Annotated in this window: 215 protein-coding genes, 5 tRNA genes, 9 pseudogenes and 1 riboswitch (2 of these 230 cut by a window edge); of the genes and pseudogenes, 90 read left to right on the top strand and 139 right to left on the bottom strand. The window is 55.7% G+C overall.

Going from position 1 to position 230,686, the window contains the following annotated elements; translation table 11 throughout:
* Positions 1-3,702, bottom strand: the 5' portion of a protein-coding gene (locus ECL_RS13560; protein WP_013097320.1) for a DNA translocase FtsK. The gene continues 3 nt to the left of window position 1, outside the view; only the first 3,702 of its 3,705 coding nucleotides appear in the window; it begins with the start codon at positions 3,700-3,702; its stop codon lies beyond the left edge, outside the window.
* Between the two features lie 135 nt (positions 3,703-3,837).
* Positions 3,838-4,332, bottom strand: coding sequence for a leucine-responsive transcriptional regulator Lrp (gene lrp / locus ECL_RS13565; RefSeq protein ID WP_000228469.1), 495 nt, complete (start codon positions 4,330-4,332; stop codon positions 3,838-3,840).
* Positions 4,333-4,876: 544 nt separating this feature from the next.
* Between lrp and trxB the strand changes: the two genes are divergently transcribed.
* From trxB to infA, 5 genes are all read left to right on the top strand, one after another.
* Entirely contained in the window at positions 4,877-5,845 is a 969-nt protein-coding gene (gene trxB, locus ECL_RS13570; RefSeq protein ID WP_013097321.1) for a thioredoxin-disulfide reductase, read from the top strand.
* A gap of 114 nt (positions 5,846-5,959) precedes the next feature.
* Positions 5,960-7,726 (top strand): heme ABC transporter permease/ATP-binding protein CydD, encoded by a 1,767-nt coding sequence (cydD, locus tag ECL_RS13575; RefSeq protein ID WP_013097322.1) that lies wholly within the window; start codon positions 5,960-5,962, stop codon positions 7,724-7,726.
* Positions 7,726-9,447 (top strand): heme ABC transporter ATP-binding protein/permease CydC, encoded by a 1,722-nt coding sequence (gene cydC / locus ECL_RS13580; RefSeq protein ID WP_013097323.1) that lies wholly within the window; start codon positions 7,726-7,728, stop codon positions 9,445-9,447. Before cydD ends, cydC begins: the two co-directional genes overlap by 1 nt.
* A gap of 45 nt (positions 9,448-9,492) precedes the next feature.
* Positions 9,493-10,197, top strand: coding sequence for a leucyl/phenylalanyl-tRNA--protein transferase (gene aat / locus ECL_RS13585; protein WP_013097324.1), 705 nt, complete (start codon positions 9,493-9,495; stop codon positions 10,195-10,197).
* Between the two features lie 284 nt (positions 10,198-10,481).
* Positions 10,482-10,700 (top strand): translation initiation factor IF-1, encoded by a 219-nt coding sequence (gene infA, locus ECL_RS13590; RefSeq protein WP_002211347.1) that lies wholly within the window; start codon positions 10,482-10,484, stop codon positions 10,698-10,700.
* A 285-nt stretch (positions 10,701-10,985) separates the two neighbouring features.
* Here infA and clpA read toward each other — a convergent pair whose 3' ends face one another.
* Both clpA and clpS read right to left on the bottom strand, forming a co-directional pair.
* Positions 10,986-13,265 carry an ATP-dependent Clp protease ATP-binding subunit ClpA gene (clpA, locus tag ECL_RS13595; RefSeq protein WP_013097325.1) on the bottom strand — a complete coding sequence of 760 codons (2,280 nt, stop codon included), beginning with the start codon at positions 13,263-13,265 and terminating at the stop codon, positions 10,986-10,988.
* A 27-nt stretch (positions 13,266-13,292) separates the two neighbouring features.
* Entirely contained in the window at positions 13,293-13,613 is a 321-nt protein-coding gene (gene clpS, locus ECL_RS13600; protein WP_006174393.1) for an ATP-dependent Clp protease adapter ClpS, read from the bottom strand.
* A 267-nt stretch (positions 13,614-13,880) separates the two neighbouring features.
* Between clpS and cspD the strand changes: the two genes are divergently transcribed.
* Positions 13,881-14,102: a cold shock-like protein CspD gene (gene cspD / locus ECL_RS13605; RefSeq protein WP_008499993.1), complete on the top strand. Its 222-nt coding sequence runs from the start codon at positions 13,881-13,883 to the stop codon at positions 14,100-14,102.
* A 70-nt stretch (positions 14,103-14,172) separates the two neighbouring features.
* On the opposite strand, the gene macB is transcribed toward cspD, so the two are convergent.
* Together macB and macA are read right to left on the bottom strand one after the other, a co-directional pair.
* Complete coding sequence (gene macB, locus ECL_RS13610; RefSeq protein ID WP_013097326.1) at positions 14,173-16,113, bottom strand: macrolide ABC transporter ATP-binding protein/permease MacB; 1,941 nt, start codon at positions 16,111-16,113, stop codon at positions 14,173-14,175.
* The gene (macA, locus tag ECL_RS13615) at positions 16,110-17,225 is read right to left on the bottom strand and encodes a macrolide transporter subunit MacA (protein WP_013097327.1); all 1,116 of its coding nucleotides are present in this window, start codon (positions 17,223-17,225) and stop codon (positions 16,110-16,112) included. The genes macB and macA overlap by 4 nt, the downstream gene beginning before the upstream one ends.
* Before the next feature lie 159 nt (positions 17,226-17,384).
* On the opposite strand from macA, the gene ECL_RS13620 reads away from it, so the two are divergent.
* Positions 17,385-18,341 (top strand): VirK/YbjX family protein, encoded by a 957-nt coding sequence (locus tag ECL_RS13620; protein ID WP_013097328.1) that lies wholly within the window; start codon positions 17,385-17,387, stop codon positions 18,339-18,341.
* On the opposite strand, the gene ECL_RS13625 is transcribed toward ECL_RS13620, so the two are convergent.
* A complete protein-coding gene (locus ECL_RS13625) occupies positions 18,338-19,996 on the bottom strand; it encodes an ATP-dependent endonuclease (protein WP_013097329.1) in 1,659 nt (552 codons plus the stop codon). The genes ECL_RS13620 and ECL_RS13625 overlap by 4 nt on opposite strands.
* 261 nt (positions 19,997-20,257) lie before the next feature.
* Positions 20,258-21,405 (bottom strand): IS3 family transposase gene (locus ECL_RS13630; RefSeq protein ID WP_088581786.1). Its coding sequence is split into 2 segments (ribosomal slippage): positions 20,258-21,168 and positions 21,168-21,405, totalling 1,149 coding nucleotides; the frame shifts between segments, so codons are not numbered across the junction.
* 194 nt (positions 21,406-21,599) lie between these two features.
* Here ECL_RS13630 and aqpZ point away from each other — a divergent pair.
* The 4 genes from aqpZ to hcr all read left to right on the top strand — a co-directional run bounded on the left by aqpZ (position 21,600) and on the right by hcr (position 26,127).
* Positions 21,600-22,295 carry an aquaporin Z gene (gene aqpZ / locus ECL_RS13635; protein WP_013097330.1) on the top strand — a complete coding sequence of 232 codons (696 nt, stop codon included), beginning with the start codon at positions 21,600-21,602 and terminating at the stop codon, positions 22,293-22,295.
* 157 nt (positions 22,296-22,452) lie between these two features.
* The gene (locus ECL_RS13640; RefSeq protein ID WP_013097331.1) at positions 22,453-23,352 is read left to right on the top strand and encodes a LysO family transporter; all 900 of its coding nucleotides are present in this window, start codon (positions 22,453-22,455) and stop codon (positions 23,350-23,352) included.
* Between the two features lie 143 nt (positions 23,353-23,495).
* Entirely contained in the window at positions 23,496-25,148 is a 1,653-nt protein-coding gene (hcp, locus tag ECL_RS13645; RefSeq protein ID WP_013097332.1) for a hydroxylamine reductase, read from the top strand.
* 10 nt (positions 25,149-25,158) lie between these two features.
* Positions 25,159-26,127, top strand: coding sequence for an NADH oxidoreductase (hcr, locus tag ECL_RS13650; RefSeq protein WP_013097333.1), 969 nt, complete (start codon positions 25,159-25,161; stop codon positions 26,125-26,127).
* 97 nt (positions 26,128-26,224) lie between these two features.
* On the opposite strand, the gene ECL_RS13655 is transcribed toward hcr, so the two are convergent.
* Complete coding sequence (locus tag ECL_RS13655; RefSeq protein ID WP_013097334.1) at positions 26,225-26,659, bottom strand: DoxX family protein; 435 nt, start codon at positions 26,657-26,659, stop codon at positions 26,225-26,227.
* Between the two features lie 152 nt (positions 26,660-26,811).
* Here ECL_RS13655 and poxB point away from each other — a divergent pair, with 152 nt between their 5' ends.
* The 4 genes from poxB to ECL_RS13675 all read left to right on the top strand — a co-directional run bounded on the left by poxB (position 26,812) and on the right by ECL_RS13675 (position 32,123).
* A complete protein-coding gene (gene poxB / locus ECL_RS13660) occupies positions 26,812-28,530 on the top strand; it encodes a ubiquinone-dependent pyruvate dehydrogenase (protein WP_013097335.1) in 1,719 nt (572 codons plus the stop codon).
* A 38-nt stretch (positions 28,531-28,568) separates the two neighbouring features.
* On the top strand, positions 28,569-29,570 hold the full coding sequence (ltaE, locus tag ECL_RS13665; RefSeq protein ID WP_013097336.1) for a low-specificity L-threonine aldolase: 1,002 nt from the start codon (positions 28,569-28,571) through the stop codon (positions 29,568-29,570).
* 10 nt (positions 29,571-29,580) lie between these two features.
* Entirely contained in the window at positions 29,581-31,017 is a 1,437-nt protein-coding gene (locus tag ECL_RS13670) for an SDR family oxidoreductase (RefSeq protein ID WP_013097337.1), read from the top strand.
* 92 nt (positions 31,018-31,109) lie between these two features.
* On the top strand, positions 31,110-32,123 hold the full coding sequence (locus tag ECL_RS13675; protein WP_013097338.1) for an NAD-dependent epimerase/dehydratase family protein: 1,014 nt from the start codon (positions 31,110-31,112) through the stop codon (positions 32,121-32,123).
* 96 nt (positions 32,124-32,219) lie between these two features.
* Here ECL_RS13675 and ECL_RS13680 read toward each other — a convergent pair whose 3' ends face one another.
* From ECL_RS13680 to gspC, 15 genes are all read right to left on the bottom strand, one after another.
* On the bottom strand, positions 32,220-34,061 hold the full coding sequence (locus tag ECL_RS13680) for a glycoside hydrolase family 19 protein (protein WP_013097339.1): 1,842 nt from the start codon (positions 34,059-34,061) through the stop codon (positions 32,220-32,222).
* A 136-nt stretch (positions 34,062-34,197) separates the two neighbouring features.
* Complete coding sequence (gene iagB / locus ECL_RS13685) at positions 34,198-34,650, bottom strand: type III secretion system invasion protein IagB (protein WP_013097340.1); 453 nt, start codon at positions 34,648-34,650, stop codon at positions 34,198-34,200.
* A gap of 137 nt (positions 34,651-34,787) precedes the next feature.
* The gene (locus ECL_RS13690; RefSeq protein ID WP_013097341.1) at positions 34,788-37,511 is read right to left on the bottom strand and encodes a glycosyl hydrolase family 18 protein; all 2,724 of its coding nucleotides are present in this window, start codon (positions 37,509-37,511) and stop codon (positions 34,788-34,790) included.
* Between the two features lie 263 nt (positions 37,512-37,774).
* Positions 37,775-38,572: a prepilin peptidase gene (locus tag ECL_RS13695; protein WP_013097342.1), complete on the bottom strand. Its 798-nt coding sequence runs from the start codon at positions 38,570-38,572 to the stop codon at positions 37,775-37,777.
* Complete coding sequence (locus tag ECL_RS13700) at positions 38,569-39,054, bottom strand: type II secretion system protein M (protein WP_013097343.1); 486 nt, start codon at positions 39,052-39,054, stop codon at positions 38,569-38,571. Before ECL_RS13700 ends, ECL_RS13695 begins: the two co-directional genes overlap by 4 nt.
* Positions 39,051-40,181: a type II secretion system protein GspL gene (gspL, locus tag ECL_RS13705; RefSeq protein WP_013097344.1), complete on the bottom strand. Its 1,131-nt coding sequence runs from the start codon at positions 40,179-40,181 to the stop codon at positions 39,051-39,053. Before gspL ends, ECL_RS13700 begins: the two co-directional genes overlap by 4 nt.
* A gap of 15 nt (positions 40,182-40,196) precedes the next feature.
* Positions 40,197-41,213 (bottom strand): type II secretion system minor pseudopilin GspK, encoded by a 1,017-nt coding sequence (gspK, locus tag ECL_RS13710; protein WP_013097345.1) that lies wholly within the window; start codon positions 41,211-41,213, stop codon positions 40,197-40,199.
* Positions 41,210-41,881, bottom strand: a complete 672-nt coding sequence (gene gspJ, locus ECL_RS13715; protein WP_013097346.1) for a type II secretion system minor pseudopilin GspJ — start codon at positions 41,879-41,881, stop codon at positions 41,210-41,212. Before gspJ ends, gspK begins: the two co-directional genes overlap by 4 nt.
* Positions 41,878-42,252 carry a type II secretion system minor pseudopilin GspI gene (gene gspI / locus ECL_RS13720; RefSeq protein WP_013097347.1) on the bottom strand — a complete coding sequence of 125 codons (375 nt, stop codon included), beginning with the start codon at positions 42,250-42,252 and terminating at the stop codon, positions 41,878-41,880. The genes gspJ and gspI overlap by 4 nt, the downstream gene beginning before the upstream one ends.
* Positions 42,245-42,730, bottom strand: coding sequence for a type II secretion system minor pseudopilin GspH (gene gspH / locus ECL_RS13725; protein WP_013097348.1), 486 nt, complete (start codon positions 42,728-42,730; stop codon positions 42,245-42,247). Before gspH ends, gspI begins: the two co-directional genes overlap by 8 nt.
* Entirely contained in the window at positions 42,730-43,179 is a 450-nt protein-coding gene (gene gspG / locus ECL_RS13730) for a type II secretion system major pseudopilin GspG (protein ID WP_013097349.1), read from the bottom strand. The genes gspH and gspG overlap by 1 nt, the downstream gene beginning before the upstream one ends.
* 2 nt (positions 43,180-43,181) lie before the next feature.
* Positions 43,182-44,390 (bottom strand): type II secretion system inner membrane protein GspF, encoded by a 1,209-nt coding sequence (gene gspF, locus ECL_RS13735; RefSeq protein WP_013097350.1) that lies wholly within the window; start codon positions 44,388-44,390, stop codon positions 43,182-43,184.
* Entirely contained in the window at positions 44,390-45,868 is a 1,479-nt protein-coding gene (gspE, locus tag ECL_RS13740) for a type II secretion system ATPase GspE (RefSeq protein ID WP_013097351.1), read from the bottom strand. The genes gspF and gspE overlap by 1 nt, the downstream gene beginning before the upstream one ends.
* 13 nt (positions 45,869-45,881) lie before the next feature.
* Positions 45,882-47,810: a type II secretion system secretin GspD gene (gene gspD / locus ECL_RS13745; protein ID WP_013097352.1), complete on the bottom strand. Its 1,929-nt coding sequence runs from the start codon at positions 47,808-47,810 to the stop codon at positions 45,882-45,884.
* Between the two features lie 12 nt (positions 47,811-47,822).
* Complete coding sequence (gene gspC / locus ECL_RS13750) at positions 47,823-48,554, bottom strand: type II secretion system protein GspC (RefSeq protein ID WP_040022860.1); 732 nt, start codon at positions 48,552-48,554, stop codon at positions 47,823-47,825.
* Positions 48,555-48,853: 299 nt separating this feature from the next.
* Between gspC and ECL_RS13755 the strand changes: the two are divergent.
* Both ECL_RS13755 and ECL_RS13760 read left to right on the top strand, forming a co-directional pair.
* A pseudogene (locus ECL_RS13755) lies at positions 48,854-50,407 on the top strand (ExeA family protein).
* Positions 50,407-51,033: a hypothetical protein gene (locus ECL_RS13760; RefSeq protein ID WP_013097356.1), complete on the top strand. Its 627-nt coding sequence runs from the start codon at positions 50,407-50,409 to the stop codon at positions 51,031-51,033. Before ECL_RS13755 ends, ECL_RS13760 begins: the two are co-directional and overlap by 1 nt.
* On the opposite strand, the gene ECL_RS13765 is transcribed toward ECL_RS13760, so the two are convergent.
* From ECL_RS13765 to ECL_RS13775, 3 genes are all read right to left on the bottom strand, one after another.
* A complete protein-coding gene (locus ECL_RS13765; protein ID WP_013097357.1) occupies positions 51,030-51,653 on the bottom strand; it encodes a helix-turn-helix domain-containing protein in 624 nt (207 codons plus the stop codon). The genes ECL_RS13760 and ECL_RS13765 overlap by 4 nt on opposite strands.
* Positions 51,654-51,916: 263 nt before the next feature.
* Positions 51,917-52,747: an N-acetylmuramoyl-L-alanine amidase gene (locus ECL_RS13770; protein ID WP_013097358.1), complete on the bottom strand. Its 831-nt coding sequence runs from the start codon at positions 52,745-52,747 to the stop codon at positions 51,917-51,919.
* Positions 52,744-53,067: a heavy metal-binding domain-containing protein gene (locus ECL_RS13775; RefSeq protein WP_006174327.1), complete on the bottom strand. Its 324-nt coding sequence runs from the start codon at positions 53,065-53,067 to the stop codon at positions 52,744-52,746. The genes ECL_RS13770 and ECL_RS13775 overlap by 4 nt, the downstream gene beginning before the upstream one ends.
* 107 nt (positions 53,068-53,174) lie before the next feature.
* On the opposite strand from ECL_RS13775, the gene ECL_RS13780 reads away from it, so the two are divergent.
* The 6 genes from ECL_RS13780 (at position 53,175) to artJ (ending at position 57,678) form a co-directional block, all read left to right on the top strand.
* Positions 53,175-53,693 (top strand): lipoprotein, encoded by a 519-nt coding sequence (locus ECL_RS13780; protein ID WP_013097359.1) that lies wholly within the window; start codon positions 53,175-53,177, stop codon positions 53,691-53,693.
* A gap of 226 nt (positions 53,694-53,919) precedes the next feature.
* Positions 53,920-54,648, top strand: coding sequence for an arginine ABC transporter ATP-binding protein ArtP (gene artP, locus ECL_RS13785; protein WP_013097360.1), 729 nt, complete (start codon positions 53,920-53,922; stop codon positions 54,646-54,648).
* A gap of 20 nt (positions 54,649-54,668) precedes the next feature.
* Positions 54,669-55,400 carry an arginine ABC transporter substrate-binding protein ArtI gene (gene artI / locus ECL_RS13790; RefSeq protein ID WP_013097361.1) on the top strand — a complete coding sequence of 244 codons (732 nt, stop codon included), beginning with the start codon at positions 54,669-54,671 and terminating at the stop codon, positions 55,398-55,400.
* Between the two features lie 6 nt (positions 55,401-55,406).
* On the top strand, positions 55,407-56,123 hold the full coding sequence (artQ, locus tag ECL_RS13795) for an arginine ABC transporter permease ArtQ (protein ID WP_013097362.1): 717 nt from the start codon (positions 55,407-55,409) through the stop codon (positions 56,121-56,123).
* Positions 56,123-56,791, top strand: coding sequence for an arginine ABC transporter permease ArtM (artM, locus tag ECL_RS13800; protein WP_013097363.1), 669 nt, complete (start codon positions 56,123-56,125; stop codon positions 56,789-56,791). The genes artQ and artM overlap by 1 nt, the downstream gene beginning before the upstream one ends.
* Positions 56,792-56,946: 155 nt before the next feature.
* The gene (gene artJ / locus ECL_RS13805) at positions 56,947-57,678 is read left to right on the top strand and encodes an arginine ABC transporter substrate-binding protein ArtJ (RefSeq protein ID WP_013097364.1); all 732 of its coding nucleotides are present in this window, start codon (positions 56,947-56,949) and stop codon (positions 57,676-57,678) included.
* Positions 57,679-57,764: 86 nt separating this feature from the next.
* Here the strand turns inward: artJ and ECL_RS13810 are convergent, their stop codons facing one another.
* The 11 genes and pseudogenes from ECL_RS13810 to nfsA form a co-directional block, all read right to left on the bottom strand.
* Positions 57,765-59,234, bottom strand: coding sequence for a sensor histidine kinase (locus ECL_RS13810; RefSeq protein WP_044158735.1), 1,470 nt, complete (start codon positions 59,232-59,234; stop codon positions 57,765-57,767).
* Positions 59,218-59,924, bottom strand: a pseudogene (locus tag ECL_RS13815) (response regulator transcription factor). Before ECL_RS13815 ends, ECL_RS13810 begins: the two are co-directional and overlap by 17 nt.
* A gap of 105 nt (positions 59,925-60,029) precedes the next feature.
* Positions 60,030-61,169: a 23S rRNA (uracil(747)-C(5))-methyltransferase RlmC gene (rlmC, locus tag ECL_RS13820; protein ID WP_013097367.1), complete on the bottom strand. Its 1,140-nt coding sequence runs from the start codon at positions 61,167-61,169 to the stop codon at positions 60,030-60,032.
* A gap of 40 nt (positions 61,170-61,209) precedes the next feature.
* The gene (locus tag ECL_RS13825; protein WP_013097368.1) at positions 61,210-61,683 is read right to left on the bottom strand and encodes a YbjO family protein; all 474 of its coding nucleotides are present in this window, start codon (positions 61,681-61,683) and stop codon (positions 61,210-61,212) included.
* 65 nt (positions 61,684-61,748) lie between these two features.
* Positions 61,749-62,594 carry a putrescine ABC transporter permease PotI gene (gene potI / locus ECL_RS13830; RefSeq protein ID WP_013097369.1) on the bottom strand — a complete coding sequence of 282 codons (846 nt, stop codon included), beginning with the start codon at positions 62,592-62,594 and terminating at the stop codon, positions 61,749-61,751.
* Positions 62,591-63,544, bottom strand: a complete 954-nt coding sequence (potH, locus tag ECL_RS13835) for a putrescine ABC transporter permease PotH (protein ID WP_013097370.1) — start codon at positions 63,542-63,544, stop codon at positions 62,591-62,593. Before potH ends, potI begins: the two co-directional genes overlap by 4 nt.
* A gap of 10 nt (positions 63,545-63,554) precedes the next feature.
* Positions 63,555-64,688 carry a putrescine ABC transporter ATP-binding subunit PotG gene (gene potG / locus ECL_RS13840; RefSeq protein ID WP_013097371.1) on the bottom strand — a complete coding sequence of 378 codons (1,134 nt, stop codon included), beginning with the start codon at positions 64,686-64,688 and terminating at the stop codon, positions 63,555-63,557.
* A 143-nt stretch (positions 64,689-64,831) separates the two neighbouring features.
* Positions 64,832-65,944, bottom strand: coding sequence for a spermidine/putrescine ABC transporter substrate-binding protein PotF (gene potF, locus ECL_RS13845; protein ID WP_013097372.1), 1,113 nt, complete (start codon positions 65,942-65,944; stop codon positions 64,832-64,834).
* Between the two features lie 351 nt (positions 65,945-66,295).
* Complete coding sequence (locus ECL_RS13850) at positions 66,296-66,772, bottom strand: YbjN domain-containing protein (protein ID WP_003858385.1); 477 nt, start codon at positions 66,770-66,772, stop codon at positions 66,296-66,298.
* A 63-nt stretch (positions 66,773-66,835) separates the two neighbouring features.
* Positions 66,836-67,738, bottom strand: a complete 903-nt coding sequence (gene rimK / locus ECL_RS13855) for a 30S ribosomal protein S6--L-glutamate ligase (protein ID WP_013097373.1) — start codon at positions 67,736-67,738, stop codon at positions 66,836-66,838.
* A gap of 51 nt (positions 67,739-67,789) precedes the next feature.
* Positions 67,790-68,512, bottom strand: coding sequence for a nitroreductase NfsA (gene nfsA, locus ECL_RS13860; protein WP_013097374.1), 723 nt, complete (start codon positions 68,510-68,512; stop codon positions 67,790-67,792).
* Positions 68,513-68,696: 184 nt separating this feature from the next.
* Between nfsA and ECL_RS13865 the strand changes: the two genes are divergently transcribed.
* The gene (locus ECL_RS13865; RefSeq protein WP_006809455.1) at positions 68,697-68,966 is read left to right on the top strand and encodes a GrxA family glutaredoxin; all 270 of its coding nucleotides are present in this window, start codon (positions 68,697-68,699) and stop codon (positions 68,964-68,966) included.
* A 346-nt stretch (positions 68,967-69,312) separates the two neighbouring features.
* Here ECL_RS13865 and ECL_RS13870 read toward each other — a convergent pair whose 3' ends face one another.
* A complete protein-coding gene (locus tag ECL_RS13870) occupies positions 69,313-69,696 on the bottom strand; it encodes an inner membrane protein YbjM (protein WP_013097375.1) in 384 nt (127 codons plus the stop codon).
* A 270-nt stretch (positions 69,697-69,966) separates the two neighbouring features.
* Between ECL_RS13870 and ECL_RS13875 the strand changes: the two genes are divergently transcribed.
* The gene (locus tag ECL_RS13875; RefSeq protein ID WP_013097376.1) at positions 69,967-71,652 is read left to right on the top strand and encodes an aspartate:alanine antiporter; all 1,686 of its coding nucleotides are present in this window, start codon (positions 69,967-69,969) and stop codon (positions 71,650-71,652) included.
* A gap of 254 nt (positions 71,653-71,906) precedes the next feature.
* Here ECL_RS13875 and ECL_RS13880 read toward each other — a convergent pair whose 3' ends face one another.
* The 7 genes from ECL_RS13880 to ECL_RS28010 all read right to left on the bottom strand — a co-directional run bounded on the left by ECL_RS13880 (position 71,907) and on the right by ECL_RS28010 (position 77,359).
* The gene (locus ECL_RS13880) at positions 71,907-73,025 is read right to left on the bottom strand and encodes a PIN domain-containing protein (RefSeq protein WP_013097377.1); all 1,119 of its coding nucleotides are present in this window, start codon (positions 73,023-73,025) and stop codon (positions 71,907-71,909) included.
* A gap of 304 nt (positions 73,026-73,329) precedes the next feature.
* Positions 73,330-73,707, bottom strand: a complete 378-nt coding sequence (locus tag ECL_RS13885) for a hypothetical protein (protein ID WP_164928060.1) — start codon at positions 73,705-73,707, stop codon at positions 73,330-73,332.
* Between the two features lie 38 nt (positions 73,708-73,745).
* Positions 73,746-75,422, bottom strand: a complete 1,677-nt coding sequence (locus ECL_RS13890; protein ID WP_013097379.1) for a hypothetical protein — start codon at positions 75,420-75,422, stop codon at positions 73,746-73,748.
* Between the two features lie 2 nt (positions 75,423-75,424).
* A complete protein-coding gene (locus ECL_RS13895; protein WP_013097380.1) occupies positions 75,425-75,973 on the bottom strand; it encodes a baseplate complex protein in 549 nt (182 codons plus the stop codon).
* Positions 75,945-76,670: a hypothetical protein gene (locus ECL_RS13900; RefSeq protein WP_013097381.1), complete on the bottom strand. Its 726-nt coding sequence runs from the start codon at positions 76,668-76,670 to the stop codon at positions 75,945-75,947. Before ECL_RS13900 ends, ECL_RS13895 begins: the two co-directional genes overlap by 29 nt.
* Complete coding sequence (locus ECL_RS13905) at positions 76,660-77,091, bottom strand: tail fiber assembly protein (protein ID WP_044158745.1); 432 nt, start codon at positions 77,089-77,091, stop codon at positions 76,660-76,662. The genes ECL_RS13900 and ECL_RS13905 overlap by 11 nt, the downstream gene beginning before the upstream one ends.
* Position 77,092: 1 nt before the next feature.
* Entirely contained in the window at positions 77,093-77,359 is a 267-nt protein-coding gene (locus tag ECL_RS28010) for a gp53-like domain-containing protein (RefSeq protein ID WP_412525011.1), read from the bottom strand.
* Between the two features lie 111 nt (positions 77,360-77,470).
* Here ECL_RS28010 and ECL_RS13910 point away from each other — a divergent pair.
* Positions 77,471-78,639, top strand: a protein-coding gene (locus ECL_RS13910) for an IS3-like element ISEc52 family transposase (RefSeq protein ID WP_085929673.1) whose coding sequence is annotated in 2 segments (ribosomal slippage) — positions 77,471-77,720 and positions 77,720-78,639 — 1,170 coding nt in all. Because the reading frame shifts where the segments join, the coding sequence is not laid out codon by codon here.
* A gap of 5 nt (positions 78,640-78,644) precedes the next feature.
* Here ECL_RS13910 and ECL_RS13915 read toward each other — a convergent pair.
* The 18 genes and pseudogenes from ECL_RS13915 to ECL_RS13995 all read right to left on the bottom strand — a co-directional run bounded on the left by ECL_RS13915 (position 78,645) and on the right by ECL_RS13995 (position 92,528).
* Entirely contained in the window at positions 78,645-80,627 is a 1,983-nt protein-coding gene (locus ECL_RS13915; protein ID WP_013097383.1) for a phage tail-collar fiber domain-containing protein, read from the bottom strand.
* A 9-nt stretch (positions 80,628-80,636) separates the two neighbouring features.
* A complete protein-coding gene (locus tag ECL_RS13920) occupies positions 80,637-81,224 on the bottom strand; it encodes a hypothetical protein (protein ID WP_013097384.1) in 588 nt (195 codons plus the stop codon).
* Positions 81,217-82,401, bottom strand: a complete 1,185-nt coding sequence (locus ECL_RS13925) for a baseplate J/gp47 family protein (protein WP_013097385.1) — start codon at positions 82,399-82,401, stop codon at positions 81,217-81,219. Before ECL_RS13925 ends, ECL_RS13920 begins: the two co-directional genes overlap by 8 nt.
* Positions 82,398-82,727 (bottom strand): DUF2590 family protein, encoded by a 330-nt coding sequence (locus tag ECL_RS13930; RefSeq protein ID WP_013097386.1) that lies wholly within the window; start codon positions 82,725-82,727, stop codon positions 82,398-82,400. Before ECL_RS13930 ends, ECL_RS13925 begins: the two co-directional genes overlap by 4 nt.
* A pseudogene (locus tag ECL_RS13935) lies at positions 82,724-85,033 on the bottom strand (phage tail tape measure protein). Before ECL_RS13935 ends, ECL_RS13930 begins: the two are co-directional and overlap by 4 nt.
* Positions 85,030-85,224: a DUF6890 family protein gene (locus ECL_RS28015; protein WP_412525012.1), complete on the bottom strand. Its 195-nt coding sequence runs from the start codon at positions 85,222-85,224 to the stop codon at positions 85,030-85,032. The pseudogene ECL_RS13935 and the gene ECL_RS28015 overlap by 4 nt, the downstream one beginning before the upstream one ends.
* A complete protein-coding gene (locus tag ECL_RS13940) occupies positions 85,221-85,481 on the bottom strand; it encodes a putative phage tail assembly chaperone (RefSeq protein WP_013097388.1) in 261 nt (86 codons plus the stop codon). The genes ECL_RS28015 and ECL_RS13940 overlap by 4 nt, the downstream gene beginning before the upstream one ends.
* Positions 85,482-85,600: 119 nt before the next feature.
* Positions 85,601-85,969: a hypothetical protein gene (locus ECL_RS13945; protein WP_013097389.1), complete on the bottom strand. Its 369-nt coding sequence runs from the start codon at positions 85,967-85,969 to the stop codon at positions 85,601-85,603.
* Positions 85,969-86,310 (bottom strand): M15 family metallopeptidase, encoded by a 342-nt coding sequence (locus ECL_RS13950; RefSeq protein WP_013097390.1) that lies wholly within the window; start codon positions 86,308-86,310, stop codon positions 85,969-85,971. Before ECL_RS13950 ends, ECL_RS13945 begins: the two co-directional genes overlap by 1 nt.
* Complete coding sequence (locus tag ECL_RS13955) at positions 86,307-86,603, bottom strand: phage holin family protein (RefSeq protein ID WP_013097391.1); 297 nt, start codon at positions 86,601-86,603, stop codon at positions 86,307-86,309. The genes ECL_RS13950 and ECL_RS13955 overlap by 4 nt, the downstream gene beginning before the upstream one ends.
* A gap of 9 nt (positions 86,604-86,612) precedes the next feature.
* Positions 86,613-87,068 carry a phage protein gene (locus tag ECL_RS13960; protein WP_013097392.1) on the bottom strand — a complete coding sequence of 152 codons (456 nt, stop codon included), beginning with the start codon at positions 87,066-87,068 and terminating at the stop codon, positions 86,613-86,615.
* Positions 87,065-88,192 carry a DUF2586 domain-containing protein gene (locus ECL_RS13965; RefSeq protein ID WP_013097393.1) on the bottom strand — a complete coding sequence of 376 codons (1,128 nt, stop codon included), beginning with the start codon at positions 88,190-88,192 and terminating at the stop codon, positions 87,065-87,067. The genes ECL_RS13960 and ECL_RS13965 overlap by 4 nt, the downstream gene beginning before the upstream one ends.
* The gene (locus ECL_RS13970) at positions 88,189-88,896 is read right to left on the bottom strand and encodes a hypothetical protein (protein WP_013097394.1); all 708 of its coding nucleotides are present in this window, start codon (positions 88,894-88,896) and stop codon (positions 88,189-88,191) included. The genes ECL_RS13965 and ECL_RS13970 overlap by 4 nt, the downstream gene beginning before the upstream one ends.
* Positions 88,893-89,399 (bottom strand): phage tail protein, encoded by a 507-nt coding sequence (locus ECL_RS13975; RefSeq protein WP_013097395.1) that lies wholly within the window; start codon positions 89,397-89,399, stop codon positions 88,893-88,895. Before ECL_RS13975 ends, ECL_RS13970 begins: the two co-directional genes overlap by 4 nt.
* The gene (locus ECL_RS13980; protein ID WP_013097396.1) at positions 89,396-89,848 is read right to left on the bottom strand and encodes a head completion/stabilization protein; all 453 of its coding nucleotides are present in this window, start codon (positions 89,846-89,848) and stop codon (positions 89,396-89,398) included. Before ECL_RS13980 ends, ECL_RS13975 begins: the two co-directional genes overlap by 4 nt.
* 98 nt (positions 89,849-89,946) lie before the next feature.
* Complete coding sequence (gpM, locus tag ECL_RS13985) at positions 89,947-90,648, bottom strand: phage terminase small subunit (RefSeq protein WP_013097397.1); 702 nt, start codon at positions 90,646-90,648, stop codon at positions 89,947-89,949.
* A gap of 3 nt (positions 90,649-90,651) precedes the next feature.
* Positions 90,652-91,674, bottom strand: a complete 1,023-nt coding sequence (locus ECL_RS13990) for a phage major capsid protein, P2 family (RefSeq protein ID WP_013097398.1) — start codon at positions 91,672-91,674, stop codon at positions 90,652-90,654.
* Positions 91,675-91,733: 59 nt separating this feature from the next.
* Positions 91,734-92,528, bottom strand: a complete 795-nt coding sequence (locus ECL_RS13995) for a GPO family capsid scaffolding protein (protein WP_013097399.1) — start codon at positions 92,526-92,528, stop codon at positions 91,734-91,736.
* A gap of 172 nt (positions 92,529-92,700) precedes the next feature.
* On the opposite strand from ECL_RS13995, the gene ECL_RS14000 reads away from it, so the two are divergent.
* The 3 genes and pseudogenes from ECL_RS14000 to ECL_RS14010 all read left to right on the top strand — a co-directional run bounded on the left by ECL_RS14000 (position 92,701) and on the right by ECL_RS14010 (position 95,844).
* Positions 92,701-94,476 carry a terminase large subunit domain-containing protein gene (locus tag ECL_RS14000; protein WP_013097400.1) on the top strand — a complete coding sequence of 592 codons (1,776 nt, stop codon included), beginning with the start codon at positions 92,701-92,703 and terminating at the stop codon, positions 94,474-94,476.
* Positions 94,473-95,524 (top strand): annotated as a pseudogene (locus ECL_RS14005) (phage portal protein). Before ECL_RS14000 ends, ECL_RS14005 begins: the two are co-directional and overlap by 4 nt.
* Positions 95,521-95,844 carry an Ogr/Delta-like zinc finger protein gene (locus ECL_RS14010; RefSeq protein ID WP_044158755.1) on the top strand — a complete coding sequence of 108 codons (324 nt, stop codon included), beginning with the start codon at positions 95,521-95,523 and terminating at the stop codon, positions 95,842-95,844. The pseudogene ECL_RS14005 and the gene ECL_RS14010 overlap by 4 nt, the downstream one beginning before the upstream one ends.
* Here the strand turns inward: ECL_RS14010 and ECL_RS14015 are convergent.
* From ECL_RS14015 to ECL_RS14060, 10 genes are all read right to left on the bottom strand, one after another.
* Positions 95,818-96,030, bottom strand: coding sequence for a hypothetical protein (locus ECL_RS14015; protein WP_013097403.1), 213 nt, complete (start codon positions 96,028-96,030; stop codon positions 95,818-95,820). The genes ECL_RS14010 and ECL_RS14015 overlap by 27 nt on opposite strands.
* 119 nt (positions 96,031-96,149) lie before the next feature.
* Positions 96,150-98,174: a replication endonuclease gene (locus ECL_RS14020; protein WP_013097404.1), complete on the bottom strand. Its 2,025-nt coding sequence runs from the start codon at positions 98,172-98,174 to the stop codon at positions 96,150-96,152.
* Entirely contained in the window at positions 98,167-98,379 is a 213-nt protein-coding gene (locus ECL_RS14025) for a hypothetical protein (RefSeq protein ID WP_013097405.1), read from the bottom strand. Before ECL_RS14025 ends, ECL_RS14020 begins: the two co-directional genes overlap by 8 nt.
* On the bottom strand, positions 98,376-99,242 hold the full coding sequence (locus ECL_RS14030; RefSeq protein WP_013097406.1) for a DNA adenine methylase: 867 nt from the start codon (positions 99,240-99,242) through the stop codon (positions 98,376-98,378). Before ECL_RS14030 ends, ECL_RS14025 begins: the two co-directional genes overlap by 4 nt.
* Positions 99,233-99,466, bottom strand: a complete 234-nt coding sequence (locus ECL_RS14035) for a DUF2732 family protein (RefSeq protein ID WP_013097407.1) — start codon at positions 99,464-99,466, stop codon at positions 99,233-99,235. Before ECL_RS14035 ends, ECL_RS14030 begins: the two co-directional genes overlap by 10 nt.
* 66 nt (positions 99,467-99,532) lie before the next feature.
* Positions 99,533-99,934 (bottom strand): hypothetical protein, encoded by a 402-nt coding sequence (locus tag ECL_RS14040; RefSeq protein WP_013097408.1) that lies wholly within the window; start codon positions 99,932-99,934, stop codon positions 99,533-99,535.
* Entirely contained in the window at positions 99,934-100,362 is a 429-nt protein-coding gene (locus ECL_RS14045; RefSeq protein WP_013097409.1) for a hypothetical protein, read from the bottom strand. Before ECL_RS14045 ends, ECL_RS14040 begins: the two co-directional genes overlap by 1 nt.
* Positions 100,352-100,546: a phage filamentation protein Fil family protein gene (locus tag ECL_RS14050; protein ID WP_013097410.1), complete on the bottom strand. Its 195-nt coding sequence runs from the start codon at positions 100,544-100,546 to the stop codon at positions 100,352-100,354. The genes ECL_RS14045 and ECL_RS14050 overlap by 11 nt, the downstream gene beginning before the upstream one ends.
* A gap of 9 nt (positions 100,547-100,555) precedes the next feature.
* Entirely contained in the window at positions 100,556-101,059 is a 504-nt protein-coding gene (locus tag ECL_RS14055; protein WP_013097411.1) for a phage regulatory CII family protein, read from the bottom strand.
* 32 nt (positions 101,060-101,091) lie between these two features.
* Complete coding sequence (locus tag ECL_RS14060; protein ID WP_013097412.1) at positions 101,092-101,313, bottom strand: hypothetical protein; 222 nt, start codon at positions 101,311-101,313, stop codon at positions 101,092-101,094.
* 136 nt (positions 101,314-101,449) lie between these two features.
* Here ECL_RS14060 and ECL_RS14065 point away from each other — a divergent pair, with 136 nt between their 5' ends.
* The 5 genes from ECL_RS14065 to arsC all read left to right on the top strand — a co-directional run bounded on the left by ECL_RS14065 (position 101,450) and on the right by arsC (position 105,477).
* Complete coding sequence (locus ECL_RS14065) at positions 101,450-102,070, top strand: phage repressor protein CI (protein ID WP_044158758.1); 621 nt, start codon at positions 101,450-101,452, stop codon at positions 102,068-102,070.
* A gap of 78 nt (positions 102,071-102,148) precedes the next feature.
* Positions 102,149-103,198, top strand: coding sequence for a phage integrase (locus tag ECL_RS14070; protein ID WP_013097414.1), 1,050 nt, complete (start codon positions 102,149-102,151; stop codon positions 103,196-103,198).
* Positions 103,199-103,387: 189 nt separating this feature from the next.
* Positions 103,388-103,708: a metalloregulator ArsR/SmtB family transcription factor gene (locus ECL_RS14075; protein ID WP_044158760.1), complete on the top strand. Its 321-nt coding sequence runs from the start codon at positions 103,388-103,390 to the stop codon at positions 103,706-103,708.
* Between the two features lie 35 nt (positions 103,709-103,743).
* Positions 103,744-105,033 (top strand): arsenical efflux pump membrane protein ArsB, encoded by a 1,290-nt coding sequence (locus ECL_RS14080; protein ID WP_013097417.1) that lies wholly within the window; start codon positions 103,744-103,746, stop codon positions 105,031-105,033.
* A gap of 12 nt (positions 105,034-105,045) precedes the next feature.
* Entirely contained in the window at positions 105,046-105,477 is a 432-nt protein-coding gene (arsC, locus tag ECL_RS14085) for a glutaredoxin-dependent arsenate reductase (RefSeq protein ID WP_013097418.1), read from the top strand.
* Between the two features lie 15 nt (positions 105,478-105,492).
* On the opposite strand, the gene ECL_RS14090 is transcribed toward arsC, so the two are convergent.
* Positions 105,493-106,044 (bottom strand): TetR/AcrR family transcriptional regulator, encoded by a 552-nt coding sequence (locus ECL_RS14090; protein ID WP_013097419.1) that lies wholly within the window; start codon positions 106,042-106,044, stop codon positions 105,493-105,495.
* 82 nt (positions 106,045-106,126) lie between these two features.
* Here ECL_RS14090 and ECL_RS14095 point away from each other — a divergent pair, with 82 nt between their 5' ends.
* On the top strand, positions 106,127-107,341 hold the full coding sequence (locus tag ECL_RS14095) for an MFS transporter (RefSeq protein ID WP_023620242.1): 1,215 nt from the start codon (positions 106,127-106,129) through the stop codon (positions 107,339-107,341).
* Positions 107,331-108,143 (top strand): Cof-type HAD-IIB family hydrolase, encoded by an 813-nt coding sequence (locus tag ECL_RS14100; RefSeq protein WP_013097421.1) that lies wholly within the window; start codon positions 107,331-107,333, stop codon positions 108,141-108,143. Before ECL_RS14095 ends, ECL_RS14100 begins: the two co-directional genes overlap by 11 nt.
* Positions 108,144-108,201: 58 nt before the next feature.
* On the opposite strand, the gene ECL_RS14105 is transcribed toward ECL_RS14100, so the two are convergent.
* Positions 108,202-109,434, bottom strand: a complete 1,233-nt coding sequence (locus ECL_RS14105; protein ID WP_013097422.1) for an MFS transporter — start codon at positions 109,432-109,434, stop codon at positions 108,202-108,204.
* 167 nt (positions 109,435-109,601) lie between these two features.
* On the opposite strand from ECL_RS14105, the gene ECL_RS14110 reads away from it, so the two are divergent.
* The 3 genes from ECL_RS14110 to deoR all read left to right on the top strand — a co-directional run bounded on the left by ECL_RS14110 (position 109,602) and on the right by deoR (position 111,772).
* Positions 109,602-110,330 (top strand): phosphatase PAP2 family protein, encoded by a 729-nt coding sequence (locus tag ECL_RS14110; protein ID WP_029882876.1) that lies wholly within the window; start codon positions 109,602-109,604, stop codon positions 110,328-110,330.
* 7 nt (positions 110,331-110,337) lie between these two features.
* Complete coding sequence (ybjG, locus tag ECL_RS14115; protein WP_013097424.1) at positions 110,338-110,946, top strand: undecaprenyl-diphosphate phosphatase; 609 nt, start codon at positions 110,338-110,340, stop codon at positions 110,944-110,946.
* 67 nt (positions 110,947-111,013) lie between these two features.
* Entirely contained in the window at positions 111,014-111,772 is a 759-nt protein-coding gene (deoR, locus tag ECL_RS14120; protein ID WP_013097425.1) for a DNA-binding transcriptional repressor DeoR, read from the top strand.
* Between the two features lie 67 nt (positions 111,773-111,839).
* Here deoR and dacC read toward each other — a convergent pair whose 3' ends face one another.
* Entirely contained in the window at positions 111,840-113,045 is a 1,206-nt protein-coding gene (dacC, locus tag ECL_RS14125) for a serine-type D-Ala-D-Ala carboxypeptidase (RefSeq protein WP_040020720.1), read from the bottom strand.
* Between the two features lie 241 nt (positions 113,046-113,286).
* Between dacC and ECL_RS14130 the strand changes: the two genes are divergently transcribed.
* Complete coding sequence (locus ECL_RS14130) at positions 113,287-113,913, top strand: glutathione S-transferase family protein (protein ID WP_013097428.1); 627 nt, start codon at positions 113,287-113,289, stop codon at positions 113,911-113,913.
* Here the strand turns inward: ECL_RS14130 and ECL_RS14135 are convergent, their stop codons facing one another.
* Together ECL_RS14135 and bssR are read right to left on the bottom strand one after the other, a co-directional pair.
* Entirely contained in the window at positions 113,914-115,032 is a 1,119-nt protein-coding gene (locus ECL_RS14135; protein ID WP_013097429.1) for a PQQ-dependent sugar dehydrogenase, read from the bottom strand.
* A 107-nt stretch (positions 115,033-115,139) separates the two neighbouring features.
* On the bottom strand, positions 115,140-115,523 hold the full coding sequence (gene bssR, locus ECL_RS14140; RefSeq protein ID WP_013097430.1) for a biofilm formation regulator BssR: 384 nt from the start codon (positions 115,521-115,523) through the stop codon (positions 115,140-115,142).
* A 215-nt stretch (positions 115,524-115,738) separates the two neighbouring features.
* On the opposite strand from bssR, the gene rimO reads away from it, so the two are divergent.
* Positions 115,739-117,064 carry a 30S ribosomal protein S12 methylthiotransferase RimO gene (rimO, locus tag ECL_RS14145; RefSeq protein ID WP_013097432.1) on the top strand — a complete coding sequence of 442 codons (1,326 nt, stop codon included), beginning with the start codon at positions 115,739-115,741 and terminating at the stop codon, positions 117,062-117,064.
* Positions 117,065-117,127: 63 nt separating this feature from the next.
* On the opposite strand, the gene gsiD is transcribed toward rimO, so the two are convergent.
* From gsiD to iaaA, 5 genes and pseudogenes are all read right to left on the bottom strand, one after another.
* Entirely contained in the window at positions 117,128-118,039 is a 912-nt protein-coding gene (gene gsiD / locus ECL_RS14150; RefSeq protein WP_013097433.1) for a glutathione ABC transporter permease GsiD, read from the bottom strand.
* A gap of 1 nt (position 118,040) precedes the next feature.
* Complete coding sequence (gene gsiC, locus ECL_RS14155) at positions 118,041-118,961, bottom strand: glutathione ABC transporter permease GsiC (RefSeq protein WP_013097434.1); 921 nt, start codon at positions 118,959-118,961, stop codon at positions 118,041-118,043.
* A gap of 5 nt (positions 118,962-118,966) precedes the next feature.
* Complete coding sequence (gsiB, locus tag ECL_RS14160) at positions 118,967-120,505, bottom strand: glutathione ABC transporter substrate-binding protein GsiB (protein WP_013097435.1); 1,539 nt, start codon at positions 120,503-120,505, stop codon at positions 118,967-118,969.
* Between the two features lie 23 nt (positions 120,506-120,528).
* Positions 120,529-122,400, bottom strand: coding sequence for a glutathione ABC transporter ATP-binding protein GsiA (gene gsiA / locus ECL_RS14165; RefSeq protein ID WP_013097436.1), 1,872 nt, complete (start codon positions 122,398-122,400; stop codon positions 120,529-120,531).
* A pseudogene (gene iaaA / locus ECL_RS14170) lies at positions 122,387-123,350 on the bottom strand (beta-aspartyl-peptidase). Before iaaA ends, gsiA begins: the two are co-directional and overlap by 14 nt.
* Before the next feature lie 189 nt (positions 123,351-123,539).
* On the opposite strand from iaaA, the gene moeA reads away from it, so the two are divergent.
* The gene (moeA, locus tag ECL_RS14175) at positions 123,540-124,772 is read left to right on the top strand and encodes a molybdopterin molybdotransferase MoeA (RefSeq protein WP_013097438.1); all 1,233 of its coding nucleotides are present in this window, start codon (positions 123,540-123,542) and stop codon (positions 124,770-124,772) included.
* A gap of 1 nt (position 124,773) precedes the next feature.
* Complete coding sequence (gene moeB, locus ECL_RS14180) at positions 124,774-125,526, top strand: molybdopterin-synthase adenylyltransferase MoeB (protein WP_013097439.1); 753 nt, start codon at positions 124,774-124,776, stop codon at positions 125,524-125,526.
* A gap of 62 nt (positions 125,527-125,588) precedes the next feature.
* On the opposite strand, the gene fsa is transcribed toward moeB, so the two are convergent.
* Positions 125,589-126,251 carry a fructose-6-phosphate aldolase gene (gene fsa / locus ECL_RS14185; protein WP_029882869.1) on the bottom strand — a complete coding sequence of 221 codons (663 nt, stop codon included), beginning with the start codon at positions 126,249-126,251 and terminating at the stop codon, positions 125,589-125,591.
* Positions 126,252-126,379: 128 nt separating this feature from the next.
* Here fsa and ECL_RS14190 point away from each other — a divergent pair, with 128 nt between their 5' ends.
* From ECL_RS14190 to ECL_RS14205, 4 genes are all read left to right on the top strand, one after another.
* Positions 126,380-127,279, top strand: a complete 900-nt coding sequence (locus tag ECL_RS14190; protein WP_013097441.1) for a glycyl-radical enzyme activating protein — start codon at positions 126,380-126,382, stop codon at positions 127,277-127,279.
* Positions 127,280-127,283: 4 nt separating this feature from the next.
* Positions 127,284-129,716: a formate C-acetyltransferase/glycerol dehydratase family glycyl radical enzyme gene (locus ECL_RS14195; protein ID WP_013097442.1), complete on the top strand. Its 2,433-nt coding sequence runs from the start codon at positions 127,284-127,286 to the stop codon at positions 129,714-129,716.
* 166 nt (positions 129,717-129,882) lie between these two features.
* Positions 129,883-130,698 (top strand): Cof-type HAD-IIB family hydrolase, encoded by an 816-nt coding sequence (locus ECL_RS14200; protein ID WP_013097443.1) that lies wholly within the window; start codon positions 129,883-129,885, stop codon positions 130,696-130,698.
* Positions 130,699-130,850: 152 nt separating this feature from the next.
* A complete protein-coding gene (locus ECL_RS14205; RefSeq protein WP_013097444.1) occupies positions 130,851-132,107 on the top strand; it encodes a DUF1479 domain-containing protein in 1,257 nt (418 codons plus the stop codon).
* On the opposite strand, the pseudogene ECL_RS14210 reads toward ECL_RS14205, so the two are convergent.
* A pseudogene (locus tag ECL_RS14210) lies at positions 132,104-133,166 on the bottom strand (LacI family DNA-binding transcriptional regulator). The gene ECL_RS14205 and the pseudogene ECL_RS14210 overlap by 4 nt on opposite strands.
* 286 nt (positions 133,167-133,452) lie before the next feature.
* Between ECL_RS14210 and ECL_RS14215 the strand changes: the two are divergent.
* Both ECL_RS14215 and ECL_RS14220 read left to right on the top strand, forming a co-directional pair.
* Complete coding sequence (locus ECL_RS14215) at positions 133,453-134,754, top strand: MFS transporter (RefSeq protein WP_013097445.1); 1,302 nt, start codon at positions 133,453-133,455, stop codon at positions 134,752-134,754.
* A 17-nt stretch (positions 134,755-134,771) separates the two neighbouring features.
* Positions 134,772-137,135, top strand: coding sequence for a glycoside hydrolase family 31 protein (locus tag ECL_RS14220; RefSeq protein ID WP_013097446.1), 2,364 nt, complete (start codon positions 134,772-134,774; stop codon positions 137,133-137,135).
* A 90-nt stretch (positions 137,136-137,225) separates the two neighbouring features.
* Here the strand turns inward: ECL_RS14220 and ECL_RS14225 are convergent, their stop codons facing one another.
* Complete coding sequence (locus tag ECL_RS14225; protein WP_013097447.1) at positions 137,226-138,821, bottom strand: ABC-F family ATPase; 1,596 nt, start codon at positions 138,819-138,821, stop codon at positions 137,226-137,228.
* Positions 138,822-139,042: 221 nt separating this feature from the next.
* Here ECL_RS14225 and ldtB point away from each other — a divergent pair, with 221 nt between their 5' ends.
* On the top strand, positions 139,043-139,963 hold the full coding sequence (ldtB, locus tag ECL_RS14230) for a L,D-transpeptidase (protein WP_020689864.1): 921 nt from the start codon (positions 139,043-139,045) through the stop codon (positions 139,961-139,963).
* A 43-nt stretch (positions 139,964-140,006) separates the two neighbouring features.
* On the opposite strand, the gene ECL_RS14235 is transcribed toward ldtB, so the two are convergent.
* The 9 genes from ECL_RS14235 to mntR form a co-directional block, all read right to left on the bottom strand.
* Positions 140,007-140,723 (bottom strand): GntR family transcriptional regulator, encoded by a 717-nt coding sequence (locus ECL_RS14235; protein ID WP_013097449.1) that lies wholly within the window; start codon positions 140,721-140,723, stop codon positions 140,007-140,009.
* Positions 140,724-140,738: 15 nt separating this feature from the next.
* Positions 140,739-142,061, bottom strand: a complete 1,323-nt coding sequence (locus ECL_RS14240) for a PTS sugar transporter subunit IIC (protein WP_013097450.1) — start codon at positions 142,059-142,061, stop codon at positions 140,739-140,741.
* 51 nt (positions 142,062-142,112) lie between these two features.
* Entirely contained in the window at positions 142,113-143,489 is a 1,377-nt protein-coding gene (locus ECL_RS14245; protein WP_013097451.1) for a glycoside hydrolase family 1 protein, read from the bottom strand.
* 147 nt (positions 143,490-143,636) lie between these two features.
* Positions 143,637-144,677: an aldo/keto reductase gene (locus tag ECL_RS14250; protein WP_013097452.1), complete on the bottom strand. Its 1,041-nt coding sequence runs from the start codon at positions 144,675-144,677 to the stop codon at positions 143,637-143,639.
* Between the two features lie 106 nt (positions 144,678-144,783).
* Positions 144,784-146,307, bottom strand: coding sequence for an efflux transporter outer membrane subunit (locus ECL_RS14255; RefSeq protein WP_038984969.1), 1,524 nt, complete (start codon positions 146,305-146,307; stop codon positions 144,784-144,786).
* Positions 146,307-147,878, bottom strand: a complete 1,572-nt coding sequence (locus ECL_RS14260) for a DHA2 family efflux MFS transporter permease subunit (protein ID WP_013097454.1) — start codon at positions 147,876-147,878, stop codon at positions 146,307-146,309. The genes ECL_RS14255 and ECL_RS14260 overlap by 1 nt, the downstream gene beginning before the upstream one ends.
* Entirely contained in the window at positions 147,875-148,969 is a 1,095-nt protein-coding gene (locus tag ECL_RS14265; RefSeq protein ID WP_013097455.1) for an HlyD family secretion protein, read from the bottom strand. Before ECL_RS14265 ends, ECL_RS14260 begins: the two co-directional genes overlap by 4 nt.
* Before the next feature lie 101 nt (positions 148,970-149,070).
* Complete coding sequence (locus ECL_RS14270; RefSeq protein WP_013097456.1) at positions 149,071-150,180, bottom strand: anion transporter; 1,110 nt, start codon at positions 150,178-150,180, stop codon at positions 149,071-149,073.
* The gene (gene mntR, locus ECL_RS14275) at positions 150,177-150,650 is read right to left on the bottom strand and encodes a manganese-binding transcriptional regulator MntR (protein ID WP_013097457.1); all 474 of its coding nucleotides are present in this window, start codon (positions 150,648-150,650) and stop codon (positions 150,177-150,179) included. Before mntR ends, ECL_RS14270 begins: the two co-directional genes overlap by 4 nt.
* 183 nt (positions 150,651-150,833) lie before the next feature.
* On the opposite strand from mntR, the gene mntS reads away from it, so the two are divergent.
* Together mntS and ECL_RS14285 are read left to right on the top strand one after the other, a co-directional pair.
* Complete coding sequence (mntS, locus tag ECL_RS14280) at positions 150,834-150,962, top strand: manganase accumulation protein MntS (RefSeq protein ID WP_013097458.1); 129 nt, start codon at positions 150,834-150,836, stop codon at positions 150,960-150,962.
* A 283-nt stretch (positions 150,963-151,245) separates the two neighbouring features.
* Complete coding sequence (locus tag ECL_RS14285; protein ID WP_013097459.1) at positions 151,246-152,829, top strand: phosphoethanolamine transferase; 1,584 nt, start codon at positions 151,246-151,248, stop codon at positions 152,827-152,829.
* Between the two features lie 527 nt (positions 152,830-153,356).
* Here ECL_RS14285 and ompX read toward each other — a convergent pair.
* On the bottom strand, positions 153,357-153,875 hold the full coding sequence (gene ompX, locus ECL_RS14290) for an outer membrane protein OmpX (RefSeq protein WP_013097460.1): 519 nt from the start codon (positions 153,873-153,875) through the stop codon (positions 153,357-153,359).
* A gap of 354 nt (positions 153,876-154,229) precedes the next feature.
* On the opposite strand from ompX, the gene rhtA reads away from it, so the two are divergent.
* The 6 genes from rhtA (at position 154,230) to ybiO (ending at position 160,840) form a co-directional block, all read left to right on the top strand.
* On the top strand, positions 154,230-155,117 hold the full coding sequence (gene rhtA / locus ECL_RS14295; protein WP_013097462.1) for a threonine/homoserine exporter RhtA: 888 nt from the start codon (positions 154,230-154,232) through the stop codon (positions 155,115-155,117).
* A gap of 299 nt (positions 155,118-155,416) precedes the next feature.
* The gene (dps, locus tag ECL_RS14300) at positions 155,417-155,920 is read left to right on the top strand and encodes a DNA starvation/stationary phase protection protein Dps (protein WP_013097463.1); all 504 of its coding nucleotides are present in this window, start codon (positions 155,417-155,419) and stop codon (positions 155,918-155,920) included.
* Positions 155,921-156,281: 361 nt separating this feature from the next.
* Positions 156,282-157,025, top strand: a complete 744-nt coding sequence (glnH, locus tag ECL_RS14305; protein ID WP_013097464.1) for a glutamine ABC transporter substrate-binding protein GlnH — start codon at positions 156,282-156,284, stop codon at positions 157,023-157,025.
* A 93-nt stretch (positions 157,026-157,118) separates the two neighbouring features.
* Positions 157,119-157,778 carry a glutamine ABC transporter permease GlnP gene (gene glnP / locus ECL_RS14310; protein WP_003858462.1) on the top strand — a complete coding sequence of 220 codons (660 nt, stop codon included), beginning with the start codon at positions 157,119-157,121 and terminating at the stop codon, positions 157,776-157,778.
* On the top strand, positions 157,775-158,497 hold the full coding sequence (gene glnQ, locus ECL_RS14315) for a glutamine ABC transporter ATP-binding protein GlnQ (RefSeq protein ID WP_013097465.1): 723 nt from the start codon (positions 157,775-157,777) through the stop codon (positions 158,495-158,497). The genes glnP and glnQ overlap by 4 nt, the downstream gene beginning before the upstream one ends.
* Before the next feature lie 129 nt (positions 158,498-158,626).
* Positions 158,627-160,840 (top strand): mechanosensitive channel protein, encoded by a 2,214-nt coding sequence (ybiO, locus tag ECL_RS14320; RefSeq protein ID WP_013097466.1) that lies wholly within the window; start codon positions 158,627-158,629, stop codon positions 160,838-160,840.
* 45 nt (positions 160,841-160,885) lie between these two features.
* Here the strand turns inward: ybiO and rlmF are convergent, their stop codons facing one another.
* The gene (gene rlmF, locus ECL_RS14325) at positions 160,886-161,794 is read right to left on the bottom strand and encodes a 23S rRNA (adenine(1618)-N(6))-methyltransferase RlmF (protein WP_013097467.1); all 909 of its coding nucleotides are present in this window, start codon (positions 161,792-161,794) and stop codon (positions 160,886-160,888) included.
* A 243-nt stretch (positions 161,795-162,037) separates the two neighbouring features.
* On the opposite strand from rlmF, the gene mcbA reads away from it, so the two are divergent.
* From mcbA to ybiJ, 3 genes are all read left to right on the top strand, one after another.
* Positions 162,038-162,304 carry a DUF1471 family periplasmic protein McbA gene (gene mcbA, locus ECL_RS14330; protein WP_013097469.1) on the top strand — a complete coding sequence of 89 codons (267 nt, stop codon included), beginning with the start codon at positions 162,038-162,040 and terminating at the stop codon, positions 162,302-162,304.
* A 117-nt stretch (positions 162,305-162,421) separates the two neighbouring features.
* The gene (locus ECL_RS14335; protein ID WP_013097470.1) at positions 162,422-162,688 is read left to right on the top strand and encodes a DksA/TraR family C4-type zinc finger protein; all 267 of its coding nucleotides are present in this window, start codon (positions 162,422-162,424) and stop codon (positions 162,686-162,688) included.
* A gap of 285 nt (positions 162,689-162,973) precedes the next feature.
* A complete protein-coding gene (gene ybiJ, locus ECL_RS14340) occupies positions 162,974-163,234 on the top strand; it encodes a DUF1471 family protein YbiJ (protein WP_013097471.1) in 261 nt (86 codons plus the stop codon).
* Between the two features lie 114 nt (positions 163,235-163,348).
* Here the strand turns inward: ybiJ and ybiB are convergent, their stop codons facing one another.
* A complete protein-coding gene (ybiB, locus tag ECL_RS14345; RefSeq protein ID WP_013097472.1) occupies positions 163,349-164,311 on the bottom strand; it encodes a DNA-binding protein YbiB in 963 nt (320 codons plus the stop codon).
* A 225-nt stretch (positions 164,312-164,536) separates the two neighbouring features.
* Between ybiB and ECL_RS14350 the strand changes: the two genes are divergently transcribed.
* The 5 genes from ECL_RS14350 to ECL_RS14370 all read left to right on the top strand — a co-directional run bounded on the left by ECL_RS14350 (position 164,537) and on the right by ECL_RS14370 (position 169,894).
* A complete protein-coding gene (locus ECL_RS14350) occupies positions 164,537-165,073 on the top strand; it encodes a fimbrial protein (RefSeq protein ID WP_013097473.1) in 537 nt (178 codons plus the stop codon).
* Between the two features lie 61 nt (positions 165,074-165,134).
* A complete protein-coding gene (locus tag ECL_RS14355) occupies positions 165,135-165,809 on the top strand; it encodes a fimbrial biogenesis chaperone (protein WP_013097474.1) in 675 nt (224 codons plus the stop codon).
* Between the two features lie 71 nt (positions 165,810-165,880).
* Positions 165,881-168,376 (top strand): fimbria/pilus outer membrane usher protein, encoded by a 2,496-nt coding sequence (locus tag ECL_RS14360; protein ID WP_013097475.1) that lies wholly within the window; start codon positions 165,881-165,883, stop codon positions 168,374-168,376.
* A 17-nt stretch (positions 168,377-168,393) separates the two neighbouring features.
* Positions 168,394-169,383, top strand: coding sequence for a fimbrial protein (locus tag ECL_RS14365; protein WP_028027902.1), 990 nt, complete (start codon positions 168,394-168,396; stop codon positions 169,381-169,383).
* Positions 169,384-169,393: 10 nt separating this feature from the next.
* Entirely contained in the window at positions 169,394-169,894 is a 501-nt protein-coding gene (locus tag ECL_RS14370; protein ID WP_013097477.1) for a fimbrial protein, read from the top strand.
* Here ECL_RS14370 and dinG read toward each other — a convergent pair.
* From dinG to ECL_RS14390, 4 genes and pseudogenes are all read right to left on the bottom strand, one after another.
* Positions 169,881-172,058: an ATP-dependent DNA helicase DinG gene (dinG, locus tag ECL_RS14375; RefSeq protein WP_013097478.1), complete on the bottom strand. Its 2,178-nt coding sequence runs from the start codon at positions 172,056-172,058 to the stop codon at positions 169,881-169,883. The two genes, ECL_RS14370 and dinG, sit on opposite strands and share 14 nt — an antisense overlap.
* A 641-nt stretch (positions 172,059-172,699) precedes the next feature.
* Positions 172,700-173,419: a PAAR domain-containing protein gene (locus ECL_RS14380; protein ID WP_237707056.1), complete on the bottom strand. Its 720-nt coding sequence runs from the start codon at positions 173,417-173,419 to the stop codon at positions 172,700-172,702.
* A gap of 111 nt (positions 173,420-173,530) precedes the next feature.
* A protein-coding gene (locus ECL_RS14385) for an IS3 family transposase (protein WP_088581786.1) occupies positions 173,531-174,678 on the bottom strand; the annotation gives its coding sequence in 2 pieces (ribosomal slippage) (positions 173,531-174,441 and positions 174,441-174,678; 1,149 coding nt in all).
* A gap of 66 nt (positions 174,679-174,744) precedes the next feature.
* Positions 174,745-175,053 (bottom strand): annotated as a pseudogene (locus ECL_RS14390) (PAAR domain-containing protein); the annotation flags it as partial.
* Between the two features lie 170 nt (positions 175,054-175,223).
* Here ECL_RS14390 and ECL_RS14395 point away from each other — a divergent pair.
* Positions 175,224-175,562, top strand: a pseudogene (locus ECL_RS14395) (endonuclease domain-containing protein); the annotation flags it as partial.
* 210 nt (positions 175,563-175,772) lie between these two features.
* On the opposite strand, the gene rhlE reads toward ECL_RS14395, so the two are convergent.
* Complete coding sequence (gene rhlE, locus ECL_RS14405) at positions 175,773-177,125, bottom strand: ATP-dependent RNA helicase RhlE (protein WP_013097479.1); 1,353 nt, start codon at positions 177,123-177,125, stop codon at positions 175,773-175,775.
* 205 nt (positions 177,126-177,330) lie between these two features.
* On the opposite strand from rhlE, the gene cecR reads away from it, so the two are divergent.
* The 5 genes from cecR to ECL_RS14430 are packed head-to-tail and all read left to right on the top strand — an operon-like array spanning position 177,331 to position 182,971.
* Positions 177,331-178,008 (top strand): transcriptional regulator CecR, encoded by a 678-nt coding sequence (gene cecR, locus ECL_RS14410; protein ID WP_013097480.1) that lies wholly within the window; start codon positions 177,331-177,333, stop codon positions 178,006-178,008.
* Entirely contained in the window at positions 178,005-179,000 is a 996-nt protein-coding gene (hlyD, locus tag ECL_RS14415) for a secretion protein HlyD (RefSeq protein WP_013097481.1), read from the top strand. The genes cecR and hlyD overlap by 4 nt, the downstream gene beginning before the upstream one ends.
* A complete protein-coding gene (locus tag ECL_RS14420) occupies positions 178,993-180,732 on the top strand; it encodes an ATP-binding cassette domain-containing protein (RefSeq protein ID WP_013097482.1) in 1,740 nt (579 codons plus the stop codon). The genes hlyD and ECL_RS14420 overlap by 8 nt, the downstream gene beginning before the upstream one ends.
* The gene (locus tag ECL_RS14425; RefSeq protein ID WP_013097483.1) at positions 180,722-181,855 is read left to right on the top strand and encodes an ABC transporter permease; all 1,134 of its coding nucleotides are present in this window, start codon (positions 180,722-180,724) and stop codon (positions 181,853-181,855) included. The genes ECL_RS14420 and ECL_RS14425 overlap by 11 nt, the downstream gene beginning before the upstream one ends.
* Before the next feature lie 9 nt (positions 181,856-181,864).
* Entirely contained in the window at positions 181,865-182,971 is a 1,107-nt protein-coding gene (locus ECL_RS14430) for an ABC transporter permease (RefSeq protein ID WP_013097484.1), read from the top strand.
* On the opposite strand, the gene ECL_RS14435 is transcribed toward ECL_RS14430, so the two are convergent.
* A complete protein-coding gene (locus tag ECL_RS14435; RefSeq protein WP_014831155.1) occupies positions 182,933-183,343 on the bottom strand; it encodes a YbhQ family protein in 411 nt (136 codons plus the stop codon). The two genes, ECL_RS14430 and ECL_RS14435, sit on opposite strands and share 39 nt — an antisense overlap.
* A gap of 133 nt (positions 183,344-183,476) precedes the next feature.
* Between ECL_RS14435 and ECL_RS14440 the strand changes: the two genes are divergently transcribed.
* From ECL_RS14440 to ECL_RS14450, 3 genes are read left to right on the top strand one after another with little or no spacing between them, the layout of a single operon-like run.
* Positions 183,477-184,238, top strand: a complete 762-nt coding sequence (locus ECL_RS14440) for an endonuclease/exonuclease/phosphatase family protein (protein ID WP_013097486.1) — start codon at positions 183,477-183,479, stop codon at positions 184,236-184,238.
* A complete protein-coding gene (gene clsB, locus ECL_RS14445; RefSeq protein ID WP_013097487.1) occupies positions 184,235-185,473 on the top strand; it encodes a cardiolipin synthase ClsB in 1,239 nt (412 codons plus the stop codon). The genes ECL_RS14440 and clsB overlap by 4 nt, the downstream gene beginning before the upstream one ends.
* Positions 185,473-186,435, top strand: coding sequence for a lysylphosphatidylglycerol synthase domain-containing protein (locus tag ECL_RS14450; RefSeq protein ID WP_013097488.1), 963 nt, complete (start codon positions 185,473-185,475; stop codon positions 186,433-186,435). Before clsB ends, ECL_RS14450 begins: the two co-directional genes overlap by 1 nt.
* 83 nt (positions 186,436-186,518) lie before the next feature.
* Here the strand turns inward: ECL_RS14450 and ECL_RS14455 are convergent, their stop codons facing one another.
* The 6 genes from ECL_RS14455 to moaA form a co-directional block, all read right to left on the bottom strand.
* On the bottom strand, positions 186,519-187,226 hold the full coding sequence (locus ECL_RS14455; protein ID WP_014831151.1) for a Bax inhibitor-1/YccA family protein: 708 nt from the start codon (positions 187,224-187,226) through the stop codon (positions 186,519-186,521).
* 58 nt (positions 187,227-187,284) lie between these two features.
* A complete protein-coding gene (gene moaE, locus ECL_RS14460; protein WP_013097490.1) occupies positions 187,285-187,737 on the bottom strand; it encodes a molybdopterin synthase catalytic subunit MoaE in 453 nt (150 codons plus the stop codon).
* Position 187,738: 1 nt separating this feature from the next.
* Entirely contained in the window at positions 187,739-187,984 is a 246-nt protein-coding gene (gene moaD / locus ECL_RS14465) for a molybdopterin synthase sulfur carrier subunit (protein WP_013097491.1), read from the bottom strand.
* Positions 187,977-188,462, bottom strand: a complete 486-nt coding sequence (gene moaC / locus ECL_RS14470) for a cyclic pyranopterin monophosphate synthase MoaC (protein WP_013097492.1) — start codon at positions 188,460-188,462, stop codon at positions 187,977-187,979. Before moaC ends, moaD begins: the two co-directional genes overlap by 8 nt.
* A gap of 3 nt (positions 188,463-188,465) precedes the next feature.
* Positions 188,466-188,978, bottom strand: coding sequence for a molybdenum cofactor biosynthesis protein B (gene moaB / locus ECL_RS14475; RefSeq protein ID WP_013097493.1), 513 nt, complete (start codon positions 188,976-188,978; stop codon positions 188,466-188,468).
* A gap of 24 nt (positions 188,979-189,002) precedes the next feature.
* The gene (gene moaA, locus ECL_RS14480; RefSeq protein ID WP_013097494.1) at positions 189,003-189,992 is read right to left on the bottom strand and encodes a GTP 3',8-cyclase MoaA; all 990 of its coding nucleotides are present in this window, start codon (positions 189,990-189,992) and stop codon (positions 189,003-189,005) included.
* A riboswitch (molybdenum cofactor riboswitch) is annotated at positions 189,980-190,114 on the bottom strand. Its footprint overlaps the gene before it by 13 nt.
* 226 nt (positions 190,115-190,340) lie before the next feature.
* Here moaA and yvcK point away from each other — a divergent pair.
* Positions 190,341-191,249: a uridine diphosphate-N-acetylglucosamine-binding protein YvcK gene (yvcK, locus tag ECL_RS14485; protein ID WP_013097495.1), complete on the top strand. Its 909-nt coding sequence runs from the start codon at positions 190,341-190,343 to the stop codon at positions 191,247-191,249.
* 71 nt (positions 191,250-191,320) lie between these two features.
* Here yvcK and uvrB read toward each other — a convergent pair whose 3' ends face one another.
* Complete coding sequence (gene uvrB, locus ECL_RS14490) at positions 191,321-193,336, bottom strand: excinuclease ABC subunit UvrB (RefSeq protein ID WP_013097496.1); 2,016 nt, start codon at positions 193,334-193,336, stop codon at positions 191,321-191,323.
* A gap of 751 nt (positions 193,337-194,087) precedes the next feature.
* On the opposite strand from uvrB, the gene ECL_RS14495 reads away from it, so the two are divergent.
* A complete protein-coding gene (locus ECL_RS14495) occupies positions 194,088-194,810 on the top strand; it encodes an ABC transporter ATP-binding protein (RefSeq protein WP_013097498.1) in 723 nt (240 codons plus the stop codon).
* Here the strand turns inward: ECL_RS14495 and bioD are convergent.
* Genes bioD through bioB form a run of 4 tightly spaced genes read right to left on the bottom strand, consistent with a single transcriptional unit; the run spans position 194,773 to position 198,400 of the window.
* Positions 194,773-195,474: a dethiobiotin synthase gene (gene bioD, locus ECL_RS14500; protein ID WP_013097499.1), complete on the bottom strand. Its 702-nt coding sequence runs from the start codon at positions 195,472-195,474 to the stop codon at positions 194,773-194,775. The genes ECL_RS14495 and bioD overlap by 38 nt on opposite strands.
* Positions 195,467-196,222: a malonyl-ACP O-methyltransferase BioC gene (bioC, locus tag ECL_RS14505; RefSeq protein ID WP_013097500.1), complete on the bottom strand. Its 756-nt coding sequence runs from the start codon at positions 196,220-196,222 to the stop codon at positions 195,467-195,469. The genes bioD and bioC overlap by 8 nt, the downstream gene beginning before the upstream one ends.
* Positions 196,206-197,363, bottom strand: coding sequence for an 8-amino-7-oxononanoate synthase (gene bioF / locus ECL_RS14510; protein ID WP_013097501.1), 1,158 nt, complete (start codon positions 197,361-197,363; stop codon positions 196,206-196,208). The genes bioC and bioF overlap by 17 nt, the downstream gene beginning before the upstream one ends.
* Entirely contained in the window at positions 197,360-198,400 is a 1,041-nt protein-coding gene (gene bioB / locus ECL_RS14515; protein WP_013097502.1) for a biotin synthase BioB, read from the bottom strand. The genes bioF and bioB overlap by 4 nt, the downstream gene beginning before the upstream one ends.
* A 68-nt stretch (positions 198,401-198,468) precedes the next feature.
* Here bioB and bioA point away from each other — a divergent pair, with 68 nt between their 5' ends.
* Together bioA and ECL_RS14525 are read left to right on the top strand one after the other, a co-directional pair.
* Positions 198,469-199,776 (top strand): adenosylmethionine--8-amino-7-oxononanoate transaminase, encoded by a 1,308-nt coding sequence (gene bioA / locus ECL_RS14520; RefSeq protein WP_052429240.1) that lies wholly within the window; start codon positions 198,469-198,471, stop codon positions 199,774-199,776.
* Between the two features lie 48 nt (positions 199,777-199,824).
* Positions 199,825-200,301, top strand: coding sequence for a kinase inhibitor (locus ECL_RS14525; protein WP_013097504.1), 477 nt, complete (start codon positions 199,825-199,827; stop codon positions 200,299-200,301).
* Between the two features lie 105 nt (positions 200,302-200,406).
* On the opposite strand, the gene hutH is transcribed toward ECL_RS14525, so the two are convergent.
* The 5 genes from hutH to hutI all read right to left on the bottom strand — a co-directional run bounded on the left by hutH (position 200,407) and on the right by hutI (position 206,646).
* Positions 200,407-201,927, bottom strand: a complete 1,521-nt coding sequence (hutH, locus tag ECL_RS14530; RefSeq protein ID WP_013097505.1) for a histidine ammonia-lyase — start codon at positions 201,925-201,927, stop codon at positions 200,407-200,409.
* Positions 201,924-203,612: a urocanate hydratase gene (hutU, locus tag ECL_RS14535; protein WP_013097506.1), complete on the bottom strand. Its 1,689-nt coding sequence runs from the start codon at positions 203,610-203,612 to the stop codon at positions 201,924-201,926. Before hutU ends, hutH begins: the two co-directional genes overlap by 4 nt.
* 127 nt (positions 203,613-203,739) lie before the next feature.
* Complete coding sequence (locus ECL_RS14540; protein ID WP_013097507.1) at positions 203,740-204,474, bottom strand: histidine utilization repressor; 735 nt, start codon at positions 204,472-204,474, stop codon at positions 203,740-203,742.
* Positions 204,475-204,493: 19 nt separating this feature from the next.
* Positions 204,494-205,429, bottom strand: a complete 936-nt coding sequence (gene hutG, locus ECL_RS14545; RefSeq protein ID WP_013097508.1) for a formimidoylglutamase — start codon at positions 205,427-205,429, stop codon at positions 204,494-204,496.
* A complete protein-coding gene (gene hutI, locus ECL_RS14550; protein ID WP_013097509.1) occupies positions 205,426-206,646 on the bottom strand; it encodes an imidazolonepropionase in 1,221 nt (406 codons plus the stop codon). Before hutI ends, hutG begins: the two co-directional genes overlap by 4 nt.
* Before the next feature lie 224 nt (positions 206,647-206,870).
* On the opposite strand from hutI, the gene ECL_RS14555 reads away from it, so the two are divergent.
* Positions 206,871-208,154 (top strand): putative acyl-CoA thioester hydrolase, encoded by a 1,284-nt coding sequence (locus tag ECL_RS14555; protein WP_013097510.1) that lies wholly within the window; start codon positions 206,871-206,873, stop codon positions 208,152-208,154.
* Positions 208,155-208,260: 106 nt separating this feature from the next.
* Here ECL_RS14555 and pgl read toward each other — a convergent pair whose 3' ends face one another.
* Positions 208,261-209,256 carry a 6-phosphogluconolactonase gene (gene pgl / locus ECL_RS14560; RefSeq protein WP_013097511.1) on the bottom strand — a complete coding sequence of 332 codons (996 nt, stop codon included), beginning with the start codon at positions 209,254-209,256 and terminating at the stop codon, positions 208,261-208,263.
* A 140-nt stretch (positions 209,257-209,396) separates the two neighbouring features.
* On the opposite strand from pgl, the gene ECL_RS14565 reads away from it, so the two are divergent.
* The gene (locus ECL_RS14565) at positions 209,397-210,215 is read left to right on the top strand and encodes a pyridoxal phosphatase (RefSeq protein WP_013097512.1); all 819 of its coding nucleotides are present in this window, start codon (positions 209,397-209,399) and stop codon (positions 210,213-210,215) included.
* On the opposite strand, the gene modC is transcribed toward ECL_RS14565, so the two are convergent.
* From modC to ECL_RS14585, 4 genes are all read right to left on the bottom strand, one after another.
* A complete protein-coding gene (gene modC, locus ECL_RS14570; protein ID WP_013097513.1) occupies positions 210,216-211,274 on the bottom strand; it encodes a molybdenum ABC transporter ATP-binding protein ModC in 1,059 nt (352 codons plus the stop codon).
* 2 nt (positions 211,275-211,276) lie between these two features.
* On the bottom strand, positions 211,277-211,966 hold the full coding sequence (gene modB / locus ECL_RS14575) for a molybdate ABC transporter permease subunit (protein WP_013097514.1): 690 nt from the start codon (positions 211,964-211,966) through the stop codon (positions 211,277-211,279).
* On the bottom strand, positions 211,963-212,739 hold the full coding sequence (gene modA / locus ECL_RS14580) for a molybdate ABC transporter substrate-binding protein (RefSeq protein ID WP_013097515.1): 777 nt from the start codon (positions 212,737-212,739) through the stop codon (positions 211,963-211,965). The genes modB and modA overlap by 4 nt, the downstream gene beginning before the upstream one ends.
* A gap of 178 nt (positions 212,740-212,917) precedes the next feature.
* Entirely contained in the window at positions 212,918-213,067 is a 150-nt protein-coding gene (locus ECL_RS14585; RefSeq protein ID WP_013097516.1) for an AcrZ family multidrug efflux pump-associated protein, read from the bottom strand.
* Between the two features lie 129 nt (positions 213,068-213,196).
* Here ECL_RS14585 and modE point away from each other — a divergent pair, with 129 nt between their 5' ends.
* The 7 genes from modE (at position 213,197) to gpmA (ending at position 220,961) form a co-directional block, all read left to right on the top strand.
* Positions 213,197-213,985, top strand: a complete 789-nt coding sequence (gene modE, locus ECL_RS14590) for a molybdenum-dependent transcriptional regulator (RefSeq protein ID WP_013097517.1) — start codon at positions 213,197-213,199, stop codon at positions 213,983-213,985.
* A gap of 67 nt (positions 213,986-214,052) precedes the next feature.
* A complete protein-coding gene (gene modF / locus ECL_RS14595) occupies positions 214,053-215,525 on the top strand; it encodes a molybdate ABC transporter ATP-binding protein ModF (RefSeq protein ID WP_013097518.1) in 1,473 nt (490 codons plus the stop codon).
* Between the two features lie 201 nt (positions 215,526-215,726).
* Positions 215,727-216,743 carry a UDP-glucose 4-epimerase GalE gene (gene galE, locus ECL_RS14600; RefSeq protein WP_023622345.1) on the top strand — a complete coding sequence of 339 codons (1,017 nt, stop codon included), beginning with the start codon at positions 215,727-215,729 and terminating at the stop codon, positions 216,741-216,743.
* Positions 216,744-216,752: 9 nt separating this feature from the next.
* Complete coding sequence (gene galT, locus ECL_RS14605; protein WP_013097520.1) at positions 216,753-217,799, top strand: galactose-1-phosphate uridylyltransferase; 1,047 nt, start codon at positions 216,753-216,755, stop codon at positions 217,797-217,799.
* A 3-nt stretch (positions 217,800-217,802) separates the two neighbouring features.
* Complete coding sequence (gene galK, locus ECL_RS14610) at positions 217,803-218,951, top strand: galactokinase (RefSeq protein WP_013097521.1); 1,149 nt, start codon at positions 217,803-217,805, stop codon at positions 218,949-218,951.
* Complete coding sequence (gene galM / locus ECL_RS14615; RefSeq protein WP_013097522.1) at positions 218,945-219,988, top strand: galactose-1-epimerase; 1,044 nt, start codon at positions 218,945-218,947, stop codon at positions 219,986-219,988. The genes galK and galM overlap by 7 nt, the downstream gene beginning before the upstream one ends.
* Positions 219,989-220,208: 220 nt before the next feature.
* Positions 220,209-220,961 carry a 2,3-diphosphoglycerate-dependent phosphoglycerate mutase gene (gene gpmA / locus ECL_RS14620; RefSeq protein WP_008501111.1) on the top strand — a complete coding sequence of 251 codons (753 nt, stop codon included), beginning with the start codon at positions 220,209-220,211 and terminating at the stop codon, positions 220,959-220,961.
* 61 nt (positions 220,962-221,022) lie between these two features.
* Here gpmA and aroG read toward each other — a convergent pair whose 3' ends face one another.
* Positions 221,023-222,075 carry a 3-deoxy-7-phosphoheptulonate synthase AroG gene (gene aroG, locus ECL_RS14625; RefSeq protein ID WP_013097523.1) on the bottom strand — a complete coding sequence of 351 codons (1,053 nt, stop codon included), beginning with the start codon at positions 222,073-222,075 and terminating at the stop codon, positions 221,023-221,025.
* A 304-nt stretch (positions 222,076-222,379) separates the two neighbouring features.
* Between aroG and ECL_RS14630 the strand changes: the two genes are divergently transcribed.
* Positions 222,380-222,757: a YbgS-like family protein gene (locus ECL_RS14630; RefSeq protein WP_020685076.1), complete on the top strand. Its 378-nt coding sequence runs from the start codon at positions 222,380-222,382 to the stop codon at positions 222,755-222,757.
* A gap of 106 nt (positions 222,758-222,863) precedes the next feature.
* The gene (zitB, locus tag ECL_RS14635; RefSeq protein ID WP_013097525.1) at positions 222,864-223,796 is read left to right on the top strand and encodes a CDF family zinc transporter ZitB; all 933 of its coding nucleotides are present in this window, start codon (positions 222,864-222,866) and stop codon (positions 223,794-223,796) included.
* Here zitB and pnuC read toward each other — a convergent pair.
* The 12 genes and pseudogenes from pnuC to tolR all read right to left on the bottom strand — a co-directional run.
* Positions 223,793-224,512 (bottom strand): nicotinamide riboside transporter PnuC, encoded by a 720-nt coding sequence (gene pnuC / locus ECL_RS14640; RefSeq protein ID WP_013097526.1) that lies wholly within the window; start codon positions 224,510-224,512, stop codon positions 223,793-223,795. The two genes, zitB and pnuC, sit on opposite strands and share 4 nt — an antisense overlap.
* 22 nt (positions 224,513-224,534) lie before the next feature.
* Complete coding sequence (gene nadA / locus ECL_RS14645) at positions 224,535-225,578, bottom strand: quinolinate synthase NadA (RefSeq protein WP_013097527.1); 1,044 nt, start codon at positions 225,576-225,578, stop codon at positions 224,535-224,537.
* Positions 225,579-225,769: 191 nt separating this feature from the next.
* A tRNA-Lys gene (locus ECL_RS14650) sits at positions 225,770-225,845 on the bottom strand.
* Between the two features lie 22 nt (positions 225,846-225,867).
* Positions 225,868-225,943: transfer RNA gene (locus ECL_RS14655), tRNA-Lys, on the bottom strand.
* A 146-nt stretch (positions 225,944-226,089) separates the two neighbouring features.
* Positions 226,090-226,165 (bottom strand) — tRNA-Lys (locus ECL_RS14660).
* Positions 226,166-226,168: 3 nt separating this feature from the next.
* Positions 226,169-226,244 (bottom strand) — tRNA-Val (locus tag ECL_RS14665).
* 27 nt (positions 226,245-226,271) lie between these two features.
* A tRNA-Lys gene (locus ECL_RS14670) sits at positions 226,272-226,347 on the bottom strand.
* Positions 226,348-226,508: 161 nt separating this feature from the next.
* The gene (cpoB, locus tag ECL_RS14675) at positions 226,509-227,303 is read right to left on the bottom strand and encodes a cell division protein CpoB (protein WP_013097528.1); all 795 of its coding nucleotides are present in this window, start codon (positions 227,301-227,303) and stop codon (positions 226,509-226,511) included.
* A 9-nt stretch (positions 227,304-227,312) separates the two neighbouring features.
* Positions 227,313-227,834 carry a peptidoglycan-associated lipoprotein Pal gene (gene pal / locus ECL_RS14680; RefSeq protein WP_006177214.1) on the bottom strand — a complete coding sequence of 174 codons (522 nt, stop codon included), beginning with the start codon at positions 227,832-227,834 and terminating at the stop codon, positions 227,313-227,315.
* A gap of 35 nt (positions 227,835-227,869) precedes the next feature.
* Positions 227,870-229,162, bottom strand: coding sequence for a Tol-Pal system beta propeller repeat protein TolB (gene tolB, locus ECL_RS14685; protein ID WP_013097529.1), 1,293 nt, complete (start codon positions 229,160-229,162; stop codon positions 227,870-227,872).
* Positions 229,163-229,295: 133 nt separating this feature from the next.
* Positions 229,296-230,573, bottom strand: a pseudogene (tolA, locus tag ECL_RS14690) (cell envelope integrity protein TolA).
* A 28-nt stretch (positions 230,574-230,601) separates the two neighbouring features.
* Positions 230,602-230,686: the final stretch of a colicin uptake protein TolR gene (tolR, locus tag ECL_RS14695; RefSeq protein ID WP_003858589.1), read on the bottom strand. The gene runs 344 nt beyond the window's last position; only the last 85 of its 429 coding nucleotides appear in the window; its start codon lies off the right edge, out of view; it ends in the stop codon at positions 230,602-230,604.

Consider the following 230,686-nt stretch of genomic DNA (forward strand, 5'->3'; position numbering starts at 1 on the left):
ATCAAACGGCGGCGGAGCCAGCACCTCACGGTTACCGTTATGCCCCTGCTCACTGACAATGCCCTGGGCTTCCATCTGCTCAATGATGCGCGCCGCGCGGTTGTAGCCAATACGGAACTGACGCTGAACGCCGGAGATCGACGCTTTGCGTTTTTCGGTAACAAAATTAACCGCCTGGTCGAATAACGGATCCAGCTCTTCGCCGCCGTCAAAGCCACCGCCGCCGCCTTCGCTTTCGCTGTCGGAGGTAATGCCGTCAACGTATTGTGGACGACCGCGCGCTTTCCAGTCCTGCACCACGGCATGCACTTCCTGGTCGCGAACGAATGCGCCGTGAACGCGCACCGGAGAGGTGGAGTTCGGGCCGGAGTAGAGCATATCCCCCATCCCCAGCAGCGATTCAGCACCGCCCTGATCAAGGATGGTACGCGAGTCAATTTTGCTTGATACGGTAAAGGCGATACGGGTCGGAATGTTGGCTTTAATCAGACCCGTAATGACGTCCACAGAAGGACGCTGCGTCGCCAGGACGAGGTGAATACCGGCCGCACGCGCTTTCTGTGCCAGACGGGCAATCAACTCTTCCACTTTCTTACCGACGGTCATCATCAGGTCGGCGAACTCATCCACCAGTACGACGATGTAAGGCAGCTTTTCCAGCACCGGATGCTGGGCATCCATGCTATCGCCCGGTTTCCAGTATGGGTCGGGAATTGGACGACCCATCCGCGCCGCCTCGGCGATTTTCTCGTTATATCCGGCAAGGTTACGCACGCCCAGAGCCGACATCAGCTTATAACGGCGCTCCATCTCGTTGACGCTCCAGCGCAGAGCGTTGGCCGCGTCTTTCATGTCGGTCACAACTTCCGTCAGCAGATGCGGGATCCCCTCATAGACCGACAGTTCCAGCATTTTCGGATCGATCATGATGAAACGGACATCTTCCGGCTGCGCTTTGTAGAGCATGCTGAGGATCATGGCGTTCACACCCACCGACTTACCGGAACCGGTTGTACCCGCGACCAGCAGGTGAGGCATTTTCGCCAGATCGGCTACCACCGGCTCACCCGCGATATCTTTACCCAGCACCACGGTCAGTGGTGAAGGGTTGTCGCGGAATTTGGTGTTGTCCAGCACTTCACGCAGGTAAACGGTCTGACGTTTTTTGTTCGGCAACTCAAGACCGACATAAGGTTTACCAGGAATAACTTCAACCACACGAACCGCAACGGTCGACAGAGAACGCGCCAGGTCGCGGGACAGGTTTGAAATACGCGCGGCTTTAACGCCAGGCGCCAGGTTGAGTTCGAAACGGGTAATGACAGGGCCTGGAGAGTAGTTGACCACGTCCGCTTTAATGCGGAAGTCAGCCAGACGCGCTTCTACCAGACGGGCCATTTGCTCCAGCGCGAAGGTATCGACCGGCTCAACTTCTGCTGGCGGCGGCGTTAACAGATCCAGCGACGGCAGAGGCGTGCTCGGACGTTGCAACGGACGACTGTCACCGTTACGCATCAGCAGCGGATGAATGAGACTTTCCTGCGGCTGTGCCTGAGGCTGCTGGAATTGTGGCTGCTGTGGCTGCTGTGGCTGCTGTGGCTGCGCATAAGATTGTGGCGCAGGCTGCTGCGGCTGGGCGTAAGCCTGTGGCGCAGGGGCCGGCTGCTGACGCACCGGCTCGGCTTCCGGCATGACGCTCGGCGTGAACAGCGGTTCGCTCGGACCATCATCGACCAGATCTTTCATCGGTGAGAATTCGAAATCCGACAGCGAGAACGGGTTCGCACCAGCAGGTTGCTCACCTGAATAGCGTTGCTGCTGGGTGGCCGCAAACTGGCGTGCTAATTCTGCCTCTGCTGCATCATCATCGTCCGCCTGAGCAGGATGATCGTGCTGATACTCCTCGCCATAGCGCTGATGCTGCTGTGCGGCGAACTGACGCGCCAGTTCGTCCTGCTGCATTTCATCTGCATCATCGTCGTAATCAGATTCACGGGCTTTCTCCTCAGCCATACGCTGAGAAGGCAGTTTAATGCCATAGGATGCCAGCTCGCGGCGGGTTGGCACACGCACGCGGTTAGGACGCGGCAACTGCGGGCCAATCCCCTCTTTTACCTGAGGACGTGGTGTTCCACCTGTCGCCAGGCTAAAGACCGGCGCCGCAGCCGAAGCGGCTGCTGTAGCCTGTTTCACGCTCTCTGCCACTGGTGCAACCGCAGGCGTTGGAGTAACCGGCGGTGGGGAGACAGAAGGTGTATTCACAACAGGCTCCTGCACCGGCTCAGGAACAGGCTGATACCATGCTGCCAGTTGCTCGCGCTCACGGGCACGGCGCTCTTCAACCTCTTCGAAATAGTACATTGGCGGACGAGACGGTTTGACCTCTTCCACCACCTCAGGTTCTGGTTGAGGCGCGACGTAAGGCTCAGCAGGCGGAACAGGCTCAGGGACATACTCCTGATACGGTTGCGCGACGGGCTGCTCGTCGTACGGGTACCCCTGCGGCTCATGAACGGGCTCAGGCTGATAAGGTTGCTGCCACGGTTCCTGCTGGACCGGCGCATAGCTTTCTGGCTCTGGTGCGATAACCGGCTCTGGCGTATGAACGCCAGGCGCCGTTTGCCACTCTACCTGAGGCTGTTGAATAGCGGACTCGGGAGCGGGAACCGACGCAGACGGCATAACGGCTTCCGCTGGTGCTGCATAAGCCTGCGCCGCCGTGGTCGCGGCTGCCGCGGCGGCAACCGGTGCGGTAACAGAGTGACCGTTTAGCAGTGGATCGTATTCATCAAAATCGCCCGGCGTGGCGCGACTGCCAGAGAAAAGCACATCATCAGGATCAACGGCGGCACCGGCTGAACGGTACTCAACATGATCGTCTTCGTCCATGCGTTTACCGGAGAAGAGCGCCGCATCGGTTTTACGACCCAGCGGGTTGGCAAATTTCTCGGCGACGCGCTGACGGCGTGCCAGTGCTCCACGCAAAATACGTGCACGACGAGATTCACGACGCTGTACTGGCGCATCGTCTTCCTCTTCGTACTCATCTTCATATTCGTCTTCATCGACCCATGTGTCGTCACGACGGGTACGGTTGCTGGCAAAGGTCAGAATAGTGAGGACAAAACTGCCGATCTTCTCGGCAATGCTCACCCACGACCAGCCGGTGAACAGCGTTAATCCTGCCGCCCAGATACACAGCAATGCCAGGGTACCGCCGCTGCTGTGAAGCATAGGCTGTAACGCAGAGCTCAGCAGGCTACCGATGACCCCGCCAGACGCGAAATACCAGATGTCATCGGCGTTGATGGCTGCCAGCCCGCAGGAGGTGAGGATCAACGCCAGCGCGCCTATCAGGCGCAGCGAAACCGCGAAATAGTCGATGTAGTCGTCGTTCTGACGATGGCGCCAGGCAAACCAGCATCCGCCAATAATAATGACGGGAATGGTATAGGCCATCACACCGAAAATGAAAAACAGGGTGTCCGCAAGCCAGGCACCGGGAACGCCGCCTAAATTATGGATAGGCTCATGCCATGCAGTTTGTGACCAGCTGGGATCTGAGGGGTTGAAACTGAGTAAGGCTGCCATCAGCCAGACGGCAAAAAGGGCAATAACAATCAGCAACGCCTCAAGGAGCCGACGTCCGCTGCTTAGCTTCGATAATGTGACTTCTTTGTCTTCAGTGTATTCCTGGCTCAAGAAAGGCTCTCCAGGTATCAGGCATATCCTGCCTGTTTGCTAAAACGGACAACAGCGCCGGGACACCCCGGCACTGTTGCTGTATGGATTAACAGGAGTGTAATCAAACTACACTGATTTTGCACCTGTTCCGTGTTAGCGCGTCTTAATAACCAGACGATTGCTCTGTTTGACCTCTTCCATCACCACATAGGTACGGGTGTCGTTCACGCCTGGCAGACGCAGCAGGGTTTCACCCAGCAGCTTACGGTAGGCGGACATATCTGGTACGCGGGTTTTCAACAGGTAGTCGAAATCGCCAGAAACCAGATGACACTCTTGAATTTCTTCAAGTTTTTGTACAGCGGCGTTAAATTGCTCAAACACATCCGGTGCACCACGATTCAGAGTAATCTCAACAAATACCAGAAGTGAGGCATCCAGATAATGCGGGTTCAGCAGAGCCGTATAGCCCTGAATAAAACCCTGTCTTTCCAGTCGGCGCACACGCTCAAGGCACGGCGTCGGGGAAAGTCCCACACGTTTTGAAAGCTCGACGTTGGAAATACGCCCATCCTTTTGCAATTCATTAAGAATGTTACGATCGATACGGTCGAGATCTTTGCCAGGGCGCTTCTTGCTATCTACCATTATTATTGTCTCTCTGTATTCCTTCCCTACTCCTGCCTGGACCCTGTGCACATCACTGTTCAGAGCCTGTACCCGTTAGTCATCACATCGCCTGGTTATCTATTAGACGCGATGCGGATTCGGGTTCTGTTGGTAAGAAGACCGTTGCCCGAAGGCAGTCACCGACATCACGTATGGCGTCTGTCCACGCCATGCGTAGATTTCACTGACCCGGTAAAAATGGCATTTACATGCATGCCTATGCGGCACACGGTTAACGCGGTTTTTTTTCTTCCTTGAATGTTTTCGCAAAAGCGCAGGGGATTGTCAAAGCAAAACATCGATTTTTAGTACAACATGCCGGATATTCATTTCGGTGGGGTATTAATCCTCATTTTATTGCCTTATAAACAAGCGAATTTAAGAAGTAAGCCTGATGTTATAGCGCTCAATTTATCGTCATTGCCTATCGTACAGATTGAGATCAACATTGCTGTGCTCTTTTTTTACGGCAACAAATTCCCTACAATCCAGCCAACTGTCTGCCAACAACAATGGGGATCTCATGGGCACGGCCAAACACAGTAAGCTGCTAATTCTTGGTTCTGGACCTGCGGGATATACCGCGGCGGTCTATGCTGCACGCGCTAACCTGCAACCGGTTTTGATTACCGGTATGGAAAAAGGCGGTCAGCTGACCACCACCACTGAAGTGGAAAACTGGCCAGGCGACCCTAACGACCTGACCGGGCCGCTGCTGATGGAGCGTATGCACGAGCATGCGGCTAAATTCGAAACCGAAATTCTGTTCGACCATATTAACAAGGTCGATTTGCAGAACCGTCCGTTCCGCCTGACGGGCGACAGCGGCGAGTACACCTGCGATGCGCTGATCATCGCAACGGGCGCTTCTGCCCGCTACCTCGGCCTGCCGTCAGAAGAGGCGTTCAAAGGTCGCGGTGTTTCTGCCTGCGCAACCTGCGATGGTTTCTTCTATCGCAACCAGAAAGTCGCGGTCATCGGTGGCGGTAACACTGCCGTAGAAGAGGCGCTCTATCTGGCGAACATCGCTTCTGAAGTGCACCTTATCCACCGTCGCGACACCTTCCGCGCCGAGAAGATCCTGATCAAACGTCTGATGGATAAAGTGGCGAGCGGCAACATTGTGCTGCACACCAACCGTACGCTGGAAGAAGTGACGGGCGATCAGATGGGCGTTGCCGGTCTGCGTATTCGTGATACCCAGAACACCGATAACGTCGAAACGCTGGAAGTGGCGGGCCTGTTTGTGGCTATCGGTCACAGCCCGAACACGGCGATCTTCGAGGGGCAACTGGAGCTGGAAAACGGCTACATCAAAGTGCAGTCCGGTATTCACGGCAACGCGACCCAGACCAGTATCCCGGGTGTGTTCGCTGCTGGTGACGTCATGGACCACATTTACCGTCAGGCGATCACCTCCGCAGGCACCGGTTGCATGGCCGCGCTGGACGCTGAACGCTACCTTGATGGGCTGGCTGAACAAGGTAAATAATCTTTACAAGTCAGTAACAAACGTAAATAAAGGCGGCGATAAGTCGCCTTTATTGTCTCCTCGTTGTAACATTGCGCTGCCCACTTTCTAATAACATCACCTGCAAAGCACGCAATGGAAAAAACCCGTCAACAAGAGTTAACACGCTGGCTAAAACAGCAGAGCGTTCTTTCCCGCCGCTGGCTCATGATTTCCCGTCTTCTGGGACTGATCAGTGGTCTGTTGATTGTTGCCCAGGCATGGCTGCTGGCCCGCATTCTCAATCATATGATCATGGAGAACATTCCGCGTGAAGCGCTTCTGCTGCCCTTCATCGTCCTGATCCTGGTTTTCATTCTGCGCGCCTGGGTTGTCTGGCTGCGCGAACGCGTTGGTTTTCACGCGGGGCAGCATATTCGCTACGAAATTCGCCGACAGGTGCTTGATCGTCTTCAGGAAGCCGGGCCCGCATGGATCCAGGGAAAACCAGCCGGAAGCTGGGCAACGTTAATCCTTGAACAGATTGACGATATGCACGACTACTACGCCCGCTACCTTCCGCAGATGGCGCTGGCCGTCTGCGTCCCGCTGCTGATTGTGATAACCATTTTCCCTGTCAACTGGGTAGCTGCGCTGATCCTGCTGGGTACCGCCCCGCTGATCCCCCTGTTTATGGCGATGGTGGGGATGGGAGCGGCCGATGCGAACCGCCGTAACTTCCTTGCGTTGGGTCGACTGAGCGGCCATTTCCTTGACCGTCTGCGCGGCATGGAGACGTTACGCATTTTTGGCCGGGGTGAAGCCGAAACGGAAAACATTCGCCTGGCGTCGCAGGATTTCCGTCAGCGCACGATGGAAGTGTTACGTCTGGCGTTTCTGTCGTCTGGCGTACTGGAATTCTTTACCTCGCTCTCTATCGCCCTCGTGGCGGTCTATTTTGGTTTCTCGTATCTCGGCGCGCTGGATTTTGGTCATTACGGCACGGCGGTAACGCTGTCGGCCGGTTTCCTGGCGCTTATTCTGGCTCCGGAATTTTTCCAGCCGCTTCGCGATCTTGGCACCTTCTACCATGCCAAAGCGCAGGCCGTTGGCGCGGCTGACAGCCTGAAAACGTTCCTGGAGACGCCGCTGGCGCATCCGGAGCGGGGAGAGGTAACGCTGAACGCCAATGAACCCGTGACCATTGAAGCACGTGATTTCTCTATCCTGTCACCGGAAGGGAAAGTGCTGGCTGGCCCACTGAACTTTACCTTACCCGCCGGGCAACGGGTGGTGCTGGTAGGGACCAGTGGTTCAGGGAAAAGCTCGCTGATTAATGCGTTATCCGGTTTTATGGCTTATACCGGCTCACTGCGCATCAACAAAACCGAACTGCGCGATCTCGATCCGAACGCCTGGCGAAAACAGCTCAGTTGGGTGGGGCAAAACCCGCAGCTGCCAGCCCCGACGCTGCGGGAAAACGTCCTGCTGGCTCGCCCGGATGCACGTGAAGACGAGTTGCAATCTGTTCTCGACCGCGCCTGGGTCAGCGAGTTTCTGCCGCTGCTTCCGCATGGCGTCGATACCGTTGTCGGCGATCAGTCTGCCGGGTTATCCGTGGGCCAGGCGCAACGCGTGGCGGTCGCCCGCGCGTTGCTTAATCCATGCCAGTTAATGCTGCTGGACGAGCCGGCGGCCAGCCTGGATGCGCACAGTGAACAGCGCGTGATGGCGGCCCTGAACGCCGCCTCGCGGCAGCAAACCACCCTGATGGTCACTCATCAGCTGGAAGGCATTGCCGACTGGGACCAGATCTGGGTCATGGAAAACGGTCGTATTGTTGAGCAAGGCGATTACGCCTCTCTCGTTACCGCGCAGGGCCCCTTCGCTGCCCTGCTGGCGAATCGTCAGGAGGACATCTGATGCGTGCCCTGCTTCCCTATCTCGCGCTCTATAAACGCCACAAATGGATGCTGACGCTGGGCATCGTGTTGGCCATTGTGACCCTGCTTGCCAGCATCGGCCTGCTCACACTTTCCGGCTGGTTCTTGTCTGCCTCTGCCGTGGCGGGGGTTGCCGGGCTCTACAGCTTCAACTACATGCTTCCGGCGGCGGGCGTCCGCGGCACTGCCATTACCCGTACGGCAGGACGGTACTTCGAGCGACTGGTCAGCCATGACGCGACATTCCGCGTGCTGCAACATCTGCGCATTTACACCTTCAGTAAACTGCTGCCCCTCTCCCCTGCCGGACTGGCGCGTTTTCGTCAGGGGGAATTGCTCAACCGTGTGGTTGCGGATGTCGACACCCTGGATCACCTCTACCTGCGCGTGATTTCACCGATTGTCGGCGCGTTTGTGGTGATTGTGGTAGTCACGCTGGGTCTGTCGGTGCTGGATGTCCCTGTTGCGCTGACGCTGGGCGGGATCATGCTTTTGACGCTCATTATCCTGCCGCCGCTATTTTACCGCGCGGGTAAATCCACCGGAGAGAACCTGACGCGTCTGCGCGGGGAGTACCGCCAGCAGCTCACCTCCTGGTTACAGGGGCAGGCCGAACTGACGATATTTGGCGCCAGCGAGCGCTACCGTGCGCGAATGGAGAACACAGAACTGAACTGGCATGAAGCCCAGCGCCGTCAGTCTGAGCTTACCGCGTTCTCTCAGGCGCTTATGATGTTAATCGGGGGTGTCGCGGTCATCGCCATGCTCTGGATGGCGTCCGGTGGCGTTGGCAATAACGCACAGCCGGGCCCTCTGATTGCCTTGTTCGTATTCTGTGCCCTGGCGGCCTTTGAAGCGCTGGCGCCGGTGACGGGTGCCTTCCAGCATCTCGGCCAGGTCATCGCCTCCGCCCTGCGCATCACGGAGATTGCGGAGCAGGATCCGGAGGTGAAGTTCACCGCAGAGCAAACGGCCACGCCTGAGCAGGTTGCCCTGACACTCAATAACGTCACCTTCGCCTATGACAAGCAGGCACAGAATGCGCTGGAAGGCATTAGCCTCGCTGTGGATGCGGGTCAGCGGATTGCGATCCTCGGCCGTACCGGCTGCGGCAAATCCACGCTTTTGCAACTGTTAACGCGAGCCTGGGATCCACAGCAAGGTCAGATTCAGTTTAACGGAACTCCGCTGGCAGACTTCAGCGAACAGGCGCTGCGCAAAACCGTCAGCGTGGTTCCGCAGCGCGTTCATCTCTTCAGCGCCACGCTGCGCGATAACCTGCAGCTGGCTGCACCGGAGGCCACTGATGACGTACTCCGCGCCATGCTGGAGCAGGTCGGGCTGCATAAGCTGCTTGAAGACGATGGCCTGAACAGCTGGCTGGGTGAAGGCGGTCGTCAACTCTCTGGCGGTGAGCTGCGTCGTCTGGCGATTGCGCGCGCGCTGCTGCATGATGCGCCGCTGATGTTGCTCGACGAGCCCACAGAAGGGCTTGATGCGACAACTGAAAGCCAGATCCTTGATTTACTTGCGAATGTTATGGCCGGTAAAACCGTCCTGATGGTGACACACCGCCTGCGTGGACTGGCAAGTTTTGATCGGATAATTGTGATGGACAACGGACACATTATTGAGCAAGGTAGTCACGCAGAGCTGTTGACGAAACAGGGTCGCTACTACCAGTTTAAACAGCGTCTGTAGACTATATTTGTAGCGTCCTCACTCGCGTACTGGAGTTTTGCTGTCATGCGCCTGGTCCAGCTTTCTCGTCATAACATTGCGTTCCCGTCGCCAGAGGGAGCGCTGCGTGAACCCAATGGGCTGCTGGCACTTGGCGGCGATCTCAGCCCTGCCCGGCTCCTGATGGCCTACCAGCGCGGCATATTCCCGTGGTTTTCACCTGGTGACCCTATTTTATGGTGGTCTCCCGATCCGCGCGCCGTGCTCTGGCCCACGCAGTTTCACCTGAGCCGCAGCATGAAGCGTTTCCACGCAAAATCACCGTACCGGGTCACATTGAATCACGCCTTCGGTCAGGTGATAGAAGGGTGTGCGGAAGACCGTCATGAGGGGACATGGATCACCCGCGATATCATCACTGCCTATCATCAACTGCACGAGCTTGGCTACGCCCACTCCATTGAGGTGTGGGAAGGTGGCGAACTTGTTGGCGGTATGTACGGCGTCGCGCAGGGGACGTTGTTCTGCGGTGAGTCGATGTTCTCCCGGGCGGTAAACGCCTCGAAAACGGCCCTGCTGGTTTTCTGCCAGGAGTTTGCTCAGCGCGGCGGGCAGTTGCTGGATTGTCAGGTTCTGAACGAGCATACCGCCTCCCTCGGTGCGGTTGAAATCTCCCGCCGCCACTACATTGAGCACCTGGATAACTGCCGTCAGGAGAAGCTGCCGCGCGATTTTTGGGTACCGCGGACACTCTTTATGCCCAATGTCTAAATGTTTTCCGCATATTTTTTATGAGGGTGTTATAATTATGCCGCAGAGTAGCTTCTGCCTGTTGCCCCGCCGCCGTTTGGGACCTTCGCTTCAGATAACGTCCTGACGTTTATCCTGTTGTATCCCCTTTACGAATGCGCTTTCCGTTCGGTTGTACCGTGACGCTTGGGCAATGCGCCGAAACTGTTTTGCTGCGTTTTAAACGCGCAATTCTTTACTTAATTGATGAATTTCGGCATTATCTTGCCGGTTCAAAACTTGGTAGTGATACCCCAGAGGATTAGATGGCCAAAGAAGACAATATTGAAATGCAGGGTACCGTACTTGATACGTTGCCTAACACCATGTTTCGCGTAGAGCTGGAAAACGGTCACGTGGTAACTGCGCACATCTCCGGTAAAATGCGCAAAAACTATATCCGCATTTTGACGGGCGACAAAGTGACTGTTGAACTGACCCCGTACGACCTGAGCAAAGGCCGCATTGTCTTCCGTAGTCGCTAATTGTTTTCGCCTGTAATGGCAGATGAATATTAAAAAAGGCCGGGATAATCCCGGCCTTTTTTATTCATGGCTTCAGTGTTGGTGTATTGTCTTCCACGGTTGTACAGAGGCGCCAATTTATGGCTGTGGATTTATCCAGAACCAACATCGAACGAAACTGGAAAGCGCCTCGCAAAATTCCTCTGCAGGCTGTTGCCCTCACCCCGCCCCTCTCCCACCGGGAGAGGGAGAAAAGCAGGCATAAAAAACCGGGCTGTTGCCCGGTTTTTAGACCTACGTAAGAAATCAGTGAGCCGCTTCCGGCTTGTGCTTCGCCGCACTCTGGAAATCGTACGTCAGTTCATTCTTCGCCTGATCCAGTGCCACCGTCACCTGGCCGCCGTCCACCAGCGAGCCAAACAGCAGTTCGTTCGCCAGCGGTTTCTTCAGGTTGTCCTGAATCACACGCGCCATCGGACGGGCACCCATCGCACGGTCGTAGCCTTTTTCAGCCAGCCAGGTGCGGGCCTCCTGACTCACTTCCAGCGACACGCCTTTCTGATCAAGCTGAACCTGCAGTTCGACGATGAACTTGTCCACCACCTGATGGATCACCTCGGTAGACAGGTGATCGAACCAGATAATGTTGTCCAGACGGTTGCGGAACTCCGGCGTAAAGATCTTCTTGATCTCTTCCATCGCATCGGTGCTGTTATCCTGGTGGATCAGGCCGATGGATTTACGCTCGGTTTCACGGACACCGGCGTTGGTGGTCATCACCAGCACCACGTTACGGAAGTCCGCCTTGCGCCCGTTGTTGTCGGTCAGCGTCCCGTTGTCCATCACCTGCAGCAGGATGTTGAACACGTCCGGGTGCGCTTTCTCGATTTCATCGAGCAGCAGTACCGCATGTGGATGCTTGATCACCGCGTCGGTGAGCAGACCGCCCTGGTCAAAGCCCACGTATCCCGGAGGCGCACCAATCAGACGGCTGACGGTGTGACGCTCCATATACTCGGACATATCAAAGCGCAGCAGTTCAATACCCAGCGCTTTGGAGAGCTGCACCGTTACTTCGGTTTTCCCGACACCGGTTGGACCGGCGAACAGGAACGAACCGACAGGCTTATGCTCATGCCCAAGTCCGGCACGGGCCATCTTGATCGCTTCGGTTAAGGCCTCAATGGCTTTATCCTGACCAAAGACCAGCATCTTCAGACGATTGCCAAGGGTACGCAGCGTGTCGCGATCGCTCTGAGAAACGCTCTTCTCAGGAATGCGCGCGATACGAGCCACTACGGACTCAATATCCGCCACGTTGACGGTTTTCTTACGCTTGCTGGCTGGCATCAGACGCGCACGCGCCCCTGCCTCGTCAATCACGTCAATCGCCTTATCCGGCAGATGACGATCGTTGATGTATTTCACCGCCAGCTCCACCGCCGCACGCACCGCTTTCGCGGTGTAACGCACGTCGTGGTGCGCTTCATACTTCGGTTTCAGGCCGTTGATGATCTGCACCGTTTCCTCGACGGACGGTTCAGTGACATCGATTTTCTGGAAGCGACGTGCCAGGGCACGATCCTTCTCAAAAATGTTGCTGAACTCCTGGTAAGTGGTCGAGCCAATCACCCGGATCTTGCCGCTGGAGAGCAGCGGTTTGATCAGGTTAGCGGCGTCCACCTGGCCACCCGAGGCGGCACCCGCACCGATGATGGTATGTATTTCATCGATAAACAGGATGCTGTTGGTATCCTGCTCCAGCTGTTTTAACAGCGCCTTGAAGCGTTTTTCAAAATCACCACGGTATTTGGTGCCCGCCAGCAAAGAGCCGATATCCAGCGAGTAGATGGTGCAATCGGCAATTACTTCCGGTACGTCGCCCTGCACAATGCGCCAGGCGAGACCTTCGGCAATCGCGGTTTTACCCACGCCCGATTCCCCCACCAGCAGCGGGTTATTTTTGCGGCGACGGCACAGCACCTGAATCGCGCGCTCCAGCTCTTTATCGCGACCAATCAGCGGGTCGATACCGCCAACGCGAGCAAGCTGATTAAGGTTGGTGGTGAAGTTTTCCATACGATCCTCCCCGCCTGCTTGCTCTTCATTGTTATTGACCTGATTGCTGGGATCCGATGCCTGGTTAGGCTCGTCTTTGCGCGTGCCGTGGGAAATAAAGTTAACCACATCAAGTCGGCTGACTTCGTGTTTGCGCAGCAGGTAGGCCGCCTGCGACTCCTGCTCGCTGAAGATGGCGACCAGGACGTTTGCGCCCGTCACTTCGCTACGTCCGGAAGACTGGACGTGGAATACCGCGCGCTGCAGCACACGCTGGAAGCTGAGCGTCGGCTGTGTGTCGCGCTCTTCTTCACTGGCTGGCAGCACCGGTGTCGTTTGTTCGATGAAGGCTTCGAGTTCCTGACGTAGCGCCACCAGATCCACGGAGCAGGCTTCCAGCGCTTCGCGGGCAGATGGGTTGCTAAGCAGCGCGAGCAGTAAATGCTCGACGGTCATAAACTCATGTCGGTGCTCACGCGCTCTGGCGAAAGCCATATTTAAACTGAGTTCCAGTTCTTGATTGAGCATAGGCACCTCCCCCAATTTTATGCCTTATCAGGCCTTTTCCAGCGTACACAGCAACGGATGCTCGTTCTCCCTCGCATAGTCGTTCACCATCGCCACTTTGGTTTCCGCCACCTCGGCGGTAAAGATGCCGCAGATAGCTTTGCCACGATAATGAACGGTAAGCATCAGTTGCGTTGCACGTTCTACATCATAAGAAAAGAACTTTTGTAGCACGTCAATAACAAATTCCATCGGCGTGTAATCATCGTTCATTAACATAACTTTATACATAGATGGCGGTTTTAGCGCGTCACGCACTTTGTCTTCCGCCAGCTGGTCAAAATCCAGCCAGTCGTTGGTCTTACCCATTTTGCATAACCACTTTGAATCTACCTCAGATGTTAGATAACAATCATCTATTACTGTCATCCGCGATGTCTGTCACAAACTGTTGCAATAGCGTTAACTGCTTCAAACTTTGGTTGATTATTGTCCCATCTCCAGCGCCAAACGCTTGACGATGTCTTTCGATTCTCTAAATTGTACAAGCGTGAGATGGCGAGGTTTTGAACAGCCCCCACTCCACCACCGGTTCATTCCATCTTAACTTATAAGATTTACGAAGGATGTCGAAGCATGGAAATGGGTACTGTTAAGTGGTTCAACAACGCCAAAGGGTTTGGCTTCATCTGCCCCGAAGGCGGCGGCGAGGATATATTCGCTCACTATTCCACCATTCAGATGGATGGTTACAGAACGCTCAAAGCCGGGCAGTCCGTCCGGTTCGATGTACATCAGGGACCCAAAGGCAATCACGCAAGCCTTATCGTACCGATTGAAGCAGAAACGGTTGCTTAGCTCTCTGTTTTATTGTGTACATCCTGCAGTCAAAATGCCAGCCCGATCGGCTGGCATTTTTATTTTCGGGTTATTCCCGAGCCAGCGCATCCACCGGATCCAGCCGCGCCGCGTTGCGGGCTGGCAGCCAGCCAAACAAGATGCCGGTAAAGGTCGAGCATAAAAATGCGGTAAGAATGGCCACCGGTGAAAACCCAATCTCCCAGCCGGGTAAGAAAATCTGCAGGGCAAAGGCGATCATCATCGACAGCGCAATCCCCATGGCGCCGCCCACCAGACACACCAGCACCGCTTCAATCAAAAATTGCTGCAGCACGTCGCTGGCTCTGGCCCCAACCGCCATGCGAATACCAATTTCCCGGGTACGTTCCGTCACCGAGACCAGCATGATATTCATCACCCCGATACCGCCAACGACCAGCGAAATCACCGCCACCAGCGTGAGGAACAGCTGAAGAGTACGTGTGGTCTTTTCCGCCGTTTTCAAGAGGCCGTCCATATTCCAGGTGAAGAAATCCTTCTTCCCGTGACGCAGGGTTAAGAGCCGCTCAAGCTGCTGTTCGGCCAGCGCGCTGTCGTAGCCCTCCTTCACGCGCACGGTGATGGAGTTCAGCCACGACTGCCCCATAATCCGCCCGGAAATGGTGCTGTACGGTAGCCAGACCCGCAGGATCTTGCTGCTACCAAACATGGACTGCTTCTCTTCCGCCACGCCAATCACGGTGGCTGGCATGTTCCCTACAAGGATCACTTCGCCCACGACGTTGGTTTTATTGGGGAAGAGCTGTCTGCGCGAGTTCGCGTCCAGTACCACCACCTGCGCCCTGCCCGCCAGCTGTTCGGCGTTGAAGGTCGCCCCTTCGCTGAAGGTCATGCCGTAGACGTTAAAATAATCTCCGCTGACGCCGTTCGCGCTGGCGGCAACGTCCACGTTACCCACGCGCAGGCGAAGGTTTTGCGACACGGCAGGCGTCGCCGAATTGACCCACGGCTGTTTCTGAATGGCCGCCAGGTCGTCGTATTTCAACGCCTGCTGATACTGCGGTTCGTCATCACCAAAGTCTTTCCCGGGATAGACGTCAATGGTGTTGGTCCCGATAGCGCGGATATCCGCCAGCACCAGCTGTTTGGCTGCATCGCCCACCACCACAATCGACACCACCGATGCAATACCGATGATGATCCCAAGCATGGTCAGCAGGGTGCGCATTTTATTGGCCGCCATCGCCAGCCAGGCCATGGTCAGCGCCTCGCGAAAACCGCTGGAAAACTGTCCCCAGCCGGTTGCAGCAGGCAAGGCTTCTTTTGGCGCGGCCGCTCTGGACGCACGCGGCGGCGGGTTGCTCACCAGCTCGCCGTCGTGGATCTCGATAATGCGCTCAGCCTGCGCCGCCACCTGCGGATCGTGAGTCACGATAATGACCGTGTGCCCCTGATCGCGAAGCTGATGGAGGATCGCCATCACCTCTTCACCGGAATGGCTGTCGAGCGCTCCGGTGGGTTCATCGGCCAGGATCACCTGCCCGCCGTTCATCAGCGCACGGGCAATACTCACGCGCTGCTGCTGACCGCCAGAAAGCTGCGAGGGCTGATAATCTACCCGCTCCGCCAGGCCAAGACGCGTTAACAGCGCCTGCGCGCGCGCAAGGCGTTTCTTACGCTCCACACCTGCATAGACCGCCGGGACCTCCACGTTCTGCGCCGCACTCAGGTGAGAGAGCAGATGGTAACGCTGAAAGATAAAGCCGAAGTGTTCCCGACGCAGCTTTGCCAGCGCGTCGCCGTCCAGAGTGGAAACGTCCGTTCCGGCCACGCGGTAGGTGCCGCTGGTCGGTTTATCCAGACAGCCAAGAATGTTCATCAGCCTCGATTTACCGGACCCCGACGCGCCGACAATCGCCACCATCTCGCCCGCTTCCACGCGCAGGGAGATGCCCTTCAGCACCTCCACCGGACCATCGCCCGACGGATAGCTGCGACGAATGTCAGTCAGCTCAAGCAACGCCGTCATTTCGCCGCTCCGGGCAGGGTTTCGCTGGTGACAACCTCGTCACCCTCTTCCAGCCCTTTCACCACCACCACGTCGGTATCGTTGCGTGCGCCAATCACCACTTCACGCTCGCGCGTTTCGCCGTTGCGTAGCACCTTCACCTTATAGCGGTTATCCCCGGCGGATTCCCCCAGCGCAGAGAGCGGAACGGTCAGCACGTTTTTGACGCCGGTCAGCTGAATATGGACCTGCGCGGTCATATCCAGACGCAGCACGCCCTGCGGGTTGGGGACTTCAAAACGGGCATAGTAGAAGATCGCATCGTTCACTTTTTCCGGCGTGGGTAGAATGTCCTTCAGCACGCCTTCATAGCGCGTCTGCGGATCGCCCAGTACGGTAAACCAGGCGTTCTGCCCCGGCTTAAGATGGATAACATCCGCCTCGGAAACCTGCGCTTTCACCAGCATAGTGCTCATGTCCGCCAGCGTCAGAATGTTCGGCGCCTGTTGGGCGGCAATCACCGTCTGACCCTGAAGCGTGGTGATCTGGGTCACTTCCCCGGCCATGGGCGCCACAATCTTCGTATAATCGAGGTTGGTTTTCGCCGTATCCAGCGAGGCCTGGTTGCGCTTGATTTGCGCGTCAATAGTGCCAATCTGCGCCTGTTTCACCGCCAGTTCGGTGGCGGCCGTGTCGAGATCCTGTTTCGAGATCGCCTGTGTTTTAGCCAGCGCCTGCTGACGCGTCAGGGTCACCTGGGCAAGATTACGTTCCGCCAGCGCCTGCGCACGCTGTGCGCGCAGCTCCATCAGCGTGGCTTCCACTTCCCGGATCTGGTTTTCAGCCTGTTCCGGGTCGATAACGCCGAGCAGCTGCCCCTTTTTCACCTTATCGCCAATCTCAACGGACAGCGTTTTTAACTGCCCGCTAACCTGTGCGCCCACGTCAACCTTGCGCAGCGCATCAAGTTTGCCGGTCGCCAGCACGTTTTGCTGCAATTCACCCGGACGGACGATCAGCGTTTGATACTGCGGAACCGGCGCGTTGAGCACTTGCCATAACCAGTATCCGCCCGCTATCACCACTATCGCCAGCAGCAGAAACCACTTTCTGCGTTTTCCCTTAAGGTTCATAAATATTCCAAATAATTATTCTGGCTTACATCAACGTCGATTCTATCTAAACCACTCCTCAACGAAACCCCTGAATTCAGGAAATGCCTGGATTTGTTGACACAACGTTGACAAAGGGCCTGCTGAAATAACGCCATTCCATAAGAAGCAGGATCTCACATGTCTTCCATCGTCGATACACCGTATTCCACTCTGTCGCAGCCTAAATCCGGCTGGCAGCTGTTTAAAAGTCTGGTCACTGGCGCCATTACGCCGGGCCTGGCATGGCAAAACCCCGCCTATCGACGTAAGTTTGCGCTTCGCACGCTGGCGACGCCGCTCAGCACCGCACGTCTGCTCTCAAGCCTGGCAAAGCAGCCCCGTTTGATGCAAATGCTGCAGGTCCAGCCTGGCCTGCCCTGTCGCCTGCATCGCCCTTGGCTGACCGTGAATATGGATCGCCCGCATGCGCTGGAAGCCCTGAACTGGCACTACCAGACCATGAGTGACCACCTGCCGGCCGCGCTGCTCAAAGGCTATCTTTCTAAGCAGGGCGTGACGCTCCTGACCTTAACCGGTAAGGATGAACAGCAGTTTACCGTTCGGTTGTGCGCCGATGCGTTCCTGGATAAAGAGGGAGAAGCTACCCTCTTTTTCAGTGACCATCAGGATACCGTGCTGGCGGAAATAACGTTTACGCTGTGCCCGTTTGAAGGCAAAAGCACACTCTTTATCGGCGGTCTGCAGGGGGCGAAAGCCCACGTTCCGCATGAGCTGATCCAGAAGGCCACCAAGGCGTGCCATGGCCTTTTCCCGAAACGACTGCTGGTTGAAGCTGTCATGACGCTCGGCAGCGCCTTTCCGGTGGAGCAGATTGTGGCGGTGAGTAATGCCACCCACATCTATCGCAGCTGGCGATATCGCAAGAAAAAAGAGGGGAAACTGCTGGCTGATTACGACAGCTTCTGGATCTCCCTCGGCGGACACAAACAGGATAACGGTAACTTTGAACTGCCGCTTGCCATGCCGCGTAAGTCCATGGAAGAGATTGCCAGTAAAAAACGCGCGGAATATCGCCGCCGCTATGAGCTGCTGGATAGCCTGACGGAGCAGGTCACCCAGGCAACCCGGCGTTAATCGGCTTTCCCGCGTGCCAGCCACAGGACGCGGGAGAACATTTTACGCAGCAGCGTAGGCACCGATTCGATCCCTCTCCGCCCTGCTTCTGTTGCCACTTCAATGGCTAAATCCGGTTTTGAAGAGCGGTGGATCGCTTTGGCGATCACGCGCCGCATGTTCATCGGCACATCAACCGGCACCATCGCTATCCTGTGGAACACGTCATCGAACCCCTGGCGGTACATAAAGTGCTCCATGTCCATGGCGGGCAGCATGGTTAAATGGTCCCGCTCTTCTTCTCGCTCATCGTTCAACAGGCTGCGCACGGTGGATGCGTATTTTTTACCTGCCTCATCGCCGTCGACCAGCACATGCCATTCTATGCCCATCCGCCGGGCGAATTTGATCAGCGGCTTTAATCCTGACTGCGCAAACTCGATGACCTTAATCCCCTCCGCATCAAAATGGTGGCCGCACTGGCGCGCCAGCTCGTTGATGACCCAGGTCTCGGTTTCCCCCTCCACCAGAAGCCAGCAGCGGGCAAAAAGCGACGAGGCGCGATTAAAGCGGATATGAAACGCAATACGGCGACCATCCTCGGCATTCATCCCTCCCGGCCCCAGCCGGTAAGCAGAAACGCGCGATGATTCACGCACCAGGCGGCAAACATACTCGACCGGCGTCAGCGACAACAACTCGCCGGAATTGGTGGTGGTAATGCGCTGAAGCGGCAGCAGATTCAGCAGGTGCCAGGCAACGGAGAGCATGATGGGGTGCAGACGTGTTTCCGGATCTTCCACCAGCAGCAGCGGACGCGCATCGCGATCCAGACGAACGGTTCCCTTGGCCTGCAGAAGGGTGGAAAATAGCCCCAGCAAAATCACCCGATGAGTGCGTCCGCCGGGCCGGTCGATCATCCGGTTAATGATATCGAGATAGCGCCAGCTTCGTTGCTCATCATGGGATCGACGGCGCATCAGACGATGGCGCGACTGCGAGGTTCCTTGCTCGGAAAAATAGTGCTCCAGCAGTTGCACCATGGCAGAGAGCCCCTGGCGGATTTGCCCATCGGTGAGATTTTGCGGACGCGAAACCAGCTCGCGTGCCAGGAAATCAAGCTCGCGGGCGGTGACTTCTACTTCCGGCATATGCGGCACGGTACCGTTACGGATACGCCGCATAAAACGCGCATCGCGCAAGCGTAGCACCGGCATCAAACGAATCAGATGCCGGGCCAGCTCGTCGATATTGTCCAGCGGGATGGGGTTGCCTTTCTGGTCGAGAAATTCACGCAGGGTCAGCACCCCTTCATTCTCTGACATCTCGCCTTCCAGACGATAAAAAATACGGTGGAAGCCATCGTCGCTCTGAACCCAGCACGGTGACATCGGGCGGAAGCGACGCACCCGGTGACGCCCCGGCTCGGATTCGCGGAACGTCAGAATGATATGGAGATGCTTCTCGCGGCCGTTGACATCGCCGGGTGGAAACCAGAAATCATCATGAACGAAGTGATACAAATCGCCTTCGGGCGAAAGCAGCAGCGTCAGCGCATCCAGCAGGCTGGACTTACCCCAGGCGTTCTCGCCGATGAGGACGTTATTCTGCTCCAACTGGAGTGACAGACGGTTTATACCGCGAAACCCGACAATTTCCACACGTTCGAGAAGCATACATCCCCCGAGAAATGATCACTTTTTCCTTTAAGTTATCAGCAGTATAGCGGGAGGATGCCGCGCAGAACACTGTCAGGCCTCCTGATTATTTTGTCTCAGCACGAAAAATTCAGAATTTACGTGCAAGGTTTCATTTGAAATAGTCTCAATAGCACCACAAACTATTGCCCGCAAATTGGACTATGATCTATTCACCTCCAGTTTGAACAAGGATTGACATCACATTGCCTTAAATCAAATTGAATCGCCACGGATAATCTAGACACTTCCTAGCCGTTGATAATACTGGTTTTCATATTCTGTCGGTGACATCTGATCGCTGGAACCATGCCGACGCTTACTGTTATAAAACATTTCGATGTAATCAAAAATATCGCTGCGGGCTTCTTCCCGCGTTCCGTAGCTCTTTTTCTTTATCCGTTCGCGTTTCAACAACTGGAAAAAGCTTTCTGCAACCGCATTATCATGGCAGTTACCGCGACGGCTCATGCTGCCCTCCAGGCCGTGTGATTTCAGGAACGACTGCCACTCATGGCTTGTGTACTGACTGCCCTGATCCGAATGAACCAGCACCTGTTTTTGGGGATTACGGCGCCATACAGCCATCAGCAGTGCGTTCAGGACAATGTCCTTTGTCATCCGGGATTGCATGGACCAGCCGATAATTTTGCGTGAGAACAGATCAACAACCACGGCAAGATACAGCCAGCCTTCGTGGGTCCTGATGTAGGTTATGTCCGTTACCCAACGCTTATCCGGAGCATCCGGATTGAACTGTCGCTGGAGCCTGTTGGGCGACACGATACTGGCCTCGCCTTTACGTGCCCGCGGGCTCCGGTATCCGACCTGAGCCTTTATCCCGACACGTTTCATCAGTCGCCAGACTCTGTTCACTCCGCACTGTTGCCCGCTGTCCCGCAGATCCAGATGGATTTTGCGATAACCATAGACGCATCCCGATTCCAGCCAGAACTGTTTAATCTGTCCTGTCAGTCTCAGGTCTGCCTGATGGCGTTGTGAATGCGGCTGCTGAAGCCAGGCGTAAAAACCACTGGGATGAACATCCAGCACCCGACAGAGCAGGCGAACAGGCCAGCAACAGGTGTTGTCACGGATAAAGGCGTACCTCAGTCGGACAGCTTTGCGAAGTACGCCGCGGCTTTTTTTAATATGTCCCGTTCGTCGGTAACCCGCTTCAGCTCTTTCTGGAGACGGCGGATCTCGGCCTGAGCATCTGACTGTTCTTTATTAGCGGAAGAATCCGGACCGTACTTCTTTATCCAGGCGTAAAGGCTGTGGGTGGTGATATCGAGACGTGTTGCAACGCTGGCAACAGAATAACCGCGATCAACAACCTGTTTGACTGCTTCAGTTTTAAACTCTTCGGGATAACGCTTACCGCTCATGGGCACCTCTCTTTAAGCCATCTTAAATGACTCTGAGGTGTCTGTTAAACCCGTGGCGATTCAAATTATCCGAATTTATTTAAGTGGCGAAGGGGTGTTGTTGGTTTCTAAAATAATGGCTCTTTGAGTCGTCATCCCTTTATGGCGATATATCCCGCGCGCGGGAAAGCGTGCGGTAGTTAATTGAGGTGGTTATGTTCAGAAAATTAGCAGCAGAATGCTTTGGTACATTCTGGCTGGTGTTTGGTGGCTGCGGTAGTGCCGTTCTGGCAGCAGCATTTCCGGAACTCGGCATTGGTTTTGTCGGCGTCGCGCTGGCATTTGGTTTAACGGTATTAACCATGGCCTTCGCCGTGGGACATATTTCCGGTGGTCATTTTAACCCGGCCGTGACATTAGGCTTATGGGCTGGTGGTCGCTTCCCGGCTAAAGAGGTCATTGGCTATATTGTCGCTCAGGTTGTGGGCGGTATTATTGCTGCCGCGGTGCTGTACGTGATTGCCAGCGGTAAAGCCGGCTTTGACGCCGCAGCCAGCGGTTTTGCTTCCAACGGCTTCGGTGAGCACTCGCCTGGCGGCTACTCTATGCTCTCTGCCATTGTGATTGAAATTGTGCTGACCGCCGGCTTCCTGCTGGTGATCCACGGCGCGACCGACAAATACGCCCCTGCGGGCTTCGCGCCTATCGCTATTGGTCTGGCACTGACGCTTATTCACCTGATCTCCATTCCGGTGACCAACACCTCGGTGAACCCGGCGCGCAGCACCGCCGTCGCCATCTTCCAGGGCGGTTGGGCACTTGAGCAGCTGTGGCTGTTCTGGGTAATGCCGATCGTCGGCGGTATTCTGGGCGGCGTGCTGTATCGCACCCTGCTGGAAAAACGCGATTAATCTTTCCCTCCCTCTCCCTGTGGGAGAGGGCCAGGGTGAAGGTAACAGGCCGGGTAAGGCGCAGCCGCCACCCGGCTTTCTTTTGCCGCTTTACTGAACAGCCTTTATTGGGTAGTGTCTCTGGCGCTCAACAGCTACTCACAAGGACCGGTTGTTCATGTTCTCAGGACTCCTCATTATTTTGCTGCCCCTGATTGTGGGCTATCTTATCCCGCTGCATCAGGCATCGGCATTACGGCTTATCAACCGTTTTCTCAGCTGGATTGTTTACGTCATTCTGTTCTTTATGGGGATTAGCCTGGCCTTTCTGGATAACCTGGCGACCAATCTGCTTTCCATCCTGCATTATTCTGCGGTCACTGTTGTGGTTATTTTGCTCTGCAATATCGCCGCCTTATTCTGGCTTGAACGCACTATTCCGTGGAAAAATCATCACCATCAGGAAAAACTGCCTTCCCGAATTGCGATGGCGCTGGAATCATTAAAACTGTGCGGCGTCGTGGTGCTCGGTTTTGTCCTTGGACTCACCGGATGGCCTTTTTTGCAGCACGCCACCGAAGCCAGCGAATATACCCTGATCTTCCTGCTGTTCCTTATTGGTATCCAGCTACGCAATAATGGCATGACCCTGAAACAGATTGTCCTGAATCGTCGGGGAATGATTGTTGCCGTTATTGTGGTCGCCAGTTCAATGGTAGCAGGCGTCATTAACGCCTTGATTCTCGACCTGCCGCTCAAAACCGGCCTGGCCATGGCCTCCGGATTTGGCTGGTATTCCCTCTCCGGTATTCTGCTAACCGAGTCGTTTGGCCCTGTTATTGGCAGCGCCGCCTTCTTTAACGACCTGGCGCGGGAGTTAATCGCCATCATGCTGATCCCGGGTCTGGTTCGCCGCAGCCGCTCTACCGCGCTGGGTCTGAGCGGGGCGACGTCGATGGACTTTACCCTGCCGGTATTACAACGCTCTGGCGGGCTGGAAATGGTGCCCGCCGCCATCGTACACGGCTTTATTCTGAGCCTGCTGGTGCCTGTTCTGATGGCCTTTTTCTCCGCCTGATACCTCTCTGGCGGTAGGGTTCCTGCCGCCAAAATTGCGCTAAATCAATCTCCCTCTACTTTGTCAAAAAAGCCCTTTTCACCGCCCGGACACAGGCATAACCTTAAACATGTATATCAAATATAACTTTAACAGGTGTGATTATGTTTTGTGTGCAATGTGAACAAACTATCCGTACCCCGGCAGGCAATGGCTGTTCTTACGCGCAGGGTATGTGCGGTAAAACCGCAGAAACATCAGACCTGCAGGATCTGCTGATTGCTGCCCTGCAGGGGCTTTCCGCCTGGGCATTCAAAGCCCGCGAGTACGGTATTGTCGACCACTACGTAGACAGCTTTGCGCCGCGCGCCTTTTTCTCCACGCTGACTAACGTTAACTTTGATTCGCCGCGCATTGTCGGGTACGCCCGTGAAGCGATTGCCCTGCGCGAAGCGCTGAAAGCGCAGTGCCTGAATGCCGATGCCAGCGCCCGCGTGGACAACCCGATGTCAGAACTGCAGCTGGTGAGTGACGACCTGGGCGAATTACAGCGTCAGGCCGCAGAATTTACCCCGAACAAAGACAAAGCGGCGATTGGCGAGAACATTCTCGGCCTGCGCCTGCTGTGCCTGTACGGCCTGAAAGGTGCCGCAGCCTATATGGAGCACGCGCACGTGCTTGGCCAGTACGATAACGACATCTACGCGCAGTACCACAAAATCATGGCGTGGCTGGGCACCTGGCCTGCCGATATGAATGCGCTGCTTGAGTGCTCCATGGAAATCGGCCAGATGAACTTCAAAGTGATGAGCATTCTGGATGCCGGTGAAACCAGCACCTACGGTCATCCAACGCCAACGCAGGTCAATGTGAAAGCGACCGAAGGCAAATGTATTCTCATCTCCGGCCACGACCTGAAAGATCTCTACAACCTGCTGAAGCAGACCGAAGGCACCGGCGTTAACGTCTATACCCACGGCGAAATGCTGCCCGCACACGGCTACCCGGAACTGCGTAAATTCAAACATCTGATCGGGAACTACGGCAGCGGCTGGCAGAATCAGCAGGTTGAGTTCGCCCGCTTCCCGGGCCCAATTGTGATGACCTCTAACTGCATCATCGACCCGACCATCGGCGCGTATGATGACCGCATCTGGACCCGCAGCATCGTCGGCTGGCCGGGCGTGAGCCACCTTGAAGGTGACGATTTCGGTCCGGTGATCGCCCAGGCGCAGCAGATGGCGGGCTTCCCGTACAGCGAAATTCCGCACCTGATCACTGTCGGTTTTGGTCGCGAAACGCTGCTCGGCGCCGCAGACTCGCTGATTGACCTCGTCAGCCGTGAAAAACTGCGCCACATCTTCCTGATTGGCGGCTGTGACGGCGCGCGCGGTGAGCGTAACTACTTCACCGATTTCGCCACCCGCGTGCCGGAAGATTGCCTGATCCTGACGCTGGCCTGCGGTAAATACCGTTTCAACAAGCTGGACTTCGGCAACATCGAAGGGCTGCCGCGTCTGGTGGATGCTGGTCAGTGTAACGATGCCTATTCAGCCATCATTCTGGCGGTCACGCTGGCGGAGAAACTGGGCTGCGGCGTGAACGATCTGCCGCTGTCGCTGGTGCTCTCCTGGTTCGAGCAGAAAGCGATTGTGATCCTGCTGACCCTGCTCTCTTTGGGCGTTACCAATATCGTCACCGGCCCAACCGCGCCAGGCTTCCTGACGCCGGACCTGCTGGCCGTGCTGAACGAGAAATTCGGTCTGCGTTCCGTGACCACCGTAGAAGAAGATATGCAGCAACTGCTGAGCGCGTAAGGAGTATTTCATGACCATGCCAACCTCTCAATGCCCGTGGCGGATGCAGGTTCATCACATCCATAAGGAGACGCCGGATGTGTGGACGCTGTCGCTGCTGTGCCATGACTACTACCCGTACCGTGCCGGTCAGTATGCGCTGGTCAGTGTCCGCAACTCCGCGGACACATTGCGCGCCTATACGATCTCCTCGACGCCGGGCGTGAGCGAATACATTACGCTCACTATCCGCCGCATCGATGACGGTGCAGGCTCGCAGTGGCTCACGCGTGACGTCAAGCGCGGGGATTACATCTGGCTGTCTGACGCTCAGGGGGAATTTACCTGTGACGACAAAAGCGAAGATAAATTCCTGCTGCTGGCCGCGGGCTGTGGCGTCACGCCGATCATGTCAATGCGTCGCTGGCTGGCCAAAAACCGCCCGCAGGCCGACGTGCAGGTGATCTACAGCGTGCGCTCGCCGGACGATGTGATCTTTGCCGATGAGTGGCGCAACTACCCGGTGACGCTGGTGGCAGAGCACAACGCGACGCACGGTTTTGTCGAGGGACGTCTGAGCCGCGAGCTGTTGCAAAGCGTGCCCGATATAGCGAACCGTACGGTGATGACCTGCGGCCCGGCACCGTATATGGAGATTGTGGAACAGGAAGTGAAAGCCCTGGGCGTAACCCGCTTCTTCAAAGAGCAGTTCTTCACGCCGGTGGCGGAGGCGGCAACCAGCGGGATTCAGTTCACCAAACTGCAACCGGCACAAACCTTCTTTGGCCGCGTCGGCACCACGCTGCTGGAGGCGCTGGAAAGCAATAAGGTGCCGGTGGTAGCTGCCTGTCGCGCGGGCGTATGCGGTTGCTGTAAAACGAAGGTAGTCTCCGGGGAGTACAGCGTGACCAGCACCATGACGCTGACCGATGCAGAAATTGCTGAAGGTTATGTGCTGGCGTGCTCATGTCATCCGCAGGGGGACCTGGTCCTTGCATAAACGATAAACGTTAAATGTTCGATCGTAGGCCCGGTAAGCGTCAGCGCCACCGGGCTTTTTGTCGGGTGGCACTACGTTTACCCGACCTACAACAACCCTATCGCCACGCAGGACCTTTCCCTACCGCGTACCGCCCTGCCCCTAAAAACGCCACCGCCAGCGAGCCGATAAAGAAATACACCAGGCTCTCAATGGCCCACGCACCAACGGCATCGAGTGCAAAGGTTTTGCCCGTGCCCACCATCAGCCATGCCACAATCATGGTAAACGCCAGTACCAGCGCCGCCGGGCGCGTAAAGAGGCCGACAATAATCAGGATCGGTGCCACCAATTCGCCAATCAATACGCCGTAAGCAATAAACCCCGGCAGCCCTTTTTCCACCAGCAGGCCGCTGATGAAGCCCACACCGCCAAATAACTTGTGTAATCCGTGAAACAACATCAGCCCACCGACGGCAAGTCGTAACAAGAGTTTGCCGAGATCGTCGCACGTTAGCTTTTCGTTTACAGCAATTAACAATGATTTAACCATCTGAAATGATTCCCGTTTTCACCCAATCTGTCGCCAGATTATGCCGAATCATTGCCGGTGAAAACCACCCTGAAATGAGGGGTATTGTGCAGGCAATACAGTGACTTTCTTCTAAGCTTGTAAGCGATATCACAAAAAGGAGACGGACAACCATGAAACAAACCGTGGCTGCATACATAGCGAAGACCCTTGAACAGGCAGGTGTAAAACGTATCTGGGGCGTAACCGGCGATTCACTGAACGGGCTGAGCGACAGCCTCAACAAGATGAAAACCATTGAATGGATGCCGACCCGTCATGAAGAGGTCGCCGCCTTTGCCGCCGGGGCCGAAGCACAGCTCACCGGGGAACTGGCCGTCTGCGCCGGGTCGTGTGGCCCAGGGAACCTGCACCTGATTAACGGGCTGTTCGACTGTCACCGCAATCACGTGCCGGTGCTGGCAATTGCCGCCCATATTCCCTCATCTGAAATCGGCAGTGGCTATTTTCAGGAGACGCATCCGCAGGAGCTGTTCCGTGAATGCAGCCACTATTGCGAGCTGGTGTCCTCGCCGGAGCAGATCCCGCAGGTTCTGGCGATAGCCATGCGCAAGGCGGTGCTGAACCGCGGTGTTTCTGTGGTCGTGATCCCGGGGGATGTGGCGCTCAAGGCTGCGCCCGAAGGGGCCAGCACCCACTGGTATCACGCCCCCCAGCCGGTCGTTACCCCAGCGGAAGAGGAGCTGAAAAAACTGGCGCAACTGCTGCGTTACGCCAGCAATATCGCCCTGATGTGCGGCAGCGGCTGTGCTGGCGCGCACAAGGAACTCCTTGAATTTGCAGGTAAGCTAAAAGCCCCCATTGTTCATGCCCTGCGCGGCAAAGAGCACGTTGAGTACGATAACCCTTACGACGTGGGCATGACCGGGCTGATCGGTTTTTCGTCCGGCTTCCATACCATGATGAATGCCGACACGCTGATTCTGCTCGGTACCCAGTTCCCCTATCGCGCGTTCTACCCGACGGATGCCAAAATCATTCAGATCGATATTAACCCGGCCAGCATCGGTGCACACAGCAAGGTCGATATGGCGCTGGTGGGCGACATTAAATCTACCCTTGCCGCCCTGCTGCCGCTGCTGGAAGAGAAAACGGATCGTAAATTCCTCGACAAAGCCCTGAGCGATTACCGCGATGCGCGTAAGGGGCTGGACGAACTCGCCAAACCGAGCGACAAAGCGATCCACCCGCAGTATCTCGCGCAGCAGATCAGCCACTTCGCGGACGACGATGCCATCTTTACCTGCGACGTCGGCACGCCAACCGTCTGGGCGGCACGCTACCTGAAGATGAACGGCAAACGCCGCCTGCTCGGCTCGTTCAACCACGGCTCGATGGCCAACGCCATGCCACAGGCGCTGGGTGCCAAAGCCACCGCCCCGGAGCGTCAGGTGGTGGCGATGTGCGGTGACGGCGGATTCAGCATGCTGATGGGCGATTTCCTGTCGGTGGTGCAGATGAAGTTGCCGCTGAAAATCGTGGTCTTCAATAACAGCGTGCTGGGCTTTGTGGCGATGGAGATGAAGGCCGGGGGCTATCTGACGGACGGCACCGAACTGCACGACACCAACTTTGCCCGCATTGCCGAAGCCTGCGGCATAACCGGTATCCGCGTGGAGAAAGCCTCCGAGGTGGATGAAGCTCTGCAACGGGCGTTTTCCATCGACGGCCCGGTGCTGGTGGATGTGGTGGTCGCCAAAGAGGAGCTGGCCATCCCGCCGCAGATCAAGCTGGAGCAGGCCAAAGGCTTCAGCCTCTACATGCTGCGGGCGATCATCAGCGGCCGCGGCGATGAAGTGATCGAACTGGCAAAAACTAACTGGCTCAGGTAAAACATTTCGCATGACCTCTTAAAATAAAGGGATGTGAAATGATTGATTTACGCAGTGATACCGTTACCCGTCCGAGTCGCGCCATGCTCGAAGAGATGATGGCCGCCCCGGTCGGGGACGACGTCTACGGTGACGATCCAACGGTCAACGAACTGCAGCGCTATGCCGCAGAACTCAGCGGTAAAGAGGCCGCCCTGTTCCTGCCCACCGGAACGCAGGCCAACCTGGTGGCGCTGCTCAGCCACTGCGAACGCGGTGAAGAGTACATCGTCGGCCAGGGAGCGCATAACTACCTGTACGAAGCGGGCGGCGCGGCGGTGCTCGGCAGCATTCAGCCGCAGCCGATCGACGCCGCACCGGACGGCACTCTCCCGCTCGACAAGGTCGCCGCAAAAATCAAAGCCGACGACATCCACTTCGCCCGCACCAAATTACTCAGCCTTGAAAACACCCACAACGGCAAAGTCCTGCCGCGCGAGTACCTCAAAGCGGCGTGGGAATTTACCCGCGGGCGCAGGCTCGGCTTGCACGTGGACGGCGCACGAATCTTTAACGCCGTGGTAGCCTACGGCTGCGAGCTGAACGAGATTACGCAATATTGTGACTCGTTCACCATCTGCCTCTCAAAAGGGCTGGGCACCCCCGTGGGTTCTCTGCTGGTGGGCGATGCGGACTACATCAAACGCGCTAACCGCTGGCGCAAGATGACCGGCGGCGGCATGCGCCAGGCCGGTATTCTGGCCGCAGCGGGTCTGTATGCCCTTAAAAACAACGTGGCACGTCTGCAGGACGATCACGACAACGCCTCGTGGATGGCCGGGCAACTGCGTGAAATTGGCGCCGACGTGATGCGACACGACACCAACATGCTGTTTGTTCGCGTGGGTGATGAGCACGCCGCTGCGCTTGGGGAGTTCATGAAAGCGCGTGGCGTACTGATCAACGCGTCACCCGTTGTGCGTCTGGTGATGCATCTCGACGTCAGCCGCGAGCAGCTGTTGGACGTCGTGAAACACTGGCAGGCGTTTTTACAGCGTTAAGGAGCAGAACGTGCCGCAACGTATTCTGGTGCTCGGTGCCAGCGGGTATATCGGTCAGCATCTGACCACGGCGTTAAGCCAGCAGGGGCATCAGGTGCTGGCGGCGGCACGCAACACGGAACGCCTGCAAAAACTAAACCTGCCTGGCGTCACCTGCCACAACGTCGACCTTAACTGGCCTGAGTCGCTGCCCGCGCTGCTGGAAGGGGTCGACACGCTGTATTACCTGGTGCACAGCATGGGCGAAGGCGGCGATTTTATCGCCCACGAACGTCAGGTGGCCCTGAACGTCCGCGATGCCCTGCGGCAAACGCCGGTTAAGCAGGTGATTTTTTTAAGCTCGCTCCAGGTGCCCGAAAATGAGCAGTCGGACCACCTGCGCGCCCGTCAGCTTACCGCGGACACCTTGCGCAGTGCGGATATCCCCGTCACCGAACTGCGGGCGGGGATCATCGTCGGCGCGGGCTCTGCCGCCTTCGAAGTGATGCGCGATATGGTGTACAACTTGCCGGTGCTCACCCCACCGCGCTGGGTGCGGTCGCGCACCACGCCGATTGCCCTGGAAAACCTGCTGCATTACCTGGTGGCGCTGCTGGACCATCCCGCCGAACGGCACCGCGTGCTTGAGGCCGCGGGGCCGGAGGTGTTGAGCTATCAGGAACAGTTCGAGCATTTTATGCGCGTCAGCGGCCGCCGACGCTGGCTCATCCCCGTTCCCTTCCCGACCCGCTGGATCTCCGTGTGGTTTTTAAACGTTATTACCTCGGTGCCGCCGACGACAGCGAAAGCGCTGATCCAGGGGCTGAAGCACGATCTGCTGGCGGACGATGGCGAACTGCGCGCATTAATTCCGCAAACGCTGATCCGTTTTGACGACGCGGTACGCCATACCCTGAAAGAAGAAGAGAAGCTGGTGAACTCCAGCGACTGGGGCTACGACGCGCAGGCGTTTGCCCGCTGGCGGCCGGAGTACGGTTATTACCCGAAACAGGCGGGCTGCACGGTGAAAACCTCGGCCAGCCTGGCATCGCTGTGGGAGGTGGTGAACCAGATCGGCGGCAAAGAGCGTTATTTCTTCGGCAATATTCTCTGGCAGACACGCGGAGCGATGGATCTGCTGGTGGGCCACCGGCTGGCGAAAGGCCGCCCTGCGCAGCCGTACCTCAAAGTGGGTGATACGGTCGACAGCTGGAAAGTCATCATCGTCGAACCGGAAAAACAGCTGGCGCTGCTGTTCGGCATGAAAGCGCCAGGGCTGGGACGGCTCTGCTTCACGCTGAAAGACAAAGGCGATTGCCGTGAACTGGACGTCCGCGCCTGGTGGCACCCACATGGGATGCCCGGTCTGTTCTACTGGTTACTGATGATCCCCGCACATCTGTTTATCTTCCGCGGGATGGCAAAACGGATTGCGCAACTGGCAGAACAAAAAACGGAAAAGAACTAAATAAAACTCGCTTTCTTTCACCTTTCCCATTGCAACCCGCCGTAATTCACGAAAGAATGCGCACGAAATTCTTTTCAACACAGTGGATTGTTATGAAGGTACTGGTTACCGGGGCGACCAGCGGCTTAGGCCGAAATGCGGTCGAATTTCTGCGCAACAAAGGCATTAGCGTCAGGGCTACCGGTCGCAACGAGGCGATGGGTAAGCTGCTGCAAAAAATGGGCGCAGAGTTTGTCCATGCCGACCTGACGGAGCTGGTCTCCTCTCAGGCGAAAGTGATGCTCGCCGGAATCGACACCCTGTGGCACTGCTCCAGTTTTACCTCTCCGTGGGGAACCCAGGAAGCCTTCGATCTCGCCAACGTGCGCGCCACGCGCCGTCTGGGCGAGTGGGCCGTTGCCTGGGGCGTGCGTAACTTTATTCATATCTCCTCCCCGTCGCTCTACTTCGACTATCACCACCATCGGGATATCCAGGAAACGTTCCGTCCGGCCCGTTTTGCCTGTGAGTTTGCCCGCAGCAAGGCGGCCAGCGAAGAGGTGATCGACCTGCTGGCGCAGTCGAACCCGCATACGCGCTTTACGATCCTGCGTCCGCAAAGTCTTTTCGGACCGCACGATAAAGTGTTTATTCCGCGCCTGGCGCAGATGATGCACCACTACGGCAGCGTGCTGCTGCCGCGCGGCGGTGATGCGCTGGTGGACATGACCTACTACGAAAATGCCGTGTACGCCATGTGGCTGGCGAGCCAGCCGGACAGCGATAAACTGGCGTCCGGTCGCGCCTATAACATTACCAACGGCGAACCCTGCCGCCTTCGCACCATTGTGCAGCGCCTGATCGACGAGCTGCACATCGACTGCCGCATTCGTTCGGTGCCTTATCCTATGCTGGATATGATTGCCCGCAGCATGGAGCGTTTTGGCAGCAAAACCGCCAAAGAGCCTGCGCTGACGCATTACGGCGTGTCGAAGCTGAATTTTGATTTCACGCTGGATATTTCGCGCGCGGAGAACGAGCTGGGGTATAAGCCGATTGTGACCCTGGATGAAGGGATTGTGCGCACCGCGGCGTGGCTGCGGGACCACGGGAAGTTGCATCGGTAGTTAATCTGGTGCGGGCTGATGCCCTCACCCCGGCCCTCTCCCACAGGGAGAGGGAGTAAAGACTAAAACGGCAACCCGAAGGTTGCCGTTTTGCTTTTACAGAGCCGTCCAGGCCTCAGACCATGCCAGACCTGCGCCTGGTTCATAGTACATTGGTGCGTTGTTACACCAGCCGCTGTACGGGAACGGTTTGCACTGGAACAGTTTACCGTGGTTGTTCACGATATCGCCTGCGCTGTACTTGCTGTTCGCGCTCCACGCCGGGTAAGAGCCGGAAGTGCCTTCGTCCTGAGACGGGGTGGCTGCTTTGGCTTTTACGTTCAGCAGGTATGTGGTGGTGCTGCTCAGCTCGCCGTCGCTGACGGTCAGGCTGATTTCATACTGCTGCGCCGTCGCGGCTTCAGGCGCGTTGAAGGTCACTACCGCTTTATCGTCGCCGGTAACGGTCTGGCCGTCCTGGGAACGCCAGGTGTAGGTCAGCTTGTTGCCGTCTTCGTCGGTAGAGCCTTCTGCGCTCAGGGAGACCTGCGCACCGGCTTCAACCGCACCGATCGGACCGGCAATCTGCGCTACAGGCGCATGGTTTACCACCGCCGGGATGTCGTCTGGCACAGGTGCCGGGGTTTCATCCGGTGTTGGTGTCGGCGCTGGCGTCTCATCTTCAGACGGGGCTGGAGCAGGAGCCGGTGTTTCATCCGGTACGACCGCGGAACCGTCGTCGTTAACGATGTTCACGTTAAAGAACTTCTGTACACACTTGGTGTAGTCGCCGTCTTTGAACGCGCTGAATGGCGTCTGGTAACCCACCAGCTGGCAAGCGTAGGTCTTGCCATCTGGGGTATCCGCGCTCCATCCCCAGTCCTGTTCCCAGTAGATCTTCAGGGCGCCTGCGCCACCTTCATCGAACTGCTTCATGTTGGCACAGCCAAGCACTTCGTCAGCCGGTACAGGGACTTTCAGGTAGTTAGCGAACTCTTTGTAGTATTTGATACGGTTCTGAGACTGGGCAATTTCAGTCGGGCCACCGCACTCTACGCCGCCGTTGATGATCTGGGTGGTCACGCCAAAGCCAGGGACAAGGCCGTTGGCTTTATCGTGGTCGTTCGGCTGCCAGGTGCCGTCGATAACCTGAAGCATGCTTGGTTTTGGCGGCTGTGGATAGGCGAAGAAGAAGATGGCGCTCGCCAGGTTCAGCCAGGTATCGGCCACCAGCTCAGGTTTGTCGAGCAGCGTGCGGACATCGCCGTACATTGCTTCAGAGAATGGACCGTAGTTGTAGTTGTAGGACAACTGCTTAGCGCCACGGCCAAAGTAGCTCAGGAAATCGCCATCTTTGTCTTTACCGCACGGCCAGGTCTGACCCTGCCAGACGTCCGGGTTACACTCCCCGTTATAGCCGCCCTTCTGGCCTTCGCTCCAGCCCATCTCACGCACATAGACCAGCGCCTGACGCCATTCCGGCTCCGGACGCCAGCTTTCGTGGCCGCCGGTTTCCTGTGCGAAGTGAGCAAACATGGTTGCCAGCTCTTTACGGCAGATAGCTTCGCTGTCGCGGCCATCGTTGTAGGTATCACACAGCGCCGGGAATTTACCCACAGCTTTCAGGAAGTTACTGTAGCTGTAATCCTTCGCGCGCAGCGGGAACAGGTATTCCCAGTCGCTCTCTTTAAGGATCCCTTCAACGCGTTTCACGTTTACCGGGTTGGCTGCACGGCCTGGCTCAATCTGCTCGACCTGAGCGTTGTCCAGCGTACGGATGGTATCCTTCACGGATTTCATCAGTGGGAAATCGGTGAGCTCTTTTTCCTTTTTAGCCAGATCGCTGGCTTTCATGGTGTAAGGCACACTGCTTTCCGCCTTCAGCATGGTGGCCTGAGCAATTACCGGCGCTACGCAGGCACCGGCAATAAGCACGCTCAGTAATGTCCTTTTATTCATCTCGGTTATTCCTGTTAATTTCGATAAAGTTAAATAAATCTAAATTCATTTATTAATCCGTTAATAAATAAACTTCAGACAGCTGCTTTTCATTTTCTGAAGAATACGGGTGGGTACTCTTCAAAAAACAAAAAACTCACCAGTTGGTTTTGTCGCGGGCGGCTAATTTTAACTGCTGATACTTTTTCCAGACTTTGTGGGCATAGACCATGCGCTTAGGGTAATTTTCTTTTTTAAGCCCGGCGTTATACGCACCTACCGCTTCCCAGTTGTATCCATAAACCTTAATCATGCCTGATAATATAGAGGCGCCGACCATAATGGAGGTGCAGGGCTCTGTCATCAGACGGTTTTCATTAATGCCTTTGCGTTCAAGTTCAGGAAAGTGCGAGCTGTTGATTTGCATTAATCCGACATCGCGCGTTCCGTCATGATTGATGCCAATGGCGTACGGGTTCATTCCCGATTCCACATTCGCGATGGCATAAAGTAAAAACGGATCAATATGATAATAATGCGCCGCTTTATTCCAGCAATTTGCAAATGCGCTATGACTTAATATCAATAACAAAAACAGAAACCTTTTCATTCTTCACCTGCGTGGCCGTTTTTTATTCTCCTCAAACACGTCCTGTTAAATTAGTGGAAGGTACTGGCCACACCCGAAGCGGGGTGTGACCAGTGATTGTGGGCCGATATCACACCCACAATTTCAAGCTCAGAAGATTATTTGCAGTCTGCTGACGCGCCTTCTTTCACCCATACATCGCTGTTGCCTGGTTTGTCACCTTTTGTCCACCATTTCGCGCGGTACTCGAAACCTTGATAGGTTGTCTTGTCACCACCGTTGTAGACCATGTCGGAGCGCCAGTTCATTTTCACCTGGCTGACCAGTTCCCATGCATCGGCGTTAAAGCCAGGTTTGTTGCCCTGAGTCCAGTACTTCGCTTTCCATACCAGATTATCGGAGCTGACCATGTCGCCGTTGTTGTAGATTTTGCTGGATTCCCATGCCGCGTATTTGCTGGCATTGGCATCTACCGGGTTATCGCAACTGCCGGTTGCAGTGCCTTCATCAGATGGGGTGTTACCTTCATCGGATGGGGTGTTACCTTCATCGGATGGCGTGTTGCCTTCGTCAGACGGGGTATTGTCTTCATCAGGCACAACCGGGGTGGCTTTCGGCGTTACGGTAACCTGTACGTTAGACTGTACGCTGGTTTTGCCGTCGCTTACGACAACGCTCAGGGTGTAGGTAGAGTCAGTTGTAACGTCCGGCGCGGTGATCTGTACGCTGGAGGTATCAGTACCGGTCGCGTGCATATCAGATGGTACGCTCCAGGCGTAGGTCAGTGCATCACCGTCTGGATCCGCTGCCTGCACGTTCAGGGCGTAGGTCTGACCGGCTTCCAGAGTGACGTTCTGCATCTGGTTAACCACAGGGGCCTGGTTGGCTTTCGGCGCTTTGTTCACAACCTGAACGTCAGCGGTGCTGCTCAGACCTTTTGGATCGGTCACGGTCAGACGGAATGCCAGGGTCTGGTTGCTGGTCACAGCGCCAACGGAGAAGGTCGCCTTCGCTTTGGTGCTGTTGGTCAGGGTAACGCTTGGGCCAGAGATCTGGGTCCATTTGTAGGTCAGCGCATCGCCATCAGGATCGGTGGAGGCAGAGCCATCCAGAGTCACGGTCGCAGGACCGGTCACGGTTTGATCCGCCGCAGAAGCAACCGGCGCATGGTTGGTCACTACCGGATCTGGCGTGGAGCTGCCCAGCAGGCTTTCGTTCATCGCGTTCAGGATATCGCCGTTATCGGAGTCGATAGACCACGCGAACAGGCCGCCGAGGTTTTTCGCCAGAACGTACTTACCTTTTGCGGTTGCGGAACGGGCATCTTCATAAGAGATCAGCTCGCCGGTGGATTTGTTGAAGACGTATGGCGCTTCAGCGTCTGCGTCATAGCCATATTCCCAGCCTGGCTTGCCTTTGTACTCGTTCACAATCTGACGATAGTCAACAACGCCTGGTTCCCAGGTGCCTTTCACGCCGTCAGTCGCGGTACCGGTGAACGGGTTGTCGCCGGTATAACCGTGAACGCCAGTCCAGCCACGACCGTACATGCCGGTACCCACCACGATTTTGCCTGGCTGTACGCCCTGCTCCAGCAGCGCGTTAACGCCATTTTCGGTGGTGTAGTTGGTCTCCGGACGCCATGCTGGTGCATGCAGCGCAGCCTGGTGGCCCAGATCGGTCATGCTCCACGCGCCGTAGAAGTCGTAGCTCATCAGGAAGATGTGATCGAGATACTGCTGCGCCGTGGTGTAATCCACGTCTTCAATCTTATCTTTACCGGCACCGATGGCGCTGGTCAGTTCATAGGTGCGACCGGTTTCAGCAGACAGCTCGTTCAGCATGGTACGCAGATCGTGCATCAGCGCGGTATAGGTTGCTTTATCCACCTGCGGGTTACCCAGTGATTCGTTCACACCGCCGCCGCCCGGGAATTCCCAGTCGATATCCACACCGTCGAAGAATTTCCAGGTTTTCAGGAAGTCTTTCACAGAGGCCACGAAACGTGCACGGATCGCGGAATCGTTCATGTGATAGAACGGATCGGACATGGTCCAGCCGCCAATGGATGGCAGAATTTTCAGGTCAGGATGGGCTTTTTTCAGAGCCATCAGCTGGCCGAAGTTACCTTTGTACGGGTCGTCCCAGTTAGATACGCCGGACTGTGGTTTCTGCAGCGCAGCCCACGGATCGTGGATCGCCACGGTGTAGTCAGGACGGCCAGCACAGGCTTTCTGCAGGTTGGCGAAGCTGTTGCCGTTTTCAACGGTTTTCAGACCGTCGTTGATGCCGTCGCCGCCACAGATTGGAATGAAGCCGTACAGGATGTGGTTCAGGTTAGCGGCAGGGATTTTATCGACCGGGAAGTTACGGCCATAAACGCCCCACTCAGGGAAGTAGGCGGCAACCACTTTATCGGTATGTTTTGCGAAGGTTTTGTTGTTTTCCTGCAGAGGCGCATTCAGCGGCAGGAGGTGGCTACCGTCAGTATCCGCCACGATGATCAGCTTGCTTGCGCTTTTGGTACAGCCGCTGTTGTTACAGAATTCAACCTGCTCCTGGTAGCGACCGCCTTTTTTCACTTTAAAGGTGGCAGAACCGGATGCACCGGCAGCACCGGACCAGACGGTCTTGCCATCCAGCAGCACTTTACCGGAGGTCGGCGCGTCGCCGCTCCAGACGTTCCACTCGACTTTTACGTCGACACCGTCGTTATGAACCTTAACAAGATTACCGTAGTCCACTACGGCCTGGTCCACTTCAACGATGGCAAATTTATCGTTACCGCTGCTGATTGAAGGCGTACCTGGCGCTGCGGCGAACGCAGAGCCGGAAACGGCTGCGACAAAGAGTGCCAGATAGGTTGGCTTCATAAATTTCATTATTAATTCCTGATAATCTTATTTTTGATAAATGAAAAGGACCGTGTATTCCATATAACATGGGCGAGTACTGAATAAGCTATTTAATTAAAACCACAAACCCAATTTAATTTTACTAACCATGTATAGTGCTAATATACCCTCCATAAAAAGACATGAGCGGCAATCCTTACAGCTTATGTTTCTTACAATACTCCGGGAATTAGTTGACGTCCTTTCATTCCCTCAGCGAAAAAATTTCAAAAAAAACTTGACCACATAAATCAGAATGTGAATTGCAAGGTCTGCAGAATAAAAATAACCAAACCGGCGAGTGACAACAGAGGGCCAAACGGAATAACGCTATTTTCTTTAACCGCTTTATAAAAAACAAAATACAGTGCGATACCGCTTAATGCCGCCGCGAGCAATAACGAAGGTAACGCCTGCCAGCCGCACCACGCGCCCAGCGCAGCCAGCAGCTTAAAATCACCGTAGCCCAATCCCTCGCGTCCTGTTGTCAGGCGAAAGGCCCAGTAGAGAAGCCACAGCGACAGGTAGCCCGCCGCTGCGCCAAACAGGGCATCCGACAACGGTAAGGTATGAAAAAGCGCATGATTCAGCAGGCCCGCCCACAGCAGCGGCTGCGTCAGGCAGTCCGGCAGCAGCATGTGTTTTGCGTCTATCGCCGCCAGCGGCAGCAGTCCACACCAGAGCACCCATAGCGACATCAATGCAGCCGCAGACGGGGCATACGCCGCCGTCAGGGCAAAAAACAGGGCACTGGAAAGTTCAAGCAACAGCAGACGCAGCGGGATCGCAGTCTGGCAGCAGCGGCAGCGCCCACGCAGGCAACACCAGCTCAGAACCGGGATATTTTCCCACCAGGCGAGCGTGTGGGAGCATGCGGGACAGTGGGAGGCCGGAAACAGCAGGTTTCCGGCACCCTCCTCCTCTTTAATGAGCGGGGGAATGCGTTCGACCACCACCCCCAGAAAGCTGCCGATAATGCCGCCAAGCGTGCCGCTGAGCAGGCAAAGGGCGGGCATCTGGCTGCCCTGAAGCAGCGTCAGCGAATTCATGCCACTTTCGCCCAGGAGAGCTTAATCTGGGCCTTTACATCGCTAAGGTGATCAACCGGCGTGAGATCCATTTTCTCCAGACGAACCCCGGTGGTTAAATTCACCTCCCGAAGCCAGTTTTTCAGTTCATAGACGTTGACCCGATCAATATTAAACGTCAGGGTTTGCCCGTCCTGCTGGATATTACTCAGCGCAACGTGGATCTCTTTGGCGCTCTCTTCCACCACGCTTCTCGGGTTACTGGTTTTTAAGACTTTCGCCTGAAGGTGATTTTTATTAATTTCTGCACGCATCCAGTTCAGGGTCTGTTTCTGTTTTTGCAGCGTGGCTTTCTCATTTTTAATAATATTATCCAGCGGGGTCATCACACCGTACCAGATAATGGCGCAACAGAGCGCCGAACCACAGAGTTTAATCAGCGTTCGTTCGCGCGGGCTGTAACGCAAATAGCGTGCTTTTAATTGTCCAATTTTCTCTTTCATTTATATTTCCCTGTGATGATAGCGGTATAAGGCGCTTCACTGGAGACCGGCTGGAGCGTAAAGTCGAAGGTATCACTCGCCTTATTGACGAACGCCTGCAACGCCGTGGGATCCATCGAACGGATGTTCAGCGTGAGCTGATTCTGGGTGTCGTCGTATCCCACTTCACTCAGTTCGACCGCCGGGAGCGATTGCTTGATCTGCTCCAGTGCGTCCAGTTGAAGAAAGATCCCTTTCTTCTCTTTCTTGATGTTCTGCCCGAAGTGGTACTTCAGGTTGGTGGTCTGGCGCAGCGTGGGGAAATAGTGCTGGGCCAATTCCACCATCTGCTGCTGGGCCAGGTTTTCCTGGGTAGAGAGCATCCAGGCCATGCCGATGCGAGGGCCAACCAGCAACCCGAGGCTCAGCACCGCCATGGCGGCAAGGGCCGGTTTCGCATAACGGAAACCGGTCTGTGCACCCGTGGTGCTAAAAACGCCGTGCAGCAGGTTTGCTTTGCAGCTTTTCCACTGCGGCTGGATCAGCACCAGCGGATGCTGCCAGGCCCGTTGCTCATCCACCTGCACGTCCGCTGGCGCATCGCCGTAACAGACGAGGTTACCGGCGCACTGCTGGCTCAACAGCAGCGGCAACAGGGCAGCGTCGGTTTCACAGGCGCCAAACGGCGAATAGCGCATCCAGTAGCCGCTGTCGGTGGAGACCAGCGTGCTGCCGCCTTCGGTTACCGGCAGAAGGATCGCATCGGGCAGCACCTGCACCACCGTCAGCCCGGCATCGGCACAGCGGTCCAGCCAGTACTGCAGACGCCCCGCATCAATGGCCACCGCGTCCACTTCCCGCCCCTTCTTGTTGAGCACCGTCCAGTGAAGCGTGTCCACATCGCCAATCAGCGTCTCTTCAGCCAGCCAGGAGAACTCAACGCTGCCTTTTTTGGGCAACGTGAAGCGACGGAAGATCATTTCGCTGGCCGGCAGTAGCAGGCAGACGCGTGCGGCTAACGCGTGACCGGCAAGCGCCGCCAGTGACGCCCCGCCCTGACGCTGTTCCACCTGGTCGCTACCGGACTCGCACCACATTATGTTCCCGTCCTCATGCGTGTCGGGACGAATAAAAAGCACCTGTTTCATAGAATTCGTCTTGTGTTATTCAACCATTCGGTAGCGACGTTGCCAGGTAATCACCTTCCCGGCTTCATTATCAACATGAAGCTGGCTGACGACGCGCAGCGTTAAATCATCGGTATTGCCGGTACTGTTGACCCGGAAATAGTGACTGTTTACCGCAAGAAACGCCTGAACCTGCTTGAGGGCGTCTTTGGTCTGCGGATAATTTGTCTCAAGCTCTTTCTGGAATGCCTCCATCGACTCCCAGCCCTCTTCCGGGCGGGAGGCGATCAGACGGGCGGCCTCGTCCTCGCTCAGCGAGCCGATAAACAGGGCTGCCAATAGCGGTGCCTGTTCTTCGGTCAGGGTGTTGACATCCACCTTGCTGGCGGTGTCGGGTAAGGCGCACAGCACTTTACTGACCTTGCCGTAGGCCGCCACCGGAAACGCGGGCAGCAGCTTTAGCTCGCCCGGGGTGCGCATCATCTGATTCGCAGGCAGCCGCGCAGGCTCTACGCCCGCCCAGGCATCTGTCTCCAGCCCCTCTTTTGCCGTTGTGGTATCACCGTCGAGATAGTCCATCAGTTGCTGGTAAATCTCTTCTGCGTCACCGGCGGAAATGCCGCTGTCGGTCAGAAGCTGTTCAACGATGCGCGCTTTGACCGGTTTTTCCGGCAGCGCCCCTGCGGTCTGTACCGCGGGGGTTGGATCGGCCGCCAGCAGGTTATTGACGTTAAAGCAGGTCTGGGCATCCTCAATCTGGCTCACCACGGTGTAGTGTTCACCCTCTGTCTCCACCGGCTCTGTCCACTCCCCTTTGGGCGACAGCCCCTGGCTGTCACCGCTGGCGTAGGTCTGAAGCAGACCTTCAATGGTTTTTTGCTGGCTCTGAATGGCCCAGCGCAGCTGCTGCTGACTCACCTGATAACGGGTTTTCTGCAGATTGCGGCAGAACTGCTGGCTGATTTTGGCCGCCAGCGCCGACATCATGACCAGCAAAATTAGCACCACCAGCAGCGCGACACCGCGCTGTTTTCGAACCGATTTTCCGCTCATTTGTTCTCTCCTGACGGAGCGGGCACCGGCTGCGGTTGTGGCTGCGCTGGCGTGGCCGCATCCCCCGATGGCGCAGGCGTTTGTTCTGCTGGAGCCGCCGGGGCGACCGGCATATCACCCGGCGTGGTAAATACCCAGCGCCAGGTATCGCCGTTCTCCATGGTCAGCAGAAGTTCTACGCCGTCCGGCTGATGCGCCGTGTCGGTCCATTTGTTCTGCCAGCCCTCTTTCCAGAAGCGCCACGTCATCTCTTTGACATCGCTGAGGATCGGCACCTCTTCTGGCTTCACATCGGCAGGGCTGTCGATAACCGGCCAGATATCGCGCCACAGTTTTTTGTCCTCAAGCCGCCAGCGCACGCGCTCCAGCTGGACCTGACCGCTCACGCCGTTCAGCGTGGTCAACTCCAGCGCATCGTCGTGCTGGACAAATACGTCAGGCTCGTTGCGTGGCGCGCGTGCCTGAAGCTGAAAGAAATCCCGCTCCAGCAGGTTATAGGCGCGCTGAAGCTGGTTGAGTTGAGTCGCCGCCACGTCGGTGGCGTTCGAGGTGCGCATCGCCCCGTCCAGAATTTGCCAGGCAAGCGTGCTGATAACCGCGAAGATGGTTAGCGCAATCATGATCTCCAGCAGCGTAAAGCCCTGCTGACGCTGAATGTGCTTGCTCATTTCACCTCTCCGGGTTCCGGTATCTGCAGGCTCAACACCGGTTTGTCTTCATCATCTTCGGCGTACACCTGCACTTCATCGGCAAAGCGATTTTCGGCGGTTTTCACCCGCTGCTTGCGCCAGATCCAGCTTCGCCCCCCCATGATTTCTGTCCCTGTCTGCAGGGCATCCGGGAACGGCGTGTTGCTCAGCTTTGCTTCCGCCAGCTGGTTTTCCGCCACCCAGCTCGCCTGCAGCGAATCGCCCAGGCCATGGGTAAAGCGCACGTTCAGCGAGACGGAGTTCATCAGCGCCAGCGCGGCGGTGGAGAAGATGACCAGAGCGACCATCACTTCCAGCAGGGTCATCCCCTGTTCTTTGCGTTTAGTCATCGTTCTCTACCGAAACCGGTGATGCCCCCTGCGACACCACGCGAAAACGCTGTTTTTTATCGAAACTCTGCAGGGACAGCGTGAAGCAGCTTATCTCCCCGTCCGGCAAAAAGACAATCTGCGGCGTGGCGTCGGTTGTGGCAGCAATGCGCTGCGGTGACAGCGACACGTGCATCTCTTCCGGGAACTGGCCGTGGGTGACAATGCGCCCGGCGGTTAAGGGTTCCCAGTGTCGTTCGCCCTCTTTTTCGGCCCAGGTCACCAGCTGATATTCTGAGGTGGTGATCACCAGCCCAACGATATTTCCGTCCATTACCGCACGGTCTGAACCATATTCAACGAGGGCTTTTAACTGCTGACCGAAAATATCCGCGCCGCTGCGCGAGGGGATTGTCGACACCACCATCATGGCGCAGGAGGCAAATATCACCAGCGCCAGAATAATTTCCAGTAAGGTAAACCCACGTTGCTTATTCATTACTTCTCTTTTTTATCTAAAGACCAGTTGGTAATATCATCCGCGGTATTCGCTTCGGCATCCGGGCCCGCAGAGAAAACATCCACTGCGCCATGTTCGCCCGGGCTAACCAGAATATAATCATTGCCCCACGGATCTTCCGGCAGGCGGCGAATATAGCCATCATCACGGTAGTTTTTCGGGATTGGCGCGATATCAGGTTTGGTGACCAGCGCCTGCAAACCCTGCTCCGTCGTGGGGTAACGGTGGTTATCCAGCTTGTACATATCCAGCGAACCTTCCAGCGCCACAATATCGCTGGTTGCTTTCTGGGCATCGGCTTTTTCTTTATTCCCCATTAAATTTGGTACCACCATACTGGCGAGCACACCGAGAATAACGATCACCACCATTAATTCGAGCAAGGTAAAACCGGCCTGACCTTTCAGGCTATTTCGTTTTAAAGACATATTTAACCCACCATATTATTGAGCTGAAGAAGCGGTTGTAATATTGACAGCACGATAAATAAAACCACTGTCGCCATTGTCACCACCAGTGCCGGTTCAAATACCGACAGCGTTAACGTAATTCGATGCTGTAATGCCGATTCCTGGTTTTCCGCGGCGCGATCCATCAATGAACCTAATTCCCCGCTCTCTTCGCCGGAGGCAATCATGTACAGCATGGTCGGCGGAAAGAGCTTCGCCTGGTCCAGCGCGTTATACAGAGAAGCGCCCTGACGTACGGTATCCGCCGCCTGCTCCAGCACCTTCCGGGCATAGAGGTTTTCGATCCCGTCCATCGCGATATACATCCCCTCCAGCAGCGGGACGCTACTGGCCTGCAGTATGCTGAGCGTACGGATATAGCGGGCGCTATTGATGGCGCAAACCAGCTTTTTAATCGGCGAGCCATTCACCAGCCAGCTGTGCCAGCGAAAGCGGTTTGTGGTTTTCTTCACCCACGTCTTAAAGCCCACGATTGCGCCGAACAGCCCCCCGGCAATGTAGATCCCGTACGCCTGCAGAAAATCGCTCACCGCAATCAGCGTGCGGGTGGTGATCGGCAGTTGCTGTTTCATGTGCACGAACTGCTCGATGACCTGCGGTACCACCGCCACCAGCAGGATGCTGATCACCGCCACGGCAACGACCGTCAGGGTGATCGGGTAGACCATCGCCTGCGTCAGCTTGCTTTTCATCTTCTGGCGCTGCTCGTTGTACTCCGCCAGCTTCTCCAGCACATCGCCGAGGTGGCCGGTTTTTTCCCCGGCCATCACCAGCGTGCAGTACAGCTTGTCAAAGGTGCGCGGGAACTGGCTGAAGGCATCAAACAGCGTATGGCCTTCCACCACTTTCTCGCGGATCTCCGTCACCATAGCCGCCAGCTTTTTGTCTTCCGTCTGCTTTGAAATGGCCTTCAGGGCGCTTTCCAGCGGCAGCGACGCGTTAACCAGTGTTGACAGCTGACGGGTGAACATCGACAGCACCGGCACAGAGAGTCTGGCGCCGGTTTTGGCTTTAGCGCTGGCCGCATTTTCACGGGTTTCGGTGATGGTGAGCGGCATCAGCTTCTGCTCACGCAGCGACTGGCGCACCTGCTTAGGTCCTTCCGCCTGCAGCGTGCCGCGCTGGGTTTTTCCGGCGGCATCGGTCGCAGTCCACGCGTAGAAAGCCATTACTCATCGCCTCCACGCTCGGCGGTCACGCGCATCACCTCTTCAAGGGACGTGATACCGCTGATGACCTTCATCAACCCGTTTTCGCGCAGGCTGTAGGCCTGTTTGAACAGCTCGGTCTCAATGGACATCTCATCTTTGTCTTCATGAATGGCGCGACGCATGGCGCTGTCGACCACCAGAAACTCGTGAATGCCCGCGCGTCCCTGATACCCGCTCTGGCGGCACTGGTCGCAACCAACGGCGCGATAGATGGCCTTTGGTGGCTTATCCATAAAGCTAAACAGCGCTTTTTCATTGTCATCCAGCGGACTGGTGGTACGGCAGTGCGGACACAGCCGACGCACCAGACGCTGGGCAATGACGCCGAGTAGCGACGAACCAATTAAAAAGGACTCCAGCCCCATATCCCGCAGACGGGTGATGGCTCCCGCCGCACTGTTGGTGTGCAGCGTAGACATGACCAGGTGACCGGTGAGCGACGCCTGCACCGCGATTTGCGCGGTTTCACCGTCACGAATTTCCCCGATCATCACCACGTCCGGATCCTGACGCAAAATGGCGCGCAGGCCGCGGGCAAAGGTCATGTCCACGCGCGGGTTGACCTGCGTCTGCCCCACCCCTTCCAGCTCGTACTCAATCGGATCTTCGACGGTCAGAATGTTGCGTTCATGTCCGTTCAGGGCCGACAGAATGGCATACAGGGTGGTACTTTTACCGGAGCCTGTCGGCCCGGTGACCAGGATGATGCCGTGCGGGCGGTTAATCAGCCCTTTCAGTTTTTCCAGCTCTTCATCAATGAGTCCGAGCTTGTTGATATCCGGTTTCAGGTTGCTCTTGTCGAGCAGACGCATGACCACGCGCTCGCCGTACTGCGACGGAATGGTCGAGACACGCACGTCAATCGCCTTGCGGCCAATGCGCAGGGAGATACGGCCATCCTGCGGCAGTCGTTTTTCGGCAATGTCGAGTTTCGACATGACCTTAATACGCGAGACCAGCAGCGGGGCCAGTTTACGTGCGGGCTGGAGCACCGGGCGCAGCACGCCGTCAACGCGAAAACGGATGCTCAGCGTGCGCTCAAAGGTTTCGATATGGATATCCGATGCACCGTCTTTCACCGCTTCGCCGAGAATGGCGTTGATCAGGCGGATCACCGGCGAGTTTTCGTCGTTATCCAGCAGATCTTCGTTGTCCGGGATCTCCTCGGTTAACGCCATCAGATCGATATCCGCATCCATATCGTCCACCAGCTGCTGCGAAACGCCGCTGTTCTGCTGCCAGATTTTAGCCAGCATCTCATCAAACGCTTCCGCGCTCAGCGTCTGGGGCACAAAGGCACGCCCCAGTACCCGGCGCATCTCCAGTAGCGCAAACGCGGGGACGTCGTCACGGATATAGACCGTGTCGTTCCAGAAAAGGATGCCGTTCTCCTTCGCAAAGCCGCTGGTGCAAAGCTGTTTCGTCAGTTCATCCACGCGTCACCTCCCCTTACTCTTTGAAGGGGTTGCGCGTGGTGGCAGGTGCGCTCACGCCGACCGGCATGGAGTGATCCTGCTTTGGATAGGCAGGCAGGACGGCGTTATCGGTGTTCTCAACGATGCCGAGCTTTTTCTCCTCCAGACGCTGCTGTTGACGGGCGCGGATCTGGTCGTATTTCTCCTTCGTCGCCGCGCTGTAGTTGTCATCATCACGCAGCACCGTGGTATGGATAAAGACCATCAGGTTGCGCTTCGACGTATCCTCCGAGGTATAGCGGAACAGCTGTCCCACCAGCGGCAGATCGCCGAGCAGCGGCACTTTCGACACGTTCTGTTTGCTGACGTTTTCCATCAGACCACCCAGCACCACCGTCTGGCCACTGTGGACCATCACTTCGTTGTTGATGGTACGGGTGTTGAAGGTTGGGCCGAGGCTGGCGTCTTCGGTGGCGCTGGCGTCAACGCTGGAGACCTCCTGCTCGATCTTCAGGTGGATCATGTCCCCGTCGTTGATCTGCGGAACAATCTTCAGCTTGGTACCGACGGTTTTACGCTCAACCGAGTTAAAGACGTTGTCGCCGCTGGTGGTCTGAGAACCCGACAGCACCGGCACATCCTGACCCACGTTGAACGACGCTTCTTTGTTATCCAGCGTCACCACGCTTGGCGTGGAGAGAATATCGTTCTTGCCGCTGGTGGAGAGCGCGGTCAGCAGTGCGCCATAGTCACCGTTGAAGAAACCGGTCGCCAGGCCAGTAAAGGAGGCCCCTTTGATCGTGCCGTTTTTGACCTGGCTAATGGGCAGACCGGTTGAACCGAACTGCACGCCGCCGTGTTTGCCGGTCCACTGCACGCCGAGATCCATGCCGTTACCGTCCTGCACTTCCGCAATGATGGCTTCCACCAGCACCTGCGGACGACGAATATCCAGCTTGTCGATCACCTTCTCCAGCGAGTTCATGACGTTTGGCTGAGCGGTGATCACCAGCGAGTTAGTGGACTCATCGGCGGTGATATTCAGCTCGCTATTGGTTGTCGCGGTTTTGCTTTTCGCGGTACCGGCTTTGTCTTTCAGCTGCTCACCGATACCGGTCAGCACCGGCACCACTTTCGAGGCGTTGGCGTATTTCAGGTAGAAGACGCGGGTATTGCCCTCGTTGTTCTGTTCGCGGTCGAGCTGGCCAATCAGCGAGCGGGTACGCGCGCGGGCATCTTCGGTGCCGCTGATCACCAGGCTGTTGGTTTCATCATCGGCCACCACTTTGGTCGCCAGCTGTGGGGCGTTCTGCCCTTTCTGCTCTTCATTGTTGAGGTTGTTCAACATATCGGAGAGCTCTTTCGCCGAGGCATAGCGCAACGGTACGATTTCGCGACGCTGCATACCGGAACGGTCCACGCGCTCAACCAGATCCACCAGGCGATTCACCACCGAGGCTTTCCCGGTTAACAGCAGCACGTTAGAGGGTTCAAAATGGACCACGTTGCCGATCCCCGAGGCATCGTTCAGCTGGCGCAGCAGCGGGGCCAGCTCGCGTACCGGCACGTTCTCCATGCGCACTACGCGGGTGATGATCTCATCCCCTTTGCCCGGGTTTTTACTGTCGGCCACCGGCACCCCGGCGGTACGCGCCACGCTTGAACGCACCACTTTGATCATGCCGTTATCCATTGGGATCACCGACAGACCGTAGAGATCCAGCACGCTCAGGAAGAACTGATAATATTCCTCTTCCGACAGCACGTTATAGGTTCTCACCGACACCGTGCCCTGAACGGACGGATCGACGAGAATCGTTTTATTCAGATTGCGACTTACCGTATCGATAAATTCGCGAATATCGGTATTTTTAAAACTGGCGCTAAAGTTGGCTGCAAACAGCGAACCGGAATATAACGACAATGCGGTCAGCGCCACGCACGCCCATGGAAATTTCTTCATGATTTACACTTGTTAATTGTTTAGAACATTAACCCGAATATTTTCAAGGTGAGCGTGCCGTCTGACGACGACCTCCGCTTCTTTCATTTTCGACCAGTTGGCGATAATATTTTTCGCCTGCGCTTCTTTCGTCATATCGACGTCATTCACTTTCACCACCACATCACCCTGTTTCAGTCCTGTTTCACTGTAAAAAGGCGAAGCATTGCGTGGATTAATGTTAAAGCCTTCCAGTTGGCCTTTATCGATTAACGGCTTTAACACCAGATAATCATCGAGATGCAGACTGTCCGCGCCGGCATCTTTTTTCGATTTCGTCACCGGGCTATTGCCTGCATCGCCCTTAAAATAAGGCGGCTGTTTGAGGGCGAGCGTTTGCTTCGTGCCTTCATACTGAACAACCACGTTATCTTTATTAATTTCATCCACATATGCGTCATCGAACCCCACCAGCGGCTCCCCTTCCCGGTAGCTCTGCTGCCCGGCGGGGGTCTTAATCACGGCGAACGACAGCCACGACTCATCGCTGCGGATGATGCCTTCAATTTCTGCAGACAGCGGCGCTTTTACCGCCGCCGGAACGTCGGCCTGACGGACCGCAGCCGTAAAAAGACCAAACGTTTTGTCACTGTTACGCGGTTTTAGCGGCGTTTTATCAGCATTCGCTAACTTATTCGTAACCTTTTTATAATCTTTAAAAACGACATAACCCTGCTGGCTGCAAAAAATTAGCATGACTAGCATTATGCAGGGCGTCATTAGCCTGGAAAGGAATGCGTTCCTCATTATTATCGGGCCTTTTAGCAAAGCAGGAATTCGCAGCGGTATGCTGCATAACTTAGTGAGCAAATAGTAATAAGCGTGACCAGTGCAAACCACCGGCTTCGCTATTAACTTTAATGAAGAAAATGATTGACCGGAAAAAAAGGGAGTGTTAGATGCGGCCTGACAGGTTATTTTTACTCTGGTGTTAAATTGACCATGACAGGGGCTTACCGTACTTTTCGCCCATTGCTATTAAAGAGAAGAGACGGTAAGTCGTTATGTATCAGAGCCATTTTAAATTCAGTACCCCGCCGTTCAGAAATATCACCCGCAAGTCGGGCGATTTTCTGGTGCCTTATCATCAGGATGTGTTTAATCTTCTGAAAGAGAAAAGCCAGCAGGCAGGGATCACCGGGCTCTTTTACCACGACAGCGAACTGCTGGGGCAGTTCAGCGATGCCCTCAAAGCCAACAGCAAATCGGTGCTCTGCATTAATGCCTTTCCGAAGCTGAGCGCCAGTAGCCTGCTCTTCAAACTCAACCCGGTAGCGAAAGAGAAGAACAAGCTCCAGGCGGTTGACGCTATTATTCGCCTGTGGCGCGATGCGAAGTCGACCCATAAGGTGCTGGTCATTTCCCAGGCGCAGGCGATGAAGGCCAGCGGCTATGACGTGCTGGGCATACTGCTTACCCGTGCGCAGGAGCTGGATGTTCGCCTGTCGATTGTGCTGATGGGCACGGCCGACCAGGAAGTGATGCTGAAAGCCTCTGCCCTGCAGGAATATGTGCTGACCTGCCACACCCTGCGCAACCTGACCTGCCGCGAGTTCCTGAGCTACGTTGACGCCCAGTGCCACGAGCACGGCGCGGATGTCTCTCCGCTGACGCCCGCTCGCGTGAAAAAAATCCACGCCCTGACCAAAGGCAACATCAGCAAGCTGAACGAACTGGCTCATCTTTCCATGCTGGCCGCCTAAACCGAACGGGCGCCAAACGTTGGACCGCGTCATTTGCGTCTCGCCACCGGTGAAGCCCTGCCAGCGCCTAAGCGTGGTAAAACGCTGGCCTCCATCGGGTTGTTCGCGTCCGTCCTGTTCGCCGCCTGCGGCTGGATGATAACCTCGTCCATTACGGCAAAACTGCCGGTGGCGCTGCCAGTACCGGCCAGCTGGAAACAGCAGGTAAAAACGCCAGACGCGCCGGTACTGCCGGTTATCGAACAGGAGGTGGTGAATCAGCCCGATGCCATGCACCAGCTTTATGCCATGTGGGGCTATGACGCCTCTGCCGACGATGCCCTGTGCCAGAATGCCGCAAAAGTGAACCTGATGTGTAAACAGGGTAATGCCTCCCTGGACACGCTGGCTAATGACGGTTACCCGTGGGTGAGCGAGATTAAAACAGGCGATCACATTAATTACGCCGTCGTGGCGCGTGCCGGGAAAAATTCCCTCGATCTGCTGATGAACAACCGCACCTGGCAGGTGAGCCGCACGTGGTATAACCAGCACGCAACGGGCAATTACACCCTTCTGCACCGCCTGACCCCGTCAGGTAAAGACGAAATCACCGCCGCCAGCGACAGTAAAGATCTTGAGTGGCTGGATCAGCAGCTGAGCGTGGCGCTGGGCGAAAACGAAACGCACGATAAAAACTGGACGGCGGAACTGATGAAGCGCACCCGCGAATTCCAGGAAAAAATGCACCTCCGCGTCGACGGTATTCCGGGTGAAGACACTCTGATGCAGCTGATGCGCGAAACCCATACCACGCCGAGCGTGTTGATCCAGACAACCCAGGCTAACCCGACTACGCAAGAGAAGCACGCATAATGTCTACCATCTGCCTCGCTGCCCAGCGCAGCTATACCACCGGGGAACCGGTCTGGTTCTCATGGCGTTTGCCGTCATTCAGTAAAATTATCAGCGTGCTGACGCTCTGGTGTCTGGGGCTGTGCGCGCTGATCGTCGCAGGCCTGTATGCGCACGTGTACTGGAACCTGCGCCACCCGGCGCCGGTGATAAAAAAGGTGAGCGTCGCGAAGCCAGACACCACCCTTTCTGATATGCATTACGTGTATGTCACCAAACCGTTCCCGCACCCGCAGCCAAAGCCGCAGTCTGTAAAAGTGCAGGAAGATTTACCGCCGATGGACAATATGCCCATTAATAGTGACGAAAATGAGTGGCAGCAGGCACCTGATGGCGCATTGCCGGACAGCCCCGTCACGCATGATACTTCGCGCGATACCTTACCCGGCACCGAAGCGCACGAACAGGCGATGAAACACGCGCAGGCAACGCAGCCGGATGAAGACAATTCATTAAAAACGTTATTTATGCAGGCGCTAAAACAGCAGCAGGATGATATGGCGAAGGGAAAAATGCCCGCACCACCGGTTGACGAAACGCAAAATGCGTCTCCTTCGATAATAAAAGGAGACGCAGGAGGGGATTAATATTTTTCCGGCAGGGTGGTCAGGCTAATCAGTCGCCCTTTCTCGACCACAATATATTGACCTTTTTTCAGGTCTGAGAGAATTTTAATAATGGTGCTGCGTGCCAGGTTGGTGTATTCCTGAATATAATCATAAATATTAATATCTCGCTGATGATCAACAATCAGCTCGTTAATTTCTATCAGGAATTCACGGACGACGGAGTACGCGCTGCGGGCAACTAAAACATCATCCCGCTTGCTGAGCAAACAGATATACCATGCCAGCACTTTGGTCAGTTCAGGCCACAGCCCGTGCTGAGTCATTAACTGCTGGAATTGATCTTTATGTATGGTACGAACCACGGTATTACTGCGCACCACGCCCTGCATATGCGTAGAGTTGTAGAAAATAGCGGAGAGACCAAAGATACATTGTCCCTGTAGCGTAAACATACATAAGTCATCAGAACTGCGGCGGAACTCGACTTCTCCGCTGACGATAATGTGAATATTATCGGAGTTACAGGTTGATATTTTTTGCCATTTTCTTAACGTTTTTTCTTCATACCCGGCCGTTGCAGAAATAATGGCTTCCATTTCATGATGGGGACGTGTTTTTTTACCAAAAATGCTTAACATTATTATACCCAATTAAGATGTTTAAATAAGAAAATTGTCCGGCAAGGTGTTACGTTGCCGTAAAATGTGTTGGTATTCTTTTTGAAATTAAAAAAACCAAAAGAGGACTGTTTCTTTAATTTGATTCATGCTGTGAATCGATGAATCAATCTTAGATGAGGGCGATTTTAAATCAATTTACTTAAAATGAATTGAGAATGTACTTAAGATTAATCTTATGATCATGCTCACAAAAACGAGGCATTCGGGTTAATCCCGAAGGATTACCCCTGCCCGTATTTCTCTAAAAGTGCTTCGGCAATGGCCAGCGTTTCCACATCTGCCACGCCGTTCCACAGCTGCGGCCTGAAGTGCATCTGGAAGACCATAATGATGCGCTTCTGCTGAGCGGGGGTGCTGTTGTCGGGAACCTCGTAACCGTAACGCGCGAGCAAATCAAGTAACGCTGCGGTCTCCACGGCCTGATACCGTGGCCGCCCGTTCATATAGAACGCCACCCGGGACGCGTCGGGCCAGGCGCCAATCCCCTGCTCTGCAAGCTCGCGCCACGGGAACAGCGGACCGGGATCGTCCTTGCGCTGAGGCGCGATATCCGCATGGGCCACCACGTTCTCGGGTTTAATGTGATAGCGGGCAATAATGTCTTTTGCGAGCGGCACCAGGGCCGCAATTTGCGCGGGTTCGAACGGGGAAAAGTGTTTTACCCCGGCCGTTTTTTGCCAGCCGCGATTCTCAAGCTCAATGCCAACCGACGTATCATTAATGCGGTTGGTGCCGCGCCAGAAGCTGATACCCGCATGCCAGGCCAGTTCGTTCTCGGGAACCAGCTGCCAGATGCGCGGTTTACCGTCCGGTGCGGGCGGCTTCGCCGGGATCAAATAGTGGGAGCTGACGTTCTTGTCCGTCAGCGTGGCCAGCGAACTGTCAAAGTCATCCGCCGTATAGTGGATAACCAGCACCTTGATGCGCGGATAGGCCGCCTGCGCCTGGTGGCGGGTATCCAGTTCATAGGCGCCTTTATCCACAATGCCTTTTTCCGTGGCGCACCCTGCCAGCAACAGCGCCAGCAGGAGTGTTGAAAACGCGCGTTTCATCGACGGGTTTTCACCGCCGTACCGCTTACGCTCACCATCAGCATGCTGGCATCTTTACCGACGGTTTCGTAGTCAATATCAATCCCCACGACCGCATCCGCCCCCAGTGCCTTGGCCTGTTCGCCCAGCTCTTTAAAGGCGATTTCCCGGGCTTTACGCAGCTCTTTTTCATACGCGCCAGAGCGGCCGCCGACGATATCGCGGATACCGGCAAAGAAATCGCGAAAAATGTTGGCCCCCAGAATGGCTTCGCCCGTGACCACACCGCAATACTCGGTAATCGGCTGCCCTTCCAGGGTTGGCGTTGTTGAAAACTGCATGGTTTCTCTCCTTCTTTAGCGTTCAATGCCTTAGCCCATAACTTCACCAGCATTATCGGTTCGTTACGCTATGATTGAAAGGATAGTTAATAAATAAGGAAATCAACATGCGCTACTCTGCTTTAACGCTTTTGGTGCCCTGCGCGCTGGTGCTCAGCGCGTGTACCACCACGGTCACGCCAGCCTTTAAGGATATCGGTACCCGCAGCGGCCCCTGTATAGAGGGCGGCCCGGATACCGTGGCGCAACAGTTCTATGATTATCGCATTCAACACCGCAGCAACGATCTCACCGGCCTGCGTCCGTATCTGAGCGATGGGCTGGCAAAACTGCTGAACGATGCCACGCGCGATCCGCAGCACAACGCGCTGCTGAAATCCGATCCGTTCTCCAGTCGCACGACGTTGCCGGACAGCGCCGAGGTGGCCAGCGCCTCGACCATCCCGAACACCGATGCGCGTAACATCCCCCTGCGCGTGAAGCTGACCCAGGGCACCCAAACCTGGCAGGATGAAGTGCTGATGATCCGCGAAGGCCAGTGCTGGGCGGTGGATGACGTACGCTATATCGGCGGGAGCGTACACGCCCCGGCAGGCACGCTGCGCCAGTCGATTGAGAATCGCTAAACCCACTGTTTCAGAATTGTAAACCCCGAAAAATGTGCGGCATTTCATGCGGAATGCCGACATTTATACTCGCCGACCTTGGGCTTCGCTATTTTGTGCTATGTTTAAGGGGTATTACGGGTTATATTTAACTTTTAACGCAGAAATATTGCATAACTATTCTGTCAACGGTACTATCTGCGGCCTCAATTGCTATAGATTGCCTGGATGAGTAAAGACTGCCCCGATGAGTATTAAACTAAACGGCATTAACTGCTTCTACGGCGCACACCAGGCGCTGTTCGACATCACGCTGGAGTGCCCGGAAGGCGAAACGCTGGTTTTGCTTGGCCCAAGTGGCGCGGGTAAAAGTTCTCTTTTGCGTGTCCTTAATCTGCTTGAAATGCCCCGTTCAGGAACGCTGGCTATCGCCGGTAACCACTTTGATTTTGCGAAAACGCCGTCCGATAAAGCGATTCGTGAACTGCGTCAAAACGTTGGCATGGTCTTCCAGCAATACAACCTCTGGCCGCACCTGACCGTCCTGCAAAACCTGATTGAAGCGCCCTGTCGCGTTCTCGGTTTGAGCAAGGATCAGGCCATGGCGCGTGCTGAAAAGCTGCTGGAGCGTCTGCGCCTTAAGCCCTACAGCGATCGTTATCCGCTGCACCTCTCCGGGGGTCAGCAACAGCGTGTGGCGATTGCCCGTGCGCTGATGATGGAGCCAGCGGTACTGCTGTTTGATGAGCCGACCGCCGCGCTGGACCCGGAAATCACCGCCCAGATCGTGAGCATCATTCGTGAGCTGGCGGAAACCAACATTACTCAGGTCATCGTCACCCATGAAGTGGAAGTGGCGCGTAAAACCGCCAGCCGTGTGGTCTACATGGAAAACGGGTATATCGTTGAGCAAGGTGATGCGAGTTGCTTTACCAACCCGCAAACCGATGCCTTCAAAAACTACTTATCTCACTGAGAGTGCCAGGGAAAATGATAATGAAAAAAGTATTGATTGCCGCGCTGCTCGCTAGCTTCAGCCTTTCCGCTACCGCAGCCCAGACCATCCGTTTCGCCACCGAAGCGTCCTATCCTCCGTTTGAATCTATCGACGCCAACAACAAGATTGTGGGCTTCGATGTCGATCTGGCTAACGCGCTGTGTAAAGAGATCGACGCGACCTGTACCTTCAGCAACCAGGCGTTTGACAGCCTGATCCCAAGCCTGAAGTTCCGCCGTATCGACGCCGTGATGGCCGGTATGGACATCACCCCAGAGCGTGAAAAGCAGGTGCTGTTCACCACGCCGTACTATGACAACTCCGCCCTGTTTATTGGTCAGAAAGGGAAATTTACCTCTGTTGACCAGCTGAAAGGCAAAAAAGTGGGCGTACAGAACGGCACCACGCACCAGAAATTCATCATGGATAAACATCCGGAAATCACCACCGTGCCTTACGACAGCTACCAGAACGCGAAGCTGGATCTGCAGAACGGCCGTATCGATGGCGTGTTTGGTGACACCGCGGTAGTGACCGAATGGCTGAAAGCCAACGATAAACTCGCGCCAGTGGGCGACAAAGTGACCGATAAGGACTACTTCGGCACAGGTCTGGGGATTGCCGTTCGTCAGGGCAACACTGAGCTGCAGCAGAAATTCAACGCTGCGCTGGAAAAAGTGAAGAAAGACGGCACCTACGAAACCATCTATAAAAAATGGTTCCAGAAGTAATTCCTGATGAATGAAATTCTTCCTTTAGCAAGCGCCGCCGGGATGACCGTCGGCCTTGCCGTTTGCGCACTGATTATCGGCCTGGTGCTGGCGATGTTCTTTGCGGTATGGGAATCTGCAAAGTGGTTCCCTGTCGCCTGGACCGGCTCCGCGCTGGTCACCGTGCTGCGTGGGCTACCGGAGATTCTGGTGGTCCTGTTTATCTATTTCGGTTCCTCACAGCTGCTGCTGACGCTGTCGGACGGCTTTACCCTCAATCTTGGCGTCGTGCAGATCCCGGTGCAGATGCAGATTGAAAACTTCGACGTCAGCCCGTTCCTCTGTGGCGTCATTGCCCTTTCCCTGCTCTATTCTGCGTACGCGTCGCAAACCCTGCGCGGTGCGCTGAAAGCGGTACCGCAAGGACAATGGGAATCTGGCCAGGCGCTGGGAATGTCGAAAGCGGCGATCTTCTTCCGTCTGGTGATGCCGCAGATGTGGCGTCATGCCCTGCCGGGTTTAGGGAACCAGTGGCTGGTGCTGCTGAAAGATACGGCGCTGGTGAGCCTGATAAGCGTTAACGATTTAATGCTGCAAACCAAAAGCATCGCTACCCGCACCCAGGAGCCGTTTACCTGGTACATTGTGGCGGCGGCTATCTACCTGGTGATCACGTTGCTGAGTCAGTACATCCTTAAGCGTATTGACCTGCGTGCGACGCGCTTTGAACGGAGACCAGGCTGATGCTGGACTATTTACCCGAGCTGATGAAAGGGCTGCACACCAGCCTGACGTTGACCGTGGCGTCCATCATCGTGGCGCTGATCCTGGCGCTGATCTTTACCATCATCCTGACGCTGAAAACGCCGGTGCTGGTGTGGATTGTGCGCGGCTATATCACCCTCTTTACCGGTACGCCGCTGCTGGTGCAGATCTTCCTGATTTACTACGGCCCGGGCCAGTTCCCGTCGCTACAGGAGTATCCGGTTATCTGGCATCTGCTCTCTGAGCCGTGGCTGTGTGCCCTGATCGCCCTTTCACTGAACAGCGCTGCCTACACCACTCAGCTGTTCTACGGAGCGATCCGCGCCATTCCTGAAGGACAATGGCAGTCCTGCGGCGCGCTCGGCATGAGCAAAAAAGATACGCTGGCCATTTTGCTGCCGTACGCCTTTAAGCGTGCCCTCTCCTCTTACTCCAACGAAGTGGTGCTGGTGTTCAAGAGTACCTCGCTGGCCTACACCATCACCCTGATGGAAGTGATGGGCCACGGGCAACTGCTGTATGGACGCACCTACGATGTGATGGTGTTTGGCGCGGCAGGCGTGGTGTATCTGGTAGTTAACGGACTGTTGACGCTGATGATGCGCCTGATCGAGCGTAAAGCGCTGGCATTTGAGCGCAGAAATTAATCACTTAAATGCATAAAACGGTATTGATAAAGCGGGTAACCTGATGGGTTATCCGCTTTTTTTTATTCCACAATAAATATTTAATCATTTATATTGAATATAAATTCAATAAATGGCATTGTGCTTTCATAAGACCTACAGACGGGAGTATTACAATGAAAAAGTTAGTTCTGGCCGCATTACTGGCAACGTTTGCCGCAGGCGCAACGGCTGCCGATAAAATCAATTTCGGCGTTTCTGCCACGTATCCACCATTTGAATCGCTGGATGCCAGCAACCAGATCGTGGGTTTTGATATCGATCTGGCGAAAGCGCTGTGCAAACAGATGCAGGCCGACTGCACCTTTACCAACCATGCCTTTGACAGCCTGATCCCGTCCCTGAAATTTAAAAAATACGACGCGGTGATCTCCGGTATGGACATCACGCCAGAGCGTAGCAAGCAGGTGGCCTTCACCGACCCATACTACGCCAACTCGGCGGTGGTCATTGCGAAGAAAGGGGCTTATAAATCCTTTGATGAGCTGAAAGGCAAACGCATCGGGATGGAAAACGGCACCACGCACCAGAAATACCTCCAGGATAAACATCCTGAAGTGAAAACCGTGGCCTATGACAGCTATCAGAACGCGATTATCGACCTGAAAAATGGCCGTATTGATGGCGTATTTGGTGACACCGCGGTCGTCAACGAATGGCTGAAAACCAACCCGCAGCTCGGTACGGCAACCGAAAAAGTGACCGATCCGCAGTACTTCGGTACGGGTCTGGGCATTGCGGTGCGTCCGGATAACAAAGCGTTGCTGGCAAAACTGAACGGCGCGCTGAAGGCGATTAAAGCTGACGGTACGTATCAGAAAATCAGCGACCAGTGGTTCCCGCAGTAACTTTTTTTGCCGGGTGACGGCTTCGCCTTACCCGGCCTACGGGGGGAGTTGTAGGCCGGGTAAGCGCAGCGCCACCCGGCACTCTCTCACAACGGCACGAAGAACCTGAATCGCGCCCCGCTCACCGACTCCATCAGCCTGATCCCTCCCCCGTGTAGTTCCAGCATCCGTTTGACAATCAACAGCCCTAACCCACCGCGATTCTCCCGCGTTGCCTGCGGATTCAACGCTGAAGGCCGCTGGAACAGATCGTCGCGCAGCGCGGCATCCACACCGGTTCCTGAATCGGCCACCTCAACCTGTAGCTTTTCATTCTCCTGCCATACGGCGAGACGGATCTTGCCGCCGGTGGGGGTATGGCGGATGGCGTTATCCAGCAGATTGGTCACCACGCGCTCTATCATCGAGACATCGGCATACACCAGCGGCAGCGGCCCGGGAACGTCTATCTGGAGCTGAAGCTCGCGCGTGCGCGCCGTGAGTTCAAACTTTTGCGCCACGTCGGAAATAAGCTCTCCCATCGCAAAACGCTCGCGCTGGGGCTTGATGCCGCCGTGCTCAAGACGCGCAAGCTCAAACAGCTGCTGTGACAGGTGACGCACCTTTTGCCCCTGACGCAACGCCGTGGCGAGGTATTGCTGATGCTCCTGCGGCGTCAGTGTGGCGGATTTCAGCGACAGCGTCTCCAGATAGCCCAGCAGCGAGGTCAGCGGCGTGCGTAAGTCGTGGGAAATATTGGCGATAAACTCCCGGCGCTGGCGGTCGCTGTCGGCCAGTTGATCCCACTGGTGGGTGATTTTGCGTGCCAGCTCGATAAAATTGTTACGCAGGAGCGCCACTTCATCTTTTGCTGCCACATCCGGCTGTTGGACCGCCAGCGCGCGTATCGCGCTCATGCTGTCATGCTCCAGCCCGGCCACTTCACGCGTCAATCGTTTAACCGGACGCGTGACCCAGTACCAGATCAGTAAGCCCGCCAGCAGGCCAAACAGCGCCACCCACAGCATCGACCAGAGCACCGTACTCCACAGCGCCTTGTGCCAGGCCATGTCCGCCAGCGCGTTCGACTCCTCGCCCTGTAAAATAATATACAGATAGCCTTTAAGCTCGCCGTCCTGACGTAACGGCGTCGCGCTGAACACTTTCTTGTTCTGGCTACGCGGATCGTCGCCAAAAACCGGCATGGCCGCACCGCTGAGGAACTCCTGTACCGGCGCGAGATTGATGCTTTGTCGCTGAATATGGCCCGGCGGGGCGGCATCGGCCAGGATATCGCCATCCGGGGAGACGACGTACAGTTCCACGCTCGGGTTGAAGGTCATCAGCCTGTCAAAGAGCGGTTTCAGCGCGGTACGGTCGACCCTGCCCTGGGCGTTCAGAATTGGTTCGCGCTGCACGATCTGTTGCGCCAGGCCGCCAGAGAGACGCTGAACCATGGCGTTACCATACTGCATGCTGCTGTAGAGCTGGACGGCGCAGGCGACGGCGGCACAGAGCATCATCAATAAAATGAACAGCAGCGTCAGGCGCTGGCTCAGGCTAAAGCGGCGCATCATGGTGCGGCTCCGCAAATTTATAGCCTTTTCCCCACACGGTGCGAATGATCTCCGGCTCGGCAGCGTCTTTTCAATCTTGATGCGCAGGCGGTTAATATGGGTGTTAACGGTATGCTCGTAACCTTCGTGCTGATAGCCCCACACCTGCTCCAGCAGCGCCAGACGCGAGAAGACCTCGCCAGGATGGCGGGCAAAGAAGTACAGCAGTTCAAACTCGCGCGGGGTGAGATCCACTATCTGGCCGTGAAGCAGCACGCTGCGGGCCAGCGGGTCGATCGTCAGGCCATGCGCCTGAATATTCCCGGCACTCTGCGCCTGCCCCATCGCCTGCTGGCGGCGGAACAGCGCCTTAATGCGCGCAATCAGCTCCTGCACCGAGAACGGTTTTGCCAGATAATCATCCGCGCCGGTTTCCAGGCCGGTGATCCGATCGGTTTCGCTGCTGCGGGCGCTAATAATGATCACCGGCAGGTAGCGGGTAATCTGGCGAATACGACGGCAAATCTCCAGGCCGTCGACGTTGGGGAGCATGAGATCGAGGATCACCGCGTCCCACGGCTGTTTTTCAAGGCACTGTAATGCGTTGCCGCCGTCGGGCTCGTGGGTGATGATGTAGCCTTCATCTTCTAAATTGAGTCGCAGAAGTGCCGCGATATCGTGGTCATCTTCCACCAGCAGGATCTGCTTCATGGGTAAGCCTTATTTCATCTCTTATGACGTAAGCTTACCTGATTTCGCAGGGTTGAAGAGTTCACATTTTGTTGAAGATTTTGCGGATGTCATGCCGGGTGGCGGCTACGCCTTACCCGGGATGCGGGTTAACAACGTCAACACTTCATAATGCGCGGTATGCGGGAACATATCGAAAAGCTGAACGCGTTCAATGCGGTAGCCCGGCAGGTGAGCGATATCTGTCGCCATGGTACGGGCGTTGCAGCTGGAGTAGATAATGTAATCCGGCGCCATCTGGCTCAGATAGTCGCACAGCGCCTTGCCAATGCCCCGGCGCGGCGGGTTGACCAGCACCAGCTCCGGTACGTTGCCCTGCCCGGTCGCGAACTGCGTGGAGTCCAGCGCCTGGAAGTGCAGATTGGTTAATCCGAGCTCAGCGGCAGACTGTTTCGCGCAGGCAATCGCTTCGGCGGCGATCTCAATCCCGGTCAGCTGCATCTCAGGCGTGGCGCAGTGCAGACCAAAGCCCCCGACACCGCAGAACAGATCCCACATATGATGGATGTTTAACGCCCTCACCCAGTCGCGGGCGGTGGCATATAACGCACTCGCCACCGTCGGGTTGGTCTGGAAGAAACTTTGCGGGCGGATCCACAGCGGCACGTTGTTGAACGTTTCCGCCAGCGCATGCTGCCCGGTGAAGAAGATCTCTGTCTTCCCCTCCATGATCGCCATATGCACCGGCTGAATATTGGCGGTAATGACCTTCAGTTGCGGAAGCTGCTCCTGCAGCCACGGCAGCGCCGCGCGCAGTTGTTCCAGCTTGGCTTGCGAGCGCAGCACGAAACGCAGCATCATACCGCCGTCCATCTGGCTCTCGGTCAGGAGGAGATATTTCAGCTCGCCGCGCTTACGGGCGACGTTATAAGGCGTTAACCCCGCGCGGGCAATAAACGGTTTGAGTGCCGCGAAGACCGGCTCAAACGAGGCAGGATAAAGCGGGCAGCCGGTGAGATCTTCCGGCGTGCCGTCGCGATGCAGCATGCCCAGCAGCGGTTTTTCTACGCTGCCGCTGACCACCATTTTGGCTTTATTACGAAAACCCTGCTCCGGGCCGCTGACGGGGGCGCACCACTCGCCCACCGCATGTTCAGCCAGCAGCTGTTGCAGGTCGGCCATTTTGGCGGTGAGTTGTTGAGAGACCGGCTGTTCTATCCACTGACAGGAGCGGCAGCGTCCGGCGTCATAGAGTGCGCACTGCATAGGAAAACCTTAAGAATAACGAGGGCTGCGATTATACACATTATTGCAGGCGGAAGAACCGCCGGCTTGAGGCTGGAGCAAAGAGCAGCAGGAGCACCAGCATATCGGGTAATTTCTGCATGACCAGCGCATGGAAGATCTCACGTTTGGATCCACCGGCAATGCTGAACAGCTCCGGATAGCCATAGCCCAGCGAGGCGGCCCACAGATAGCTGGCGGCGGTCACCTGCGTCAGCAGATAGACCCAGCGCGCCCAGTTGCGCCCTTTAACCAGCGAAAACGCGCAGTAGATTTCGATAAACACCAGCAGAAGGCTGCTGAGGAATACCAGCGTGAGGTTCCAGGTTTGCACGCTGCGGTGAATGAACTCACCGATGCCGCGCGCCCCCAGTGTGTTGAGGATCATCAGTACATCAAGACAGCGGATCATAATAATAGCGAGCGCCGCCACCTGCACCAGCGCAGGTACGTTTGGACGAGCGTGCGTAAGACGTGATTTTTTTAATAATCCCAATGTTTTACTTCCCTGAAAAACAGTGCCGCGTCATGCGCGGCACATCACTGGAAATAATAATTCCTTCAGCCGCGTCTTGCACGCTGGATATCGCGCACGCGCTGCTTTTCCGCGCGCGCCATCAAATACCAGGCGATAAATCCGACAATTCCGACCACGCCGAGGATTATCGACGCCAGGGCGTTGATCTCCGGGTTCACCCCCATGCGCACGCTGGAGAAGACCAGCATTGGCAGCGTCGTCGCCCCAGGCCCGGAAACAAAGCTGGCGATCACCAGATCGTCGAGCGACAGGGTAAAGGCCAGCAGCCAGCCGGAGATCACCGCAGGCATAATCATCGGCAGCGTGATGATGAAAAAGACCTTCACCGGCGTGGCACCGAGATCCATCGCCGCCTCTTCAATGGAGCGATCCAGCTCGCGCAGACGCGAGGAGATGACCACCGCCACGTACGCGGTACAGAAGGTCACGTGCGCCAGCCAGATGGTGAGCATGCCGCGATCCGCCGGCCAGCCAATGGCATGCGCCAGCGCCACAAACAGCAGCAGCAGCGACAGGCCGGTGATCACGTCCGGCATCACCAGCGGCGCGGTGATCATAAAGGCAAAGCCGTTCGAGCCGCGAAAACGCCCGAAGCGCACCATCACCAGCGCGGCAATCGTGCCCAGCACGCAGGCCATCGTGGCCGCCAGCGCCGCGATGGTCAGGCTCAGCCCCACCGCGCTCATCATCGCATCGTCGTGGAACAGTTCGCTGTACCAGCGCGTCGACCAGCCAGCCCATACGGTGACCAGTTTGGAGCTGTTGAACGAGTAGATCACCAGCATCAGCATCGGCGCATACAGGAAGGTAAAGCCGATCACCAGGATCGCAATTCGCCACGGAGAGCGCACTACCGGTAAGTTGTTCATCCGTGGTCTCCCATCTGTTTCTGCTGATGCTTGTGGAACCACATGATCGGCACGATCAGCAGCAGCAACATCACGATCGCCACCGCGGAGGCTACCGGCCAGTCGCGGTTATTGAAGAACTCCTGCCACAACACGCGGCCAATCATGATGCTGTCCGGGCCGCCGAGCAGTTCCGGGATCACAAACTCCCCAACCGCCGGAATAAACACCAGCATCGACCCGGCGATAATCCCGCCTTTGGTCAGCGGCACAATCACGCTGAAGAAAGTCTTCAGCGGACGGGCGCCCAGATCCAGCGAGGCTTCCACCAGCGAGTAGTCGATACGCGTCAGTGCCGTATAGATCGGCAGCACCATAAACGGCAGGTAGGCGTACACAATCCCGATATAGACCGCGAGATTGGTGTGCAGAATAGTCAGCGGCTGATCGATAATCCCTAACCACATCAGGAAGTTATTCAGCACCCCGTTATTTTTCAGGATCCCCATCCACGCGTAGACGCGGATCAGGAACGAGGTCCACGACGGCAGGATCACCAGCAGCAGCAGAATGTTGCGCGTCGAGGGCTTACTGTGCGCCACCGCCCATGCCAGCGGGTAGCCCATCAGCAAACAGCAGAGCGTGGAGATGGCCGCCACCTGCAGCGACTGCAGGTAGGCTTCGACATAAAGCGGATCTTCCGTCAGCTGCAGGAAGTTGCCAAGGTTAAGCGTCAGCGTCAGCTGGCCGTCTGCCCAGTCCAGCAGATTGGTGTAAGGCGGGATCGCCCGCGCCATTTCCGCCAGGCTTATCTTGAAAACGATCAGGAACGGCAGCATGAACAGCAGGATCAGCCACACGTAAGGCATGGCAATCACCAGCTTGCGGCCGTGGTTCATCTGCATGCGCGCCAGCCAGTGCGCAAAGCCGCCCGGTTTTTCGACGCGGGCTGGCGGTTCAAGTGTACTCATTGGCCGCTCCTTATACCGTCAGCACGACACAACTGTCCGCATCCCAGCACAGACGCACTTCGTCGCCCCAGGTCGGCAGTCCTTTACGGTAGCGATGTTCGTTTTGCAGCTGGGCGCTGAGCATCTGCCCGCTCTTCAGACGGACGTGGTAAATAGAGAGATCGCCCAGATAGGCAATGTGCACCACTTCGCCCACGGCAAAGTTAAAGCCATCGGCCGGAGGATCTTCACAGAGCATGATTTTCTCCGGTCGCAGGGCGATATAGACCGGCACGTTGTCTACCACGGAGTTATCCGGGTCGACCTTCAGCGGATGCTGCAGCCCCGGCGATTCGATGATCAGCCCGTCTTCTTCACGCGCTTTCAGCAGCCCTTCAAAAACATTCACCGAGCCGATGAACTCCGCGCTGTAGCGGGTAGTCGGGTGTTCATAAATCTCTTCCGGCTCGCCAATCTGCACGAACTTACCGCGGTTCATGATCGCGATACGCCCGGCCATGGTCATGGCCTCTTCCTGGTCGTGGGTGACCATCACGCAGGTCACGCCCACGCGTTCGAGGATATCCACCACTTCGAGCTGCATACGGTCGCGCAGTTTTTTATCCAGAGCACCCATCGGCTCATCAAGCAGCAGCAGTTTCGGGCGTTTCGCCAGACTTCGGGCCAGCGCCACACGCTGACGCTGACCACCAGAGAGCTGGTGCGGTTTACGCTTCGCGAACTCCTGCATGTGCACCAGGCTCAGCATCTCCGCCACACGCGCTGTGATTTCGGCTTTTGGCAATTTGTCCTGCTTCAGGCCAAACGCGATGTTCTGCTCCACCGTCATATGCGGGAACAGTGCGTAAGACTGGAACATCATGTTAATCGGACGCTGATACGGCGGTACGCTGGAGAGATCCACGCCATCCAGCACAATCTGCCCGGCGGTAGGTTGTTCAAACCCGGCCAGCATGCGCAGCAAGGTTGATTTACCGCAACCAGACGCCCCGAGAAGGGCAAATATTTCGCCTTTGTAGATAGTCAGGCTGACGTCGTCCACGGCATGCTGGCCATCGAAAGATTTGGTGAGGTTACGAATTTCAAGTAGCGGGGTCAGCGCTTTACGGACTTTCGCCTGCGGGCGGGGGATCGCGTCATTCACGGGGTGTTCTCCGGCATAGATCAAAACTGGTGCAAACGCACCGTCAGGGTGCGCATCGCCGGGCGGCGCGAACGCTTGCCCGGCCTACGGGTTGTGTCGGCCCGGTAAGCGATAGCGCCACCGGGCAACGTTACCAAACGCCGTTATTTCCCGCTTTTCACCTTGGTCCACGCACGGGTACGTACGCGGTCAATTTTTGGATCCTGTACTTTCAGGGTGAAGAGCTTGGCAAACACATCCGCTGGCGGATAGATAGCCGGATTATTACGGATCTCTTCGCTAATCAGTGGCAAGGAGGCCTTGTTACCGTTGGCGTAGTAGACATGGTCGCTGATATGAGCAATCACTTCCGGACGCATCAGGTAGTTTAGGAACTGATACGCTTCATCTTTGTTTTTCGCATCGGCAGGCATGGCGAAGACATCAAAGAAGGCCAGCGCCCCCTCTTTCGGAATGAAGTAGGAGACATTCACGCCGTTTTTCGCCTCTTTCGCGCGGTTAGCCGCCTGCCAGACGTCCCCTGCCCAGCCAATTGCCACGCAGATGTCGCCGTTAGCCAGGTCGTTAATGTACTGTGAAGAGTGGAAGTAACGGATATTCGGACGCAGCTTCAGCAACAGATCGGTCGCCGGGCCGGTGTAGTCATCCGCCTTGTTGCTGTTCGGATCTTTGCCGAGATAGTTCAGCACGGTGGCGAAAATCTCTTCCGGGGCATCCAGGAAGGAGACGCCGCAGCTTTTCAACTTGGCGAGGTTCTCCGGCTTCAGCACCACGTCCCAGCTGTCCAGCTTGACGTCCGGGCCCAGCGCCGCTTTGACTTTATCCACGTTGTAGCCAATACCGGTGGTCGCCCACAGATACGGCATGGCGTATTTGTTCTCCGGGTCATGCTTAGAGACCAGCTTCAGCACTTCCGGGTCGAGGTTTTTCCAGTTTGGTAACTTGCTCTTGTCCAGCGGCTGGAAAACGCCTGCGGTCAGCTGACGCTCCAGGAAACTTGCGGACGGTACCACCAGGTCAAAACCGGTGCTGCCTGCCATCAGTTTGCCTTCCAGCACTTCGTTGGAATCAAACACGTCGTAGACCACTTTAATGCCGGTCTCTTTTTCAAAATTAGCCACCGTGTCAGGGGCAATATAGTCAGACCAGTTATAAACATGCAGCGTTTTTTGTTCCGCAGCGAGCGTGCCGGCAGAGACGGCCATCAGAGCACCCGCAACCAGACCCGATAACCATTTTTTATTCAAGGCGATCATAGTGTTATTCCTTCTGAAAGCTCGTTAACAAACGAACTAAAACTGTGCAATCTGGATATATGCAAAAATCATGCATAGTTTGTCGCTCTGCTCAAAATAAAAAGAAACCTCTTTACCCGGCAGGATCCGCTCGCTTTTTTAAGCATCGCAAGAATAACTGTAGCCCGTGTCTCCGGCTATAGCCCAGACGAAAAAACGCCTTTTATCAATTTTTTATGCAGGTTATGTCTACGTGATAAGCCGAAATGGCCTTTGAGGAGGTGAAAAATTCTTTAAAGAAAGGTTAAAAGCAGCAGAATAAATGGCGTTATGCAGCCGCTCTGGCAGCGACTGCGCAAAAGTCAGACAGGCTTAGTGAAGAAAATTGGGAGATGCATCATTATTCTCTGCATCGTCTTCCGCGCTGTACAGCAGATGGTGTGCATTGGCTTCCATCATAACCATTGAAATTTGCTCTTCACTCAAACGCATAAACCAGGCGAACTGCTTGAAGGAGAGCCCCGCGCCGGAGAACAAAGACTGGCAAACGACCAGTTTTGGCAGATTATCATCCTGTATATCGAGGAATGCTTTCACCGTCAAAGAACTGGCGTTGATCGCAGAGAGGTCAGAGGCCAGCGCCAGCAGCGCAGACGGCTTAACTTCTGCCAGCGCAGAGAAGAGGATCACGTCGTTAATGAGATCGATTTTGGCATCAAAAATGCCGTCGAAATTCTGCATGTGAGGCAGATGCAGCGCCTGGCAGGAATCACATTCAAAGAAGGTGATTCCGGCATCATCAAGCCATTGACGTAACGTATCCAGTGTTGGAACGACCTGTAAATCCATCGCGGTGGAGCCTCTTTAGTAAAAACTTCGCATAGGGTACTCAAAAAGTGCGCGGTAATCCATTTAACCACCCGTTTTAAGACAGTAGCCCGGCGTGGCATGGCGCTCAATCCATGCAATCATTTTACCTGCAATATCGACACCGGTGGTTTTTTCTACCCCTTCCAGCCCGGGCGAGGCATTCACTTCCATCACCAGCGGCCCGCGCGTTGCGCGCAGAAGGTCTACGCCTGCCACGTCCAGCCCCAGCGTTTGCGCCGCTTTCACGGCAATCTCCCGCTCGCGCTCGCTGATATCAGCAACCCGCGCAACGCCGCCCCGGTGGAGGTTGGAGCGAAAATCGCCCTCTTTCGCCTGACGCTCAATGGCCGCCACCACCTCATTGCCCACCACGAAACAGCGGATATCGCGCCCTTTGGCCTCTTCGATGTACTCCTGCACCAGAATGTGCGCATTCAGGCCGCGGAAGGCGTCAATCACGCTCTCTGCTGCCTGTCGCGTCTCTGCCAGCACCACGCCAATACCCTGTGTGCCTTCCACCAGCTTGATGACCAGCGGCGCACCGCCCACCATGTCGATCAGATCGCTGGTGTCGTCCGGGGAGTGAGCGATGCCGGTGACCGGAAGATCGATACCCTGGCGGGCGAGCAGCTGCAGCGAGCGCAGCTTATCCCGGGCGCGGGAAATGGCGACAGATTCGTTGAGAGGATAGCTGCCCAGCATTTCAAACTGGCGCAGCGCGGCCGTACCGTAATAGGTGATCTGCGAGCCGATGCGGGGGATCACCGCATCAAAATGCGGTAGCTTGCGGCCTTTGTAATGGATCGAGGAAGCAGCAGGGTCAATGTTCATATAGCAGGACATCGGATCGAGGATCTCAATCTGATGTCCGCGTTTTGCCGCCGCTTCTCGCAGGCGTTTGCATGAATAGAGCGTTCCATCCCGGGACAAAATGGCAATTTTCACCCTGCACCTCTCTAAAGACATGGGAAAAGCCTGCGTATCATACCGAATGGACTAGCGCGTCGCCCAGCCCTGTTTATGCAGATAATCAAGAATAAACGGACGATTTTCTTTAATGATGGTACGGCGGATGTGGTCGCTCCAGGTATCGCGGCGGTTATTGCTGCCGCGCGTCATGTAGTAGTGCGCCAGCTCTTCATCGTATTGATTCAGAACATCCTGGTCGACCGGCTGGTAGTGGTTTTCATGGACCAGCATCGCCGCAGGCAGGCGCGGCTTGAGATCCGGGTTGTCAGCCGGCCAGCCGAGGCAGAGACCGAACAGGGGCAGGACGTGCTTCGGCAGCTTCAGCAGTTCGGTTACGCTTTCAATATTGTTACGCAGCCCGCCGATATACACGCCGCCTAATCCCAATGATTCTGCGGCCGTGAAGGCGTTTTGCGCCATCAGCGCGGTATCGACCACACCCAGCAGCAGCTGTTCTGCCAGCCCCAGCTCGGCTTCAGGGCAAATTTGCAGGTGGCGGTTAAAGTCAGCGCAGAATACCCAGAACTCGGCGGCCTGGGCTACATGCTTCTGCCCGCCCGTGAGCGTCACCAGCTGCTCGCGCATGGCCTTGTCGGTAATGCGAATAATCGAACTGCACTGCAGAAAGCTGGAGCTCGAGGTGGCTCTGGCGCTGTCGATGATGGCCTCACGCTGCGCCTCGGTAATGGGCTCATCGGTGAAGTGGCGGATAGAACGGTGGGAACGGAGCAGGTCAATTGTTGGCGTCATCGTCTCTCTCTTTGTCTTGTTTAATACGTGTGGCAGCCAGTATAGGCAATGATGCGCGGCATGTAATTGGCGAAACATAGCTCAAGGGTATTAAAGCGACAGGCGAAACCTACTTTAATGACGGCAGGTTATCGTGCACTATACGTGTCATTCGCCGTCAGGCTTGTTTTTTGAGGAGAGAGAAATGTTTGCAGTAATTTTTGGTCGTCCAGGATGTCCTTACTGTGTGCGCGCAAAAGAGCTGGCTGAAAAACTGACTGAAGAGCGTGATGACTTTAACTTCCGCTATGTGGATATCCACGCAGAAGGCATCACCAAAGCCGATCTGGAAAAAACCGTGGGTAAACCGGTTGAAACCGTACCGCAGATCTTCCTCGATCAGAAACACATTGGCGGCTGCACCGATTTTGAAGCTTACGCTAAAGAACATCTGGGTCTGTTTGCCGCTCAGTAATCACTAAGCAAACCCCGCGCCCTGACGTGGGGTTTTATCTATTTGCCAGTTATTGCTTTTTCGCTTCACCCAATAGAATTGAACCATATGAAGCATGGATTAGCCTGTTAATCCAGCGCGCGTCTTGCGTTTTGCCCTACGTTAAATAATGCAATTCATTGATATTAATGCCGATTGTAGGCCGGGTAAGCGCAGCGCCACCCGGCAAGAAAGACGGCTTAAGGGCATTGGGCGCACTACGCGGGATGCTGTCAGTCACGACTGGAAAAGGTAGGTATGGACTGGAATACCGGGCAATCCGTACACAGTACCGTATTTGACGACAATATCTGCGGCAACGGCGTCCTCATTCTTTTTTATTATGTAACCGTTGATGCCGTATCAGAGTGCGAAGAAACAGGAAAAACAGCGCACCGAGCGCGCACCAGAATACGCCGCTCAGCAGCCAGGCCAGCTCCTGCCAGAGGCTTCGCGTGGACACGAAAAGCAACCGCATCAGCACCAGACACAGCGGTGCCGCCAGCATTGCCCCTAACAGCGGCTTAACAACCTCGCCCTCGCGGGAGAGAAAACTCGCGGCCACGCCAGGCAGAATGAAAAAGAGCAGTCCCAGTTCCGGATGCCCGGAGGCTCTGAATGCCCCCTTAACATTAAACGCTAATGACATACAGACAACGGTGAACAGTAAGAAACAGCTTATCGCCCCTGCCCATTTTCCTTTAATGTTCAAATTATCCTCCTGACTTCTCTATCAAATAAAGTTTCGTCGCGTGGACACCCGATCGGATAAAGTTATGCGGCAATCCTTGCCAAAACCCGCATACGGTTATGCGATAATGAGTAGCCGTTGGTAGCTAATGCGATTAAACTATCCAGCTGCTATTGTCTTAGGGAATTTTTTTGGCCGCAGGGAGTGTAGAAGTATTCCCTGGCACTGAAAACAGTAGCCCAAAATGTCCTTTCATTCAACAACTTACTGGTAAACAAGAAGTTAGCCTCCGTGAATATAAACGTCGCAGACTTGTTAAATGGGAATTACATCCTGTTATTATTTGTGGTACTGGCGCTGGGCCTTTGCCTGGGTAAATTGCGCCTGGGTTCAGTACAACTTGGTAATTCCATTGGCGTTTTAGTCGTCTCCTTATTATTAGGTCAGCAGCATTTCAGCATTAACACAGACGCGCTTAACTTAGGTTTTATGCTGTTTATTTTTTGTGTTGGTGTGGAAGCAGGTCCTAACTTTTTTTCCATTTTCTTCCGCGACGGCAAAAATTATCTGATGCTGGCGCTGGTGATGGTCGGCAGTGCGCTGCTGATCGCGTTAGGGCTGGGTAAACTGTTTGGCTGGGATATCGGGTTAACGGCCGGTATGCTGGCAGGCTCCATGACCTCGACACCGGTTCTGGTGGGTGCAGGCGATACCCTGCGCCATTTCGGTATGGCCGGGGCACAGCTTTCTACCGCACTCGATCACCTGAGCCTGGGCTATGCCCTGACCTATCTGATTGGTCTGGTGAGCCTGATTGTAGGCGCACGCTATCTGCCGAAACTGCAGCATCAGGATCTGCAGACCAGCGCCCAGCAAATCGCCCGCGAGCGTGGTCTGGACACGGACTCCAAACGAAAAGTCTATCTGCCGGTGATCCGCGCCTACCGCGTCGGACCTGAGCTGGTCGCCTGGGCGGACGGTAAAAATCTGCGCGAGCTGGGGATTTACCGCCAGACGGGTTGCTATATCGAACGTATCCGTCGTAACGGCATTCTGGCAAACCCGGACGGCGACGCGGTACTGCAGATGGGCGACGACATCGCGCTGGTGGGTTACCCGGATGCCCACGCGCGGCTGGACCCAAGCTTCCGTAACGGTAAAGAGGTATTCGACCGCGACCTGCTCGACATGCGTATCGTCACCGAAGAGATTGTGGTGAAAAACCACAACGCCGTCGGACGTCGCCTGGCGCAACTGAAACTGACCGACCACGGTTGCTTCCTGAACCGCGTGATCCGCAGCCAGATTGAGATGCCTATCGACGATAATGTCGTCCTGAATAAAGGTGACGTATTGCAGGTCAGCGGCGACGCACGCCGCGTAAAAACCGTCGCCGACCGTATTGGCTTTATCTCCATTCACAGCCAGGTCACCGACCTGCTGGCCTTCTGCGCCTTCTTTATTGTTGGCCTGATGATTGGGATGATCACTTTCCAGTTCAGCAACTTTAGCTTTGGCATCGGTAACGCTGCCGGGCTGCTGTTTGCCGGGATTATGCTGGGCTTCCTGCGAGCGAACCACCCAACCTTCGGCTACATTCCGCAGGGCGCGCTGAACATGGTGAAAGAGTTCGGTCTGATGGTCTTTATGGCGGGTGTCGGTTTAAGCGCCGGTAGCGGCATTGGCCACAGCCTCGGCGCCGTCGGCTGGCAAATGTTGGTTTCCGGACTTATCGTCAGCCTGATACCGGTGGTGATCTGTTTCCTGTTCGGCGCCTACGTGCTGCGCATGAACCGCGCCCTGCTCTTCGGGGCGATGATGGGTGCGCGTACCTGTGCGCCAGCAATGGAAATCATCAGTGATACCGCCCGCAGCAACATCCCGGCGCTGGGCTATGCAGGAACCTACGCTATCGCTAACGTACTGCTTACGCTGGCAGGTACGCTGATCATCATCATCTGGCCTGGACTCGGATAAATCTTAACTTTGCGCGTTACGAAAAAATTTTCGTTACGCGCAGAACTTTTTTATCAGGGGGCAGTCATAACTAGTGCCACTGCTTTTCTTTGATGTCCCCAATTTGTGGAGCCCATCAACCCCGCCGTTTTGGTTCAAGGTTGATGGGTTTTTTGTTGCCTGAAAATAAAAAGCATTAAATTCAAATGCTTGTAGCAAAACGGTGATTGAGTTGGCGACAAAATGGCGACAGCGATAGTGCCCAATCATATTTGTTACAAATCTTGCTCGTCAGGTTCATATGCTAATTCCAGCTCCCCAAAATCCATCGACGTTGGACGCTCTATTACTTCCACATCTTCAACGGTCAAATCATCTATAGAACCTGACAAGTCTCCGGAGATTGTTATTAGTATTCTGGATGTATATGTTTCCTCGGCACGCTTGGTGATTGACCCCATGTAGACATGATCCTTATCGAATGAATCGTAAACTGATAGGGAGAAATCACCATCTGCGTAAAGTGAAATTTCTGCAAATGCTTCTAAAACAACCCAGTTTTCATCCTTGTCAATGACAGTGAAGTGGTTATCTGTAAACTCAAAATCTTCAAATCCACCTGAGCATCCATCAGCCTCCCAGTACAAATATGAATCTGCCTCTTGTTCTGGTGCAAAACCGTCAAAGGTTGACTCAAGGTGTTCAGCAACATCATGCAAGAATTTACCGGCCTGTCCTTCAGCAAGTGCTTTTTGTAAGTTATCAATTAGTTCATAAGGTGCGGTTTCTTCATTGAAGTGTGCTAAAGCCTTTGATAAGTCAGGTTCATAATGCAAATTCTCAGCATCAGCACAAAATCTCTGCCAATCGTCATCTCTTGCTACGGCAAGAACATTTTCACCATTCTCTTCAGCCCAAGCTTGGACGGCCATTAATGTGATCGCATCAGGAAACTCATTTTTTTTCTTCCCTGTATCTGCGAAAGGAGCTTCAGAAGAGAAATATCGTTCAAGTAGTTCAGGTACCGAAACGTAATCCCCAGTAGTCAAAACCTCCGCATCTGTTACGCCAACAAATCTGTCTAATCTACTCTTTCCTAATCCTTCAACTTCTCTGCCTTCAATCAATGTTCTTTTTGCGTCATTTAGTTCGCTTCCATCAAAAAAAAGATGATCGCCAGCCTCTTCGAAAGCTTTCTCAAGAGAGCCACGTGAAGTCCTGATTTTTCTTTCAAGATGATTTTTAACTTCGTTGTAAATTACATCCGGTATCAAAAACGTTGTCGGGGTTCGGCTGAACTGGGAAAGCTTACCCAGTAGTCCTTTCTCAAGCTTTAATCCGTACTGATCGTAGATACTTGTGTCTAACAAAATTGCGGTGAATTTTTCAGTCATATCGAATGCCTTAATGTAAGCTCTGCCAAGTAATCATCGGAAGAAAATCCACAACTAAAAAGCGACTACTAATGTGGCAAAAGTTTTCTTAAGTTCCAAGATTAAAATTAGATTTCGATGCAATTGTTAGTCGCTGGTTTTCATGAAATGCATGCAGTTTTTTTTCAGTTTTCTATGTACCGCTCTGTTTTGTCTTGTACCGCCCCAGCTCTGGCTTCAGCTGCATCCCCACAGACCGAAGCGGAAGGCCAAAACGATCCTTTCGACACACACAAAATTTAAAATAACATTATTTTTCAATCGCTTATACCTTTACCAAAATCCTTTCCAGATCCATAAATGTGAAAAACACTGAAATTCTTTTCAATCTTTTCAGTTTGGGATTTCCACAAAACCGCCAGTGGTGGCGCGGTCTGGCTGTCTGGTTTGTAGAAAAATAAAACTGAAAAATTTTTATGATCCAAAAACCGCAGGCGGGTGCGGTGTAGTGCGATTTTGGTCTGCGAAAGATTTTTTTGGCCGTGCTGTGACGCGCCAGCGCCCCGCTGTGGGCACGATCTGTTTTAAGGGTGGCTCTGAGTGTATGAAAAGGCTGAATGCGCCAGAACGCCGCTGACAGTGCGTAGCGATAGCCGCTTAAGAGGTAAGAAAAGAGATATCCCCGCCAGGGGATGAAGGGCATAAAAAAACCCGCTTTCGCGGGTTATGTTCTGGACAGGCTTACTTGCCAATCACCGGGGAGTATTTGCCGTTAAGCGTGTCCGCTTTTGTTCCGGTGTTCCGGATGGCTCCCGCGTTGGTCGGTACTCCCGTATTGCTGTGCGTGTGGCTTGCCGTTTGCTCTGCCAGCTCTTTTACCACGTCGAGCGTGTCGAGCATCAGCTGTGCCACGTTGATTGTGCCAGAGCCAATCCACACCACCGGGGCAATAATCTGCTGTTGCACGGCCGCCACGCTTTTACGTATCTGGCCAATTTTCTCGATCAGGTCTTTACCCGTTGTGACTGTCTGGCTCCCGGCTATGTCCGTTTCATCATTGCCGCCAATACTCGCCACGCGATTATTCACAGCCTGACTGTAATCCCCCGTGCATACCTGCTGAATGGCTCCGGCCATCAGCGTGGACGTACCCAGCACGGTAATTTTATCCGTGGCTTTAATCGTGGTTTCCCGGCTGACCAGCTCCCGCTGTTCTGTATCGGCCTTAACCACCCGCGCCATTGAGGTTTCACTGATCGTCTGGTCTGTCTGCCTCACCCAGTCCCCCGCTTGGGTGACGCGCTGCGACACTTCCGCGCGCTGCTGTTGCAGCTGTTCGCCAGGCTGGATATCCGGGAGGCTGGTTCCGTCCGGCACGGTCTGCCGCACAAAAGGCTTATCCGGCCGTCCGCCAGTAAAAGCGATTTCGACGAGCGTCCCTTCAGGCGGAAACTGGAACATCCCCGAATCATTACCCGCCATAGGAACCGGCAGCGGCACAGCTGAGTAAACAGGCGTCTCCTTATCCGGGTTGCCGTCCGCGTCTAACAGCTGCACGTCAACTGCATAGCGGGGACGGAACGGATCGGAGAAATTGCCGCTTTTCACTGCCTCAACGGGATTCATCACACGGCCAAACTTTGGCAAATGCAACCCGGATGCCAGCTCCGGATAATGGCTTTCAATCTGGCGCTGAACGGGCGTTTTTTGCAGTGGCTTGCCCGTGGCACGGTTGCGGGGTGTCCAGGTGACGGCCATCGTGTCATTTTGCATGTGGACTTTTGTCACCCTTTCCCCGTTCAGCTCCACGCCGGGGCGCAGACTCTGCACCAGGGGAAGCGTCATTGAGTTCCCCCCGGCCGCACCCTGATTAAATTCATGCGGGATCTCAATCGGGCGACCAGCAAACAGGGCTTTTTCCGCGCCGCCAACATATACCGCGCCGTCCGGCAGCTGATACCAGACATAATCTGTAATGCCGAAAGCCTTTCCCAGATTATCCAGCAACTGATAACCCGTACCGCTGTGGGTGAAATGTGGGATCGGACGGTCTGAATAATCAGCATCCGGCACGCTGAAGGTTAACCCGCTGTGCTCTGTCAGCCAGCTGGCCACATCGCGCAACGTGGGATGCTGAAACGAACATGGCCAGAGGCGTTCAAATACGCCAACCAGCTCCCGGACAAAGAGGCGCTGAAAGCCGTTTTCAGCAGGTTGCGAGCGTTCCACGTACCCGGTAAACCAGCGCAACACAAGATCGGTGTAACCCACATCGAGACGCACCAGCTTCCCCGTATAGTCCTGCGTTGTTCCGGCCGTAATAAACCCCCGGCCGCAGCTGTTCAGCTCCAGTACCAGGCTGGCATCAGCCAGGTGAATTTCATCCGTTGAAAGATATAAACGTTTAATCGGTTTCATGATTATGCCAGTGCGTCATTTACGGGCTTGAGCACGGTGCTTTCAAACCACGTCAGTTTTTCTTCATCCTCGCCAGCGGCCTGGCCACCGTTCTGGCCACCACCACTTCCCGCCGTTTGCTTCACGGACTTGGTTTTGCCGCTTGCCCTGGCCTCGCGTTTTTCATGCACGCTGATATGTTCGGTCAGTGTGAACGTAACCAGCCAGGACATGCGCCCGTCCTGCGGCGGCGCGTCCAGGGTTCCGGTAAAAATCGCCTCACGGAAATTCACCGCCCGCGCCGCCTCATGCGCAACGCGGTATTTCTGGCGCTGGCCGCTGGTATCAGTCGCGCTGGCCAGCTCAAAGATACGGCGCAGGATCTCCGGATTTTTATACGGAATTTCGCCGGACACGCGCAGCTCCTTGCCTTTGATGCCCTGCTCGGATTTCGTGGTTGCGCTCGTCTGGCCGGACTGGTCTTTGTCCTGAAATTGCTGCGATACGGTCACACGCATGTTCTTCAGCAGAATGGCTTCACCGTTAAGCGCCAGCGTCGGGTTCGAGGTCATGTATCATTCCTTTTATGCCGTCGAGATTGTCGCCAACCAACATCATGGCGGCGGTGTACACAGAGGACTGAAGCGGAATCCCTTTTACCAGCTCCAGAAGCGTTGACGGCAGATCGCCGCTGGCGGTAAACACCCATGCCCTGGCGCTTTTTCCCTGCAAATCTGTTAATCCGCTGGCAATGCCAGTAATCAGGCTTTCGCGCTGCTGTTTAAAATCCCCCATCAGCTTTTTTACACCCGTCAAATTAGCGACGGCTGCGGCTTCCTGCTGGGCTTTCTTCACCGCTGCGGCCGCCAGGGCAGTGCGGCTCGTGGGCACGGAAAGCGGGATCGGCGCTGGCAAACTCTGACTGTATTTCGCGGGTATTTGCATCTTCTCCGCAGCCAGCTGCGCGGCGGACTGCGCCAGCCTCCGCACTTGGGTAAATACCGGGCTGGGGAATACATCCACAAGTTTATTCAGGCTGATCATAAAGTTGTCATGCGTCTGGCCTGAAACCATCATGATCACAATATCCGCCGCCCCACCTGTTCCGGCCAGTTTGTCAGCCAGGTAATTAATCGCGTTTACCGGGCTGAGATAGGCGCCGTTTTCCGTTTGTTGCCCTACCCCATACAGCCAGGGATGTACCGGGATAACGGAACAATTCAGCGCGGCCACTGAATCACTGAAGGCTATACGTGCTTCACGCCACATTGCCAGGCACCTCTGGCCAGTCAATATCCGGCGCTTTGCTGGTATCAACGCGGTTAATCAACACGCGATATTTTTTCCAGGCCAGCAGGAGGGCATTTTCTTCAGCTGTGGCAATGTCAAGATCCACAGCATCCTGAAGAGGGGCAATGGCATCACTTGCCGCCTGTAATAGCCCTGACTTTCTGGATTCTGCCTCCTGAACAGGTTTCTCTTTTTCTGGCAGCTCAGGGTCAGCAAGTACGGGTTGTCCATACTCGTTGACGCTAATTATTTTCCCCGCAGATTGTCCCTCAATAAGCTTTTGGTACCAAAGATCAGATACCAACATTGCATCATCAGGCCACGAATCAGCCGCTTCATAATCTGCTTTCATCACATCATCATAAAAGCCCATAGTTGAGGGGCTAAATAAAATCGACATATCAGTAACCTATTGCAATCCAGTTGAGAGAAACGGAACTTTGCTCCGAATACATTGTGAATCCGGTTGTGTTTCGCGCCCCAAGCGACACTTTAACAATCCCTGTTCCGGTATCATTTCCCGTCACAGAAAGACAGGCGTTAGGAAATGCAATAGGGAACGTTATACGGCCACCATTTGTATAACCGCCGCTACCGAACTGGATAATTATTCCTGTGCTGGAATCCTTATGCCATCCATTGGAGTTTTTACTTGCTGTATTTTTCAGGTTAAAACGGCCATCACTTTCAGCCTTGGTATAGGCCTGTGAAGTGGTTTACTGAATTTGGCCACCTGAACAGAGGTGATATGCTCACCTCAGAACAACACAGGTGTCATAATGAAAAAAAGAAATTTCAGCGCAGAGTTTAAACGCGAATCCGCTCAACTGGTCGTTGACCAGAACTACACCGTGGCAGATGCAGCCAGCGCTATGGATGTCGGCCTTTCCACAATGACGCGATGGGTGAAACAATTACGTGATGAACGGCAGGGCAAAACACCAAAAGCCTCCCCCATTACCCCGGAACAAATTGAAATCCGTGAGCTCAGGAAAAAGCTACAACGTATTGAAATGGAAAATGAAATATTAAAAAAGGCTACCGCGCTCTTGATGTCAGACTCCCTGAACAGTTCTCGATAATCGGGAAACTCAGGGCGCGTTATCCTGTGGCCACTCTCTGCCATGTGTTCGGGGTTCATCGCAGCAGCTACAAATACTGGAAAAACCGTCCTGAAAAGCCAGACGGCAGACGGGCTGTATTACGCAGTCAGGTACTTGAACTGCATGGCATCAGCCACGGCTCTGCCGGAGCAAGAAGCATCGCCACAATGGCAACCCAGAGAGGTTACCAGATGGGGCGCTGGCTTGCTGGCAGACTCATGAAAGAGCTGGGGCTGGTCAGTTGCCAGCAGCCGACTCACCGGTATAAGCGTGGCGGTCATGAGCACGTTGCTATCCCGAATCATCTTGAGCGACAGTTCGCCGTAACGGAACCAAATCAGGTGTGGTGCGGTGATGTGACCTATATCTGGACGGGTAAGCGCTGGGCGTACCTCGCCGTTGTTCTCGACCTGTTCGCAAGAAAACCAGTGGGCTGGGCCATGTCGTTCTCGCCGGACAGCAGGCTCACCATGAAAGCACTGGAAATGGCATGGGAAACCCGTGGTAAGCCCGTCGGGGTGATGTTCCACAGCGATCAAGGCAGCCATTATACGAGCAGGCAGTTCCGGCAGTTACTGTGGCGATACCGGATCAGGCAGAGTATGAGTCGGCGTGGAAACTGCTGGGATAACAGCCCAATGGAGCGCTTCTTCAGGAGTCTGAAGAACGAATGGGTGCCGGCGACGGGCTATGTAAGCTTCAGCGATGCAGCTCACGCAATAACGGACTATATCGTTGGATATTACAGCGCACTAAGACCGCACGAATATAATGGTGGGTTACCGCCAAACGAATCAGAAAACCGATACTGGAAAAACTCTAACGCGGTGGCCAGTTTTTGTTGACCACTTCACTGTCCTGCCGGGGTGTAGTTACCTTTAGGCTGGAATCTGCCATCCGCAACTGCTTGCGTATAGTAACGATTGTCAAAGTTCCCATAGTTGCCCGGAATGATTTGTTCTTTCATTTCCAGACGACCAATACGGACATTCACATACCCCATCACACCAAGCTCACCGCTGCTCGGGTAATTACTGTAGAAGCCGATGCCATACCAGCTTTTCAGCAATAAGTTTGCGCCGCTGAACGAAGCCGCATCAGTACCGTAGTCAATCCCGGCAAGGTATTCCGAATTCTGAAGCCGTAATCCTCGTCTGAACTGGACCTGCCCCTGAAAAACACCGCCCTGCGATGCAGATACGGCGTCAACATCTGTTGCTGTGGGTTTGTACAGCTCAGTGTAATACTGCGTCCATGAAGCTGTTTTGTTCGTCGTATTTACCAGACCGAGATAAATTTGCGAGGTGCTGCGCAGAGTAACCCAGTACTGGCCGGTATAGATATTGTCAGCTTCAACTGAGAATCGGGTATTGCCAGAATTAGCAGGCATCCCCTGTGTAGCGTTCGCTCCTGCACCGACACCCAGAGCTGAGTATTTAGCAGTGCAAGTGATGTCAAATATTGAATTCAGTAGAGCCAATCCGTTATCGGTTCCCTGACCGTAATCACCATTCTTTAACACCCTGCCTGCTGTTGTGTCGTAGGTGGAGGTCGTGACATCCCTCGTCGCTGCTGTTTTAAGCTCCAGTGCAGAACGGGCTTTCGCTTTATCAGGGATATCCGAAAGATTACTTGTCTTGAGTAACCGTGTGTCAGCATTATCGTCAGCCAGTTTAGCCGCTTTGTTTGCTGTATCAGCAAGGTCATATGCTGTTTTGACGGCTTTTGGCGTCGCTGCGAGCAGCTCCGATACACTGTCGGTAGCACTGCTTAGCCTGACAATACCTTTTTGCGCCGTGGTGGCGTCCTGAGCGGTATATTTACCCTTAGCCAGATCGTAGGCCGCCTTAACGGCCTTAGGCGTGGCCGCAAGCGTCTCTGAGATGCTGTCCAGGGCGCTGCTGAGTTGCGTAAAGCCTTTGGCCGCCGTCGTTGCATCCGGATGATTGCGTGACTGCTCATGTTTTTTCAGCGCATCACTGGCGGCCTGTTCGTTAAGTGTCCCCTTAGGGCGCAGATCGGTAATATTGCCGTTTGCATCGATACTGGCCACTGCAAACACATAGTGCTGCACGCCGTTTTGAACGTAATCGGCAAGGTTAGCCGCCACCGTAATTTTGCTGGTGACACCCCAGGCACTTGTCAGCGTTCCTGTCCATGACACATCCAGCCAGACCTTTACGGGCTTGGTAGTTACCGTAATGTTCTGGTTCGCGGCCAGCTGCGCGCGCAAGCCGCGAACATAACCCGCCCCGGCCGTCACAAGATATTGCGAGCCACTTTTTGCAACAAGGTAGCCATTCCCCAGGAAAGCCGCAGTACCGTAGAGGTCAATATTCTCCAGGCGCTGACGTTCATCCATCGCGGCCATACGGGCAGTGAAGTCAATCTGCCAGGTTTCCGCTGGCGTGTTGATCCCGGTTTCTGCCTGTGCCCCGTTGTACTCCATCAAAAACGAACGGGTTAGCACATTGCCCTGCTGGCCATCTTTCGTTTTCAGCTTCTGCTGTAGCGGCGCATGTACAATCATGGCCAGCGTGTTGCTCGCCTTGTTAATCAGCCCGATCCAGTTAAACGAAAAATCACCCACTTCCGCGCCCAGAACAGTGGAATGAACCACGGCATTTTCATTGACCACGCCTTTACGGCTTACGGCCTGGCGATGAACAATTTGTGCGGCAGGAGGCAACGCCTCGTTGCGGTCAATTGGCTTACTGGTATCCAGCCCCGGCACGTTGGCAAAAACAAATTCATCCAGCAAAACCGGCTCACCCGTTACCGCCTGGCTGGCTTTCCACTGCTCAAAAGCGAGTGTGATAGCTGTTTGTGACATAATTTCTCCCTATAAACTCGCGCTAAACGTTGCGCCGCTGGCTTCCGTGCTGTTCAGACGTGCCGGATAAACCACATATTCCCCCTGATCCCATCCCGCCCGGATGGCCAGGCTTTCAGACGTGATCACTTCAAACTGATAACGGCGGCAGGTTCGCCCGTACTGCCGGATTATCTGAATCATCAGCTGCGTGTTGTCCGCAACCTGGCTGTCCGTGACGCGCACCATGATCACGTCCCAGTCAATGTTCGGCTGGCGTTCTACCAGCTCCACGTAACCAATCCCCAGCCGTGAAAAGATGTTGATGAACCCCTCAACAGAACCCGCATCACGCGCATTAATGAAGGCATACGCCACGCGCTTGCGGTACAGGCTCAGCGGTTCGCCACTGAAACGGCTTATGTCACGGTCATACGCGATTAAATTGAGTACCGGTTCTATGCAGGTCAGCGGATCAAACTGCCGTAATGGCCACGTGATCCAGCTGTACACCTCAGCCCAGTACGTCCGCGCCGTGCGCAACAAAGCCAGTGGCTCGCCTTTATTCATCCAGGACGGCAGCGACATGCTGGCCAGTTTTTTGAGCAAATCAGTCATCTTTCAGGCTCACCGTTAAGGAGTTAAGGCGCGGCACGCTCAGATCGCTGGTGATATCCTTCAGCGAAAACTCTATGGAATCCGAATCCGGGAAGGTTTTATGCACCTCGCGCCCCAGCTGCGAAAACGAAAAGCGGGAATATGGCCATGTTTTTTTCACGTCATAATCCGTGTTTTCCCTGAAGGCGCAGCGGATCAGGTTTTCAATCCCTTTCTTCAGCGTGTCCTGCTGTTCCGCTTCAAGGTTGTTCAGGTTCCTGACGTATACCGTCACGCTCAGATCGTGGCGGGTTTCCGGCATGGCAAAACACTGCATATCGTCCCCGTGGCCGTGGTGCCCTTGCCTATTGATGTAGTCATTAACTGCTTCAATAAACGGCTCAGACGTGACCCCGCTATCCAGCAACAGATAGGCGTTCGCTGTACCCGGACCACGGGGCGCATCATGCAGAAAGAAAATCCGGTCAATACTCAGTCCGGCCACGCTCGCAATCATCGAACGGTAAACCGCGTCCGTGTGGTAGTTCCCCACCAGGTTGAATTGGTTCCGGCAGCGCTCGCGCAGCTCGTCATCGCTTTCTTCATCCGCGCCCGGCACGGTCAGCCAGTCCTCCTCACTGGCCACATGGCTGATACCGTCCACGGCCACGGGCAAAATGCGGTAATAGCCCGGCGCAAGGTTGTACGCCCCGCCCGTTCCGGTGGCTTTAACGGCAAGTAAAGCGCTTGCCGTTCCGGACGGGATCACCACATCGGCCACAGTGGCCATGGCGTAAACTTTGCCGTTAATCCTTTCGGTCTGGACTACCGTTCCCGCGGTCACGGTGACGGCCTGTTTTGAATCTTCCTTGTAAAAGCGGATCACACCTTCCGCAGCGCTGGCAGGTTTAGCCGTGACGTTCACCGCCCAGGCCAGCAGACGCAGCATCTGCCCACCCGCCGTGGCCACAAACATATTGGTCATGACCACCGAAACCAGCGCATCCTTCAGCCACATCACTGGCGCGGTCACAATGGCGGTAATGAGCCGCCAGAACGGGGACATACGCGACGTGTTAGTGATTAGCCCTTCCTGCGCAGCGATGGCGTTGAAACGAGCGCGCACCGCCTCTTCCGTTACGGGCATCCCACTGGACTTCACCACCTCTTCAAAATCAACCTGCGGCTTTTCCGTCATAGCTCCACCTGTGCTGATATTCCGCCAAAGTCATACGTGCTCGCGGTCACCCATAACCGCTTCTGGCTTTCCTCGCTCACATCCACTGTACCCGGCACAATGCGTTCATCCTCTTCAATCAGCAGTTCCAGCTGCGTGAAGATATCTGCGCGTAAAGTCGGGCTACGTTCGCCAACCAGTTGCGTGGCCAGACCGCTTTCAATAATGCTGTGAATAATGTCTTGCCCAATACTTTTGCGGTTATTACACAGCTCAGGCTCTTTTCCGGTATTCAGAACAAAGTTACCGTTTTCAATCAGCAGATCGAGGTAAAGCAAATCACTCATGGGTTTAGCTCCTGCCACTCCTGCAACTGTCCCGGTGAAAGCGTTTCTTTCGGATAGATATTCACCGTGTCAATTTTGCGGCTGTTGTCCGTAACAGATTTAGAATTGCTGTTTATGGTTTTACTGATCCCGCCGCGCTCAACGCCTTTAAGCTCCCCACCTGTTAACAGCACACTGGGGGCAATTGCTGGCGGCGGCTCCGGTAATAACGTGTTTTGCGTTAACTGCTGCGTGATATTCCCGCCATACTCAACCTGTTTTATTTCAGGTGATGCAATCGCGGCCTGTTCAACCTGTTTAGGATTGAAGGGTATTCCCTTATTTGCTCCCGAACCTGAATCAGCAGCCAGGGCAATATCCACGCCCGGAATTTTATTCAGCTTTTCAATAATCCAGTTGTACGTTCCGGTAAATGAACCTTTCAGGGTGTCCCACAATTTCCCGAAAACGCCACCGATCACGCTGGCCATTTTTTCAAAGGACGCGACAGGGGAATTAATATCAAAGGCGTTAACCACATCACCCCAGCCCTCAGTCACGATCCCGAACATCTCGATGACCGTCTGAATGGAACGATAAACCAGCTCAAATGGAGTCATAACCAGGCCAACCGCACCCGCCACGACACGGCCAAAGGTTTCCCCCGCGCTGGTCACGCCAGCCAGTTTCTCCCCTGTCATTTGCACCGGGGAAAGCAGGTTGCCAAACCAGCCAAACAGCGTTTTTACGCCGTTCCAGACCCAGCCCACCGCCGTGGCGATACCGCTGAACAGCCCTTTAAACGGAGTCAGTGCGCCACTGGCCTGGCTGAAACCACTGATAAAACCGCTGACGAACGCCTTTATCGGTTGCCAGAACTTAATGACCGCCAGCACCACGCCAGCTATCGCCAGGGCAACGGCCGCAATCGGGGCAATCATCAGTAAAAACGAGGCAGAACCCACACGGGCGGCAATACTTGCTGCCAGCAGGGTGGCACGTAAACGACGCAATCCGGCAGTAAACAGCTGCGTCACGGCGTTACTGGCGAGCATTGCCAGGCGGTTAAGCCCCAGGAGTCTGGCCACTGGTGCCAGCACCCTGGTAACACCCATCATCACAAACGCGTGAACACCCATCACAATATTGGCGATGGCTCCCACGGCGGCAAACTCAGCAGTGCCAGCGCGGCATACCCCACCACACGCGCGATGTTGGGAAACAGCTGCATCCACCGGGCAAAGGTCTGCCCCATATCTGCAAGGCGATTCAGCAGCGGATACAGCACCGGGATCAGCGTCAGGCCAATGACGGTTTAATGGCCGCAGGATGGCAATAAAGCGATCCCACGGTTTCACCATTCTGGCCGCCATTTCCTGGGTACGCTTCAGCCCGTCAGCGCCGCCCAGCTCGGTAATATTCCGCTGAAGCAGCGCCACGTTGCCATACAGCTGCTTAACCACCGCTGAACTATCCCCAAAGGCTTCATCCAGCTCCGCCTGTGCCTTCAGGTTCCCTTCCAGGCTCTTGTCATATTTGCCCTGTAGCTTCGCCAGCATTTCAGGCATGGACAGCATTTTTCCGGTAGCGTCAGTGAAGGACAGCCCCAGCTTTTTAGCGCCATCGATCGCGCCCGTCATAAAGCCTTCGTAGGCGCTGCTAGCTTCCGTTCCCAGCGTGCGGCTCAGTTGCCCCAGCACGGCCAGCTGTTCATCCAGCCCGACACCGTAGTTTGTCCCCACGCCGCGCGCGCCTTCCATCAGGTCTTTGATCGTGGCCATTTCCGCGCCGAACGTCTTGCGCATGTAAACCATCTTTCCGGCCAGCTGTTCAGCAAACTGCACTTTGCCCAGGCGTGCGGCATCAGAGGCAAAGTTACCGAACATTTGCCCCATAAACTCCGACGTTTCCGCCGCGGTTGATTTCATGGCAAACGCCAGGACGTTGGCGACTTTGGTCACTTTCGGCAGTTCATTCCCTGTCAGCCCGGCGATGGCCGCATTGATTGATTCAGTGGACTGAACAAACTGCACCGCGCTGGCTCCGTATGTGGCGCTGAACGTCAGCGCGTCACGCTGGACAGTTTTAAGCGCAGAATCGTCGATACCTTTTGCGGCCGCCTCATTCAGCGCGTCATACATTTCAATGGCCGGAGACAGCGCGCCTTTGATGGCCATGCCCGTTCCGGCCAGCGCCAGCACGCCGCCGCCAATCTTCGTAAACGCTGCCGTCGATTTTTCCGCAAAGCCGGTCACATTGTTCTGCACCTGTTTTAACGGGCGGGACAATTTATCGATCAGGCTTAATGTAAAATCTAACTGTTTCATTCATCGCCTTTAAAAGCAGTGCTTATTCCGTTTGCAACAGCAATACGCATATTTTCCCACTGGCGATTATCCAGCCAGACAGCTGCGGCGATATCGTCAATGGAATCTTCCCCGTGGGGTAAATAGTAGCGGCGTAAAATTAAATACTGATCGAGTCCGTTTCTTTCAATAGCCCGGACTCGCTTTGTCAGTTTTTTACTTCAATTTCCAGCTCTGGCGCGTAAATCTCATTTACCTTGCCAGCCAGCTGCAACGCTGCACCGGGACGTTTTAAAAGCTCGGCCAGCGCATCTTTACTTTCCGGCTCCACAATACGGGTTAAATAGTTATGCGCCGGGGCAACCTTGTTATCCATCGCCATTTCATTGATGAATTTGTTATAGGCTGTCTGGTTAGGTGCGAAAACAATTTCTTTACCACATACAACCAGATTAATTTTCTGCTCCATTTAATACACTCTCTCGTTTGTTTATTTCATCAATCAGCGCGTTATGACGTGCTGCACACACAGAATATAAATCCTGATATTCAATAGCTGGGGCAGCAATATCCGCCCCGGTATTACCTTTAATGCGCGGAAGATTTTCCGTTGGGCATTTTCGCTTCAGGTTTTCCTGATAAGGTACGCTCGGTATTTTCGACGGTTGCGTTATACATCCGGATAAAATCATCAGACACGCAAACGTTAGTGAAAACCGGCTTAAGAATTTCCGTCCTGATTTCCTTCGGTCTGCCACTCTCCAGCGCCTCCAGTTTATCTTCCAGCTCTCTGGCGGATTCGCTGGCAATCTCCAGCATCGCCTTTTGGGACTTGTTACCCGCAACCTGCGCGGCGGAGTTGATCGCCAGCTCCAGACTGTCACGCCGCCAGTCAGCGGTCAGCCAGCCCCAGACAAACGCCAGCGCAACCACAACCAGCCACTGGCCGTTTGTCATCAGCGCACCCCGTTATGTTCCAGGCTGAAGTGATTGCCGTCCGGACGGGATTTAAAGCGGCCTCCCCACGTACCGCCCAGCGATTCCCAGTATTCACCCAGCGGGAGATAATCGGCCGTATTGGTTTTGTACTGGCCATTCACGAACAGATTAAAATCCACGGCCAGGCGCTGGGTATGCAGACTGTTGGTGATACCGCTGCCCTTTTTAGCATTCAGCGCGGCCTGTTCCGGCGTGCGGTACGCCTCGCCAAACGTCAGGCGATAGCCGTGCTCTTCAGCCCAGTGGATCAGATTGGCCACCATCACGGTAAACAGCTGCTGTTTTTCGCTCAGTGTCACTTTGTATCTCCTTTACCAAAAATCCCCGTAAAGCCCATTTTGCGCAGCCACGCTTCAACTACATGTTGCCCCGCAATACCCAGAACGGAACCGAATCCCAGCAAGGCCAGCGGATGAATATCCGGCACGAAATACAACGCCACTCCGGCAATAAGAGACAGCCCGCCGCCGACAATGACGCGCCCCAGAACCAGGCGGGGTGTTATCGTTTCATTGCTGTTCAGCAACTTCCCCAGGGCAATCATCGCTCCCATCAACGCCAGCGCAATAAACCCCTTTTCATACTCCTGCATCCCTGCCCCTTACCCGATCAGGTTTTCCGTGGCTTCCGCTTCCAGATACGGAACGCCGTTGATGTTTACGAACTTTGGACTGGTCACAAAATATTTGATTTTGTGCGTGGCCACGCTGCCACCCTTTGGATCAACATCCAGCAGGTTACTCAACTGAAGTTTGCAGCCGAACGTCTCCACCTTGACTTCCTCGCTACCCGCTTTGGCATAGAAGAGAAAATCCACTGGCTCAATACCGCGCCAGGAACCCGCCGAACGTGCTTTTGCCGTCAGCACACTCAGCACTTTGGAACTGACTTCAATTTCACCCTCTGCGGCCACATCACCGTCAACGTGGCCATCCGGCACGCCACGGGTCTGCGCGGCGGCGCTGTTGTCCGTGATATCGAGAGAAATTTTCTCGATGTGGATCAGATCGCCGTCAACGTAAGTATCAAACGACATTCCCGAAATACGCTTACTCATGCGGCGGCCTCCAGGCTGGCATCCAGTAACAGACTAATGGTGATTTGCAGCGGCACTTCCCAGGTGCGCACCACAATGTAAATTTCCACCGCCTTTTTATTTTTCCAGACAATGGTCACATCACCATCCTGCGGCGGCTTCACTTCGCCGGGGAATGAAACCCCGTTGATGTTTGCTGCCGTGGACATTTCACGCAGCGGCTTCGCAAACAGCGTCTGGTGTGCGGCAATACTGCCCGGCGTGCTGTTAAGCGAACGGTCTGCAATTTTGCCAATGGCCAGCAGACGCACCCGGCGTGCGGCTTTATCTGCCACGCGCAGCGTTTCGATGGACTGATAATCGCCCCCTTCCACGTCCAGCGTGCGGCCGTCTGACCAGTAGAACCCGTCATAGTCCGGATACCACATCGGCACGCTGAAGCGCTGCGCCTCCAGAGCCTGAAGCGTGGCCAGTTCCAGCACCGCCCCTGTGCCATCCAGCGGCAATTCATCGCTGCCCAGACTGACCAGCGCCCCCGTTTTCACACGTGCCGGGCTGTCCGCCACGGTGACGGCACGGCTGCACAGACGGCCAGCCAGCACGCCCGGTTCATTTCCCCATAGCCGGGGAACCAGCTGCACCGCTTTTTCCGCAATGCCGTCCTGAAGGGTGGACATACGCGCAAGGTAATCCGCCTGTCCCTCTTCATCCTGCATTCCCTGTGTGGCCAGAATGAACCACACCCAGCGGCCGTATTTAGCGATCAGATCCGCACGCAGCGTAATGGCCTGGTTAATCTCCGCCTTTGTGGAAATGTCATTGCACAGCACCACGCCTTCAACAGAGCACGACACCTGTGCGGCCAGCACCGCTTTAACCCACGCATCCGGCTCGCTGTCAGCGGCCAGCACATGGACGAACCCCCACCAGTTCTGGCCAGCATTCGACACTGCCGCCAGCACATCCCGCTTTAACTGGCTGTCAGCCTCACCCAGAAGCTCATCAAAATCGCTCTGGGTGTTTACAGCCAGGGTCTTGCCTGTATTTTTGGTTCCCGTACCGATAAACAGCACCGTGCGTTCCACCTCATTGGTTTCACCCAGTAGCTGGTTTACCTGGTTAACGGTCACATTTGGCCAGGTCATGTTCTCCCCCTGATATCCTGCGCATTCACATCCCAGCCAAAGCCGATGGCCTGAAGCTGGCGTGCCAGCGCCTTGTTAAAGTCTTCATCACCCATCCCCAGAAATACGCGGGAAGGGAGATCGATAGTCCAGCTCGTTTTTACGGCCTTGCCGCTTAACTTCCTGATTAGCAATCCCGCCTGTGCGTATGGCATTTCGCTGGTTATTTCCCGGATAGTGGGCTTTTTCCAGCGCTTCCCCCTGCGCACCCGGTAGCCCAGCGCACGCAGTTTTTTTCCCTGCGCAGCGGTGGCCGTCTTTCCCGCCTGTGCCTTCCCTGGCTGGCTGGCACGACTCACACGAACGCGCATACCGTTCTGCTGCGAATACCCCACGGTGCCAGCGGGTACAGGCGTTTCCCCGTTCCGGTATCCGCCACCCTGCAAGTAAATCCGCACGGCCTGAATTTCAGGCATCTCCCGGATATGCAGCAGTTTCGGCATATTGCGCAGCATCTTGCCTTTGCGCTTCGTTTTGCGCCCTTCCCAGCCTTCCCCGTCCGGCGTTTCCTGGTTCCGCACGTTGCGTTTGGCGGCGGCAATAACGCCATATTTCGCCATTCGCCACAGCAGCCGCTGCCGTTTTTTGGGTGGCAGCTCCATGCTGGCCAGCGCCTTTTTCAGCTCCGCCAGCTGGCGCTTGTTAAGCTCCCCTCCGGCAATCACGACGCATCGCCCACAGGCGCCCCGGATTCATCCACGCCGTAAACCGTTGCCGTCAGCGCCGTCCAGATCTCCGGCTCAACCAGAGACCAGCGCTTTCCCTGCCAGGGGATTAATCCCTTTTCGTCCTCGCGGATCACCAGCTCTTCCGCCATGGGAACCGTCAGGACAATATCGGCGGTTTCTTCATCGGCCACCGACACATCCCACTGCGGATCGGCCTCCGTTACCCCGATTTCCTCCAGCAGTTCCCTGTCTGCCTCATCGAGCCAGGCAGCCATCAGCGACATAAGCAGCTGCGGCGGGCACAGGCGATACGGGAAACGCTCCCAGCTCAGTACCGCGTCATAGCGGATCACCGCCTGGCGGTACTGCCCCAGCCCCAAATCCTTTGCAGCCGGTACGAACTCCATTTCATCCACGACGCTGCCAAAAGCCTTCATCGCACGGGCTGGCACGTTGCTGGTAAAGAACGCCGTCAGGTTTTCAAGCTGTGTCTGGTTCATACCTTCTTCACCGTTGCCCTTTTCAACCCCTTCATGCGGCGGATCACAACTGACGCCTCTGCCAGCAATCCGGCGCGGGTTTCCGTGCTTTCCTGGCCAGGGTGAGAGTCACGCCGCCCAACGGTGGCAAACTCCCCCAACAGGTCAGCTTTTGCCCTGGCAAAAACCGCCTTCATGTACTGCGCACAGAGGGCGTTTAACTCCCCCATCCGTGCCCCCGGCGCGTCCCCTGCGCTCAGAACCCCTTTTGCCTTCCAGCTGGCTTCCACTTTTTCCAGCTCCGCATTCACCTCCGCCACGGCCACAAGCAGCGCCTGGGCAGCGGTGTCCGCCTCAACATCAGCCGGGATCGCTCGCTGTGCCTGAAAGTCCTTCAGGTTCAGGTCTGGCCAGAATCCTTCGTTTTTTAGCGGCTCGTCCTGATAATCAAGCGGCTTTCCACTAAACATGGCTCCCCCGAAAAAATAGGCGGGCTGTCCGGTTTCCACGGCGCAGCTTCACATAGTGTTTCTGCCCTCCACCGCGCCCGCCTGGCTTGCGGTAGTCTTTAACCCTGCGTCAGTTTTCGGATACGTGCGGCGATGGTCTGCCGCTGCGTTTTAACGCCGATTTTCAGGTAATACTGTTCTGCGGTGGCCAGCAGCTGATCGGCTTTCTGAAGTGTTTCCACATCGTCCACACCCGCAGCTGTTTTCTGGCCATCCTCACCGCGCAGCAGCTGCAACCCGGCGAACTTGTACCATTTCGCTGTCACCTGCTCATGCAGCCGCCACCGGGTGGCCACGTTCTCAAACGTGCGTGAAAAATACGGTTCAATGCTTTCCCCGCGCCCCGCAGACTCCTCCGCCCAGGCCAGCATCGTATCGGCCACGAACGTTGGAAAATTGCTGCGCAGCCGTTCCGGTGTGGCCTGTTGCTGAGTAATAGCGATATCTGCCCATTCCAGCGCCTTATCCAGATCGCCCACGTCAAACAGCCAGATCACGCACCACGCCAGAACCGGATTGGCATACACCTGGCCGCTGGCCAGATACGCTTCCACTGTCGGAACCCATTTCGGCAGCAGAACATTGCGCTTATGCTCAATACGATCAGCAATCAGCGGCAGGCTCCGCACCTGTTCCACGTCTGTTTCCAGCGCCTTAATCAGCAGATGCATGCTTTCCGTGGTGCCAACGGCCAGGCTCTGCTTCAGCTTTTGTTCCATCGCAATGCGCTGGTTATGACGCTGCGCGGGTGAAAGAGACATTGATTAACCCTCCACTGGCTCTGACGGCTTGCCGATGGTCACGGCATTTTCATCAATCGCCGCGTACAGCTCCGGCTCTTCAATCGCGTAGCCTTCATTACGCAGATAGCTGTTTTCGAACTGTTTGCGATCATCTTCAAAGCGCGCTTTACGCTGGCGCGTGTTGCGCTGGGTGTAGATGTGCAGGTTAGAAAGCGGCGTAACCACCATGCGTTTGCCCGGCATGAACGGCGGGATAATCGCCTTACGGCCAGCAATTGTGTTGCCCAGCATCTGCGCCGCGATTTTCTCCGTTGGGCGGTCAGCAGCCTGGAACAGTCGGTACTGTTCAGCGGCCACCAGGTCAGCACCTACCAGCACCACCAGGCGCGGGTCATTGCGGAACTGTGCCGGGATTTTTGCGTTAATCAGATCGGAGGCCATCGCATCCAGCGATTTGTAATCACCCGCCTGATCGAGCACCACCGGATCGGTCATGATTTGCTTGCCGTCCAGCATCGTTTTCATGATTTCATGCCAGCCAATGTTGACATCTTCACCATTTGGGTTGGCTTTAGGGTCTGTGGTTTTGGCGCGGTGTGTACCGTTGAAGCCGATACGCAGCATATCCATGGCAAACGCCTGGGTGCTGAAGGTCTGCACCAGGTTGTAAAACTCGTTTTCTTCCTTCCCGGCGTTCGCCCAGACGGAAAGCAGATCCCAGCGCAGCGCCGCGCAGCTGTCAGTCTCAACCAGCGAGTAAGTATTGCCGTCAACCCCTACCTGACGGACAAAACGGCCTGTTTCGCTGCGCCCGGTATGGAGAACAGACGCGCCCACGTTGACGACCTGGCCACTCAACTGGTCAACGTCCAGCGTGGTGATCCAGTTCAGAAACTCCACGGACTCCAGCATGGCCAGACGCAGCGCTGTTTCCTGCGGGTCATTTAGCGAAAAATAACGGCCAGGGTTTTGCGTGCCAAAATGCTGCGCCATACCCGCCGTATAATTATCCAGTAAATCCCGCGCACGGTTATTCAGTAACATAAGACTCCCTCGCAATTAAGCGATAATAAAATTGTTTTGCTTATTCGCGTTGCGGTTAATTACAGGTAACTAAATTTTCCGGATTTAGACGGAACCTGACGCTGTTTACGCTGACCACCTTTATTGCCCAGTTCGTTAAATCGGGTAACAATTTCTTTGGCGTTATCACGGATAACGGAAAACTCCTCCGTATCCACTACTTCGGTAATAGTATCAACATCGTCCTGCACGGAATTAAGCTGGGTTTCAAGTTTACCCACACGCGCTTCCAGATCGTTCAGAGCGCTCGCCAGCGCCTGCAATTTATCATCAGCAGGTGGATCGTCCTGCGAATTTTCATCTTCAAACTTCGGCTTAATACCAAACAATTTCTGCCAGTTTTTCATCTTCCCTTCCTGCGTAATTTTACCGTTACGGGAAATCACACAACTGTAATATCCCTGTTTATTTAATTTGCGCCGACTAAAACGCAATCGTGTTGTACCTACACTGGCCGGATGGTCTGTTACTGCCAGCCCCATCAGATATGTACGATCCCCTCCGCGCCAGTTCAGCTCCGGCTCTACGGAGAAATACAGCAGCTGGCCTTCGTCGTTTGCGTAAATCAGGCGTTTATTCGGGCACAGACTGACATACAGCCGCGCCAGCCCATCATCACCGTCCTGCCACATCGCCTCCAGCACTTCGCCGAAGTTTCCACATGAATCGTCATGCTCTGGCCATATCAATGCGGCGTAATGGTTAGGATCATAGGTTTCGGCCATGTCGATAATCCATTGCCGTTCCAGCACCCGTCCATCAACCGTATCGCCTTCAGTAGCAACACACAGCCAGCCAGTTTTTAAATGCGACACATATTTCCCCCTCTGTCGATTAACTGTTTCCCTTGCTGTGGAGTTGATTATTGCTAATTAAACACATCCCCGCATTACGCTTTATTCTGAACAGTTCGGTTATAAGTCATTACCGAACAGCCCCGAATTAACCCCGCCGTTTTTTCATCAGCACCACGGCATAATTAAATCTATGGCTAAATACTCAGACGAATTAAGAGGCGTTGTCCGCGCACTTTACCTGCGCCGCTACACGCCTAAAGAAATTGCATCAGAATTAAATCTGCCGAATGCGCGGATCGTTTACTACTGGGCGGAGAAATATAGATGGGCTGACCTGCTCAGTTTCGAAAGCACAGAGGAGGCAATTGAGCGCCGTTACCAGCTGTTAGCATCCCGCGACAATAAAACGGATCTGGATTTAAAAGAAATGGATTTGCTTATTGCTCACGCCACAAAGCTGCGCGCCCAGAGCAATAAGCATAAAGAAAAGCTGGCCTCCAGCCAGGGGGAACGTCAGCCAGCTGCGCGAGGGGATAGCGAGGATGAACCGCGCGGCAAACGCAAGTACAAGAAAAACGATATTTCGTCTCTGACTCAGGAGGATTTTGACACCTGGGCGGAAGAACATCTTTTCGAATATCAGAAACACCTGCGCCGCAATATTGGCCAGCTGGTCAGGAACATCCTGAAAAGTCGCCAGATCGGTGCAACCTGGTACTTTGCGTTTGAGGCGTTCGAAAACGCGGTAATGACGGGCGATCCGCAAATCTTCCTGTCCGCGTCCAAAGCCCAGGCGGAGGTGTTCCGGTCTTACATCGTCAACATTGCCGAACAGTATTTCGGTATCACGCTGACCGGGAACCCGATCCGCTTAAGTAACGGCGCAGAACTGCGTTTTCTGTCGACCAACAAAAACACCGCCCAGTCATACAGTGGCCATCTTTACTGTGATGAATATTTTTGGGTGCCCAACTTCGCAAAACTCAATGAAGTGGCCAGTGCGATGGCCACCCATGACAAATGGCGCACCACCTACTTTTCCACGCCATCGGCCAAAACACACCAGGCGTATCCGTTCTGGACGGGTGAAGAGTGGAAACAGGGCAGCAGGAAACGCGCGGCCATCAAATTTCCGCTGTTCGATGAAATGCGGGACGGTGGCCGGCTCTGTCCGGATGGTCAGTGGCGCTATGTCATCACCATGGAAGATGCCATTGCGGGTGGCTTCAATCTGGCCAACATCGAGAAGCTGCGCAACCGCTACAACACCGCCACGTTCGACATGCTTTACATGTGCGTATTCGTGGACAGCAAGGATTCCGTTTTCAGTTTTTCCGACCTGGAAGCGTGCGGCGTGGAGATGGACACTTGGCAGGATCACGACCCGGACGCAAAACGGCCATTTGGGGACAGGCCAGTATGGGGCGGCTTTGACCCGGCACGCAGCGGCGATTTGTCGTGTTTCGTTATCGTCGCCCCGCCGATGTTTGCCGTGGAAAAATTCCGTGTGCTGAAGGTGATTTACTGGAAGGGCATGAACTTCCGCTACCAGGCAAAGCAGATCGAAAAGCTTTTCGACCAGTACAACTTCACTTATCTGGGCGTGGACGTAACCGGGATCGGCCAGGGGGTGTTTGACAACATCCAGCACTTTGCCATGAAGGTTGTTGTTCCGATTCGCTACGACATGAACACAAAAAACCAGCTGGTACTGAAGGCCGCGGACGTGGTGGAAAGCCAGCGTATCGAGTGGGACAAAAATCTGAAGGAAATCCCCGCCAGCTTCATGTCAGTAAGGCGCACGACCACAAACAGCGGTAACGCCATGACCTTTGTTGCAGACCGCAGCCAGGACACTGGCCACGCAGAGGCATTCTGGGCAATCACCCACGCCCTGCATAACGAGCCACTTAACTACGAAAACAAACCAAAATCCCGCTGGGGTGTAAGGAAACAGGCAGCATGACCAAAAAGAAACGCTTTGTGAAACGCGAGCAACGCGGCGACAAATCAAAAAAATGAGCATTATCAGCTTCGGTAAGCCAGAACCGGTACTGACAACCGGAACCGATTACCGGGAAATCTGGTACGACAACGCCGCCGACCACTACACCCAGCCGATTGACCGCCTGGCGCTGGCGCAGCTTATCAACCTGAATGGCCAGCACGGCGGGATTATCCACGCCCGTAAAAACATGGTGACGGCGGACTATCAGGGCGGCGGCCTGACGTTCGACGAGCTGGAGGCGGCTGTTTTTGATTACCTGACCTTTGGTGATATCGCTGTGGCCAAAATCCGTAATGGCTGGGGAGACGTGATCGGGCTTCAGCCGCTGCCGGGGCTTTACCTCCGCCGACGAAAGGAGAGAGAAAACGCGGAGACTGTGCCAGGGGATTACGTGGTTTTACAGGAAGGCGAGCCGCTGGCATTCCCGCCTGACGATATCATTTTCATCAAGATGTACGACCCGCAGCAGCACATCTATGGTCTGCCGGACTACATCGGCGGCGTTCATTCTGCCCTGCTGAACAGTGAGGCAGTTATTTTTCGCCGTCGCTACTACCACAACGGCGCACACACGGGCGGCATTCTGTATACCCGTGACCCCAGCATGACGGACGAAATGGAGGAGGAGATTGAACAGCAGCTGCGGGACAGCAAGGGGATCGGCAACTTCTCCACCATCCTGGTAAACATCCCTGGCGGCGACGGTGACGCGATCAAGTTTATTGAGATGGGGGACATTTCGGCCAAGGATGAATTTGCGAGCGTGAAGAACATCAGCGCCCAGGACATTCTGAACGCGCACCGCTTTCCGGCCGGGCTTGCAGGTATTGTTCCGCAGAATACTGCCGGGCTGGGCGACCCGGAAAAGATTGAGCGCACCTACAAAAAGAATGAAGTGCTGCCCATTCAGCGCCGCCTGGCGATGGCCATCAACAGCGATCCGGAAATTCCGCGCCACCTGCATTTGAATTTTACTGAAGAAACAACGGTGAAGGGTGCAGCATGAGTCAAAAAAGGCTAAAATCCAGGCATTATTTGACAGCCGGAGAATGGAATATGAGAGTCCTGAAAATTGAATGTCCGGAGTGCGGCTCTAAGGCTGTGATTCGCAAAACTAACCGAAAGCACCGCCAGATTGCAGATATTTACTGCGCATGCGCAGATGTGGAGTGTGGGCACACTTTTGTTATGAATTTGACGTTTTCCCACACTCTCAGCCCCAGCGCTAAAACGGGTGACGCTCTGGTACAAACCTTATTAAAAAATCTGTCACCCAATCAGAAGCAAATGGCTCTGGATTTACTGAAAGCCGCCCCTGCCGCCTGAATCGCCCCCATTATGGGGGTGTTTTTTTTCATACTGATCCAGCTTCCTTCCCAGTTCCTGCGTCATCTCTCCAAGCCAGGCCAGCGCCACATCCTTTTCATCTTCAGAACAGTCAGCGGTTGCCATAAGTTTTGCAACTAAAGCGATCCGTTGAAAGGCAACGGTTTCAAAAAATAAATCCTGCACAGTATCCTCCCACGCAAACAACTGTATAAACATACAGTACACTCAAAAGCATTAATTGTGAATTTTTTTATTCACACCAGTAACAATTTACGTTTTACATATCACACACTTACAGGCTATTACTGCCAGCCTGGCCATTGCTCATCTTCCGGATTGTTCCGTTTCTCCTGCAACCTCCCTTTCCTGTAAATCAGGGCAGATCGGCCAAATTTGAGACCGCCACCCCGCTTCAGAATGTCGATTTCTTCATCCGTTCCGGCAAACCCTCGCTGGTTCAGTTCCAGTTTTAACCGTCTCCGGGTTCCTCCCTCCGTACAGTTATTGACAGAACTCCAAGGGGCGGCGCTGCCGCCAGAAAAACCCGCCTCCGCTGGCGCTTCGGCCAACTTCGCAACCTTCTGCCACTTAACCAGACGGGTGCAAACTTCGGAATCAGGGATCAAAGGCGAATAGATACCCTGCACACGCTGAACATCTTCTGCGTACTCGTTACCCTGTTCAGTGATTTCATAGGCCAGACGCACAACCAGATCGCGACGTGCAACCAGTGCGCCACCCTGCAACTGTGTATAGGCCGCCCAGTCCCCGACATCAGCAGCCGCCAGCACCGCATCCATACGGCTGTCAGTCAGGCGCTGATCTCCCAGGCGGCGCAGCTCACGCCATACAGTCACAGGCGCACCACCAATTTGCTGAAACTGGCGAATCCGCCAGCGGGATGCCCAGGCCGAAACGGATTTGGCCATATCGCGCAGGTTTTCCCCGGTTTCTTCATCCTGCTCGCCATCGAGCGCAAAGCCGTCGATATTTTTTGAGATGTATTTAGCGATATAGCCTGTTGCCGACCCTTTAGCAGGATCGATAGGCTCAACGTGAAAACGCGCTTTAAGCGCGTTGGGTGTCTGTAGCTCTTCTGAATCGGCAATCCTGGCGTGATAGCAAAGAATATCGCGCACCGCCTCAACGTCATGCGGTTGCATAAACAGCAGCATATGCCAGTGCGGTGTCCCGTCGTGGTGTGGCTCGACCACGCGAAAACCAAAAACATGAATACCGGCACGGGAGATCGCCGCGCGTGCTTTTGCCCAGACGTTGCATAAATAACGCTGCGTGTCCCGCGGGCTTAATCCGTTCCACTGAGACACAAAGCCGCCTTTGCTGTGTACCGCGTGATAACGTGAAGGCGCAGTGATTGTGTAAAACTCGCCAGCCAGCTCCTGTTCGTTGGCGATATCTTCAAACCCGCGCATGCGCACCATCAGTTCACAGCGACGAATGGCCGGGTTAGCAACGCTGCGATGTACCATGCTGTCCAGCGCAATACGGTTGCCCTCTTCGTCCATCAGATCAAACTTTTTGAAGAACTCCAGATTTCGTTTCTTCTGGTCTATCCATTCGCCCAGGGTTTTACGTGATACGTAGGCGCTGGCAGATTTCTGCACCTGGCCAACGGCGATGGCCAGATGTTCACGTTGCAGGTCACGGGCACGCTTTAGGCGCTGATACCACCATTCCGGTGCCATGAGACGCAAAATCCCGGACTCCGCTTTTCGGTTTTCCAGGCGGCCTTCATTTGCTTCGTGCTCTGCCCAGTAAGGCGGCTGATTGTTCAGCATGAGGGAAAGCGAGCAAAGATTGCGGTAAGCCTCCAGCGTGCGCTGGTGCATTTCCCTTTCGTCGTTTGGCTTGCCCTTCAGCGTGTCGGTGAAGTCATAGAACATCTGAGCCATCCAGCCAGAGACCTGGCCAGACAGCTTTTTGAGATCGGTACGGTCAAGCGACGGCAAGCGCTGCAATAACTTTCCAAATGGGAGATCGCTTACATCAGCGGCCAGCTGGTAACGCGCAGCCACTTTCCGCAGACGTGGCAATACATTCTCACCGATTGTTTTGCGCAGGAATGTATTGGCACGGCGGCGGCCATCACGGCCAGCAAACAGCTTTTCGTAACGGTTGCCAAAATACCCGGCTAACCAGTCGGGTATCTCATGAAGGAACTGTGAACGCCATTCGTAATCCTGTGGGTTAACAGCCCACAAACGGCGCTCTGTAATTGTCGCATTCGCTGGGGTTCCTGGCGCAAAGGTATCACGCCGCCAGGTATCGACGGCGTGATGCTGGCCAATAGCAGATATTTCAGCCACGGCTAACCCACAATTTCCATAAACCGACAATGAAACCAAGTGCAGCTACGGCAACCACAACTGGCCAAAATAACGCAGCGAAAAATACTAAAACAAAATCCTCTTCGTCAGTGTCTTGAGCGTCAGCCAGCTCCAGAATGGAAAAAAAGATAAAAGCCGCAAATACCGTCAGCGCATACAGCCCGGTCATGGGTTCAGTCATCATTTCGCCATCACTCCAGCGCTGGAAGCTGATGAAACTGGTGATTTCAGGATCAGCTCTGCGGCAGATTTCTGGCTCGCAGCTGCGGCACCAACACTGCGGGGCGCTTTGACTTTCATCGCCTCAAACCCGGCATAAAGGTAATGCACCATTTCCAGATCGCTGTTTGACGCAACAACACTCACGCCCTTTTCAGCAAGACGGCGCAGCTTTCTGGCCAGCCGCCCCTGATCAAGATGTGAAAAACCGCTTTCAGTGTATGAGGTGAAATTTCCTGATTCCGTCAGGTATGGCGGATCGCAATAGACCACATCCCCTGCACGAACCAGCGCAAGCGTTTCGGAGTAATGCGCAGTGATGAACGTTGCACGCTTTGCCTTTTCAGCAAATGCCCGGACTTCTTTAAGCGGGAAATAGTTTGTTTTGTACTTCCCGAAAGGGACATTGAACTGGCCACGGCGGTTGTAACGGCAAAGCCCGTTAAAGCCGTGGCGGTTCAGGTACATGAAACGGGCAGCGGCTTCAACGCTTTCAGCCCCAAGCGCCTTTCCAGACAAATTGAACGCGTCCCGGACGGCATAGTAAAAAATAGCGCGGCTCTCCTGCTCACCCAACGCCCCGGCAGAAAACAGGGCTTCAAGCTCCATGAGAAATGCGTCGGTGTTGTAGGCCATCGCCTTGTACAGATTGACTAAATCCGGGTTCAGGTCAGCGATCAGGTATTCGTCATAGTCCGTATTCATCATGACGGCGCAGGAACCCGCGAACGGTTCAACCAGGCGCTTGCCTTCCGGCAAGTGGTCACGCAGCTGCGGCATGAGGCGGACTTTGCTGCCCACCCATTTAAGAGGCGTTTTTACTGCCATGCTGCACCGCCTTTACTGCAAATGGCTGCAGCTTCTTCACGGATCAGCTCTACGATTTCGGCAGCGCTCAAACCTTCGTTCGCGGCATACGCGGCCAGCTTATCCAGACGGGCAGAACACAGATCGGCGGAGGCCGCTTTACCTTCCTCAGTAGCTTTTGCCAGCATTGCCAGCAGGTCAGTACCGGATTGGTTGACGGGTAAAAACATGCGTGTTGTTTGCATTTTGGTTTCCTCAGGGCAAAAGAATCCCCGGCCACCGCAGGGATGGCCAAAAATTCAGGCAGTTAATTAGTGGAAAGAGACGGTAACGGGCGCGGCTGAGTAGCTCGGCGCGGGTATCTGGTGCAGCTCGTAGGTATTGCGCCACCACTCCTGGATCAGCGCTTTGACTTCCCCAGCGCCCAATGACCCGGCGATGTAATACATGGAACGAATGCTGGCCAGCGCTTCAACCTGTTGGTACTGGCTTTCCGCTTCACGATAAACACAGCACCAGTACGCAACATTCACGGCCAGCCAGTGGCGTTTGTTTGTCATGTGCTCGGTGTCGTTAAAGAAAAACGGATGTAAGGCCACACGGCCATTTTTAACGGTGCTTTTCTCCAGAAAGAGAATGGCGTAATTGTGTGGAACGCCCCACGCAGCCAGCTCCTGTCCCAGTTCTTTGGCGTTTACAGAGATGATGGACATTAATGATTCTCCTGCTGTTGCATCTTATGAACGATATGAGGCGCGATAATCATCTGCACGCCATTACTGCTGTGGATCGGATGTGCCTTTTTCACCTGGCGGTTAGCGCTGCGCTTTGAAAAATCGCTGTCGCTCAGACTCCCGAACCCTTCAAACGTCAGACGCGCCCTGGATATGCCCTGGCGCAGCTGAATCATTGCCCGGTAGTCCAGGCGTTCGAATAACTCTGACCAGTAGCATTTGCTCAGATGGGCTTTGAAAACGTCCATTCCGGAAGCAACTGCGGCCGCATGTAAAACAACCCCGCGCCATTCTGGTGTTAATTTGTCCCACCATTCGGCGGCTTCGCTTTTCTCACTCCAGTATTTACGGCGGATATTCCCCAGCCACTTCAGGCCAATTTCCTGCTGCTTTTCGCTAATGGCCATAACGCCTCCTGATAATCCCGAACAAACGAAACCACCATGGACGACGAGACGAACGGGCATTGAATTTGTACTGGTGGCCAGGGTTCCAGCGCTGTCCGTTTGGCAGTTCAAGCCAACCAGTTGACCCGCTGGCCAGCTGCATGGCCGGAGATTCTTTTTTCAGGTAGGTAACGAACGCTTTCATGGTTATCCCTCACATCATGCCGCTGGCGCTGGTAGTCACGATATCGACGGCAGCAGCAAGAACCGGCGCAGACTGGAGGCGGCTTTCAACGGTGTAAGCCAGAACGGAAAGGGAACGGATGGCATCACGGGCACGATCAAGAATTTGTGTGCGGCGTGCGGCGGTCATGTGCTCAGTTGATACAGCTTCCCCAGCGATCGCACCCACATTTGCAGTGGCACTCAACGCGCAAAATTGCATGTTGGCTTCAGTGGCGTTATTGACCGGAACGGACGGAAGGCAGTTAATCTGCCCCAGCATCCCATCCAGCAGACGGGCATCTTCCGTGTAATCGGTGATAGCCAGCAGCTCGTCACAGGTAAGGCGGTGTGGTTGAATCGGGTTCAACTTATTGCGCAGGATCTGCGGACGCATACCAACGGCAGCGGCCACATCTTCCAGATTGTGCGACAGCGCAAACGCTCGGCAAGCTGCATCAAAATGTGCATGTTTGGAAGTTTGGTAATCAAACATAGTCAGCACCCTCTCAGCGTTTCAAAATCGAATCAGTTAAGTACGATGTTGCAACCCGCGAGGGCGTCTATGGTCAGAGCCGCGATATTAATCATGACTTTTTCACGCCCCATATCTTTGCGAAGGCGGTGACGTGGTAAGCGGCCATCTTTCAGCATTGCTTCAACGGTATCTTCCGGTAAACCAGTGAGTTCGATGTACTTCTCTTTTGAGATAGAAGGGACGGGCAGATTGATTGAAATGTTAGTGGTCATAGTGCAAGATTCCTCGTTTGAGTCTTAAACCGTAGCTAGCGGTGACAAGTATTAATAACTCCATTTCCGTACTTCAAGCGGAAGGCTAATGCTTCAAATGGAGTTAGTCAACAATTAAAACTCCAAAGGCGTAATTATGGACTTCAATAGAGGCGGGCAGGAGGTAATCAAGCGATTACTAATTGCTTATGGATTCAAGACAAGACAGGCGCTTTGCGAACAGCTTGGCGCATCAACTAGCACAATGAGCACAAGATGGATGAGGGATATTTTTCCCGCAGACTGGGTTATTCAGTGCGCGATGGAAACAGGCGCTTCGCTTGAATGGCTCTCCTTTGGGAAGGGCGAAGCCTTCCAGAACGGAGCGGAAAACTCTCCAAATGAGTATAAAAAGACGGCCAACGACAACGCCATGGGTGATGTGGTCGCGGTTCCTCGTAAGAAAATCATTGATGGGAATCTGTACGAATCCAATTTTTATATGCTCGATAAGGCAATGCTTCCCTCTCACCTCAGCAAGCCGGTAATCATCCTTGATGACGAAATCCCGTACGTCGCAGACATGAAAACTGACGAACTATCGGATGGAACATGGGTTGTTGAAATTGAGGGAAAAACAAGCATTAAAGAGCTGACCCGTATTCCTGTTGGCAGGGTGCTTGTAGCCCCAATATCTGGCGGCCAATCTTTTGAATGTGGGATCAATGACCTTAAGCCATTAGCTAAATGCCACTATTACCTAATGTCGAATGTTTAATGGTGCGAACATCAAACATTGACACTGTATAAATAAACAGTAAATCATACCCCCATAGCAAGTAATAAGGGGTATTGAATGGCTATTCGGAAACTTGAAACGGGCAAATGGCTCTGTGAATGCTACCCTGCCGGACGTTCCGGGCGCAGGGTTCGAAAGCAATTTGCAACAAAAGGTGAGGCAATGGCCTTTGAGCGCCACACGATGGATGAGGCCGCGGCCAAACCGTGGCTGGGTGATGTTGCTGATCGGCGCTCTTTAAAAGATATTGTTAACCTCTGGTATAAACTGCACGGCATTTCGCTTTCTGCTGGCGAACACGTATACGAAAAGCTACTGCTGATCGTGGACGCACTAGGAAATCCTCTGGCTACATCGCTCACCCCAAAAATGTTTGCTCACTACCGCGATAAACGCCTAACGGGAGAGATATATTTCAGTGAGAAATGGAAGAATGGCGCTAGCCCTGTCACGGTAAATCTTGAACAAAGTTATTTAAGCGGTGCCTTTAGTGAACTGATTCGCTTGGGCGAATGGCTTCAGCCAAACCCTCTTGAAAACATGCGTAAGTTTACTATTGCTGAAAAGGAAATGGCCTGGCTGACACATGATCAGATTGCAGAACTTCTGTATGACTGCCAGCGCCAAAATAAGCTGTTGACGCTGGTTGTGAAGATTTGCCTCAGTACTGGGGCAAGATGGAGAGAGGCAGTCAATCTGACAAGGTCGCAGGTAACGAAGTACCGCATCACGTTCACCAGAACAAAGGGAAAGAAAAACAGAAGCATCCCTATCAGCAAGGAGCTATATGAAGAAATCACCGCGCTGAAGGGGTTCAAGTTTTTTGATGACTACTATTTTCAATTTGCATCAGTGATGGATAAAACTTCTATCATCTTGCCGCGTGGCCAGCTAACGCATGTTCTTCGCCATACCTTTGCAGCTCACTTTATGATGTCCGGGGGAAACATACTCGCTCTGCAAAAAATACTGGGACACCACGATATAAAGATGACTATGCGTTATGCCCACCTCGCGCCAGATCACCTTGAAACTGCGTTAAGGTTTAACCCCCTAGCTACTATGCACAATGGCGACAAAATGGCGGCAGCGGTTGCCACTCCCTGACCTTTACTACCCCTAACTACTATTTTAACTTATTGATTTTAAAGTAAGTGATTGTTTTTTCTAACCCATTTATATAAATGGGTTTTTTGTTGCCTGAAATTCTCTGCTCCATCATCCCCCCTCTTCCCTCCCCCGCCTCAAACATATATGATTAAACAAATATGTATTAACTATCCGCAGGGTTCAACCATGCTCCACCCGCTCCAGCTTTTCAAAACCCTCTCCGACGAAACGCGGCTCTCTATCGTCATGCTTCTGCGTGAAGCCGGTGAGCTATGCGTCTGCGATCTCTGTTCCGCAACCACGGAGTCACAGCCGAAAGTCTCGCGCCATATGGCCTTACTTCGCGAATCCGGGCTGGTTATCGACCGTCGTGAGGGGAAGTGGGTCTATTACCGTTTGTCTCCGAACATGCCTGCTTGGGCAGCTACCGTCATCGATAACAGCTGGAATTGCCTGCGGGAAGAAACGCGTGCAAGGCTAAAGAATAGCCTTCCTGGATCATGTTAAACACATTCATAGAAACAGATATAACGGAGTAAACGATGTTTCTGGCAGGGGCAATTTTTCTGTTTACGCTGGTACTGGTCATCTGGCAGCCCAAAGGGCTCAGTATCGGCTGGAGCGCGACGATTGGCGCCGGGCTGGCGCTGGCCAGCGGCGTGATCCACCTTAACGATATTCCGGTGGTGTGGAATATCGTCTGGAATGCCACGGCGACGTTTATCGCCGTTATTATCATCAGCCTGCTGCTGGATGAGTCCGGCTTTTTCGAGTGGGCAGCGCTGCATGTCGCCCGCTGGGGAAACGGTCGGGGGCGTTTGCTCTTTACTTATATCGTGCTGCTGGGTGCGGCCGTCGCGGCGCTGTTTGCCAATGACGGTGCAGCGTTGATCCTGACACCTATCGTCATCGCCATGCTGCTGGCGCTGGGGTTCAGCAAGCAGGCCACGCTGGCGTTTGTGATGGCGGCAGGTTTTATCGCCGATACCGCCAGCCTGCCGCTGATTGTCTCGAACCTGGTCAACATTGTGTCGGCAGACTTCTTTAAGCTGGGGTTCAGCGAATACGCCTCGGTGATGATCCCGGTTGATATCGCCGCGATTGCTGCCACGCTGGTGATGCTGCATCTGTTCTTTCGCAAGGAAATTCCACCGGAATATGATCTTGCGAAACTCCAGGAGCCCGCCCGGGCCATTCACGATCTCCCGACGTTCAGAACAGGCTGGATAGTGCTACTGCTTCTTCTCGTCGGCTTCTTTGTGCTTGAGCCTCTCGGCATTCCGGTCAGCGCCATTGCAACAGCTGGTGCGCTGATTTTATTCGCCGTTGCAAAACGCGGACACGCGATTAATACCGGAAAAGTGCTGCGCGGCGCACCGTGGCAGATCGTCATCTTCTCACTGGGGATGTATCTGGTGGTCTACGGTTTGCGTAACGCCGGGTTAACCGAATACCTTTCAGGCGTGCTGAATGCGCTGTCCACCCACGGTTTATGGGTGACCACCCTCGGAACCGGGTTCATCACCGCCTTCCTGTCATCCATAATGAACAATATGCCCACGGTGCTGATTGGCGCACTCTCTATTGATGGCAGCACGGCAACAGGATTGATTAAAGAAGCGATGATTTATGCCAACGTGATTGGCTGCGATCTGGGGCCAAAAATCACGCCTATCGGTAGTCTCGCCACCCTGCTCTGGCTCCACGTGCTGGCGCAAAAAAACATGACCATTACCTGGGGCTACTATTTCCGGACGGGCATCATCATGACGCTGCCGGTTCTGTTTGTGACGCTCGCCGCGCTGGCGTTACGTCTCTCCTTCACACTGTAATGAGCCACTGATATGACCAACATCACCATTTACCACAACCCCGCCTGCGGCACCTCGCGCAACACGCTGGAGATGATCCGCAACAGCGGCACCGAGCCAGAGATCATTCTCTATCTGGAAAATCCGCCGTCACGCGATGAACTGATCAAACTGATTGCCGACATGGGCATTTCGGTGCGGGCGCTGCTGCGTACAAACGTGGAGCCCTATGAGCAACTGGGCCTGGCAGAAGAGACATTCACTGACGACCAGCTTATCGGTTTTATGCTGCAACACCCGATCCTGATTAACCGTCCGATTGTGGTGACGCCGCTGGGCACCCGCCTGTGCCGCCCGTCTGAAGTGGTCCTCGATATTCTGCCGGATGCGCAGAAAGGGGCATTTACGAAAGAGGACGGTGAAGCCGTCGTGGATGCCAGCGGGAAAAAAATCACCCAGAAATAGAGGCGGGCCTGCAGGCTAGCGGTCCCTCTCGCCTGCAATCCTTCCTACCATCGCCCGGATCTCCTCGCGCGTCAGCGGCGCTCTGTCGGTGACAAAGTGCAGCGTCATTCCTTCGATAAAGGCGTCCAGCGCGCGGGTGGTGACCGGGTCAAACCACTGCTCAAGCGTCGTCTGGCTCATCTGCATCCAGTCCTGCATTACTGTTTTCAGCGCCGCGCTGCGGTGCATAAAAGTATAGAGCTGGTACATCAGCGCCATGTTGTGCGGCGTCGTCACCTGCGAGCTGTGGATCAGCGTGGTGATGGATTCACACGCCATCTCCGGGCTGGTTACCCCCGCGAAGAAATCACGGTACTGCTGCGACATCTGCCGGGTAAACCACGTGAAAGCCTCTTCCAGCAGCGACTCCATGCCCTCAAAATAGTAGGTCATCGACCCCAGCGGAACGCCGGCACAGCTGGCGATTTTACGGTGCGTGACGGCATGGATACCGTGCTCAGCAATGGTGTCCAGCGTCGCCTGCAGGATCTTCTCCCGGCGATGCGGGTCGTTTGGTGGTCTGCTCATACATGCCTCATCTGATTTGTGTACAAATGTACACAAACTTGCTAGTGTTGTCGCTATTGTTGTGCTTCTGGTGCTTATCTCAATGACTCTGACCTCATCCCGTAAGGCCCTGCGGTTGCGCATGTGGGCGCTTTTCATGTTCTTCTTTATTCCGGGTCTGCTGATGGCGTCCTGGGCCACGCGTACCCCGGCAATCCGCGATATTTTGTCGGTCTCCACCGCGGAGATGGGCATTGTGCTGTTTGGCCTGTCGATAGGCTCAATGAGCGGTATTCTCTGCTCGGCGTGGCTGGTGAAGCGCTTTGGTACCCGGGCGGTGATCCGCACCACCATGTGCTGCGCAATACTGGGGATGCTGGTGCTCAGCGTAGCGCTGTGGTATGCCTCGCCGGTCATGTTTGCCCTGGGTCTGTTGATCTTTGGCGGCAGCTTTGGCGCGGCGGAAGTGGCCATTAACGTTGAAGGGGCTGCGGTCGAGCGCGAGATGAATAAAACCGTGCTGCCAATGATGCATGGCTTTTACAGCCTTGGCACGCTGGCCGGTGCGGGCGTGGGCATGGCGCTGACGGCCTCCGGCGTGAGCGCGAATCTGCATATCCTGCTGGCCGCGCTGATCTCTGTTGTGCCGGTGCTGACCGGCATCCGCGCCATTCCGGACGGCACGGGCAAAAACACCTCTGATGAACACAAAACGGCGGAAAAAGGGCTGCCGTTCTACCGTGATTTCCAACTGATGCTGATCGGCGTGGTGGTGCTGGCGATGGCGTTTGCTGAAGGCTCCGCCAACGACTGGCTGCCGCTGCTGATGGTAGACGGACATGGGTTTAGCCCGACCTCTGGCTCGCTGATCTACGCCGGGTTTACGCTGGGGATGACCGTCGGACGCTTTACCGGCGGCTGGTTTATTGACCGCTACAGCCGCGTGGCGGTGGTGCGCGCCAGCGCCCTGCTCGGCGGACTGGGCATTGCGATGATCATCTTCGTGGATGTGGACTGGATTGCCGGCGTATCGGTGATCCTCTGGGGACTGGGTGCCTCACTTGGCTTCCCGTTGACCATCTCCGCCGCCAGCGATACCGGCCCGGATGCCCCGACGCGCGTCAGCGTGGTGGCAACCACAGGCTATCTGGCCTTCCTGGTCGGGCCGCCGCTGCTGGGCTTCCTGGGTGAGCACTACGGGCTGCGCAGCGCCATGCTGGTGGTGTTAGGGTTGGTCATGATTGCGGCGCTGGTGGCGCGCGCCGTGGCGAAGCCGGAAAAAGAACAAACGACACTGGAGAAGGGATATGAGCGTTAAACTGATTGCAGTCGACATGGATGGCACCTTCCTGAGCGACGCGAAAACCTACAATCGCGAACGTTTTCTGGCGCAGTATGCGCGCATGAAGGAGCAAGGTATTCGCTTTGTGGTGGCCAGCGGTAACCAGTATTACCAGTTGATCTCCTTCTTCCCGGAGATTGCGCATGAGATTGCGTTTGTCGCCGAAAACGGCGGCTGGGTGGTCAGCGCCGGGGAAGATGTTTTTAACGGTGAACTGTCGAAAACGCACTTCGACACCGTTGCTGCCGTGCTAAACGACGTTCCCGGCATTGAGATTATCGCCTGCGGCAAAGGCAGTGCCTATACGCTCAAAGCCTATGACGATGAGTTCAAAGCTATCGCCGCGAAGTACTATCATCGCCTCGAAATGGTAAGTGATTTCGACAACCTGAACGATATTTTCTTTAAGTTCGGACTCAACGTTTCTGATGATGAAATCCCGCGCATTCAGGCCATGCTGCACGAAAAACTCAACGACATTATGGTGCCCGTCACGACCGGCCACGGCAGTATTGACCTGATTATCCCCGGCGTGCATAAAGCCAACGGCCTGCGGATCCTGCAACAGCGCTGGGGCATTGACAACAGCGAGGTGGTGGCTTTCGGTGACAGCGGGAACGACGTGGAGATGCTGCGCCAGTCAGGCTTCAGCTTTGCGATGGCGAATGCCAGACCGCATATTAAGGCAGCGGCGCGGTTTGAAGCGCCGCATAATAACGAGGAAGGCGTACTGGATGTGATTGATAAGGTGCTCAACAGAGAAGCACCGTTTAATTGATTCCGTGCGCTCTGGTGCCCTCACCCTGCCCCTCTCCCACCGGGAGAGGGAATAAGAATTATGGCTGCAGGGCGTTCCCGACGCGTTTGTCTTTCAGGAACATCACCATCAGGATAACCCACAGCACGCCGTTGGCGAGGTTAAACAGGCTGAACAGACCGTTGCCGCCGAGCGCATAAGCGTGTTTGCTCACCTCGATCCCGACGGTAAAAATCAGCATCTGCAGCATCCCCATCGCCGCCGAAACGGTGCCTTTACTCATCTCGCTGGCAAACAGCGTCAGACGCACCAGCCCGGCGTTCGCCACGCCAATACCGAAGGCGTAAATACTCAATCCCGCCGTCATCCACAGATAGGCATGAGATGATACCACCGTCGCCACCGCGGCCACGGTAAGGCCCGCCGCAATCGGCCAGCCGCCCATGATGATGAGCGAGCGCACCGTGCGTCGTGATGTCAGACGCGCCAGCACCAGGTTACCGATAATCAGTGCGCCAAAAATCGGCACCTGCAGCAGCCCGTACTCGTAGCTGCTGAGCTGTTCACCGCTGATGATAATGACCGGTGACTGGGCGATCCACGCCAGTAGCGGCAGGCTAACAAAGCCCGTCGCCAGCGCGCCTGCCACAAAGCGGCCGTTTTTCAGCACCGCTTTATAATCCCGTCCCAGCTCTTTCAGCGACAGCGTCTCACCCAGTCGGGTGGCCGTTTCCGGCATTGCGCGGTGCAGGCCAAAGAACGCGATGGCGGCCAGCACGGCGAAGAGCACAAACATGCCTTCCCACGGTGCCACATGCACCCACGCGGCGCCCACCAGCGGCCCCAGCAACGGAGCAATCAGCGCCACGTTCGCCATCAGCGCGGTGATTTTGATACACACCGCCTCCTCAAAGGACTCCTGAATGGCGGCATACCCCACGGCACCGATAAAGCACAGGCTTACCCCCTGCAGGAAACGCAGCAGGGTGAACTGTTCAATGTTTTGCGCCAGCAGCGTGGCGAGACAGGTCACGATAAACCACACCACGCCCGTCAGCATCACCGGACGGCGGCCAATACGATCCGACAGCGGCCCTAACAGCCACTGTAAAAACATGCCGCCAGCCAGATAGGCGGTCATAGAGGTCGGCACCCATTCAATACCTGCGTTGTATTGCGCCACCACGGCCAGCATGCCGGGCTGAATCATATCGTTGCCGATATAGGTAGAGAACTCGTAAAGCACCAGACACAGAGGGAAAAGTAACGCCTGACGACCCAGACGCGTACCCGAAGAAGAACGGTTTAACATGCAATCTCTTTATGATGAAAAAATCGCGATGAGTGTAATGAATTGCCGCTGTCTGAGATAGCAAATTATCCAGAAGAAACAGAAATAAAGCATTTATCGTCGTTGTTTAAGGTTTCCTTAAGTTGACACCAATATGATAGCCATATTTCACGCTGCCAACCAACTCTATGACCCGCATATCCCCTCGTTCAGAATTGTCTAAGTTACAGACAAATAAGACAAAACAACTTTACCGCCTGCCTGTGCGCTTTTATGGTTATCAGCTTTTAGTGCTGATCGCCCTTGCCGTGGTATTTACCTGGCTTTCTCGCGGCGAAACGCTTGATAAATGGATCACTGGCTTTTGGTATGACGCGGCAACACACCGTTTCCCGCTGCAGAAAAACCCGCTGCTGGATCTGCTGAACCACCGGCTGGCGAAGTACATCGCCATTGCCATGGCGGTGGGTGCGTTGTTTTACGGTGCCTGGAAGCGCAATGCGAGACTGGTCACTGCCGCACTGCTGATGGGGCTTGGCACGCTGGTGGTTGGCGTGCTGAAAAGCCTGAGCCATCACAGCTGCCCGTGGGATCTGGTGGAGTATGGCGGTAAAGCCGTCTCTTACCCCCTGTTCAGTTCCGCTCCGGCAGACAGCGGTCCTGGCCGCTGCTTCCCCGGCGGCCATGCGTCCAGCGGCTTTATGGTGATGGGTCTGTTCTTTGCCTTCTGGCGCGAGCGTCCGCGTCTCGCCTGGAGCTTTGTGGCCTTCGGCGTGGTGTTAGGTCTGGCGATGGGCTTTGGTCAGGTCATGCGCGGGGCGCATTTTTTCTCTCACAACCTGTGGGCTGGGTGGTGGGTCTGGTTTTCCCAGGTAGCGGTCTACGGCCTCGTTTCTGCCTGGTTTGCTAAAGAGTAAAAACGCTATGTTAGAGAATCTGAATTACCAGCTGTTTTATCTGATCAACGCCACCCCGGCCTCGCCTGAGTGGATGATCGATTTGGCCACTTTCCTGGCAAAAGATCTGATCAGTATTGTGCCTGTGCTGGCGGCCATCCTCTGGCTGTGGGGACCGCGCAGCCAGGTCAACGCGCAGCGTCAGCTGGTGATCAAAGTGGCGATGACGCTGGGGGTCAGCGTGCTGGTCAGCTATGTTCTGGGTCTCGCCTTCCCGCACGATCGTCCTTTTGTCGAACACGTCGGCTATACCTTCCTGCACCACGCGCCGGATGACTCGTTCCCAAGCGATCACGGTACGGTGATCTTTGCTTTTGCGCTGGCCTTCCTGTTCTGGCATCGCCTGTGGTCAGGTGCGCTGCTGATGGCCATTGCGGTCTCCATTGCCTGGTCTCGCGTGTATCTGGGCGTACACTGGCCGCTGGATATGGTAGGCGGCTTCCTGGTGGGGCTGATCGGCTGCGTCAGCGCGGCGATCCTGTGGAACCTCTTCGGGCTGGCGCTGTATCGCGGACTCTCGTCTCTCTATCGCACCCTTTTCGCTATCCCGATCCGCAAAGGCTGGATACGTGACTAACCCCGGTATGACAGGTTACACTTGAGCCCCCGCCCTGCGGGGGCTCACTTTTTCATCCTGAGGATCTATGGAAACACGCCGCGATGACCGCATAGCTCAGTTGATACAGGCGCTGAAGCGCAGTGATAAGCTTCATCTTAAGGAAGCCGCTACCCTCCTCGGCGTTTCAGAGATGACCATTCGCCGTGACCTGAACAGCGAGAGCGCGCCCGTCGTGCTGCTGGGCGGCTATATTGTGCTGGAGCCACGTAGCGCCAGTCATTATCTGATCAGCGATCAAAAGACACGCCTGGTTGAAGAGAAACGCAAAGCCGCCCGTCTGGCGGCCTCTCTGGTGCAACCGCACCAGACGCTGTTTTTTGACTGCGGCACTACCACGCCGTGGATAATCGAAGCCATCGACAGCAGCATCCCCTTTACCGCCGTGTGCTACTCGCTGAACACCTTCCTGGCCCTTCAGGAGAAACCCGAGTGTCGGGTGATCCTCTGCGGCGGTGAGTTCCACGCCAGCAACGCCATTTTTAAACCGCTCAATCTTCAGGACACGCTCAGCAATTTGTGCCCGGATATCGCGTTTTACTCCGCGGCGGGCGTGAGTACCCGTCAGGGGGCGACCTGTTTTAACCTGGAAGAGCTGCCGGTAAAACACTGGGCGTTAAGCGCCGCGCAGTACCATGTGCTGGTGGTGGATCACAGCAAGTTCGGCAAGGTGCGTCCGGCACGGATGGGCGAGCTGGCACAGTTCAATGCCATCGTCAGCGATTGCCGCCCGGATGAAGAATACGTGACCTACGCGAAGGCGCAGCAGGTGAAGTTGATGTATTGAGAGGGGGGCGGTCTGATGCCTCACCCCGGCCCTCTCCCACTGGGAGAGGGTGAAAAAGCTGGAAGACTTAACTAAACCAGCTGCCAAACCAGCTATGGAATTTCATCATCACGAAGTCCCACATCCGGCTGAAGAAGCCGCCCTCTTCGACCGCTTCCATCACAATCAGCGGACGCTGTTCAATCGACTTACCGTTTAACTGGAAATCAATCGTCCCGACCACCTGGCCTTTTTTCAGCGGCGCGGTGAGCTGCGGATCGGTCAGGGTATAGCTCGCTTTCAGGTTTTTCAGCTGACCACGTGGAATGGTCACCGACCCGGCTTCACCGGCCCCCAGGTTCACTTCACTCTTGTCACCAAACCAGACGCGCTGGCTGACGAACGTGGCATCCGGTTTAATCGGCGTCACGGTTTCAAAGAAGCGGAAGCCCCAGGTCAGCAGTTTTTCTGACTCGTTAAAACGAATACGGTCGGTTTTGGTGCCCAACACCACCGAGATCAGACGCATGTCACCCTGGGTCGCGGAGGCCACCAGGTTATAACCCGCCCCGGCCGTGGTGCCGGTTTTCATCCCGTCAACGTTGACGTTGCTGCTCCACAGCAGACGGTTGCGGTTCGGCTGGCGGATTTTATTAAAGGTAAACTCTTTCTCTTTGTGGATGGCATATTCGTCCGGCACATCGTGGATGAGCGCCTTGCCGAGCAGCGCCATATCGCGCGCGGTACTGAACTGGCCCGGCGCATCCAGACCGTGGACGGTTTTAAAGGTGGTGTTGGTCAGACCCAGCTTTTGCGCATAGCCGTTCATCAGGCCAATAAACGAGTCCTGGCTTCCCGCAACATAATCTGCCAGGGCGATACAGGCATCGTTGCCGGACTGGATAATCACCCCTTTATTCAGATCGGAAACGGAAACCTGATCGCCCGGTTTCAGGAACATTACCGATGACCCGCGCAGCGCCGGGTTGCCGGTCGCCCAGGCGTCCTTCCCGATGGTGACCATATCGTCGAGCTTGATCTTACCCGCCTTCAACGCCTGGCCAACCACGTAGCTGGTCATGATTTTGGTCAGGCTGGCCGGGTCGAGTTTCTCATCCGCATTGCCTTCCGCCAGCACTTTACCGCTGGAGTAATCCATCAGGATCCAGGCACGCGCATCTACCGGCGGCGCTTCGGGCGCAGCCTGCTCAGCCGCATAGAGAGTTGGTACAAACAGGAAAAGGAGCGCGGAGCCTGCCGCCAGGCTGCGCAGAGAAGTCATTTTTCGCGTCATAAATGCCACCCGAGTGTCCATTCAAAAATTACGTCACATCACCGTGTCGCAAGAAGCGATGAGTAATAGCGCACTAAAACGGTTAATGAAACCCAACGAGGGTAAAGTTATTAAAGTTTATGCAATAACATTCAGATACGCTTTGATTAAGGCGATTTTTTTCTCTTCTGTTGCGTAATTGTTAGGTTTATCTCACCATGGCGAAAAGCTGACTCGGATTCACATCTTATCGGGAGTAATTATGATTACGCTGTGGGGAAGGAATAATTCGACCAACGTCAAAAAAGTGCTCTGGACGCTGGAGGAGCTGGATTTACCGTTTAACCAGATAATGGCGGGTTTGCAGTATGGGGTTAATAAAGACGCCGACTACCTGGCGATGAACCCGAACGGCCTGGTGCCGCTGCTGCGCGATGATGAGACGGACGCCACGCTGTGGGAATCCAACACCATTGTCCGCTACCTGGCCGCCCAGTATGGACAAGGCCGTCTGTGGGTAGAAAATCCGGCCCGCCGCGCGCAGGGGGAAAAATGGATGGACTGGGCCAACCAGACGCTCTCCCCCACGCACCGCGTGATCCTGATGGGGCTGGTCAGAACCCCCGAAGCCGAGCGCGACTATCCCGCCATTCATGCGGCACAGGACGCCTGTGAAAATCTGTTTGCGATGATGGACGATGAGCTGGCGAAACACGCCTGGTTCTCGGGTGCGGACTTCGGCGTAGGCGATATTGCCGTTGCGCCATTTGTCTGGAACCTGACCAACCTCGGTCTGACGTGGACGCCGCGCCCTCACCTGGCGCGCTGGCTTAAACAGCTGAGCGAACGCCCGGCCTACCGTAACGTGGTGATGATTCCGGTAAGCTGATCACCTCCCGGACGGGCTGACTTTCAGCAACTGCCCGTCCGTTTCATCGGTCAGAACATACAGATAGCCGTCCGGACCGACGCGCACATCGCGAATGCGCTGTTTCCGGTCGCCCAGGATCCGCCCGTCCTCGGTTACCGTGTTGCCGTTCACGCTCAGCACGATCACATCCTTCTCTTTCAGCGCCCCGATAAACAGCTTGTTTTTCCACTGCGGGAATACGTCACTGTTATAAAACGCCATTCCGCTCACGGCGGGCGAGACTTTCCAGACAAACAGCGGTTTTTCGGTTCCTTCAACGTGTTCACCTTTCGCCTCAGGAATTTTTAATCCGCTGTAGTTGATACCGTGGGTCGCCAGCGGCCAGCCATAGTTTTTCCCTTTCTCCGGGATGTTGATCTCATCCCCGCCACGCGGGCCGTGTTCGTTAAGCCACAGCGTGTCGCTCCACGGGTTCATCGCCATCCCTTGCGGGTTACGAATGCCATAAGACCAGATTTCCGGCCGCGCACCGGCGGTGTTCACAAAGGGGTTATCCGGCGGGACTTTGCCATCCACCGTCAGGCGTACCACTTTCCCCTGGAGTTTATCCAGATCCTGCGCCGTCGGGCGCTGGTTGTTTTCGCCCAGCGCAATAAACAGATAGCCTTTGCCATCAAACACCAGCCTTCCGCCAAAGTGGTGACCGGTGGAGAGTTTCGGCATCTGACGGAACACCACCTGGAACGCCTCAAGGCGGGAAAGATCGTCGCTTAAGCGCCCATAACCCACTGCCGTTCCGGCTTTGCCGTCAGCGCCTGCCTCGGCGTAGCTCAGCCAGACGCGGCGCGAGGTGGCAAAATCCGGCGCCAGCACCACGTCCAGCAGTCCTCCCTGTCCGTTGTCCCAGACTTTGGGCACCCCTGTTATCGGGTCTGACAGCCCTTTCCCGGCCTGCCAGTGTTTCAACTGGCCGCCCTTCAACGTCACGAGCAGCCCTTTGTTATCCGGCAGGAACGCCAGCGACCAGGGGTGTTCGAGTTTGTTCTGCAATACCTCAACCTTAACCGCATCAGGCGCAGCAAGGAGCGAAAACGGAAATAACAACGCAGGCAGGAAAATTAGCGAGGATCGGTGCATAACGCGCTCCTTTATCGGCATATGGCATAAAGATTAGCCACTACGTCCAGGCACGTTATCACTTTTACAAAAGCTTAATCAGAAGGGGGAGTTGCCTCCCCCCGGAATCAGTGCTGTTCAAGCTTCGCGTGCTCGTTCAGACACATGATGCATAGAGAGAGCGTTGTCAGGCAGTTTTCAAGCTTCTCCGCGTTTACAGCGATAAAAGTCGGGCAGTCATGGCGTCCGTTCATCAAACAAACCCCGGCAATGGAGAGCACCTCGGCGGCGCGGCGCAGCGCAATACATTCGCTTTCGGCGTATTCCGCTTTCAGGATGGGTGCTTTTTCACGCATGAAATTGCAAAGTTCAAAGAAATTATCACGCAGATGTTCGCTTTCGCTGACTGACATATACCCTTTCGCCTTCCTCAGCTGCAGATATGCGGCAAGGTCGATTCGGGCGTTGATCAGCTTGTTCAGCAGATCGCGTTTCAGTCTGTCAACGGACATGCTCATTCCTCCTCTGTCAGCCCTGTGCACAGTCAGAATAAGGTTATTTTTTGTACAGTTTAATGCCTGAGATCAATTATTCTTAACTGATTAACATTCTTTACAATGTTACAACCTGCGCGGGCATCATCTGCACTGCAAAGAGTGTATAAATCCCCCGCGATACGCTGTAAAATCCCGCCCTGATAACTCCATAAATGATGAATTTTTAACCTATGAGCAATGTTACGCACCCGCCGAAAATCGGCTTTGTCTCCCTGGGCTGCCCGAAAAACCTGGTGGATTCTGAACGCATCCTGACCGAACTTCGCACCGAGGGCTACGACGTGGTGCCAAGCTACGACAACGCCGACATGGTGATCGTGAACACCTGCGGGTTTATCGACAGCGCGGTTCAGGAATCCCTGGAAGCCATTGGTGAAGCCCTGACGGAAAACGGCAAAGTGATTGTGACCGGCTGCCTGGGCGCAAAAGAGGACCAGATCCGTGAAGTGCACCCGAAGGTGCTGGAGATCACCGGTCCACACAGCTACGAGCAGGTGCTGGAACATGTTCATCACTACGTACCCAAGCCTAAGCACAACCCGTTCCTGAGCCTGGTGCCGGAACAGGGGGTGAAGCTGACGCCGCGTCACTACGCTTACCTGAAAATTTCCGAAGGCTGCAACCATCGCTGCACCTTCTGCATTATCCCGTCCATGCGTGGCGATCTGGTGAGCCGCCCGATTGGCGAAGTGCTGGCAGAAGCCAAACGTCTGGCCGATGCGGGCGTGAAGGAGCTGCTGGTGATCTCCCAGGATACCTCCGCCTACGGCGTGGATGTGAAGCACCGTTCCGGTTTCCACAACGGCGAGCCGGTGAAAACCAGCATGGTCGGCCTGTGCGAACAGCTCGCTAAACTGGGCATCTGGACGCGTCTGCACTACGTTTACCCTTATCCGCACGTTGACGACGTCATCCCGCTGATGGCCGAAGGCAAAATCCTGCCGTACCTGGATATCCCGCTGCAGCACGCCAGCCCGCGTATCCTGAAGCTGATGAAACGCCCAGGCTCCGTTGACCGCCAGCTGGCGCGCATCAAGCAGTGGCGTGAAATCTGCCCGGATCTGACCCTGCGTTCGACTTTCATCGTTGGCTTCCCGGGTGAAACCGAAGAAGACTTCCAGATGCTGCTCGACTTCCTGAAAGAGGCCCGTCTGGACCGCGTAGGCTGCTTCAAGTACAGCCCGGTTGAAGGCGCAACCGCTAACGAACTGGCGGATCAGGTGCCGGAAGAGGTAAAAGAAGAGCGCTGGAACCGCTTCATGCAGCTGCAACAGCAGATCTCTGCTGAACGTCTGCAGGAGAAAGTGGGTCGCGAAATTATGGTCATCATCGACGAAGTTGACGAAGAAGGCGCGATTGGCCGCAGCATGGCGGATGCCCCTGAAATCGACGGCGCGGTGTACCTGAACGGGGAAACCAACGTCAAGCCGGGTGACATCATTCGCGTGAAAGTGGAAAACGCCGACGAGTATGACCTGTGGGGTAGCCGGGTTTAAATACCCAGCGCCTGTTTTGTAGGCCGGGTAAGGCGTAGCCGCCACCCGGCACATTCCACTGCCCTACCCCTTAATCCTCGGATCCAGCGCATCGCGCAGCCCATCCCCCAGCAGGTTGAACGCCAGCACGGTCAGGAAAATCGCCAGACTCGGGAATATCGCCACGTGCGGCGCAATCACCATATCTGCCCTCGCCTCGTTGAGCATCGCGCCCCACTCCGGCGTCGGTGGCTGGGCCCCTAATCCCAGAAACGACAGGCTGGCGGCGGAAATTATCGACACGCCGATACGCATCGTAAAATAGACAACAATCGACGACACCGTACCCGGCAGAATATGGCTGAACAGGATGTTGGCGTCGCTGGCCCCCATACTGCGGGCGGATTCAATAAAGGTCTGCTGCTTCAGTACCAGCGTATTACCGCGCACCAGGCGGGCAAACGCCGGGATCGAAAAGACCGCGACGGCGATGATGACGTTTGCCATGCCGCTGCCCATAATGGCGACAACCGCAATTGCCAGCAAAATGCCGGGGAAGGCAAACAGCACGTCGCAAATGCGCATAATGATCCGGTCCCACCAGCCCTCGTAATACCCTGCCACCAGACCCAGAACGGTACCGATGACCGCACCGATAAGCACCGCAAACACCCCGGCGGCGAGCGATATCTGCGCGCCCATCAGCACGCGGCTAAAAATATCGCGTCCCAGAGAGTCCACGCCGAACCAGTGCATCATCGACGGTCCGTCATTCAGGCGGTCGTAATCAAAGTAGTTTTCCGCATCATACGGTGCCACCCACGGCGCAATGGCGGCCACCACAATCAGCAGCAGTACAAACAGCCCCGCCGTCATGGCAACAGGCTGGCGACGAAAGCGCCGCCAGAATTCAAACCATGGGGTGCGGATATGGTCCGGCTTCAGCCCCGGCATAGCGTTTACAATGGTCTGACGACGCCAGTTCAACAATCGCATCTTACTTATACCTGATGGCCGGATTAATGGCGGCGTACAGCACATCCACCACTAAATTGATAAGAATAAATTCCAGCGAGAAGAGCAGAACTTCCGCCTGAATGACCGGATAGTCGCGCATCTCGACCGAATCCACCAGCAGGCGCCCCAGCCCCGGCCAGTTGAAGACCTTTTCCACCACGATAGAGCCCCCCAGCAGGAAGCCGAACTGCAGCCCCATCATGGTCACCACCGGGATCATCGCGTTACGAAAACCGTGCTTGAGGATGACCCACTTCTCGCTCACCCCTTTCGCCCGTGCGGTACGGATGTAATCTTCACTCAACACGTCAACGAACGACGCGCGTGTGAAGCGCGCCATCACCGCGGAGACGGCCGCGCCCAGCGTCATGGACGGCAGGATGTAGTGCTTCCAGGTATCGGCCCCGACGGTGGGCAACCAGCCCAGTTCCACGGAGAAAATCTGCATCAGGAGCATCCCCAGCGCAAAAGCCGGGAAAGAGATCCCGGTCACCGCCAGCGCCATGCCGACCTTGTCCGGCCAGCGGTTGCGCCAGACGGCAGCGACAATCCCGGCGCCAAGCCCAAACACCATCGCCCAGCACATGCTGGCAATCGTTAACCAGAACGTAGGCATAAAGCGGCTGGCAATCTCTTCCGATACCGGGCGACGCGACACCATCGAGATACCAAAATCGCCCTGCAGCACGTTGCAAATATAATGGAGAAACTGTATGTACAGAGGCTGGTCGAGACCAAGCTGTTTGCGCACCAGTTCAATGACGGTGGCATCCGCCTCTGGCCCGGCCACCAGACGCGCCGGATCGCCCGGCAGCAGATGGACAAACAAAAACACCAGTACCGCCACAATCAGCAGCGTCGGGATAAGCCCCAGCAGGCGTTTACAAACATAATTGAGCATGAGTGTTATTTTAAATCCGCATCGTCAAAGCTAAAGCCCGTATCCGGCATGATGTAAAACCCGGTCAACGCTTTGTTATGCGCCGAAACAAGTTTTTCAACCACCAGCGGTACCCACGGCGACTCTTTCCAGATGATATCCTGTGCGTCTTTGTAGAGGCGCGCTTTCTCATCCGGTTTGGTGGTTTTCAGCGCATCGGCAAGATCTTTATCCACCTGCGGGTTGCTGTAAAATGCCGTGTTGAACAGGGTCGGCGGCCAGTTCTGCGAGGCGAACAGCGGCGACAGCGCCCAGTCAGCCTCACCGGTAGAGGCCGACCAGCCGGTGTAGAACATCCGCACGCCGCTCTCTTTCTGCCCTTTCCCTTCCACTTCTGCCGCACGCTGCCCGGCATCCATCGCGGTGACCTGCACCTTAATACCGACCTGCGCCAGCTGCTGCTGGGTAAACTGCAGCACCTTCTGCGCGGTACTGTGATTATGGGATGACCATAGCGTGGTGCTAAAGCCGTTCGGGAAGCCCGCCTCTTTTAACAGTTCACGGGCTTTCGCCGGATCGTATGGCCACGGCTGATAGCTTTGCGCATAGGCAATAGCCGGTGGCAGCACGCCGGTGGCCGGGGTGGCGAAGCCCGCGAAGGCCACTTTCACCAGCGCCTGACGGTTAATCGCGTAGTTGATGGCCTCGCGCACTTTGGGATTATCAAACGGCTTTTGCGTCACGTTCATGCTGATGTAACGCTGCATAATGGACGGACTGGCCACCAGCTCCAGCTTGCTGTTCTTCTGCAGGATCGCCGCCTGCTCGTACGGGATCGGGAAGGCAAACTGTGCTTCGCCGGTTTGCAGCATCGCCGCGCGGGTGTTGTTATCCACCACCGGACGCCAGGTGATGGTGTCGAGCTTCGGCAGCCCCTGCTGCCAGTAGCCGGCGAATTTCTTCACCTTTACAAAGTCCGTCTGGTTCCAGGTCACCAGCTCATACGGGCCGGTACCGACCGGATGGAACCCAATCTCTTTCCCGTATTTTTTCAGGGCCGCAGGCGAGATCATCGCCGTCGCCGGATGCGCCAGAATATTAATAAAGGCCGAGAACGGCTCTTTCAGGGTAATTTTTACCGTTGTCGGATCGACGGCCTCGGTGCTGGCAATATTTTTATAGAGGTTATAGCGCTTGAGGCTGTTTTCCGGATTGCTGGCGCGGTCGAGGTTAACCTTCACCGCCTCCGCGTTGAAATCGGTGCCATCCTGGAACTTCACGCCGGTTCTGAGCTTAATGGTATAGACCAGCCCATCATCCGAGACGGTGTACCCCTCTGCCAGCACATTTTTCAGCTTCATCTCTCTGTCCAGGCCAAACAGCCCCTGGTAGAACGACTTGGCGACCGCCTGCGACAGCGTATCGTTGGCGTCATAGGGATCGAGGGTGGTGAAATTGGAGCCGACGGCAACCACCACATCTTTGGCAGCGAACGCGGGAGAGGCGGCCAGGGCTGCCGTCACGCTCGCGGCTAACAGCCATGTACGAGCAACAAATTTAACCATTGTGTTCTCCTGCCTGTTGTACGTTATAACCGCGAAAATGCATTGTCCTGACGCGGAGGGGCAACAAAATGTCCGGGGCCCACTTCACGCAGCGTGACCCGCTCCATGACCTCACCCCGTTTACGAATATTGCTCGGCATCTCATCCTGCAGCAGCACGCGCTGCCCGTGACGGTGTTCGGGATCGGCAACCGGTACTGCAGACATCAGCTTACGGGTGTATGGGTGCTGCGGGTTCTCAAACACCGCCCGCCGCGGACCAATCTCGACGATTTGCCCCAGATACATCACCGCCACGCGATGGCTGATGCGCTCCACCACCGCCATGTCGTGGGAAATAAAGAGAAAGGCAATCCCCAGATCCCGCTGTAAGTCGAGCAATAAATTGATGATTTGCGCGCGGATAGAGACATCCAGCGCCGAGACAGATTCGTCTGCGATCACCACTTTTGGGTTCAGGGCCAGCGCGCGGGCAATACAAATTCGCTGCCGCTGACCGCCGGAAAACTCATGCGGGTAACGCCAGGCATGTTCCGGCTTCAGACCCACGCGTTCCAGCAGCCACGCCACCCGACGCTGTGCGGCTTCGCCGTCGAGCAGGTTATGCACCCGCAGCGGCTCCATAATCGAATACCCCACCGTATGGCGCGGGTCCAGAGACGCATACGGATCCTGAAAAATAAACTGGATATTCCGCCTCACCGCCTGAAGCTTACTGTCAGGAAGGGTGTCGATACGTTCGCCGTTAAAGGTAATGCTCCCTTCCTGCGACTCCACCAGCCGAAGTAACGCGCGTCCGGTGGTGGATTTGCCGCAGCCCGACTCCCCCACCAGCGCCAGCGTTTCGCCTGGCCATAAATCAAAACTGACATTTTCAACCGCGTGCACTTCACGCTTTACACGGTTGAAAATGCCGCTGCGCAGAGGAAAACGGGTCACCAGATCCCGCACCTCAAGAATGGGCTTGCCGGGTACCACGGTGTCCTGCTCGGTTTCCTCTTCCTGGCGGCCCGCCGCCTCAAGGGAAATCAGCGGGAAACGGCGCGGAAGATCGCTGCCGTTCATCGCTCCCAGACGCGGAACCGCCGCCAGCAGCGCTTTGGTGTATGGGTGGGCGGGCGCATGGAAAATCTGCTCTACCGTGCCGGTTTCTACCGCCCTGCCCTGGTGCATCACCAGCACGCGATCGGCAATATCCGCGACCACGCCCATATCGTGGGTGATAAACATCACCCCCATCTCCATCTCCTGCTGCAGCACTTTGATAAGCTGCAGGATCTGCGCCTGAATGGTGACATCCAGCGCTGTCGTCGGCTCGTCCGCAATCAATACCGCCGGACGGCACGAGAGCGCCATGGCAATCATCACCCGCTGACGCATCCCGCCAGAGAGCTGATGCGGATAGCGGCCCAGTATGGACTGCGACTCCGGGATACGTACCAGCTCCAGCATCCGTTTGGCTTCCAGAAGGGCTTCATCGCCGCTCAGTCCCTGATGCAGGCGAATGGATTCGGCAATTTGCTCTCCAACCGGGAAGACCGGGTTCAGCGAGGTCATCGGCTCCTGGAAGATCATCGCGATATCCGCCCCGCGCACGCCCTGCATCTGTGCTGCGCTCAGCTCATTTAAATCTATGACCTGACGATTGCGACGGCGCAGAAGCATCTTCTCGCTGCTGATTTGCCCGCCCGTCTGTTCCAGCAGGCGCATCAGCGCCAGCGCGGTGACCGATTTCCCGGAGCCGGACTCCCCCACAATCGCCAGCGTTTCGCCGCGTTTGAGTGAGAAGGATAAATTCTCTACTGCGGGGATGAACTGCCGCTCCTCCTGAAACGCAATATTCAGCTGATGGACAGCCAGCACTTCGCGGTTATCCAGCTCTTCACTGTGCGGCACGCGTTGCCCCCTTATTCACGATAGATCCCGGTGCTGGGTTCATCACCGGCATAGCCCCAGGCGCGGTACATCCCTTCGCTGTTGAACGGCAGGGCCACGTTACCCTCACGGTCCACCGCAATGAGTCCACCCTCACCGCCCAGCGCGGGCAACTTTTCCATTACCACACGCTCGCAGGCTTCACTCAGGCTGAGCCCGCCGTAATCCATCAGGGCGGTAATGTCGTATGCGGCGAGCGCGCGAATAAACACTTCGCCGGTTCCGGTGCAGGAGACCGCCGCCGTGGCGTTATTGGCATAGCACCCGGCGCCCGGCAGCGGACTGTCGCCAACCCGGCCAGGTAGCTTGTTGGTCATACCGCCGGTTGAGGTGGCCGCCGCCAGATTACCGGCCTTGTCGAGCGCCACTGCGCCAACCGTGCCCATTTTGGTGGTTTCATTGAGCGGTGAGGAGTGGTCCAGCTGGGTCATGCCCGCCGTACGGGCTGCCAGCAGCTGCTGGTAGCGCTCGTCAGTGGAAAAAAGATCCGGCGATACCCGCTCCATCCCGTGTGCGAAGGCAAAGTTCTCCGCCCCGACGCCCGTCAGCAGCACATGAGGACTCTCTTCCATCACCAGTCGCGCCGCCAGAATCGGGTTGCGCAGATGGCTCACGCCCGCCACGGCCCCTGCTTTCAGGGTGACGCCATCCATCACGCAGGCATCCAGCTCGTGCGTCTCGTCACGCGTATACACGGAACCTATCCCCGCATTGAACAGCGGACACTCTTCCAGCAGACGTACCGCTTCGGTCACCACATCCAGCGCGCTTTCGCCCGCCTCCAGCATTCGCTGGCCCGTTTCGACAATGGCGTAGAGCGCATCAATGTAGCGCTTCTCCTGCTCAGGAGTGAGCTGTGCACGGGTAATAGCCCCGGCGCCGCCATGAATTGCGATTACCGCATTAACCATTTCGCCTCACCTGTCAGCCTGCATGGCGGCTTTTTCTATAAATATCATTATCGTTGATGATTCTTCAGATAATTTTTGAATATAGAAAGACGCAACTGCGATGTAAAGGGTACTCATGGTGGGTCATACAGTTAGCCGCACTTTTCTGCCATAATGAGCGCTTTCGTTGTTACTGTGCTGGAGCCCACTATGGATTTTACCGCCGGACTGATGCCGCTTGAGACGGCACTCACGCAGATGCTGGACCGACTTTCCCCGCTGCACGACGTAGAGACGCTGCCGCTGGCGCGCTGTTTTGGTCGTATTGCCGCACGCGACATCATTTCCCCGCTTAACGTGCCGGGGTTTGATAACTCAGCGATGGACGGTTACGCGGTACGCCTGGCGGATCTCCAGACGGGTCAGGCGCTGCCTGTCGCAGGAAAAGCCTTCGCCGGTCAACCGTTTGACGGTGAATGGCCTGTGGGCACTTGCGTGCGCATCATGACCGGCGCGCCGGTCCCCGCAGGCTGCGATGCGGTGGTGATGCAGGAAGAGACCGAACAGACCGCTGACGGCGTGCGCTTTACCGCCAGCGTCAAAGCAGGCCAGAACATCCGCCGCACCGGCGAAGATATTGCTCTTGGCGCAACGGTATTCGCTGCGGGGCAGAAGCTGACGGTAGGTGAACTGCCGGTGCTGGCCTCGCTCGGTATCGCGGACATTGAGGTGATCCGTCAGGTGCGCGTCGCGCTCTTTTCTACCGGTGACGAATTGCAGCTTCCGGGCCAGCCGCTGCAGGACGGGCAGATTTACGACACCAACCGTCTGGCGGTACACCTGATGCTGGAGCAGCTGGGCTGTGAGGTGATCAACCTTGGCATTATTCCTGATGACCCGGAAAAACTGCGCGCCGCCTTTATTGAGGCAGACAACGCAGCCGACGTGGTGATCAGCTCCGGCGGTGTTTCGGTGGGTGAAGCGGATTACACCAAAACCATCCTGGAAGAGCTGGGTGAAATCGCCTTCTGGAAGCTGGCCATCAAGCCGGGCAAACCGTTCGCTTTTGGCAAGCTTCAGCACAGCTGGTTCTGCGGCCTGCCGGGTAACCCGGTCTCTGCCGCCCTGACCTTCTACCAGCTGGTGATCCCCCTGCTGGCGAAGCTTTCGGGCAACCGTGCCAGTCCGCTGCCGGTACGCCAGCGCGTGCGTGCCGCTACGCGCCTTAAGAAATCCCCCGGTCGCCTTGATTTCCAGCGCGGTATTCTGACGCGCAACGCGGAGGGCGAGCTGGAGGTGAGCACCACCGGCCATCAGGGTTCGCACATTTTCAGCTCCTTCAGCCAGGGCAACTGCTTTATCGTGCTGGAGCGCGAGCGTGGCAATGTGGAAGCAGGCGAATGGGTTGAGGTGGAGCGCTTTAACCACCTGTTCGGAGGCTGAGATGGCGGCGGAACTGAGCGATGAAGAGATGATGCGCTATAACCGCCAGATTGTCCTGCGCGGTTTTGATTTTGAAGGCCAGGAAGCGCTCAAGGCGGCCAGCGTACTGGTCGTCGGCCTGGGCGGACTGGGCTGCGCCGCCGCGCAATACCTCGCCGCGGCGGGTGTGGGCAAGATGACGCTGCTGGACTTTGATACCGTGTCGGTGTCAAATCTGCAGCGCCAGACGCTGCACAGCGATGCGACACTCGGCCAGCCGAAGGTGGACTCTGCCCGCGCAGCGTTAACGCGCATCAACCCCCACGTTCAGTTCACCCCGATTAACGCGATGCTGGATGACGAGGCGTTATACGCGCAAATCGCAAAGCACGATCTGGTGCTGGACTGTACTGATAACGTCGCCATCCGCAACCAGCTAAACGCCGGCTGTTTTACCCACAAAACGCCGCTGGTTTCTGGCGCAGCAATCCGCATGGAAGGACAGATCAGTGTCTTTACCTATGCTGAAGGCGAACCGTGTTATCGCTGTCTGAGCCGCCTGTTTGGTGAGAATGCGCTCACCTGCGTCGAGGCGGGCGTAATGGCGCCGTTAGTCGGCGTGATAGGGTCACTACAGGCGATGGAAGCGATCAAAGTGCTGACCCGTTACGGTACGCCAGCGGCGGGGAAAATTGTGATGTATGACGCAATGACCTGCCAGTTCCGCGAGATGAAGTTGATGCGTAGTCCGGGGTGTGAGGTGTGCAGCGGTTAAACCTCGTTGCGGCCTGATGCCCTCACCCCGGCCCTCTCCCACCGGGAGAGGGAGATAACGCGTCAGAGGGCCGTCCGTCCAAACGCCCCCTGCCAGTCCTGCTCAAACTTCACGATCGCCGCATCCACCGCCGGAGAGGTAATAAACTGCTGCGCCACGTCCAGCGGCAGCGTGATGGACTCACAGCCGGCCAGCAGGCAATCCAGCGCCTGACGCGGGGTTTTGAAGCTCGCCGCCAGCACTTTTGATTGCGGGGCATGCAGCGTCAGCAACTGCTGTAATTCCACAACGGTCTGGATCCCGTCTCCGCCCTGCGCATCCACGCGGTTAACGTAAGGCGCGACATACTCTGCCCCCGCCAGCGCGGACAACATCCCCTGTGCGGCACCATATACCGCGGTCCCCAGCGTCGGGATTCCTTCTGCTTTCAGCATTTTGATCGCCGCCAGCCCTTCCGCCGTCACCGGCACTTTCACCACCAGGTCGTTAATGATAGCACGCAGCTTACGCGCATCGTCCACCATGCCTTCGGCGGTCGTGGCCATCACCTGCGCGAACAGACGGCCTTTGCCACCCAGCGCGTCGTGCAGTTCTGGCAGCAGAACCTCAAGCGGCGTTTTGCCTGCCGCCACAATGCTGGGGTTGGTGGTTACGCCCGCCAGCGGGAAGATACGTGCGAGCTTTTTCACTGCCGCAACGTCAGAAGTGTCGAGATAAAGTTCCATGATGTCGCCCTCAATTTTAGCCTGCACTTACCCTATCACGACAAAACCTGCTCAGGAGTTGACCTGCATCAAGATAACTTTCATTCGAAAGTAATTTAATCTTCATATGCAAGATGAGAGGCAAAATCATGATCTTCAATATTCAGCGTTACTCTACCCACGATGGCCCCGGGATCCGTACCGTGGTGTTCCTGAAAGGCTGCTCGCTGGGCTGTCGCTGGTGCCAGAACCCGGAAAGCCGGGCCCGCACGCGGGACGTGCTGTTTGATGCACGTCTTTGCCTGGACGGCTGCGATCTGTGCCAGCAGGCGGCACCGGGCTGTATCGAACGTGCGCTGAACGGGCTGGTCATCCACCGTGAGAAACTAGACGAACAGACGCTTAATGCCCTTACCGACTGCTGCCCGACACAGGCGCTCACCGTATGTGGTGAAGAACGTCAGGTGGAGGAGATCATGGCGACCGTCCTGCGCGATAAGCCGTTTTACGACCGCAGCGGCGGCGGAATCACCCTCTCCGGCGGCGAGCCGTTTATGAACCCCGATCTGGCACTGGCGCTGTTTAAAGCCAGCCATGAACAGGGTATTCATACCGCCGTCGAAACCTGCCTTCACGTGCCGTGGCACTATATCGCGCCTTCACTACCGTATGTCGATCTGTTCCTCGCCGACCTGAAGCATATGGATGCAGAGGTGTTCAAACAGTGGACGGACGGCTCGGCAAAACGCATCCTGGACAACCTGAAACGCCTGGCGGCGGCCGGGAAAAAAATCATCATTCGCGTGCCGCTGATCCCGGGCTTTAACGCCGATGAAGCCTCTGTTACCGCCATTACCAATTTCGCAGCCGACGAACTGAACGTTCGCGACATTCACTTTCTGCCGTATCACACGCTGGGCATGAACAAATACACCCTGCTCGGCCAACCTTACTCTGCTCCTGACAAACCGCTGGATAACCCTGCGCTACTGGACTTTGCACAGCAGTATGCCTGCCAGAAAGGGTTAACCGCGACCTTACGAGGATAAAACGATGACTACCCTGAATCTCAACACCCTCAGCGAGCGCATTAAAGCGCACAAAATGGCCCTGGTGCATATCGTGAAGCCGCCGGTCTGTACCGAGCGCGCGCAGCACTACACTGAAATGTACCAGCAGCATATGGATAAACCGATCCCGGTGCGTCGCGCGCTGGCGCTGGCGCATCATCTCGCGCAGCGCACCATCTGGATCAAACACGATGAGCTGATCGTCGGTAACCAGGCAAGCGAAGTGCGCGCCGCGCCGATCTTCCCGGAATATACCGTCTCCTGGATTGAGAAAGAGATTGACGATCTGGCGGACCGTCCCGGCGCGGGCTTTGCGGTCAGCGAAGAGAATAAGCGCGTTCTGCATGAGATCTGCCCGTGGTGGCGCGGCCAGACGGTACAGGATCGCTGTTACGGCATGTTCACCGACGAGCAGAAAAGCCTGCTGGAAACCGGCATTATCAAAGCCGAAGGCAACATGACCTCCGGCGATGCCCACCTGGCGGTAAACTTCCCGCTGGTGCTGGAAAAAGGGCTCGACGGCCTGCGCGCTAAAGTGGCCGAGCGCCGCTCGCGCATCAACCTGACGGTGCTGGACGACCTGCACGGCGATCAGTTCCTGAAAGCGATTGATATCGTGCTGGAGGCGGTAAGTCTGCATATCGAACGTTTTGCAGCCCTGGCGCGTGAAATGGCGGCTACCGAATCCCGCGTCAGCCGCCGCGACGAGCTGCTGGCGATAGCGGAAAACTGTGACGCGATTGCCCATGAACCGCCAAAAACCTTCTGGCAGGCGCTGCAGCTGTGCTACTTCATTCAGCTTATCCTGCAGATTGAGTCCAACGGCCACTCCGTGTCGTTCGCCCGCATGGATCAATATCTCTACCCGTACTACCGTCGCGACGTAGAGCTGAACCAGAGCCTCGACCGCGAGCACGTCATCGAGCTGCTCCACAGCTGCTGGCTGAAGTTGCTGGAAGTGAACAAGATCCGCTCCGGCTCGCACTCCAAAGCCTCCGCAGGCAGCCCGCTGTACCAGAACGTCACCATCGGCGGTCAGAAGCTGGTCAACGGTGAGCCAATGGACGCCGTCAACCCGCTCTCTTACGCGATTCTGGAGTCCTGCGGTCGTCTGCGCTCCACCCAGCCAAACCTGAGCGTGCGTTATCACGCAGGGATGAGCAACGACTTCCTCGACGCCTGCGTGCAGGTGATCCGCTGCGGCTTCGGCATGCCAGCGTTCAACAACGATGAAATCGTGATCCCGGAATTCATCAAGCTCGGCGTAGAAAAAGAAGATGCGTACGACTATGCCGCCATCGGCTGCATCGAAACCGCCGTTGGCGGCAAATGGGGCTACCGCTGCACCGGCATGAGCTTTATCAACTTCGCCCGCGTGATGCTCGCCGCGCTGGAAGGCGGCCGCGATGCCACCAGCGGGAAAGTGTTCCTGCCGCAGGAGAAAGCACTCTCTGCCGGTAACTTCGGCAATTTCGACGAGGTGATGACGGCCTGGGATACCCAGATCCGCTATTACACCCGTAAATCCATCGAGATTGAGTATGTCGTAGACACCATGCTGGAAGAGAATGTCCACGATATCCTCTGCTCGGCGCTGGTGGATGACTGCATCGAGCGGGCGAAAAGCATCAAGCAGGGCGGCGCGAAGTATGACTGGGTCTCCGGCCTGCAGGTGGGGATTGCCAACCTCGGTAACAGCCTGGCGGCGGTGAAGAAACTGGTGTTCGAGCAGGGCGTCATCGGTCAGCAGCAGCTGGCGGCGGCGCTGGCGGATGACTTCGACGGGCTGACGCACGAGCAGCTGCGTCAGCGTCTGATCAACGGTGCGCCGAAGTACGGCAACGATGACGACAGTGTGGACATGCTGCTGACCCGTGCTTATCAGACCTACATTGACGAGCTGAAGCAGTATCATAACCCGCGTTACGGCCGTGGCCCCATTGGCGGTAACTACTACGCGGGCACATCCTCCATCTCCGCAAACGTGCCGTTTGGTGCAGCGACAATGGCGACTCCGGACGGACGCAAAGCGCACACCCCGCTGGCGGAAGGCGCCAGTCCGGCCTCCGGTACCGACCACCTCGGTCCAACGGCGGTAATCGGCTCCGTGGGTAAACTGCCAACCGAAGCGATTCTTGGCGGCGTGCTGTTAAACCAGAAGCTGAACCCGTCAACGCTGGAAAACGACAGCGACCGTCAAAAGCTGATGGTGCTGCTGCGTACCTTCTTCGAGGTGCATAAAGGCTGGCATATTCAGTACAACATCGTTTCACGCGAAACACTGCTGGACGCGAAGAAACACCCGGACCAGTACCGTGACCTGGTGGTACGCGTCGCAGGCTACTCGGCGTTCTTCACCGCCCTGTCGCCGGATGCACAGGACGATATCATTGCGCGTACGGAGCATACGCTGTAAAAAAAACGCCCGGTGGCGCTGCGCTTACCGGGCCTACAATTCTCCCCGTAGGCCGGGTAAGGCGAAGCCGCCACCCGGCTTTTCTACTTTCATTCGAAATTAAATTTGTGCTCTCCGTCACCTTGTTATTAGAATGTTTCAAAACGCAGTGACCCAGGAGCACAGTATGACCGTTAAAGTTATCGTCACCGATATGGACGGAACTTTCCTTGATGATGCCAAGCAGTACGATCGTGACCGCTTTCAGGCACAGTTTGAGCAGCTTAAAGCCCGTAATATTGAATTTGTTGTCGCCAGCGGTAACCAGTATTACCAGCTCATCTCCTTCTTCCCGGAACTGAAAGATCAGATCTCCTTCGTGGCGGAAAACGGTGCGCTGGTCTTCGATCACGGTGAACAAATTTTCCACGGCGAGCTGACGCGTCATGAGTCGCAAATCGTTATTGGCGAACTGCTGAAAGACAAAGGGCTGAACTTTGTGGCCTGCGGTCTCGACAGCGCTTACGTCAGCGACCAGGCCCCCGAGGCGTTCGTGGCGCTGATGTCAAAGCACTATCACCGCTTAAAGCGTATCAGCGACTACCGCGACATTAACGACGTGTTGTTTAAGTTCTCCCTGAACCTGCCGGACAGCGATATCTCGAATCTGGTCGATAAACTGCATGTCTCCCTGGACGGCATTATGAAGCCGGTCACCAGCGGCTTTGGTTTTGTCGATTTGATTATCCCCGGCCTGCACAAAGCCAATGGCATCAGCCGTCTGCTGAAACGCTGGAAAGTCTCCCCGCAGGAGTGCGTGGGTATTGGCGACAGCGGCAATGACGCGGAGATGCTGAAGCTGGTGAAATACTCCTTTGCAATGGGCAACGCAGCCGAAAGCATCAGAGACGTAAGCCGCTATAGCACCGACGACAACAACCACCAGGGCGCGCTGAACGTTATTCAGGCGGTGCTGGACCACCACTCCCCGTTCGACGCCTGATTCCCTTCCTGCCGGAGCCGCGCTCCGGCCCCCCCTCACTCTTTTTCCATCCTGTGCTACCCGTCAAGTTTTTAAACTTGCATTAACCAATTTTTAACTTAAAGTATCATTTGTAGACATTTTTACTTTCGAATGAAAGATGCGAGGCAGTTATGACGTTTACCAGTGAAACTTTGCCGGCGGATCACAAAGCCGCAATCCGTGAGATGAAGCGCGAGCTACGGGCGCAAATCGGCGATGTGCAGGCGGTGTTCGATAAGCTCAGCGATACCATCGCGACCCGCGTGGCGGAAATTAACGCCCTGAAAAACAAAGGCGAGCCCGTCTGGCCGGTGATCCCGTTTGCGGATGTGAAAGATGGCACCATCACATCCGCGCAGCGTGAGGCGATCAAACGCCGGGGTTGCGCGGTAATAAAAGGTCATTTCCCGCGCGAGCAGGCGCTGGCATGGGATCAGTCGATGCTCGATTACCTCGATCTCAACCAGTTTGATGAAGTCTATAAAGGGCCCGGCGATAACTTCTTTGGTACCTTAACGGCGTCTCGCCCGGAGATTTACCCTATCTACTGGTCACAGGCGCAAATGCAGGCGCGCCAGAGTGAAGAGATGGCGCAGGTGCAGTCGTTTCTGAACCGTCTGTGGACATTCGAGAGCAACGGCAAACAGTGGTTCGACCCGGACGTCAGCGTGATTTACCCGGATCGCATCCGCCGTCGTCCACCGGGCACCACCTCGAAAGGGCTGGGCGCGCATACCGATTCCGGTGCGCTGGAGCGCTGGCTGCTGCCCGCCTATCAGCAGGTTTTCGCCCGCGTCTTTGATGGCAACGTAGAGAAATACGATCCGTGGAATGCTGCACACCGTACTGAAGTGGAAGAGTACACCGTGGATAACACCACCAAATGTTCGGTGTTCCGCACCTTCCAGGGCTGGACGGCGCTGTCGGACATGATCCCGGGCCAGGGGCTGCTGCACGTGGTGCCAATCCCGGAAGCGATGGCTTATATTCTGCTGCGTCCGCTGCTGGATGACGTGCCGGAGGACGAACTGTGCGGCGTCGCGCCGGGGCGCGTTCTGCCGGTGTCAGAGAAATGGCACCCGCTGCTTATCGAAGCGCTCACCAGCATTCCGGCACTGGAGGCGGGCGATTCGGTGTGGTGGCACTGCGATGTGATCCACTCCGTCGCGCCGGTTGAGGATCAACAGGGCTGGGGCAACGTGATGTACATTCCTGCCGCGCCGATGTGCGAGAAGAACCTCGCCTACGCGAAGAAGGTGAAAGCGGCGCTGGAAACCGGGGCATCACCGGGTGATTTCCCGCGCGAGGATTATGAAAAAACCTGGCAGGATCGCTTTACCGTGGCCGATCTCAATATCCACGGCAAGCGTGCGCTGGGCATGGCTTAACTGTCGTACAGCCCTTCCCGCTCAACGGCGGTGCGTCGTTTCCCCTGACGTATCCGCCGGACCGATTCCCGTACGGTCAGGGTGCCGTTAAGCAATAGCGTGCCTGACGGCGCCTCCGGGCGCATCAGCCGCTGCTGGAGCATATGTACCGCTTCGGTGCCCAGCTCATCACGCGGGACATGCACCGCGATCCTGAATGGCCGCCAGATTAAAGCCGTCAATGCTCATCACCGAAATATCCTGCGGCACGCGTAACCCCTGTTTTTGCAGGGCGCTGATGGTGCCCGCCGCCATAAAGTCACCACCCACCAGAAACGCAGTCGGCAAGTCTTTCCCCTGCATGCGGCTCAGCCAGTCGGTGACCAGTTGCTCTGTTTCGCGAGCGCTGAAGCTCGGCGCCACCAGCAAATCGCGTTTATCGTTGAACTTCAGGTTGTGCGACTGCCATGCATCGCGGATCCCCGCAAGGCGCAGCTCCATGGTGTAACGCCGCAGGCACAACACATTCATCACCTCACGGTGTCCCATTTCAAACAGATAGTCCGCCGCCCGCTCGCCAATGGCCCGATGGTCCGGCGCGACAGCAGGCAGGCGCATATGCCGGTCGCGGCAGTTAATCAGCATGCAGGGTTTACCGACATCCACTGCCAGGTCGTGGATATGCGGATCGTCAATCCCGAGGAGGATGGCGGCCTGGGTGTCCGGCTCGTTCATTCGCGCCAGAAACTGCTGGGCGTCGCTGTCGTTCTCCTCCAGCGCGCAGTAACGCAGGCGAACATCGTACGAGGCCAGACCTTTGCTTACGCTCTGGATCACACGGTAGTAAAAGATGTCAGACCGCTCGTCAAAGGCGCGCTGTGGGGCGAAGACAACGAGACTGTTGAGCAGCAAACGGCCCGCAGCCATTCCGTCCAGCACTCCCAGCTCGCGCGCGCATGCCAGCACCTTCGCACGTGCTTTTTCACTGGTATTCGCCTTCCCGGCAAGGACCCGCGAAACGGTGCTGATTGAGAGCTGAGTCCGGGCAGCGATTTCGGTGATTTTTAGCCTTTTGTCCATTTTGTGATCTGGCTCCATTTGCGAAATGACAAAATTTTCATAGCGTGGATATCAGGCAATAGCTGATGTCAAAGCCATGATGCCAAATGATGTCGCTCAGTTATGAGAAATTTTGCACAAAATCCACTATTGCCCTCTCATTTTCTCCCTTAAGGTGAACTTGTCACACAACTTCCATACTAGTTGTATAGCAACTTGAAGCGGTAAAACAGATAACAATCAACGTCATAAACCTGTGTGACACCTGAACTTCCGTCCCCTTACCGTCCGTCTTGTGGAGAGTAAAATGAGTCAGGACATTAATAACACCGTTGCGGCAAGCAAAACCCGTCGCGTCATTAAAAACCTGCGCTGGTATGTGCTGGTGCTGTTCTTACTTGGCGTCACCGTTAACTACATCACCCGAAACTCACTCGGGATCCTCGCCCCGGAACTGAAAGAGAGCCTCGGGATCACCACCGAGCAGTACTCCTGGATCGTCGGGGCATTCCAGATCGCCTACACCATTTTCCAGCCTCTGTGCGGCTGGCTGATCGACGTGATCGGCCTGAAGATTGGCTTTATGATTTGCGCCGGGATCTGGGCGCTGATGTGTATTTTCCACGCGGGTGCCGGGAGCTGGCTGCACCTTGCCATCCTGCGCTTCTTTATGGGGGCTTCTGAAGCCGCCGCCACGCCCGCAAACGCCAAAACCATTGGTGAATGGTTCCCGAAATCGGAACGTCCTGTGGCAGCCGGCTGGGCCGGTGTGGGCTTCTCCATTGGCGCGATGCTGGCTCCGCCTATCATCTACTTCGCGCACGCCTCGTTTGGCTGGCAGGGCGCGTTTATGTTCACCGGCGTGCTGGCGCTGCTGTGGGTGCTCCTGTGGTGGGCGTTCTACCACAATCCGGAGCAGCACCCGAACCTGAGCAAAGACGAGCTGGCGTTTATCAAGCAGGATAACGAACCGCCTGCGGTAAAACTGCCCTTCCTGACCGCACTGAAAACCGTCTCAAAAAACAAACGCTTCTACGGTATCGCCATCCCGGCCTTTATGGCGGAACCGGCCTGGGCGGTACTGAGTTTCTGGGTGCCGCTGTATCTCGCCAAAGAGCACGGCATGGATCTGAAGCAGATCGCGATGTTTGCCTGGCTGCCGTTCCTGGCCGCCGATCTCGGCAGCGTGGCAAGCGGTTACCTCACCCGTCTGTATACCCGCCTGTTTGGCTGCTCCCGCGTCAACTCCGTGGTGGCAAGCTCCGTCACCGGCGCGTTCCTGATGATCTCTCTGGCCGTCGTCGCCATTACCCGCGACCCGTACATCACCATCGTGCTGATCTCCATCGGCGGTTTCGGGCATCAGATCATCTCCTGCATGCTCAGCGCCCTGGTGGTGGAGTCGTTCGATAAAGGCCAGATGGCGACCGTTAACGGTATGCGCGGCTCGGCGGCGTGGATCGCCAGCTTCCTGTTCTCGCTGTTGATTGGTGTGACCGCCGACAAAATCGGCTTCAACCCGCTCTTTATTGCCATGGGTTTCTTTGACCTGATTGGCGCTGTTTTCCTGGTGGCATTTATTGCTGAACGTCGCGCCAAGCGCGCCTGATAGTGGATGTATTGCATATGAAAACCCTGAAAAACTGGACCGTCGATAAGCAGTCGGCCAACCATCTGGAACTGCTGGTGGATAACCAGCACCGCCTGTGCCTGTATGTGCTGGAAGAGAACCTGTTCCGCGTACTGATCAAACGTAAAGGTGAACTGGCGCTGGACCGCACCTGGAGCATCGCTCCGGAAGAAGATGTGCCGTGGGAAGGCCGTCGTCGCGACGATCTGAGCGGCTTCACCTGCCCTGCCTGGACGCTAAGCCAGCAGGATGAGGGGCTGACAATTGCTACCGAACAGCTGCGTGTGACCGTTCATCAGCCGCTGTGGCTGGAGTGGCATTATCGCAATGACGCCGGTGAGTGGCAGCCGCTGGTCAATGACCGTCCGACCAGCGCCTATCTGCTGAACGCTCACGGCGACGGGGTGGCACACTACCTGAGCCGTCGCAAGGACGAGCGTTTTTACGGCCTGGGTGAGAAAGCGGGCGACCTGCAGCGCAACGGTAAGCGCTTCGAGATGCGCAACCTCGACGCCATGGGCTACAACGCGGCCAGCACCGACCCGCTGTACAAACACATCCCGTTTACCCTTACCCGCCGCGATGACGTGAGTTACGGCCTGTTCTACGACAACCTGAGCAGCTGCTGGCTGGATCTGGGCAACGAGATTGATAACTACCACACCGCTTACCGTCGCTGGCAGGCGGAAGCGGGTGATATCGATTACTACCTCTTTACCGGCAAACGGGTGCTGGACGTCACCAAAGCCTTTGTGCGCCTGACCGGGAAAACGCTGTTCGGGCCGAAATGGAGCCTGGGCTACAGCGGGTCGACCATGCACTACACCGACGCGCCGGACGCGCAGAATCAACTGATGAATTTTATTCGCCTGTGCGAAGAGCATGCGATCCCGTGCGACTCGTTCCAGCTCTCATCGGGTTATACCTCAATCAACGGCAAGCGCTATGTCTTTAACTGGAACTACGACAAAGTGCCGCAACCGAAGGTGATGACCCAGGCATTCCACGATGCGGGACTGCGGCTGGCGGCAAACATCAAGCCGTGCCTGCTGCAGGACCACCCGCGCTATAGCGAAGTGGCGGAAAACGGCCTGTTCATTCGTGATTCAGAAACCGATGCACCAGAACGCTCCAGCTTCTGGGATGACGAAGGTTCCCACCTCGACTTTACCAACCCGCAGACGGTGAAATGGTGGCAGGAAGGAGTCACCACGCAGCTGCTGGAGATGGGGATCGACTCCACCTGGAACGATAACAACGAATACGAAGTGTGGGACGGCGAAGCGCGCTGTCATGGTTTTGGCAAGGAGATCGCCATCAAACACATCCGCCCGGTGATGCCGCTGCTGATGATGCGCGCCTCGCTGGAAGCGCAGCAGCGGTTTGCCCCGGAAAAGCGCCCGTATCTGATCTCCCGTTCCGGCTGCGCCGGGATGCAACGTTACGTTCAGACCTGGAGCGGCGATAACCGCACCAACTGGGATACCCTGCGCTATAACATCCGCATGGGGCTGGGCATGAGCCTGTCCGGGCTGTTTAACGTTGGTCATGACGTGGGCGGTTTTTCTGGCGACAAACCCGACGCCGAGCTGTTTGTCCGCTGGGTGCAGAACGGCGTGATGCACCCGCGTTTTACCATTCACTCGTGGAATGACGATCACACGGTAAACGAGCCGTGGATGTATCCGGGCGTCACCCCCGCTATTCGCGGTGCTATTGAGCTGCGCTATCGTCTGCTGCCGTATCTCTACACCCTGCTCTGGCAGGCGCATGCCGATGACGAACCGATGCTGCGCCCAACCTTCCTCGACCACGAACACGATGCGCAGACCTTTGAAGAGTGCGACGAGTTCCTGCTGGGCCGGGACCTGCTGGTGGCAAGCGTGGTGGAGGCCGGACAGCGCGAGCGCCGTCTCTGGCTGCCGGATAACGAAACCGGCTGGTACGATTTTTACACCCACGCGTGGTACGCGGGCGGGCAGTGGATCGCTCTGGATGCACCGCTGGAAAAACTGCCGCTGCTGGTGCGCGCCGGTGCCGGTCTGCCGCTCAGCGAACGCATCACTCACGTCAGCGCGGAAAAAGACGACACCCGCGAACTGAAGCTGTTCCCGGTCAAAGGCGTGGGTACCAGCACCGGTCTGCTGTTTGAAGATGACGGTGAAAGCTGGGGCTATCAGAACGGCAATGCGCTGTGGGTAGAGTGGGAAATGGTGTGCGATGGGGCAACCATCAATTTGAAGATCACTGCGCGCGGAGATTATCGTCCGGCGTGGAAAGCACTGAAGGTGTCATTACCGGCGGGGGAAAAACGCAGGCTGCTTGTGAATGGGATTGAAGGGAGTGAGTGGGTGATGTAGTGCGGCCTGATGCCCTCACCCTAACCCTCTCCCACAGGGAGAGGGAACAGAACGTAGGCCGGGTAAGGCGAAGCCGCCACCCGGCTTTTTTTAGTTCTCGATACCTTTGCTGCGCAGGTAATCTTCATAGTTACCGGTGAAGTCCACCACGCGCTCTGGCGTAATTTCAATCACGCGGGTCGCCAGCGAGCTGACGAACTCACGGTCGTGAGAAACGAAGATCAGGGTGCCCTGGTACATCTCCAGCGCCATGTTCAGCGATTCGATAGATTCCATATCCAGGTGGTTGGTCGGTTCGTCCATCACCAGAATGTTCGGTTTTTCCATCATCAGCTTGCCGAACAGCATGCGGCCCTTCTCTCCACCGGAGAGCACTTTGGCAGGCTTCTTGATGTCGTCCTGGCTGAACAGCAGACGCCCCAGAATACTGCGCACCGCCTGCTCATCGTCGCCTTCCTGCTTCCACTGGCTCATCCAGTCGAAGACGGTCAGGTCGTTTTCAAATTCATATTCATGATCCTGCGCGTAATAACCAATTTGCGCGTTTTCGGACCATTTCACGCTCCCGTTGTCCGGCTGCAGTTCGCCGACCAGGGTTTTCAGCATGGTGGATTTACCCACGCCGTTGGCACCCAGAATGGCGATCTTCTCGCCCACTTCCAGCAGCAGGTTGAAGTTTTTAAACAGCGGGCCTTCATCAAAACCTTTGGTAAGGGCTTCCACTTCCAGCGCGTTACGGAACAGTTTCTTGTCCTGCTCGAAACGGATGAACGGGTTCTGACGGCTGGAAGCTTTAACTTCTTCCAGTTTGATTTTGTCAATCTGGCGGGCACGCGATGTTGCCTGACGGGATTTAGAGGCGTTGGCGCTAAAGCGGCTGACGAAGGATTGCAGGTCCGCAATCTGCGCTTTCTTCTTGGCGTTATCCGCCAGCAGACGTTCACGCGCCTGGGTGGCCGCCGTCATGTATTCGTCGTAGTTGCCCGGGTAAACACGCAGCTCACCGTAATCCAGATCCGCCATGTGCGTACACACCATGTTCAGGAAGTGACGGTCGTGCGAGATGATGATCATGGTGCTGTCACGGTCGTTGAGCGTCTGCTCCAGCCAGCGGATGGTGTCGATGTCCAGGTTGTTCGTCGGTTCATCGAGCAGCAGAATGTCCGGGTTAGAGAACAGTGCCTGCGCCAGCAGCACACGCAGCTTCCAGCCAGGTGCCACTTCGCTCATTGGGCCGTAATGCTGTTCGACCGGAATGCCCACGCCCAGCAGCAGCTCGCCCGCACGCGCTTCTGCAGAATAACCGTCCATTTCGCCGTATTGCGTCTCCAGATCGGCCACTTTGTAGCCATCTTCTTCGCTCATTTCGGCCAGAGCGTAGATACGGTCGCGCTCCTGCTTCACTTCCCACAGCTCCGCGTGCCCCATGATCACGGTGTCGAGCACGGTGAACTCTTCAAAGGCGAACTGATCCTGACGCAGTTTACCGATGCGCTCGTTGGGATCGAGCGACACGTTGCCGAGCGTCGGCTCCAGGTCACCGCCGAGGATCTTCATAAAGGTGGATTTACCGCTACCGTTGGCACCAATCAGGCCGTAACGGTTGCCGCCGCCAAATTTGACGGAAATGTTTTCGAACAGCGGCTTACTGCCAAACTGCATAGTGACGTTGCTGGTAACTAACACGGGGAGATTCCTGCGAAAAGTGTGATAAACACGGCATTATGCCACAATTCCGAATTGAGATCCTGTGTTGCGACGCTCCGCTAAACTTTAACAAAATCGAAAAAAATGTGATTTCGTACACATCTGAATTCCCTGTTAGCGGGAATGCACATATAATGCGCTCCCATCACAGATTCAGACTTATCAACTCACGCCTGAATGGCTTAGATACCTCGCACAACATGAACATGAAATTAACAACGCTTTTTGCGGCGGCGTTAGCCGTAGTAGGTTTTTGCAAAACCGCTTCTGCGGTGACTTATCCGCTGCCGACAGACGGTAGCCGTCTGGTGGGTCAAAACCAGGTGGTGACGGTGCCTGAGGGTAACACTCAGCCGCTGGAGTATTTCGCAGCACAGTACCAGCTGGGCCTGTCTAACATGCTGGAAGCGAACCCGGGCGTTGACCCATACCTGCCAAAAGCAGGTACCGTTCTCAATATCCCTCAGCAGCTGATCCTGCCGGATACCGTTCATGAAGGTATCGTGATTAACAGCGCGGAGATGCGTCTGTATTACTATCCGAAAGGCACCAACACGGTAATCGTGCTGCCAATCGGTATCGGTCAGCTGGGTAAAGATACCCCGCTGAACTGGACCACCAAAGTTGAACGTAAGAAAGCAGGCCCAACCTGGACCCCAACGGCGAAAATGCACGCGGAATACATCGCGGCAGGTGAACCGCTGCCAGCCGTGGTTCCAGCAGGCCCGGATAACCCAATGGGTCTGTACGCCCTGTACATCGGCCGCCTGTACGCCATCCACGGTACCAACGCTAACTTCGGTATCGGCCTGCGCGTAAGCCACGGCTGCGTGCGTCTGCGTAACGACGACATCAAATTCCTGTTCGAAAACGTGCCGGTAGGTACCCGCGTCCAGTTCATCAACGAACCGGTTAAAGCGACCTCTGAGCCGGATGGCAGCCGTTACATTGAAGTGCACAACCCGCTGTCCACCAGCGAAGACCAGATCAACAATAACGAAATCGTGCCGATTACGCTGACCAGCGCGGTGCAGTCCGTGACCTCTCAGCCGGACGTGGAAACGACTATCGTTGACCAGGCTGTGCAGAACCGTTCCGGTATGCCGGTGCGTTTGAACTAATCGCGACACAGCGAAAAAAGCGGGCTTCGATGCCCGCTTTTTTTTATCCGTTATTCACGATCACAATCCCGCCGTGGTCGTAACGATAATGACAGTGCGCATACTCCAGCGGCGTGCCATCTTCCAGATAGATCACCTGCTCCACCTCCAGCACCGGGTCGCTCTCCTCGCAGACCAGATGCTGCATATCCAGCGCATTCGGCTTTAGCGCCCGCACCACGCGGTACGATCCCATGATTTTCAGCCCCAGCGTCTCCTGCACATAGCGAAACACCGAGCTTTCAAGATGGCTTTTGTTCAGGCCGGGCACCAGGTTGAGCGGCATTACGGTCGCGTCCAGCGACATGGGCTCACCATTAAGCAAACGCAGACGAATGAAGTCATAGACCGGCGTATCGGCATTGATCATCAGCGAGGCCTGCTCTTTTTCGTTCGGGAAGCGCAGTTCAAAATGCACCACCTGGCTCGTTACCGTGCCCAGATGCTCCCAGGTTTTGGTCGCGCCAAAGTAGTCGCTGCCGGAGAGATCCCACTGCGACAACTGAAGGAAGTTTTTGCGGATGAACGTCCCCTGCCCCTGACGGGTATATACCAGCCCTTCAACGATCAGCTGACGCATGGCCTGCTGAATGGTCATCCGGCTGGTATTGAACTCCGCCGCCAGCGCAAACTGGTCCGGCAGGGGTTCATTGGCGGCATACTGCTGGCTGATGATGCGTTTTTTGATTTCACGCGCTATGGTGATGTACTTCGCCGCCATCGTCCTTCCTTCTGTTTAATGTTCTATCCCGCTGTTTTTCAACGCCACTCGCTCGGCAATTTTGAGGAAAGGCAGGTAGAAGAATACACCAAATACGATGATTGCCAACTGCACCACCACCGCCCGCCAGTCCCCCGCGGTTGCCAGCCAGGCGCTCAGAATTGGCGGCGTGGTCCACGGGATCATCACCACGCAGCGCGACATTAATCCCAGCGTGGTGCAGAGCCAGGCGAAGTAAATGCCAATGGCGGGCAACAGGACAAACGGGATCATTAAAGGCAGGTTAAATACAATCGGCAGGCCGAAAATCACCGGCTCGTTGATATTGAACAGACCCGGCGCCAGCGACAGACGTGCCACCTGTTTCGCCGATTGTTGCCGCGAGAAGATAAAAATGGCGATCAGCAGTGAAATGGTGCTACCGGTACCGCCCACCATGCCAAAGGTCGGCACGAAGATGTTGTTGATGATGTGCGGGATCGGCTGGCCGTTGGCAAAGGCCAGCATGTTCTCATTGGTATTAATCAACAGGAACGGCTCCAGCACCACGCTGTTGACTACCGACTGATGAATACCCAGCGTGAAGAGGAAGTTACCAAAGCTGTAGATAAAAATCGTCCCCGGCAGGCTGGTATTGATGAGCCGCAGCGGCTGCTGGATAAAGGTGGTGATCAGGTGAATCAGATCCGTATGCAATACGTTCGCCAGCAGCGCGGCCAGAACGGCAAACAGTGAGAGCGTCAGGATGGTCGGGATCAGGGCGCTAAAAGATTTACTGACCGCCGGCGGCACGTTTTCCCCCAGTGATATTTGCAGCGCCTTGAGCCGCGAGATGGCGATAAACAGCTCCGTCGAGAGCAAGCCAATCAGCACCCCGGCGAAAATCCCGGTCGAACCAATGTTGGCGAAGGTCAGCACCTGGGTGACATTCACCGTGGTGTCGCTGCCGACGGGCGTGAGCTGCAGACGCATCGGCATCATGATAATAAAGCTGCTGACAGCGATAACCACTGCCGAGACCGGATTGTCGAAATCCTTGTTGCGCGCCAGCGACCAGGCAATCATCGGTGCCAGCAGCAGCGCGGCGATATTCAGCGTGCCATTGATGATCGCCTCGCCCCATACCTTGAAGTGCGTGAGCGTGTCGCCGTCAAAAATCCATGGGAACACCACATTGTTCACCAGCACCGCCAGTCCGGCGAGGATGAAAATCGGCATCACCGTGGCGAAGGCATCGCGCAGGGAGCGAAGATGCACCTGGTTTGCCAGGCGCGCCGAGAACTCAACAAATTTATCGACATAGGACTGCATATGCGGTGTGATTTTTGTTTCAGACATAGCGGATAGTTCCCATCAATCAGTCACAAAAACGGCCCGGCAGCGTACGGCTTACATCTCGCGTCCGTTGGTATGGATAACCTGTTTTAACCACGCGTAGCTCTTCTTCGGCACGCGTTTCAGGTCTTTAAGGTCGTGGTTTTCACGGTTGACGTAGACCACGCCGTAGCGCTTACGCATGTCACCCTGGGAGCTCAGAATGTCGATCAGACCCCAGCCGAGATACCCCATCACCTCAGCGCCATCCTCGAACATGGCGGCTTTCATCGCCTCGATATGCGCCCGGTGATAGTCGATGCGGTAGGTATCCTCAATCGGGTTCACGCCATCCCAGGATTCAATCACGCCAATGCCGTTTTCAATCGGGAACACCGGCATGCGCCAGTCGTTGGCGTAGCGGGTGATGATGGTGCGAAAACCGAGCGGATCGATTTGCCAGTTCCATTCGGTGGCTTTCAGGTACGGGTTATTTTTATCGCCGTACAGCAGATAATTGTTCACCGGAGTTCCCTGCGGAATGGCATCGCTGTCCAGCGTTTTACTGGCGTAGTAGCTGAAAGCCATAAAGTCGTTTTGGGTTCTTGCGAACAGCCCCAGATCCTCGGCACGGTAGATATCGCCAAACCCTTCCTGCTCCACCACCGCCATCACCGCCGGGCTATAGCCCTGACCAGCAAAGACGCGCAGCAGGTTCTGGTTGAGGAATTCGTCGTACTGCTGGGCGCAGAAGATATCGCGCGGTTTGCAGGTGGCCGGGTAAACCAGCTGGTGCGCCAGCATACCGCCCATCAGCTGACCCGGTTTTGTCTGGTGCAGATATTCGGTCAGCGTCATGTGCGCCACCATGGTGTGATGCTGCAACTCGTACAGCTCGCGCAGGGTTTTCTCACCTTTCATGTAACCGGAAATACGAAACGCTTCCGGCATATGGAAGATGTTCTGTTCGTTGAAGGTCAGCCAGTACTTCACGCGGTCGCCGAAGCAGTCGATCATCTTTTTGCCATAGCGGATAAAGGCATCCATGACGCGACGATCGTTAAAGCCGTTGTACTCCTGCGCCAGCGCCAGCGGCATATCGAAGTGATAAAGGCAGATCATCGGCTCGATACCGCGGGCGATGAGATCGTTAATAAAGCGGTCGTAAAAGGCGATGCCTTCATCGTTGAACTCGCCGTCGCCCTGCGGACAGACCCGGCTCCAGGAGATTTGAAAGCGGTAGCAGTTCATGCCCAGATCCTGCATCAGGTCGAAATCTTCCCGGTAGCGGTGGTAGGAATCGGTCGCCACTTTCCAGTCGGAGATGTTTTCCCCCGCTTCGCGAATGTCGTACACCGACATCCCCTTCCCGCCCTCATTCCATGCCCCTTCCGTCTGCATACTGGATACCGAATTGCCCCATAAAAAGTTGGCTGGCAGTGATTGATTCATGGTCTCTCCCTATATGACTAGTCATTTAAATTTCATGACTAGTCATATAGGCGAAGATGTAAAAGCGATCAAAGAGGAGGATCGAATTTTGTGAGCAGAGCGGGAAAAAAAGCCCCGGTGAGCGGTGCGCCACCGGGGAAAGGAGGGTTATTGCTGTGCGAGCTGATTACGACGATATTCCCCCTGCCGCTCCAGCATCCAGCCCGGATATTCGCGCGGCAGTGCGCTGACGGCATCAAGCTGTTTCAGCTCGTCTTCACTTAAACGGATCCCCGTTGCGGCGATGTTGTCATCCAGTTGATCGACGCGTTTGGCACCAATAATGACGCTGGTCACCACCTTCTGATGCAGCAGCCACGCCAGGGCGATTTGCGCGACGGAGACACCTTTGCTTTCGGCGATAGTGCGCATCACATCCACACAGTCGAAGGCGCGCTCTTTTTCCACCGGCGGGAAGTCAAACTCCAGACGACGGCCACCGGTTTCACTCTGCCCGTCGCGGCCATATTTCCCGCTCAGCAGGCCACCCGCCAGCGGGCTCCAGACCATCAGCCCGACGCCTTCGCTCTGCATCATTGGTACCAGTTCGCGCTCCAGATCACGCCCGGCGATGGTGTAATAGGCCTGCAGCGACGCGAAACGGGCCAGACCCAGTCGCTCGGAAATGCCCAGCGCTTTGGCGATCTGCCACGCGGCCCAGTTAGAGACACCGATGTAGCGCACGTGGCCGTGCTGCACCAGGTTATCCAGGGCATAAAGCATCTCTTCCATCGGCGTTGCGGGGTCGAAACCGTGAAGCTGGTAGAGATCGATATGGTCGAGCTGCATACGGCGCAGGCTCTCTTTCACGCTGCTGATAATGTGATAGCGTGAGCTGCCGCGTGAGTTCACCCCCGCCGTGCCCGTTTCGCCAAACACTTTGGTGGCAACCACCACGTTTTCGCGCGGAATTTTCAGGTTCTTGAGTGCCTGGCCGGTGATCTCCTCCGAGCGGCCTTCGGAATAGACGTTCGCGGTGTCGATGAAGTTGATCCCGGCATCCAGCGCACGGCCCACCAGCTGCTCGGCTTCACTTTGCTGCAGCTGGCCAATCTTGCCCCACATGCCACCTTCACCGCCGAAGGTCATGGTGCCAAGGCACAGTTCAGAAACAAACAGACCGGTATTGCCCAGTTTTTGATAACGCATAAGATAGTCCTCACATGTCGTTTGATGGGTGCCTGATAGTTATACCCGCGCCCTGGCCAACGCGAATGTGGCGTTCCTGTCCGTTTCTTGCCCAATCCTCTGAATATTATCCGCGCGGGGCATCGCCAAAGACGGCGTAATCCGGTAACTGCACCTGCTGATAGGGCTCCCAGCCGCCGCCAAGCGCCTTATAGAGCGCCACCAGATCGAGCGCGCTTTGCACCTGCGCCTGGGCACGTTGCTGCTCGGCCTGCGCGAGCTGACGTTGGGCGTCGAGCACGTCGATAAAGCTGGCAATCCCCTGCCGGTAGCTATCGCTGGCCAGGTCGAAGGCGTTTTGCAGCGCATCGATGGTCTTCGCCAGACCCGCTTCACGCTGCTGATCGGTGCGGTAACTCACCAGCGCATTCTCAACATCCCCCAGCGCGGTCAGTACCGTCTGGCGATAATCCAGCACCGCCGCCCCCTGTTGCGCACGCGCCACTTTCACGCTGGAGACCAGTCTTCCGCCCTGGAAGATGGGAATGGAGACCTGCGGACCAAAACTGTAGAAGTGGCTGCTCCAGTCGGTGAGCCAGTTGGATTCGCTGTTGCGCAGGCCAAACTGTCCGGACAGGGTAAAGCTCGGGAACAGCTCGGCCACCGACACGCCAATTTGCGCTGTGGCGGCATGGAGATTCGCTTCCGCTTCTCGCACGTCCGGACGACGCCGCGCCAGCGTGGATGGAATACCCGTTTGCACGATATCCGGCAGCGCAGGCATCGGCTGGGCGGACTGCAGTTCCGCATCCAACGCCCCCGGCGGCTTGCCGAGCAGGATCGCCAGGCCGTTCATCGCCTGCCGCTCCTGCGCCTGATATTGCGGCAGTTGTGCTTCAAGGTTGCCCAGTTGCGCCCGCGCATTTTCTACGTCCATCTGCGGAGACAGCCCGCCCCGCTGGCGACTTTCGGTCAGATCCAGCGTTTGCTGCGCACTTTTAATCTGGGTGTTCAGCGTGGCAATAATGCTCTGCGCCCCGCGCAGCTGGAGCCAGGCGCGCGCCACTTCGGCTTCAAGGGAGACCAGCGCGTCGTTACGCTGCTCAATAGCGGCTTTCTGCTGCGCTTCAGCAGCTTCAACCTGACGGCGAACTTTACCCCAGAGGTCAATCTCCCACTGGGCGTCGAAACTGCCCTGATAGAGGTTGATCGGCTGCGTCAGCGGTCCTAACGCCCCCCTGAGTTCCGGATCGACGTTATCAAGCTGGTCGTAGACCCCATGAGACTTCAACTCACCTTCCAGGCCGAGCTGCTGGCGCGTCGCCTGCAGATTGCCGTTGACCGACGGATAAAACGCCCCGCCCGCCTGGTTAATCTGTTCGCGCGCGCCAGCGATGCGCAGCACCGTTTGTTGCAGGGACAAATTCCCGGCAATGGCGCGTTCAATCAGACTGTCGAGCTGCGGCGAGCCGAACGTTTTCCACCAGCGCGGGTTAGTCGCAGCGGAGGTGGTTTGTGATTTCACCGTGCTGTCACCTTTATCGTTCCAGTGCGTGACGGCAGGCGGTGCAGGCGGCTGGTAATCCGGCCCCACGGCGCAACCTGCCAGCAGCATCATTATCATCAGGGGGTGTAAACGTCTGTGTATCATCAATGTGCTCCTGCACTCCCCTCGCTCTTAACCGGCGAGAGCAACAAACAAAACGGAATCAGGACCAGCGCCACCACGCTCAGAATGGTGAATACGTCGATATAGGCCAGGAAGCGCGACTGCTCAATCATGGTCTGGTACATGCGCCCGGTGGCAATGCCGGTCGGGTCGCCGACCTGAGTGGTAAAGTTCTGGATCGCCTGCGCGCTTTCGCGGATCGCCTGCTGGAACTGCTCGTTAAACGGCGAGGCGTGGTACGCAAGGTGCGCGCTGTGGGCCTGCGAGCGCTCGGTGATGGCCGCCGTGGAAAGCGATATGCCAATCGAGCCCGCAACGTTACGGAACATGGTGAACAGCGCTGCGGCATCCGCGTTCAGCCGCCTCGGGATAGAAATAAACGCAATGGTGGTCAACGGGACAAACAGGAACCCCAGCCCAATCGACTGGGCGCTGCGGAACAGCACCAGCGTTTCGAAGTCAATATCCGGGGTGAGCGTGCGCGACCAGAAGAACGACACAGCCAGACAGGTAAAGCCAAAGGCGATGATCCAGCGCGTCTGCACCACCGGCATCAGCTTCAGGACCAGCGGGATGGTCAATACAATCAATACTGCGCCGGGCGACAGCACCAGCCCGGACCAGGTGGCGGTATAGCCCAGATCCTGCTGCGCCAGCTGCGGGATCACCACCGAGCTGCCGTAAAGGATCATCGCCATCCCCGCCATCAGCAGGCTGGAGATGGTAAAGTTGCGGTCCTTCATGCAGTGCAGATCAACAACCGGTTTTTTGGCATACATCAGCCAGTAAATGGCGCCAATGATGCCGACCAGCGTTAACACCGCAAAGGTGCGAATAAAGTTCGAGTAGAACCAGTCATCATCCTCGCCCCGGTCGAGCATCACCTGCAGACAGCCGAGGCCAAGCGCGATCAGGCCGATCCCCGTCCAGTCGATAGTCAGCCTCTCTTTAGCTTTGCTCTCCCAGGGTGGATCTTCCAGCAGCTGGTAGATCGCCAGCACCGTCACTATCCCCACCGGGATGTTGATAAAAAACACCCAGCGCCAGGAGTAGTTGTCAGTGATCCAGCCCCCGAGCGTCGGGCCGAGTACCGGCGCAACGATAATGGCGATGGAGGAGAGACCAAACGCTTTACCCCTGTCTTCCGGTTTAAAGTAGTCAAGCAGCACCGACTGCTGCGTGGGCTGCAGGCCGCCGCCAAAAAAGCCCTGCATCACACGGAACAAGATGATTTGCCACAGCTCGGTCGCGATCCCGCACAGGAACGAGCAGACGGTGAACATCACGATGCAAATCAGGAAGAACTGCTTGCGGCCAAACACCCGGCTGAGAAACGCCGAGATGGGCAGGACGATGCCGTTAGCCACCAGGTAGCTGGTTAATACCCAGGTGGACTCGTCATAGCTGGACGAGAGCGAGCCCGCCACGTGCGGCAGCGCCACGTTGACGATGGTGGTGTCGAGGATCTCCATAAACACCGCCAGCGTAACGACAATCGCCACCGCCCACGGATTGCTGGCGGGCTTCCAGTTGTCGTGGCTGTGATCCGTCATTCCACGGTGACCTTCGGTTCTACCGACAGCCCCAGCGGCAGCGGTTTGTTCGGATCCAGCCCTTTATCAATCACAATTTTCACCGGCACGCGCTGGACAATTTTAACAAAGTTGCCGGTGGCGTTTTCCGACGGGAACGCCGAGAAACGCGAGCCGCTGCCCTGCTGGATACTGTCGACATGGCCTTCAAGCGCCATATCTGGCCAGGCATCGACGGAAACCTCCACCTTATCGCCTGGCTTCATGCGCTCAAGCTGAGACTCTTTAAAGTTGGCCACCACCCAGACGTTGGGTGAGACCAGCGAGAACAGCGCCGTGCCCGCCTGCACCAGCGTACCCGGCTGCACGTTACGCTTAGTGACAAACCCGTCGAACGGGGCGCGAACTTCGGTGTAAGAGAGGTTGAGGTTAGCGGTTTCCAGCTGCGCTTTAGCCTGATCGACCTGGCGCTCACGCGCTTCGACGTTGGTCTCCTGCTGGCGGATTTGCAGCTGTACCTGCTCCGCCACTTCCAGCTGGGCCTGCGCGCTTGCCAGAGCGGCCTGTGCACTACGCAGCTGGGCGTTGGCGGAATCAATGCTTTGTTGGGTGGTGGCACGCGGATCGACCCCGCGCTGGCGGCGATACTCCGCCTGCGCGTTGGCGAGGTCTGCCTGCGCTTTCAGCACCTGCGCTTTGGCTTCGTCGCGCTGGGCGGGGTATTGCACTTTCGAGAGCGCCAGCTGTGCCTGGGCCTGATGCAGCTGCGCAATAGCCAGGCCAAGCTGGGCCTGAGCCTGATCGCGCTGGGCGGTGGTATCACGCGGATCGATAACCACCAGCAGATCGTCCTTTTTCACGCGCTGGTTATCACGCACATGTAGCGCCGTGACATAACCCGCCGTTTTAGGGGCAATCGTCACCACATCGCCGTCGGTAAAGGCGTCGTCAGTTGTCTCTTCGTTACGGGTTAAAAACCACCAGACCAGCGCCACGATGACCATCACCACCACGACAATGCCGAGGATAATTAACGGTTTTTTGCCCGGACGCTTACGCTCATTATTGTTTTTGTCCTGCTCGTCAGCAGGGGTGTTTTGATCTTCAGCCATAGTTCAGCAACGGTCCTGTCAGTGAGCGGCATCACACTATGCCGTTCACTAAAACTAGGACGTTGCTATACGTTTGCCAGGAAAAACTGACAAATTGCGCACTATATGAGAAGGAATAATCCGAAACCGATCGCCGCAGCCCAGAGCAGCATGGGGATCGACCAGAGATGGAAACGCCACCAGATGCGGCGATCGTTCGCCATCCGCAGGGCAATCAGGTTGGCCAGCGAGCCGGGCAGCAGACCAAACCCGCCGATGTTAACCGCCCAGGCCAGAAGCGAGTCCGGCGGAACGTAGTTGAGCAGTAAAATGGTAGAAGGCACGTTGCTGATGACCTGCGAGAGGCCAATCGCCGTCAGCCACAGCCCCGGTTGCGACAGACCGCTGACGCTGTGCAGCACGTGTTGCAGCACCGGGAGCTGGATAAGCAGATGCACGTCGATGAACATCACCATAAAGACCAGCAGCAACGTCCAGTCCACGCTCACCAGCACGCGTCGCGCCAGCACGACAAAACCAGCCGCCACGAGCAGCACGCCCGCCAGTTCATACCGCAGCTCCAGCGCAAACAGAAAGACGATATACAGCCCCAGGCAGCTCCAGACCAGACGAGGCTGCCACTGCGGGCCGGTTGTGCCGCTGTGGTATTGCAGTTTTTTATCCGGGAAGGCAAACCAGCAGACCGCCAGCAGCGACGCCATCATCACCAGCGCCAGCGGCGCCATCTGCCAGGTAAAGGCGGCGAACGATAACCCTGAACGTCCCCAGAGCAGAATGTTTTGCGGGTTGCCAATAGGGGTTAACAGCGAGCCCGCGTTGACGGCCAGCGCTTCAAAGATGATCAGCCGGCTCACCGGGATCTCGCAAAGTTTACGCAGGGTGAGCGTCAGCGGCACGATGATAAACAGTGCTACATCGTTGGTGAGAAAGGTCGACAGCACCGCGGCGGAGAACACCATAAACAACGACAGCCTGCGTTCGGTGGCAAACCGGCGCACCATTTTGCGCCCCAGCACGTCGAAGTAGCCGCTCAGCTCCACCCCTTTGGTGAGCATCATTAACCCGCTCAGGGTAATAATGGTGCGCCAGTCAATCGCCGCAGGCCAGGCCTTGGGCGCAAACGGTACAAAAAGGCTTAAACCTGCACCAATAATCAATAAGAGATGAAAGAAGCGATCGCGCGTGAGGGCCTGCAGTCCAGGGATTTTCATTCAGCGGAGGAACCATATTTAAGCGTAAACTCACGAAACTTCACCAGCGTCTCTTCGCTGACGTGGTGTTCCATTCCTTCCGCATCCCGACGGGCAATTTCCGGGCTTACACCCAGCACCAGCAAGAAGTTCTCCACCAGCTGGTGGCGCTCGCGGCTCTCCTGCGCCAGCTTCTCCCCTTCCGGCGTCAGAAAGACGCCGCGCCACGGGATCATTTCGATTAAGCCGACGGAGGCCAGACGTTTTAACATCTTCGCAACGGTTGGCTGCGAAACCCCCAGCCTGGCCGCCATATCAACCTGACGTGCTTCCCCGACCTCGCGAATCAGATCGGAAATCAGCTCAACATAATCATCAATCAGTTCACGTCGGTGGGCTTCACGCACCTGACGAAAACCTTCGACGTGCTCTTCCACATTCACCAGTTGCGTCGTTTTTCTGATTGTTGGCTTACCTGCGCGACGGTTCATTGTACTTCCTCAGTGGGGTGACGCTTCCAGCGCCCGGTATCGAGAGCGCACATTGTAAACCATACCTCTACAAGCACAAAAAATTAACGAAATAGCCATAGCTATACAATATAGCCTGTGCTATATCTGTATGTAATGCAGTCACCCTTCACGGATCGAAGGGATCAAAAATCAGGAGGTCTTATGAACGAATTCAAGAGGTGTATGACCGTGTTTACTCACTCCCCCTTCAGGGTGCGCTTAATGCTGTTGAACATGCTGTGCGATATGTTTAACAACAAGCCGCATCAGGACGACAAACCTTCTCACTAAGCGGCGTTGCGGTACGCCGCTTCATTTTGCCGTCATATTCCCGCTGTAAACTGGCCTCCGGCCGCCCTATTCCCGGTTTTTTTTACGGATTTGCAATCCTCTTCGCAAAACATCTGCTTAGCAACGGTTGATATTATTTAGCGCTCGCACTATCTTCTTGCAGCCCTGCACAATTTGCGGCTCGCTGAAGCGGACCCTCATTCCCTCTCCACGCACTGTCAGGCAGGTTATGACCCTTGACGCCAGGGTGAGCACATGGCGTTTTTATGCATGATAGTGACCTATGAATTTAACCCTGATAGACACCGTTGTTACCCGCAGTCGGGCCTTAAGTCCGTGGACGGCATTCTACTTTTTACAATCCTTGCTGATTAACTTTGCGCTGGGTTACCCCTTCAGCCTGCTGTATGCCGTTGCATTTACCTGCATTCTGCATTTGCTGTGGCGTACCGCGCCGCGCGCGCAAAAAACGTTAGTGGGCATCTGCTCCCTGATTGCAGCGCTCTATTTCCCGTTTGGTCAGGCTTACGGTTCGCCAAACTTTAATACCCTGCTGGCGCTGCACTCGACCAACATGGAAGAGTCGACCGAGATCCTGACGATCTTCCCGTGGTACAGCTACGTGGTCGGCCTCTTTATTTTTGCGCTTGGCGTTATAGCGGTGCGTCGTAAACCCGAAGAGAAAAAAGCGTGGGGAAAAATAGAGACGCTGTGCCTGGCATTCAGCGTAGTGACCTTCTTTGTCACCCCCGTGCAAAACCTGGCCTGGGGCGGCGTGTTCAAGCTGAAGGATACCGGCTACCCGGTGTTCCGCTTTGTAAAAGACGTTGTCGTCAATAACCAGGAAGTTCTCGACGAGCAGGCGCGAATGGCTGAGCTCTCCAATATGAAAGACACCTGGAACGTGCTGGCGGTGAAGCCGAAGTACCATACCTATGTGGTCGTCATCGGCGAAAGCGCACGCCGCGATGCGATGGGCGCGTTCGGCGGACACTGGGATAACACGCCGTTCGCCAGCTCCGTCAACGGTACCCTGTTTACCGATTATATTGCGGCCAGCGGCTCGACGCAGAAATCGCTCGGCCTGACCCTGAACCGCGTTGTCGACGGCAAACCACAGTATCAGGATAACTTTGTCACGCTGGCAAACCGTGCCGGTTTTCAGACGTGGTGGTTCTCTAATCAGGGGCAAATTGGCGAATACGATACCGCCATTGCCAGCATCGCGAAGCGTGCCGATGAAGTGCAGTTCCTGAAAAACGGGGATTTTGAAGCCGATAAAAATACCAAAGACGAAGCATTGCTCAAGATGACGGCGCAGGTTTTTGCCACGCAGCGCACGCAGCCACAACTGATCGTCCTGCACCTGATGGGTTCACACCCTCAGGCCTGCGACCGCACGCAGGGGAAATACGCCGAGTTTGTGCAATCCAAAGAGACGTCTTGCTATCTGTACACCATGACGCAAACCGACGAACTGCTCAGCAAGCTGTACGATCAGCTACGTAATACGGGTGAGAGTTTCTCGATGGTTTATTTCTCGGATCACGGGCTGGCGTTTAAAGAGCGCGGTAAAGAGGTGCAGTATCTGGCGCACGACGATAAATTCCAGCAGAACTTCCAGGTACCGTTTATGGTGCTGTCGAGTGATGACAAGAAGCATCGTATTATCACCGCGCGCCGCTCGGCCAATGATTTCCTGACGTTCTTCTCGCAGTGGACGGGGATTTCAGCAGAGCAGATCAAAAATGCTTACCCGTTTATCTCAAACAAGAAAGCTCCCCCAGTGTACGTTACCAACTTCAAGTTACAGAAAGTTGACTATAACCATTTGGGTACGGATATTTTCGATATAAAGAGTAAGTAAGCTGTGCGATCTGGTACCCTCACCCACGGAAGAGGGATCCCCATACAAAAAGCGTCTACGGACGGCCCCCTCTCCTCTTAGGGGAGAGGGCTGGGGTGAGGGGGAACATACAGCTCTGGTGGTCATTCCGTTCACTTTATGTTCCTTGCTACTCTGTAACGATATGACCCGTGAACGTGCCAGGGTGGCTCAATCGCCACCACCCTGGCAACCCGGGCTCCCGGCGGTAAATCGCCGCTTCGCGGTACCTTCGGCTTATTCCTTCCGGCTTATCGGGGACGGGCGGATGTAACGTCCCTGTAAAGCCGCCCTCTCGGCGCATCCCTGCGCCTCGCCCCGGCCTGCAGGAAACGCCTCAGCGATTTACAGCCGGACCAGGGCATCGCTGAATGCCCGCAGTCATTCTGAAGGCTGCGTTATTGCTTCTGTTTGTGAATGACTGAGGAACCCTCAGCCCACAGGGAGAGGGAAAAAGGTTAAAAAAAATCCGCCACATGGGCGGATTTTTTACTGGCTCACCGAAGTGATTAGAAGCGGTAACCTACGCCCGCGATCCAGGTGCCAACGTCAACGTTGCGGATACGGCTCTGCTCATAGGAGAAGTCCAGAGCAACGTCTTCGATTGGGTTGAACTGCAGACCCGCGCCATAGGAGAAGCCGTAGTCGCTGTTGCTTGCAGTGCGGTTCAGACCCTGGTTTTCGGTCTGCTGGAATTTACCGTAGCCAACACCTACAACACCGTAGATGCTTGCCCAGTCGTTGATACGGTAAGCTGGACCAGCGGTGATGCCGTAGTACTGGCCTTTGTTGTATGCGCCGTTTTCAGAACGATCTTTCTCGGTGTAGGTGAAAGAACCGATCACGCCCAGTGGGTTGTTATCCTGCTCGTAACGATACTTCAGGTTGAAACCGTTAGCTTTGTTCATTACGCCCTGCATATCGCTCTGAGCGTAACCACCGGTAACAGTGGAAGTAGCAGCTACAGCGGTACCTGCGGAAACAGCCAGTACAGCGGCCAGTGCTGAAAGACATGCAATTTTTTTCATAACCACCTCAAATGTGCTTCAAGTAAATCCGTAAGTTTTAAATATATCAAAAAAATTTGCGAAACTCTTTGTGATTCGTGATGTCTAACGGGACCTTTCCTGTAACAGAACGTTTCCAGAATCAGTTATCTTGTTCAAATCACAAAGGATTTCTGTTGCTAAATACTCATACTGCGCGTCAACGCCGTTACATTCATCCAGATTATTCCTAATCTGACAGGCGATAAAACCAGCAACGCTTATCCATTTTACGGATTTTCCCTGGTTTTTTTTCAACAGTAGCTCAACCGTTGCGCCATATTTCAATTACACTGCGGCTTTTACCCTATTTGACAAAAATTGACAGGAGAAAGGATGCCAGGGATATCCCGCACGTCATCGGTCTGGATGCCGGTTGCTGTAATTCTGATTGCGATGCTGTCTATACAGAGTGGCGCGTCCCTCGCGAAATCGCTCTTTCCACTGGTAGGCGCACCGGGGGTGACTGCCCTGCGTATCGCTTTGGGTACCCTGATCCTCGTGGTCATTTTTAAACCCTGGCGGTTGCGCGTCAAAAAAGAGCAGCGCCTCCCGCTGCTTTTCTACGGGCTGGCGCTGGGGGCCATGAATTATATGTTCTATCTCTCTATCCAGACCATTCCGCTGGGGATTGCCGTCGCGCTGGAATTTACCGGCCCGCTGGCGGTGGCCCTTTTCTCCTCCCGACGGCCTGTCGATTTTATCTGGGTGGTGTTAGCCGTTCTGGGGTTGTGGTTCCTCTTGCCGCTTGGCCAGAGCGTCTCTGAAATCGACCTGACGGGTGCCGCGCTGGCTCTGGGCGCCGGAGCCTGCTGGGCAGTGTATATCCTCACGGGTCAGCGCGCCGGCGAAGAGCACGGCCCGGCGACCGTGGCGCTGGGCTCGCTCATTGCCGCCATCATCTTTGTTCCGCTGGGTATGGCTCAGGCGACGGACTCTATCTGGCAGTGGTCAGTAATGCCGGTGGGTTTTGCTGTCGCCATCCTCTCAACGGCTCTGCCTTATTCACTGGAGATGATTGCCCTCACGCGGCTGCCGACGCGCATCTTCGGTACCCTGATGAGCATGGAGCCTGCACTGGCCGCCATCTCCGGTATGGTATTCCTTGGGGAAACCCTCACCTTTACCCAGACGCTGGCGCTGTGCTCCATTATTGCGGCGTCGATGGGGTCAACGCTCACCATGCGCCCTGAGCCAAAAGTTGAGAAAGTGGACATCCGCTAATACCGTATATTCTGCATGGCCTCGGTGCCATGCAGAATAAAGGCCAGTTCTGTATTATTTATAATTTCTTACATTCTTCGTCATCGAAAAGTCATATTTCTCTCGCCCTTAATGGGAAATAGAGAATTAAGATTGATCTGTGTCAATTTTAAAAAATACCATATGGTTCAACCAGTTAATAATTCAACTCCCTTCTTGCTATTAAACCAATAGGCACAGCCAAACCGCAGGGAAAAAATCCGGTGCTATACTTAGTTCCGTAATTACCTGGGACATAAACATCAAGAGGATATGAGATTATGAGTACCGCTAAACTGGTGAAAACGAAAGCGTCTAATCTGCTTTATACCCGTAACGATGTATCGGACAGCGACAAAAAAGCAACGATTGAGTTGCTGAATCGCCAGGTGATCCAGTTCATCGATCTTTCGCTGATCACCAAACAGGCCCACTGGAATATGCGCGGTGCAAACTTTATTGCCGTTCATGAAATGCTGGATGGCTTCCGCACAGCACTGGTCACCCACCTGGACACCATGGCCGAACGCGCCGTGCAGTTAGGCGGTGTGGCGTTGGGTACCACGCAGGTGATTAACAGCAAAACGCCACTGAAAAGCTATCCGCTGGATATTCACACCGTTCAGGATCACCTGAAAGAGCTGGCAGACCGTTATGCGATTGTGGCTAACGACGTGCGTAAAGCAATTAGCCAGGCTAAAGACGAAGATACTGCGGATATCTTCACCGCCGCGTCTCGCGACCTGGATCAATTCCTGTGGTTTATCGAATCTAACATCGAATAATCCATACGAATTTTCTATCAAACCCTCGCCTCTGGTGAGGGTTTTGCACATTTATGGTGCACACTTTTCCACTGAGACGCTGCAAACGTGAAAGAAATGTAATAATCACCTCACACAACCGTTAACGGAAGATTGTTTTTTCATCATTATTTGCGCTAAATATCTCCCCGTCAGTTGAGCCAAACGACGCGCACCAAAACGGTGCTCCACCTTGGTGCAATCAGACATCATTGCCACGCTTATTGTGCAATGCATGACATCCTCCCCTTTGCAAAACAACAGCTTGTAAAGTTGGCACGATTTTTTCATTGTGCCTGTCGTTCTCGCAGGGGATCGCCCCGTGGATATAAAAGGAAATGCTATGAAGTCTGTATTAAAAGTTTCACTGGCTGCACTTACCCTGGCTTTTGCGGTCTCTTCTCAGGCCGCCGATAAACTGGTTGTAGCCACCGACACGGCGTTTGTTCCGTTTGAATTCAAACAGGGTGATAAATACGTTGGTTTTGATGTGGATCTGTGGGCCGCAATCGCAAAAGAACTCAAACTGGATTACACCCTGAAGCCAATGGACTTCAGCGGTATCATCCCGGCACTGCAAACCAAAAACGTAGACCTGGCCCTGGCAGGCATCACCATTACTGATGAGCGTAAAAAAGCGATCGACTTCTCTGACGGCTACTACAAAAGCGGCCTGCTGGTGATGGTCAAAGCTGACAATAACGACGTTAAAAGCGTGAAAGATCTCGACGGTAAAGTGGTGGCGGTGAAGAGCGGCACCGGCTCCGTTGATTACGCGAAAGCGAACATCAAAACCAAAGATCTGCGCCAGTTCCCGAACATCGATAACGCCTATATGGAACTTGGCACCAACCGTGCTGACGCGGTTCTGCACGATACGCCTAACATCCTCTATTTCATCAAAACCGCAGGCAACGGTAAGTTCAAAGCGGTCGGTGAGTCTCTGGAAGCACAGCAGTACGGTATTGCCTTCCCGAAAGGCAGCGACGACCTGCGTACGAAAGTTAACGGTGCGCTGAAAACCCTGAAAGAGAACGGCACGTATAACGAAATCTACAAAAAATGGTTCGGTACCGAGCCTAAATAATTTTACCTGAATTCAGGTTTGTAACGCCCGGTGACGCTCATGCTTGCCGGGCCTACGTTTTTCGTTTTTCACCACGGTATACAGGAATACATCATGCAGTTTGACTGGAGCGCCATCTGGCCTGCCATTCCTCTCTTGCTTGAAGGCGCTAAAATGACCCTGTGGATTTCGGTCCTCGGTCTGGTTGGCGGGTTGATTATCGGTCTTGTCGCCGGTTTCGCCCGCACCTACGGTGGCTGGATTGCAAACCACATCGCACTGGTTTTCATCGAAGTGATCCGCGGCACGCCTATTGTCGTACAGGTCATGTTCATCTACTTCGCCCTGCCAATGGCCTTCACCGACCTGCGCATCGACCCGTTCAGCGCCGCCGTCGTGACCATTATGATCAACTCAGGTGCCTACATCGCGGAAATTACGCGCGGTGCGGTGCTGTCGATTCATAAAGGCTTCAGTGAAGCGGGTCTGGCGTTAGGTCTTTCGCGTCGCGAAACCATCCGTCACGTAATTCTGCCTCTGGCGCTGCGCCGCATGCTGCCGCCGCTGGGCAACCAGTGGATCATCAGTATCAAAGACACGTCGCTGTTCATCGTTATTGGCGTTGCTGAACTGACCCGCCAGGGCCAGGAGATCATTGCTGGCAACTTCCGTGCGCTGGAAATCTGGAGTGCGGTAGCCGTTGTCTACCTGATTATCACTCTGGTTCTGAGCTTCGTTCTGCGTCGTCTTGAAAGAAGGATGAAAATCCTGTGATTGAATTTAAAAACGTATCCAAGCACTTTGGTCCAACCCAGGTGCTGCACAATATCGATCTGAGCATCAAACAGGGTGAAGTGGTTGTGATTATCGGGCCCTCTGGCTCCGGTAAATCCACGCTGCTGCGCTGCATCAATAAGCTGGAAGAGATCACCAGTGGCGATCTGATCGTCGATGGTCTGAAAGTGAATGATCCGAAAGTGGATGACCGTCTGATTCGTCAGGAAGCGGGCATGGTGTTCCAGCAGTTTTACCTGTTCCCGCACCTGACGGCGCTGGAAAACGTGATGTTTGGCCCGCTGCGCGTACGCGGTGCCAACAAAGCGGCGGCGGAAGCGCTGGCTAAAGATCTGCTGGCGAAAGTGGGCCTCGCAGAACGTGCTCACCACTACCCTTCAGAACTTTCCGGTGGACAACAGCAGCGTGTGGCTATCGCCCGCGCGCTGGCGGTTAAACCGAAAATGATGCTGTTTGATGAGCCAACCTCCGCACTCGACCCGGAGCTGCGCCACGAGGTGCTGAAAGTCATGCAGGATCTGGCCGAAGAAGGCATGACGATGGTGATCGTGACCCACGAAATCGGCTTCGCTGAGAAAGTGGCATCCCGCCTTATCTTCATTGATAAAGGCCGTATCGCAGAAGACGGTAACCCGCAGGCGCTGATTGCAAACCCGCCAAGCCAGCGTTTGCAGGAGTTCCTGCAGCACGTCTCCTGATTACCAGACCTCTGAAATGCAAAGCCGGGCATGCCCGGCTTTTTTACGCCAGATTGTTCCCAAAACACGCCCTTCGCTCCCTGCCCTCTATACTTATCATTTTGTTCGACATTTTCACCGGAGGGCACCGTGCCGTGGATCCTGCTGTTGTTGCTTAGCTTGTTTAGTGCGCCATCGATAGCCGTTGCTATCCCCGGCGTCACCACCGGAACGTCCACTGCGCAGCAAAAAACGCCTCCACCGGAACCGGATGCAGAAGAGAAAAAAGCCGCCTACAGTGCCCTTGCCGATGTGCTGGAAAACGACACCTCCCGGCAAGAGTTAGTCGATCAGCTGCGAAAAATTGCCGCCACACCGCCCCAGGAGCCCGTTCCAACCATCACCCCGCCGCCGGTAGAAGAGCAAAAAACGGTGCTGGAAAATGTGACTGAGGTTAGCCGCCACTATGCCGATGCCCTCTCCTCGCGCTTTGCCCAGCTCTATCGCAACCTGATGGGCTCTTCGCACAAGCCCTTTAACCCCCGGACGTTTACCGCGGCTGCCACGCAATTTTTACTGCTGGCGTCCACCGTCTTCATTTTTTACTGGCTGGTGCGCCTGTGTGCGTGGCCCCTGTACCGAAAAATGGGGCAATGGGGTCGCAAGAAGAATCAGCAGAAAAGCAGCTGGTTGCATCTGCCGCTGATGATCGCCGCCGCGTTTATCATTGATTTACTGCTGCTGGCGCTGACGTTGTTTACAGGGCAATTGCTGGCCGACAGGCTGAATACCGGCAACAAAACTATCGCCTTCCAGCAGGCGCTGTTTCTGAATGCCTTCGCCGTAATTGAGTTCTTTAAGGCGCTGCTGCGGCTGATATTTTGCCCACGCGTGCCGGATCTTCGCCCTTTCACTATTCGGGATAGCAGCGCCAGATACTGGGCGCTGCGTCTGAGCGTGCTCAGCGGGTTGATTGGTTATGGTCTGCTGGTTGCCGTGCCAATCATCTCCAACCAGGTGAACGTCCAGTCTGGTGCGCTGGCGAATGTGCTGATTATGATCTGCATTACCGTCTGGGCGCTCTACCTCATCTTCCATAACAAAAAGACGATCACCGAGAGCTTGCTGCACCTGGCTGACCGTTCCCTCTCGTTCTTTAGCCTCTTTATTCGCGCTTTTGCCATGGTGTGGCACTGGCTGGCCAGCGCTTACTTCATTGTGCTGTGCTTCTTCTCGCTGTTCGATCCCGGCAACAGCCTGAAATTTATGATGGGTGCCACGTTTAAAAGCCTGGCCATTATTGGCGTCGCGGCCTTTGTTTCTGGCCTGCTCTCTCGCTGGCTATCGAAAACCATTACCTTGTCTGCGCAGGTCCAGCGCAATTACCCGGAGCTGCAAAAACGGGTGAACGGCTGGCTTTCGGTTTCACTGAAGGTGGCGCGCATTCTCACCGTCTGTGTGGCGATTATGCTGCTGCTCAATGCCTGGGGACTGTTCGATTTCTGGAACTGGCTGCACAACGGCGCGGGGGAAAAGACCGTTGATATTTTAATTCGCATCGCGCTGATCCTGTTCTTCTCTGCCGTAGGCTGGACGCTGCTGGCCAGCCTGATTGAGAACCGCCTGGTCTCTGACATTCACGGCAGGCCGCTGCCAAGCGCGCGTGCCCGCACCTTGCTCACCCTGTTCCGCAACGCGCTGGCGGTTATCATCAGTACCATCACGATTATGATTGTGCTTTCGGAAATCGGCGTGAATATCGCGCCACTGCTGGCCGGTGCGGGTGCGCTGGGTCTGGCTATCTCCTTCGGCTCGCAGACGCTGGTGAAGGACATTATCACCGGTATCTTTATTCAGTTTGAAAACGGCATGAACACCGGGGATCTGGTGACCATCGGGCCGCTGACCGGCACCGTTGAGCGAATGTCGATTCGATCCGTCGGCGTGCGCCAGGACACCGGGGCGTACCACATTATTCCGTGGTCATCGATTACCACCTTCGCCAACTTCGTCCGGGGTATTGGCTCGGTGGTGGCAAATTACGATGTCGATCGTCATGAAGATGCCGATAAAGCCAAACAGGCGCTGCGGGATGCGGTAGATGAGATGATGACCATGGAGGATATTCGCGGCCTGGTGATTGGCGAGCCGTCGTTTGCCGGTATTGTCGGGCTGACCAACACCGCCTTTACCCTGCGCGTGTCGTTCACCACCCAGCCGCTCAAACAGTGGACGGTACGTTTTGCCCTCGACAGCATGGTGAAAAAACACTTTGATCTGGCGGATGTGCGTATGCCGGTGCAGACGTATCAGGTGCTGCCGCCGCCTGCCTCGCCGCTCCCTCCGCAGGAGCCGACGCTGTAACCGAGCCGGGTGGCGGCTTCGCCTTACCCGGCTTACGACGGCGTGCTATTTGCGACGTTTGTTATCGTCCATAAACGTCCAGGCGATAAAGCGGCTCTGTTTTTGTCCCTGCGCCATCTCTTTTTTCACCACCTTCACGGCACCGGCTTCGGTCAGCGCGCGGTAGAGCGGCGGCAGGTTATCGCCGCGCGAAACCAGGGTGGTAAACCATTTCACCTGGCGGGCAAACTGTTTACTTTCCGCGATCATGCGCAGGATAAACGCCACCTCGCCCCCTTCGCACCACAGCTCCTGCTGCTGGCCGCCGAAGTTGAGCGCGCCATCTTCAGCCTGACCCAGATTGCGACGCTTACGTTCGCTCCCGGCGCGGGCGGCAGCCGCTGAATCATGGAATGGCGGGTTGCAGAGGGTGGCGTCGTAGTGCTCGTTCTTGTGGATAATGCCGTTGAAAATAGAGGCGGCATCTTTCTGACGGCGTAAGCGAATAGACCGACTTAAGCCAGGATTGGCATTAATGATCGCCTGCGCGCTGGCAAACGCCTCAGCGCCAATTTCGCTCCCGGTAAAGCGCCAGTGATATTCATGCACGCCGATGAGCGGATAAATCAGGTTCGCGCCGGTCCCAATATCCAGAACCGTGGCCTGCTGAGGAATAACGCCGCCACGATCGTCAGCCAGAAGATCGGCAAGATAGTGGAGATAATCGGCACGCCCCGGCACGGGCGGGCAGAGAAAGCCTTCCGGGATATCCCAGTGCGTAACGCCGTAAAAATGCGCCAGCAGGGCTTTATTCAGCATTTTTACCGCCTGCGGGTCGGCAAAGTTGACCGAAGGCTCACCGGCTGGGGTCTGCACGATGTAGTCCTGCAGCGGAGGGCAGCTCTGGCATAACGCCTTCATGTCATAGCGGCTGCGGTGGCGATTTCGCGGGTGTAATCCCGGCTTGGAAGTCATGGCATTCTCCTTTAAACAGCGGCGTAAGATACCCTGTCCGGGAGCAACGGTAAATATCTCTCTGCTGTGCGCAAAAAAACGCCATAAATCAGTGACCTTTATGTCGCTGATCTGTCAGCGAATTGTCAATTTATATCGTTCAAAAAATAAGCAGATCATCATCAAATTTTTGCGCTAAATCACACTCGTCAGGCTTCTAAACTTAAAGGGAATCACCTGTTGTTTCCCCCTGAGGATGTGATTATGAAAAAATACCTGACTCTTGTTGTTATCGCTGGCGCGCTGGCGAGTGCGTCATTTTCTGCCATGGCCGTTCAGTCACTGACCGAAAGTACCGATACCAGCCAGCTGCGCCCCGCAGGCACCGTCTCGGTAAGCCGTGCAAGTAACCTTGACGATCTGCAAAACAAGCTGGCCGAAAAAGCGCGCGAAGAAGGTGCGAAAGGCTTCGTGGTGAATTCCGCTGGCGGCGATAACCATATGTATGGCACAGCAACCATCTATAAATAAGTTCCCCTTCCGAGAACCACTGCATCTGGCTGACAGATGCAGTTCTCACCCCCTGTCTTGACTGTACGTTTTTTGACCCCACATTAATAAGATACACACCGAACGTGAGGATAAGCCATGGCTTCCGGATGGGCGAATGATGACGCCGTTAACGAACAGATCAACAGTACCATTGAAGATGCCGTTGCCCGTGCTCGCGGTGAAATTCCGCGCGGGGAAAGTTTAACGGAATGTGAAGAGTGCGGAGAAACGATTCCGGAAGCGCGCCGTAAAGCCATGCCCGGCGTACGGTTATGCGTCTCCTGCCAGCAGAATAAAGATTCAAAAAATAAATCACATTCAGGATATAATCGCAGAGGATCGAAAGACAGCCAGTTACGTTGACTTTCCTTTACCGAAGTTCACCGCGCAAGCGATTTCCTTTACGCTCACGATTTTTTAACAGGCGCGTAGCAAAATGTGCCATGAATCATGCGTCTGTAAACCGGAGCGACAAGAACTGTAAATTGCCCTTCTGAATTTATTAATATTCAATAAGTTATTTGTCATTCAATTTTTTTGAGCAACCACGTCAATTCTCTTCGATTTTATCTGCCGAAAAAAAACGTGATACTTATCACATCGACGGAACATCGTCCCCTTAACAGAAAAACCTGCGAGAGATTAATTATGAAAACCATCAAATATGCTGTTGCTGCTGTTGCCCTGTCCGCTCTGTCTTTTGGCGCTTTCGCTGTAGAGCCCGTTTCTTCTGCTCAGGCACAGAACATGAATAAAGTAGGTGTGGTGAGTGCTGATGGCGCAACCACGCTGGACGGTCTGGAAGCCAAACTGGCTGAGAAAGCGGCAGCGGCCGGTGCAAGCGGATACACCATCACCTCCGCTAACGGCAATAACAAGCTGAGCGGTACCGCGGTTATCTACAAATAATCGACTGAATTAATGCTCCACCCTCACCATACCCTCTGGTGAGCTGCTCCAACCCTCATTGACCCTGTTGTTACCCTTGCTTGCCCGTCCGCCACTGGACGGGCTTTTTTTTGCCTAAAACGCCTGTTCCACACGGGCTAACCCCGCCTGCACAGACTCCACTTCCCCGGTTGCCAGCAGGCAGCAGGCCATCTGCAGCTTAAGGGCGTGCGGAACAGGGACATTGCCGGCAAGGCACTGCTCAATCCAGTGCGCAGTCGTGTGCGGATCTTTTGCCTCCGGCAACACCACATCCACATTCTCTTCACCCCGCTCCAGCACGGGTCGCGTGCCGGCGGCATCAATCAGCACCAGCTGCGGGCAGCGCTGCGGATTGGCGTAAACTTCCCCTTCGGTGCCGTGCATCAGCAGCGCCTTGCCGCCGATATCTTCAAAGAACTTGCCCACCCGCGTGACATACTCCGGGTGCGATACGCTGGAGAGGCGCAGGGCATCCGCTTCACCAAACGGCGTCGCCAGTTTCGCCAGGGTGTGCGCACTATTGCGCACGCCCATGCGCCAGCGCATATCCAGCTGTTTTTCCAGCGGTGGACAGAGCGCCTTAACCGGAATAAAGACCGGCTGATGACCATCCAGCTTTGCCTGTGCCTGTCCGGCGTGCAGGGTCGGCTCGATACCTAACATGCCGAAAATGGTCTCCGTCAGGACGCGAGTCGGATCTTCGCTAACGCCATGGACAACTACCGGGAACCCGAGCTTATGCAGCAGAATAGCCAGCAGAGGCGTCAGATTCGCCTGTTTGCGCGCGCCGTTGTAACTAGGGATGACAATCGGCATCGGTCTGGCTACCGGTGGCGTTAAGCGCAGCGTTTGCGCCTGCATCGCGTCATAGAAACCGCGCATCTCCGCTTCGCCTTCACCTTTAATGCGTAGCGCAATCAGGATACCGCCCATCTCCAGATCGGGCACGTCGCCGTTAAGCATATGGGTATACAGCGCACGGGCCGTTTCCTGATCCAGGTCGCGGGCATGGTTTTTCCCCCGCCCTACCTCTTTGATAATTTTACGATAGTCCACGACATCTCTCCTTGCGGCTCTTTGCAGATACTATAGCCCTGATAAATGCCTGGCGGGTAATCATTTTCCTTTCTCTCCCGACCCCCTGACAAACGCCCTTCGAGGGTAAAAATGGTCTGAAGATAAATTGAACGAAAAATAGTTCTCAGCGATAGTTCATGCCGAATTAATCAGCCTCGTGATGATTAATACCTGAAGTGCCATACTTTCATTCAGAGGATTTAAATGAAAAAAAAAATGATTATTGCGGGGATCGCCGCCGGGATGGCGTGTGCTTCCGTTTCTGTATTTGCGTCCAGTGGTGAAGGTCAAATTAATTTCACAGGTGAGATTATTGATTCTGCATGTACTGTGGTAAACGGTTTAAGCAATCCGCTTAATGTTTCATTAGGTAAGGTGTCTAAATCTGCATTTACCGGAAGTGGTTCGACGACCTCGACAACCCGCTTTAGTATTCAGTTAAAAGATTGTCCTGAAACGGTTACCAGCGCCTCGGTGACATTCGGCGGGACGCCTGACAGTAACAACAAAGATATTCTTGCTGTGACATCAGGAACCGGCTCGGCGTCAGGAGTGGGTGTTCAGTTGCTGGATAAAACGGAAAATCCACTGAGCTTATATACGGCCTCTGCTGCGTATACGCTCACGCCAGGTACCACAACAAACGATCTGCAGTTTGGCGCACGTTATATCCAGACCGGAGGAACGGTGTCTGCCGGACTGGCGAATGCCGCGTCTACCTTCACTATCGTTTACAACTAATAAAACAGATATTAGCTACCCCAGTGGCTAATATCTGTTATTGCTTTATTACGGTGTCACTATGCGAAAATATCTTCTGGCCTCCTCTTTTTTATTTATTGCCTCCGTTGCCCATGCGGGTATTACCATTGGCGGCACGCGCGTGGTCTACCCAGAAAGTAAAAAAGAATCCTCTATTGGGATCACCAACCCGGACAATCTCGATTATCTGGTGCAGTCATGGGTCGAAACGGAAGATAACGCACGTGAGAAAGCACCGTTTCTGATCACGCCGCCGCTGTTTCGCCTTGATGCGAAGCAAGAGAACGTTCTGCGCATCATCAGAACCGGGGGAAACTTACCTGCCGATCGCGAATCGCTGTTCTGGTTGAATATTAAATCGATCCCCTCTTCTGCGCGTAATGAGAGCGTTAATACGCTGCAGATTGCGATTAAAACCCGCATTAAGCTGCTTTATCGCCCGTCAGGTATTACCGGAAAACCGGAAAATGTCGCCACGCAATTATCCTGGCACACCCGGGGAAACCAGCTGATTGTCGAAAACCCCACGCCGTTTTATATGAATTTCCAGGAAATAACGCTCGACGGTAAAAAGGTCGATAAAGCCACCTATGCCGGCCCAAAAAGTGAAACCCATTTCGCGACACCAGGAAATATTACAGCACACACCGTGAGCTGGAAAATCATCAATGATTACGGCGGTATTAGCCAGTCCTATAGCGCACAGATTAAATAACGTCTGGAATAGCGAAAATCATTATGAGCTGGGACTACTCCACCGAACCACCCAAACAGCACGGACGCTCAATGCTTATTGCATTGGGCTGCACGCTGTTGGGTGTGTGTGTGCAAAAAGTTCTGGCCGATGATTATTTCAACCCGGCGCTACTGGATATTGATAACCCAGGCCAGGGTAAAACCGACCTCAGTATCTATGAGATTGGTCCCGGTCAGGCTCCCGGTAAATATCACGTTGACGTTTACGTCAACAATAATAAAGTGGCAAGCAAAGAGATTGAGTTCACGCTTAAGAAAGACGCCAGCGGTAAATCAACCCTGCAGCCGTGCCTTAGCGCTGCCCAGCTAAAAAGCTTCGGTATTAATATCGAAAAATTCGGGCAGGACGATAAGGCGCAGTGCATTGACCTGAGCGTGATCCCCTCCGCCAGCGCAACGTTTCATGTTAATCCGCAGCAGCTGCTGTTAAGCATTCCCCAGACCGCGATTATCCAGGTACCGCGTGATTACGTCGACCCGCAGGAGTATGACGAGGGAATTAACGCCCTGCTGCTCAATTACAGCTTCGCCGCCGGGAACAACCGCGGCAAAGGTGAAAACGGTAGCGATCAGCGCAGCGAGTTTCTTAACCTGCGTCCGGGTCTTAACCTCGGGGCGTGGCGTTTTCGTAACTACTCCACCTGGAGCAAAACCAGCGGTGACGGTGACGCAGAGAGCCAGTTTTCTTCGGTCTATACCTACGCCCAGCGCGATATTATCGCCCTTGGCGGCAACGTCACATTCGGCCAAAGCTCTTCCCCTTTCGACGTATTTGACAGCATCTCTTACACCGGGGCGCAGATCGCCTCGGATGACGACATGCTCCCGGACAGCATGAAGGGCTTTGCGCCGGTGATCCGCGGTACGGCGCACAGTAACGCCCAGGTTATCGTTCGCCAGAATGGTTACGTCATTTACCAGAACTATGTCGCTCCCGGCGCGTTCGAGATTAACGATCTCTACCCCACCGGCGGAAGCGGCGATTTGAAAGTCACCGTGAAAGAGACGGACGGCAGCGAACAGCATTTTGTGGTGCCTTATGCGTCAGTGCCGGTGTTGCAGCGTGAAGGCCGCTTTAAATACAGCCTCACCGCGGGGCGCTATCGCAGCTATGACAACGACGTCGAAAAAACTCCGTTTATGCAGGGTACGGCAATCTACGGCTTGCCTTACGGCTTTACGGTCTACGGCGGCGTGCAGGCAAGCCAGTATTACGATGCGCTGGCGCTGGGGGTCGGCAAGAATATCGGCGATCTCGGGGCCTTTTCGGTGGATGTCACCGACGCCAAATCAGAGATGCAGGATCAGGACCCCACTCGTGGGCGCTCCTGGCGCATCCGCTACAGCAAAGATTTCGCCACCACCGGTACCCATTTTTCCATTGCTGGCTATCGCTATAACAGCAAGGGGTTCTACACCCTGCAGGACACGCTGGATTCCCATACCCGTAATGACGACTGGGAAACGCCGGACACGCGCCGCAGCCGCGAGGAGGCGACTGTCGACCAGTCCCTGGGCGGGGCGTTTGGTTCCCTGACGTTAAGCCTGGTCAAAGAGAACTACTGGAATTCAAGCCAGGGGATGACCTCACTGAACCTCGGCTACAACAACTCCTGGCACGGCATCAGCTACGGTCTCAGTTACGGACTGGATAAAAACACGCGTGACAGCGGGGATGATAATAATGAGAAAACCAGCGAGCAGACGATCGCATTTAACGTCTCCGTTCCGCTCGATCGCTGGCTCAGCAACACCTGGGTGAACTACAACCTGAACAGCACGAAGCACGAAACAACCCAAAGCGTAGGTCTGAACGGCACGGCGCTGGCCGGTAATAACCTCAGTTGGGGGGTTCAGCAGGGCCATAGTCAGAGCAGTGGTGACAGCACCAGTCTGAATACCGATTATAAAGGCACCTACGGCGAAGTGAGCGCCGGGTATTCCCAGGATAACCAGCAACAACAGCTCAATGTCGGTCTTCAGGGCAGCATGATCGCCCATGCGCATGGCATCACCCTTGGTCAGCCGATGGGTGAGACCGCTGCGCTGATCGAAGCGCCGGGCGCAGACGACACCAATGTCACCAATCAGACAGGCATTAACACCGATTTTCGCGGCTATGCCATTGTGCCGTACGTTTCGCCATACCGTCACAACACCCTCGCGCTGAACACCGAAACCTTGCCGGAAAATGCCGATATCGACCAGGCCGCCAAAACGGTGACCCCAACGCGCGGCGCCATCGTGCGAGCACATTATGAAACCCACGTAGGCAGTCGGGTGTTGATGATACTAAAACGCGCGGATGGTCGCCCGATCCCCTTTGGCGCAACGGCATCTCAGGCCCATCAGGACGGTGAATTTATCGTAGGCGACGGCGGGCAGGTGTACCTCACCGGTATGCACGAGACAGGTACGGTTAACGTCAGCTGGGGGAAAACCGCCGACAGCCATTGCAAGGCAACTTATCACCTGCCCACCAAAGCCGACGGCCCTGTTCTTAACGTTACGGCGCAGTGTGTATGACCCTTCCCGAGGAAAAAATGAACATGTGTAGATATGTCTTCGCACTGCTGGTTTTACTCACGAGCGCGTGTCTGGTGCCGCATGCCCAGGCGGCAACCTCCTGTGACAGCGCCGATCTGCCTTATACTCTTGATGCGGGCACGCTTTCTGTACCCACAACACTCGATATTGGCGGCGTCATCCCGGGTTCGGCAAAGACCCATACCGTTAACGGCAGCTGTACCGGCACGATGACGAATCACACCCTTATTTCCTGCTATTACGGAACGGGAACGGAAGTGCCTGGCATGCCGGGCGTGTACACCACCAATGTTGACGGCATCGGCATTGAGCTTCTGAACAGCAGCGGGCAGATCGTTCGCGGCAAAGGGTACTCATGCGATACAACCGCCACGCCCATCGGGACGGTCAGCAGCGACAGCGGACAAACATTTTCTTTCAGCTACACCCAGCGGTTAATCAAAACGGCATCACATATCGGTAGCGGTACCCTTTCGCTCGCGCAGGATCCCTATGGGTTCGGGGTTTTTAACTCTGTGGGGATTTCTGGTGCACGTAATACCAGCCACTATTCCGCCACGGTCAGCGAAAGAACGGCGACCTGTTCTATTGATCCGTTAAATCTGACGGTGACCCTCGGCAATTTCCCGGTGTCGCAATTTACCCACGTGGGCAGCTATACGGCCTGGAAGTATTTCAACATCACCGCCACCTGTACCGAAGAGGTCAATCTTACGGCCTCGGTAACCAGTGCAAATGGCATAAACAGCCAGTATGCAGATGTCCTGAACCTGACGCCAGGCAGCGACAGCGCCACGGGCGTGGGGGTGAGAATGCTGCTTGACGGTGTCGATCTTAAATACGACTACCCAATCCCGGTGGGTGGAAGAGCCGAACCAGGCGTTCCGGATGTGATCCCCTTCGCGGTGCAGTATTACCAGACGGATGCCAGCGTCACAGCGGGGAAAGCCAATACGATTGCCACCATCGATCTTGAATACCAGTAACGGAGCGAAGATGAAAACGTTATCCCTTTTGCTCGCTCTGACGAGCCTCTCTGCGGGCGCGACCGACGTCACGCTCAATATCGAAGGGAATATTTACGACACCACCTGCCAGGTAGACAGCGCCAGCCAGAACATGGTGGTGGATCTGGGACAGGCCGTCGCCAGTGATTTTAAGGATATCGGCGACACCGGCCCGTGGAAAAACTTCGATTTAAAGCTCACCAATTGTCCGCCCACCCTGACGGCTGCCACCATCAGCGTTGACGGCCCCCGCGATACGGACCACCCCTTTAAATTCGCCAATAGTGGCACCGCCAAAGGAGTGGCATTAGAGCTGGCCGACCGTCTGGATTACATCGTGCTTGCCCCCGAAGCCCGCTTTAGCGTGGTGATTGACGCCGGTACCCACACCGCCGATTTTCCCATGGCGGCACGCTATTACGCTACCGCCCTGCCTGTGACGGCGGGTACCTTCAACAGCGTTGTTCAGGCCACCTTTACTTACCAGTAGGACCGCGCCCCTTAGCACGGATGCTTTTCCGACGCCCGGCAGTCTGTTTTGCCGGGCGTTTTTTTATTTCAGGCACCTCCGGCTGTTCTATCGGGAACACCGGCAGGGCATTCAGCAGGCGCTGACCGTATTTTTTAGTGAGCAGACGCTTGTCGTAGATCACCACTTCGCCCCAGCAGCCGTGGCTACGAATCAGACGACCCACCTGCTGAATCAGGTTAAACGACGCCGCCGGAAGACTTTGTACCTCAAACGGATAGCGGTTGAGGCTTTTCAGCCATTCTCCTTCGGTGATCACCACCGGGCTGTCGATGGGCGGGAAAGCGATTTTATGAATATGCACCTGGGTCAGATAGTCGCCCTTCAGATCCAGACCTTCCGCAAAAGACTGTAACCCCACCAGCACGCTGCGCTCGCCGTTATCGATGCGCTGGCGGTGGAGCTCTACCAGCCGATAGCGCGGCTGATCGCCCTGCACCAGCAGCAGTAAACGCAGATCGGTAACATGTTCCAGAAAGCGCTGCATGGCGCGTCCGCTGGCAAACAGCACCAGCATGCCGGGGTATTTTTTACTCTCCAGCTGTTCGCGGAAATAGGCGGCCATTTCGGCAATATGCTGCTCTTCGTTATCGATAAGCGGCTCATAGCGCATGCGCGGGATCACCAGCTTGCCCTGCTCGCAGTGATTAAACGGCGAGTCCAGCGCCACGAAGCGGTCCCCCGCTTTTTCCTTCAGGCCGCTCATCTCCTGCAGCCGCGAGAAGCTGTTCAGGGAACGCAAGGTCGCTGACGTTACCACCACGTGCGGCACGCTACGCCAGATCAGCTTTTCCAGCTGATCGGCCACGCGGATGCCCACGCAGTGGAAAAAGAGGTGTACCTGCCCGTCTCTCACTTCGCGGGTGGCCCATTTGGTGACCGGCGCGCCGGACGCCTGCGCCATAGAGGCCAGTCGCCAGAGTTTGCTTTGCGCTTCAAACATGCCCAGCGCACGGTTCATTTGCAGCAGAATACGGTGCAAACGCACCACGTCATGGGTGCCGGTCTTTTCACTGAGATCGTTTAAGAACATCTCGGCCAGGCCGCGCAGCTTTTCCAGATGCTTCGCCAGCTGCTGGCAAATCTCCATCACCTCGTCCGGCAACTCCCCCATGGCAAAACGGTGCTCTGCCTCCTGAGTCGCCGGGAGATACAGATTCAGAATGTTGTTCAGGGATGCGATAAGGCCGTAGACCTCTTCACAGTGTTCACTCAGACGCTCGGGCACCGCCAGCGGCGGCGTGGTTTTGGGACGGAACTGCTCCATGCAGGTGGCCACCAGCTTGCAGAACAGATCGAGCTGCAGGCGGAACCACGGGGCCGTGATTTCAGCACTCATCTCCAGCGCATCCCGGGCTACGTCAGGCAAATGGTGGCCTTCATCAAGCACCAGCAGCAGGTTTTTCGGCTCCGGCAGCACCGCCTCGCTCTCCAGCGCCGCCATCACCAGCGCATGATTGGCGACCACCACTTCCGCTTCCTGGATCTCCCGCCGGGCGACAAAAAACGGGCACTCGCGGTAGTAGTGACAGTTACGGTTGAGGCAACTGGCTTTATCGGTGCTGAGCCTGCGCCATAAATCATCGCCGATGGCCTGGCTGGTGTGATCGCGCAAACCGTCCCACCTGTAGCTGTCGAGATCGGCTTTCAGCTTCGCACACTGTTCCTGCTCCGCCTTGTTGTTTGGCGTCAGTTCGTCATCAAGAAACGCCAGCAGATCCTGCTGGGTGGGCTCACTGCTGGCGAGCGCCGCCAGGTTACGCGGGCAGACATAACGTCCGCGGCCAAAGGCGGCGGTAAAACGCAGCTCGGGGATAATTTTGCGCAGCAGCGGCAGGTCTTTGCTGAAGATCTGATCCTGTAGCGCCACGTTAGCGGTGCTGATCACCAGCGTCTTTTGTTCTTCCCGCGCAATAGCGATGCCCGGGATTAAATAAGAGAGGGTTTTACCGACCCCGGTTGGCGCTTCAATCGCCAGATGTCGCCCGTCGTCACCGGCGAGCGTTTTTGCCACATCGGCAATCATCTGCCGCTGTGGTGCCCGGGGGATAAAGTCGGGGATCTGCTGCTGGAGTGCCTTATACCAGGCACCAATCTGCGCTTTCAGCGCCGCGGTTAAAGCCATCGGAAAACCTGAAATACTGTATAAACAGCCACTATTGTGGCACTTTATTTTCGTCACCGCAAAAAGAAAAGCCCGGCTTTACGGCCTAATGCCGATCGTTTAATAGTATTTGAACGATCCTGCCAGTAAGAGACAATCCAGGTTCATTCCCTCTAAACCCGGATTTTTTATGTCTGAATACGATATGCAGGCTCTGTCTCCGTCTGGCTCACGGTTCCTGTTGAGGATGCACGAGCGCCCTGATAAGCCACGTTGTAATGACATAACCCCGAATGATGTCTCGCCACTCCGCTTGATCGTATATCACCAATCGGACATTAGGTTTGTTATGCCTAAAATCAGGGATAAGGGGGCAAGGCTAGATCACTCCAGCCTTTGGCGATTATCTCACTTTCTTGAAAATGAGCAGAATCAACACGGTAGTAACAACGTAACCGAAGAGCGAAACATGAATCAGTCTGTCGTAATACTGATCAAATTCAGCAACCACAGCATTACAGGCTTCAATCGTGATCGTCTTTTCGTTGAGTATGTCTGTGTATTTTCTCGTTATCCCATAATCTAAAACAATAACCAAAATGGATGCTATGTAAATGAAAGAAATAGTGATTATGCTTCCCCATCGGATGATAAATTTTGTTCTACTCGTCAAGGTCATATGACCCCCCCAAGACGCCACCAACCGTACCGCCAGAATAACCAGACGCTGAACCTAATTTTGAGGCTCCCGCTGCAAGGTTTTTCTCTATAGCGTTTTCTTCACCAGCAGTGTAATTGTCTATGTTTGGATACTGTTCTTTGAATTCGTTGGTAACTTCAGTTACTTGCATCGAACTTAGGCTACTGCTTTTGCGAATAAGATAATTTTGTAGAGACAAAGGCACTGCAAAGTCTTCCTCGCTTTCAATCGGTAATTGCGTTGTAGTCGATGTGTAGCTTGTTTCGAAAACGTTTGAGCCTGATTTACGAATTACCTGAACAGTATGCGTTGTACAGTTGCTACCAGTCAGATCATAGACGTCAATTACTCTCTCCCTGAGTTTGGTTCTTTCACCCATTTTCTCTGTAGGGATTGGCTTTGCTCCTGAGTTCCAAAGGTTTTCAAACAATGAGCGTGTCTCAGCTTCGGATGTATCATCAATCTTGAATACCCGAGCATTAACTTTATAAAGTTCTTCACGGTAGTAGCTACGAGCATCCTCTCCGGTAAAGAAGTTGAGTATTCCATCGCCTGTAAAGTTAGCTGGACCTCTTCGACCAAATCGCCCATAAGTGTATACGTAGATCGAGTTATTCTGATGTACGGATACAAAGGCGTGTCCTGCGTCAGTGGCTTCAGTCCAGATGTAAACACCATTCAATAACGGGTTATCTTCTGGCTCGCAGGTGTCAGCAAAGCTATCAATTTTAGGATCTGCAATCGGGCCAGGGAGAACGGGAAACTCAACGATGTGTGAATCGCCACGGATAATCTAGACACTTCCTAGCCGTTGATAATACTGGTTTTCATATTCTGTCGGTGACATCTGATCGCTGGAACCATGCCGACGCTTACTGTTATAAAACATTTCGATGTAATCAAAAATATCGCTGCGGGCTTCTTCCCGCGTTCCGTAGCTCTTTTTCTTTATCCGTTCGCGTTTCAACAACTGGAAAAAGCTTTCTGCAACCGCATTATCATGGCAGTTACCGCGACGGCTCATGCTGCCCTCCAGGCCGTGTGATTTCAGGAACGACTGCCACTCATGGCTTGTGTACTGACTGCCCTGATCCGAATGAACCAGCACCTGTTTTTGGGGATTACGGCGCCATACAGCCATCAGCAGTGCGTTCAGGACAATGTCCTTTGTCATCCGGGATTGCATGGACCAGCCGATAATTTTGCGTGAGAACAGATCAACAACCACGGCAAGATACAGCCAGCCTTCGTGGGTCCTGATGTAGGTTATGTCCGTTACCCAACGCTTATCCGGAGCATCCGGATTGAACTGTCGCTGGAGCCTGTTGGGCGACACGATACTGGCCTCGCCTTTACGTGCCCGCGGGCTCCGGTATCCGACCTGAGCCTTTATCCCGACACGTTTCATCAGTCGCCAGACTCTGTTCACTCCGCACTGTTGCCCGCTGTCCCGCAGATCCAGATGGATTTTGCGATAACCATAGACGCATCCCGATTCCAGCCAGAACTGTTTAATCTGTCCTGTCAGTCTCAGGTCTGCCTGATGGCGTTGTGAATGCGGCTGCTGAAGCCAGGCGTAAAAACCACTGGGATGAACATCCAGCACCCGACAGAGCAGGCGAACAGGCCAGCAACAGGTGTTGTCACGGATAAAGGCGTACCTCAGTCGGACAGCTTTGCGAAGTACGCCGCGGCTTTTTTTAATATGTCCCGTTCGTCGGTAACCCGCTTCAGCTCTTTCTGGAGACGGCGGATCTCGGCCTGAGCATCTGACTGTTCTTTATTAGCGGAAGAATCCGGACCGTACTTCTTTATCCAGGCGTAAAGGCTGTGGGTGGTGATATCGAGACGTGTTGCAACGCTGGCAACAGAATAACCGCGATCAACAACCTGTTTGACTGCTTCAGTTTTAAACTCTTCGGGATAACGCTTACCGCTCATGGGCACCTCTCTTTAAGCCATCTTAAATGACTCTGAGGTGTCTGTTAAACCCGTGGCGATTCAGTGAGATTGGGCGGTGTTAGCTTTCGCTGGCTCTGTAGAAAATTCGTAAGTGTCGAAGATAGAAGGGATAAAACGTGATTTGCAGGGGCAAGAGCTACGGCTGTGCAGTGTTCCGGCAATCCTTTTACCATGTATTTCATCGTTTTCAAGCCCTCCCACTATGCGGAATCTGCCTGCATGTTTCCCACATGTCACTTGATGCCCTTCACAAGCCATGTCTCTAGAGAAAAACTGATGATCGATACATCCTTCAATAATCCGACCACCGCAAACCGTTTTATCACCCCTGAATAAGTAGTGACCAATAGCCATTTATTTTTATCCCTGTGTTGGTTTGAAATCCTTAAGAAAAGTGTAGGCTTTTGCCGCTGGTGAGTAAATGAGCAGTTGTAACAAAGTGATAGGTAATCAGAGGGGCTGTATATCGATTTGCCTTCCTCTGTGGCGTTTATTCCCCTGTTTCGCGTTTTGACAGTGAGGCTGTGGGTTATCTGGAGTATCTCGTCAACATACCGTTGGCTGAACGGATTACAAATGCTGCTGTATTCGAAGATGTGTATCGCTTCCTGATGAATGGTTCGGGGCGGCTGGATCTGCGCCGCGCTGACGTGGCAGCTGTCCGTGTCTTCTTATGGAATTATCAATACCGCCGCAGTGCGGTGACAGGTAAGCTGCTGCGCCTTGCATCAGCCGTGCTGGATCACTGCCATAGCACCGGGCGCGGGCGTACTGTGGGTCATCGTTCTGCTAATACTGCTGAGGGAGGCCGCTTCGTTGGGCCAACATGCGGTGTTAGCGTTACGAATCTAAGGGCTATGGTTGCTCGGGTCTGCGGTAAAGGTACAGCAGTAAATATACCTAAGCATCTGAAAGGAATGAGGGAAAATGTAAAATCCTTCTTTTTGCCGGAAAAAAGAAAGCACCGAAGATATGATCGTTCGGTGCTTTATGTTCCGCCTAAATATCCGTTCAGCTTTAAGTCACGTGAGGCTTAAGTGAACGGCATTAGGCTTTACGGCCGGGCTTCCAGATTACTGTGGGTTAGCCGGTTTACGCGGACGGCGACGGCGCTGCCCTTCTCCTGCCGGTTTCCCTTCGCCGTCGCGGCGAGGCGGTTTATTGCCCGACTTCGGCGCGCCGCCTTCGGCACGGCGTGGCTGCTGCTGACCACGGCCGCCGCCCTGACCGCGTCCACCGCCGCCACGCTGCTGGCGACCATTCTGAATTGGCTCCGCTTTAATGGACGGATCCACTTCGTATCCCGGCGTTTCAATACGCGGGATCTCTTTCTTCAGCAGACGTTCGATATCGCGCAGCAGTTTGTGTTCATCCACGCAGACCAGCGAGAGCGCTTCGCCAGTGGCCGCCGCACGACCGGTACGGCCGATACGGTGAACATAGTCTTCCGGCACGTTTGGCAGCTCGTAGTTCACCACGTGCGGCAGCTCTTCAATGTCCAGACCACGGGCAGCGATGTCGGTGGCCACCAGCACGCGGATATCACCGGATTTAAAGTCCGCCAGCGCACGGGTACGCGCCCCCTGGCTCTTGTTACCGTGGATAGCCGCACTGCGAATACCGTCTTTGTTCAGCTGTTCCGCCAGGTGGTTTGCACCGTGCTTGGTACGGGTAAAGACCAGCACCTGCTGCCAGTTACCCTGACCAATCATATGGGAGAGCAGTTCCCGCTTACGCTTTTTATCAACGAAGTGCACGTGCTGGGTCACCTGCTCAGAGGCGGTGTTGCGGCGCGCCACTTCAACTTCCAGCGGGTTATGCAGCAGCTTTTCAGCCAGCGCTTTGATATCGTCGGAGAAGGTCGCGGAGAACAGCAGGTTCTGACGGCGCGGCGGGAGCTTAGCCAGCACGCGGCGAATATCGTGGATAAAGCCCATGTCCAGCATGCGGTCGGCTTCGTCCAGCACCAGAATTTCGACGTTATCTAGCTTCACGGCGTTCTGATGTTCCAGATCCAGCAGACGGCCCGGCGTTGCCACCAGCACGTCCACGCCGCCGCGCAGTTTCATCATCTGTGGGTTAATGCTCACACCGCCGAAAACCACCAGCGAACGAATGTTGAGATAGCGGCTGTAATCACGCACGTTCTCGCCAATCTGCGCCGCCAGCTCGCGGGTTGGGGTGAGGATCAGCGCACGAACCGGGCGACGCCCCTTCGCGTGCGGCTGATTTTTTACCAGCAGCTCTAACAGTGGCAGGGTGAAGCCTGCGGTTTTACCGGTCCCGGTCTGGGCACTGGCCATCAGGTCACGGCCCTGCAGAACGGCAGGGATCGCCTGCTGCTGGATTGGGGTTGGCTCAACGTAGCCCTGCTCTGCGATCGCGCGCAGAATTTCCGGGTTCAGGCCAAGGGAATCAAAAGACATAAAAACTCCGAACCGCCCCGACCATCACAGGTGTAGTTTTCAGGGAGATATAACAATTAGGAGGACAAAAACCACAATGTCGCGAAGGGGCGGAGTGTAGCAGCTTTTGTGACGTGGCGCATAAAATATCCCTCCACCTTCCCTCGACGATTTCGCTAATCAGGCATAATCTTAATCAATCGATTGATTAATTTTTAATGCCGCTATGAATACAACCCCGACAACCTCTAAAGGCGAACAGGCCAAAAGCCAGCTTATTGCTGCCGCGCTGGCGCAGTTTGGTGAGTATGGCTTACACGCCACCACCCGGGATATCGCGGCGCAGGCCGGGCAAAACATTGCGGCTATCCCCTACTATTTTGGCTCAAAAGAGGATTTATACCTCGCCTGTGCCCAGTGGATCGCCGATTTTATTGGCACGCAGTTTCACCCGCACGTGGAGGAAGCCACCGCGCTGCTCAGCCAGCCGTCGCCCGATCGTGACGCCATCCGCCAGCTGATCCTCAACGCCTGCCACAACATGATCCGCCTGCTGACGCACGACGACACGCTGAACCTGAGTCGATTTATATCCCGTGAACAGCTTTTCCCCACTGCCGCCTACCAGCTGGTGCATGACCAGGTGATTGCCCCGATGCACACGCACCTGACCCGGCTGATTGCGGCCTATACCGGGCAAGACGCCAACGATACCGCTACGATTTTGCATACCCACGCCCTGCTGGGTGAGATTCTGGCCTTCCGTCTGGGGCGAGAAACGATTCTGTTACGCACCGGCTGGACACAATTTGATGAGGATAAAGCCGCGCAGATTAGCCAGGTTATCACCTGTCATCTGGATCTGATCCTGCAAGGCTTAACGCAAAGGAGCCTGAAGTCATGAAAAAACCTGTCGCCATCATTCTGGTGGTTGTTGTTTTGCTTGCCGCAGGCGTCGGTGGCTGGCTGTGGTATCAAAGCCATCAGGATCGCGGCCTGACGCTGTACGGTAACGTTGATATTCGCACCGTGAATATGAGCTTCCGCGTCGGGGGGCGGCTGGCGTCGCTTAACGTGGATGAGGGCGACACCATCAAAACCGGGCAGACGCTGGGGATGCTTGATAAAGCGCCCTACGAGAACGCGCTGATGCAGGCAAAAGCCGGGGTTTCCGTCGCCCAGGCGCAATATGATCTGATGCTGGCCGGTTATCGTGACGAAGAGATTGCCCAGGCTGCTGCCGCAGTCAAACAGGCGCAGGCAGCCTATGACTATGCGCAGAATTTCTATGCCCGCCAGCAGGGGCTGTGGAAAAGCCGCACTATTTCGGCCAACGATCTGGAAAACGCCCGTTCATCACGCGATCAGGCTCAGGCAACGCTGAAATCCGCACAGGACAAACTGAGTCAGTACCACACCGGTAACCGCCCACAGGATATCGCCCAGGCCAAAGCCAGCCTTGAACAGGCGCAGGCCCAACTGGCCCAGGCGGAACTCGATCTGCATGACACCACGCTGGTGGCACCGTCTGACGGCACGCTGATGACCCGCGCCGTGGAGCCCGGCAGCATGCTCAACGCCGGAAGCACCGTTTTAACCCTGTCGCTCACCCGTCCGGTATGGGTGCGCGCCTACATTGATGAACCAAACCTCGGCCAGATGCAGCCGGGTCGCGAACTGTTGCTCTATACCGACGGTCGTCCGGATAAGCCGTATCACGGCAAAGTGGGCTTTGTTTCGCCCACCGCTGAATTCACGCCAAAAACGGTGGAAACGCCGGATCTGCGTACCGACCTGGTGTATCGCCTGCGCATCATCGTCACCGATGCGGACGACGCGTTGCGCCAGGGCATGCCAGTCACCGTAAAAGTGAACAGCGGGGAACGACATGAATGACGCGGTTATCCGGCTCGACAATCTGGTCAAACGCTTCGCGGGCATGGAAAAACCGGCCGTCGCGCCGCTGAACTGTACCATCCAGAAAGGCTATGTGACGGGGCTGGTTGGCCCGGACGGCGCAGGCAAAACCACGTTGATGCGGATGCTGGCAGGCCTGCTTAAGCCCGATGAAGGGGCGGCCAGCGTGCTCGGGCTCGATCCGATTAAAGATGACGGTGCACTCCACGCCATGCTCGGCTATATGCCGCAGAAGTTTGGTCTCTATGAAGACCTGACGGTGATGGAAAACCTTAATCTGTACGCCGATCTGCGTAGCGTAACCGGTGAAACCCGTCAGCAGACTTTCGCCCGTCTGCTGTCCTTCACTTCCCTCGGTCCCTTCACCGATCGTCTGGCGGGCAAGCTCTCCGGCGGGATGAAGCAAAAGCTGGGGCTGGCCTGTACGCTGGTCGGCGAGCCGAAAGTGCTGCTGCTGGATGAGCCCGGCGTGGGCGTGGACCCGATTTCACGCCGCGAGCTGTGGCAGATGGTGCACGAGCTGGCCGGTGACGGAATGCTGATCCTCTGGAGCACCTCCTATCTGGATGAAGCCGAGCAGTGTCGCGATGTGCTGCTGATGAACGAAGGCGAGCTGCTTTATCAGGGAGAACCGACGAAGCTGACCCAAAGCATGGCCGGACGCAGTTTCCTGATGCACAGCCCGCAGGAGTCGAACCGCAAACTGCTGCAACGGGTGCTGAAGCTGCCCCAGGTCAGCGACGGGATGATTCAGGGCCGTTCGGTGCGCGTGATCCTGACCAAAGAGGCGACCGAAGCGGATATTCGTCACGCGCCGGGCATGCCTGACATTGAGATGGAAGAGACGGCTCCCCGCTTTGAGGACGCGTTTATCGATCTGCTGGGCGGAGCGGGTACTTCGGAATCGCCGCTCGGGGCGATCCTGCACACGGTGGAAGGTACGCCGGGTGAGACGGTGATCGAAGCCAAATCCCTGACCAAAAAATTCGGTGATTTCGCCGCCACCGATAACGTCAATTTCGCGGTGAAGCGCGGTGAAATTTTTGGCCTGCTCGGGCCAAACGGCGCGGGGAAATCCACCACCTTTAAGATGATGTGTGGCCTGCTGGTGCCTACGTCCGGCAAAGCGCTGGTACTGGATATGGATTTGAAAGTCAGCTCCGGCAAGGCGCGCCAGCATCTGGGGTATATGGCGCAGAAGTTCTCGCTGTACGGCAACCTGACGGTCGAGCAGAACCTGCGCTTTTTCTCCGGCGTTTACGGCCTGCGAGGGCGCGCCCAGGACGAGAAAATCCACCGCATGAGCGAGGCGTTTGGCCTGACAGCTATCGCTTCCCACGCCACGGATGAGCTGCCCCTGGGATTCAAACAGCGGCTGGCGCTGGCCTGCTCGCTGATGCACGAGCCCGATATTCTGTTTCTGGATGAACCCACGTCAGGCGTTGATCCCCTCACCCGCCGCGAGTTCTGGCTGCACATCAACAGCATGGTGGAGAAAGGGGTAACGGTGATGGTAACCACCCACTTTATGGACGAGGCGGAGTATTGCGATCGCATCGGCCTGGTCTATCGCGGCAAGCTGATTGCCCACGGCACGCCGGATGACCTGAAAGCCCAGGCCGCAGACGACGAGGTGCCGGACCCGACCATGGAGCAGGCGTTTATCACCCTCATCCACGACTGGGATAAGGAGAATGCCGATGCGCAATAAGGCGATTTCCTGGCGCCGGGTGCGCGCGCTGTGCATCAAAGAGACGCGTCAGATCGTGCGTGACCCCAGCAGCTGGCTGATTGCGGTGGTTATCCCGCTTCTGCTGCTGTTTATCTTCGGCTATGGGATCAACCTCGACTCCAGCAAGCTGCGGGTTGGCATTTTACTGGAGCAGCAGAGCGAAGAGGCGCTGGATTTCACCCACGCCATGACCGGCTCACCCTACATTGACGCCACCATCAGCGACAACCGGCAAGCGCTTATTCAGAAGATGCAGGCCGGGAAAATCCGCGGTCTGGTGGTGATCCCGGTCGATTTTGCCGCCAACATGGCGCGGACAAATACCGCTGCGCCGATCCAGGTGATCACTGACGGCAGCGAGCCGAATACCGCCAACTTTGTCCAGGGCTACGTAGAGGGGATCTGGCAGCTCTGGCAGATGCAGCGCGCTGAAGACCGGGGCGAAACGTTTGAACCGCTGATCGACGTACAAATGCGCTACTGGTTTAACCCTGCCGCCATCAGCCAGCATTTTATTATCCCGGGTGCGGTCACCATCATTATGACGGTGATTGGCGCAATCCTGACTTCGCTGGTGATTGCCCGCGAGTGGGAGCGCGGCACCATGGAGGCGCTGCTTTCAACCGAAGTGACGCGCCTTGAGCTGCTGCTGTGTAAGCTTATCCCCTACTACTTCCTCGGCATGCTGGCGATGCTGCTCTGTATGCTGGTCTCGGTGTTTATCCTCGGGGTGCCGTACCGCGGCTCGCTGGTGCTGCTCTTTTTCATTACCAGCCTGTTCCTGCTGAGCACGTTGGGCATGGGGCTGCTCATCTCCACCGTCACCCGCAACCAGTTTAACGCCGCGCAGGTGGCGCTGAACGCCGCCTTTTTACCGTCGATTATGCTGTCCGGGTTTATCTTCCAGATAGACAGCATGCCCGCGGTGATCCGCGCCGTGACCTACATAATTCCGGCGCGCTATTTCGTCAGCACGCTGCAAAGCCTGTTCCTGGCGGGGAATATTCCGGTAGTGCTGATTATCAATACCCTGTTTTTGCTGGCGTCGGCGGCGATGTTTATTGGGCTGACGTGGATGAAAACCAAACGGCGTCTGGATTAAGGAGCGAACATGTTTCACCGTTTATGGACGTTAATACGCAAAGAGCTGCAATCGCTGCTGCGCGAGCCGCAAACCCGCGCCATTCTGGTGTTGCCGGTGCTCATCCAGGTGTTTCTGTTCCCTTTTGCCGCCACGCTTGAGGTGACCAACGCCACCATCGCGATTTACAACGAAGACAACGGTAAACATTCCGTCGAGCTGACCCAGCGCTTTGCCCGGGCGAAGGCTTTTACCCATATCCTCCTGCTGAAAAGTCCACAGGCGATCCAGCACACCATCGATACCCAGAAAGCGCTGCTGCTGGTGCGTTTTCCGGCTGATTTTTCCCGCAATCTGGACACCTTCCAGCCCGCGCCCATGCAGTTGATCCTCGACGGGCGTAACTCCAACAGCGCGCAGATTGCCGCGAATTATCTGCAACAGGTGGTGAAGGATTATCAGCAGGAGTTGATGGAGGGGAAACCGAAGCCCAACAACAGCGAGCTGGTGGTACGTAACTGGTACAACCCAAACCTGGACTACAAATGGTTTGTGGTGCCGTCGCTGATCGCCATGATCACCACCATTGGGGTGATGATCGTCACCTCCCTGTCCGTCGCCCGCGAACGCGAGCAAGGTACGCTCGATCAGTTGCTGGTCTCCCCGCTGGCGACCTGGCAAATCTTCGTTGGTAAAGCGGTTCCCGCCCTGATTGTTGCCACGTTCCAGGCCACCATCGTGCTGGGCGTGGGGATCTGGGCCTACCAGATCCCGTTCGCCGGGTCGCTGGCGCTGTTCTACTTCACGATGGTGATCTACGGGCTGTCGCTGGTCGGGTTTGGCCTGCTGATTTCCGCGCTCTGCTCCACGCAGCAGCAGGCGTTTATTGGCGTGTTTGTCTTTATGATGCCGGCCATCCTGCTCTCCGGGTATGTTTCGCCGGTTGAGAATATGCCGGTGTGGTTACAGGATCTGACGTGGATAAACCCGATTCGTCACTTTACGGATATCACCAAGCAAATTTATCTGAAGGATGCGAGTCTGGATATTATCTGGGGAAGTTTGTGGCCGCTACTGGTCATAGCGGCCACGACGGGTTCAGTGGCGTACGCGATGTTTAGACGCAACATTGCGTAGCTTTTTCTCTTTGGCCAGCAAAGAGACCACCGCAGGCCCTGCAAGAATGGCCAGACCGGCCAGCGCCAGCAGCAGGTTGTTTTGCAGCACACGGGACAGCAGCCACAGCACAATCATTGCGGCACCAAAGTACCAGGTGGTGGTGAGCTCTTCGAGCACATCACCCACCTCGCGCCAGCGCGCTTCATGATGGCGCTGCAGGAACAACATCGACAGCACGGTGACGCCATAGAGGACGCATAGTCCTAGGCCAACACGCACCAGCGTGCCGCTCATCCAGCCCATCACCAGTACGGCCACGACCAGTAAATGCAACATTATCTGCCAGCAACTTAGACCCGTTGCGACACGAACACGTTGTTGCCACTTCATGGCTTCTCTCCTGAAGGATTTTTCTCTGCTTAATCAGACTACCGCACTTTACGGAAAATTCCGTAACACCGCATCTTTTTGTGACGACGACTACACTTTATTTTCATTGGGATAGTCACTCAGGAAGGAGCTTATGACCAAAAAAATGCAGCATTTCTCGCTTAAAGTGCTGACGATAAACATTCATAAAGGCTTCACAGCATTTAATCGCCGCTTCATTTTACCGGAGCTGCGCGACGCGGTTCGCACCGTCAGCGCGGACATTGTCTGCCTGCAGGAAGTGATGGGCGCGCACGAGGTCCATCCGATGCACTTCGAAAACTGGCCCGACACGCCCCACTACGAATTTCTGGCCGACACCATGTGGAGTGATTACGCTTACGGCCGCAATGCGGTCTATCCTGAAGGGCATCACGGAAATGCGGTGTTGTCGCGTTATCCCATTGAACATTACGAGAACCGGGACGTCTCCGTCGGCGAAAGCGAAAAGCGTGGGCTGCTGTATTGCCGTATCGCCCCGCCGGATCTCGATTTTCCGGTGCACGTTGGCTGTGTGCATCTCGGTCTGCGGGAAGCGCATCGCCAGGCACAGCTGCAGATGCTGGCCGAGTGGACTAACGCCCTGCCCGAAGGAGAGCCAGTGGTCATTGCCGGGGATTTCAACGACTGGCGGCAGCGGGCTAACCACCCTTTGAAAGTGGAGGCCGGGCTGGAGGAAATTTTCACCCGCGCGCACGGCAGACCTGCGCGCACGTTTCCGGTGCGCTTCCCGTTGCTGAGGCTTGACCGCATTTATGTGAAAAACGCCCATGCCAGCAGCCCGACCGCGCTGGCGTTGCTTAACTGGCGCCACCTTTCCGACCATGCCCCGCTGAGCGCGGAGATCCACTTATGAAATGTACCTGGCAGGAAGGCAACCGGATCACGCTGCTGGTCAACGGGGACGAATATTACCCCGCCGTTTTTGATGCGATAGACCGCGCGCAGCATAAAGTGATCCTCGAGACCTTTATCTGGTTTGAAGATGATGTGGGCAAACAGTTGCACAGCGTGCTGCTGCGCGCCGCCCAGCGCGGCGTCAAAATTGAAGCGCTGCTGGATGGCTATGGCTCGCCCGATCTTAGCGATGCGTTCGTGAATGAGCTCACTGCCGCAGGCGTTGTGTTCCGCTACTACGATCCCGGCCCTCGCCTGTTCGGCATGCGTACCAATCTCTTTCGCCGGATGCACCGCAAAATCGTTGTCGTTGATGAGACGGTGGCGTTTGTCGGTGGCATTAACTACTCCGCCGAGCATATGTCTGACTACGGCCCGGAGGCCAAGCAGGATTACGCCATCCGCATCGAAGGGCCTGTGGTTCAGGACATTTTGCTGTTTGAACTGGAAAACTTACCCGGCAAAGAGGCCGCCCGACGCTGGTGGAAGCGCCGCCATCGTCCGGAAGAGAACCGGAAGCCCGGCGAAGCGCAGGCGCTGTTCGTCTGGCGGGATAACGGCGAGCACCGGGACGATATTGAGCGCCACTACCTGAAAATGCTGGCGAATGCCAAACGCGAAGTGATCATCGCTAACGCCTATTTCTTCCCGGGCTACCGGCTGCTGCACGCCATGCGCAGTGCTGCCCGACGCGGCGTCCGCGTGAAGCTGATTGTGCAGGGCGAGCCGGATATGCCCATCGTCAAAGTCGGCGCGCGGCTGCTCTATAACTACCTGCTCAAAGGCGGAGTGCAGATCTACGAATACCGTCGCCGACCGCTGCACGGCAAAGTCGCGCTGATGGACGATCACTGGGCGACCGTCGGCTCCAGTAACCTCGATCCGCTGAGCCTGTCGCTTAACCTGGAAGCGAACCTGATCATTCACGATCGCCAGTTTAACCAGACCCTGCGGGATAACCTGCAGGGTCTGATCGTCAACGACTGCGTGCGCGTGGACGAGTCCATGGTGCCAAAACGCACCTGGTGGAATCTGGGGATCAGCGTAGTGGTGTTCCACTTCCTGCGCCATTTCCCGGCGATGGTGGGCTGGCTGCCGGCGCATACCCCAAAACTTGCGCTGGTGGATCCGCCTGTTCAACCCGAGATGGAAACCCAGGACCGCATTGAGGCGGAAGATGGAGGGAAAACCTGATGTCTAAATCGCATCCACGCTGGCGAATGGCGAAAAAGATCCTGACCTGGCTGTTTTTTATTGCCGTTGCGGTGCTGCTGGTGGTTTACGCGCAAAAGGTGGATTGGGAAGAGGTGTGGAAAGTCATCCGCAACTACAACCGGATGGTGCTGCTGGGAGCGGTTGGGCTGGTGATTGTGAGCTATCTGATGTACGGCTGCTATGACCTACTGGGCCGCGCCTACTGCGGCCACAAGCTGGCAAAACGCCAGGTCATGCTGGTGTCGTTTATCTGCTACGCCTTTAACCTGACGCTCAGCACCTGGGTCGGGGGGATTGGCATGCGCTATCGCCTGTACTCGCGCCTGGGACTGCCCGGTGGGACCATCACGCGTATATTTTCGCTGAGCATTACCACCAACTGGCTGGGTTATATTCTGCTGGGTGGGGTGATCTTTACCATCGGCGTGGTGCAGTTGCCCGCACACTGGTATATCGATGAAGCCACGCTGCGGATTTTAGGTTTCGCGCTCCTGCTCATTATCGCCCTGTATCTCTGGGCCTGCGCCTTTGCCAGACGCCGCCATATGACCATCAAAGGGCAAAAGCTGGTTTTACCTTCATGGAAATTTGCCGTGCTGCAGATGGCGGTCTCCAGCGCCAACTGGATGGCGATGGGGGCAATTATCTGGCTGCTCATTGGCGAAGATGTGAATTATTTCTTCGTGCTGGGGGTGCTGCTGGTGAGCAGTATTGCCGGGGTGATCGTACATATTCCGGCCGGGATTGGGGTGCTGGAAGCGGTATTTATCGCCCTGCTTGCCGGAGAACATGTTTCTCATGGGACGATTATCGCCGCCCTGCTCGCCTACCGCATGCTCTATTACTTCCTGCCGCTGGCACTGGCCACGGTCTGTTATCTGGTGCTTGAGAGCCGGGCGAAGAAGCTAAGAGCGAAGAACGAGAAGGCGATGGCAAAATAGGCGCAGCGGTCTGATGCCCTCACCCCGGCCCTCTCCCACAGGGAGAGGGAGAAAAACCGCACCGTTAGGGTGAGGGGCTGTATTTAACGACGGTTGCCGAAAATACGCAGCAGCATCAGGAACAGGTTGATGAAGTCCAGATACAGCGTCAGGGCACCCAGAATCGAGTATTTACGCAGGTTGGAACTGTCACGCACGTCAATCTGCTCACCGATGTTTTTCAGCTTCTGGGTGTCGTAGGCGGTTAAGCCAACGAAAATCACCACCCCGATATAGGTCACCGCCCACATCAGCGCGTCGCTCTTCAGCCACAGGTTCACCAGCGACGCCAGCACAATCCCGATCAGCCCCATGAACAGCATGTTGCCAAGACCGCTGAGGTCACGTTTGGTGGTGTAACCGTACAGGCTCATCACACCAAACATCCCGCCGGTGACCACAAAGGTGCTGGCAATAGAGGAGTAGGTATAGACGATGAAAATGCTGGAAAGCGTCAGCCCCGTCAGTGCCGAATAGAGCATAAACAGGGTGGTCGCCATCCCGGCACTCAGCTTCTGTACCAGACCGGAGAGCACAAACACCAGTGCCAGTTGCGCAATGATCAGCCCAAAGAAGGTGATTTTGCTGGAAAAGATAAACATCATCAGTTCAGGGGTATTGGCCGCATACCACGCGATAAATGCGGTAAGCAGTAAGCCTACCGTCATCCAGCCATAAACCTGAGCCATATACGTCTGCAGGCCACTACGGGTCTGCTGTACTATCGAATCGGAACGCGGAAATCGGTCCATGATTCACTCCTGATTAAGTAGACACACACGTTAAGACTAACACATCCACATAAACCTGTTACCAACGGCTGGCGGCCTGTTTGTCGCTGTCGCGCGATTCAACCCACCGCTCCCCCTCCGGCGTCGCTTCACGTTTCCAGAACGGGGCTTTGGTTTTCAGATAATCCATGATGAACTCCCCGGCGGCAAACGCGCTGCCGCGATGGGCACTGGTCACCCCCACGAAAACGATCTCCTCGCCCGGCCACATCTCACCGATGCGGTGGATAACCGTCACACGCCCGAGCGGCCAGCGGCCTCGCGCCTCTTCGACTATCGCAGCCAGAGATTTCTCGGTCATGCCCGGATAGTGTTCCAGCGTAAGCGCTTTTACGCTGTCGCCAAGGTTATGGTTACGCACTTTACCGGTGAAGGTCACAACAGCACCGTCTTCATCGCGCTCTGCCAGCCAGTGATATTCCGTACCGACATTAAAGCGCTCAGGGCTAACCAGAATTCGCGTATCAGCCATCTTAACCCCCCGTCACCGGTGGGAAGAAGGCCACTTCATCACCTGCCGCCAGCGGATGGGTAAACTCCACCAGCGTCTGGTTGACGGCGGCCAGCAGCTTCCCTTCATCCAGCGCCAGCGCCCAACGGTCGCTTTGCGCCGCCAGATGCGCACGCAGTGCGGCAACGTCTTTAAACGTCGCTTCCAGCGTCAGGCTGTCGGTATTCACCAGTTCACGCACCTGGGCAAAAAAGAGCACCTTAATCATGGCTGTCCACCTTAAAATCACCGGATTTGCCGCCGCTTTTCGCCAGCAGACGAACCGGGCCAATCACCATATCTTTCTGCACCGCTTTGCACATATCGTAGATAGTCAGCGCGGCAACGGACGCCGCCGTCAGCGCTTCCATCTCCACGCCCGTTTTACCGGTTAAACGACACAGCGATTCGATGCGCACGCGGTTGTGCTCTGGCTGGGCCTGAAGATTGACCTCCACCTTGCTGAGCATCAGCGGGTGGCAGAGCGGAATTAAGTCCCAGGTGCGTTTCGCCGCCTGGATCCCGGCGATGCGGGCAGTGGCAAAGACATCACCCTTATGGTGGCTACCGTCGATAATCATCGCCAGGGTGTCTGGCAGCATGGTAACGAACGCTTCGGCACGCGCCTCGCGGACCGTTTCGGCCTTGGCAGAAACGTCCACCATATGCGCTTCGCCAGCGGCGTTAATGTGGGTCAGTTGCGACATAGCTTATTTCTTTAAATGGGGATGAAAATTACACGGACGGGTACGGGCATCCAGCTGCGGGGCGATAATGTTGTCCCACGCGGTGCGGCAGGCTTTGGTCGAGCCCGGCATGGCGAATATCAGGGTGTTGTTCGCCATGCCCGCCACCGCACGTGACTGCAGCGTCGAGGTACCAATCTCTTCAAACGACAGCATGCGGAACACTTCGCCGAAGCCTTCTACCTCGCGGTCAAACAGCGGGATAAGCGCCTCTGGCGCCTGGTCGCCTGCGGTAAAACCGGTGCCGCCGGTGATCAACACCACCTGCACTTCATCGCTGGCAATCCACTGGGAGACCTGCGCGCGTATGGCATAGCGGTTCTCTTTGACGATCGCTTTATCGACGATCTTATGCCCGGCGTCATGGGCGGCTTCGCGCAGCCAGTGGCCGGAGGTGTCATCCTCTTCGCCACGACGGTCGGAAACGGTAAGGATGGCAATACGTGTCGGGATAAATTCCGCGCTGACCTGACTCATCTTCTGGTTCCTTCTTAAGCCTGATTACCCGCCAATGTATGACAGGTTCTGAGTAATGCCGGTGTTGCCCTGATGCAGGAAGTGGGTCTGTTTTTTATGCGTCAGCGCCTCAGAAATACGCGCTTCCAGCGCGGTCTGTTGCGCATCGTCTTCCAGCAGATCGCGAAGGTTAACGCCGCCATCCCCGAACAGACAGAGATGCAGTTTGCCCACCGAGGAGACGCGCAGGCGGTTACAGCTGGCGCAGAAATCTTTCTCGTAAGGCATGATAAGCCCAATCTCCCCTTCGTAATCCGGGTGACAAAAGACCTGCGCCGGGCCGTCGCTGCGCTGGCGGATCTGGTGGATCCAGCCGCGTTTAAGCAGCTCATCGCGCAACACCATGCCGGAGATGTGATGGCGGCGGAACAGCTCGCTGCCCTCGCCCGTCTCCATGAGTTCAATAAACCGCAGTTGAATGGGGCGGGATTTGATCCACGCCAGGAAGGTATCCAGCTGATGATGGTTTACATCACGCATCAGCACGGTGTTGACTTTGACCTTATCGAACCCGGCGGTAAACGCAGCATCAATACCGTCCATCACCTGCTGGAATTTATCCTGGCCGGTAATGGCATGAAACTGACGGGCATCCAGGCTGTCCACGCTGACGTTAATGGCCGTTAAGCCCGCATCACGCCAGGTTGCGACATCGCGCGCCATGCGGTAGCCATTGGTGGTCACCGCAATCTGACGGATGCGTTCGTTTTCACGCACGGCGGCAATAATGTCGGGGAAGTCACGGCGCAGCGAAGGTTCTCCGCCGGTCAGACGCACTTTTTCCGTGCCGAGTGCCGAGAACGCGCGCGTAACGCGGCGAACTTCATCCACGGAGAGAAAGCCGTTATTGGTGACGCTGCCCGGTTTGTAGCCGTCGGGCAGACAGTAGGTGCAACGGAAGTTGCACACATCGGTAATCGACAGACGTAAGTAGTAAAACTTACGCGCGAAAGCATCAGTAAGTTGTGAAGCCATGTACACCTTTCCAGATACGGGAGGCACAGTCATTTCTTTCTGTACCCTGGTGGCATAGTTGCCACGGCCAGGGCGCCATATCTTTCGACACAGGCACCAGGGCTAGAGTGTATGTTTTCAAATTTGAAAACGTGGTTATGGCGATAGTAGCGCGTAAATCACCCTTTCGCCATTACCGCTTAACGCTATATAAACATGTATATAGCGACCTGATCGTGCATTTTCGTTACAGAATACGCCAAAACAGCAGATTCGCATTGATATACGTCATTTTGCCCTGGCTGAGGCATCGTCTTTTAGGGGTAGTTAGGTTACTGTTACGCAGATCGAACGTGATAAGGAATAAGTATGCGCAATCGCACTTTTGCGGATCTTGACCGGGTGGTGGCACTGGGTGGAGGCCATGGTCTGGGCCGGGTGATGTCCTCTTTGTCATCCCTTGGCTCAAGACTGACAGGGATAGTAACAACAACGGATAACGGCGGATCGACGGGGCGGATCCGACGCGCAGAAGGCGGCATTGCCTGGGGCGATATGCGTAATTGCCTGAATCAGTTAATTACCGAACCGAGCGTCGCCTCGGCGATGTTTGAGTACCGTTTTGGCGGTAACGGGGAGCTTTCCGGGCATAACCTTGGAAATTTGATGCTTAAAGCGCTGGATCACCTGAGCGTGCGCCCGCTGGAAGCGATCAATCTCATCCGCAATCTGCTCAAAGTGGATGCGTTCCTGATCCCGATGTCTGAACAACCGGTCGATTTGATGGCCATCGACGTAGAAGGTCATGAAGTGTACGGCGAAGTGAATATTGATCAGCTTACGCTGCCGCCGAAAGAGCTGATGACTTACCCGGCCGTTCCCGCCACGCGCGAAGCGGTTGAGGCCATCGCCGAGGCGGATTTGATCCTGATTGGCCCGGGCAGTTTTTACACCAGCCTGATGCCGATTTTACTGGTGAAAGAGCTGGCGCAGGCCCTGCGCAGAACGCCCGCCCCGATGGTGTACATCGGTAATTTAGGCCGCGAATTGAGTCCGGCAGCGGCCAGCCTGTCGCTGGCGGATAAACTGGAGCTGATGGAGCAGTACGTCGGTAAAAAAATCATCGACGGTGTTGTGGTCGGGCCGAAAGTGGATGTAACGGGCATTGGCGATCGCGTGGTGGTGCAGGAGCCGCTGGAGGCCAGCGATATCAAATACCGTCATGACCGTCACTTGTTGCGTGACGCGCTGGAGAAGGCGATTCAGGAGTTGGGTTAGGCTCGTTTTGTGCGGCCTGATGCCCTCACCCTGGCCCTCTCCCACAGGGAGAGGGCGAAAACACGCTGCTTTTAAGATGCGGCGATGAAAAGATCCCGCAGCTGATGCAGCTGGTCGCGAATTTGCGCTGCCTCTTCGAACTCCAGGTTCTGGGCGTGCTGCATCATCTGCGCTTCCAGCTCGTGGATTTTCTGCTGCAGCGCTTTCGGCGTCAGCGCGACGGTATCTTCCTCCACCACGGAACGCGCCTTGCCGCGTCCTTTCGCTTTGGTCTTCGCGATGTTCTGACCCAGCGCCAGAATATCCACCACCTTCTTGTTCAGACCCTGCGGCGTAATGCCATGCTCTTCGTTGTAGCGCTGCTGTTTCTCGCGACGGCGTTCCGTTTCGCCAATCGCTTTCGCCATCGACGGGGTGATTTTATCGCCGTAGAGAATCGCTTTACCGTTGACGTTACGCGCGGCGCGGCCAATGGTCTGGATCAGCGAGCGCTCTGAACGCAGGAAGCCCTCTTTGTCAGCATCGAGGATTGCCACCAGCGAGACTTCCGGCATATCCAGACCCTCTCGCAACAGGTTGATCCCCACCAGCACGTCAAACTCGCCCAGACGCAGGTCGCGGATAATTTCCATACGCTCCACGGTATCGATATCCGAGTGCAGATAACGCACCTTCTCGCCGTGTTCTTCCAGATATTCGGTCAGGTCTTCCGCCATACGTTTGGTCAACGTGGTGACCAGCACGCGCTCGTTGATTGCCGAACGGGCGCGGATCTCGGAGAGCAGATCGTCCACCTGCGTCGCAACCGGACGGACTTCGATCACCGGATCCAGCAGCCCTGTCGGACGAACCACCTGGTCAACCACCTCATCGCCCGATTTCTCCAGCTCGTAGTTGCCCGGCGTCGCCGAAACGTAAATGGTTTGCGGTGCCAGCGCTTCAAACTCTTCAAACTTCATCGGACGGTTGTCCAGCGCCGACGGCAGACGGAAGCCGTACTCAACCAGCGTCTCTTTACGCGCGCGGTCACCGCGATACATCCCGCCGATCTGCGGGATCGTGACGTGGGATTCGTCGATCACCAGTAACCCGTCCGCCGGAAGGTAGTCAAACAACGTCGGCGGCGGCTCGCCCGGCCCACGACCGGAGAGGAAACGGGAGTAGTTTTCGATGCCGGAGCAGTAGCCCAGCTCGTTCATCATCTCCAGATCGAACTGGGTACGCTGGCTCAGGCGTTGCTCTTCCAGCAGTTTATTGTTCGCCAGCAGCACCTTACGGCGTTCCGCCAGCTCCTCTTTGATCTCTTCCATCGCCTGCACAATACGCTCGCGTGGCGTTACGTAGTGCGTTTTCGGGTAGATGGTGTAACGCTGAATAACGGACTCGACGTGGCCGGTGAGCGGGTCGAACAGCGACAGGCGTTCCACCTCTTCGTCAAACAGCTCAACGCGCAGGGCAATGTCGTCCGATTCCGCCGGGAAGATGTCGATAACCTCGCCGCGCACGCGGAACGTACCGCGCTGGAACGCCTGGTCGTTACGGGTGTACTGCAGCTCCGCCAGTCGGCGCAAAATCGCGCGCTGATCGATGATCATCCCCTGCGTCAGGTGCAGCATCATCTTGAGGTAGAGATCCGGGTCGCCCAGACCGTAGATGGCAGACACCGATGCGACCACCACCACATCACGACGCTCCAGCAGCGCCTTCGTCGCCGAGAGACGCATCTGCTCAATGTGTTCGTTCACCGAGGCATCTTTCTCGATGAAAGTGTCAGAGCTCGGCACATAGGCTTCTGGCTGGTAGTAATCGTAATACGAGACGAAATACTCCACGGCATTCTCCGGGAAGAACTCTTTCATCTCGCCATACAGCTGCGCCGCCAGCGTTTTGTTGGGCGCCAGCACCATGGTGGGGCGTTGCAGATCCGCAATGACGTTGGCGATGGTGAAGGTTTTACCCGAACCGGTCACCCCCAGCAGCGTCTGGTGTGCCAGCCCATCTTCCAGCCCCTCTTCAAGACGACGGATCGCCTCAGGCTGGTCGCCAGAAGGACGGAAAGCAGAATTCAGTTTGAACGGTTTACTCATGGGCGACAACCTGGTGATGTAAAAAGCGGCAGGTGAGTAATTTTACTCGTTGTGGCCAGGAATGCCAGTAAAAAACACTGGATGTAAAACCAGTAGCGTGTCACGATATTTAGCATAGCACCCGAAGGATTAGCGTATTCCCGGTCAAAATTTCGACTGAGACGACATAAAACACCAGCCCTACCCGGTTATCCCCAGAACATTTTCATTTTTAACATTTGTCAAGCCAGGTAATGGTAGTTTTATGGTAACCGGTGACACTTTTATGACGGCAATTGATTTTATCTAACCAGTTAAATCTTAAAGGATATTTTCCAGAGCCGCGTTTCGCGTCAATTTGGGCGTAACCCGCGTCTTCTCTCGCTTATCGCGTGTTTTCTAACTCTAATGCACATGGTTATCCACAGGAATAGTGGATAACTGCGTCCAGCCCATACAGACTGCCGCTCAGCAAATTCCCGGTTTTTCCCACGAGGCGGTGACAAAAAATTTTTATCGCTAATTTTTGCCAATCAACCGTTGCGTTATTCATAACCAATCAATGAGATCTTGCTCACAATTCAGCCATTTCAGTCCCTGCACCACCGCTAACAGTTCTGGCACTGAGACAGTGCAATCCGCTTATCGATCGGTCGTTTTGCGACGGCATTATCCTAAAAAAGCCTCTTTTTTAATCAGTTCAACGGTTCTGGCAGGAGATTTGCAGATTCATTAACGAGCCTCACCCACATACATTTTTAAGGAGAGAAAGATGTTGAGTCTGCGTGCAGTCAATCAGTTTTACGGAAACCAACATACGCTATGGAATGTCGATTTGGATTTACCGCAGGGCTTATGCACAGGGGTGATTGGCCTGCCCGGCATGGGAAAAACCACCCTCATCAACTGCATCACCGGCGCGTTACCGGTGCAGAGCGGAACCATCGTCTGGCACGAAGCCGGTGCCCCGCCCTGTGATTTACTGCGTCAGGCACCGGATCAACGCGCGCTGCCGGGGATTGGCTACGTGCCACAGGACCGACGGATTTTTTCGCAACTGACTATTGAGGAAAACTTGCACATCGCCATGCGGGCGACAGGGGCAACGGACACGCGTGCAAAAAGCGATGTCTATGACCTGTTCCCGCAGCTATGGGCGCTGCGACAGATTCGGGCGAACGGGCTCTCCCCGGACGATCAGTATCAGCTGGCGCTGGCTAACGCGCTGGTCAACCGACCGCGGGTATTGATTCTGGATGAGCCGCTGCAGGGCGCAGGGTACAGCTTTGCTCAGAAGCTGGGCCATCTGCTGGCGAGGCTTAATCGTGAGCTGGGGATGACGGTGTTACTAGCCGAGCAGCAGCTGTCGTTTATCCGCCGGGTAGTGGATCGCTTCTGTATGCTGTATCGCGGGCGTAACGTGGCCCAGGGCCACGTTACCGAGCTGGATGACGAGCTTATTGCCCACTGGATGTCGCGGGAAGCAAGGCACTGAGGTCGAGGTAATGTCCGGTGTCGGCGTGCTCAGCACCGTCCGCAAGCCATGGGATCTCCCCAAGGAACGGCGCGGGAAGCACTCGCCTGAGCGTGGCCAGATACTCCTGGTGACGCTTACCGGGTGCGACCACGTCGTTGGCTATCCAGCCCGCCAGACGCAGCCCGGCCTGCTGAACGGCCTGTGCCGTTAACATGGCGTGGTTGATACAGCCGAGCTTCACCCCGACCACGAGGATCACCGGAAGCTGCTCGCGCTGGACCCAGTCCGCAAACGTCAGTTCGTCCGACAGCGGCGTAAACCAGCCCCCTGCGCCTTCCACCAGTACCCAGTCAGCCTGGCGTTCCAGTGCGCGCAGGCCGTCCGAGAGCACGGAAAATGCGATGGGGCGGCCTTCGTCGGCGCTGATAATGTGCGGCGACGTCGGCTCGGCAAAGGTATAAGGATTCACCGCCGCATAGTCCAGCGGCAGCGTGCTGTTACGCTGCAGCGCCAGCGCGTCGGTGTTGCGTAACCCCTGTGCCGTCATCTCACTTCCGGAGGCGACGGGCTTGTACCCGGCGGTGGTTTTGCCCTGCAGACGAGCCGCCTGCAACAGTGCGGAACTGACCACCGTTTTACCCACTTCGGTATCCGTTCCAGTGACAAAATAACGTTCAGTCACGTTCGATAATCCCATGAAAGAGTTGATAAGAGAGCGGGAAAGTGCCCCGCCGCTGCGGCCAGGCCAGCTCCAGGCGCTGCAACTGCCCGCGCGTGAGCGGTTTTCTCTCGCGCCCGGCATGCAGATGCGTAGCGCCAATGCCCTTCAGCGAGCGCATGGCGCTGAACGCATCGCTAAAGTTCAGCGTGATGGTCTGCACCTGGCTGCGAAAGCGCCAGCCCGTCAGCGCGTCCGTCACCTGGTCATACGCTAAAAAGCGGTTGGCGTGCGGCTGTTCGTCTACCGCTTTCCATGCCTGATTCAGCTCGGGCAGCGAGCTTTCCAGCAGGGTGGTAAAGGCCACCTTTCCGCCCGGACGCGCCACGCGATACAGCTCGTTTAACGCCTGCGAAAGGCTACTGCACCACTGTACCGCCAGGTGACTCCACACCAGATCGAACTGCGCATCCGGCAGCGGAAGCGACTCAATATCGCCAGTCAGATAGCGGTCAGCCGCCTGTTGCTGTCGCGCCTCGTCCAGCATCTGCTCAGAGAGATCGAGTGCGGTGACGTGGCTTCCGGCGTCGCGCCAGTAGCGGCTGTTGCCGCCGGGGCCGCATCCGGCATCCAGTACGTACGGGAAACGACGCGCACCGAGTAGCTCAAGCAGCCCCTGAGCGCTCTGACGCTGAAGCTCATCATGCTGAGAATAACTGCGTGCAGCACGGCCAAACGCCGCCGCAATGGCCTGTTTATTGACTGGCGACATGGAGAGCCTCCAGCAGCGCATCGATATCTTCCGCTTTGTGCGCCGCCGTCAGCGTCAGACGCAGACGCGCCGTACCCGGCGGCACGGTGGGCGGACGGATGGCCGTGACCCACATTCCCCGTTCGCGCAGCGTCTGTGCCAGCGCGAGCGCGCGGTTGTTTTCCCCCACGATAACGGGCTGGATGGCGCTCTGCGAATCGGTGCTTTGGAAAGGAAGCCGATCCAGACCCTGACGGAAACGCTGAATATGTTCTGCCAGACGCGCGCGCCGTTCAGCCCCCTCTTCACCGCGGATCACCTCCAGCGAGGCAGAGAGCGCCACCGCCTGCGCAGGCGGCATACTGGTGCTGTAAATCAGATGTCGGGCGAACTGCAGCAGATAATCGGCGACGGACTCGCTGCACAGCACGGCGGCCCCGCTCACGCCAACGCCTTTGCCAAAGGTGACGATCAGCAGTTCCGGCTTCACGCCCTGCTGACTGGCGCTACCGCGACCGTCCTCACCCATCACGCCAATACCGTGGGCATCATCCACCAGCAGCCAGGCGTTTTGCTGTTTCGCAACGTCAGACAGCGCACGAAGCGGCGCGCTGTCGCCATCCATGCTAAAGACACCTTCCGTCACCACCAGCTGTTGTCCGGCACAGGGTTTATCCAGCAGCGTGGCGAGCGAAAGCGCATCGTTGTGGGCAAAGCGCCGCAGCTGTGCCGGGCTGAGACTCGCCGCCTCCAGCAAAGAGGCGTGGCTTAAGCGGTCCGCGGTGATACGATCGTCCTTGCCCATCAGCGCGGCAATCACCGCCTGATTGGCGGCAAAGCCGGAGATGAACAGCAGCGCGCGCGGATAGCCCAGCCAGTCGGCAAGCGCCTCCTCCAGCGCCTGATGCGCTGTCGTATAGCCGCTGACGTGCCCCGACCCCCCACTGCCCACGCCGTAGTGTTCCGCCCCCTGCTGCCAGGCGCGGACAATCGCCGGATGCTGGCTCAGGCCGAGATAATCATTGCTGGAAAAATTACAGTACTGCCGTCGGGCGTGGGTCAGAAAACGGCCTGCACCGTTTTCCACTACCCTGCGAACGCGAAAAGCGTCCCGCGCCCGGCGCTCTTCCAGCGCGGATTGAATACGAGCCTGCCAGGTCATATGGATGCCGCGTTGTAGAACTGTTCGGTATCGGCGTTGAAAATCTGCTGCTCCAGCTGCTGCTGTTGCTCGTTATCTCCCGCCAGCACCTCGGTCTGATGCGGGTTCAGCCCCAGCTTGCGGAACAGCTGGACGTCTTTGTCCTCTTCCGGGTTCGGCGTGGTCAGCAGCTTGCAGCCGTAGAAGATGGAGTTAGCGCCAGCCATAAAGCACATCGCCTGCGTCTGCTCGTTCATCTGTTCGCGACCGGCAGAAAGGCGGACGTATGACGTTGGCATCATGATGCGCGCGACCGCGATGGTGCGGATAAAATCAAACGCATCGACATCCTCGTTATCCGCCAGCGGCGTGCCTTTGACCTTCACCAGCATGTTGATTGGCACGCTTTCCGGCGGGGTCGGCAGGTTCGCCAGTTGCAGCAGCAGACCGGCGCGATCTTTCACCGTTTCACCCAGCCCCACAATCCCGCCCGAGCACACTTTGATGCCCGCTTCGCGCACTTTGTCCAGCGTATCCAGACGCTCCTGATAGGTACGGGTGGTAATGATGTTGCCGTAAAACTCTGGTGAGGTGTCGAGGTTGTGGTTGTAATAATCCAGCCCTGCAGCAGACAGGCGCTGCGCCTGCTCTTCGTTCAGCGTGCCGAGGGTCATACAGGCTTCCAGCCCCATCTCTTTGACCCCTTTCACCATTTGCTCCAGATACGGCATGTCACGATCGTGTGGGTTTTTCCATGCCGCCCCCATGCAGAAACGGGTAGAGCCCGCGTTTTTCGCCTTACGCGCGGATTCGAGCACCTGCTCCACTTCCATCAGACGTTCGGATTCCAGCCCGGTTTTATAGCGCGCGCTCTGCGGGCAATATTTGCAATCTTCCGGGCAGGCACCGGTCTTGATCGACAGCAGCGTACTGACCTGAACATGGCGCGGATCGAAGTGCTGACGATGCACCTGTTGGGCTTCGAACATCAGCTCCAGGAAAGGTTTATTGAATAATTCAGTGACTTGCGACATCGTCCAGCGTGCGTGGTGAGCCATGGGGCTTCTCCAAAGGGTTTTGTTAATTTTCGGTTCGGTTTATACTCGTAAACCTAAAACTTTTCAAAATGGTTTACAAGTCGATTATGACCCAGGACGATCTCGCCTTCGACCAGCAGCATATCTGGCACCCTTACACCTCCATGACCCGCCCGCTTCCGGTCTACCCGGTGGCCTCGGCCCACGGCTGCGAACTGCACCTTGCCAGCGGCGAGCCGCTTGTTGACGGTATGTCATCCTGGTGGGCGGCCATTCACGGGTACAACCACCCGCGTCTGAATGCCGCGATGAAAGCGCAGATTGAGCAGATGTCGCACGTGATGTTTGGCGGCATTACCCATCAACCGGCGGTTGATCTCTGCCGTCGTCTGGTGGCGATGACGCCCGATGCGCTGGAGTGCGTGTTCCTTGCCGACTCCGGCTCGGTAGCGGTGGAAGTGGCGATGAAAATGGCGCTGCAGTACTGGCATGCCAGGGGGGAATCCCGTCAGCGATTCCTGACCTTCCGCAACGGCTACCACGGCGATACCTTTGGCGCGATGTCGGTGTGCGATCCGGATAACTCCATGCACAGCCTGTGGAAGGGGTACCTGCCGGAAAACCTGTTTGCCCCGGCCCCGCAGAGCCGTTTCGACGGCGAGTGGAATGAAATGGACATGGTCGGCTTTGCGCGGCTGATGGCTGCCCACCGCCATGAGATTGCCGCCGTGATCCTTGAACCGATTGTTCAGGGTGCTGGTGGGATGCGCATGTACCATCCCGAGTGGTTAAAACGCATTCGTAAAATGTGTGACCGCGAGGGCATCCTGCTGATTGCCGATGAGATCGCCACCGGATTTGGCCGCACGGGTAAGCTGTTTGCCTGCGAACATGCGGATATCACACCGGATATCCTGTGTCTGGGGAAAGCGCTGACCGGCGGCACCATGACACTCTCAGCCACCCTCACTACCCGCCAGGTGGCCGACACCATCAGCGACGGCGAAGCGGGCTGCTTTATGCATGGCCCGACCTTTATGGGCAATCCGCTGACCTGCGCGGTGGCAAACGAAAGTCTCGCGATCCTGCAAAACGGCGAGTGGCAAACGCAGGTTGCGGCGATTGAGGCGCAACTGAAAGAAGAGCTCAGTGCCGCCTCGGGGGCGAATTTCGTGGCGGACGTGCGCGTGCTGGGTGCCATCGGCGTGATTGAGACCACCCATCCGGTGAATATGGCGGCATTGCAGCGCTTCTTTGTAGAGCGGGGGGTCTGGGTGCGGCCTTTCGGCAAACTTATCTACCTGATGCCACCGTATATCATCACGGCTGAACAGCTACGCACGTTAACCGCCGCGGTGGTTGAAGCCGTTAACATTCCGGCGCATTTCACGATTTGACCCTATGCGTTACACTTCCTGAACGAGTGAATAACGAGGGCAAACCGTATGAAAATCATCAGTAAAGATCTGCGCGACGGCGAAAAACTGCCTGAACGCCACGTCTTCAACGGGATGGGGTATCAGGGAGATAATATCTCTCCGCACCTGGCATGGGACGATGTGCCGGCGGGCACCAAAAGCTTTGTGGTCACCTGCTACGACCCGGATGCGCCAACCGGCTCCGGCTGGTGGCACTGGGTTGTGGCCAACCTGCCCGCCGATACGCGCGTTCTGCCGCAGGGTTCCGGCTCCGACCTGGTCGCCCTGCCGGAAGGCGCCATTCAGACGCGCACCGATTTTGGGAAAGCCGGTTACGGTGGCGCGGCGCCGCCAAAAGGGGAAACGCACCGCTATATCTTCACGGTTCACGCGCTGGATGTAGAGAAGATTGAGGTCGACGAAGGGGCGAGCGGCGCGATGGTAGGGTTTAATGTGCATTTCCATTCGCTGGAGAGCGCGTCGATTACGGCGATGTATTCGTAATTGTGCGGGGTGATGCCCTCACCCCGGCCCTCTCCCACAGGGAGAGGGAGAAAACCTGACAATTCCCTCTCCCTGTGGGAGAGGGTTAGGGTGAGGGGGAAAAAATCACAGCACCGAAGGCAGCAACCCCACCAGACGCCCCTCTTCCAGAAGCTGCATCGCCTCATCAATATCCGGCGCAAAGAAGCGGTCATCATCGTAATGCGATACGTGCTCACGCAGCGCATGACGTGCCTGCTCCAGCAGCGGGCTGGACTTCAGCCCTTCACGCAGATCGATCCCCTGACACGCCGCCAGCCATTCCACTGCCAGCACGCCACGGGTATTGGCGGCCATCTCCCACAGACGACGTCCGGCTGCCGGAGCCATTGAGACGTGGTCTTCCTGGTTGGCAGAGGTTGGCAGGCTGTCCACGCTGTGCGGATGCGACAGCGCTTTGTTTTCGCTCGCCAGCGCTGCGGCCGTCACCTGGGCAATCATAAAGCCTGAATTCACCCCGCCGTTGCGCACCAGGAACGGTGGCAGCTGGGACATATGCTTATCCATCATCAGCGCAATTCGCCGCTCGGACAAGGCGCCCACTTCGGCAATCGCCAGCGCGATGTTATCCGCCGCCATCGCCACGGGCTCGGCGTGGAAGTTACCGCCGGAGACCACCTCGTTTTCCTGGGCGAACACCAGCGGGTTATCGGACACCGCGTTGGCTTCCACCAGCAACACTTCTGCGGCCTGGCGCAGCTGCGTCAGACACGCGCCCATCACCTGCGGCTGACAGCGCAGCGAGTACGGATCCTGTACCTTGTCACAGTTATGGTGCGAATCAGCAATCTCACTGGTCTCCGTCAGCAGATGGCGATACATCGCGGCAGCGTCAATTTGCCCGCGCTGGCCACGTACGTCATGAATACGCGCGTCAAACGGACGACGCGAGCCCAGCACCGCCTCCGTGGTCAGCGCACCGCACACCACGGCCGAGGCGAACAGATCTTCGGCTTCAAACAGACCGCGCAGCGCAAAGGCCGTGGAGGCCTGCGTGCCGTTAAGCAGCGCCAGCCCCTCTTTTGCCGCAAGGGTGATTGGCGCTAATCCGGCTTTTTTCAGCGCCTCTTTTGCCGGGAGCCACTCTCCCTGCCAGCGCGCCTGGCCCTCCCCCAACAACAGCAGCGACATATGCGCCAGCGGGGCGAGATCGCCGGAGGCGCCAACAGAGCCTTTGGCGGGGATCCACGGATAGACTTCCGCGTTCACCAGCGCCATCAGGGCCTGGATCACGCTCAGACGAATGCCGGAAAAGCCGCGCGCCAGACTGTTAATTTTGAGCACCATCATCAGACGGACAATCTCGTCGTCCAGCGGCTGGCCAACGCCTGCGGCATGGGAAAGCACCAGCGAACGCTGGAGATTTTCCAGATCGTGCGTGGCAATGCGCGTCTGCGCCAGCAGACCAAAACCGGTGTTGATACCGTAGGCGGTACGCCCCTCGGCAATAATGGCTTCAACGCAGGCCACGCTGTCGTTAATGGCGGCATGGGCGCTTTCATCCAGCGAAAGCGTGACCGGCTGACGCCAGACGTGACGCAGCTGTTTGAGCGTGAGCGAGCCGGGAGTGAGTGTTAACGCGTTCATTCATGCTTTCCTTGTGTGGCAGGGATCATCGGCAGGTTAAGTCCCTGCTCTGTGGCACATTCAATAGCAATCTCGTAACCCGCATCTGCGTGACGCATCACGCCGGTTGCCGGGTCGTTGTGCAGCACGCGTGCGATACGCGCGGCGGCTTCATCCGTTCCGTCACAGACGATAACCATCCCGGAATGCTGGGAGAAGCCCATCCCCACGCCGCCACCGTGGTGCAGCGATACCCAGGTCGCGCCGCTGGCGGTGTTGAGTAAGGCATTCAGCAGCGGCCAGTCGGAGACCGCGTCTGAGCCATCGCGCATGGCTTCGGTTTCACGGTTCGGGCTGGCGACGGAGCCAGAATCCAGATGGTCGCGACCAATCACAATCGGGGCTGACACTTCGCCGCTGCGCACCATTTCGTTAAAAGCCAGACCCAGCTTTTGCCGCCACGCCAGCCCAACCCAGCAGATACGCGCCGGCAAGCCCTGGAAGTTAATGCGCTCGCGGGCCATATCCAGCCAGTGGTGCAGGTGTTCATCGTCCGCGACAATTTCCTTCACTTTGGCATCGGTTTTGTAGATATCTTCCGGGTCGCCGGACAGGGCCACCCAGCGGAACGGACCGATACCGCGACAGAACAACGGACGAATATAGGCTGGGACAAATCCCGGGAAATCAAAGGCGTTACTGACGCCCATCTCTTTTGCCATCTGGCGGATGTTGTTGCCGTAATCGAAGGTCGGAATGCCCATCTCGCTGAACGCCAGCATGGCGGAGACGTGTTCTGCCATCGAACGCTTAGCGGCCAGTACCGTGCCTTCAGGATCGGTTTCTGCTTTTTGCTGGTAGGCTTCCCACGTCCAGCCTTTTGGCAGATAACCGTGCAGCGGATCGTGGGCGCTGGTCTGGTCGGTAACGAGGTCAGGGCGAACGCCACGGGCCACGAGTTCCGGCAGGATCTCTGCCGCGTTGCCGCACAACGCTATCGATACCGCTTTACCTTCCGCAGTGTATTTTTTGATACGCGCCAGCGCGTCATCGAGGCTGTCGGCCTGTTCGTCAACATAGCGGGTACGCAGACGGAAATCGATGCGGCTCTGCTGGCACTCAATGTTCAACGAGCAGGCGCCAGCCAGCGTCGCGGCCAGCGGCTGTGCACCGCCCATGCCACCCAGACCCGCGGTCAGTACCCAGCGGCCTTTCAGCGAGCCGTTGTAGTGCTGACGACCGGCTTCGACGAAGGTTTCATAGGTGCCCTGCACAATCCCCTGGCTGCCAATGTAGATCCAGCTACCCGCGGTCATCTGGCCATACATCGCCAGCCCTTTGGCATCCAGTTCGTTAAAGTGTTCCCAGGTCGCCCAGTGTGGGACCAGGTTAGAGTTGGCAATCAAAACGCGCGGCGCGTTTTTGTGGGTTTTAAACACGCCGACCGGCTTGCCGGATTGCACCAGCAGGGTTTCGTCGTGTTCCAGTTCGGTCAGGGCCTTAACAATGGCGTCATAGCATTCCCAGTTGCGCGCGGCGCGGCCAATGCCGCCGTACACCACCAGCTCGTGGGGGTTTTCCGCAACCTCAGGATCAAGGTTGTTCATCAACATGCGCAGTGGTGCTTCGGTGAGCCAGCTTTTGGCGGTAAGGGTGGTGCCGCGCGCGGCGCGGACATCCTGCTGACGGTATTTACCTGACGACATTGTGTGCTCCTCATACGGGACAGATGATGCATTTAGATATACTTGTATAGACAAGCACACACAAGGTCAGATTTAACAAAAAAGATACAATTTTGTTATATTGCGTTAGCTATCACGCTTTTAAAACTTATGACATAAAGTGGCCCTGCAACCGATAGCGGCTACCGGGGAACAGCAGTCTTGCATGCGACACAATCTGCGCGGATGACCAGGTGCGGCGGCGGATCAGCAGGCAGGGATCGTGCTCTTTGATACGCAGCAGCTCGCACTCCTGCGGCGTCGCGCGCACCGCTTCCACAATGTGCTCCCCTTCCGTCAGCGGTGCGACAAGCGAGAGAAAGGCATGCGGCGTGGTTTGAGTGTAATCCTGGTCCAGATAGTCCGGTATCCGTTCGGCGTTTACGCAGCGATCCTCAATCTGCACCGGCACGTCATTTTCGAAATGCACCATTACGGAATGGAAGATCCGGGTTCCCTCCTTGACGTTCAGTACCGCAGCCTGCTCGGCGCTGGCCTGCGTCTCTTCAAGCACCAGCACTTCGCAGTGGTGCTGATGGTTTCGCGACGCTATCTCGTCCGCAATGCTGCGGATTTCAAACAGCGCCGATTGTCCTTTTGGCTCCGCCACAAACGTCCCGACCCCCTGCAGACGCACCAGCAGGCCTTCGTCGGTTAGCTCGCGTAACGCCCGGTTGATGGTCATCCGGCTAAAACCAAACTGCGCCACCAGATCGGCTTCAGAGGGAATGCGGTCATGCGGCCGCCAGACGCCGGTGGCGATTTTTTCGCTGATCGTCTGCTTCACCTTTTCGTAGAAAGGCGCGGGAGAGCCGGACGGCGGCTGAGGTGAGCGTGAGAACATCGTGACTCCTTAAATGTTGTTATGCCCACCAGTGAGCAATTTGCCAGGCCAGACGGGCGGCAAGCTTCGCCCCCTGTCCGTCCCGATCGTAGTGAGGGTTAAATTCTACCAGATCGGCGGCCTGCAGTTTTCCGCTACGGCAAATGCGCTCTATCGCGGGCAGGAGATCCCGCGCAGGCACGCCTAACGCCGCGGGGGCTGACACGGCGGGCATCTCGGCTGCGGGCAGAACGTCCAGATCAATGGTGAGGTAAACACGATCGGCCTGCGCCAGCACCTGTTCCAGCGCTGGTAGCGCCTCCCGGTGGAAATGCAGATCGTCCACCAGCGTGGCGTTAAGCCGTTCAGCCTCGTCAAACAGCGCCTGGGTGTTCGCCGCGCGGCTGACGCCAAAACAGGCGTACTGAAATTCCCGCGCATGGTCAGCACAGTAGTTCGCCAGCTGACGAAACGGGGTGCCGGAGGTGGCCCGTTCGGCCTTGCGCAAATCAAGATGCGCATCCAGGTTGATGACCGCCACGCGCTCATTCGGGAACGCCTCAAGAATACCACGGCCGTGGGCCCAGGCGGTCTCGTGTCCGCCGCCCAACACCAGCGTACGCATGCCAGCCTGCTGACAGGTGACCACGGCAACGCTCAGTGCCTGTTGGCCCTCTTCCAGTTGGTCATCCTCAACGTAAACCGACCCCATGTCCACCAGCCGTTCGTGGCCGGAATGCGTTGCCATGTTCGCCAGCGCCTTACGCAGCACGTCGGGAGCCTGCGCCGCCCCCTGCCTGCCCTGATTACGCCTTACTCCTTCATCACAGGCAAAGCCTATCAGCGCAATCGCGGATGAAACCGGGGTAAATTGCGACGGCTGGCGTATGGTCTGAAAAATACGTTTTGCGTTGCTGGCCTCGGCGCTGTCGTCGCGCCCCTGCCAGACGGTCTTAGCAACGGGCTGCCAACTCATACTGCCTCCCCCCGGAAAATGCGTTGATACAGCGGATTGCGTCCCGGCTCGTAAACCATTTCTACCGGATGGTCTGCATCCCAGACGATAAAATCAGCCATGAAACCGGCCTTTAACTGCCCGTGCGTTGTTCCACGCCCCAGCGCTTGCGCGGCATGTCGCGTGACGCCAGCCCAGGCCTCTTCAGGCGTCAGGCCAAACTGTACGCAGGCCATGTTCATGGCCAGATGAATGCTCGCGAACGGGCTGGTGCCAGGGTTGTAATCCGTGGCGACCGCCATCGGTACGCCCTGCGCCCGGAGCTGTTCAACCGGTGGACGCTGACGCTCCTGAAGAAAATAGAACGCGCCGGGCAGCAGTACCGCAACCGTGCCGCTTTGCGCCATGGCCTGAACACCCTTCTCATCCAGGTATTCGATATGATCGGCAGATAACCCTTTAAATCGGCTGACCAGCGCCGCACCGCCCAGGTTAGAAAGTTGCTCCACGTGCCCTTTCACCGGAATATCCCGTGCGCGGGCGGCCAGGAAAAGCCGCTCGGTTTGTGCTGGCGTGAAGCCGACGTTTTCACAAAAAACATCCACCGCTTCGAACAGCCCTTTTTGCCACAGTTCGGGCATGATCTGCTCGCACACCAGGGTAAGGTACGCGTCTGGATCGTGGCGGTATTCCGCCGGAACCGCATGTGCCGCCAGCAGGGTTGGGCTGATCTCAACCGGATTACTCAGGCTGAGCTGGCGTGCGACCTGCAGCATTTTTTCTTCAGCCGCGGCGTTAAGACCGTAGCCGGATTTGATTTCCAGGGTGGTCACCCCTTCATTCATTAACCGCTCCAGCCGCTGCTGCGCCAGTGTAAGCAAATTTTCCGGCGAACTGTCGCGGGTTGCCGAGACGGTGGCGTTAATTCCGCCCCCCTGTGCGCTGATGGTCTGATAGGAGACACCGTTGAGACGCTGCTCCCACTCCGCCGCGCGATTGCCGCCAAACACCAGGTGGGTATGGCAGTCGATAAGACCCGGCGTGACCAGGCGTCCACCGAGATCGACGCATTTATCATGCCCGGAAGGGAGGTCTGCTTCAGGAATAACGGCCAGAAGGGTTTGACCGCGCACCACAAGGGCATGATGCGCTTGCAGGCCATAAGATTCTTCACCAGGAACCATTGTCGCCAGTCGCGCATTTCGCCATATCACATCGTCAGGATGAAGTTGCAGCATAAGCCTTTCACTTGTCATGGGTTGTATAGACATTTATTTTCATCTGCTGGCTGCTGTCAACCGCCTTTATGAAAATGTTATTTATTTGTGACGACTTTCCCGCCCCCTGCGGGCGAAAAATGCAACTTTTCCCCTTTTTATCTTCCCGTTTCGCTCAACTTAGTATAAAAAAGCAGGCTATTTCGTCTATCTCGTTTAAGACTTGCATACCCAGGAGCTTCACCTTGAACATTTCCAGGATTTCCCGTCTGGCGTTGGCACTCGCCTTTGGCGTGACATTATCCGCATGCAGTTCAACGCCACCGGATCAGCGACCTTCTGAGCAGGTCGCGCCAGGCACCGCGTCCCGTCCGATTTTGTCCGCTGATGAAGCGAAAAACTTCGATCGCGCGCACTACTTCTCCGCGATGGATCCAAACGCTGCGCCGTGGACGCCGTCTTCTATTAACCTGCCGAAGCAGCCAAACTTTGTTGTGGGTCCGGCAGGGGCGCAGGGCGTGACGCATACCTCTATTCAGGCTGCGGTTGACGCTGCCATCACCAAACACAGCGCATCTCGCCAGTACATCGCGATCATGCCAGGTGAATATGAAGGTACCGTTTACATTCCGGCAGCACCGGGCAGCATCACCCTTTACGGTCTGGGCGAAAAAGCCATCGACGTTAAAATTGGTCTGGCGATTGATTCCGAAATGGACAGCACCACCTGGCGTCACCTGGTCAACCCGGCGGGTAAATACATGCCGGGCAAACCAGCCTGGTATATGTTTGATAACTGCCAGAGCAAGCGTGCCGCTACCATTGGCGTGATGTGTTCTGCGGTCGTCTGGTCTCAGAACAACGGTCTGCAACTGCAGAACCTGACCATTCAGAACACCCTGGGCGACAGCGCTGATGCGGGTAACCACCAGGCCGTGGCGCTGCGTAGCGATGGCGACAAAGTGCAGATCAACAACGTGAATATTCTGGGTCGTCAGAACACCTTCTTCGTGACCAACAGCGGCGTACAGAACACCCTGCAGAATAACCGTCTGACCCGTACGCTGGTGACCAACAGCTACATCGAAGGTGATGTGGATATGGTCTCCGGTCGTGGCGCGGTGGTATTTGATAACACCGATTTCCGCGTCGTGAACTCACGTACCCAGCAGGAAGGTTATGTCTTTGCGCCAGCGACACAGTCTAACCTGTTCTACGGCTTCCTCGCCGTCAACAGCCGCTTCAACGCCTCCGGTGACGGCGTGGCGCAGCTGGGTCGCTCCCTGGACGTGGACTCTGCAACCAACGGTCAGGTTGTGATCCGCGACAGCGTTATCAACGAAGGTTTCAACGTGGCAAAACCATGGGCTGACGCCGCCATCTCCAAACGTCCATTCTCCGGCAATACCGGTTCCGTGGACGATAAAGGAAACGTGCAGCGCAACCTGAACGACGCTAACTTCAACCGCATGTGGGAATACAACAACCGCGGTCTGGGTAGCAAAGTGGTTGCTGAGCCGAAGCAGTAATCTGTTTTGCCGGGTGGCGGCTTCGCCTTACCCGGCCTGTCCGTTAATGCAGTACCATCGGGCATAAAAAAACCTCGCGTTCGCGAGGTTTTTTGTTTTAAGCCGCTTAGTGAGCGTTAACCACTACCCACATTGGCCCCTGGCCTACCGCATAGCGCCCTTTCTCTTCCAGCAGGCCCTGCTCGCCTTTGATTTCGTACAGCGCGATGTGGTGAGACTTCTGCCCCGCTGCAATCAGGTATTTACCGCTGTGATCGATATTAAAGCCACGCGGCTGCGTTTCCGTCGGCTGGAAGCCTTCTACTGCCAGCACGCTGCCGTCTTCCGAGACGCTAAAGATGGTGATCAGGCTGGAAGTACGGTCACAGGCGTAGAGATGGCGACCATCCGGCGTAATGTGAATATCCGCCGCCCAGCGGGTATCCGAGAAGTCAGACGGCATCATATCCAGCGTCTGCACGCACTCAATCTGCCCGTTAGGATCTTTCAGTTCCCAGACGTCCACTGAACTGTTCAGCTCGTTGACCACGTAGGCGTACTGTTGGTTTGGATGGAAGACCATATGACGCGGGCCTGCCCCCTCTACAGTGGTCACTTCAGCCGGATTCTGCGCCACCAGGTGACCATCGTCGCTCAGGGTAAACAGGCAGATACGATCCTGCTTCAGCGCCGGTACCCACAGCGTGCGGTTGTCCGGGGAGATATTCGCCGAGTGGCAGCCTTCCAGCCCTTCAACCACATCCACGGTTTCGACCGGAATGCCCTCTTCCAGACGCGTCACGCTGACACAGCCCGCGTTATAGGAGCCGCTGAAAACAAAGTTGCCCTGGCGATCGGTTGAGATGTGGGTTGGACTACCCGGCAATGGCGCTTCCGCAGTGTAAGTCAGCGCGCCGTCATCCGGAGAGATGCGGTAGGCCAGCACGCGAAACTCCGGGCGCACACCCACGTACAAGAAACGTTTATCCGGGCTGATCGCCATTGGTTGTACCTGACCTGGCACATCAACAACCTGCACCAGCGTGAGGGTCCCCTCGGCATTTAAACGCCAGACGTGGATCTGCTGGCTTTCAGGACTGGCGGTATAAACGGTTTGTTTCATGAATATTCACTCCTCACTGCGCATGAAAGTAGTTAACTTTTGACGGTGAATGCTGAATTGTCGACGGGAATTTTGACGCGTTCGCCTCTCGGTGTACCATCCCATCAGATCGTAAATTCAATATTAACCCGGAAAAACAAATGACCTCGCGTGTGATTGCTCTGGATTTAGACGGTACCTTACTGACGCCGCAAAAAACCCTTCTCCCCTCCTCCCTTCAAGCGCTTAAACGCGCGCAGGAAGTGGGTTATCAACTCCTTATCGTAACGGGTCGACATCACGTTGCCATTCACCCTTTTTATCAGGCACTGGCGTTAGATACACCTGCAATTTGTTGTAATGGCACTTATTTGTATGATTATCAAGCAAAAAAGGTTTTAGAATCCGACCCGCTGCCGGTTCCCCAGGCATTGCAGTTAATAGATCTGCTGGATGAACATGCGATCCACGGCCTGATGTATGTCGATAATGCGATGGTCTATGAGCGCCCGACCGGCCACGTTATCCGCACCACCAACTGGGCTCTGTCTCTGCCAGAAGCGCAGCGTCCGGTCTTTACCCAGGTCTCTTCCCTGCGCCAGGCGGCTCAGGATGTTGAGGCTATCTGGAAATTCGCGTTGACCGATGAAGATACCACCAAACTGAATACCTTCGCGAAACACGTTGAACAGGCGCTGGGTCTGGAGTGCGAATGGTCCTGGCATGACCAGGTGGATATTGCCCGTAAAGGCAACAGCAAAGGTAAACGCCTGACGCAGTTCGTGGAGTCTCAGGGGTGGTCAATGCAGGATGTAATCGCCTTTGGCGATAACTACAACGACATCAGCATGCTGGAAGCCGCCGGAACGGGCGTGGCAATGGGCAATGCCGATGACGCGGTGAAAGCGCGCGCTAACGTGGTGATTGGCGATAACACCACCGACAGCATCGCGCAGTATATTTATACCCACCTGCTGTAATCAGGTGGTAATGGAGACGCTCTTGATTTGCGCGTAAAGCCACAGGCCAGGTTTGATCCCTAACTCATCCCTGGCCCACGGACTGATCCGTGCCCAGAGCGTCCTGCTCCCCACCTCAAGCTGCACCTCTACCTGACCGTTATCATCAAAACACTCGGCGACCTTCGCGCGCAGGATATTTCGGATACTGGTCTGCAGCGGAGGCTGTAAAACCAGAGAGACATCCGACGCCTGAATACGAATACGCAGCGCCGACTGCAGGGGCGTGTCGATTTTATTCACCCACAGGTGCTGGTCGCCCAATGCCAGGGCGGTCATCGCGTAATGCGGGTGGTGCTCCAGCACGCTCACCTTCAGGATACTGCTCTGCTGCTCCCGGGGCAGCCACGGGTGCATGACGCTACTGCCCCAGACCTCTTCAAGATTGCCAAACGCCTTTACGCTGCCGTTTTCCAGCACCAGTACGTTATCCGCCAGATGCAGAATTTCATCCAGGGAGTGGCTGACGTACAGCATCGGGATCTTGATTTCACGCGCCAGGCGCTGGAGATACGGCAGGAGTTCACGTTTACGCGGAATATCCAGCGAGGCCAGCGGCTCATCAAGCAGCAGGAGTTCGGGGGCGGTGAGCAACGCGCGCCCTATCGCCACCCGCTGTTTCTCACCGCCGGAGAGCGAGGAAGGCAACCGGTCAAGCAGTGGCTCAATGCCCAGCAGCGCCACCAGCTTGTCAAACTGCGCGGCCATGCTTTTGGCCATGCCGTAACGCAGATTCCCGCGCACGCTGTAGTGCGGGAATAACCGCGCATCCTGAAACACATAGCCAATACGCCGTTTATCCGGCGTCAGGTAAATCTTGTTTTCAACGTCATTCAGGACGCGATTATTCACCACAATGCGCCCTGCCTGAGGACGTGTCAGGCCACCGATCGCATTAATGAGCGAGGTTTTCCCGGCGCCGGAGACCCCAAAGATGGCGGTGATGCCGGTGGCAGGCAGCGTCTCGTCCAGTGTAAGGGTGTGGTTTCCCAGCGTCTGGGTGAAATGGAGTTCCAGCATAACTATTTCCCCATCCGCTCGCGGCTGAGTCGCGCCAGCCATTCAGAGACCAGCAGCGATATCAGCGCCAGCACAATTGAGATAACACACAGACGCGCCGCAGCACCTTCGCCACCTGGCGTCTGTATCAGCGTATACATGGCCGAAGGGATCGTCCGCGTTTCACCGGGGATGTTCGAAACAAAGGTAATGGTGGCACCGAATTCACCCAGCGAACGGGCAAAGGCCAGTACCGTACCGACAATAATGCCCGGCAGCGTGAGCGGTAGCGTAATGGTGAAAAAGACGCGCCAGCGCCCGGCACCCAGCGTGCGGGCGGCCTGTTCCAGTTTGATATCCACCCCTTCCAGCGCCAGGCGGATAGCCCTCACCATCAGCGGAAATGACATCACCGCCGCGGCCAGCACCGCACCGCGCCAGCTAAAGGCAAAGGTCAGCCCGAACCAGTCGTACAGCCATTGGCCGATAAACCCGCGTCGGCCCATGGACACCAGCAGCAGATATCCCACCACGACGGGCGGCAATACCAGCGGAAGATGGAGAACGCTGTCAAGTAGCGCTTTGCCGGGAAACTTACAGCGCACCAGCAACCAGGCAAAAAAGATCCCAAAGGGCAAACTTAGCGCAACCGCCAGGGAAGAGACTTTCAGGCTCAGCAGTACAGCCTGCCATTCAGGATCGGTCAATATCATTCGTGAGTCGTAAATCCATAACGTTTAAAGATTGCGGACGCTTCCGGCCCCTTCAGGTACGCCTGGAAGGCCGTCACGGTCGCATTTTTATGTCCATCAACAATCGCAACAGGATATTCCACTTTCTTGTGGGCGTCTTCCGGGAACGTGCCAACCACTTTGACCCCCTTGCTGGCAACGGCATCCGAGCCGTAGACAATGCCCAGCGGAGCCTCATTGCGCTCCACCAGCGCCAGCGCACCGCGTACGTCTTCCGCCGGCGCCAGATCTGATGACAGTGTCTGCCACGCGCCCAGTTTCTGCAGGGCCTCTTTCGCGTAAATCCCAGCCGGTACATGGTCCGGATCGCCCACTGCCAGCCGGCCACCGTTCAGAAGACGCGTCCAGTGAGTCTCTTTGTTGATGGTGATGTCACCCTGCGGACTGGCTTTTGGCGCGACCACGACAAGGCTATTCCCCAGCAGCGTTTCGCGGGTTGTTGTATCCACGGCTTTCTTCTCAACGGCGTAATCCATCCATTTCTGATCGGCAGAGATGAACAGATCGGCCGGTGCCCCCGCTTCTATCTGGCGCGCCAGTGTAGAAGAAGACGCGAAAGAGGAGACGACGTCGACGTTCTTCTCTTTTTTATACGCAGCAGCAATATCCTGCATCGCATTCGTCAGCGACGCCGCCGCAAAAACCGTAATTTTACCTTCGTCGGCCAGCGCGTGTCCGGTCAGCGAAAGTGCCAGCGTTGCCCCTGCGAAAAAGCGTAACCCTGTACGTGCCATCTGTAGCTCCTGTGAGTTTCGTTATATACGCAATAATATAACGACAACGCCGGAGATATCCCAGCGTTAAATCGTACCGATCAAGAGGTACAATTACCGGATGCTTTAAATCATATCGGCGATGACGAAAAATACTTGAGAGCAAAACGCCCGGGCAAGCCGGGCGTTATGTGGGGAATCAGTGCTGCTTTTTAGCGCGGTCTCTGTGACCAATGTTCGAAAAGACGTTGAACACTTCACCCAGGCCGTAGATGGCACCGAGGATGATGGCCATCACTACTGGTACCATGATCACGGCGAATACCAGACTTTTCAACAACTCTAACATGGTTTTCTCCAGATATTGTGGACGGCTTATTCTACCCTGAAAAGTAAGAAAAACATCCCCTTTTGTGCGGTCCCCTTTGCGCCCTGTGCCATTTGGTTCACAATAGCCCTTTTGTCAGGACACTCCGTTATGCAGGCTGAAATTCTCCTTACCCTACGACTTCAGCAGAAGCTTTTCGCCGATCCGCGACGTATCGCCCTGCTTAAACAAATAGAACAAACGGGTTCAATAAGCCAGGGGGCAAAGAACGCGGGCATTAGTTATAAAAGCGCCTGGGACGCGATCAACGACATGAATACCCTGAGCGAGCAGATGCTGGTTGAGCGAGCCACGGGCGGCAAAGGGGGCGGTGGCGCCGTGCTGACCCGCTACGGCCAGCGTCTGATTCAGCTTTATGACCTGCTGGCCCAGATCCAGCAGAAAGCGTTCGATGTGCTAAGTGACGATGATAACCTCCCGCTGGACAGCCTGTTAGCCGCCATTTCTCGCTTCTCACTCCAGACCAGCGCCCGCAACCAGTGGTTTGGCACGGTCACCGCGCGCGATAACGGGCAGGTGCAGCAACATATCGAGATCCTGCTTGCCGACGGCACCACCCGCCTGAAAGCCGCGATTACCGCCCAAAGCGGAGAGCGTCTGGGGCTGGATGAAGGCAAGGAGGTGCTGGTGTTGCTGAAAGCGCCATGGGTCGCAGTGACGCGCGATGCCGAACGCGCCAAAGCGGCAGACAACCAGCTGCAGGGCACCATCCAGCGCATTGAACGTGGTGAAGCGCAGTGTGAGGTCCTGATGACCCTGCCGGACGGCCAGGTGCTGTGCGCGACGGTTGCCCTGAGCGAGGCGCACGAATTAGAAGAAGGTGCTGTAGTCACCGCATATTTCAACGCAGACCGGGTAATTATCGCCACATTGTGCTGAGCGGATTGACAAGCGTGTCGACAGTGAGTATCCCTGACATCTGATGCTGCAAAAAATGGGATAAATCATGTCATCATTGCATATTTCGCAAGGTACGTTTCGTCTTGGCGATACCCGAACGCTGACGCTGCCAGATTTAACACTCCATGCGGGTGAAAGCTGGGCATTTGTGGGCACCAACGGAAGCGGCAAGTCCGCGCTGGCCCGGGCGCTGGCCGGAGAGCTCATCCTGCTTAAAGGAGAACGCCAGAGCCATTTTACGCGTACGACGCGCCTGTCGTTTGAACAGCTGCAGAAGCTGGTGAGCGATGAATGGCAGCGTAACAATACGGACCTCCTCAGCCCGGGCGAAGAAGACACGGGCCGCACAACGGCAGAAATTATTCTGGATGAAGTCAACAATCCCGCCCGTTGTCAGCAGCTGGCGGAGCAGTTTGGCATCACCGCCCTTCTCAACCGCCGCTTCAAATACCTTTCTACCGGCGAGACGCGTAAAACGCTGCTCTGCCAGGCGCTGATGAGTGAACCTGAGCTGTTAATCCTGGATGAGCCGTTCGACGGTCTGGACGTGCAGTCCCGCGCCCAGCTGGCGGACCTGCTGGCCTCGCTTAACCAGCAGGGCTACACCCTTGTGCTGGTGCTTAACCGTTTTGATGAAATCCCGGATTTTGTGCAGAACGCCGGGGTGCTGGCGGACTGCAGCCTTACCGAAACCGGCGAAAAATCGGTACTACTGAAGCAGGCGTTGATTGCCCAACTGGCGCACAGCGAAAAGCTCGACGGCATTACCCTGCCCGACCCCGACGCCCCTTCGGTACGTCTCGCTTTAGATCCCAATCAGCCGCGGATTATGCTGCGTGACGGGGTGGTCTCTTATGACGATCGTCCGATCCTGAATCATCTCAGCTGGACGGTTAATCCGGGCGAACACTGGCAGATTGTCGGTCCCAACGGCGCGGGGAAATCGACGCTGCTGAGTCTGATCACCGGCGATCACCCGCAGGGCTACAGCAACGATCTGACCCTGTTTGGCCGCCGTCGCGGAAGCGGTGAAACCATCTGGGATATCAAAAAGCATATCGGCTATGTCAGCAGCAGCCTGCATCTGGATTACCGGGTCAGCACCACCGTACGCAATGTGATCCTCTCCGGGTACTTTGATTCCATCGGTATTTATCAGGCGGTATCGGACAAACAGCACAAGCTGGCCCAGCAGTGGCTGGATATTCTGGGGATGGACAACCGGGTCGCTGACGCGCCGTTTCACAGTCTGTCCTGGGGGCAGCAGCGTCTGGCATTGATCGTCCGGGCGCTGGTGAAACACCCGACGCTGCTGATCCTCGATGAGCCGCTTCAGGGGCTGGATCCGCTGAACCGCCAGCTGATCCGTCGCTTTGTGGATGTGCTGATTGGCGAAGGTGAGACCCAGTTACTGTTTGTCTCACATCATGCTGAAGACGCACCGGCCTGCATCACGCACCGTCTGGAGTTTATCCCGGACGGTGAGCACTATCGTTACCTGCTGAGCAAAATCGATTAACTTCCGGAGGGCGCCGCCCTCCGCTTTTCAGATAACCTGCAGTGATACTTCTTTATCTCTTTGATCTACAATGCGACTGGATCAAAAAAAAGCGGGTTTGAAAAACAGTGTAAACGATTCCACTAATTTATCCCATGTCACACTTTTCACGTCTCTGTTATGCTATGGTTATTACATACCATAAGCCTAATGGAGCGAAATATGCGAGTTCTGGTAACAGGTGGTAGCGGTTACATAGGAAGTCATACCTGTGTGCAACTGCTGCAAAACGGTCATGATGTCATCATCCTCGACAACCTGTGCAATAGTAAGCGCAGCGTGCTGCCTGTGATTGAACGTCTTGGCGGAAAACAGCCGACTTTCGTCGAAGGTGACATCCGCAATGAAGCGTTGATGACCGAGATCCTCCACGACCACGCCATTGAAACGGTGATCCACTTCGCTGGCCTGAAAGCGGTCGGTGAGTCGGTCGCGAAGCCGCTTGAGTATTACGACAACAACGTCAACGGTACCCTGCGTCTTATCTCCGCCATGCGCGCGGCGAACGTCAAAAACTTCATCTTTAGCTCATCCGCCACCGTCTACGGCGATCAGCCCAAAATTCCTTACGTTGAAAGCTTCCCCACCGGTACGCCACAAAGCCCGTACGGCAAAAGCAAACTGATGGTGGAACAGATCCTGACCGACCTGCAAAAAGCACAACCGGAGTGGAGCATCGCCCTGCTGCGCTACTTCAACCCGGTCGGCGCCCATCCGTCAGGCGATATGGGTGAAGATCCGCAGGGTATTCCGAATAACCTGATGCCGTATATCGCACAGGTGGCGGTGGGCCGCCGCGAGTCGCTGGCGGTGTTCGGCAATGACTATCCAACTGAAGATGGCACCGGCGTGCGTGATTACATCCACGTTATGGATCTGGCCGACGGCCACGTGGCGGCAATGCAGCAGCTGGCCGACAAACCGGGCGTGCATATTTACAACCTCGGCGCCGGTATTGGCAGCAGCGTGCTGGATGTGGTTAACGCTTTCAGCAAAGCCTGCGGTAAGCCGGTCAACTATCACTTCGCCCCCCGCCGCGAAGGAGACCTCCCGGCATACTGGGCTGATGCAACCAAAGCCGATAAAGAGCTTAACTGGCGTGTTACCCGCACGCTGGATGAAATGGCACAGGATACCTGGCACTGGCAGTCTCGCCACCCACAAGGTTATCCGGACTAAGGATCCGTCATGACTTCATTCAATCCCGTCGATCATCCGCATCGTCGTTTTAACCCGCTTAGCGGGCAATGGATTTTGGTGTCTCCGCATCGCGCCAAGCGCCCCTGGCAGGGGGCGCAAGAGACGCCTGCAAAACAGACGCTGCCACAGCACGACCCGGACTGCTTCCTGTGTCCGGGCAACACCCGCGTAACGGGAGATAAAAACCCGGACTACAAAGGCACCTTCGTTTTCACCAACGATTTTGCCGCGCTCATGACCGACACGCCGGACGCGCCGCAGAGCGATGATCCGCTGATGCGTTGTGAAAGCGCCCGGGGAACCAGCCGCGTGATCTGCTTCTCGCCCGATCACAGCAAAACGCTACCGGAGCTTAGCGTTGATGCGCTGAAAGAGGTGGTGAGCACCTGGCAGGCACAAACTGCGGAGCTGGGCCAGACTTATCCGTGGGTGCAGGTATTCGAAAATAAAGGCGCCGCGATGGGCTGCTCTAACCCGCATCCACACGGGCAGATCTGGGCGAACAGTTTCCTGCCCAACGAAGCCGAACGAGAAGATCGCCTGCAAAAAGCCTATTACGCGGAAAACGGCTCCCCGATGCTGGTGGACTACACCCGGCGTGAACTGGCCGACGGTAGCCGTACTGTGGTCGAAACGGAACACTGGCTGGCCGTTGTGCCGTACTGGGCGGCATGGCCCTTTGAAACGCTGCTGCTGCCTAAAGCACATGTTCAGCGCATTACGGATCTCAGCGACGCACAGCGTGACGATCTTGCGCTGGCGCTGAAAAAGCTGACCAGCCGTTACGACAATCTGTTCCAGTGCTCCTTCCCGTACTCAATGGGCTGGCACGGCGCACCGTTTAACGGCGAAGAGAATCAACACTGGCAGTTGCATGCCCATTTCTATCCGCCGCTGCTGCGTTCTGCGACGGTGCGTAAATTTATGGTGGGCTATGAAATGCTGGCGGAAACCCAGCGTGACCTGACGGCAGAACAGGCCGCAGAACGCCTGCGTGCCGTTAGCGATGTCCATTATCGCGAATCAGGAGTCTAATAAATGAGTCTGAAAGATAAAACACAATCCCTGTTTGCTGAAAAATTTGGCTACCCTGCCACCCACGTTATCCAGGCACCTGGCCGCGTAAACCTGATTGGTGAACACACCGACTACAACGACGGTTTTGTTCTGCCCTGTGCCATTGATTACCAGACGGTGATCGCCTGCGCAAAGCGCGATGACCACAAAGTGCGCGTGATTGCGGCGGATTACGGTAATGAGATGGACGAGTTTTCCCTCGATGCCCCGATTGTTATCCACGACAGCCAGCAGTGGTCCAACTATGTGCGCGGCGTGGTGAAACATCTGCAAAAGCGTAACAAGAATTTTGGCGGTGCGGATCTCGTCATCAGCGGCAACGTGCCACAAGGGGCCGGTTTAAGCTCGTCGGCATCCCTGGAAGTGGCGGTGGGAACCGTCTTCCAGCAGCTGTACCATCTGCCGCTGGACGGGGCGCAAATTGCACTGAACGGCCAGGAAGCGGAGAATCAGTTTGTGGGCTGCAACTGCGGCATCATGGACCAGCTTATCTCCGCGCTGGGCAAAAAAGAGCATGCGTTACTGATTGACTGCCGAACGCTTGGAACCAAAGCCGTTCCCCTGCCAAAGGGTGCCGCGGTCGTGATTATCAACAGCAACTTTAAACGTACGCTGGTGGGCAGCGAGTACAACACCCGCCGCGAGCAGTGCGAAACCGGCGCACGCTTCTTCCAGCAGCCGGCCCTGCGCGACGTGACGCTTGATGAATTCAACAAAGTGGCGCACGAGCTGGATCCGGTAGTAGCAAAACGCGTTCGTCATGTGCTGACCGAAAACGCCCGAACCGTTGAAGCCGCTTCCGCGCTGGCCAAAGGAGATCTGAAACGTATGGGGGAACTGATGGCAGAGTCCCACGCCTCCATGCGCGATGACTTCGAAATCACCGTTCCGCAAATCGATACCCTGGTGGAGATTGTCAAAGCGGTCATCGGCGATAAAGGCGGTGTACGCATGACGGGCGGTGGTTTTGGTGGCTGCATCGTCGCTCTGGTGCCGGAAGATCTCGTCCCGGCCGTCCAGTCGGCGGTGGAGAAACAGTACGAAGCCAAAACGGGCATTAAAGAAACGTTCTATGTTTGTAAAGCATCACAAGGAGCCGGACAGTGCTAAACGAAACGCCAACCCTCGCACCGGATGGTCTGCCGTATCGCCTGTTAACCCTGCGCAACAGCGCGGGGATGGTTGTTACGCTCATGGACTGGGGTGCCACCCTACTTTCCGCCCGCGTACCAATGCCAGACGGCAGCGTGCGCGAAACCCTTCTCGGCTGCGCGTCGCCTGAGCAGTATATCAACCAGGCCGCCTATCTTGGTGCGTCCGTCGGGCGCTATGCGAACCGCATTGCGAAAAGCCGTTTTGAGCTCGACGGTGTTCGCTACACGTTGCTGCCAAGCCAGGGTGAGAACCAGCTGCATGGTGGACCGGAAGGATTTGACAAACGCCGCTGGAAAATTGTCCAGCAAAACGACCGGGAAGTGCTGTTTTCACTTGACTCGCTGGATGGCGACCAGGGATTCCCGGGTAACCTTACCGCGTTTGCACGCTTTACGCTGACCGACGACAACCGTATCGCCATTGAATACCGTGCGACGGTCGATAAGCCGTGTCCGGTCAACCTGACCAACCACGCCTACTTCAATCTGGACGGTAATCAGTGCGATGTGCGTAACCATAAGCTGCAGATCCTTGCGGATGCCTATTTGCCGGTGGACGAGATGGGCATTCCGTATCAGGGGCTGAAGCCCGTGGAAGGTACCAGCTTCGACTTCCGCAACGCAAAATCCATCGCCCAGGATTTCCTGAGCGATGACGATCAGCGCAAGGTGAAAGGTTACGACCACGCGTTCCTGCTGCAGGCACAAGGCGATGTGAAACAGCCTGCTGCACAGGTCTGGTCTGCGGATGAAAAACTGCAGATGACGGTCTACACCAGCGCCCCTGCCCTGCAATTCTACTCAGGTAACTATCTTGGCGGGACAACCGCACGTGAGCACGGCGAGTACAGCGACTGGCAAGGTCTGGCGCTGGAAAGCGAGTTCCTGCCGGACAGCCCGAACCATCCCGAATGGCCACAGCCGGACTGTGTCCTGCGCCCGGGTGAAGAGTACGTCAGCGTCACCGAGTATCATTTTACTCCGCACGCTTAACCTCCGGCCGCAACATCGTCAGCCCTCCCCTGGAGGGCTTTTTTCTGCACGCCTTGCTGAAAATAGCGCCAATCGCAGACAAAATCATAACCCTGGATTCACAAGCACCTTACACTCAGAGACTATTTTCGCTATGGTTAGGGTTAAGCGTTGCTGCTGGCACGGCCACGGCAATATAATGAGAATTGTTATCATTCTAAAAATGCTTGAGGAGTAAGAGATGGCTATTACTAAGCTGGTTCTGGTGCGCCACGGCGAAAGCCAGTGGAACAACGAAAACCGCTTCACCGGTTGGTACGACGTTGATCTGTCTGAGAAAGGCGTAAGCGAAGCAAAAGCGGCAGGTAAACTGCTGAAAGAAGAAGGCTTCAGCTTTGATTTTGCTTACACCTCTGTGCTGAAACGTGCCATCCACACCCTGTGGAACGTGCTGGACGAGCTGGATCAGGCCTGGCTGCCGGTTGAGAAATCCTGGAAACTGAACGAGCGTCACTACGGTGCGCTGCAGGGTCTGAACAAAGCCGAAACCGCTGAGAAATACGGTGACGAGCAGGTTAAACAGTGGCGTCGCGGCTTCGCGGTAACCCCACCAGAGCTGACCAAAGATGACGAGCGCTATCCGGGCCACGACCCGCGTTACGCGAAACTGACCGACGCTGAGCTGCCAACCACCGAGAGCCTGGCGCTGACCATTGACCGCGTTGTTCCTTACTGGAACGAAACCATTCTGCCACGCCTGAAAAGCGGTGAGCGCGTGATCATCGCCGCTCACGGTAACTCCCTGCGCGCGCTGGTGAAATACCTGGACAACATGGGTGAAGACGAGATCCTCGAACTGAACATCCCGACTGGCGTACCGCTGGTGTATGAGTTCGACGAAAACTTCAAGCCAATCAAACACTACTATCTGGGTAACGCGGATGAGATCGCAGCGAAAGCCGCGGCTGTTGCGAACCAGGGTAAAGCGAAGTAATTTTCGCCGGAGATAAAAAAAGCGCGGAGCCTTCCGCGCTTTTTTATTTGTGCCGGAAGAATCAACCGCGACGGGCTTTTACCGCATTTGCCAGCTGACGCAGGATGGCGTCGGTATCTTCCCAGCCAATGCAGGCATCCGTCACGCTCTTGCCATAGACCAGCGGCTCGCTGCCTTCGAGGTTCTGGTTACCCTCAACCAGATGGCTTTCAATCATCACCCCAATCACCGCTTTCTCGCCACCAGCAATCTGCTGACAAACATCTGCGCCGACTTCCATCTGCTTTTTAAACTGCTTGCTGGAGTTGGCGTGGCTGAAGTCGATCATCACCTGAGGCGGCAGCCCGGCTTTTTCCAGCCCGACCTTCACTTCCGCGACATGTTTTGCGCTGTAGTTAGGCTCTTTACCGCCGCGCAGAATGATATGGCAGTCACCGTTACCGCTGGTGTTAACAATGGCAGAGTGACCCCATTTGGTCACGGACAGGAAGCAGTGTGGTGCCCCTGCCGCATTGATGGCATCAATAGCGACTTTGATGGTGCCATCGGTACCGTTTTTAAAACCCACCGGGCAAGAGAGGCCGGACGCCAGTTCACGGTGAACCTGAGATTCAGTGGTACGCGCGCCAATGGCGCCCCAGCTCATCAGGTCTGCCAGATATTGTGGCGTGATCATATCCAGGAACTCACCGGCGGCTGGCAGGCCACTGTCGTTAATCTCCAGCAGCAGCTTGCGCGCAATACGCAGGCCGTCGTTAATCTGGAAGCTGTTGTCCATATGCGGATCGTTAATCAGCCCTTTCCAGCCAACGGTGGTGCGCGGCTTTTCAAAGTACACGCGCATCACAATTTCCAGCTCATCTTTAAGCTCTTCGCGCAGCTTAAGCAGTCTCGCGGCATACTCTTTTGCCGCGGCAGGATCGTGGATAGAGCACGGGCCAATCACCACCAGAAGACGATCGTCATTACCTTTCAGGATCTTGTGGATCGCTTTACGAGCATGAGAAACCGTATTTGCGGCATTTTCAGTGGCGGGGAATTTCTCAAGGAGTGCTACAGGAGGTAATAACTCATTGATCTCTTTAATGCGTAAATCGTCGTTCTGATAATTCATCTTCTTTCCAGCTCTGCCATATCTTTAGTAATGAAAGCAATCCTTTCAATCTATCTTGTCGACCAGGAAGTGTAAACACGGTTTTACACTTCACGCAGATAATTCCTGGAATTCGCCTAAAAATCGCCACAAAATAGCGAAAAACGAGATCTAACCTAAGCTTTTTAACTGTAACAACCATTTTTGCTTTATTAAACGCGATTCCCTACTGACGTAAGTCCGTCTGGCGGGATCTTTCGCCTCTGAAAAAGATGCACTGTTGGAGAATGTTATCCAGCGTAACGACAAGAACAGGAGCACCATGATGAAAATGACGAAACTGGCAACTCTCTTCCTGACGGCAACCCTCACCCTGGCAAGCGGCAGCGTTCTTGCGGCTGAAACGAGCTCATCGGGTAACGGCGATGCTAACGCGGCTGCGTCAGCAGGCCAGGTGGCCCCTGATGCCAAACAGAATGTCGCCCCGAACAATGTCGATAACAGCCAAATTAATAACGGGAACACGAACACCGGCGGCACGATGCTGCACCCTGATGGTACCGACTCCGGTACCATGAATCATGACAATATGAGCAAGGATGAGGTTCACAAAAACACGATGTGTAAAGACGGCCGTTGCCCGGACGCGAATGACAAAGTGGGCGATGATGCCAATACCAAAACGGATGGTACAACCCAGTAACCGGTTATTGATTTAACTGCGAAAGGAGAGCTCAGGCTCTCCTTTCTTTTTGAGTAACTTATTAAAAACGCTACACTAATAACAATAACGAATCAGGAAAGATAACATGGCTCACACACATTCCCACGCCTCCGGCGACGACAACGCTAAACGCTTGCTGCTGGCCTTCGGCGTTACCGCCACCTTCATGATTATTGAGGTCATCGGCGGTTTGATCTCCGGCTCCCTGGCGCTGCTGGCTGACGCCGGACATATGCTTACCGATGCAGCAGCGCTGCTTTTTGCCCTCCTGGCCGTACAGTTTGCCCGTCGTCCTCCTAATGCACGCCATACATTCGGCTGGCTGAGGCTGACGACGCTTGCCGCGTTTGTTAATGCGATTGCGCTGGTGGTCATTACCCTTCTTATCGTCTGGGAGGCCATTCAGCGCTTCAGACACCCTCAGCCGGTCGCCGGGATGACAATGATGGCGATCGCCGTGGCGGGGCTGCTTGCCAATCTTCTGGCCTTCTGGATTTTGCATCGCGGCAGTGGCGAAAAGAACCTTAACGTACGCGCCGCCGCTCTGCATGTGATGGGAGATTTACTGGGCTCGGTGGGAGCCATTGTTGCCGCACTGGTGATCCTCTACACCGGCTGGACGCCTGTCGACCCTATTCTTTCTGTACTGGTCTCGTGTCTGGTGTTACGCAGCGCCTGGCGGCTATTGAAGGAGAGCGTCAATGAGTTGCTTGAGGGGGCGCCTGCCTCTGTGGATATCGCCGAGTTAAAACGTAATCTGCATCGTTCAGTTCCTGAAGTACGTAACGTCCACCACGTACACGTCTGGCTGGTGGGCGAGAAACCGGTTATGACGTTGCACGTCCAGGTGATCCCGCCGCACGACCACGATGCGCTGCTCGAACGCATCCAGCACTTTCTTGAACATCACTATGAAATTGGTCACGCGACCATCCAGATGGAGTACCAGCCCTGTAACGGGCCGGATTGCCACCTGAATGAGGCGCAGTCCGACCATTCACATCATCACCACCATTAACTGGAGAGCGCGTGAGAGCCTCGCTCACGCGCGCTGTTAATCCACATCCGGCTTCCGTTCAGGGCAATGAAGGTCAACAGCAGATATTCCAGAGACATCGCATAGACGCCCTGCAGGGCGAAAATCACCACGCTGATGACATTGATGATGACCCACAGCAGCCAGTTCTCAACGTATTTACGGGTCATCAGGATCATCGCCGCAATGGACAACACCATCATGCAGGAATCCCAGAACGGGAAAGCATCCGGCTGAAGCACAGGCATTGTCACCTGTAACCCGATGCCGGACATGGCCACCACAGCAATGCGGGTCAGGAAAGCAAATACCGGGTTGATGTAGACCGTCATTAAACCAATGGCGACCACACACGCGACAAACCAGGCGATGGCTTTCGGCAAGGGTAACCAGCGGATCTGCAGCTCGGCCTCCTGCTGGCTGTTCTGCCGAGACCACGCGTACCACCCGTAGATATTGGCCGCAAAAAAGAACTGCTGCAAAAGCAAGCTTGCGTAGAGCTGGATCTGGAAGAAGATAATCGCAAACAGCGTAACGTTAATGAGCCCGAACGCGTAATTGCTGATCTTCTCCAGGCTTGCGAGCCAGATACAGAGTAATCCCGCCAGCGTGCCAACGGCCTCAATCCATGACAGGTCATAGCCACCTGCACCAATCGGTATATGAACCAGAATGTTTTGTGTGCTAAAAAAATCCATCTTTTCCCCGGGACGTAGTGAATTAAGTACGTAGTGTAGCCGCAAAATCCAGCATGCGGTTAAGTGGAACTAACGCGCCTTCACGCAGAGCGGCATCCACATGGATTTCATGCGCCGCACCGCCGGTTTCTAACCCTTCGGCAATCGCTTTCAGGCCGTTCATCGCCATCCACGGGCAGTGCGCACAGCTGCGGCACGTGGCCCCCTCGCCTGCGGTTGGCGCTTCGAGGAGCTCTTTCTCCGGCACGGCCTTCTGCATCTTGTAGAAGATACCGCGATCGGTCGCCACGATAAGCTGCTTATGCGGCAACGTTCTGGCAGCATTAATAAGCTGGCTGGTTGAACCCACGGCATTGGCCATGTCGACAATCGACTGCGGTGATTCAGGATGAACAAGAATAGCGGCATCAGGGTAAAGCGCCTTCATGCGGGACAGTGCCTGCGTCTTGAACTCGTCATGAACGATGCAGGCGCCCTGCCAGCAGAGCACGTCTGCCCCGGTCTGCTTCTGGACGTAGCTTCCCAGATGGCGGTCGGGTGCCCAGATAATCTTCTCACCCAGGCTGTCCAGGTGCTCAATCAGTTCAACGGCGATGCTCGACGTAACAACCCAGTCTGCGCGCGCTTTCACTGCAGCGGACGTATTGGCGTACACCACCACGGTCCGGTCAGGATGGGCATCGCAGAAGGCCGAGAATTCGTCAATCGGACAGCCGAGATCCAGTGAACACTCCGCGTTCAGCGTTGGCATCAGGATGGTTTTTTCAGGGCTAAGGATTTTTGCCGTTTCCCCCATAAAACGCACCCCCGCAACCAGGAGCGTGGAAGCAGGATGTTTTGCACCAAAGCGCGCCATCTCCAGAGAGTCAGAAATACAGCCTCCGGTCTCTTCCGCCAGCTGCTGGATTTCCGGATCGGTGTAGTAATGTGCCACCATCACGGCATCTCGCTCTTTGAGAAGACGCTTGATTTTCTCACGGTAGAACTGCTTTTCATCCATGCTCAGCGGAACAGGCTTCGGCGGGAAGGGATAGATTGCGGCTTCAGGATCAAACATCACGCTCATTATGGCTTCTCGTTTTACTGGCTTAACAATATTGCCTTTCTTTTGCCTGACATAGCAAAACGCAGGGCAACTGTGTTTTGTATACTAAACAAGATAGCGAATCTGGAGTGAAAAGTCACCGGGAATAGATGTGCGGAGCATTTGTTGTATTGCAGATAGCAAAAAAGCGCCTTTAGGGCGCTTTTTAACATTGGTGGGTCGTGCAGGATTCGAACCTGCGACCAATTGATTAAAAGTCAACTGCTCTACCAACTGAGCTAACGACCCCTTGCGGGATTTTTCTTCGAAGTGGTGGGTCGTGCAGGATTCGAACCTGCGACCAATTGATTAAAAGTCAACTGCTCTACCAACTGAGCTAACGACCCATTCGGGTGCTGACTTCGAAGATTTTACTCGGTTCCACGTTTGAAGTGGTGGGTCGTGCAGGATGACTCGGCTTCGCCTCGCCCTTCGGGCCGTTGCTAAAGCAACGTTATCCTTCACGTTTAATATCTGAGTAAGACATTAAAATTGGTGGGTCGTGCAGGATTCGAACCTGCGACCAATTGATTAAAAGTCAACTGCTCTACCAACTGAGCTAACGACCCGAGTGGTGGGTGATGACGGGCTCGAACCGCCGACCCCCTCCGTGTAAAGGAGATGCTCTACCAACTGAGCTAATCACCCACTCTGTACTGCCGGAACTGCTTTAAGTGGTGGGTCGTGCAGGATTCGAACCTGCGACCAATTGATTAAAAGTCAACTGCTCTACCAACTGAGCTAACGACCCACTTTTACGCTGCTTTCACGTTGTTTGATATCCCGTGGCAACGGCGGCATATATTACTGATTTAAGAATTCTGCGCAACAAAAATTTCGATGAAGATCACTTAACTGCTTAGTAATCATGCTGCACGACCAGAAATAACGCGATTTCTGGTCATGCGATAATCATCCCATCGAACTCAGACGTTTTTGCGCCTGTTTGGCCCCTTCCGTGCCCGGGAATTTTGCAACCACCTGCTGATAAACCGCTTTGGCTTTCGCAGTGTCACCTTTGTCCTGCATGATCACGCCGACCTTAAACATCGCATCAGGCGCTTTTGGCGATTTGGGGTAATTTTTCACCACAGAAGCGAAATAAAACGCCGCATCGTCTTTTTTACCCTTGTTGTAATTCAACTGACCCAGCCAGTAATTTGCGTTTGGCTGGTAAGTGGAATCCGGGTACTTCTTAACGAAGTTCTGAAACGCAACGATAGCATCATCCTGGCGCGATTTATCCTGTACCAGTGCAATGGCCGCGTTGTAATCCGTGTTCGCGTCACCACTCTGCACAGGCGCCCCTGTCGCAGCAGAGGCATCGGCTGAAGGCGCTGGCGCGTCTGTGGCCGCTCCGCTTTGATCGCCCGCTGCTGGTTGCGCTGCTGCCCCCCCGCTGCTCAGGCTATCAATCTGCAGCAAGATCTGCTTTTGACGTTCCACAACCTGGTTAAGCTGATACTGGCTCTCCTGAATCTGACCACGGAGGGAGTCGATATCAGTTTGGTTATCGGAAAGTTGTTGCTGGAGTTGGGTTAAAAGCTGACTGTGAGCGTTAGAGATACGCTCGAGTTGAGTGACCCGGTCTTCCACCGAGCCTGAGCCGACACTACTGATTGGTGCCTGAGCAAAAGCGGCCCAGGGGGCCGCTATTCCAACCAGTAACGACAGACTCAACAGATGATGTCTGAAGTTACTGCTCATGCAATTCTCTTAGTAAACCAGTACGGCACGACGGTTTTTGGCGTAAGCCGCTTCGTCATGACCCAGTACTGCAGGTTTTTCTTTACCGTAAGAAACGATGGAGATCTGGTCAGCAGAAACGCCTTTACCCTGCAGGTACATTTTAACAGCGTTAGCACGACGTTCACCCAGGGAGATGTTGTACTCTGGAGTACCACGTTCGTCCGCGTGACCTTCTACGGTGACTTTGTAAGACGGGTTGCTACGCAGGAAGTTAGCGTGAGCATCCAGCATCGCAGCGAAGTCAGAACGGATGTCGTATTTATCCAGATCGAAGTAAACGATGTTGTTCTGCTGCAGCTGCTGCATCTGAAGACGCGCTTGCTCTTCAGAGGACATGTTGCCATTGCCGTTCGCGTCCATACCGGTGCCGGCACCCATCATGCCTTCGCCGCTCTGGTCATTGCTGGCGTTCTTGTTAGAAGAACACGCTGCGATTGCCATTACAGGCAGAGCGATCATCAGCCCCTTCAGCACTTTGTTCAGTTGCATTTCTATGATTCCTTTAGTAATCAATTAATTATTATTTACAGATACGGCGACCAGGCAGGGGATTTTACCTGTCCATCAGTTGCCGGAATACGCGCTTTGAAACGCCCATCTGTAGAAACCAGATTCAGCACAGATCCCATCCCCTGAGAAGAGCTGTAGATTACCATAGTGCCGTTAGGTGCCAGACTTGGCGTTTCATCCAGGAACGTTGACGACAGAACTTGGACGCCACCCGCTACCAGATCTTGTTTGGCAATGTGCTGCTGCCCACCGTTGGAGCTGACCATTACCATAAATTTACCGTCGCTGCTCACATCTGCGTTCTGGTTCTGAGAGCCTTCCCAGGTGATACGCTGCGGAGCCCCGCCGTTGATGTTCACTTTATAGATTTGTGGACGGCCTGCCTGGTCAGAGGTAAACGCCAGGTTCTGGCTGTCCGGGAACCATGATGGTTCCGTGTTGTTGCTGCGACCATCCGTCACCTGACGGATCTGACCAGAACCAATGTCCATCACGTACAGGTTCAGGCTACCGGTTTTGGACAGCGCAAAGGCCAGCTTAGAGCCGTCCGGCGAGAACGAAGGCGCACCGTTGTGACGTGGGAACGACGCCACCTGACGAACAGCACCGTTAGCCAGCGTCTGAATAACCAGCGCAGAACGACCGCTTTCGAAGGTCACGTAAGCCAGTTTAGACCCGTCCGGAGACCAGGCTGGAGACATCAGCGGCTGAGAAGAGCGTTTCACCAGGAACTGGTTGTAACCGTCGTAGTCAGAGACGCGCAGCTCATACGGGAACTGGCCGCCGTTGGTCTGTACCACATAGGCGATACGGGTACGGAACGCACCTTTAATACCGGTCAGTTTTTCGAATACCGCATCGCTGGCAGCGTGAGCCGCATAGCGCAGGTACTGTTTAGTGACCTTGTAAGAGTTCTGAGCCAGAACGGTACCCGGTGCACCGCCGGTATCCACCAGCTGCCAGGCCACGTTGTAAGAGCCGTCCGGGTTAGGGGTAACCTGACCCACAACCACGGCATCAATGCCCAGTGCAGACCATGCGGCAGGTTGAACTTCCTGCGCGCTACCCGGCTGCTGAGGCAGACGAGAACGATCTAACGGGTTGAATTTACCGCTGTTACGCAGGTCAGCTGCCACGATGCCGCCGGCATCTTCAGGCGCCGCACCAGGGCCAGCCCACTGGAATGGAACTACACCGATTGGGCGTGCCGAGTCCACCCCCTGGGTGATCTCGATACGTACTTCTGCGTGCAGTACAGCTGCCCACAGCATTAAGAAACTAAATGCTACACGTAATGCCTGCTTCATCATATCTCCCTTATCTGGGTAACCTTACCCACGATAATTTAGCAGAATGTTAACAAACCCAAATAGACAAAACTACTAAACCCTGTGACTAAACCTGGTCTATTTTTCCCCGTTTGCACGGGGAAAATGTAACTTAAGGTTTGAAGTCCAGCGGTGCATTTTTAAAGACTTCGTAGACTGCCTGAGACGGTGGTTTAGGCATCTTCGCCTGACGTGCTGCAGCCTGAGCTGCAGTACACAAAGCGGGATCCCCACCTTCAGACTTAATATCAAGAAGCATGCCGTCCGGCGCCAGTTTTATACGCAGCGTACACGTTTTACCGGTATAGGAAGACGCATCATAGAATCGGCTTTCGATAGCGGATTTAATCTGCGCAGCATAGCCATTGATTTCAGCCCCTGTCGCACCGTTGCTCTTAGTGTTACCACTTCCTGTCGGTGCTGCGTTGTTTCCTTTCGCCCCACCGCCTGTTTTCGGCGCATTCTTACCGGAACTGAGATCGCCCAGCAGATCGTCAACGCCCGCAGCGGCAGCGGCTTTCTCTGCAGCAGCCTTTTTCGCTGCAGCTTTTTCAGCAGCCGCTTTTTTATCGGCAGCAGCCTTCTCAGCTGCAGCTTTTTTGTCGGCAGCCGCTTTCTCGGCGGCAGCTTTCTTCTCCGCAGCCGCTTTTCAGCAGCGGCGGCTTTTTCTGCGGCAGCTTTCTCGGCAGCAGCGGCTTTCTTCGCAGCCTCGGCAGCCGCTTTCTTCTCGGCTTCCTGAGCCGCTTTTTTCGCGGCTTCGGCTTCCGCTTCTTCTGAGCATCAGCAGCGGCTTTTTCGCGGCTTCTGCTTCCGCTTTCTTCTGAGCATCAGCGGCGGCTTTCTTCGCGGCTTCCGCTTCCGCTTTCTTCTGGGCGTCGGCAGCGGCTTTCTTCGCCGCTTCTGCCGCTAATTTCGCCTGGGCATCAGCCTGTGCTTTGGCATCCGCTGCGGCTTTCGCTGCCGCCTCTTCCGCCTGCTTTTGCTGTTCCTGGGCTTTCTTCGCGGCCTCTTCGGCTTGCTTCTGCTGTTGTGCCTGCTCTTTCGCGGCTTCCTGCGCCTGCAAACGCTCTTTCTCAAGCTGCTTCAGACGTTCCTGCTCGGCGGCCTGCTTTTCACGCAGTTCCTCCGCTTGCTGTTGCGCCTGTTTTTCTCGCTGCTCTTCAGCCCGTTTTGCACTCGCCTGCTGCTGTTGCTGACGGTTATAGTTCTGCACGACCGCACCGGGATCCACCATGACGGCGTCGATAGAAGAACCGCCACCGCCGCCTGATGCATCAATATGCTCGTCGAACGAACTCCAGATCAGCCCTGCAAAAAGGATCACATGCAGCACTGCGGAGACGATTATCGCTCGCTTAAGCTTGTCGTTCTGTTCGGTTGCCTTTGACACTATCGGTTCCCAAAAACTACGCGGATGATCAAATAGGCTGAGTCATTAAGCCGACAGACTTAACACCCGCACTATGTAGCAAGTTCAGCGCTTTAATAATTTCATCGTAAGGC

The sequence above is a fragment of the Enterobacter cloacae subsp. cloacae ATCC 13047 genome (assembly GCF_000025565.1).
Lineage (GTDB): Bacteria > Pseudomonadota > Gammaproteobacteria > Enterobacterales > Enterobacteriaceae > Enterobacter > Enterobacter cloacae.

Bases quoted from the DNA above. Each gene is read 5' to 3' on its own strand.
- gsiB (WP_013097435.1), bottom strand. From the start codon at position 120,505: ATGGTTAAATTTGTTGCTCGTACATGGCTGTTAGCCGCGAGCGTGACG.
- poxB (WP_013097335.1), top strand. From the start codon at position 26,812: ATGAAACAAACCGTGGCTGCATACATAGCGAAGACCCTTGAACAGGCA.
- ECL_RS13700 (WP_013097343.1), bottom strand. From the start codon at position 39,054: ATGAAAGAGAAAATTGGACAATTAAAAGCACGCTATTTGCGTTACAGC.
- dinG (WP_013097478.1), bottom strand. From the start codon at position 172,058: ATGGCTTTAACCGCGGCGCTGAAAGCGCAGATTGGTGCCTGGTATAAG.
- gspI (WP_013097347.1), bottom strand. From the start codon at position 42,252: ATGACTAAACGCAAAGAACAGGGGATGACCCTGCTGGAAGTGATGGTC.
- cecR (WP_013097480.1), top strand. From the start codon at position 177,331: ATGAATACAACCCCGACAACCTCTAAAGGCGAACAGGCCAAAAGCCAG.
- ECL_RS13695 (WP_013097342.1), bottom strand. From the start codon at position 38,572: ATGAATTCGCTGACGCTGCTTCAGGGCAGCCAGATGCCCGCCCTTTGC.
- ECL_RS14135 (WP_013097429.1), bottom strand. From the start codon at position 115,032: ATGCACCGATCCTCGCTAATTTTCCTGCCTGCGTTGTTATTTCCGTTT.
- pgl (WP_013097511.1), bottom strand. From the start codon at position 209,256: ATGAAACAAACCGTTTATACCGCCAGTCCTGAAAGCCAGCAGATCCAC.
- ECL_RS14585 (WP_013097516.1), bottom strand. From the start codon at position 213,067: ATGTTAGAGTTGTTGAAAAGTCTGGTATTCGCCGTGATCATGGTACCA.
- ECL_RS13955 (WP_013097391.1), bottom strand. From the start codon at position 86,603: ATGCAGGAGTATGAAAAGGGGTTTATTGCGCTGGCGTTGATGGGAGCG.
- ECL_RS14360 (WP_013097475.1), top strand. From the start codon at position 165,881: ATGCTTATTGCATTGGGCTGCACGCTGTTGGGTGTGTGTGTGCAAAAA.
- ECL_RS13920 (WP_013097384.1), bottom strand. From the start codon at position 81,224: ATGACTGATTTGCTCAAAAAACTGGCCAGCATGTCGCTGCCGTCCTGG.
- rhlE (WP_013097479.1), bottom strand. From the start codon at position 177,125: ATGTCTTTTGATTCCCTTGGCCTGAACCCGGAAATTCTGCGCGCGATC.
- artJ (WP_013097364.1), top strand. From the start codon at position 56,947: ATGAAAAAGTTAGTTCTGGCCGCATTACTGGCAACGTTTGCCGCAGGC.
- ECL_RS13885 (WP_164928060.1), bottom strand. From the start codon at position 73,707: ATGCCCTTCATCCCCTGGCGGGGATATCTCTTTTCTTACCTCTTAAGC.
- potI (WP_013097369.1), bottom strand. From the start codon at position 62,594: ATGAACAACTTACCGGTAGTGCGCTCTCCGTGGCGAATTGCGATCCTG.
- ECL_RS13940 (WP_013097388.1), bottom strand. From the start codon at position 85,481: ATGGAGCAGAAAATTAATCTGGTTGTATGTGGTAAAGAAATTGTTTTC.
- ECL_RS14270 (WP_013097456.1), bottom strand. From the start codon at position 150,180: ATGAAAATCCCTGGACTGCAGGCCCTCACGCGCGATCGCTTCTTTCAT.
- ECL_RS14025 (WP_013097405.1), bottom strand. From the start codon at position 98,379: ATGATGACTGAACCCATGACCGGGCTGTATGCGCTGACGGTATTTGCG.
- ECL_RS13975 (WP_013097395.1), bottom strand. From the start codon at position 89,399: ATGAACCAGACACAGCTTGAAAACCTGACGGCGTTCTTTACCAGCAAC.
- bssR (WP_013097430.1), bottom strand. From the start codon at position 115,523: ATGTCCGTTGACAGACTGAAACGCGATCTGCTGAACAAGCTGATCAAC.
- ECL_RS14565 (WP_013097512.1), top strand. From the start codon at position 209,397: ATGACCTCGCGTGTGATTGCTCTGGATTTAGACGGTACCTTACTGACG.
- gspK (WP_013097345.1), bottom strand. From the start codon at position 41,213: ATGAGCGGAAAATCGGTTCGAAAACAGCGCGGTGTCGCGCTGCTGGTG.
- moeB (WP_013097439.1), top strand. From the start codon at position 124,774: ATGGCGGCGGAACTGAGCGATGAAGAGATGATGCGCTATAACCGCCAG.
- gspG (WP_013097349.1), bottom strand. From the start codon at position 43,179: ATGTCTTTAAAACGAAATAGCCTGAAAGGTCAGGCCGGTTTTACCTTG.
- ECL_RS13690 (WP_013097341.1), bottom strand. From the start codon at position 37,511: ATGAAATTTATGAAGCCAACCTATCTGGCACTCTTTGTCGCAGCCGTT.
- artQ (WP_013097362.1), top strand. From the start codon at position 55,407: ATGAATGAAATTCTTCCTTTAGCAAGCGCCGCCGGGATGACCGTCGGC.
- modA (WP_013097515.1), bottom strand. From the start codon at position 212,739: ATGGCACGTACAGGGTTACGCTTTTTCGCAGGGGCAACGCTGGCACTT.
- modE (WP_013097517.1), top strand. From the start codon at position 213,197: ATGCAGGCTGAAATTCTCCTTACCCTACGACTTCAGCAGAAGCTTTTC.
- bioC (WP_013097500.1), bottom strand. From the start codon at position 196,222: ATGTCGCCAGTCAATAAACAGGCCATTGCGGCGGCGTTTGGCCGTGCT.
- ECL_RS13905 (WP_044158745.1), bottom strand. From the start codon at position 77,091: ATGTCGATTTTATTTAGCCCCTCAACTATGGGCTTTTATGATGATGTG.
- ECL_RS14455 (WP_014831151.1), bottom strand. From the start codon at position 187,226: ATGGACCGATTTCCGCGTTCCGATTCGATAGTACAGCAGACCCGTAGT.
- cspD (WP_008499993.1), top strand. From the start codon at position 13,881: ATGGAAATGGGTACTGTTAAGTGGTTCAACAACGCCAAAGGGTTTGGC.
- ECL_RS14250 (WP_013097452.1), bottom strand. From the start codon at position 144,677: ATGCGTTATCAAAAACTGGGCAATACCGGTCTGTTTGTTTCTGAACTG.
- ECL_RS14060 (WP_013097412.1), bottom strand. From the start codon at position 101,313: ATGACCACTAACATTTCAATCAATCTGCCCGTCCCTTCTATCTCAAAA.
- ECL_RS14260 (WP_013097454.1), bottom strand. From the start codon at position 147,878: ATGACGGATCACAGCCACGACAACTGGAAGCCCGCCAGCAATCCGTGG.
- nfsA (WP_013097374.1), bottom strand. From the start codon at position 68,512: ATGACGCCAACAATTGACCTGCTCCGTTCCCACCGTTCTATCCGCCAC.
- ECL_RS13890 (WP_013097379.1), bottom strand. From the start codon at position 75,422: ATGAAACCGATTAAACGTTTATATCTTTCAACGGATGAAATTCACCTG.
- iagB (WP_013097340.1), bottom strand. From the start codon at position 34,650: ATGAAAAGGTTTCTGTTTTTGTTATTGATATTAAGTCATAGCGCATTT.
- rlmC (WP_013097367.1), bottom strand. From the start codon at position 61,169: ATGCAGTGCGCACTCTATGACGCCGGACGCTGCCGCTCCTGTCAGTGG.
- ECL_RS14630 (WP_020685076.1), top strand. From the start codon at position 222,380: ATGAAAATGACGAAACTGGCAACTCTCTTCCTGACGGCAACCCTCACC.
- ECL_RS14030 (WP_013097406.1), bottom strand. From the start codon at position 99,242: ATGGCAGTAAAAACGCCTCTTAAATGGGTGGGCAGCAAAGTCCGCCTC.
- ECL_RS14095 (WP_023620242.1), top strand. From the start codon at position 106,127: ATGACTCTGACCTCATCCCGTAAGGCCCTGCGGTTGCGCATGTGGGCG.
- ECL_RS14430 (WP_013097484.1), top strand. From the start codon at position 181,865: ATGTTTCACCGTTTATGGACGTTAATACGCAAAGAGCTGCAATCGCTG.
- ECL_RS13990 (WP_013097398.1), bottom strand. From the start codon at position 91,674: ATGTTACTGAATAACCGTGCGCGGGATTTACTGGATAATTATACGGCG.
- ECL_RS14365 (WP_028027902.1), top strand. From the start codon at position 168,394: ATGAACATGTGTAGATATGTCTTCGCACTGCTGGTTTTACTCACGAGC.
- rlmF (WP_013097467.1), bottom strand. From the start codon at position 161,794: ATGACTTCCAAGCCGGGATTACACCCGCGAAATCGCCACCGCAGCCGC.
- ECL_RS14440 (WP_013097486.1), top strand. From the start codon at position 183,477: ATGACCAAAAAAATGCAGCATTTCTCGCTTAAAGTGCTGACGATAAAC.
- bioA (WP_052429240.1), top strand. From the start codon at position 198,469: ATGGTTTACAAGTCGATTATGACCCAGGACGATCTCGCCTTCGACCAG.
- ECL_RS14215 (WP_013097445.1), top strand. From the start codon at position 133,453: ATGAGTCAGGACATTAATAACACCGTTGCGGCAAGCAAAACCCGTCGC.
- ECL_RS14245 (WP_013097451.1), bottom strand. From the start codon at position 143,489: ATGAATCAATCACTGCCAGCCAACTTTTTATGGGGCAATTCGGTATCC.
- ompX (WP_013097460.1), bottom strand. From the start codon at position 153,875: ATGAAAAAAATTGCATGTCTTTCAGCACTGGCCGCTGTACTGGCTGTT.
- ECL_RS14000 (WP_013097400.1), top strand. From the start codon at position 92,701: ATGGCTAAATACTCAGACGAATTAAGAGGCGTTGTCCGCGCACTTTAC.
- modF (WP_013097518.1), top strand. From the start codon at position 214,053: ATGTCATCATTGCATATTTCGCAAGGTACGTTTCGTCTTGGCGATACC.
- ECL_RS13960 (WP_013097392.1), bottom strand. From the start codon at position 87,068: ATGAGTAAGCGTATTTCGGGAATGTCGTTTGATACTTACGTTGACGGC.
- gspD (WP_013097352.1), bottom strand. From the start codon at position 47,810: ATGAAGAAATTTCCATGGGCGTGCGTGGCGCTGACCGCATTGTCGTTA.
- ECL_RS13625 (WP_013097329.1), bottom strand. From the start codon at position 19,996: ATGCTTCTCGAACGTGTGGAAATTGTCGGGTTTCGCGGTATAAACCGT.
- ECL_RS13780 (WP_013097359.1), top strand. From the start codon at position 53,175: ATGCGCTACTCTGCTTTAACGCTTTTGGTGCCCTGCGCGCTGGTGCTC.
- lrp (WP_000228469.1), bottom strand. From the start codon at position 4,332: ATGGTAGATAGCAAGAAGCGCCCTGGCAAAGATCTCGACCGTATCGAT.
- infA (WP_002211347.1), top strand. From the start codon at position 10,482: ATGGCCAAAGAAGACAATATTGAAATGCAGGGTACCGTACTTGATACG.
- ECL_RS14195 (WP_013097442.1), top strand. From the start codon at position 127,284: ATGACTACCCTGAATCTCAACACCCTCAGCGAGCGCATTAAAGCGCAC.
- ECL_RS14285 (WP_013097459.1), top strand. From the start codon at position 151,246: ATGAATTTAACCCTGATAGACACCGTTGTTACCCGCAGTCGGGCCTTA.
- hutG (WP_013097508.1), bottom strand. From the start codon at position 205,429: ATGAGTTGGCAGCCCGTTGCTAAGACCGTCTGGCAGGGGCGCGACGAC.
- modB (WP_013097514.1), bottom strand. From the start codon at position 211,966: ATGATATTGACCGATCCTGAATGGCAGGCTGTACTGCTGAGCCTGAAA.
- ybjG (WP_013097424.1), top strand. From the start codon at position 110,338: ATGTTAGAGAATCTGAATTACCAGCTGTTTTATCTGATCAACGCCACC.
- aroG (WP_013097523.1), bottom strand. From the start codon at position 222,075: ATGAATTATCAGAACGACGATTTACGCATTAAAGAGATCAATGAGTTA.
- ECL_RS14100 (WP_013097421.1), top strand. From the start codon at position 107,331: ATGAGCGTTAAACTGATTGCAGTCGACATGGATGGCACCTTCCTGAGC.
- ECL_RS13915 (WP_013097383.1), bottom strand. From the start codon at position 80,627: ATGTCACAAACAGCTATCACACTCGCTTTTGAGCAGTGGAAAGCCAGC.
- ECL_RS13770 (WP_013097358.1), bottom strand. From the start codon at position 52,747: ATGAAACGCGCGTTTTCAACACTCCTGCTGGCGCTGTTGCTGGCAGGG.
- moaE (WP_013097490.1), bottom strand. From the start codon at position 187,737: ATGGCTGATACGCGAATTCTGGTTAGCCCTGAGCGCTTTAATGTCGGT.
- ECL_RS14255 (WP_038984969.1), bottom strand. From the start codon at position 146,307: ATGATACACAGACGTTTACACCCCCTGATGATAATGATGCTGCTGGCA.
- ECL_RS13900 (WP_013097381.1), bottom strand. From the start codon at position 76,670: ATGTGGCGTGAAGCACGTATAGCCTTCAGTGATTCAGTGGCCGCGCTG.
- ECL_RS14205 (WP_013097444.1), top strand. From the start codon at position 130,851: ATGACGTTTACCAGTGAAACTTTGCCGGCGGATCACAAAGCCGCAATC.
- ECL_RS14035 (WP_013097407.1), bottom strand. From the start codon at position 99,466: ATGCAAACAACACGCATGTTTTTACCCGTCAACCAATCCGGTACTGAC.
- ECL_RS14055 (WP_013097411.1), bottom strand. From the start codon at position 101,059: ATGTTTGATTACCAAACTTCCAAACATGCACATTTTGATGCAGCTTGC.
- mcbA (WP_013097469.1), top strand. From the start codon at position 162,038: ATGAAAAAATACCTGACTCTTGTTGTTATCGCTGGCGCGCTGGCGAGT.
- macA (WP_013097327.1), bottom strand. From the start codon at position 17,225: ATGAACCTTAAGGGAAAACGCAGAAAGTGGTTTCTGCTGCTGGCGATA.
- tolB (WP_013097529.1), bottom strand. From the start codon at position 229,162: ATGAAGCAGGCATTACGTGTAGCATTTAGTTTCTTAATGCTGTGGGCA.
- ECL_RS14045 (WP_013097409.1), bottom strand. From the start codon at position 100,362: ATGGCCATTAGCGAAAAGCAGCAGGAAATTGGCCTGAAGTGGCTGGGG.
- aat (WP_013097324.1), top strand. From the start codon at position 9,493: ATGCGCCTGGTCCAGCTTTCTCGTCATAACATTGCGTTCCCGTCGCCA.
- ECL_RS13945 (WP_013097389.1), bottom strand. From the start codon at position 85,969: ATGACAAACGGCCAGTGGCTGGTTGTGGTTGCGCTGGCGTTTGTCTGG.
- clpA (WP_013097325.1), bottom strand. From the start codon at position 13,265: ATGCTCAATCAAGAACTGGAACTCAGTTTAAATATGGCTTTCGCCAGA.
- ECL_RS13880 (WP_013097377.1), bottom strand. From the start codon at position 73,025: ATGACTGAAAAATTCACCGCAATTTTGTTAGACACAAGTATCTACGAT.
- ECL_RS13980 (WP_013097396.1), bottom strand. From the start codon at position 89,848: ATGTTTAGTGGAAAGCCGCTTGATTATCAGGACGAGCCGCTAAAAAAC.
- zitB (WP_013097525.1), top strand. From the start codon at position 222,864: ATGGCTCACACACATTCCCACGCCTCCGGCGACGACAACGCTAAACGC.
- ECL_RS14355 (WP_013097474.1), top strand. From the start codon at position 165,135: ATGCGAAAATATCTTCTGGCCTCCTCTTTTTTATTTATTGCCTCCGTT.
- mntR (WP_013097457.1), bottom strand. From the start codon at position 150,650: ATGAACCGTCGCGCAGGTAAGCCAACAATCAGAAAAACGACGCAACTG.
- uvrB (WP_013097496.1), bottom strand. From the start codon at position 193,336: ATGAGTAAACCGTTCAAACTGAATTCTGCTTTCCGTCCTTCTGGCGAC.
- ECL_RS14350 (WP_013097473.1), top strand. From the start codon at position 164,537: ATGAAAAAAAAAATGATTATTGCGGGGATCGCCGCCGGGATGGCGTGT.
- pal (WP_006177214.1), bottom strand. From the start codon at position 227,834: ATGCAACTGAACAAAGTGCTGAAGGGGCTGATGATCGCTCTGCCTGTA.
- ECL_RS14540 (WP_013097507.1), bottom strand. From the start codon at position 204,474: ATGTTCTCACGCTCACCTCAGCCGCCGTCCGGCTCTCCCGCGCCTTTC.
- ECL_RS14075 (WP_044158760.1), top strand. From the start codon at position 103,388: ATGCTCCACCCGCTCCAGCTTTTCAAAACCCTCTCCGACGAAACGCGG.
- cydD (WP_013097322.1), top strand. From the start codon at position 5,960: ATGGAAAAAACCCGTCAACAAGAGTTAACACGCTGGCTAAAACAGCAG.
- glnH (WP_013097464.1), top strand. From the start codon at position 156,282: ATGAAGTCTGTATTAAAAGTTTCACTGGCTGCACTTACCCTGGCTTTT.
- ECL_RS14040 (WP_013097408.1), bottom strand. From the start codon at position 99,934: ATGTCCATCATCTCTGTAAACGCCAAAGAACTGGGACAGGAGCTGGCT.
- ybiJ (WP_013097471.1), top strand. From the start codon at position 162,974: ATGAAAACCATCAAATATGCTGTTGCTGCTGTTGCCCTGTCCGCTCTG.
- hlyD (WP_013097481.1), top strand. From the start codon at position 178,005: ATGAAAAAACCTGTCGCCATCATTCTGGTGGTTGTTGTTTTGCTTGCC.
- moaA (WP_013097494.1), bottom strand. From the start codon at position 189,992: ATGGCTTCACAACTTACTGATGCTTTCGCGCGTAAGTTTTACTACTTA.
- gspH (WP_013097348.1), bottom strand. From the start codon at position 42,730: ATGAATAAGCAACGTGGGTTTACCTTACTGGAAATTATTCTGGCGCTG.
- hcr (WP_013097333.1), top strand. From the start codon at position 25,159: ATGACCATGCCAACCTCTCAATGCCCGTGGCGGATGCAGGTTCATCAC.
- gsiC (WP_013097434.1), bottom strand. From the start codon at position 118,961: ATGCTCAATTATGTTTGTAAACGCCTGCTGGGGCTTATCCCGACGCTG.
- clpS (WP_006174393.1), bottom strand. From the start codon at position 13,613: ATGGGTAAGACCAACGACTGGCTGGATTTTGACCAGCTGGCGGAAGAC.
- dps (WP_013097463.1), top strand. From the start codon at position 155,417: ATGAGTACCGCTAAACTGGTGAAAACGAAAGCGTCTAATCTGCTTTAT.
- moaB (WP_013097493.1), bottom strand. From the start codon at position 188,978: ATGAGTCAGGTCAGCGCGGAATTTATCCCGACACGTATTGCCATCCTT.
- artI (WP_013097361.1), top strand. From the start codon at position 54,669: ATGAAAAAAGTATTGATTGCCGCGCTGCTCGCTAGCTTCAGCCTTTCC.
- ECL_RS14495 (WP_013097498.1), top strand. From the start codon at position 194,088: ATGTTGAGTCTGCGTGCAGTCAATCAGTTTTACGGAAACCAACATACG.
- ECL_RS14190 (WP_013097441.1), top strand. From the start codon at position 126,380: ATGATCTTCAATATTCAGCGTTACTCTACCCACGATGGCCCCGGGATC.
- bioB (WP_013097502.1), bottom strand. From the start codon at position 198,400: ATGGCTCACCACGCACGCTGGACGATGTCGCAAGTCACTGAATTATTC.
- ECL_RS14065 (WP_044158758.1), top strand. From the start codon at position 101,450: ATGGACTTCAATAGAGGCGGGCAGGAGGTAATCAAGCGATTACTAATT.
- trxB (WP_013097321.1), top strand. From the start codon at position 4,877: ATGGGCACGGCCAAACACAGTAAGCTGCTAATTCTTGGTTCTGGACCT.
- ECL_RS13930 (WP_013097386.1), bottom strand. From the start codon at position 82,727: ATGAGTGATTTGCTTTACCTCGATCTGCTGATTGAAAACGGTAACTTT.
- ECL_RS13850 (WP_003858385.1), bottom strand. From the start codon at position 66,772: ATGGATTTACAGGTCGTTCCAACACTGGATACGTTACGTCAATGGCTT.
- gspL (WP_013097344.1), bottom strand. From the start codon at position 40,181: ATGAAACAGGTGCTTTTTATTCGTCCCGACACGCATGAGGACGGGAAC.
- galE (WP_023622345.1), top strand. From the start codon at position 215,727: ATGCGAGTTCTGGTAACAGGTGGTAGCGGTTACATAGGAAGTCATACC.
- gspJ (WP_013097346.1), bottom strand. From the start codon at position 41,881: ATGAGCAAGCACATTCAGCGTCAGCAGGGCTTTACGCTGCTGGAGATC.
- cpoB (WP_013097528.1), bottom strand. From the start codon at position 227,303: ATGAGCAGTAACTTCAGACATCATCTGTTGAGTCTGTCGTTACTGGTT.
- pnuC (WP_013097526.1), bottom strand. From the start codon at position 224,512: ATGGATTTTTTTAGCACACAAAACATTCTGGTTCATATACCGATTGGT.
- ECL_RS14070 (WP_013097414.1), top strand. From the start codon at position 102,149: ATGGCTATTCGGAAACTTGAAACGGGCAAATGGCTCTGTGAATGCTAC.
- bioF (WP_013097501.1), bottom strand. From the start codon at position 197,363: ATGACCTGGCAGGCTCGTATTCAATCCGCGCTGGAAGAGCGCCGGGCG.
- ECL_RS14220 (WP_013097446.1), top strand. From the start codon at position 134,772: ATGAAAACCCTGAAAAACTGGACCGTCGATAAGCAGTCGGCCAACCAT.
- ECL_RS14080 (WP_013097417.1), top strand. From the start codon at position 103,744: ATGTTTCTGGCAGGGGCAATTTTTCTGTTTACGCTGGTACTGGTCATC.
- ECL_RS14370 (WP_013097477.1), top strand. From the start codon at position 169,394: ATGAAAACGTTATCCCTTTTGCTCGCTCTGACGAGCCTCTCTGCGGGC.
- gspF (WP_013097350.1), bottom strand. From the start codon at position 44,390: ATGGCTTTCTACGCGTGGACTGCGACCGATGCCGCCGGAAAAACCCAG.
- ECL_RS14090 (WP_013097419.1), bottom strand. From the start codon at position 106,044: ATGAGCAGACCACCAAACGACCCGCATCGCCGGGAGAAGATCCTGCAG.
- nadA (WP_013097527.1), bottom strand. From the start codon at position 225,578: ATGAGCGTGATGTTTGATCCTGAAGCCGCAATCTATCCCTTCCCGCCG.
- galK (WP_013097521.1), top strand. From the start codon at position 217,803: ATGAGTCTGAAAGATAAAACACAATCCCTGTTTGCTGAAAAATTTGGC.
- ECL_RS14265 (WP_013097455.1), bottom strand. From the start codon at position 148,969: ATGGCTGAAGATCAAAACACCCCTGCTGACGAGCAGGACAAAAACAAT.
- arsC (WP_013097418.1), top strand. From the start codon at position 105,046: ATGACCAACATCACCATTTACCACAACCCCGCCTGCGGCACCTCGCGC.
- clsB (WP_013097487.1), top strand. From the start codon at position 184,235: ATGAAATGTACCTGGCAGGAAGGCAACCGGATCACGCTGCTGGTCAAC.
- gspC (WP_040022860.1), bottom strand. From the start codon at position 48,554: ATGCTAGTCATGCTAATTTTTTGCAGCCAGCAGGGTTATGTCGTTTTT.
- ECL_RS14240 (WP_013097450.1), bottom strand. From the start codon at position 142,061: ATGTCTGAAACAAAAATCACACCGCATATGCAGTCCTATGTCGATAAA.
- ECL_RS14110 (WP_029882876.1), top strand. From the start codon at position 109,602: ATGACCCGCATATCCCCTCGTTCAGAATTGTCTAAGTTACAGACAAAT.
- ECL_RS14425 (WP_013097483.1), top strand. From the start codon at position 180,722: ATGCGCAATAAGGCGATTTCCTGGCGCCGGGTGCGCGCGCTGTGCATC.
- cydC (WP_013097323.1), top strand. From the start codon at position 7,726: ATGCGTGCCCTGCTTCCCTATCTCGCGCTCTATAAACGCCACAAATGG.
- ECL_RS13620 (WP_013097328.1), top strand. From the start codon at position 17,385: ATGTCTTCCATCGTCGATACACCGTATTCCACTCTGTCGCAGCCTAAA.
- ECL_RS13865 (WP_006809455.1), top strand. From the start codon at position 68,697: ATGTTTGCAGTAATTTTTGGTCGTCCAGGATGTCCTTACTGTGTGCGC.
- artP (WP_013097360.1), top strand. From the start codon at position 53,920: ATGAGTATTAAACTAAACGGCATTAACTGCTTCTACGGCGCACACCAG.
- ECL_RS14335 (WP_013097470.1), top strand. From the start codon at position 162,422: ATGGCTTCCGGATGGGCGAATGATGACGCCGTTAACGAACAGATCAAC.
- ECL_RS13640 (WP_013097331.1), top strand. From the start codon at position 22,453: ATGTTCTCAGGACTCCTCATTATTTTGCTGCCCCTGATTGTGGGCTAT.
- macB (WP_013097326.1), bottom strand. From the start codon at position 16,113: ATGACGGCGTTGCTTGAGCTGACTGACATTCGTCGCAGCTATCCGTCG.
- ECL_RS13775 (WP_006174327.1), bottom strand. From the start codon at position 53,067: ATGCAGTTTTCAACAACGCCAACCCTGGAAGGGCAGCCGATTACCGAG.
- ECL_RS14435 (WP_014831155.1), bottom strand. From the start codon at position 183,343: ATGAAGTGGCAACAACGTGTTCGTGTCGCAACGGGTCTAAGTTGCTGG.
- aqpZ (WP_013097330.1), top strand. From the start codon at position 21,600: ATGTTCAGAAAATTAGCAGCAGAATGCTTTGGTACATTCTGGCTGGTG.
- ltaE (WP_013097336.1), top strand. From the start codon at position 28,569: ATGATTGATTTACGCAGTGATACCGTTACCCGTCCGAGTCGCGCCATG.
- gsiD (WP_013097433.1), bottom strand. From the start codon at position 118,039: ATGCGATTGTTGAACTGGCGTCGTCAGACCATTGTAAACGCTATGCCG.
- rimO (WP_013097432.1), top strand. From the start codon at position 115,739: ATGAGCAATGTTACGCACCCGCCGAAAATCGGCTTTGTCTCCCTGGGC.
- ECL_RS13895 (WP_013097380.1), bottom strand. From the start codon at position 75,973: ATGACCTCGAACCCGACGCTGGCGCTTAACGGTGAAGCCATTCTGCTG.
- mntS (WP_013097458.1), top strand. From the start codon at position 150,834: ATGAACGAATTCAAGAGGTGTATGACCGTGTTTACTCACTCCCCCTTC.
- glnP (WP_003858462.1), top strand. From the start codon at position 157,119: ATGCAGTTTGACTGGAGCGCCATCTGGCCTGCCATTCCTCTCTTGCTT.
- gpmA (WP_008501111.1), top strand. From the start codon at position 220,209: ATGGCTATTACTAAGCTGGTTCTGGTGCGCCACGGCGAAAGCCAGTGG.
- hcp (WP_013097332.1), top strand. From the start codon at position 23,496: ATGTTTTGTGTGCAATGTGAACAAACTATCCGTACCCCGGCAGGCAAT.
- ECL_RS14235 (WP_013097449.1), bottom strand. From the start codon at position 140,723: ATGGCGGCGAAGTACATCACCATAGCGCGTGAAATCAAAAAACGCATC.
- ECL_RS13655 (WP_013097334.1), bottom strand. From the start codon at position 26,659: ATGGTTAAATCATTGTTAATTGCTGTAAACGAAAAGCTAACGTGCGAC.
- ECL_RS14525 (WP_013097504.1), top strand. From the start codon at position 199,825: ATGAAAATCATCAGTAAAGATCTGCGCGACGGCGAAAAACTGCCTGAA.
- ECL_RS14420 (WP_013097482.1), top strand. From the start codon at position 178,993: ATGAATGACGCGGTTATCCGGCTCGACAATCTGGTCAAACGCTTCGCG.
- ECL_RS13765 (WP_013097357.1), bottom strand. From the start codon at position 51,653: ATGTTAAGCATTTTTGGTAAAAAAACACGTCCCCATCATGAAATGGAA.
- moaD (WP_013097491.1), bottom strand. From the start codon at position 187,984: ATGATTAAGGTGCTCTTTTTTGCCCAGGTGCGTGAACTGGTGAATACC.
- artM (WP_013097363.1), top strand. From the start codon at position 56,123: ATGCTGGACTATTTACCCGAGCTGATGAAAGGGCTGCACACCAGCCTG.
- ECL_RS13760 (WP_013097356.1), top strand. From the start codon at position 50,407: ATGTCTACCATCTGCCTCGCTGCCCAGCGCAGCTATACCACCGGGGAA.
- potH (WP_013097370.1), bottom strand. From the start codon at position 63,544: ATGAGTACACTTGAACCGCCAGCCCGCGTCGAAAAACCGGGCGGCTTT.
- moaC (WP_013097492.1), bottom strand. From the start codon at position 188,462: ATGTCGCAACTGACCCACATTAACGCCGCTGGCGAAGCGCATATGGTG.
- fsa (WP_029882869.1), bottom strand. From the start codon at position 126,251: ATGGAACTTTATCTCGACACTTCTGACGTTGCGGCAGTGAAAAAGCTC.
- ECL_RS13680 (WP_013097339.1), bottom strand. From the start codon at position 34,061: ATGAATAAAAGGACATTACTGAGCGTGCTTATTGCCGGTGCCTGCGTA.
- galT (WP_013097520.1), top strand. From the start codon at position 216,753: ATGACTTCATTCAATCCCGTCGATCATCCGCATCGTCGTTTTAACCCG.
- ECL_RS14050 (WP_013097410.1), bottom strand. From the start codon at position 100,546: ATGAAAGCGTTCGTTACCTACCTGAAAAAAGAATCTCCGGCCATGCAG.
- yvcK (WP_013097495.1), top strand. From the start codon at position 190,341: ATGCGCAATCGCACTTTTGCGGATCTTGACCGGGTGGTGGCACTGGGT.
- moeA (WP_013097438.1), top strand. From the start codon at position 123,540: ATGGATTTTACCGCCGGACTGATGCCGCTTGAGACGGCACTCACGCAG.
- hutH (WP_013097505.1), bottom strand. From the start codon at position 201,927: ATGAACGCGTTAACACTCACTCCCGGCTCGCTCACGCTCAAACAGCTG.
- ECL_RS13810 (WP_044158735.1), bottom strand. From the start codon at position 59,234: ATGATGCGCCGCTTTAGCCTGAGCCAGCGCCTGACGCTGCTGTTCATT.
- ECL_RS14105 (WP_013097422.1), bottom strand. From the start codon at position 109,434: ATGTTAAACCGTTCTTCTTCGGGTACGCGTCTGGGTCGTCAGGCGTTA.
- hutI (WP_013097509.1), bottom strand. From the start codon at position 206,646: ATGCTGCAACTTCATCCTGACGATGTGATATGGCGAAATGCGCGACTG.
- ECL_RS14450 (WP_013097488.1), top strand. From the start codon at position 185,473: ATGTCTAAATCGCATCCACGCTGGCGAATGGCGAAAAAGATCCTGACC.
- ECL_RS13675 (WP_013097338.1), top strand. From the start codon at position 31,110: ATGAAGGTACTGGTTACCGGGGCGACCAGCGGCTTAGGCCGAAATGCG.
- gpM (WP_013097397.1), bottom strand. From the start codon at position 90,648: ATGTCTCTTTCACCCGCGCAGCGTCATAACCAGCGCATTGCGATGGAA.
- ldtB (WP_020689864.1), top strand. From the start codon at position 139,043: ATGAACATGAAATTAACAACGCTTTTTGCGGCGGCGTTAGCCGTAGTA.
- ECL_RS13925 (WP_013097385.1), bottom strand. From the start codon at position 82,401: ATGACGGAAAAGCCGCAGGTTGATTTTGAAGAGGTGGTGAAGTCCAGT.
- ECL_RS14010 (WP_044158755.1), top strand. From the start codon at position 95,521: ATGAGTCAAAAAAGGCTAAAATCCAGGCATTATTTGACAGCCGGAGAA.
- modC (WP_013097513.1), bottom strand. From the start codon at position 211,274: ATGCTGGAACTCCATTTCACCCAGACGCTGGGAAACCACACCCTTACA.
- ECL_RS13965 (WP_013097393.1), bottom strand. From the start codon at position 88,192: ATGACCTGGCCAAATGTGACCGTTAACCAGGTAAACCAGCTACTGGGT.
- dacC (WP_040020720.1), bottom strand. From the start codon at position 113,045: ATGACGCGAAAAATGACTTCTCTGCGCAGCCTGGCGGCAGGCTCCGCG.
- potF (WP_013097372.1), bottom strand. From the start codon at position 65,944: ATGATCGCCTTGAATAAAAAATGGTTATCGGGTCTGGTTGCGGGTGCT.
- deoR (WP_013097425.1), top strand. From the start codon at position 111,014: ATGGAAACACGCCGCGATGACCGCATAGCTCAGTTGATACAGGCGCTG.
- ECL_RS14130 (WP_013097428.1), top strand. From the start codon at position 113,287: ATGATTACGCTGTGGGGAAGGAATAATTCGACCAACGTCAAAAAAGTG.
- rhtA (WP_013097462.1), top strand. From the start codon at position 154,230: ATGCCAGGGATATCCCGCACGTCATCGGTCTGGATGCCGGTTGCTGTA.
- hutU (WP_013097506.1), bottom strand. From the start codon at position 203,612: ATGTCGTCAGGTAAATACCGTCAGCAGGATGTCCGCGCCGCGCGCGGC.
- ECL_RS14200 (WP_013097443.1), top strand. From the start codon at position 129,883: ATGACCGTTAAAGTTATCGTCACCGATATGGACGGAACTTTCCTTGAT.